Annotated in this window: 278 protein-coding genes, 9 tRNA genes and 5 pseudogenes (2 of these 292 running past the window's edge); 164 read left to right on the top strand and 128 right to left on the bottom strand. The window is 32.1% G+C overall.

The window, feature by feature from the left end; all coding sequences use genetic code 11:
- Nucleotides 1-1077, top strand: partial view of a hypothetical protein gene (locus B6F84_RS10120; RefSeq protein WP_148692127.1) — the 3' portion only. It extends 84 nt beyond the left edge of the window; only the last 1077 of its 1161 coding nucleotides appear in the window; the start codon falls outside the window, past its left edge; it ends in the stop codon at nt 1075-1077.
- Here B6F84_RS10120 and B6F84_RS10125 read toward each other — a convergent pair.
- Genes B6F84_RS10125 through B6F84_RS10135 form a run of 3 tightly spaced genes read right to left on the bottom strand, consistent with a single transcriptional unit; the run spans nt 1066 to nt 3485 of the window.
- Entirely contained in the window at nt 1066-1749 is a 684-nt protein-coding gene (locus tag B6F84_RS10125) for a Rossmann-like domain-containing protein (protein WP_148692128.1), read from the bottom strand. The two genes, B6F84_RS10120 and B6F84_RS10125, sit on opposite strands and share 12 nt — an antisense overlap.
- Nucleotides 1746-2822 (bottom strand): nucleotidyltransferase family protein, encoded by a 1077-nt coding sequence (locus tag B6F84_RS10130; RefSeq protein WP_148692129.1) that lies wholly within the window; start codon nt 2820-2822, stop codon nt 1746-1748. The genes B6F84_RS10125 and B6F84_RS10130 overlap by 4 nt, the downstream gene beginning before the upstream one ends.
- Nucleotides 2823-2852: 30 nt before the next feature.
- Nucleotides 2853-3485, bottom strand: a complete 633-nt coding sequence (locus B6F84_RS10135; protein WP_148692130.1) for a superoxide dismutase — start codon at nt 3483-3485, stop codon at nt 2853-2855.
- Nucleotides 3486-3817: 332 nt separating this feature from the next.
- Here B6F84_RS10135 and B6F84_RS10140 point away from each other — a divergent pair, with 332 nt between their 5' ends.
- The gene (locus B6F84_RS10140) at nt 3818-5683 is read left to right on the top strand and encodes a hypothetical protein (RefSeq protein WP_148692131.1); all 1866 of its coding nucleotides are present in this window, start codon (nt 3818-3820) and stop codon (nt 5681-5683) included.
- 11 nt (nt 5684-5694) lie between these two features.
- Here B6F84_RS10140 and B6F84_RS10145 read toward each other — a convergent pair whose 3' ends face one another.
- Genes B6F84_RS10145 through B6F84_RS10160 form a run of 4 tightly spaced genes read right to left on the bottom strand, consistent with a single transcriptional unit; the run spans nt 5695 to nt 8642 of the window.
- Nucleotides 5695-5913, bottom strand: a complete 219-nt coding sequence (locus B6F84_RS10145; RefSeq protein WP_148692132.1) for a sulfurtransferase TusA family protein — start codon at nt 5911-5913, stop codon at nt 5695-5697.
- 50 nt (nt 5914-5963) lie between these two features.
- Complete coding sequence (locus B6F84_RS10150) at nt 5964-6746, bottom strand: thioredoxin family protein (RefSeq protein ID WP_148692133.1); 783 nt, start codon at nt 6744-6746, stop codon at nt 5964-5966.
- 1 nt (nt 6747) lies between these two features.
- A complete protein-coding gene (locus B6F84_RS10155) occupies nt 6748-8364 on the bottom strand; it encodes a helicase C-terminal domain-containing protein (protein ID WP_148692134.1) in 1617 nt (538 codons plus the stop codon).
- Entirely contained in the window at nt 8355-8642 is a 288-nt protein-coding gene (locus B6F84_RS10160; protein WP_148692135.1) for a hypothetical protein, read from the bottom strand. Before B6F84_RS10160 ends, B6F84_RS10155 begins: the two co-directional genes overlap by 10 nt.
- A 109-nt stretch (nt 8643-8751) precedes the next feature.
- Between B6F84_RS10160 and thiC the strand changes: the two genes are divergently transcribed.
- Together thiC and B6F84_RS10170 are read left to right on the top strand one after the other, a co-directional pair.
- Complete coding sequence (gene thiC / locus B6F84_RS10165) at nt 8752-10068, top strand: phosphomethylpyrimidine synthase ThiC (protein WP_148692136.1); 1317 nt, start codon at nt 8752-8754, stop codon at nt 10066-10068.
- Nucleotides 10043-10342, top strand: a complete 300-nt coding sequence (locus B6F84_RS10170; protein ID WP_148692137.1) for a Rieske (2Fe-2S) protein — start codon at nt 10043-10045, stop codon at nt 10340-10342. Before thiC ends, B6F84_RS10170 begins: the two co-directional genes overlap by 26 nt.
- On the opposite strand, the gene B6F84_RS10175 is transcribed toward B6F84_RS10170, so the two are convergent.
- The 10 genes from B6F84_RS10175 to B6F84_RS10220 are packed head-to-tail and all read right to left on the bottom strand — an operon-like array spanning nt 10325 to nt 19585.
- Complete coding sequence (locus B6F84_RS10175; protein ID WP_148692138.1) at nt 10325-10948, bottom strand: type I 3-dehydroquinate dehydratase; 624 nt, start codon at nt 10946-10948, stop codon at nt 10325-10327. The two genes, B6F84_RS10170 and B6F84_RS10175, sit on opposite strands and share 18 nt — an antisense overlap.
- Complete coding sequence (locus B6F84_RS10180; protein WP_148692139.1) at nt 10945-12126, bottom strand: 3-phosphoshikimate 1-carboxyvinyltransferase; 1182 nt, start codon at nt 12124-12126, stop codon at nt 10945-10947. The genes B6F84_RS10175 and B6F84_RS10180 overlap by 4 nt, the downstream gene beginning before the upstream one ends.
- A complete protein-coding gene (locus B6F84_RS10185) occupies nt 12107-12892 on the bottom strand; it encodes a shikimate kinase (RefSeq protein ID WP_148692140.1) in 786 nt (261 codons plus the stop codon). The genes B6F84_RS10180 and B6F84_RS10185 overlap by 20 nt, the downstream gene beginning before the upstream one ends.
- Complete coding sequence (gene aroC / locus B6F84_RS10190) at nt 12865-14037, bottom strand: chorismate synthase (RefSeq protein ID WP_148692141.1); 1173 nt, start codon at nt 14035-14037, stop codon at nt 12865-12867. The genes B6F84_RS10185 and aroC overlap by 28 nt, the downstream gene beginning before the upstream one ends.
- Entirely contained in the window at nt 14015-14812 is a 798-nt protein-coding gene (aroE, locus tag B6F84_RS10195; RefSeq protein WP_148692142.1) for a shikimate dehydrogenase, read from the bottom strand. The genes aroC and aroE overlap by 23 nt, the downstream gene beginning before the upstream one ends.
- Entirely contained in the window at nt 14803-15840 is a 1038-nt protein-coding gene (gene aroB / locus B6F84_RS10200; RefSeq protein WP_148692143.1) for a 3-dehydroquinate synthase, read from the bottom strand. Before aroB ends, aroE begins: the two co-directional genes overlap by 10 nt.
- A complete protein-coding gene (gene aroF, locus B6F84_RS10205; protein WP_148692144.1) occupies nt 15837-16829 on the bottom strand; it encodes a 3-deoxy-7-phosphoheptulonate synthase in 993 nt (330 codons plus the stop codon). Before aroF ends, aroB begins: the two co-directional genes overlap by 4 nt.
- Entirely contained in the window at nt 16826-17866 is a 1041-nt protein-coding gene (locus tag B6F84_RS10210) for a chorismate mutase (protein WP_148692145.1), read from the bottom strand. The genes aroF and B6F84_RS10210 overlap by 4 nt, the downstream gene beginning before the upstream one ends.
- Complete coding sequence (locus B6F84_RS10215; protein WP_148692146.1) at nt 17863-18801, bottom strand: transketolase family protein; 939 nt, start codon at nt 18799-18801, stop codon at nt 17863-17865. Before B6F84_RS10215 ends, B6F84_RS10210 begins: the two co-directional genes overlap by 4 nt.
- Complete coding sequence (locus B6F84_RS10220) at nt 18770-19585, bottom strand: transketolase (RefSeq protein ID WP_148692899.1); 816 nt, start codon at nt 19583-19585, stop codon at nt 18770-18772. The genes B6F84_RS10215 and B6F84_RS10220 overlap by 32 nt, the downstream gene beginning before the upstream one ends.
- 64 nt (nt 19586-19649) lie before the next feature.
- Here B6F84_RS10220 and B6F84_RS10225 point away from each other — a divergent pair, with 64 nt between their 5' ends.
- The 11 genes from B6F84_RS10225 (at nt 19650) to B6F84_RS10275 (ending at nt 25819) form a co-directional block, all read left to right on the top strand.
- Nucleotides 19650-20525 (top strand): HesA/MoeB/ThiF family protein, encoded by an 876-nt coding sequence (locus tag B6F84_RS10225; protein ID WP_236748944.1) that lies wholly within the window; start codon nt 19650-19652, stop codon nt 20523-20525.
- A 7-nt stretch (nt 20526-20532) separates the two neighbouring features.
- Nucleotides 20533-21462, top strand: coding sequence for a lysylphosphatidylglycerol synthase domain-containing protein (locus B6F84_RS10230; protein WP_148692148.1), 930 nt, complete (start codon nt 20533-20535; stop codon nt 21460-21462).
- The gene (locus B6F84_RS10235) at nt 21431-22444 is read left to right on the top strand and encodes an SSO0295 family DNA-binding domain-containing protein (RefSeq protein WP_148692149.1); all 1014 of its coding nucleotides are present in this window, start codon (nt 21431-21433) and stop codon (nt 22442-22444) included. Before B6F84_RS10230 ends, B6F84_RS10235 begins: the two co-directional genes overlap by 32 nt.
- On the top strand, nt 22434-22682 hold the full coding sequence (locus B6F84_RS10240) for a KEOPS complex subunit Pcc1 (protein ID WP_148692150.1): 249 nt from the start codon (nt 22434-22436) through the stop codon (nt 22680-22682). Before B6F84_RS10235 ends, B6F84_RS10240 begins: the two co-directional genes overlap by 11 nt.
- Nucleotides 22683-22713: 31 nt before the next feature.
- Nucleotides 22714-23244 (top strand): 50S ribosomal protein L16, encoded by a 531-nt coding sequence (locus B6F84_RS10245; protein ID WP_148692151.1) that lies wholly within the window; start codon nt 22714-22716, stop codon nt 23242-23244.
- A complete protein-coding gene (dph2, locus tag B6F84_RS10250) occupies nt 23241-24236 on the top strand; it encodes a diphthamide biosynthesis enzyme Dph2 (RefSeq protein WP_148692152.1) in 996 nt (331 codons plus the stop codon). Before B6F84_RS10245 ends, dph2 begins: the two co-directional genes overlap by 4 nt.
- 2 nt (nt 24237-24238) lie before the next feature.
- Nucleotides 24239-24805 (top strand): exosome complex RNA-binding protein Csl4, encoded by a 567-nt coding sequence (locus B6F84_RS10255; RefSeq protein ID WP_148692153.1) that lies wholly within the window; start codon nt 24239-24241, stop codon nt 24803-24805.
- On the top strand, nt 24795-25067 hold the full coding sequence (locus B6F84_RS10260; protein ID WP_148692154.1) for a DNA-directed RNA polymerase subunit L: 273 nt from the start codon (nt 24795-24797) through the stop codon (nt 25065-25067). The genes B6F84_RS10255 and B6F84_RS10260 overlap by 11 nt, the downstream gene beginning before the upstream one ends.
- Nucleotides 25064-25315 carry a DNA-directed RNA polymerase subunit M gene (locus B6F84_RS10265; RefSeq protein WP_148692155.1) on the top strand — a complete coding sequence of 84 codons (252 nt, stop codon included), beginning with the start codon at nt 25064-25066 and terminating at the stop codon, nt 25313-25315. The genes B6F84_RS10260 and B6F84_RS10265 overlap by 4 nt, the downstream gene beginning before the upstream one ends.
- A 26-nt stretch (nt 25316-25341) precedes the next feature.
- Complete coding sequence (locus B6F84_RS10270; RefSeq protein WP_148692156.1) at nt 25342-25677, top strand: transcription factor S; 336 nt, start codon at nt 25342-25344, stop codon at nt 25675-25677.
- 48 nt (nt 25678-25725) lie between these two features.
- Nucleotides 25726-25819 (top strand) — tRNA-Arg (locus B6F84_RS10275).
- Nucleotides 25820-26319: 500 nt separating this feature from the next.
- Here the strand turns inward: B6F84_RS10275 and B6F84_RS10280 are convergent.
- Nucleotides 26320-26408, bottom strand: a tRNA-Ile gene (locus B6F84_RS10280).
- A 636-nt stretch (nt 26409-27044) separates the two neighbouring features.
- Here B6F84_RS10280 and B6F84_RS10285 point away from each other — a divergent pair.
- The 3 genes from B6F84_RS10285 to B6F84_RS10295 all read left to right on the top strand — a co-directional run bounded on the left by B6F84_RS10285 (nt 27045) and on the right by B6F84_RS10295 (nt 31617).
- Nucleotides 27045-29189, top strand: a complete 2145-nt coding sequence (locus B6F84_RS10285) for an FMN-binding glutamate synthase family protein (RefSeq protein WP_148692157.1) — start codon at nt 27045-27047, stop codon at nt 29187-29189.
- On the top strand, nt 29183-31138 hold the full coding sequence (locus B6F84_RS10290) for a GltB/FmdC/FwdC-like GXGXG domain-containing protein (protein ID WP_148692158.1): 1956 nt from the start codon (nt 29183-29185) through the stop codon (nt 31136-31138). The genes B6F84_RS10285 and B6F84_RS10290 overlap by 7 nt, the downstream gene beginning before the upstream one ends.
- Nucleotides 31139-31540: 402 nt before the next feature.
- A tRNA-Gly gene (locus B6F84_RS10295) sits at nt 31541-31617 on the top strand.
- A 28-nt stretch (nt 31618-31645) separates the two neighbouring features.
- Here B6F84_RS10295 and B6F84_RS10300 read toward each other — a convergent pair.
- A pseudogene (locus B6F84_RS10300) lies at nt 31646-31840 on the bottom strand (putative integrase); the annotation flags it as partial.
- 316 nt (nt 31841-32156) lie between these two features.
- On the opposite strand from B6F84_RS10300, the gene B6F84_RS10310 reads away from it, so the two are divergent.
- From B6F84_RS10310 to B6F84_RS10330, 4 genes are read left to right on the top strand one after another with little or no spacing between them, the layout of a single operon-like run.
- Nucleotides 32157-32606, top strand: a complete 450-nt coding sequence (locus B6F84_RS10310) for a hypothetical protein (RefSeq protein ID WP_148692160.1) — start codon at nt 32157-32159, stop codon at nt 32604-32606.
- A gap of 23 nt (nt 32607-32629) precedes the next feature.
- Nucleotides 32630-34120: a helicase C-terminal domain-containing protein gene (locus B6F84_RS10315; RefSeq protein ID WP_148692161.1), complete on the top strand. Its 1491-nt coding sequence runs from the start codon at nt 32630-32632 to the stop codon at nt 34118-34120.
- On the top strand, nt 34101-35699 hold the full coding sequence (locus B6F84_RS14000; protein WP_222703207.1) for a hypothetical protein: 1599 nt from the start codon (nt 34101-34103) through the stop codon (nt 35697-35699). Before B6F84_RS10315 ends, B6F84_RS14000 begins: the two co-directional genes overlap by 20 nt.
- Nucleotides 35686-36030 (top strand): hypothetical protein, encoded by a 345-nt coding sequence (locus B6F84_RS10330; RefSeq protein WP_148692162.1) that lies wholly within the window; start codon nt 35686-35688, stop codon nt 36028-36030. The genes B6F84_RS14000 and B6F84_RS10330 overlap by 14 nt, the downstream gene beginning before the upstream one ends.
- Nucleotides 36031-36634: 604 nt before the next feature.
- Here B6F84_RS10330 and B6F84_RS10340 read toward each other — a convergent pair.
- Nucleotides 36635-36925, bottom strand: a complete 291-nt coding sequence (locus tag B6F84_RS10340) for a MarR family winged helix-turn-helix transcriptional regulator (RefSeq protein WP_148692163.1) — start codon at nt 36923-36925, stop codon at nt 36635-36637.
- A gap of 111 nt (nt 36926-37036) precedes the next feature.
- On the opposite strand from B6F84_RS10340, the gene B6F84_RS10345 reads away from it, so the two are divergent.
- From B6F84_RS10345 to B6F84_RS10455, 23 genes and pseudogenes are all read left to right on the top strand, one after another.
- Nucleotides 37037-37336 (top strand): hypothetical protein, encoded by a 300-nt coding sequence (locus B6F84_RS10345; protein ID WP_148692164.1) that lies wholly within the window; start codon nt 37037-37039, stop codon nt 37334-37336.
- A gap of 10 nt (nt 37337-37346) precedes the next feature.
- Nucleotides 37347-37523 carry a hypothetical protein gene (locus B6F84_RS13900; RefSeq protein WP_187152680.1) on the top strand — a complete coding sequence of 59 codons (177 nt, stop codon included), beginning with the start codon at nt 37347-37349 and terminating at the stop codon, nt 37521-37523.
- 35 nt (nt 37524-37558) lie between these two features.
- Nucleotides 37559-37885 (top strand): hypothetical protein, encoded by a 327-nt coding sequence (locus tag B6F84_RS10350; protein WP_148692165.1) that lies wholly within the window; start codon nt 37559-37561, stop codon nt 37883-37885.
- Nucleotides 37885-38334, top strand: a complete 450-nt coding sequence (locus B6F84_RS10355; protein ID WP_148692166.1) for an STIV orfB116 family protein — start codon at nt 37885-37887, stop codon at nt 38332-38334. Before B6F84_RS10350 ends, B6F84_RS10355 begins: the two co-directional genes overlap by 1 nt.
- Nucleotides 38331-38459: pseudogene (locus B6F84_RS10360) on the top strand (ribbon-helix-helix protein, CopG family); the annotation flags it as partial. The gene B6F84_RS10355 and the pseudogene B6F84_RS10360, both read left to right, overlap by 4 nt.
- A 6-nt stretch (nt 38460-38465) precedes the next feature.
- Entirely contained in the window at nt 38466-38669 is a 204-nt protein-coding gene (locus tag B6F84_RS10365; protein ID WP_148692168.1) for a ribbon-helix-helix domain-containing protein, read from the top strand.
- A 5-nt stretch (nt 38670-38674) separates the two neighbouring features.
- The gene (locus B6F84_RS10370; RefSeq protein ID WP_476692195.1) at nt 38675-38812 is read left to right on the top strand and encodes a ribbon-helix-helix domain-containing protein; all 138 of its coding nucleotides are present in this window, start codon (nt 38675-38677) and stop codon (nt 38810-38812) included.
- Nucleotides 38813-38956: 144 nt separating this feature from the next.
- Complete coding sequence (locus tag B6F84_RS14225; RefSeq protein ID WP_148692170.1) at nt 38957-39166, top strand: hypothetical protein; 210 nt, start codon at nt 38957-38959, stop codon at nt 39164-39166.
- Nucleotides 39159-39542, top strand: a complete 384-nt coding sequence (locus tag B6F84_RS10380) for a C2H2-type zinc finger protein (RefSeq protein ID WP_148692171.1) — start codon at nt 39159-39161, stop codon at nt 39540-39542. The genes B6F84_RS14225 and B6F84_RS10380 overlap by 8 nt, the downstream gene beginning before the upstream one ends.
- A gap of 10 nt (nt 39543-39552) precedes the next feature.
- Nucleotides 39553-39915 carry a hypothetical protein gene (locus B6F84_RS10385; RefSeq protein WP_148692172.1) on the top strand — a complete coding sequence of 121 codons (363 nt, stop codon included), beginning with the start codon at nt 39553-39555 and terminating at the stop codon, nt 39913-39915.
- A gap of 37 nt (nt 39916-39952) precedes the next feature.
- Nucleotides 39953-40867: a hypothetical protein gene (locus tag B6F84_RS10390; protein ID WP_236748945.1), complete on the top strand. Its 915-nt coding sequence runs from the start codon at nt 39953-39955 to the stop codon at nt 40865-40867.
- A gap of 623 nt (nt 40868-41490) precedes the next feature.
- Complete coding sequence (locus tag B6F84_RS14005) at nt 41491-41784, top strand: hypothetical protein (RefSeq protein ID WP_222703208.1); 294 nt, start codon at nt 41491-41493, stop codon at nt 41782-41784.
- A complete protein-coding gene (locus B6F84_RS10405; protein ID WP_148692175.1) occupies nt 41781-45494 on the top strand; it encodes an end-filament protein in 3714 nt (1237 codons plus the stop codon). Before B6F84_RS14005 ends, B6F84_RS10405 begins: the two co-directional genes overlap by 4 nt.
- Nucleotides 45484-45873, top strand: coding sequence for a C166 family protein (locus B6F84_RS10410; RefSeq protein ID WP_148692176.1), 390 nt, complete (start codon nt 45484-45486; stop codon nt 45871-45873). Before B6F84_RS10405 ends, B6F84_RS10410 begins: the two co-directional genes overlap by 11 nt.
- Complete coding sequence (locus B6F84_RS10415; RefSeq protein ID WP_222703209.1) at nt 45870-46205, top strand: transcriptional regulator; 336 nt, start codon at nt 45870-45872, stop codon at nt 46203-46205. The genes B6F84_RS10410 and B6F84_RS10415 overlap by 4 nt, the downstream gene beginning before the upstream one ends.
- Nucleotides 46159-46425, top strand: coding sequence for a VP1/VP3 family protein (locus B6F84_RS10420; protein ID WP_148692177.1), 267 nt, complete (start codon nt 46159-46161; stop codon nt 46423-46425). The genes B6F84_RS10415 and B6F84_RS10420 overlap by 47 nt, the downstream gene beginning before the upstream one ends.
- Before the next feature lie 13 nt (nt 46426-46438).
- Entirely contained in the window at nt 46439-46729 is a 291-nt protein-coding gene (locus B6F84_RS10425; RefSeq protein WP_148692178.1) for a V1/V3 family capsid protein, read from the top strand.
- A gap of 1 nt (nt 46730) precedes the next feature.
- On the top strand, nt 46731-46955 hold the full coding sequence (locus B6F84_RS10430; RefSeq protein WP_148692179.1) for a capsid protein VP2: 225 nt from the start codon (nt 46731-46733) through the stop codon (nt 46953-46955).
- Nucleotides 46952-47092 (top strand): hypothetical protein, encoded by a 141-nt coding sequence (locus tag B6F84_RS13905; protein ID WP_187152682.1) that lies wholly within the window; start codon nt 46952-46954, stop codon nt 47090-47092. The genes B6F84_RS10430 and B6F84_RS13905 overlap by 4 nt, the downstream gene beginning before the upstream one ends.
- A 31-nt stretch (nt 47093-47123) precedes the next feature.
- Nucleotides 47124-47375, top strand: a complete 252-nt coding sequence (locus tag B6F84_RS10435) for a DUF5493 family protein (RefSeq protein WP_222703210.1) — start codon at nt 47124-47126, stop codon at nt 47373-47375.
- A gap of 286 nt (nt 47376-47661) precedes the next feature.
- Nucleotides 47662-48471 (top strand): B277 family protein, encoded by an 810-nt coding sequence (locus B6F84_RS10445; RefSeq protein WP_148692182.1) that lies wholly within the window; start codon nt 47662-47664, stop codon nt 48469-48471.
- Nucleotides 48472-48553: 82 nt separating this feature from the next.
- Nucleotides 48554-49021 (top strand): hypothetical protein, encoded by a 468-nt coding sequence (locus B6F84_RS10450; protein WP_148692183.1) that lies wholly within the window; start codon nt 48554-48556, stop codon nt 49019-49021.
- 47 nt (nt 49022-49068) lie between these two features.
- Nucleotides 49069-49707 carry a hypothetical protein gene (locus tag B6F84_RS10455; RefSeq protein WP_236748946.1) on the top strand — a complete coding sequence of 213 codons (639 nt, stop codon included), beginning with the start codon at nt 49069-49071 and terminating at the stop codon, nt 49705-49707.
- A gap of 358 nt (nt 49708-50065) precedes the next feature.
- On the opposite strand, the gene B6F84_RS10460 is transcribed toward B6F84_RS10455, so the two are convergent.
- Entirely contained in the window at nt 50066-50887 is an 822-nt protein-coding gene (locus B6F84_RS10460; protein WP_148692185.1) for an integrase, read from the bottom strand.
- 182 nt (nt 50888-51069) lie between these two features.
- Here B6F84_RS10460 and B6F84_RS14285 point away from each other — a divergent pair, with 182 nt between their 5' ends.
- From B6F84_RS14285 to B6F84_RS10485, 5 genes are all read left to right on the top strand, one after another.
- Complete coding sequence (locus B6F84_RS14285) at nt 51070-51150, top strand: hypothetical protein (protein WP_420807176.1); 81 nt, start codon at nt 51070-51072, stop codon at nt 51148-51150.
- A gap of 8 nt (nt 51151-51158) precedes the next feature.
- On the top strand, nt 51159-51533 hold the full coding sequence (locus B6F84_RS10470) for a hypothetical protein (RefSeq protein ID WP_148692186.1): 375 nt from the start codon (nt 51159-51161) through the stop codon (nt 51531-51533).
- Nucleotides 51534-51638: 105 nt separating this feature from the next.
- Nucleotides 51639-51884, top strand: a complete 246-nt coding sequence (locus B6F84_RS10475) for a hypothetical protein (RefSeq protein ID WP_148692187.1) — start codon at nt 51639-51641, stop codon at nt 51882-51884.
- Nucleotides 51885-52399: 515 nt separating this feature from the next.
- Complete coding sequence (locus B6F84_RS10480; protein WP_148692188.1) at nt 52400-52699, top strand: hypothetical protein; 300 nt, start codon at nt 52400-52402, stop codon at nt 52697-52699.
- A gap of 224 nt (nt 52700-52923) precedes the next feature.
- A complete protein-coding gene (locus tag B6F84_RS10485) occupies nt 52924-55197 on the top strand; it encodes an STT3 domain-containing protein (protein WP_148692189.1) in 2274 nt (757 codons plus the stop codon).
- A 10-nt stretch (nt 55198-55207) separates the two neighbouring features.
- On the opposite strand, the gene B6F84_RS10490 is transcribed toward B6F84_RS10485, so the two are convergent.
- The 8 genes from B6F84_RS10490 to B6F84_RS10525 are packed head-to-tail and all read right to left on the bottom strand — an operon-like array spanning nt 55208 to nt 59585.
- The gene (locus B6F84_RS10490; protein WP_148692190.1) at nt 55208-55378 is read right to left on the bottom strand and encodes an RNA-protein complex protein Nop10; all 171 of its coding nucleotides are present in this window, start codon (nt 55376-55378) and stop codon (nt 55208-55210) included.
- Nucleotides 55375-56166 carry a translation initiation factor IF-2 subunit alpha gene (locus B6F84_RS10495; RefSeq protein ID WP_148692191.1) on the bottom strand — a complete coding sequence of 264 codons (792 nt, stop codon included), beginning with the start codon at nt 56164-56166 and terminating at the stop codon, nt 55375-55377. The genes B6F84_RS10490 and B6F84_RS10495 overlap by 4 nt, the downstream gene beginning before the upstream one ends.
- A 1-nt stretch (nt 56167) precedes the next feature.
- The gene (locus B6F84_RS10500) at nt 56168-56365 is read right to left on the bottom strand and encodes a 30S ribosomal protein S27e (protein ID WP_148692192.1); all 198 of its coding nucleotides are present in this window, start codon (nt 56363-56365) and stop codon (nt 56168-56170) included.
- Nucleotides 56362-56649 (bottom strand): 50S ribosomal protein L44e, encoded by a 288-nt coding sequence (locus tag B6F84_RS10505; protein ID WP_148692193.1) that lies wholly within the window; start codon nt 56647-56649, stop codon nt 56362-56364. Before B6F84_RS10505 ends, B6F84_RS10500 begins: the two co-directional genes overlap by 4 nt.
- Nucleotides 56627-57106, bottom strand: coding sequence for a DNA replication protein Gins15 (gene gins15, locus B6F84_RS10510; protein WP_148692194.1), 480 nt, complete (start codon nt 57104-57106; stop codon nt 56627-56629). Before gins15 ends, B6F84_RS10505 begins: the two co-directional genes overlap by 23 nt.
- Nucleotides 57096-58076 (bottom strand): DNA primase small subunit PriS, encoded by a 981-nt coding sequence (gene priS / locus B6F84_RS10515; RefSeq protein ID WP_148692903.1) that lies wholly within the window; start codon nt 58074-58076, stop codon nt 57096-57098. Before priS ends, gins15 begins: the two co-directional genes overlap by 11 nt.
- Nucleotides 58048-58779, bottom strand: coding sequence for a DNA polymerase sliding clamp (locus B6F84_RS10520; RefSeq protein WP_148692195.1), 732 nt, complete (start codon nt 58777-58779; stop codon nt 58048-58050). The genes priS and B6F84_RS10520 overlap by 29 nt, the downstream gene beginning before the upstream one ends.
- 41 nt (nt 58780-58820) lie before the next feature.
- Nucleotides 58821-59585 (bottom strand): ATP/GTP-binding protein, encoded by a 765-nt coding sequence (locus tag B6F84_RS10525; protein WP_148692196.1) that lies wholly within the window; start codon nt 59583-59585, stop codon nt 58821-58823.
- Between the two features lie 50 nt (nt 59586-59635).
- On the opposite strand from B6F84_RS10525, the gene prs reads away from it, so the two are divergent.
- From prs to B6F84_RS10540, 3 genes are read left to right on the top strand one after another with little or no spacing between them, the layout of a single operon-like run.
- Nucleotides 59636-60514 carry a ribose-phosphate diphosphokinase gene (gene prs, locus B6F84_RS10530; protein ID WP_148692197.1) on the top strand — a complete coding sequence of 293 codons (879 nt, stop codon included), beginning with the start codon at nt 59636-59638 and terminating at the stop codon, nt 60512-60514.
- Nucleotides 60511-61443: a TRM11 family SAM-dependent methyltransferase gene (locus tag B6F84_RS10535; protein WP_148692198.1), complete on the top strand. Its 933-nt coding sequence runs from the start codon at nt 60511-60513 to the stop codon at nt 61441-61443. Before prs ends, B6F84_RS10535 begins: the two co-directional genes overlap by 4 nt.
- Nucleotides 61440-62309, top strand: a complete 870-nt coding sequence (locus B6F84_RS10540) for a ribonuclease Z (RefSeq protein ID WP_148692199.1) — start codon at nt 61440-61442, stop codon at nt 62307-62309. Before B6F84_RS10535 ends, B6F84_RS10540 begins: the two co-directional genes overlap by 4 nt.
- Here the strand turns inward: B6F84_RS10540 and B6F84_RS10545 are convergent.
- Together B6F84_RS10545 and B6F84_RS10550 are read right to left on the bottom strand one after the other, a co-directional pair.
- Nucleotides 62306-62737, bottom strand: a complete 432-nt coding sequence (locus B6F84_RS10545) for an RNA-binding domain-containing protein (protein ID WP_148692200.1) — start codon at nt 62735-62737, stop codon at nt 62306-62308. The genes B6F84_RS10540 and B6F84_RS10545 overlap by 4 nt on opposite strands.
- Nucleotides 62734-63264 (bottom strand): AAA family ATPase, encoded by a 531-nt coding sequence (locus B6F84_RS10550; RefSeq protein ID WP_257788618.1) that lies wholly within the window; start codon nt 63262-63264, stop codon nt 62734-62736. Before B6F84_RS10550 ends, B6F84_RS10545 begins: the two co-directional genes overlap by 4 nt.
- A 39-nt stretch (nt 63265-63303) precedes the next feature.
- On the opposite strand from B6F84_RS10550, the gene thpR reads away from it, so the two are divergent.
- Genes thpR through B6F84_RS10565 form a run of 3 tightly spaced genes read left to right on the top strand, consistent with a single transcriptional unit; the run spans nt 63304 to nt 65679 of the window.
- Entirely contained in the window at nt 63304-63855 is a 552-nt protein-coding gene (gene thpR, locus B6F84_RS10555) for an RNA 2',3'-cyclic phosphodiesterase (RefSeq protein ID WP_148692202.1), read from the top strand.
- Nucleotides 63851-65092, top strand: a complete 1242-nt coding sequence (cca, locus tag B6F84_RS10560) for a CCA tRNA nucleotidyltransferase (protein ID WP_148692904.1) — start codon at nt 63851-63853, stop codon at nt 65090-65092. Before thpR ends, cca begins: the two co-directional genes overlap by 5 nt.
- Entirely contained in the window at nt 65080-65679 is a 600-nt protein-coding gene (locus B6F84_RS10565) for a serine/threonine protein kinase (RefSeq protein ID WP_148692203.1), read from the top strand. Before cca ends, B6F84_RS10565 begins: the two co-directional genes overlap by 13 nt.
- Here the strand turns inward: B6F84_RS10565 and B6F84_RS10570 are convergent.
- Nucleotides 65666-65869, bottom strand: a complete 204-nt coding sequence (locus B6F84_RS10570) for a hypothetical protein (protein ID WP_148692905.1) — start codon at nt 65867-65869, stop codon at nt 65666-65668. The two genes, B6F84_RS10565 and B6F84_RS10570, sit on opposite strands and share 14 nt — an antisense overlap.
- Before the next feature lie 621 nt (nt 65870-66490).
- Here B6F84_RS10570 and B6F84_RS10575 point away from each other — a divergent pair.
- Nucleotides 66491-66587, top strand: a tRNA-Pro gene (locus tag B6F84_RS10575).
- 28 nt (nt 66588-66615) lie between these two features.
- On the opposite strand, the pseudogene B6F84_RS10580 reads toward B6F84_RS10575, so the two are convergent.
- From B6F84_RS10580 to B6F84_RS10605, 5 genes and pseudogenes are all read right to left on the bottom strand, one after another.
- Nucleotides 66616-66774 (bottom strand): annotated as a pseudogene (locus tag B6F84_RS10580) (putative integrase); the annotation flags it as partial.
- Nucleotides 66775-67015: 241 nt separating this feature from the next.
- Nucleotides 67016-67504: a nuclease gene (locus tag B6F84_RS10590; protein ID WP_236748948.1), complete on the bottom strand. Its 489-nt coding sequence runs from the start codon at nt 67502-67504 to the stop codon at nt 67016-67018.
- Nucleotides 67505-67601: 97 nt separating this feature from the next.
- Nucleotides 67602-67784, bottom strand: coding sequence for a protein D-63 (locus tag B6F84_RS10595; RefSeq protein WP_148692206.1), 183 nt, complete (start codon nt 67782-67784; stop codon nt 67602-67604).
- 2 nt (nt 67785-67786) lie between these two features.
- Nucleotides 67787-68248: a hypothetical protein gene (locus tag B6F84_RS10600; RefSeq protein ID WP_148692207.1), complete on the bottom strand. Its 462-nt coding sequence runs from the start codon at nt 68246-68248 to the stop codon at nt 67787-67789.
- Nucleotides 68248-68499 carry a hypothetical protein gene (locus B6F84_RS10605; protein WP_148692208.1) on the bottom strand — a complete coding sequence of 84 codons (252 nt, stop codon included), beginning with the start codon at nt 68497-68499 and terminating at the stop codon, nt 68248-68250. The genes B6F84_RS10600 and B6F84_RS10605 overlap by 1 nt, the downstream gene beginning before the upstream one ends.
- A gap of 168 nt (nt 68500-68667) precedes the next feature.
- Here B6F84_RS10605 and B6F84_RS13910 point away from each other — a divergent pair, with 168 nt between their 5' ends.
- Nucleotides 68668-68817 carry a hypothetical protein gene (locus B6F84_RS13910; protein ID WP_187152684.1) on the top strand — a complete coding sequence of 50 codons (150 nt, stop codon included), beginning with the start codon at nt 68668-68670 and terminating at the stop codon, nt 68815-68817.
- A 391-nt stretch (nt 68818-69208) separates the two neighbouring features.
- On the opposite strand, the gene B6F84_RS10610 is transcribed toward B6F84_RS13910, so the two are convergent.
- Entirely contained in the window at nt 69209-69376 is a 168-nt protein-coding gene (locus B6F84_RS10610) for a ribbon-helix-helix domain-containing protein (RefSeq protein ID WP_148692209.1), read from the bottom strand.
- A gap of 111 nt (nt 69377-69487) precedes the next feature.
- On the opposite strand from B6F84_RS10610, the gene B6F84_RS10615 reads away from it, so the two are divergent.
- The 8 genes and pseudogenes from B6F84_RS10615 (at nt 69488) to B6F84_RS10650 (ending at nt 71742) form a co-directional block, all read left to right on the top strand.
- Nucleotides 69488-69787 (top strand): hypothetical protein, encoded by a 300-nt coding sequence (locus tag B6F84_RS10615; RefSeq protein ID WP_148692210.1) that lies wholly within the window; start codon nt 69488-69490, stop codon nt 69785-69787.
- A gap of 180 nt (nt 69788-69967) precedes the next feature.
- The gene (locus B6F84_RS10620; RefSeq protein WP_148692211.1) at nt 69968-70291 is read left to right on the top strand and encodes an STIV orfB116 family protein; all 324 of its coding nucleotides are present in this window, start codon (nt 69968-69970) and stop codon (nt 70289-70291) included.
- A gap of 12 nt (nt 70292-70303) precedes the next feature.
- Complete coding sequence (locus B6F84_RS10625) at nt 70304-70519, top strand: hypothetical protein (protein WP_148692212.1); 216 nt, start codon at nt 70304-70306, stop codon at nt 70517-70519.
- An 11-nt stretch (nt 70520-70530) separates the two neighbouring features.
- Nucleotides 70531-70659: pseudogene (locus B6F84_RS10630) on the top strand (ribbon-helix-helix protein, CopG family); the annotation flags it as partial.
- Nucleotides 70660-70665: 6 nt separating this feature from the next.
- Nucleotides 70666-70869 (top strand): ribbon-helix-helix domain-containing protein, encoded by a 204-nt coding sequence (locus tag B6F84_RS10635; protein ID WP_148692168.1) that lies wholly within the window; start codon nt 70666-70668, stop codon nt 70867-70869.
- A 5-nt stretch (nt 70870-70874) separates the two neighbouring features.
- A complete protein-coding gene (locus B6F84_RS10640; RefSeq protein WP_476692195.1) occupies nt 70875-71012 on the top strand; it encodes a ribbon-helix-helix domain-containing protein in 138 nt (45 codons plus the stop codon).
- Nucleotides 71013-71156: 144 nt separating this feature from the next.
- The gene (locus B6F84_RS14290) at nt 71157-71366 is read left to right on the top strand and encodes a hypothetical protein (RefSeq protein WP_148692214.1); all 210 of its coding nucleotides are present in this window, start codon (nt 71157-71159) and stop codon (nt 71364-71366) included.
- Entirely contained in the window at nt 71359-71742 is a 384-nt protein-coding gene (locus B6F84_RS10650) for a C2H2-type zinc finger protein (protein ID WP_148692215.1), read from the top strand. The genes B6F84_RS14290 and B6F84_RS10650 overlap by 8 nt, the downstream gene beginning before the upstream one ends.
- 5 nt (nt 71743-71747) lie before the next feature.
- Here B6F84_RS10650 and B6F84_RS14010 read toward each other — a convergent pair whose 3' ends face one another.
- Nucleotides 71748-72023 carry a hypothetical protein gene (locus B6F84_RS14010; protein ID WP_222703211.1) on the bottom strand — a complete coding sequence of 92 codons (276 nt, stop codon included), beginning with the start codon at nt 72021-72023 and terminating at the stop codon, nt 71748-71750.
- Nucleotides 72024-72078: 55 nt separating this feature from the next.
- On the opposite strand from B6F84_RS14010, the gene B6F84_RS10655 reads away from it, so the two are divergent.
- Nucleotides 72079-74205 (top strand): hypothetical protein, encoded by a 2127-nt coding sequence (locus B6F84_RS10655; protein WP_222703212.1) that lies wholly within the window; start codon nt 72079-72081, stop codon nt 74203-74205.
- Nucleotides 74206-74546: 341 nt separating this feature from the next.
- Here the strand turns inward: B6F84_RS10655 and B6F84_RS13915 are convergent, their stop codons facing one another.
- Nucleotides 74547-74705, bottom strand: coding sequence for a hypothetical protein (locus B6F84_RS13915; RefSeq protein ID WP_187152790.1), 159 nt, complete (start codon nt 74703-74705; stop codon nt 74547-74549).
- Nucleotides 74706-75268: 563 nt separating this feature from the next.
- Between B6F84_RS13915 and B6F84_RS14105 the strand changes: the two genes are divergently transcribed.
- From B6F84_RS14105 to B6F84_RS10730, 15 genes are all read left to right on the top strand, one after another.
- Nucleotides 75269-75574 carry a hypothetical protein gene (locus B6F84_RS14105; RefSeq protein WP_236748949.1) on the top strand — a complete coding sequence of 102 codons (306 nt, stop codon included), beginning with the start codon at nt 75269-75271 and terminating at the stop codon, nt 75572-75574.
- Nucleotides 75575-75617: 43 nt separating this feature from the next.
- On the top strand, nt 75618-75917 hold the full coding sequence (locus B6F84_RS10670; protein WP_148692219.1) for a hypothetical protein: 300 nt from the start codon (nt 75618-75620) through the stop codon (nt 75915-75917).
- Nucleotides 75918-76042: 125 nt separating this feature from the next.
- A complete protein-coding gene (locus tag B6F84_RS10675; protein ID WP_222703213.1) occupies nt 76043-76585 on the top strand; it encodes a hypothetical protein in 543 nt (180 codons plus the stop codon).
- Nucleotides 76582-80292, top strand: coding sequence for an end-filament protein (locus B6F84_RS10680; RefSeq protein WP_148692221.1), 3711 nt, complete (start codon nt 76582-76584; stop codon nt 80290-80292). The genes B6F84_RS10675 and B6F84_RS10680 overlap by 4 nt, the downstream gene beginning before the upstream one ends.
- Nucleotides 80282-80671: a C166 family protein gene (locus B6F84_RS10685; RefSeq protein WP_148692222.1), complete on the top strand. Its 390-nt coding sequence runs from the start codon at nt 80282-80284 to the stop codon at nt 80669-80671. The genes B6F84_RS10680 and B6F84_RS10685 overlap by 11 nt, the downstream gene beginning before the upstream one ends.
- Nucleotides 80668-81000, top strand: coding sequence for a transcriptional regulator (locus B6F84_RS10690; protein ID WP_148692223.1), 333 nt, complete (start codon nt 80668-80670; stop codon nt 80998-81000). Before B6F84_RS10685 ends, B6F84_RS10690 begins: the two co-directional genes overlap by 4 nt.
- A complete protein-coding gene (locus tag B6F84_RS10695; protein WP_148692224.1) occupies nt 80957-81220 on the top strand; it encodes a VP1/VP3 family protein in 264 nt (87 codons plus the stop codon). Before B6F84_RS10690 ends, B6F84_RS10695 begins: the two co-directional genes overlap by 44 nt.
- A 13-nt stretch (nt 81221-81233) precedes the next feature.
- Nucleotides 81234-81524: a V1/V3 family capsid protein gene (locus B6F84_RS10700; protein WP_148692225.1), complete on the top strand. Its 291-nt coding sequence runs from the start codon at nt 81234-81236 to the stop codon at nt 81522-81524.
- 1 nt (nt 81525) lies between these two features.
- Nucleotides 81526-81750 carry a capsid protein VP2 gene (locus B6F84_RS10705; protein WP_148692226.1) on the top strand — a complete coding sequence of 75 codons (225 nt, stop codon included), beginning with the start codon at nt 81526-81528 and terminating at the stop codon, nt 81748-81750.
- Nucleotides 81747-81908, top strand: a complete 162-nt coding sequence (locus B6F84_RS13920) for a hypothetical protein (protein ID WP_187152685.1) — start codon at nt 81747-81749, stop codon at nt 81906-81908. Before B6F84_RS10705 ends, B6F84_RS13920 begins: the two co-directional genes overlap by 4 nt.
- A 31-nt stretch (nt 81909-81939) precedes the next feature.
- Entirely contained in the window at nt 81940-82191 is a 252-nt protein-coding gene (locus tag B6F84_RS10710; protein ID WP_187152686.1) for a DUF5493 family protein, read from the top strand.
- Nucleotides 82192-82200: 9 nt separating this feature from the next.
- Nucleotides 82201-82485: a hypothetical protein gene (locus B6F84_RS10715; protein WP_148692228.1), complete on the top strand. Its 285-nt coding sequence runs from the start codon at nt 82201-82203 to the stop codon at nt 82483-82485.
- Nucleotides 82478-83287 carry a B277 family protein gene (locus tag B6F84_RS10720; RefSeq protein ID WP_148692229.1) on the top strand — a complete coding sequence of 270 codons (810 nt, stop codon included), beginning with the start codon at nt 82478-82480 and terminating at the stop codon, nt 83285-83287. The genes B6F84_RS10715 and B6F84_RS10720 overlap by 8 nt, the downstream gene beginning before the upstream one ends.
- Before the next feature lie 82 nt (nt 83288-83369).
- Nucleotides 83370-83840 carry a hypothetical protein gene (locus tag B6F84_RS10725; protein ID WP_148692230.1) on the top strand — a complete coding sequence of 157 codons (471 nt, stop codon included), beginning with the start codon at nt 83370-83372 and terminating at the stop codon, nt 83838-83840.
- A gap of 47 nt (nt 83841-83887) precedes the next feature.
- On the top strand, nt 83888-84526 hold the full coding sequence (locus tag B6F84_RS10730) for a hypothetical protein (RefSeq protein WP_236749117.1): 639 nt from the start codon (nt 83888-83890) through the stop codon (nt 84524-84526).
- Nucleotides 84527-84536: 10 nt separating this feature from the next.
- Here the strand turns inward: B6F84_RS10730 and B6F84_RS10735 are convergent, their stop codons facing one another.
- From B6F84_RS10735 to B6F84_RS10755, 5 genes are all read right to left on the bottom strand, one after another.
- Nucleotides 84537-85286, bottom strand: a complete 750-nt coding sequence (locus B6F84_RS10735) for an integrase (protein WP_148692906.1) — start codon at nt 85284-85286, stop codon at nt 84537-84539.
- Nucleotides 85287-85357: 71 nt separating this feature from the next.
- Nucleotides 85358-86149, bottom strand: a complete 792-nt coding sequence (locus tag B6F84_RS10740) for an ABC transporter permease (protein ID WP_148692232.1) — start codon at nt 86147-86149, stop codon at nt 85358-85360.
- Nucleotides 86124-87263: an extracellular solute-binding protein gene (locus B6F84_RS10745; RefSeq protein ID WP_148692233.1), complete on the bottom strand. Its 1140-nt coding sequence runs from the start codon at nt 87261-87263 to the stop codon at nt 86124-86126. The genes B6F84_RS10740 and B6F84_RS10745 overlap by 26 nt, the downstream gene beginning before the upstream one ends.
- Nucleotides 87264-87393: 130 nt before the next feature.
- Nucleotides 87394-88131: an SDR family NAD(P)-dependent oxidoreductase gene (locus B6F84_RS10750; protein ID WP_148692234.1), complete on the bottom strand. Its 738-nt coding sequence runs from the start codon at nt 88129-88131 to the stop codon at nt 87394-87396.
- Between the two features lie 86 nt (nt 88132-88217).
- A complete protein-coding gene (locus B6F84_RS10755) occupies nt 88218-88904 on the bottom strand; it encodes a TatD family hydrolase (protein ID WP_187152781.1) in 687 nt (228 codons plus the stop codon).
- 35 nt (nt 88905-88939) lie between these two features.
- On the opposite strand from B6F84_RS10755, the gene B6F84_RS10760 reads away from it, so the two are divergent.
- The gene (locus B6F84_RS10760) at nt 88940-89461 is read left to right on the top strand and encodes a cob(I)yrinic acid a,c-diamide adenosyltransferase (protein ID WP_148692236.1); all 522 of its coding nucleotides are present in this window, start codon (nt 88940-88942) and stop codon (nt 89459-89461) included.
- Here the strand turns inward: B6F84_RS10760 and B6F84_RS10765 are convergent.
- On the bottom strand, nt 89439-90347 hold the full coding sequence (locus tag B6F84_RS10765; protein WP_148692237.1) for an ornithine cyclodeaminase family protein: 909 nt from the start codon (nt 90345-90347) through the stop codon (nt 89439-89441). The two genes, B6F84_RS10760 and B6F84_RS10765, sit on opposite strands and share 23 nt — an antisense overlap.
- Before the next feature lie 125 nt (nt 90348-90472).
- On the opposite strand from B6F84_RS10765, the gene B6F84_RS10770 reads away from it, so the two are divergent.
- From B6F84_RS10770 to xerA, 3 genes are read left to right on the top strand one after another with little or no spacing between them, the layout of a single operon-like run.
- Nucleotides 90473-91234: a hypothetical protein gene (locus B6F84_RS10770; protein WP_148692238.1), complete on the top strand. Its 762-nt coding sequence runs from the start codon at nt 90473-90475 to the stop codon at nt 91232-91234.
- Nucleotides 91231-92004, top strand: a complete 774-nt coding sequence (locus tag B6F84_RS10775) for an oxygen-binding di-iron domain-containing protein (RefSeq protein ID WP_148692239.1) — start codon at nt 91231-91233, stop codon at nt 92002-92004. The genes B6F84_RS10770 and B6F84_RS10775 overlap by 4 nt, the downstream gene beginning before the upstream one ends.
- A gap of 50 nt (nt 92005-92054) precedes the next feature.
- The gene (gene xerA / locus B6F84_RS10780) at nt 92055-92921 is read left to right on the top strand and encodes a site-specific tyrosine recombinase/integron integrase (protein ID WP_148692240.1); all 867 of its coding nucleotides are present in this window, start codon (nt 92055-92057) and stop codon (nt 92919-92921) included.
- Here the strand turns inward: xerA and B6F84_RS10785 are convergent.
- Genes B6F84_RS10785 through B6F84_RS10800 form a run of 4 tightly spaced genes read right to left on the bottom strand, consistent with a single transcriptional unit; the run spans nt 92907 to nt 96268 of the window.
- A complete protein-coding gene (locus tag B6F84_RS10785; protein ID WP_148692241.1) occupies nt 92907-93875 on the bottom strand; it encodes a radical SAM/SPASM domain-containing protein in 969 nt (322 codons plus the stop codon). The two genes, xerA and B6F84_RS10785, sit on opposite strands and share 15 nt — an antisense overlap.
- Nucleotides 93872-94381: a gamma carbonic anhydrase family protein gene (locus B6F84_RS10790; protein WP_148692242.1), complete on the bottom strand. Its 510-nt coding sequence runs from the start codon at nt 94379-94381 to the stop codon at nt 93872-93874. Before B6F84_RS10790 ends, B6F84_RS10785 begins: the two co-directional genes overlap by 4 nt.
- Nucleotide 94382: 1 nt before the next feature.
- A complete protein-coding gene (locus B6F84_RS10795; protein ID WP_148692243.1) occupies nt 94383-95387 on the bottom strand; it encodes an RsmB/NOP family class I SAM-dependent RNA methyltransferase in 1005 nt (334 codons plus the stop codon).
- 26 nt (nt 95388-95413) lie between these two features.
- Nucleotides 95414-96268 carry a beta-ribofuranosylaminobenzene 5'-phosphate synthase family protein gene (locus B6F84_RS10800; protein ID WP_148692244.1) on the bottom strand — a complete coding sequence of 285 codons (855 nt, stop codon included), beginning with the start codon at nt 96266-96268 and terminating at the stop codon, nt 95414-95416.
- 37 nt (nt 96269-96305) lie between these two features.
- Between B6F84_RS10800 and B6F84_RS10805 the strand changes: the two genes are divergently transcribed.
- From B6F84_RS10805 to glnA, 4 genes are all read left to right on the top strand, one after another.
- Nucleotides 96306-97673, top strand: a complete 1368-nt coding sequence (locus tag B6F84_RS10805; protein WP_187152688.1) for a class I adenylate-forming enzyme family protein — start codon at nt 96306-96308, stop codon at nt 97671-97673.
- Nucleotides 97666-98064, top strand: coding sequence for a thioredoxin (gene trxA / locus B6F84_RS10810; RefSeq protein ID WP_148692245.1), 399 nt, complete (start codon nt 97666-97668; stop codon nt 98062-98064). The genes B6F84_RS10805 and trxA overlap by 8 nt, the downstream gene beginning before the upstream one ends.
- A complete protein-coding gene (locus tag B6F84_RS10815) occupies nt 98061-98666 on the top strand; it encodes an ATP-binding cassette domain-containing protein (protein ID WP_148692246.1) in 606 nt (201 codons plus the stop codon). Before trxA ends, B6F84_RS10815 begins: the two co-directional genes overlap by 4 nt.
- Before the next feature lie 121 nt (nt 98667-98787).
- Nucleotides 98788-100203, top strand: coding sequence for a type I glutamate--ammonia ligase (glnA, locus tag B6F84_RS10820; protein ID WP_148692247.1), 1416 nt, complete (start codon nt 98788-98790; stop codon nt 100201-100203).
- Here the strand turns inward: glnA and B6F84_RS10825 are convergent.
- From B6F84_RS10825 to moaA, 4 genes are read right to left on the bottom strand one after another with little or no spacing between them, the layout of a single operon-like run.
- Nucleotides 100200-101099 (bottom strand): DUF7343 domain-containing protein, encoded by a 900-nt coding sequence (locus B6F84_RS10825; protein WP_148692248.1) that lies wholly within the window; start codon nt 101097-101099, stop codon nt 100200-100202. The two genes, glnA and B6F84_RS10825, sit on opposite strands and share 4 nt — an antisense overlap.
- Nucleotides 101100-101120: 21 nt before the next feature.
- A complete protein-coding gene (folE, locus tag B6F84_RS10830) occupies nt 101121-101756 on the bottom strand; it encodes a GTP cyclohydrolase I (RefSeq protein WP_148692249.1) in 636 nt (211 codons plus the stop codon).
- A gap of 50 nt (nt 101757-101806) precedes the next feature.
- Complete coding sequence (locus tag B6F84_RS10835; RefSeq protein WP_148692250.1) at nt 101807-102856, bottom strand: aminopeptidase P family protein; 1050 nt, start codon at nt 102854-102856, stop codon at nt 101807-101809.
- The gene (moaA, locus tag B6F84_RS10840) at nt 102853-103779 is read right to left on the bottom strand and encodes a GTP 3',8-cyclase MoaA (protein WP_148692251.1); all 927 of its coding nucleotides are present in this window, start codon (nt 103777-103779) and stop codon (nt 102853-102855) included. Before moaA ends, B6F84_RS10835 begins: the two co-directional genes overlap by 4 nt.
- 34 nt (nt 103780-103813) lie before the next feature.
- Between moaA and B6F84_RS10845 the strand changes: the two genes are divergently transcribed.
- Nucleotides 103814-103999: a hypothetical protein gene (locus tag B6F84_RS10845; protein WP_148692252.1), complete on the top strand. Its 186-nt coding sequence runs from the start codon at nt 103814-103816 to the stop codon at nt 103997-103999.
- On the opposite strand, the gene B6F84_RS10850 is transcribed toward B6F84_RS10845, so the two are convergent.
- Genes B6F84_RS10850 through B6F84_RS10865 form a run of 4 tightly spaced genes read right to left on the bottom strand, consistent with a single transcriptional unit; the run spans nt 103983 to nt 106242 of the window.
- Entirely contained in the window at nt 103983-104645 is a 663-nt protein-coding gene (locus B6F84_RS10850) for a BUD32 family EKC/KEOPS complex subunit (protein ID WP_148692253.1), read from the bottom strand. The genes B6F84_RS10845 and B6F84_RS10850 overlap by 17 nt on opposite strands.
- 43 nt (nt 104646-104688) lie before the next feature.
- Nucleotides 104689-105567 carry a cysteine synthase family protein gene (locus B6F84_RS10855; protein ID WP_148692254.1) on the bottom strand — a complete coding sequence of 293 codons (879 nt, stop codon included), beginning with the start codon at nt 105565-105567 and terminating at the stop codon, nt 104689-104691.
- A 58-nt stretch (nt 105568-105625) separates the two neighbouring features.
- Nucleotides 105626-105844: a sulfurtransferase TusA family protein gene (locus B6F84_RS10860; protein WP_148692255.1), complete on the bottom strand. Its 219-nt coding sequence runs from the start codon at nt 105842-105844 to the stop codon at nt 105626-105628.
- Nucleotides 105841-106242, bottom strand: a complete 402-nt coding sequence (locus B6F84_RS10865; protein WP_148692256.1) for a DsrE family protein — start codon at nt 106240-106242, stop codon at nt 105841-105843. Before B6F84_RS10865 ends, B6F84_RS10860 begins: the two co-directional genes overlap by 4 nt.
- A 55-nt stretch (nt 106243-106297) precedes the next feature.
- On the opposite strand from B6F84_RS10865, the gene B6F84_RS10870 reads away from it, so the two are divergent.
- Nucleotides 106298-107290: a DUF711 family protein gene (locus B6F84_RS10870; RefSeq protein ID WP_148692257.1), complete on the top strand. Its 993-nt coding sequence runs from the start codon at nt 106298-106300 to the stop codon at nt 107288-107290.
- Between the two features lie 49 nt (nt 107291-107339).
- Nucleotides 107340-108395 (top strand): phosphate signaling complex PhoU family protein, encoded by a 1056-nt coding sequence (locus B6F84_RS10875; RefSeq protein WP_148692908.1) that lies wholly within the window; start codon nt 107340-107342, stop codon nt 108393-108395.
- Here the strand turns inward: B6F84_RS10875 and B6F84_RS10880 are convergent.
- The gene (locus tag B6F84_RS10880; protein WP_148692258.1) at nt 108382-109545 is read right to left on the bottom strand and encodes a nicotinate phosphoribosyltransferase; all 1164 of its coding nucleotides are present in this window, start codon (nt 109543-109545) and stop codon (nt 108382-108384) included. The genes B6F84_RS10875 and B6F84_RS10880 overlap by 14 nt on opposite strands.
- A 58-nt stretch (nt 109546-109603) precedes the next feature.
- Here B6F84_RS10880 and B6F84_RS10885 point away from each other — a divergent pair, with 58 nt between their 5' ends.
- The 16 genes from B6F84_RS10885 (at nt 109604) to B6F84_RS10960 (ending at nt 119989) form a co-directional block, all read left to right on the top strand.
- On the top strand, nt 109604-110062 hold the full coding sequence (locus tag B6F84_RS10885) for a 30S ribosomal protein S19e (protein WP_148692259.1): 459 nt from the start codon (nt 109604-109606) through the stop codon (nt 110060-110062).
- Between the two features lie 6 nt (nt 110063-110068).
- Nucleotides 110069-110425: a DNA-binding protein gene (locus B6F84_RS10890; protein WP_148692260.1), complete on the top strand. Its 357-nt coding sequence runs from the start codon at nt 110069-110071 to the stop codon at nt 110423-110425.
- Nucleotides 110422-110577, top strand: a complete 156-nt coding sequence (locus B6F84_RS10895) for a 50S ribosomal protein L39e (protein WP_148692261.1) — start codon at nt 110422-110424, stop codon at nt 110575-110577. The genes B6F84_RS10890 and B6F84_RS10895 overlap by 4 nt, the downstream gene beginning before the upstream one ends.
- Before the next feature lie 4 nt (nt 110578-110581).
- Nucleotides 110582-110848: a 50S ribosomal protein L31e gene (locus B6F84_RS10900; RefSeq protein WP_148692262.1), complete on the top strand. Its 267-nt coding sequence runs from the start codon at nt 110582-110584 to the stop codon at nt 110846-110848.
- Nucleotides 110845-111516: a translation initiation factor IF-6 gene (locus tag B6F84_RS10905; RefSeq protein WP_148692263.1), complete on the top strand. Its 672-nt coding sequence runs from the start codon at nt 110845-110847 to the stop codon at nt 111514-111516. Before B6F84_RS10900 ends, B6F84_RS10905 begins: the two co-directional genes overlap by 4 nt.
- A 1-nt stretch (nt 111517) precedes the next feature.
- Nucleotides 111518-111784 carry a 50S ribosomal protein L18Ae gene (gene rpl18a, locus B6F84_RS10910; protein WP_148692264.1) on the top strand — a complete coding sequence of 89 codons (267 nt, stop codon included), beginning with the start codon at nt 111518-111520 and terminating at the stop codon, nt 111782-111784.
- A gap of 5 nt (nt 111785-111789) precedes the next feature.
- On the top strand, nt 111790-112230 hold the full coding sequence (pfdA, locus tag B6F84_RS10915; protein ID WP_148692265.1) for a prefoldin subunit alpha: 441 nt from the start codon (nt 111790-111792) through the stop codon (nt 112228-112230).
- 260 nt (nt 112231-112490) lie between these two features.
- Entirely contained in the window at nt 112491-113405 is a 915-nt protein-coding gene (gene ftsY, locus B6F84_RS10920) for a signal recognition particle-docking protein FtsY (protein WP_222703227.1), read from the top strand.
- Nucleotides 113406-113436: 31 nt separating this feature from the next.
- Nucleotides 113437-113616, top strand: a complete 180-nt coding sequence (locus tag B6F84_RS10925; protein WP_148692267.1) for a protein translocase SEC61 complex subunit gamma — start codon at nt 113437-113439, stop codon at nt 113614-113616.
- A gap of 1 nt (nt 113617) precedes the next feature.
- Entirely contained in the window at nt 113618-114076 is a 459-nt protein-coding gene (locus B6F84_RS10930; RefSeq protein ID WP_148692268.1) for a transcription elongation factor Spt5, read from the top strand.
- Nucleotides 114077-114087: 11 nt separating this feature from the next.
- Nucleotides 114088-114594, top strand: coding sequence for a 50S ribosomal protein L11 (locus B6F84_RS10935; protein ID WP_148692269.1), 507 nt, complete (start codon nt 114088-114090; stop codon nt 114592-114594).
- Between the two features lie 5 nt (nt 114595-114599).
- The gene (locus B6F84_RS10940) at nt 114600-115256 is read left to right on the top strand and encodes a 50S ribosomal protein L1 (protein WP_148692270.1); all 657 of its coding nucleotides are present in this window, start codon (nt 114600-114602) and stop codon (nt 115254-115256) included.
- The gene (locus B6F84_RS10945) at nt 115253-116254 is read left to right on the top strand and encodes a 50S ribosomal protein L10 (protein ID WP_148692271.1); all 1002 of its coding nucleotides are present in this window, start codon (nt 115253-115255) and stop codon (nt 116252-116254) included. The genes B6F84_RS10940 and B6F84_RS10945 overlap by 4 nt, the downstream gene beginning before the upstream one ends.
- A 45-nt stretch (nt 116255-116299) precedes the next feature.
- Nucleotides 116300-116614, top strand: coding sequence for a 50S ribosomal protein P1 (gene rpl12p / locus B6F84_RS10950; protein ID WP_148692272.1), 315 nt, complete (start codon nt 116300-116302; stop codon nt 116612-116614).
- Between the two features lie 59 nt (nt 116615-116673).
- Entirely contained in the window at nt 116674-119391 is a 2718-nt protein-coding gene (alaS, locus tag B6F84_RS10955) for an alanine--tRNA ligase (RefSeq protein ID WP_148692273.1), read from the top strand.
- Nucleotides 119354-119989, top strand: coding sequence for a DUF434 domain-containing protein (locus B6F84_RS10960; RefSeq protein ID WP_148692274.1), 636 nt, complete (start codon nt 119354-119356; stop codon nt 119987-119989). Before alaS ends, B6F84_RS10960 begins: the two co-directional genes overlap by 38 nt.
- 28 nt (nt 119990-120017) lie before the next feature.
- Here B6F84_RS10960 and B6F84_RS10965 read toward each other — a convergent pair.
- Nucleotides 120018-120107, bottom strand: a tRNA-Arg gene (locus B6F84_RS10965).
- 362 nt (nt 120108-120469) lie between these two features.
- Between B6F84_RS10965 and speD the strand changes: the two genes are divergently transcribed.
- From speD to glyA, 6 genes are all read left to right on the top strand, one after another.
- Entirely contained in the window at nt 120470-120862 is a 393-nt protein-coding gene (gene speD, locus B6F84_RS10970; protein WP_148692275.1) for an adenosylmethionine decarboxylase, read from the top strand.
- Nucleotides 120863-120998: 136 nt separating this feature from the next.
- Nucleotides 120999-122045, top strand: coding sequence for a hydroxymethylglutaryl-CoA synthase (locus tag B6F84_RS10975; protein ID WP_148692276.1), 1047 nt, complete (start codon nt 120999-121001; stop codon nt 122043-122045).
- The gene (locus B6F84_RS10980) at nt 122045-123121 is read left to right on the top strand and encodes a thiolase family protein (RefSeq protein WP_148692277.1); all 1077 of its coding nucleotides are present in this window, start codon (nt 122045-122047) and stop codon (nt 123119-123121) included. Before B6F84_RS10975 ends, B6F84_RS10980 begins: the two co-directional genes overlap by 1 nt.
- 4 nt (nt 123122-123125) lie before the next feature.
- Nucleotides 123126-123521, top strand: a complete 396-nt coding sequence (locus B6F84_RS10985; RefSeq protein ID WP_148692278.1) for a Zn-ribbon domain-containing OB-fold protein — start codon at nt 123126-123128, stop codon at nt 123519-123521.
- On the top strand, nt 123521-124750 hold the full coding sequence (gene hmgA / locus B6F84_RS10990; protein ID WP_148692279.1) for a hydroxymethylglutaryl-CoA reductase (NADPH): 1230 nt from the start codon (nt 123521-123523) through the stop codon (nt 124748-124750). Before B6F84_RS10985 ends, hmgA begins: the two co-directional genes overlap by 1 nt.
- Before the next feature lie 295 nt (nt 124751-125045).
- On the top strand, nt 125046-126341 hold the full coding sequence (glyA, locus tag B6F84_RS10995) for a serine hydroxymethyltransferase (RefSeq protein ID WP_148692280.1): 1296 nt from the start codon (nt 125046-125048) through the stop codon (nt 126339-126341).
- A 20-nt stretch (nt 126342-126361) separates the two neighbouring features.
- On the opposite strand, the gene B6F84_RS11000 is transcribed toward glyA, so the two are convergent.
- The 4 genes from B6F84_RS11000 to B6F84_RS11015 form a co-directional block, all read right to left on the bottom strand.
- On the bottom strand, nt 126362-126769 hold the full coding sequence (locus B6F84_RS11000) for a universal stress protein (protein WP_148692281.1): 408 nt from the start codon (nt 126767-126769) through the stop codon (nt 126362-126364).
- Entirely contained in the window at nt 126766-127788 is a 1023-nt protein-coding gene (locus B6F84_RS11005) for a phosphorylating glyceraldehyde-3-phosphate dehydrogenase (RefSeq protein ID WP_148692282.1), read from the bottom strand. The genes B6F84_RS11000 and B6F84_RS11005 overlap by 4 nt, the downstream gene beginning before the upstream one ends.
- Nucleotides 127785-129029, bottom strand: coding sequence for a phosphoglycerate kinase (locus B6F84_RS11010; RefSeq protein ID WP_187152783.1), 1245 nt, complete (start codon nt 129027-129029; stop codon nt 127785-127787). Before B6F84_RS11010 ends, B6F84_RS11005 begins: the two co-directional genes overlap by 4 nt.
- An 81-nt stretch (nt 129030-129110) precedes the next feature.
- A complete protein-coding gene (locus tag B6F84_RS11015) occupies nt 129111-129851 on the bottom strand; it encodes a hypothetical protein (RefSeq protein WP_148692284.1) in 741 nt (246 codons plus the stop codon).
- Between the two features lie 65 nt (nt 129852-129916).
- Between B6F84_RS11015 and B6F84_RS11020 the strand changes: the two genes are divergently transcribed.
- Nucleotides 129917-129989, top strand: a tRNA-Gln gene (locus B6F84_RS11020).
- Between the two features lie 421 nt (nt 129990-130410).
- Here B6F84_RS11020 and B6F84_RS11025 read toward each other — a convergent pair.
- The 3 genes from B6F84_RS11025 to B6F84_RS11035 all read right to left on the bottom strand — a co-directional run bounded on the left by B6F84_RS11025 (nt 130411) and on the right by B6F84_RS11035 (nt 132296).
- Nucleotides 130411-130761, bottom strand: coding sequence for a hypothetical protein (locus tag B6F84_RS11025; protein ID WP_148692285.1), 351 nt, complete (start codon nt 130759-130761; stop codon nt 130411-130413).
- 12 nt (nt 130762-130773) lie between these two features.
- Nucleotides 130774-130861: transfer RNA gene (locus B6F84_RS11030), tRNA-Thr, on the bottom strand.
- 934 nt (nt 130862-131795) lie between these two features.
- Nucleotides 131796-132296, bottom strand: coding sequence for a hypothetical protein (locus B6F84_RS11035; RefSeq protein ID WP_148692909.1), 501 nt, complete (start codon nt 132294-132296; stop codon nt 131796-131798).
- Between the two features lie 668 nt (nt 132297-132964).
- Between B6F84_RS11035 and B6F84_RS13925 the strand changes: the two genes are divergently transcribed.
- From B6F84_RS13925 to B6F84_RS11050, 4 genes and pseudogenes are all read left to right on the top strand, one after another.
- Nucleotides 132965-133126: a hypothetical protein gene (locus tag B6F84_RS13925; RefSeq protein WP_187152689.1), complete on the top strand. Its 162-nt coding sequence runs from the start codon at nt 132965-132967 to the stop codon at nt 133124-133126.
- A gap of 8 nt (nt 133127-133134) precedes the next feature.
- Nucleotides 133135-133563, top strand: a pseudogene (locus tag B6F84_RS14110) (conjugal transfer protein).
- A 342-nt stretch (nt 133564-133905) separates the two neighbouring features.
- Entirely contained in the window at nt 133906-134310 is a 405-nt protein-coding gene (locus tag B6F84_RS11045) for a hypothetical protein (RefSeq protein ID WP_148692286.1), read from the top strand.
- 111 nt (nt 134311-134421) lie between these two features.
- Nucleotides 134422-134964: a hypothetical protein gene (locus tag B6F84_RS11050; protein ID WP_148692287.1), complete on the top strand. Its 543-nt coding sequence runs from the start codon at nt 134422-134424 to the stop codon at nt 134962-134964.
- A gap of 99 nt (nt 134965-135063) precedes the next feature.
- On the opposite strand, the gene B6F84_RS11055 is transcribed toward B6F84_RS11050, so the two are convergent.
- The 10 genes from B6F84_RS11055 to gcvT form a co-directional block, all read right to left on the bottom strand.
- Nucleotides 135064-135169 (bottom strand) — tRNA-Met (locus B6F84_RS11055).
- Between the two features lie 40 nt (nt 135170-135209).
- Nucleotides 135210-135335 (bottom strand): aCcr1 family cell cycle regulator, encoded by a 126-nt coding sequence (locus B6F84_RS11060; protein ID WP_148692288.1) that lies wholly within the window; start codon nt 135333-135335, stop codon nt 135210-135212.
- A 79-nt stretch (nt 135336-135414) separates the two neighbouring features.
- Entirely contained in the window at nt 135415-136554 is a 1140-nt protein-coding gene (locus tag B6F84_RS11065; RefSeq protein ID WP_148692289.1) for a SufD family Fe-S cluster assembly protein, read from the bottom strand.
- Between the two features lies 1 nt (nt 136555).
- Complete coding sequence (gene sufB / locus B6F84_RS11070) at nt 136556-137995, bottom strand: Fe-S cluster assembly protein SufB (protein ID WP_148692290.1); 1440 nt, start codon at nt 137993-137995, stop codon at nt 136556-136558.
- 60 nt (nt 137996-138055) lie between these two features.
- Nucleotides 138056-138796: a Fe-S cluster assembly ATPase SufC gene (gene sufC / locus B6F84_RS11075; protein ID WP_148692291.1), complete on the bottom strand. Its 741-nt coding sequence runs from the start codon at nt 138794-138796 to the stop codon at nt 138056-138058.
- A gap of 17 nt (nt 138797-138813) precedes the next feature.
- Nucleotides 138814-139812 (bottom strand): AbrB/MazE/SpoVT family DNA-binding domain-containing protein, encoded by a 999-nt coding sequence (locus B6F84_RS11080; RefSeq protein ID WP_187152784.1) that lies wholly within the window; start codon nt 139810-139812, stop codon nt 138814-138816.
- A gap of 98 nt (nt 139813-139910) precedes the next feature.
- On the bottom strand, nt 139911-140267 hold the full coding sequence (locus B6F84_RS11085; protein ID WP_148692293.1) for a hypothetical protein: 357 nt from the start codon (nt 140265-140267) through the stop codon (nt 139911-139913).
- A gap of 7 nt (nt 140268-140274) precedes the next feature.
- The gene (locus B6F84_RS11090) at nt 140275-141015 is read right to left on the bottom strand and encodes a proteasome assembly chaperone family protein (RefSeq protein ID WP_148692294.1); all 741 of its coding nucleotides are present in this window, start codon (nt 141013-141015) and stop codon (nt 140275-140277) included.
- Nucleotide 141016: 1 nt separating this feature from the next.
- Nucleotides 141017-141430 carry a glycine cleavage system protein GcvH gene (gene gcvH / locus B6F84_RS11095; RefSeq protein ID WP_148692295.1) on the bottom strand — a complete coding sequence of 138 codons (414 nt, stop codon included), beginning with the start codon at nt 141428-141430 and terminating at the stop codon, nt 141017-141019.
- 12 nt (nt 141431-141442) lie between these two features.
- Nucleotides 141443-142480: a glycine cleavage system aminomethyltransferase GcvT gene (gene gcvT / locus B6F84_RS11100; protein WP_148692296.1), complete on the bottom strand. Its 1038-nt coding sequence runs from the start codon at nt 142478-142480 to the stop codon at nt 141443-141445.
- Nucleotides 142481-142518: 38 nt separating this feature from the next.
- On the opposite strand from gcvT, the gene gcvPA reads away from it, so the two are divergent.
- Both gcvPA and gcvPB read left to right on the top strand, forming a co-directional pair.
- Entirely contained in the window at nt 142519-143865 is a 1347-nt protein-coding gene (gene gcvPA, locus B6F84_RS11105; RefSeq protein ID WP_148692297.1) for an aminomethyl-transferring glycine dehydrogenase subunit GcvPA, read from the top strand.
- A complete protein-coding gene (gene gcvPB / locus B6F84_RS11110; RefSeq protein ID WP_148692298.1) occupies nt 143866-145365 on the top strand; it encodes an aminomethyl-transferring glycine dehydrogenase subunit GcvPB in 1500 nt (499 codons plus the stop codon).
- On the opposite strand, the gene B6F84_RS11115 is transcribed toward gcvPB, so the two are convergent.
- Both B6F84_RS11115 and B6F84_RS11120 read right to left on the bottom strand, forming a co-directional pair.
- Nucleotides 145358-145777: a signal peptidase I gene (locus tag B6F84_RS11115; protein ID WP_148692299.1), complete on the bottom strand. Its 420-nt coding sequence runs from the start codon at nt 145775-145777 to the stop codon at nt 145358-145360. The genes gcvPB and B6F84_RS11115 overlap by 8 nt on opposite strands.
- Nucleotides 145764-146087, bottom strand: coding sequence for an eL43 family ribosomal protein (locus tag B6F84_RS11120; protein ID WP_148692300.1), 324 nt, complete (start codon nt 146085-146087; stop codon nt 145764-145766). The genes B6F84_RS11115 and B6F84_RS11120 overlap by 14 nt, the downstream gene beginning before the upstream one ends.
- Nucleotides 146088-146566: 479 nt before the next feature.
- Between B6F84_RS11120 and eno the strand changes: the two genes are divergently transcribed.
- Nucleotides 146567-147808 (top strand): phosphopyruvate hydratase, encoded by a 1242-nt coding sequence (eno, locus tag B6F84_RS11125; RefSeq protein ID WP_148692301.1) that lies wholly within the window; start codon nt 146567-146569, stop codon nt 147806-147808.
- A gap of 5 nt (nt 147809-147813) precedes the next feature.
- Here the strand turns inward: eno and B6F84_RS11130 are convergent, their stop codons facing one another.
- Nucleotides 147814-148062, bottom strand: a complete 249-nt coding sequence (locus B6F84_RS11130; protein WP_148692910.1) for a hypothetical protein — start codon at nt 148060-148062, stop codon at nt 147814-147816.
- Between the two features lie 167 nt (nt 148063-148229).
- On the opposite strand from B6F84_RS11130, the gene cdvA reads away from it, so the two are divergent.
- From cdvA to cdvC, 3 genes are read left to right on the top strand one after another with little or no spacing between them, the layout of a single operon-like run.
- On the top strand, nt 148230-148943 hold the full coding sequence (gene cdvA / locus B6F84_RS11135) for a cell division protein CdvA (RefSeq protein ID WP_148692302.1): 714 nt from the start codon (nt 148230-148232) through the stop codon (nt 148941-148943).
- Nucleotides 148944-148960: 17 nt separating this feature from the next.
- Nucleotides 148961-149746 (top strand): cell division protein CdvB, encoded by a 786-nt coding sequence (cdvB, locus tag B6F84_RS11140; protein WP_148692303.1) that lies wholly within the window; start codon nt 148961-148963, stop codon nt 149744-149746.
- Between the two features lie 5 nt (nt 149747-149751).
- Nucleotides 149752-150864: a cell division protein CdvC gene (cdvC, locus tag B6F84_RS11145; protein ID WP_148692304.1), complete on the top strand. Its 1113-nt coding sequence runs from the start codon at nt 149752-149754 to the stop codon at nt 150862-150864.
- A 29-nt stretch (nt 150865-150893) separates the two neighbouring features.
- Here the strand turns inward: cdvC and B6F84_RS11150 are convergent, their stop codons facing one another.
- The 6 genes from B6F84_RS11150 to B6F84_RS11175 form a co-directional block, all read right to left on the bottom strand.
- Nucleotides 150894-152894: a DNA topoisomerase I gene (locus tag B6F84_RS11150; RefSeq protein WP_148692305.1), complete on the bottom strand. Its 2001-nt coding sequence runs from the start codon at nt 152892-152894 to the stop codon at nt 150894-150896.
- A 22-nt stretch (nt 152895-152916) separates the two neighbouring features.
- Nucleotides 152917-153204, bottom strand: coding sequence for a DNA-directed RNA polymerase subunit K (locus B6F84_RS11155; protein ID WP_148692306.1), 288 nt, complete (start codon nt 153202-153204; stop codon nt 152917-152919).
- A 36-nt stretch (nt 153205-153240) separates the two neighbouring features.
- Nucleotides 153241-154356 (bottom strand): pyridoxal-phosphate-dependent aminotransferase family protein, encoded by a 1116-nt coding sequence (locus B6F84_RS11160; RefSeq protein WP_148692307.1) that lies wholly within the window; start codon nt 154354-154356, stop codon nt 153241-153243.
- On the bottom strand, nt 154353-155324 hold the full coding sequence (locus B6F84_RS11165; protein ID WP_148692308.1) for a D-2-hydroxyacid dehydrogenase: 972 nt from the start codon (nt 155322-155324) through the stop codon (nt 154353-154355). The genes B6F84_RS11160 and B6F84_RS11165 overlap by 4 nt, the downstream gene beginning before the upstream one ends.
- A 178-nt stretch (nt 155325-155502) precedes the next feature.
- Nucleotides 155503-156111: an N-glycosylase/DNA lyase gene (locus B6F84_RS11170; RefSeq protein ID WP_148692309.1), complete on the bottom strand. Its 609-nt coding sequence runs from the start codon at nt 156109-156111 to the stop codon at nt 155503-155505.
- Complete coding sequence (locus B6F84_RS11175; RefSeq protein ID WP_148692310.1) at nt 156044-156574, bottom strand: hypothetical protein; 531 nt, start codon at nt 156572-156574, stop codon at nt 156044-156046. Before B6F84_RS11175 ends, B6F84_RS11170 begins: the two co-directional genes overlap by 68 nt.
- Before the next feature lie 111 nt (nt 156575-156685).
- Between B6F84_RS11175 and B6F84_RS11180 the strand changes: the two genes are divergently transcribed.
- Entirely contained in the window at nt 156686-156904 is a 219-nt protein-coding gene (locus B6F84_RS11180) for a hypothetical protein (protein WP_148692311.1), read from the top strand.
- Nucleotides 156901-157200, top strand: a complete 300-nt coding sequence (locus tag B6F84_RS11185) for a hypothetical protein (protein WP_148692312.1) — start codon at nt 156901-156903, stop codon at nt 157198-157200. Before B6F84_RS11180 ends, B6F84_RS11185 begins: the two co-directional genes overlap by 4 nt.
- Here the strand turns inward: B6F84_RS11185 and B6F84_RS11190 are convergent.
- From B6F84_RS11190 to B6F84_RS11200, 3 genes are read right to left on the bottom strand one after another with little or no spacing between them, the layout of a single operon-like run.
- Nucleotides 157161-157475, bottom strand: coding sequence for a hypothetical protein (locus B6F84_RS11190; protein WP_148692313.1), 315 nt, complete (start codon nt 157473-157475; stop codon nt 157161-157163). The two genes, B6F84_RS11185 and B6F84_RS11190, sit on opposite strands and share 40 nt — an antisense overlap.
- Before the next feature lie 4 nt (nt 157476-157479).
- Nucleotides 157480-157851 (bottom strand): hypothetical protein, encoded by a 372-nt coding sequence (locus tag B6F84_RS11195; RefSeq protein WP_236748951.1) that lies wholly within the window; start codon nt 157849-157851, stop codon nt 157480-157482.
- The gene (locus B6F84_RS11200; protein WP_148692315.1) at nt 157838-158815 is read right to left on the bottom strand and encodes a geranylgeranyl reductase family protein; all 978 of its coding nucleotides are present in this window, start codon (nt 158813-158815) and stop codon (nt 157838-157840) included. Before B6F84_RS11200 ends, B6F84_RS11195 begins: the two co-directional genes overlap by 14 nt.
- A 104-nt stretch (nt 158816-158919) precedes the next feature.
- On the opposite strand from B6F84_RS11200, the gene B6F84_RS11205 reads away from it, so the two are divergent.
- On the top strand, nt 158920-161325 hold the full coding sequence (locus B6F84_RS11205; protein ID WP_148692911.1) for a valine--tRNA ligase: 2406 nt from the start codon (nt 158920-158922) through the stop codon (nt 161323-161325).
- A gap of 26 nt (nt 161326-161351) precedes the next feature.
- Here the strand turns inward: B6F84_RS11205 and B6F84_RS11210 are convergent, their stop codons facing one another.
- Genes B6F84_RS11210 through B6F84_RS11250 form a run of 9 tightly spaced genes read right to left on the bottom strand, consistent with a single transcriptional unit; the run spans nt 161352 to nt 169091 of the window.
- Nucleotides 161352-162539 carry a pyridoxal phosphate-dependent aminotransferase gene (locus tag B6F84_RS11210; protein ID WP_148692316.1) on the bottom strand — a complete coding sequence of 396 codons (1188 nt, stop codon included), beginning with the start codon at nt 162537-162539 and terminating at the stop codon, nt 161352-161354.
- A gap of 15 nt (nt 162540-162554) precedes the next feature.
- Nucleotides 162555-163301 carry an indole-3-glycerol phosphate synthase TrpC gene (gene trpC, locus B6F84_RS11215; RefSeq protein WP_148692912.1) on the bottom strand — a complete coding sequence of 249 codons (747 nt, stop codon included), beginning with the start codon at nt 163299-163301 and terminating at the stop codon, nt 162555-162557.
- Nucleotides 163302-163303: 2 nt separating this feature from the next.
- Nucleotides 163304-163888, bottom strand: coding sequence for an anthranilate synthase component II (locus tag B6F84_RS11220; protein ID WP_148692317.1), 585 nt, complete (start codon nt 163886-163888; stop codon nt 163304-163306).
- A complete protein-coding gene (locus tag B6F84_RS11225) occupies nt 163888-165150 on the bottom strand; it encodes an anthranilate synthase component I (RefSeq protein ID WP_148692913.1) in 1263 nt (420 codons plus the stop codon). The genes B6F84_RS11220 and B6F84_RS11225 overlap by 1 nt, the downstream gene beginning before the upstream one ends.
- Nucleotides 165150-165746 (bottom strand): phosphoribosylanthranilate isomerase, encoded by a 597-nt coding sequence (locus B6F84_RS11230; RefSeq protein WP_148692318.1) that lies wholly within the window; start codon nt 165744-165746, stop codon nt 165150-165152. Before B6F84_RS11230 ends, B6F84_RS11225 begins: the two co-directional genes overlap by 1 nt.
- A complete protein-coding gene (gene trpD / locus B6F84_RS11235) occupies nt 165736-166776 on the bottom strand; it encodes an anthranilate phosphoribosyltransferase (RefSeq protein ID WP_148692319.1) in 1041 nt (346 codons plus the stop codon). The genes B6F84_RS11230 and trpD overlap by 11 nt, the downstream gene beginning before the upstream one ends.
- A complete protein-coding gene (gene trpA / locus B6F84_RS11240; RefSeq protein WP_148692320.1) occupies nt 166766-167500 on the bottom strand; it encodes a tryptophan synthase subunit alpha in 735 nt (244 codons plus the stop codon). Before trpA ends, trpD begins: the two co-directional genes overlap by 11 nt.
- Entirely contained in the window at nt 167497-168768 is a 1272-nt protein-coding gene (locus tag B6F84_RS11245) for a TrpB-like pyridoxal phosphate-dependent enzyme (RefSeq protein WP_148692321.1), read from the bottom strand. The genes trpA and B6F84_RS11245 overlap by 4 nt, the downstream gene beginning before the upstream one ends.
- A 50-nt stretch (nt 168769-168818) precedes the next feature.
- Nucleotides 168819-169091: an acylphosphatase gene (locus B6F84_RS11250; RefSeq protein ID WP_148692322.1), complete on the bottom strand. Its 273-nt coding sequence runs from the start codon at nt 169089-169091 to the stop codon at nt 168819-168821.
- A gap of 93 nt (nt 169092-169184) precedes the next feature.
- On the opposite strand from B6F84_RS11250, the gene B6F84_RS11255 reads away from it, so the two are divergent.
- The gene (locus B6F84_RS11255; protein ID WP_148692323.1) at nt 169185-170270 is read left to right on the top strand and encodes an inositol-3-phosphate synthase; all 1086 of its coding nucleotides are present in this window, start codon (nt 169185-169187) and stop codon (nt 170268-170270) included.
- A 224-nt stretch (nt 170271-170494) separates the two neighbouring features.
- On the opposite strand, the gene ppsA is transcribed toward B6F84_RS11255, so the two are convergent.
- Complete coding sequence (gene ppsA / locus B6F84_RS11265; protein WP_420807177.1) at nt 170495-172849, bottom strand: pyruvate, water dikinase; 2355 nt, start codon at nt 172847-172849, stop codon at nt 170495-170497.
- Between the two features lie 90 nt (nt 172850-172939).
- Nucleotides 172940-173596: a cell division protein CdvB1/B2 gene (gene cdvB1/B2 / locus B6F84_RS11270; RefSeq protein ID WP_148692325.1), complete on the bottom strand. Its 657-nt coding sequence runs from the start codon at nt 173594-173596 to the stop codon at nt 172940-172942.
- A gap of 74 nt (nt 173597-173670) precedes the next feature.
- On the opposite strand from cdvB1/B2, the gene B6F84_RS11275 reads away from it, so the two are divergent.
- Nucleotides 173671-173946: a hypothetical protein gene (locus B6F84_RS11275; protein WP_148692326.1), complete on the top strand. Its 276-nt coding sequence runs from the start codon at nt 173671-173673 to the stop codon at nt 173944-173946.
- Here B6F84_RS11275 and B6F84_RS11280 read toward each other — a convergent pair.
- Complete coding sequence (locus B6F84_RS11280; protein ID WP_148692327.1) at nt 173924-175363, bottom strand: UbiD family decarboxylase; 1440 nt, start codon at nt 175361-175363, stop codon at nt 173924-173926. The two genes, B6F84_RS11275 and B6F84_RS11280, sit on opposite strands and share 23 nt — an antisense overlap.
- 95 nt (nt 175364-175458) lie before the next feature.
- Between B6F84_RS11280 and thrC the strand changes: the two genes are divergently transcribed.
- The 5 genes from thrC to B6F84_RS11305 are packed head-to-tail and all read left to right on the top strand — an operon-like array spanning nt 175459 to nt 180865.
- Nucleotides 175459-176640 carry a threonine synthase gene (thrC, locus tag B6F84_RS11285; protein ID WP_148692328.1) on the top strand — a complete coding sequence of 394 codons (1182 nt, stop codon included), beginning with the start codon at nt 175459-175461 and terminating at the stop codon, nt 176638-176640.
- Nucleotides 176627-177961: an aspartate kinase gene (locus B6F84_RS11290; protein WP_148692329.1), complete on the top strand. Its 1335-nt coding sequence runs from the start codon at nt 176627-176629 to the stop codon at nt 177959-177961. Before thrC ends, B6F84_RS11290 begins: the two co-directional genes overlap by 14 nt.
- The gene (gene asd, locus B6F84_RS11295; protein ID WP_148692330.1) at nt 177949-179001 is read left to right on the top strand and encodes an aspartate-semialdehyde dehydrogenase; all 1053 of its coding nucleotides are present in this window, start codon (nt 177949-177951) and stop codon (nt 178999-179001) included. Before B6F84_RS11290 ends, asd begins: the two co-directional genes overlap by 13 nt.
- Complete coding sequence (locus B6F84_RS11300) at nt 178998-179615, top strand: PHP-associated domain-containing protein (RefSeq protein WP_148692331.1); 618 nt, start codon at nt 178998-179000, stop codon at nt 179613-179615. The genes asd and B6F84_RS11300 overlap by 4 nt, the downstream gene beginning before the upstream one ends.
- The gene (locus tag B6F84_RS11305) at nt 179612-180865 is read left to right on the top strand and encodes an Nre family DNA repair protein (RefSeq protein ID WP_148692332.1); all 1254 of its coding nucleotides are present in this window, start codon (nt 179612-179614) and stop codon (nt 180863-180865) included. The genes B6F84_RS11300 and B6F84_RS11305 overlap by 4 nt, the downstream gene beginning before the upstream one ends.
- Here the strand turns inward: B6F84_RS11305 and argF are convergent.
- A complete protein-coding gene (gene argF, locus B6F84_RS11310; RefSeq protein WP_148692333.1) occupies nt 180827-181750 on the bottom strand; it encodes an ornithine carbamoyltransferase in 924 nt (307 codons plus the stop codon). The genes B6F84_RS11305 and argF overlap by 39 nt on opposite strands.
- A 31-nt stretch (nt 181751-181781) precedes the next feature.
- Between argF and B6F84_RS11315 the strand changes: the two genes are divergently transcribed.
- From B6F84_RS11315 to B6F84_RS11335, 5 genes are all read left to right on the top strand, one after another.
- Nucleotides 181782-182399 (top strand): DUF4443 domain-containing protein, encoded by a 618-nt coding sequence (locus B6F84_RS11315; RefSeq protein WP_148692334.1) that lies wholly within the window; start codon nt 181782-181784, stop codon nt 182397-182399.
- The gene (locus B6F84_RS11320) at nt 182377-183462 is read left to right on the top strand and encodes an ATP-NAD kinase family protein (RefSeq protein WP_148692335.1); all 1086 of its coding nucleotides are present in this window, start codon (nt 182377-182379) and stop codon (nt 183460-183462) included. The genes B6F84_RS11315 and B6F84_RS11320 overlap by 23 nt, the downstream gene beginning before the upstream one ends.
- Before the next feature lie 143 nt (nt 183463-183605).
- On the top strand, nt 183606-184241 hold the full coding sequence (locus tag B6F84_RS11325; RefSeq protein ID WP_420807178.1) for a helix-turn-helix domain-containing protein: 636 nt from the start codon (nt 183606-183608) through the stop codon (nt 184239-184241).
- Nucleotides 184242-184398: 157 nt separating this feature from the next.
- The gene (locus B6F84_RS11330) at nt 184399-184743 is read left to right on the top strand and encodes a hypothetical protein (protein WP_148692337.1); all 345 of its coding nucleotides are present in this window, start codon (nt 184399-184401) and stop codon (nt 184741-184743) included.
- Nucleotides 184744-184775: 32 nt separating this feature from the next.
- On the top strand, nt 184776-185576 hold the full coding sequence (locus tag B6F84_RS11335; RefSeq protein WP_148692338.1) for a hypothetical protein: 801 nt from the start codon (nt 184776-184778) through the stop codon (nt 185574-185576).
- Here B6F84_RS11335 and B6F84_RS11340 read toward each other — a convergent pair.
- Nucleotides 185479-186231 carry a hypothetical protein gene (locus tag B6F84_RS11340; RefSeq protein WP_148692339.1) on the bottom strand — a complete coding sequence of 251 codons (753 nt, stop codon included), beginning with the start codon at nt 186229-186231 and terminating at the stop codon, nt 185479-185481. The two genes, B6F84_RS11335 and B6F84_RS11340, sit on opposite strands and share 98 nt — an antisense overlap.
- 103 nt (nt 186232-186334) lie before the next feature.
- Between B6F84_RS11340 and thsA the strand changes: the two genes are divergently transcribed.
- On the top strand, nt 186335-188038 hold the full coding sequence (thsA, locus tag B6F84_RS11345) for a thermosome subunit alpha (protein ID WP_148692340.1): 1704 nt from the start codon (nt 186335-186337) through the stop codon (nt 188036-188038).
- On the opposite strand, the gene B6F84_RS11350 is transcribed toward thsA, so the two are convergent.
- Nucleotides 188030-188398, bottom strand: a complete 369-nt coding sequence (locus B6F84_RS11350; protein WP_187152785.1) for a hypothetical protein — start codon at nt 188396-188398, stop codon at nt 188030-188032. The two genes, thsA and B6F84_RS11350, sit on opposite strands and share 9 nt — an antisense overlap.
- Nucleotides 188399-188507: 109 nt before the next feature.
- On the opposite strand from B6F84_RS11350, the gene B6F84_RS11355 reads away from it, so the two are divergent.
- Entirely contained in the window at nt 188508-188807 is a 300-nt protein-coding gene (locus tag B6F84_RS11355) for a hypothetical protein (RefSeq protein WP_148692342.1), read from the top strand.
- A 1-nt stretch (nt 188808) separates the two neighbouring features.
- On the opposite strand, the gene B6F84_RS11360 is transcribed toward B6F84_RS11355, so the two are convergent.
- A complete protein-coding gene (locus B6F84_RS11360) occupies nt 188809-189192 on the bottom strand; it encodes a hypothetical protein (protein ID WP_148692343.1) in 384 nt (127 codons plus the stop codon).
- Entirely contained in the window at nt 189179-189373 is a 195-nt protein-coding gene (locus B6F84_RS11365) for a hypothetical protein (RefSeq protein ID WP_148692344.1), read from the bottom strand. The genes B6F84_RS11360 and B6F84_RS11365 overlap by 14 nt, the downstream gene beginning before the upstream one ends.
- A gap of 54 nt (nt 189374-189427) precedes the next feature.
- On the opposite strand from B6F84_RS11365, the gene B6F84_RS11370 reads away from it, so the two are divergent.
- Nucleotides 189428-191287 carry an arginine--tRNA ligase gene (locus B6F84_RS11370; RefSeq protein WP_148692345.1) on the top strand — a complete coding sequence of 620 codons (1860 nt, stop codon included), beginning with the start codon at nt 189428-189430 and terminating at the stop codon, nt 191285-191287.
- Nucleotides 191288-191297: 10 nt separating this feature from the next.
- Nucleotides 191298-191372, top strand: a tRNA-Arg gene (locus B6F84_RS11375).
- Here B6F84_RS11375 and B6F84_RS11380 read toward each other — a convergent pair.
- Complete coding sequence (locus tag B6F84_RS11380; RefSeq protein ID WP_148692346.1) at nt 191354-191566, bottom strand: putative integrase; 213 nt, start codon at nt 191564-191566, stop codon at nt 191354-191356. The genes B6F84_RS11375 and B6F84_RS11380 overlap by 19 nt on opposite strands.
- A gap of 135 nt (nt 191567-191701) precedes the next feature.
- Nucleotides 191702-192385, bottom strand: coding sequence for a hypothetical protein (locus B6F84_RS11385; RefSeq protein WP_148692347.1), 684 nt, complete (start codon nt 192383-192385; stop codon nt 191702-191704).
- A 484-nt stretch (nt 192386-192869) separates the two neighbouring features.
- Between B6F84_RS11385 and B6F84_RS11390 the strand changes: the two genes are divergently transcribed.
- Complete coding sequence (locus tag B6F84_RS11390) at nt 192870-195389, top strand: adenosylcobalamin-dependent ribonucleoside-diphosphate reductase (RefSeq protein WP_148692348.1); 2520 nt, start codon at nt 192870-192872, stop codon at nt 195387-195389.
- A 48-nt stretch (nt 195390-195437) separates the two neighbouring features.
- On the top strand, nt 195438-195812 hold the full coding sequence (locus B6F84_RS11395) for a transcriptional regulator (RefSeq protein ID WP_148692349.1): 375 nt from the start codon (nt 195438-195440) through the stop codon (nt 195810-195812).
- Here B6F84_RS11395 and B6F84_RS11400 read toward each other — a convergent pair.
- From B6F84_RS11400 to B6F84_RS11415, 4 genes are all read right to left on the bottom strand, one after another.
- Nucleotides 195802-196839: a hypothetical protein gene (locus tag B6F84_RS11400; RefSeq protein ID WP_148692350.1), complete on the bottom strand. Its 1038-nt coding sequence runs from the start codon at nt 196837-196839 to the stop codon at nt 195802-195804. The genes B6F84_RS11395 and B6F84_RS11400 overlap by 11 nt on opposite strands.
- Nucleotides 196840-196900: 61 nt before the next feature.
- Complete coding sequence (gene gatE / locus B6F84_RS11405) at nt 196901-198799, bottom strand: Glu-tRNA(Gln) amidotransferase subunit GatE (RefSeq protein ID WP_148692351.1); 1899 nt, start codon at nt 198797-198799, stop codon at nt 196901-196903.
- The gene (gene gatD, locus B6F84_RS11410) at nt 198792-200114 is read right to left on the bottom strand and encodes a Glu-tRNA(Gln) amidotransferase subunit GatD (protein ID WP_148692352.1); all 1323 of its coding nucleotides are present in this window, start codon (nt 200112-200114) and stop codon (nt 198792-198794) included. Before gatD ends, gatE begins: the two co-directional genes overlap by 8 nt.
- A gap of 31 nt (nt 200115-200145) precedes the next feature.
- The gene (locus B6F84_RS11415; protein WP_148692915.1) at nt 200146-200304 is read right to left on the bottom strand and encodes a 30S ribosomal protein S30e; all 159 of its coding nucleotides are present in this window, start codon (nt 200302-200304) and stop codon (nt 200146-200148) included.
- 65 nt (nt 200305-200369) lie between these two features.
- Here B6F84_RS11415 and B6F84_RS11420 point away from each other — a divergent pair, with 65 nt between their 5' ends.
- The 5 genes from B6F84_RS11420 to B6F84_RS11440 are packed head-to-tail and all read left to right on the top strand — an operon-like array spanning nt 200370 to nt 204748.
- On the top strand, nt 200370-201626 hold the full coding sequence (locus tag B6F84_RS11420; protein WP_187152691.1) for a C/D box methylation guide ribonucleoprotein complex aNOP56 subunit: 1257 nt from the start codon (nt 200370-200372) through the stop codon (nt 201624-201626).
- Between the two features lie 12 nt (nt 201627-201638).
- Nucleotides 201639-202340 carry a fibrillarin-like rRNA/tRNA 2'-O-methyltransferase gene (locus B6F84_RS11425; RefSeq protein ID WP_148692353.1) on the top strand — a complete coding sequence of 234 codons (702 nt, stop codon included), beginning with the start codon at nt 201639-201641 and terminating at the stop codon, nt 202338-202340.
- Nucleotides 202341-202757, top strand: a complete 417-nt coding sequence (locus B6F84_RS11430) for a DUF61 family protein (protein WP_148692354.1) — start codon at nt 202341-202343, stop codon at nt 202755-202757.
- Between the two features lies 1 nt (nt 202758).
- Nucleotides 202759-203640 carry a helix-turn-helix domain-containing protein gene (locus B6F84_RS11435; RefSeq protein WP_148692355.1) on the top strand — a complete coding sequence of 294 codons (882 nt, stop codon included), beginning with the start codon at nt 202759-202761 and terminating at the stop codon, nt 203638-203640.
- Nucleotides 203621-204748: a tRNA (guanine(26)-N(2))-dimethyltransferase gene (locus B6F84_RS11440; protein WP_148692356.1), complete on the top strand. Its 1128-nt coding sequence runs from the start codon at nt 203621-203623 to the stop codon at nt 204746-204748. Before B6F84_RS11435 ends, B6F84_RS11440 begins: the two co-directional genes overlap by 20 nt.
- On the opposite strand, the gene B6F84_RS11445 is transcribed toward B6F84_RS11440, so the two are convergent.
- The 3 genes from B6F84_RS11445 to B6F84_RS11455 form a co-directional block, all read right to left on the bottom strand.
- The gene (locus B6F84_RS11445) at nt 204741-205112 is read right to left on the bottom strand and encodes a helix-turn-helix domain-containing protein (RefSeq protein WP_148692357.1); all 372 of its coding nucleotides are present in this window, start codon (nt 205110-205112) and stop codon (nt 204741-204743) included. The genes B6F84_RS11440 and B6F84_RS11445 overlap by 8 nt on opposite strands.
- A 65-nt stretch (nt 205113-205177) precedes the next feature.
- Nucleotides 205178-206053 carry a transcription initiation factor IIB gene (locus tag B6F84_RS11450; RefSeq protein WP_148692358.1) on the bottom strand — a complete coding sequence of 292 codons (876 nt, stop codon included), beginning with the start codon at nt 206051-206053 and terminating at the stop codon, nt 205178-205180.
- Nucleotides 206050-206322 (bottom strand): H/ACA ribonucleoprotein complex subunit GAR1, encoded by a 273-nt coding sequence (locus tag B6F84_RS11455; protein WP_148692359.1) that lies wholly within the window; start codon nt 206320-206322, stop codon nt 206050-206052. Before B6F84_RS11455 ends, B6F84_RS11450 begins: the two co-directional genes overlap by 4 nt.
- Before the next feature lie 320 nt (nt 206323-206642).
- Between B6F84_RS11455 and B6F84_RS11460 the strand changes: the two genes are divergently transcribed.
- Nucleotides 206643-207554, top strand: a complete 912-nt coding sequence (locus B6F84_RS11460; protein WP_148692360.1) for a coiled-coil protein — start codon at nt 206643-206645, stop codon at nt 207552-207554.
- Nucleotides 207526-208575, top strand: a complete 1050-nt coding sequence (locus tag B6F84_RS11465; protein ID WP_148692361.1) for a DUF373 family protein — start codon at nt 207526-207528, stop codon at nt 208573-208575. Before B6F84_RS11460 ends, B6F84_RS11465 begins: the two co-directional genes overlap by 29 nt.
- Here the strand turns inward: B6F84_RS11465 and B6F84_RS11470 are convergent.
- The 3 genes from B6F84_RS11470 to B6F84_RS11480 form a co-directional block, all read right to left on the bottom strand.
- The gene (locus B6F84_RS11470) at nt 208567-208767 is read right to left on the bottom strand and encodes a DUF5622 domain-containing protein (protein WP_148692362.1); all 201 of its coding nucleotides are present in this window, start codon (nt 208765-208767) and stop codon (nt 208567-208569) included. The two genes, B6F84_RS11465 and B6F84_RS11470, sit on opposite strands and share 9 nt — an antisense overlap.
- Nucleotides 208768-208790: 23 nt before the next feature.
- Nucleotides 208791-209360 carry a TATA-box-binding protein gene (locus tag B6F84_RS11475; protein ID WP_257788619.1) on the bottom strand — a complete coding sequence of 190 codons (570 nt, stop codon included), beginning with the start codon at nt 209358-209360 and terminating at the stop codon, nt 208791-208793.
- A gap of 75 nt (nt 209361-209435) precedes the next feature.
- The gene (locus B6F84_RS11480) at nt 209436-210185 is read right to left on the bottom strand and encodes a metallophosphoesterase (protein WP_148692364.1); all 750 of its coding nucleotides are present in this window, start codon (nt 210183-210185) and stop codon (nt 209436-209438) included.
- Nucleotides 210186-210226: 41 nt separating this feature from the next.
- Here B6F84_RS11480 and dph5 point away from each other — a divergent pair, with 41 nt between their 5' ends.
- Nucleotides 210227-210991 (top strand): diphthine synthase, encoded by a 765-nt coding sequence (dph5, locus tag B6F84_RS11485; RefSeq protein WP_148692365.1) that lies wholly within the window; start codon nt 210227-210229, stop codon nt 210989-210991.
- Nucleotides 210979-211668, top strand: coding sequence for a DUF357 domain-containing protein (locus B6F84_RS11490; RefSeq protein WP_187152692.1), 690 nt, complete (start codon nt 210979-210981; stop codon nt 211666-211668). Before dph5 ends, B6F84_RS11490 begins: the two co-directional genes overlap by 13 nt.
- Here the strand turns inward: B6F84_RS11490 and B6F84_RS11495 are convergent.
- From B6F84_RS11495 to cutA, 5 genes are read right to left on the bottom strand one after another with little or no spacing between them, the layout of a single operon-like run.
- Nucleotides 211660-212283 (bottom strand): DUF120 domain-containing protein, encoded by a 624-nt coding sequence (locus B6F84_RS11495; RefSeq protein WP_420807179.1) that lies wholly within the window; start codon nt 212281-212283, stop codon nt 211660-211662. The two genes, B6F84_RS11490 and B6F84_RS11495, sit on opposite strands and share 9 nt — an antisense overlap.
- Before the next feature lie 49 nt (nt 212284-212332).
- Nucleotides 212333-213406, bottom strand: coding sequence for a 4-demethylwyosine synthase TYW1 (gene twy1 / locus B6F84_RS11500; protein WP_420807159.1), 1074 nt, complete (start codon nt 213404-213406; stop codon nt 212333-212335).
- 38 nt (nt 213407-213444) lie between these two features.
- Entirely contained in the window at nt 213445-214866 is a 1422-nt protein-coding gene (gene gatA, locus B6F84_RS11505) for an Asp-tRNA(Asn)/Glu-tRNA(Gln) amidotransferase subunit GatA (protein ID WP_148692368.1), read from the bottom strand.
- Between the two features lie 3 nt (nt 214867-214869).
- Nucleotides 214870-215169 carry an Asp-tRNA(Asn) amidotransferase subunit GatC gene (gene gatC, locus B6F84_RS11510; RefSeq protein WP_148692369.1) on the bottom strand — a complete coding sequence of 100 codons (300 nt, stop codon included), beginning with the start codon at nt 215167-215169 and terminating at the stop codon, nt 214870-214872.
- A complete protein-coding gene (gene cutA, locus B6F84_RS11515; protein ID WP_148692370.1) occupies nt 215166-215483 on the bottom strand; it encodes a divalent-cation tolerance protein CutA in 318 nt (105 codons plus the stop codon). Before cutA ends, gatC begins: the two co-directional genes overlap by 4 nt.
- 40 nt (nt 215484-215523) lie before the next feature.
- On the opposite strand from cutA, the gene B6F84_RS11520 reads away from it, so the two are divergent.
- Together B6F84_RS11520 and B6F84_RS11525 are read left to right on the top strand one after the other, a co-directional pair.
- Nucleotides 215524-215886 carry a hypothetical protein gene (locus B6F84_RS11520; RefSeq protein ID WP_236748954.1) on the top strand — a complete coding sequence of 121 codons (363 nt, stop codon included), beginning with the start codon at nt 215524-215526 and terminating at the stop codon, nt 215884-215886.
- Nucleotides 215846-217468 (top strand): DEAD/DEAH box helicase, encoded by a 1623-nt coding sequence (locus tag B6F84_RS11525; RefSeq protein WP_148692372.1) that lies wholly within the window; start codon nt 215846-215848, stop codon nt 217466-217468. The genes B6F84_RS11520 and B6F84_RS11525 overlap by 41 nt, the downstream gene beginning before the upstream one ends.
- On the opposite strand, the gene B6F84_RS11530 is transcribed toward B6F84_RS11525, so the two are convergent.
- The 3 genes from B6F84_RS11530 to albA all read right to left on the bottom strand — a co-directional run bounded on the left by B6F84_RS11530 (nt 217435) and on the right by albA (nt 218993).
- Nucleotides 217435-217923: a hypothetical protein gene (locus tag B6F84_RS11530; protein ID WP_148692373.1), complete on the bottom strand. Its 489-nt coding sequence runs from the start codon at nt 217921-217923 to the stop codon at nt 217435-217437. The genes B6F84_RS11525 and B6F84_RS11530 overlap by 34 nt on opposite strands.
- Before the next feature lie 369 nt (nt 217924-218292).
- Nucleotides 218293-218628, bottom strand: a complete 336-nt coding sequence (locus B6F84_RS11540; protein ID WP_148692375.1) for a hypothetical protein — start codon at nt 218626-218628, stop codon at nt 218293-218295.
- A 68-nt stretch (nt 218629-218696) separates the two neighbouring features.
- Nucleotides 218697-218993 carry a DNA-binding protein Alba gene (gene albA, locus B6F84_RS11545; RefSeq protein ID WP_148692376.1) on the bottom strand — a complete coding sequence of 99 codons (297 nt, stop codon included), beginning with the start codon at nt 218991-218993 and terminating at the stop codon, nt 218697-218699.
- A 119-nt stretch (nt 218994-219112) separates the two neighbouring features.
- Here albA and rgy point away from each other — a divergent pair, with 119 nt between their 5' ends.
- Nucleotides 219113-222577: a reverse gyrase gene (gene rgy / locus B6F84_RS11550; RefSeq protein ID WP_148692377.1), complete on the top strand. Its 3465-nt coding sequence runs from the start codon at nt 219113-219115 to the stop codon at nt 222575-222577.
- Here the strand turns inward: rgy and B6F84_RS11555 are convergent.
- Complete coding sequence (locus tag B6F84_RS11555; protein WP_338025978.1) at nt 222542-222826, bottom strand: ribonuclease P subunit p25 family protein; 285 nt, start codon at nt 222824-222826, stop codon at nt 222542-222544. The two genes, rgy and B6F84_RS11555, sit on opposite strands and share 36 nt — an antisense overlap.
- A gap of 83 nt (nt 222827-222909) precedes the next feature.
- Nucleotides 222910-225672, bottom strand: coding sequence for a DEAD/DEAH box helicase (locus B6F84_RS11560; protein WP_148692378.1), 2763 nt, complete (start codon nt 225670-225672; stop codon nt 222910-222912).
- Between the two features lie 84 nt (nt 225673-225756).
- Here B6F84_RS11560 and B6F84_RS11565 point away from each other — a divergent pair, with 84 nt between their 5' ends.
- From B6F84_RS11565 to B6F84_RS11585, 5 genes are all read left to right on the top strand, one after another.
- On the top strand, nt 225757-225996 hold the full coding sequence (locus B6F84_RS11565; protein ID WP_236748956.1) for a hypothetical protein: 240 nt from the start codon (nt 225757-225759) through the stop codon (nt 225994-225996).
- Nucleotides 225997-226094: 98 nt separating this feature from the next.
- Nucleotides 226095-227543, top strand: a complete 1449-nt coding sequence (locus B6F84_RS11570; protein ID WP_148692380.1) for an RtcB family protein — start codon at nt 226095-226097, stop codon at nt 227541-227543.
- A 5-nt stretch (nt 227544-227548) separates the two neighbouring features.
- Nucleotides 227549-228484 (top strand): deoxyhypusine synthase, encoded by a 936-nt coding sequence (locus B6F84_RS11575; protein WP_148692381.1) that lies wholly within the window; start codon nt 227549-227551, stop codon nt 228482-228484.
- Between the two features lie 26 nt (nt 228485-228510).
- The gene (locus B6F84_RS11580; protein WP_148692382.1) at nt 228511-230100 is read left to right on the top strand and encodes a DNA topoisomerase VI subunit B; all 1590 of its coding nucleotides are present in this window, start codon (nt 228511-228513) and stop codon (nt 230098-230100) included.
- Nucleotides 230097-230686, top strand: the 5' portion of a protein-coding gene (locus B6F84_RS11585) for a DNA topoisomerase IV subunit A (RefSeq protein WP_148692383.1). 571 nt of this gene lie beyond the right edge of the window; only the first 590 of its 1161 coding nucleotides appear in the window; the start codon lies at nt 230097-230099; the stop codon falls past the right edge of the window. The genes B6F84_RS11580 and B6F84_RS11585 overlap by 4 nt, the downstream gene beginning before the upstream one ends.

Consider the following 230686-nt stretch of genomic DNA (forward strand, 5'->3'; position numbering starts at 1 on the left):
TGTGACGATTTATTTGAAAAAATACAAAAACTGCCTATTTCACGACGATATTATTTATATAAAGTTGATGGGATAGAACATATAGAATATTTAAATAGAATCACTAGAGGATATATTCCTACATTAACTATAATTTCTCCAAAGCTAAAAATTCTTGGAATAATAGAGGCTTTCGATATAAAATTCATTGAAGATAAGCTAAGACAAATAACTGAAGCATATTATAAAGGATATGAAGGACAAGATCTCCCAGAGCTTATTCCTGATCCTTCAACTCCAGATAAATCAGAATTAGTATATAATGTAATTTCTCAAATTCTAGATGGATATCAAGCAGATTATAGAATGATAGAGCTTTACAAATTTATAAGTAAATTAAAGCCAGAATATAAAAAAGCCGAAAAACTAATAAAATTCTTGAATGGAGAGGCTGAATATTTGATTTCTGGAAAAATGCAAAATCCAACATCACAAAACTATACTAATATAATAGCTTTTGACGTGGAGTATGGATTATCTAAAATTGACAATTTGCTTGAATTAATAAACGAAAATGGAGAAGTGTATCGAAGTATAAAAAAGGATAATAAAGGGCTATTAATAGATGAAGCTTCTGCAGGAAACGCTCTAATTTCAGAATATGAAAAAACATCTAATGATAAATATATTTCTATAGTGAATAAAATCTATGAATATATTATTAAAAACCTTTCTCATGAGAAAGGATTTAGAGATTCTCCAGTGAGAGATGAAATAACTAAGATTACTTTCTTAGAACCTTTAGCTAACTCAGAAGTTGCAATATTCTTTTCTAGATATTATGGAATAACTGAAAATAAAGAGGCATTAGATAACTATAAAAAAGCAATAGCTTGTGCGTATGCTGGTTCAAATGATCCAAAAGTTTTAGCTAGAATAGCAATAGCAATGATCAAATCTGAAGATTTAATCAAAACTAATTCTAAGCCTCCATACGATGATCTTAGATTAGAATATTCTCCAAAAGTTAACTGTAAATACTACAAAGATGAAAAATGCTTTGAGAATATAGATGAAATAAAATTTTTAGATTTTTAAATAAGCTTTTTTAACATACTTAGATAATTCTTTACTTGTACCACCTTCACATATTGTTCTAAATGCCTTATACGAATCAGATGGTATAATTTTCTCTATAGCCTCAAAGCCATATTTTTTAAGTGTTATAGGTGCTTCTATTGTGGATATTCCAGACAAGATTAAATGATCTGCTTTGATATTTTTTACAATTTTATCTATAGCATTATCGATAATTAATGCAGATCCAAATATTACACCTAGGTCACAGCTTTCTGTAGTAAATTGAGAAAAAGGTCTAGCTTCTTGAGAAGGCGATGGAGAAAAATCATAAAGTATTTTTTGATTGAAATCTCCAGAAGCGTATGGAGAATAGCCAAAAACGCACACTTTATTTCCAGAATATTGAGAAATCAGATCTCCCTCAATAAGTTTTCCAGTTGTTATAGCATTTAGAATAGACACTGAAATGCTTCTGTTTAACTCATTTTCTAAATTAGATGCAATTTCATATGCATTTCTTCCTATTATTTCCCCTGCATAGTCAACATTACCATTTGTAATAGTATGCGAAATACCCATCGATTGATCATCAAGAATTACACCAGTATAAGAAATACCTACACATAAATTGATTATTTTCCTTCTCTTTAATTCAAAAGAAAGTTCATCCAATATTTCGTTTAATATCATAAGATTATCTTGTTCTCCTTATATATAGATTCTGTTACTTCTTTATTTGGTAAAATAATAGTATTCCTGTTTAAGAGAATTCCCTTATGTGTAATTACTTCTTCACCCAATATAGAACCGTCAGCTATGTAATTCCACTTACCTATTTTACATTTATCTGCTACTATTACATTACTTAGATGACTATTAGCACCTATGCTAGCATTATCCATAATTAATGATTCACCTATATATGTATTCTCTTGAACAGAAACATTAACTCCTAAAATAGTATTAGAATCTATATAAGACCCCTCTTTGATAACTGAATTTTCAGATATTAAATAAGGTGGTATTAGAGTAGATTTTTCGCTTACTTTAGCACTTGATGATATAAGACCTTTGGGATACCTTTTTGAAAGTAATTCAAAATTAAGTTTCATGTAATCTTTAGGAGTTCCAATATCGGCCCATACTCCAGAATATTTATATACTGAAATACATCCTTTTTCTAAAATCTTAGGTATGAAACTTTTACTTATTGACTCCCCATGAATCAAATCTAATATATCCTTATTAAATACGTACACACCTGCATTTATTAAATTCGAAATAGGATTTTTTGGTTTTTCTATTATCTCTGTAATCTTTTCATCTTCTGTCAGTAAAACACCATATCTTCGAGGATCTTCAACCTCGGTAGCAACCATAGTAGCTTTGCAGTCATGCTTTAAGTGAAAATCAATAAGTTCTTTGTAATTAACCTCACTATAGATATCTCCATATATAACTAAAACTATATCATCCAGCTTTACTTTTTGAGAAACATATTTTAATGCTCCCGCATCCCCTAATGGATCTTTCTCAATTATAGGAGTAATTTTCTTCTTTATTGTGTCAAGATAATTAGTTACTTTATCAGCCATTACTCTTAATGAAATGTATATATCATCTATTCCTGATTCTTCTAAATTGTCTAAAATATAACTCAATATTGGTTTTCCTAGAACAGGAAAAAGAGTTTTAGGTTTAGTTAAACTCAAAGGTCTTAATCTAGTTGCATATCCACCTGCTAGGATTATTGCAGAAACCATAAATAATTAAACTGATTCATATAAAAAAAGTTACTTCATAAATTTCTGTAGCTTTTTATCTGCATAATCCCAGTTTACTACATTCCACCAGTTATTTACATAATCGGCTCTCTTATTCTTGTATTGTAAGTAGTATGCATGTTCGAACTCATCTAATATCAATAGTATTGGTAATTCGGCAATATGATTCTGGAAGTGATTCTCAAATGTCATAATCTCTAAGTTTCCGTTTTCCACTTCATAATATAATACAGTCCATCCAGTACCCGGTAGAGAGTTTGCAGCTTCTGTGAACATTTGTTTGAATTTCTCAAAACTTCCATATTGTTTTTCTATTAAATCACCTAATGCTCCGCCTGGCTTTCCACCACCCTTTCCTGATGGCGCCATATTTTCCCAATATAATGCATGTAGCTTATGCCCATTTATGTTGAATACTAGGCCTCTTAGTAATCCTTGAATATCATATTGTCCTGCACCTATATCTCCTTTCAATATCTTATTTACTCTATCAACAAATGAATTCGCACCATTTACATATCCTTTATGATGTCCATTATAGTGTAGATCTATTATGTCTTTACTTATGTATGGTTCTAATGCATCTAAATTATATGGTAGTGGTGGTAATTCGTATTTTTTTAAGTAACTTGCGGAACTCATACTAATATCTAATTAGTAGTTATTTTTATTTCTTTCTAACAAGTCTTTAGAAGAAATTCCTTACTTTATCTTTGCTAAACCTTTTAAGTTAAAATAATAAATGCGTGCCTTATCATAATCTATTACTTTATATTTTTAGTTTTAGAGATTTATTAAAATAAGAATAGAATATAAAGTTTTTCTTAGTTAAAAAATAATTCAGTTATAAACTAATACTATAACTATATAATCTCCTATTATAATTTTTGAGAAAAATTATACAGTAGTTTAAACAATAGTATTCTAAAAAAATATAAGTTTAAATGTTGATTTGTGTATAACTTATACTAGAAATGACAAGAATAAGTATAATTGACAAGCTAGTAGGAAGATATAACAATTATATAGAAAGATTATTAATTACCGTTTTAAATTCATTACTTATTTTTATTTTACTAAATAAACTAGGTTATAATACATATATTGATATAATAATACCAATAGTAGCGATAGTATCTATAGTACTCCCGGAAATAATGGCACCAATAGTTACACTTCTTTTTGCTATAAGTGAATTATATACACTTTATGATGGAGTAACGCCCTTAGGAATACTTAATGGATTTATTATAATTTTATTAGCACTTATAATCCCTATAATATTAGAAATTAAATATCAATCTTTACAAGCATTTATATCTGCTGAAAGTGTACTAGGAATTCCACTTACTTCTGTATTAATTTTATCTGGTATTTCAGAGAAAAGATCACCACTTGTTAATGTTCTATCTGCCTTACCCATATTTTATCTTTTAATTAATTTCTTAAAAACAAATCTAGTCTTTTCGATATCAGAAATAGAAATAATAATAATAAGCATAGCTGGGATATTAATTGGCGCATATATATTTGGAATTAATAAGATATTTAGTGTTCTAGGCGTAATACCAGCAATACTTGGATTTTACATTTTCTACTATGATTCATTCAACTTTGTCTTTACACGTATAACTATGGAAACTATGATTATCTCAATAGCAGTAGCTGGTTCAAGTATATTATTTTATAGTATTAAAGAAAGCAAAGCTAAACATGAAAAAATACAAGATCAAATAGATCTTATTAAAAAAGAGATTGACGAAACACTTCTAACACTAGGAAGAATAAAAAGTTATGCAGAACTAGAGGAAAAATTTGGAAGCGCTATAACGCAAGACGAAAACACAATTATTGAACTAGGAAAACAGTTAGATAATTGCAAAAATATTAATTGCATTCAAAATATATATCCCCAATTTAAAGAGGAAAAAACTGAAATTGAAAATAAAATTAATGACTTACTATTTAGCCTTATAATTGATTATAATAATATAGTTACTGAATTGAAAAAATCTGGAATAAAAATAGAGGAAATGCAGATTCCAAAAGATAAGGTAAAACTTAATGAAAGCTACATTGACTACATACAAAAAATTTTATTAGATATCAATAAAAATGTAAATCTTGCTTTAAATAATATAAATACTATAATAGAATCAATAGAAAAAATAAATGGAAATAAACTAAATAAATATTATATTACTGACTACTCTGTTTTACCCAAAGCAATTGATGAACTACAAAAAAATAACGTAATTATCTCTACAAGTAAATTAATCGAGATTGAGAGAGAAATAATATCTAACCTAAATATGAAGGAATTTACAAAAGAAAAGTTAGAAATATCTAGACAAATTAATGATTTATATAGTAGGCAAATATTAATATCTGATATACCTCAAATAGAGAAAATTAGTGAAAAACTTGTCAAATTAATTTCTAGTTACATAACGTTTTGTATAGATAAATTAAATTCATTATCAAATATCTCTAAAATCAAAAGTATAGAAAATTCATTAAGTAATATAAGAGAAACAAAAAAGATCCTTGATGATCAAAGTAAACCTCTTTACGATAAACTATCTTATGTAATGTCAAATATTCCAAGTTTAGTTGAGACAGAAGATATAATAGAAAATGAAAATTCATTAATCGCACTTTTTACTATTCTAAAAGATAATGAAGAAATAATAAGCAATAAAATGTATGAAGAAGGATGTATAAAAGTTGAAGATTTAGGAATAAATTCTAGCTTATCAAAATACGTTGCAGAATATTTCTCGTCTAGAAATGGGATAAAAACAAAGATAGTAAAAGATGAAGTATGCATTTCAAAATAAATTATTTCCCTTTATCTTAATCTTCTTATTATAATTTCTGCATGATCTCCTACTACATCTCCCTTAAATAAGTATCTGGGCGCATTTTTCAAAAGTTGATGCGTACATAATATTCTATCTTGATCAGTTATAACTTTAATAGAATCTCCAGGCTTTAGATTTATCAAATATTTCGACAATTCTACTATAAATTCTTCACATTCTTTTCCTCTAAGGTCTAATTCTTGCATAGATAAAAGTTATTGCAGTTATGGTTTTAATATTTTCTTTACAAAAGTTTCTAAAAAACAATGCTTCTTCTATTTTCCAGTTGGTTTAGTAATTTTTGTTCGTTTTCCACTTTTTCCCATAATTTATCATAATTTGATAACATATAATTGTATGCTTTTTCTATTCTACTCATCACATCGGCCTCTTTTATTGAATGTATTCTTAAACCAACTCTACCAGTAGAACCACCTCTAACCATTAGCCAATGAGCAAAAATCTGCAAAGTATACATCTTTTTTATGTCTTCCACTGGAATCTTATTATTATAAAGCCAATAAATCTCTCTAACAAAATTTGAAGAAATATTCCTTAAAATTCTTTCATTCCATTTATCTACATATTTTGGACCTTCTTTTATCATTATATTTCTTAGATAATTATACATTTCTTCTTTGTCTTCAGCAAATACTAAGCCTGTCACTGCTAAAACAAAATCCTTTTGAGCCATAAAGGAATCAAAATCCATATTGACATAAATCCATGAAGTTGCAGCAAAAGAATCCACAATTCCTGCCATTAGTTTTTCAACTAGTTCATCTTTATTTACTTTTTTAGATATTTTTGTACCTTCTAAAAGTTTTTCTAATTCTTCAAAATCAACATTGCCAGCATAAACTAATGTACCATCTATAAATACTGAAGGCGTGGAAATTACTCCTCTTTCTAAAGCTAAAAATGGATACAATTCAGTATCTATAACTTGAACTTTACCTAACAGATTCTTTTGATCTAAATATTCTAAAAGCATGTTACATTCTGTACAGCTTTTATGAGTGAATATTTCTACTTTCACGCTATAACTTAATTTTCTTGGGGTTAAAACAATTTACCTTGCTCTTCCACCATATACTATTATATCTCTTATCAAGAAGCCAGACTTTAGCATTATCATTTATACTTCTTATCGCTCTGCCTATAGCCTGTTTCACAGAGACTAATGCTGGAATATTCACAAGCAAATCTTCAACTTCTGCATTAGAATATTTTCTTATTTCTTCGGCTTGTAATCTCAAAAAATCATCGACTGGAGGATATGGAATTCCTACTAATACTACATCTGAAATCAAACTCTTACCATTTTCTGTTATTTCTACTCCTTCAGATAACTTGCCTCTTGCAACTCCTGCTATAATAGTTTTCTTATCTAATTTTATTAGATCTTCTATACTGGTTTTTCCATTTTCTATAACTTTTGGTATATCAATTAGTCTCATTACTTCGTTCATAATGAAATAGCTAGGAAAAATTGAGAGAATGTGATTTTCAGCTTGATAATATATCTTTAATAGATAACTTGAATATTTTTTCCACATTTCCTTAGTCCTTAAAGTGTATGTAGAAGTTACATCTAAAGCTATATAACAAGAAAAACTTCCACTAAGTTTTTTTCTAACTTCTTTTTCTGCGTCAATATAATCAATTTTTCTATTTATGCCTAGAACTTTGTTAAGATAATCAATTGGTTGCAATGTACCTGACATTAATAATATTGTTAAATCTTTATCATTAAGCACTGAGGTATATTTTGAAGGAGTTAACGGCTTTTTTACTAAGCTACCCTTATAAGAGAAAACAAGACCTTCAGACTGATAAAATTTTATTATATTTCCAATAAGAATCTTTTTGACTTTCTTCTCTTTTATCATCTTATCTCTCAAAATGTCATATTCTTCTTGTAATAATCTGAATTCGTCTTCTGATAACTTAGGATAATTATTAATTAAAATATATTTTTCATCTTTATATATAGTTTTTTGTATTATATCCTTTAATCTCTTTAGAATATCAATAACTTTCTCATTCTTAGTTTGAGAAATTGCAATATCAATAATATTGGGATTTATTCTTCGCTCTTCAAGATCATTTAATCTATCTAAGTTATGAGCTTCGTCTATTACTATGGCATATTCAGAAAAATCTAAACCTAATGACTCCCTAAATCTTGGAATAAAAAAATAAGGATAAGTAATAGCTACAATATCTGCATCTTGGATAGAGTCAAATAGAGAATAATAAGGACAATAGCCTTGCTCAACTCCTTCCTTTTTTATTTTTGAAAGAAAATTAAAAGGATAATCATTTACTTCTATATGTGAAGTAGAAAAAATATCGCATCCAGAACATTTAATATCTTCTCCATCGACGTCTTCCGTTGCAAATGGGCATGCAACAGATTTGCCTACAATAAAGCTAAACTTCTTTCCTAACCTCTTAGCTTCTCTATATATAGGAAAGTATTCATTATGAGTTCTTACTGCATATATAACTTTACCTTTATACTCAAGAGAAGTAATCATAGAAAATAGAGTTTTACCACTACCGGTTGGAGATTGAAGAGCTACTAAAAAGTTGTTTTTAAAAGATGAAATAACTCTATCTTTAAGTTTACTTTGCCAGTCTCTTAAATCCACTCTTCGTTCTTTACAATAATATCATCTAACATTATATAAGTAACTAAAGGATTTTCGCTAAGTTTTACTACATCTTTAGCTTTTCCTCTAATTTTTACAGTATTCATGAAATTAAAGACTTTAAGAATTTTAACCTCATTAAACGATTTTAATGCGTCTTCTGATGGTGGAGAATTCAAAATTACTGTTGCTTCGACTTCGGTAGTTGGAGAACTTTGTTCTACTTCTACTATTCTATAATCAATTTTGGACTTTGCAGTTTCCTTTATAGTTGACAACTTAAGCACCTCTAAAATGTATATACTATTTTAACATTATAAATTCTTATCTCTTCCTTTGTCATGTAAAATAGTAATGTATATAAGTCGGTTAATAACTAACTTATATATGGTAACTCAAATTAACATAGCAAGATCTGGTAACATTTCTGAAGAGATGAAAATAATAGCAAAACTTGAAGGAGAATCACCAGAGAAAATCAGAGATAGAGTTGCTAGAGGTACAGTAGTAATTTTCAAAAATATGAATAGAAAATTAGAAAAATATACTGCAATAGGTGAAGGATTATTCACTAAAGTAAACGTAAATTTAGGTGCTTCTACTGACCATTATAATGTTGATGAAGAATTAGAAAAAGTTAGAATAGCAAATAAGTTCGGAGCTGATACGATAATGGACTTAACTGATGGAGGAAACATAGATGAAATGAGAAAATTAGTATTACAAGAAGCAGAAATGCCAGTAGGTACAGTACCAATATATCAAGTATATTACGAAATGGTCACAAAAAGAAAATACGTAATAGACTTTACAGAAGATGATTTATTTAGAGTGATTGAGAAGCATTTTAAAGATGGAGTAGATTTTGCCACACTACATACTGGAATTACATTAGACTTGGCTAAGAAAGCAGCAGAAATGAAAAGAACAGCAGGAGTAGTAAGTAGAGGTGGAACAATATTAGCAGCATGGTCAATATATAATGAAAAAGAAAATCCATTATACGCAAATTTTGATTACTTATTAGAAATGGCTAAAGAATATGATGTAGTATTAAGTTTAGGAGACGCTTTAAGACCTGGTGGAATTAATGATGCGCATGATGAATTACATGTAGGAGAACTAATAGTTAATTCTAGGTTAGCTAAAAGGGCTATAGAAAAAGGCGTTCAAGTTATGATAGAAGGACCAGGCCACATGCCATTAGATCAAATAGATATGGATATTAAACTAGAAAAGCAGTTATCTGGAGGAGTCCCATATTACGTTTTAGGGATCTTGCCCACCGATATAGCTGCAGGATATGACCATATAGCCGGCGCAATAGGTGGTGCAATAGCCGCAGCTAGTGGAGCAGATATGTTATGCTATTTAACTCCTGCAGAACACTTATCATTACCTAATCCAGAACAAGTTAAAGATGGGCTAATAGCATTTAAAATAGCTGCTCATTCTGGTGATATAATAAAACTTGGAGAAAAAGCAAAAAGACTAGACTATGAAATGAGTAAGGCAAGAGCTTCGTTAAATTGGCCTAAAATGTTTTCCTTAACTTTTGACCAAGAAAGAGCCAAAGAAATATATAGACAGTATAAAAAGTTTGAAGCGGGATCCTGTACGATGTGCGGAGATCTATGCGTTTATTTAGTACTTCCAAGAGCTTTAAATAAGAAGAACCATGATATTAGAAAAACCCAATCTTAAGATAGGAGAAAAGAAAAAGATCTCTATAGATGGAAAAGAAATTCTTCTAATTTATTTAGGTGCCGATAGATATTTAGGTTTTGAACCTTATTGTCCGCACTTAGGATGTGACCTAGAAAAATATGGAGTAATAATTAGAGAAGAATTAATTTGCCAATGTCATTTTTCCCATTTTTCAATAAAAGATGGAAAGCCAATAAAAGGAACATCCAAAAAACCTATTAAAGTTTACAAGATTTCTGTAGACAAAAATAAATTAATTATTGAAGAGTAAATTAATTATTTTAATTGCCCTAGAATAATGCATTTGCCCAGGTGCTGTAGGATTATCTACATAAGTGTAAACTAATTTAGATCCTAGTATTCCAAATGCTATTCGTTCTAGAGGATCACTGCCCATAGGTAAAACTGTTATATTCTCATGAGAGAAGAGTAAATTACTTAGAAAATTCTTATATCCCGGCTTAGCTATTACAGCTATTTTCACTGTATATGCTTTATTCTCATATTTTGTTACTATAGTATTTACTATATTATAATCTGGAATAGAGTTAAAGTAATGCATAGAAACAATCTTATTATAAAAATCTACATTATATTTTTCTAAGAAAGAAGCTTCAACATCATACAAAAATCCTTCCTTACTCAGTTGATTTATATAAGAAACTTTTACGTTATCGTCTATTTTATTTATTCCTCCTTCATTTACATCTCTAATAGTTACGATAATTTTATCTTTATAAGGTAAAAGGGAGCTTAAAGTAGGCAAAGATTTCGAATAATCTAATCTTAATTCAACTAGATCTGCATCAATTTGATTAATCCTATGTATATCTTTTTCAGAATATACTGGTAATGATGCTACTATTATTGGCCTCATTCTAGAGTTATTTTTCCACCTAACGATATTAAATCTTCCCAAAATTTTGGATTACTTTTGTTTACACATTCAGCTTTCTCTATTTCTCCACCTTCTTTGATAGCTAAATCTCCAGCTAACATGGCAATTCTATGATCATTAGGACATATAATTGAACCTCTTTTAATCTGCGAACCTCTAATTATTATTGATTGATCCTTATATTCAGCATTTACTCCAAAGGCTTCTAATGTATCTATAATTGTTTCTATTCTATTACTTTCTTTGATTTTTAATCTTTCAACACCGGATAATTTACTAGCTCCATCAGCTATTGACAGTATAGCAGATAACGATGTAGACAGGTCAGGAATATCATTAATATCTATCTCCACAGGAGATATACTTCCTTGATATTCTACAAACCAAGAATGCTTGGAATAATAGCTTTTCACCCCAATATTAGCTAGTATATCAATTATTTTATGATCTCCAAAATATTCTGGTGGATCGTATAATCCATTTATTTCAATTTTTCTTTGTGAAATTATACTTGCTATTGCGTAGAATGAAGATAAGGCATAATCTCCTGGTATTTCTCCTTCATATTCACGAAGAGGCTTAGGATTAACATAAACTGTATTTCCTTCTAATTTAACGTCAGAACCAAATCTATTAAAAAGGTCAATAGTCATTTCAATATAACTTTTCGACGATATAGGAGGAATAATTTTAATCTTACCTCCCCCAATCAAATGATAAGCATAAATTAATCCAGAAATATATTGGCTACTTTCCCATCCTTCTATTTCTATTTCTTCTTCTAAACCATTACTCTCAATAGTTATAGGCAAAGATGCTGAAGAGAATTTAGCTTTTTTTAAAGCTTTTATAATAGAGGATATTGGTCTCCTTCGCAAACTTTCATCTCCATCAATAGTTACTTTCATTTTTAATGCCACAACTATTGGTATCAACATTCGCAAAGTTGTAGCTGAACCACCTACGTAAATATAATCTGTTTTTGATCTTATAGCATCTACTGCATTTAATGCCATTTTTATATCGTCAGAAGGAGTATAATTATATAGCTTAATTTTAGTAAGTAATGAAAGGAAAATTAATCTTATTCCTTGACTTTTAGATTGTGGAGCTTTTACTTTTCCCTCAATATTTGACTTATCTATTATCGCCTTCAAGATTTACCCCACTTACTAAAATTACTTTTCCATACTTGCTTAAAATCTCATATATAGGACCCTCTTCGCCTTTTTTACATAAAGCAAAAATTGATGGACCATTTCCAGATATTCCATAAGCTAATGCTTCCTTCCTCTTTGAAATCTCCTCTAAAGGCTTCTTATCATATCCTAGAATTTCAGAAACTAATATTCCATTATATTTCATTGCAGTAATAATATCTCGTAAGGCCAAATGAAATATCTCCTTAAAAATTAAATTGTATTTCTTTAGTTCTTCTATTTTTACTTTAGGTCTATTTCCTATAGGAATTAATAAAATTGAAACATCTTCTGGAGGATTCCTCTTATCAATTATTTTAAATTCCTTATTATAAGTAAAAGAAACACCTCCATAAAATGCTGCAACTGCATCGTCCAAAGCACCAGTATAAGATACACCAGCCATTATTGATAAGATAGCAGACAACTTAGGTACATCAATATCCAAATCAAATTTTCTTTTTATTTCTCCAAGAAGCGCAGTAGAAACTGCACTACTACTTTTTAATCCACTCTGTTGAGGAACTTCAGAATATACTTTTACATCTAACGGACCTATGCTATATTTAGCTTTCATGAAATCAAGGATTGTCTTAATTAATTTACTGTCTCCCTTATATTCTCCCTTAGTTATTTCTACATTTACTTTCAAGTTAATTGCCATAGAAGAGCCATACCATGATGGAATGGCATTAACTACTGAGATCCCTCCGTAGGTTTGCATGAATTAACATACCTCTTCCAGTTATTCTCGATAATCTCTACATCTTTATCTGAAAGCTTAACTTGAGGAATAACATTAGATCTAATAGCATGATCAGCTAAAACTAAAGCTACCATAGCTTCAGCAACAGTAACACCTCTTATCGCTACAGCTGGATCATGTCTTCCTAATACTGAAATTTCAGTTTCTTTATTGTTTCTTAAATCAACTGTTTTTTGAGGCTTCCTTATTGAGCTTGTAGGCTTAAATGCACATCTTAGAATTATAGGTTCTCCAGTAGTTATTCCTCCTAAAATTCCTCCGGAATTATTATACTTCCACGTAATTTTATCATCCTTAAAAATTATTTCATCATTAGCTTCACTTCCTTTCATTTTAGCAGCTTTAAAACCTAATCCATACTCAAATCCCATTACTGCAGGTATAGATAAAATAGCCTTAGCTAAGTCTGCCTTTATCTTGTCAAATACAGGTTCTCCCAAAGCCTTAGGAGGATTATTTACAACTATTTCTGCAACTCCTCCATAACTATCTCCTTCTACTGTAGCAGATTTTACCAATTCTTCATATTTAGATTCTAAACTTTTTTTACTAGCTCTAACAGGACTATATTTGGAACATAAAATCTCCTCAAAAGATACTTTTTCATCTAATTCTATTGGACCTAAACTGATTAAATGCCCAGCTATCGATGTATTAGTTAACATAAGCAATTTTTTAGCTATAGCTCCAGCAGCTACTCTAGTAGCTGTTTCTCTAGCACTAGCTCTTCCTCCTCCTCTATAATCCCAATTTTCATATCCATACCTCATTATATAAGGTAAATCTGCATGACCAGGTCTAGGTTTATTTTTAACTTCTTCATAAAAAGAAGATATAACATCAGTATTTCTTATAAGAATAGCTAATGGAGATCCAGTTGTCCTACCATTATAAATTCCACTTAAAATTTCTGGTTCATCTTTTTCTCGTCTTCCCGAAACGAATAATCTTCCAGGTCTTCTAAAAGACAGTTCAAATTCCAGATCTTCTTTTTTAACTGGTAATCCGGCTGGTAGACCGTCTATTATAACTCCTATAGCTGGGCCATGACTTTCTCCAAAAGTAGTTATAGTTAATGCTTTACCTAATGAGTTTCCTGGCATATAGATAATCCACCACTTCTTTGTAAGATAGAGATTTACCAAACCATATTTTTTGTGCTTCCAAAGCTTGATATATTAAGATCTCTAATCCATTTATTATATTCAAACCTTTCTTGAGACTTTTATCTAAAAATTCAGTTATTATAGGATGATAAACAAAATCTATGGCAAGCTTACCTTTTACACATTCATCATTAATGTAAAGAGGATCAGGTGTAGCGTTAACTATTACATCATAATTAACATCTTTACACGATACTGCTGCCTTAGCTTTGTAACCGTATTTATTTAAATTATCAACTAATCTATTAGCTCTCTCTATTGTTCTGTTTAATATTAGAATATCAATGCCAAAAGACGCTAAGGCAAAAGCAGCAGCTTTAGCTGCACCCCCTGCACCAAATATTATTGCAGAATGCAAATCTATATTATAGCTTTTTTCTTTAATTAAGGTAAGTAATGCTATATAATCTGTATTATATCCTTTAGATTTAAATACAGTATTTACAGCATTCAATTTCTCACTGCTTTCGTCTACTTTATCTAAGTAAGGAATAATTTTCTCTTTATACGGTATAGTAATATTAAACCCTTCTCCTACATCTAATAATCCTTGAATTACTTTATCAAATTTGTGTTGAGGAATGTCAAAAGCTAAATATACAGAATTAATTTGCATTTTCTCAAAGGAAAAATTATGTATCGCAGGAGATAAGGTATAGCTTATATTATTACCTATAATACCGAATAGTTTCGTATTATAATCTATAAACATTGTGAGGCAAACCCTTTTACTGTCTCTACTGGTACTTTAACTACTTTCCAGTCACCTATTCTTGTAGGGAAAGGCATAAGTATTTCTCCATTTCTTATTTTCTTATCCTTTCCTATAGCTGCAATTGCTAATTCTTTAGATACAGGATATGGAAGCTTTTCTGGAACTATTGGCAATTTGTATAGATCTAAAATCCAAAGGCTATCTTCAACTACACCCTCTTCTGAATATCCCATTTCTTCCGCTATTTTAGCTTCACACACCATACCTAAAGATATTGCATAACCATGACTTATCTTAAAATTAGATCCTGCTTCTATTGCATGACCTATAGTATGGCCAAAGTTTAAGACAACTCTAATTCCTTTAGTTTCTCTTTCATCTTGTTTTACAATATTTAATTTGTCTCTTATAGATTTTGATATTATCTCAGATAATGAATCTCTATCTTTATTTAAAATCTTTTCATTATTTAATGAAAGATAATCATATAATTCCTTATCTAGAATTATTCCATATTTTATTACTTCAGCTAATCCTTTTCTTAATTCCTCTAATGGCAAAGTATTAAGAAAATCTAAATCTATAAGAATATAAGAAGGCTGATAATACGTTCCTAAAATATTCTTAGCATTTCCAAAGTTTACTCCATTTTTTCCACCTATTGCAGCATCTACCATACCTAAAAGAGTTGTAGGAACGTTTACTAAATTTAAACCTCTCATATAAATAGAAGAAGCAAAACCACTAAGATCTAAAATAGTACCTCCTCCAATAGCTATTACATAATCTCCTCTATCAAAATTATTTTCATACAACTTATGAACCAGATCAAGAACATTATTTATATCCTTAGCAGACTCGCCGTCTTCAATAGGTATAAGTAAGTCTCCATCAACATTTATCTTCAAGCTCTTAGGATAAACTATAGCCTTTTTACCTTTAATATTCTCGATAAAATCAGAATATTTTTGATCTATTATAACATTTACATTGGAACAACAGATTTCTTCAGAAAAATCTCTCATACAGATCTACCTAAAGCTGAAGCTAAGGCTTTAATTCTATTCATAAGTACCTCAAAAGACTCAGGAGTTAATTGTTGCTCTGAATCGCTTAAAGCTTTTTCTGGATGAGGATGAACCTCAATTAAGAGCATATCAGCCCCTGCTGCTACAGAAGCTAAAGCTAACGAATGAACTAATTCTCTTTTTCCTGCAGGATGACTAGGATCCGCAGCCATAGGCAAATGAGTCATCATTTTAGCCGCTATCATACCACCAACATCTAGAGTAAATCTAGTAGCTTTCTCGAAAGTCCTTATTCCTCTTTCACATAATACAACATTTCCGTTTCCTTCAGATAACAAATATTCTGATGCTTGCAACCATTCTTCTACTGTGTTTGCCATTCCTCTCTTTAAAAGTACTGGTTTGCCTAGCTTTCCTACATCTTTCAATAACGAGAAATTCTGAGCATTTCTTGTTCCTATTTGTATCATATCTACGTATTTTTTGAACACTTCTGAGTCCTTAGTATCCATAATTTCAGTAACTATAGGTAATCCTACTTCATCACCAACTTTTCTTAAAATCTTCACACCTTCTTCTCCTAATCCTTGAAATGAATAAGGACTAGTCCTAGGTTTATAAGCTCCTCCTCTCAATAATGAAGCTCCAGCTCTTTTTACTGCCTTAGCCACAGTCTCAACTTGTTCTTCGCTTTCCACTGCACAAGGACCTGCAGCTACTACAATTTTCTCAGACCCAATAACAGTATCTCCTACTTTAACTTCTGTAGGATCTTTTTTCCATTCATTACTAGATAAAATATAATGCTTATTAGTCTTAACTTTCATTTCAATAGAACTATCATCTATATTACCTTCAACATCTGGCCATACTAAGGCAATTTTCTTACCATATAAATCTAGAAACTTATAAGATGAGGATGAAATTTGTAACTTCTCCTTAAAAGTTGAATAATCTGCTCCGTCTTTTAGCACATATAATATCATTTTTTCTTCTCTAATAATTCATTATAGAGGTTATTTAATTCTCTTACTCCAAGCTCTCTAGCTTTATCAGCATAAGGATTAAGACTTTGAATTTCCATAATTACATCCTTTATATCATTTATCTTACGAATAAGCTTGTACACTTCTCTAAAATTAGTAGTTTGATATTTACTAAAATCTATATCTAATTCCTTAGAAAGCTTATTAATACTTTCAGATAAAGCTAGCAAATAAAAATGAGGAATTACTTGGACTATTGCCATCGCCTTTTCGTGTTCCTCTAAAGTAGTTACTAAAGGATATAATCCATTATCTCTAAAGAATTTTACCAAATCTTTTACTACATCATCATTAGAAGACTTAGAGGGAATTATAGCTACTCTTTCACCTACAGGATAAATATACGGACCAAATAAAGGATGAATTGAAACATAAATGAAATTCTCTTTTAACGATTTTTCCTCTATATATGGAAAAACCAAATTTTTAGAAGAAGAAATATCCATAAAAATTTTTCCTTTTATATTGGAATAAATTTTTGAAGAAAAATCAGAAAGTAGAACTGCAGGAGGAAATGTACTTATAATTAATTCTCCCCATCTTATTGCATTCAAAATATCCATAGTTACAAAATTAAACTCATTAGAAAGTTTTTCAGCCTTTAATAAATCCCTACCAGTAATAACTACTTCTTGCTTAGTTAATTTAAACAAAGAAGCTAACGCTCTAGCCATTCCTCCATATCCTAATAACACAATTCTTCTCTTTTTAGCTGAATTTACTTCGTAAATCTTAGAATAAGAAAACAAAATAGGTAAAAAAGTATCTACAAATGATTCAGACAACCCGTATCTTCTAGCTAATAAAATCCATCTTTGTCTTACTTCCTCTTCTCTTTTCTCATCAGTAACAGGCAAATTCTTTTCTTTTTTAATTTCTCCAACTTTTTTAACTAATTCAAATCTAGAAACAATTAACTTTACTATTTGATCATCTATATCTTCAATTTGCCTTCTTAAATCATTAATCTCGCTCATTTGATCAACTCTAGAGCTTTTTTAACTACTGTTTCTGGTACAAATCCATAATAATCTAGTAAATCTCTTTCACTTCTAGCTGACCTTCCGTAAGTTACACTACCTATAAACCTCATAGGTACAGGATATCTATTTACTACTACTTCAGCTATCGCTGACCCTACTCCTCCATAAATAGTATGCTCTTCGATAGTTACTATTCTACCAGTTTTCCTAGCATAATACTCAATAGTAGCTTCATCAATTGGTTTGATAGACGGAACATTTATAACTGCAGTAGATATACCCATCTTTTCTAATTCGTCAGCAGCCTTTAATGCATCCCATAAAACTACTCCAGCTCCCATAATAGCCAAGTCGTCTCCATCTTTTAGCACGTATGCTTTCCCTATTTCAAATTTATAGTTCATACTAGAAGTTATAGGTGGAGAATAATCCCTTCCCATTCTATAATAAATTGGACCGTTCTCATTTATGATAACTGGTAAACTCCTTTCTACATCTGCTGCATCAGCTGGAACTATAACTTTCATATTAGGTATCGTTCTCATAAGCGAAATATCCTCTAATGCTTGATGACTAGAACCATCTCCACTATCACTATATCCTGAATGAGTTACAGCTAATTTTACATTTAAATTCATCCTTCCTATAGTATTCCTTATTTGCTCCCATGCTCTCATCATAAACATAGCAAAGTCAACTGCTACGGGTTTTTTACCTACGGCAGACAAACCTGCAGCAAAATTAACCATATCCTGCTCTGAAATACCTACATTGAAATATCTGTCAGGAAACTTTTCTTTAAAATAGTATCCTCTAGTTGAATCTCCAACGTCAGCAGTAATTACTATAATATCTTTATCTTCTTCGCCTATTTTTACTAGCGTTCTACCGAACGCTTCACGAATCGACGAGATACTGCCTTGTAACATCTGGTGTCGCCCTCTGTCTTTTTGAATTTTCTATTGGTGGAAAACCTTTTCCTCTTACAGTTTTTGCGAATATAACTGCAGGTTTTTTAGATTTTAGCGCTTCTTCTATTGCATCTACTATACTCTTGATATCATGACCATCGCATGAGAATGTTCTCCAACCCACAGCTTTCCATACATCTTGTAAGAAGTCCTTAGGCTTAACTTCTGATACACTATCATCTAATTGAAATCCATTAATCTCTATGAATGCTATTAAGTTATCTAATTTTCTGGCAACAGCATGTGTCATAGCTTCCCATACTTCTCCTTCATCTTGCTCTCCATCTCCCATTATTACGAAAACCCTTCCATTTCCTCCTGACATTTTAATTCCAGTAGCTACTCCTATTCCAAAACTTAATCCTTGGCCTAAACTTCCAGTTGACATATCTACACCAGGTATAAATACTTCAGGATGACCTTGTAGCAATCCTTCTATCGACTGAATTTTCCATAACTCATCTTCTTTAATTAATCCTTTTTCTGCTAATACTGCATATAAGGCTGGAGCTGCATGGCCTTTACTTAGAATTAACCAATCTTTATTTACCTTTTCTGAAGAATCTCTAATGTATCTAAATACTAACGTTGTTAATATTTCTATACTACTTAATGATGAACCTACATGTACTGAATGGTCGTAAAACTGCATTTTTATTACATTTTTTCTTGCCTTATCTGCTATTTGCCTTAGCTTATTTAGTTCATTTATTGATATTGGAATTCCATCACGCTCACCCATTGGTGGGACATCGAGACCCCTACAATTAAATAACTTCATATTTTATAAGTCTTCATTATTATATATGGAAAGATTTTCTAGACAATTACTTACTCTAGGGATAGATGTCCAGCAAAAAATCATGGAATCAAAGGTTCTTGTAGCTGGATGCGGAGCTTTAGGAAGTGCTCTTGCAGAATTTTTAGTTAGATTAGGTGTTAAAGAAATTACTATTGTAGATGCAGATGTTGTAGAACTAAGCAATTTACATAGAACCCACATTTTTACTGAAAAAGATATTATGAGACCAAAAGTAATAGTATGTAAAGATTATCTAAATAAAATTAATTCAGATACAAAAATTAACGCTATTGAAGACATTATAGATAATTCTAATGCAGAGGAGATTGTAAAAAATCACGATGTAGTATTTGATGGATTAGACAATATATATTATAGATTAATTCTAAATGATGCATGTATAAAAAATAATATTCCATTAATTTATGCTGGAATATCTGGAGAGTATGGATCAGCAAAAATAGTAGTGCCAAACAAAACTTCTTGCTTATCATGTTTTTTACAACCTTATGATACTCAAGATTCATGTAATGTAATTGGAACTACTACAATAGTACCATCAATAATGGCAAGCATTCAAATCCAATTATTTATAAATTACCTTAGAGGAGAAATAGATAATAACCTTATTTTGTTTGATTTCAAAAATCTAAATATAGATAAAATAAAGATTGAAAAAAATCCAGAATGCGAAGCATGCTCATATCATAAATACAAATATCTTAACGAAAAACCACCAATATCTTGCGGATTAAGTAGACATAAAAAACAAAACAATGAGAAACTAATTTTTTCCTCAAATGAAATACAGATATTCAAAAACGAAGAGAGTTATATACTTTGCTATGGCCAAAAGTGTTATAAGAAAAAAATAGCGTGAGTATGTAATGAATTGGAAAACATTATTATCAGCATCTTTGCCAATTCTAGTGCTGTTCCTTTATTCAATATTGTTTCATGTTAATATAATACTCTCATTAGAAAAGATTAATATTATAGTAATCTTAAGTTTTATAGCAAGTTATTTATTTCAAATCTTATTTATAGCAATAAGAGATAGTAAAATAGTAAAAGTGTCCTTAGCTAATGCTTATAAAGCTAGACTTTTAGGTAACGCAGTAGGTTTATTAGTTCCAGGTTGGGCCGGACAAGAATTAACAAGAGCTATAGTTTACAATAGAGAAAATAAGGAACTCATAGACGCATTTAGCTTATCAGTAGCGGAAGCATCTTTTGATGTAATAGCAGGAAGCATAATATTCCTAGCAATTCTGCCTTTAAAATTTTATGCAATAGAATTTTTGTATATACTTGTAGCTATAGGAAATATAGCAGGATGGGGAATAGGTATGGCTTACGTATATTCCACGGCAGGACGACATATAGGAATTGAAAAAAGCATATTAAGATTAGCTAAATTTGATCAATATTACTTCGTATTATTAAAAGGAAAAGATGCAATAAAAAATAATATAAGTGATATAAACATTATTTACTATTTCGCTTTAACAATAGCAGGATATTTAGTATTGAGCGCAGGAATATTTCCTTTAGTACATAATTATTTCTATGATATTTTAGTTACAATGAGTTATTTTGTAGCTACACTATTTCCTATTCCTGGTGCGTCTGGAGTATCAGAATTAGCTTTAGCAATACTCTTACCATCAACTTACGTATTTGACATAGTAATTCTAGAATATGTTTGTTACTCTTTAGGTTACATCTTTATTGGAGAAATAAATATTAGCGAACTTAAAAAAGAAATGAAAAAGATCAGAGAATATGGAAAGTTTTATCAAGACTCCAAATCCTGAAGAAGCAAAAAAACTAGTAGAAACATTAAACAAAAAAGAAGAATTCTGTATTAAAATTCCTTATACTCCAGATTCTATAATTTTCGCATCACTTCTATTAAAATATACTGAAAAAAATTTTGGAATATCGTATTCAAATGATTGTCAAATTGAGTTAAAAATTGATACTTCGGGTAAATCAATAAAAGTCCTTAATAATGAAATTTTTATTGGTAACTCATCATTTACCTCTATATTACCAGTAACAACTGAAGACATATTACCAATAATATCTGGAATAACATCTGACTGCATATTATCAAGAAGGAATTACACTGACTGGGAACTCCAGCTCTTCAATAATATGACTAATTTAGGCGTAAAAGTTGAAAAAAATCTAAAAATACCCGGATACACTGATTTGCCACTATTCTTATCCTTAATGGAATCATTTGATCCTTTCATACCGGACATAACAGGCAATAGAGAAAACTCAATAAAAACAGTAACAGAATTAGGGATAAACGAATTAGCTAAATTAAACGAATTAAGCGAAGGACAACTAAACACACTACTCTTCAAAATAACAAGTCTAATAATGAAAATAAACCCAAAAATTAGTAGAGACGATATAATAACTGATAGAATATTTTATCTAAACTATGATTCTTTAGAATTAGCTTTCGTAATAATATATTTTTTAGATACAATAGGTTCAAAATCAATTATAAACTTTACACTAAATCCTTCAATAATAGATTCAATGAGAGAAAAAATGAGAGAAAAAATAACAAAAGGATTTAACATATCAATAATTGAAGAAAACAAAAAATACTATATTGTAGATAGTAATTTAGACTCACCTAAATTATTACAAATAATTTTATTACAGCAGAATATAAAAAAGGATAAACCCATAGCAATAAAGAAAAACGGAAAAGAATACACATCAAGATTTTTTACTAATACTACAGAAGAAGGCTTGATAGAAATTGAAAGCTAATCTAAAAATAGTCGTTGATACACCAAACGCTAAAGAAATAACAGAAAGTATAAAGATAGATAATGTAAATATACCAAAAGATATGACTCTATCAATGACATATACAAATACACAAATAACAATAGAAATTTCAATTGAAGTCTCATCATCAAAATCAATCTTAACGCTAAGAAATACCGCAGATGAAATATTAGAACAAATAACTTTACTAGATAAACTACTTCAAAAGAATAGATAGCTTAAATATCCCCAACATTTAATTTATTTTCATGCCACTTAGACCCGGAAAATGCTATAGACACTTCTCTGGTCCAGCTTACACAAGAAAAGAATACATACCAGGTGTACCTGGACCAAAAATAAATAAATTTACTATGGGAGATCCAAACAAAGACTATGATTATGAAGTAAAACTAATAGTCAAACAAATAGGCCAAATAAGACACAATGCATTAGAAGCCTCTAGAGAATTAGCATTAAAACACATCACAAAAGCAGTAGGCAATGAAACTGACTTCTTCCTATGGGTTCTAAAATATCCACATCACGTATTAAGAGAAAACAAAATGATGGCATTCGCAGGAGCGGATAGACTTCAAGATGGAATGAGATTATCCTTTGGAAAACCAATAGGTACAGCAGTAAGAATAGTAAAACAAGGAGATGTACTAATGAGCCTTAAAGTAAAGAAAGATTTCTTAGCAGCAGCAAAAGAAGCACTAGAAGTAGCATCTAAAAAACTTCCTCTCGATACTACAATACAAATCTCTCCCCTAAAGGCGGAGGCAAAAACTCAGTGAATTATTTTTTTAACATAGATCATGTAGCAGAGGAAATACAAAAAAGAAATGCTAAAAAAGTTATATTACAATTTCCTGAAGGATTAAAATATTTTTCTACAGAAATAGTTACTAATTTAGAAAAAAGATTACCAGAAACAGAATTTATCATTTCTGGAGAACCAAGTTGGGGAGCATGCGATATAGCAGAAGATGAAGCTAACATATTAAACGCAGACCTAATAATACATTTTGGACACACACCATATACGTGGTATTACCCAAAATTTCCTACAGTATTCATACCAACAGAAAGCAACATAAGTATCAACGAAGAATTAATAAATAAAACTAAAGATCTAATAGTAAAATATTCTCCTAGAAAAATATCATTATCAGCTACAATCCAGCATACAAACTTACTACAAAAAATCAAACACTATTTCTCTGAATATGAAGTAGAAATAGGAAAAGCGTCAAACCCATTCATGAAAGATGGACAAATACTAGGTTGCGATTATAAAGCAATACCAAAAGATGTAGATCTTCACGTAAATATCTCAGGTGGTGAATTTCACGCAATAGGAATAGGATTATACACAGGAAAACCTGTAATTAACATAGATCCCTATTCCAATAATGCAACAGACCTAACTAATGAAATAAACAAAATACTTAAAATACGTTACTCTAAGATATTAGACGCATTAGATGCAAAAAACTGGGTTATAATTCAAGGAATCAAAGTAGGACAAAATAGACCACTAATGGTAAAATACTTTGAGAAAAAATTAAAAGAAAAAGGATATAGCGTATTTATAGTAAGTAATAAAGTACTTAATATAGAAGCATTAAGAAATATAGATAGAAGTTATATAGATGCATATATAGTAACTTCATGCCCCAGATTGCCTACAGACGACTTATATAACTATGAAAAACCAGTTCTAACTCCCGGAGAAGCAAAAATGGTTATAAATAATAAACTCGAGCCTTATATATTTCCGTGGTAAAAATGCTACCCCAAGGCGATCTAATCTGTCCAGGGACATTACTAGCTGTAGAAGAAGAGTTTTCAGCTGGTGAAGGATCATATGAGGAAAACGGAAATATAAGAGCAGCGTTAGCAGGCAAAGTATTTTATGATATGATAAGCAGAAGAAGCAACGTCTTACCATCAAAAAAGACACTTTTCACCAGTTTAAAAAAAGCTAAATACGTTTATGGCATAGTAACATCAATAAAAGAAGAAACAGCAAATATTACAATAAGCTCCATTGAAGAAACATTCATCTCCCCAATCTCAGGAATATTACACGTATCTCAAACTGCTAACAAATACATCAAAACCATAACTGACGCAATAAGAACTGGAGATATAATAAGAGCTAAACCAATAACATACACAACACCAGTTTTCTTAACATTAAAAGGAAAAGATCTTGGAGTAATAATCGCTACATGCTCAATCTGCGGACATCTACTAATTAAAGCCGACGAAGAACATTTAAAATGTCCAAACTGCGGTAATATAGAACAGAGAAAAATAGGAAATTACATGGTGAAAAAACTTGCAAATTAAACTATTAAAATCCACAGATACTTACCTAGAAATACAAATAGATGGAGAAGATCATACTTTAGGGAACCTACTGGCAGAAATATTAAGAAACATAAACGGTGTAGTATACGCTTCATATTATCAACCACATCCACTAATACAATCAATAGTATTAAAAATCATGACAAATGGCGAAACAAAACCACTAGACGCAGTAAAAGAAGCTATAGAAAAAGCTGAAAACTATACAAATAATTTCATTGAAGAGCTCAAAAAGATATGACAAACAAAAAAGAAAAAAGAACTGCAATTATAACACAATCAGATTTTTTATACGGTATATGCGTGTTTAGAGGCCAATTTTTAGAACACCTATTTTTAGACAAAAATAAAGATAAATTGATAAATTCTTTTAAAACTTCTTCTATTTATAATGAAGTAAACACATTTGATGAAGATCCATTACTAAAAAGTATTTGCCAAAACATACTTGATAAGCTATCGCAAAAAATAAATAAAATAAAATCTTAACTTAGTGTATTGTCGGGCGATATTACATGAAGTTCTGTCCAAAATGCAATTCTATGATGGTTCCAAGAAAAATTAATGGAAAAAGCGTATATAAATGCATGAAATGCGGATACGAAGAAGAAGCAAAAGCATCAGAAGTAATAACTACAAAAATAAAACATAAAGAAACAGAAAAAATCCTTGTATTAGAAAACGACGCAGAAGTACCTCAAGGAGCTCAAAAAATCAAAGGAGTAGTTTGCCCTAATTGTAAGAACGACGAAGCATACTTCTGGATCCTCCAAACCAGAAGTGCAGATGAACCAGCAACTAGATTTTATAAATGTGCAAAATGCGGAAAAGTATGGAGAGAATACGAGTAAAAAGCTAACATTAAACTTATTTTCCATAGAAGTATTTTAGAATAGCGTGGACCCGTAGCTCAGCCAGGATAGAGCGCCGGCCTTCTAAGGCGAGGCCGGAGCTAGTCGGTGGTCGTGGGTTCGAATCCCACCGGGCCCGCCACGCTCAAAACAATTGTTAATATTTTATCTTATGGTTGTTTATGTTTTCAAATTTTTCACTAAAGAACGATATTGAGGTTTCTTTTACTATATATGATAATATCAGTATTGAATAAACTGAGTATTTTAACGTTAGACTTACAATTTCTCTAATTTGGACATACTGATTGAGATTTAGCTCCTCTTAATGGATCTGGTATAAATATTCTGATACTGTTTCTTCTGCGGATTATATTTGTGATTGATATCTCCAGATAGCTTTATTATTTCACCTGCTATTTTTAATCCTTTTAGTCCTGAGGATGGTGAGTCTCTGCTGTAGGACTACAGACATATATTATATTATTTCTTAGACATATATTCGTTTATAATCTTTTCAAACAATTTAAGTGTACTATGATTTCTTATGTGATAGTAATTGCTTATTAAGTATAAAAGAAGAATAGTGCCAAATAATTAGATGTTATAAAGATGTTAATTTATGTTGATAAACGTTTATTGTGGGCCCGGGGGGATTTGAACCCCCGACCTCCCGGTTTCTAATTAGGGATTATCAGCCGGGCGCTATAACCATGCTAAGCTACGGGCCCATTCATCTTTATAACGTAATTTGATTTAAACTTATCTATTAATACTCTGAGATAATTGTCGTAAGAATGAGAGTGATATAGCTTTACTCTTCTTATCTATATTCTTCTAAAATAAGTAATTTAGAAAATAGAATAAATAAAATAATGTAATTTATAAGTTAGCTAATGAACACTCAGTGACTACTCAGCCTCATATAAAACATATTAGTCGGGTTTGACTTATACAAACCCGATCAGGGTGAGGCCGAACTCAACCTGGAGCTTACGGATAGAGACTTCCGGCCCCTTAACCCCCATTTCTGTTAAAGGAATATTTGTTTAACATTGCTCCAACTACATAATTATGTAGTTGTACATGTGAATTTTTTCTAACTTTATTTTTTTCATATACATGTTTTATGTTTACCTGATTCTTCTTATCATTGTTTACTATATATCGTTATTATTTAAAATATATTTAAACTTAAATTGGAATTGAGTCTAAACTACCTAAATATGTAATTAATAGTTTTAGATTTAAACTTTATATTACGTTTATTCTTACTATATATTACGATAACTCGTAATGAAGAATACCTTGATAATCTTCATAAACACATATATAATAATTTAACATAGATTATTTTCGCGATCGCTTTGCTTATAATCAAAAATTACCTACCGTTACCAAAACAAACAGATTCAGAATTTTGGACTGTAGATAAATTGAATCATATCAGACAACTTGCATTAACCGGCAAACCGTTTAAGATATTTGAAAAAAGGGATAGTCTTAGAGTATTAGACAGAATAGAGTTTCCATATATGAGGGAAAAAGATCCAAAGATTGTTATGGAGCCTTCTGCAAGTACTGAAATATCTTTTTCTAACATAACGATGTCTTCTCCTTTGTATTTAGGAGATATGTCGTATGGAGCTTTAAGTGGTATACCTAATATTATAATAGCTGAAGTTGCAGATTTGACTAATACGTTAGCTGGAACTGGAGAAGGTGGCCTTCATCCAGAAGTTGCCAAGCATAAGAGGATTTTTGTTCAATGGGCTTCGGCTAGATTTGGTGTTGATATAGATGTTTTAAATTCAGGACTGGGTGTTGTCATAAAAATTGGCCAGGGAGCTAAGCCGGGTATTGGAGGTCACTTACCTGGGAGCAAGGTTACTGATGCAATTTCTAAAACTAGAAGGATACCAATAGGTATAGATGCAATTTCTCCTGCTCCACATCATGATATTTATTCTATAGAAGACTTAGGCCAAAGAATTGAGGCATTAAAGGAAGCTACTGGTAAGCCTGTATTTGTTAAAGTCGCAGCTACTAATTATATTCCTTATATAGCTGCTGGAGTAGCCAGGATGGGAGCAGATGGAATAATTATAGATGGCCATGGTGCAGGTACTGGTGCTACTCCAGAAGTAATTAGGGATAATTTAGGTATTCCTATCGAATTAGCTATTGCTTCTGCTGATTCAGTATTGAGGGAGGAAGGTATGAGAGAGAAGTTTACTATAATAGCTGCTGGAAGAGTTGCAGATGCTACTGATGCTGCTAAGTTAATTGCTTTAGGAGCTGATGTTGTTAGTGTGGGTACTGCTGCTTTAGTCGCTATGGGATGTGTTATGGTTCATAAGTGTCATATTGGATCTTGCCCTACTGCTTTGACTAATAAGATAGATGGAACAAGGAGTATAGATATTGAATTTGGAGTTAAAACATTAAGTAATTTTGTTAGAGGTTTCTCTTTAGAGTTAGCTAATATCTTAGATAATTTGAATTTGAAATCAATTAAAGAGCTTAAAGGTAGGAGAGATTTACTTTATGCTAATGGATTACCTAGAGATGTTTTAGATATTTTGAAGATAAAAGGTGAAGTGGAAGAGTATAATCCTAAACTTGGAGAATTATGGAATAAGAGGAGAAGATTTCATCTTCATGAGCTAATGAATAAAGGCGAGCCTCCTATAACTAGTATGGGCAGTGTTTCTCCTCCTGATGTTGAAAAACCGGCTAGAATTATAGATTGGTTAAGATCTGATGGTGCACAAGTAACTAGGCCTCCAATAGATCCTTATAGAGAAGATATAGATACAAGTTTCCTATTAAATAAAGGAAGAGTTTACTTATCTCTTCCCGTAATTTTCGATATAAGTAATGCTAATGAGGAATATGCTAATGCATTTGGATGGGCTTCTTTTGCTTTAGGCTCTATGATATTTTCAGAAATAACAATTACTAAATATGGTGAAATTAGTTTTACTTCTGATGGTAAAGGTAGATTAAGCTGGAGTAAGAAGGCAGAAGAAGGTAAGTATTTGATTATAACATCTGAAAAAGAGGCAGAAGAGATGTTAAATTATAAGGGTATTCAAGGGTTTATAGTAGATGAAGATTCTTCTGATGAGGATCTTGAATTAGTTGTTTCTGATATTGATACTAAATTGAAAGATGCAGGGATAAGAAATAATTATGATATTATTGCCAAATCTTCTAGGCTGAGAGATTCAGCGGATGTATTTAAGTTAGTTGCATTAGGTTCTGATGCTGTAATTTTACCTTATAAGATTTTGGAAATTGCCATTGGAGAAGGAAGTAAAGGTAATCTGAAAGAGAGAGCATTTAATCTTATTTCTGGAATGAAGAAGGAGATTGCTTTAATGGCAGGAGCTGCTGGAGTTTATAGTGTTCAGTCTACGTTAACTGGAAACAGGGAGTTACTTAGGGCTGTTAATATGAATTCGTATATAGCTAGGAGATTAAGAGTTAAGGAGGCTGGTTCATTATGATTTATTATCCGTCTGGTTGTGGTGTTTTAGGTGTATTAAGAAAGGCTAATGCGCCTAAAATAAAAGGTAAGGATATTGTTAATGCTATAGATATTATAAGTTATAGGGGTAGTGATAAAGGAGCTGGATATGCAGTATTTAATTTATCTGAAAATAATTATTATTTCATAAAAGCTTTCTATACTGGAGATTCTGAAGAGATAAAGAATTTTCTAGAAAATCAAGGGTTAAGAATAGTTAATGAGAATGAGAAATATGTAGGTGATATTTGTGATTGTAATTTTGAGGTTTCTATAGGGAATGTTGCTAATTTGAAGAAAGTTGTAAGGAATGTTAATGAACTTCTATGGGATAATAGAAGAGGGAGAATTTATAGTGTTGGAAAGTCTTTATCTGTGTTTAAAGGCGTAGGATATCCTAAAGATATAGCTAAAGAATATAATATTCATGAAATTGAAGGAGATATGTGGTTAGCTCATACAAGGCAACCTACTAATTCTCCAGGTCATTATCCTTATTGGTCTCATCCTTTTTCTTCATTTGATATAGCTATTGTTCATAATGGGGATGTTAGTTCTTTTGGAGCTAATGTTGAATTTTTACAGTCTAGAGGATGGGGAGGATTCGTTGGAACTGATAGTGAAGTAATGGCTTTCTTATTCGAGGAATTGTTAAGTGAAGGTCTTAGTATAGAAGAGGTAACTAAAATTATTGCTAATCCTTCTAGAAGGTTTAATGAATTAAATTTTGAAAAAGATTACATTTATAGAAATGCTAGATTAGATGGACCATTTACTGCAATAATAGGATACGATTCCAAAACTGATCTGTACATGGTTGGAATAGCTGATAGATCTAAGTTTAGACCAGTTTTAATTGGAGAAGACGATAATTATTATTATATAGCTAGCGAGGAAAATCAAATAAGGTTAATGAACCCTTCAGCAAAAGTATGGACTTTAGAGCCCGGAGAATATTTTATAGCTTCTTTGAAGAGAGGAGTTATACGATACGGAAGAGAAACTAGCAGAATTTCTAGCTTCTCTATTCCAAGTTTTCATACAAACAATTATGATATAGATGCAAGAAATATTGGATATAAAGATCTTAATAAAAAAATTATGGAGATAATTAAAGAAAAGAATAAGAGAGAGATAACAATTGTAAATGTATTAGGCCACAGGTTTATAGGTATAAGTTTTCCAAGAGCTAATGTTAGACTAAACCTATATGGTGTTGTCGGAAATTCTATGGCAAATTTGAATGAAAATAATGAGTTTTATGTTTATGGAAACGTAGCTGATGATTGTTGCGATACTATGCAAGGAGGTAAAGTTGTTATTAAGGGTGATGCTAGAGATGTTTTAGGTCAAGCGTTTCAAGCTGGTTACATATTTGTAAAAGGAAATGTAGGTAATAGAGTTGGTATTCAAATGAGAGAATATAAGGATAAGAAGCCCTATTTAATAGTAGGCGGGATGGCTGATGATTATCTCGGCGAATATATGGCTGGTGGTACAATAGTAATATTCGGAAATGGAATAAATGGAGAGCCAGTAGGAAATTTTATCGGAACTGGAATGGTTAGAGGCAAGATATATATAAGGGGTAAGGTTAATAGTGGAAAAATTGGATTGCAACCAAACAAATATGAAATGGAAAGATTTCTTAGAGCATTATATTTAGACGAAATGATTTCAAATGAAGAATATGAAGAATTGAAAGGGAAGTCTTATATTGAAGTTATGGAAAAACTAAAAGGAGAAGCTAAAGAATATGCTAAAAGATTATTTGAAGAAAAAGTTGGTATACCAAACTATGAATATAGAGAATTAACAGAAGAAGAATTTAAGGAACTAGAACCAGTGATCAAACTTTATGAGAATGATATAGGAGGAAAATATCTAGAGTTACTAAAAGAAAAATATAGCATAATCTATAGAGACTGAGAAATTTTATCACTTTCATTTGGAAATATAGTAATAGAATTAATTGTAAAAGTTAATTCATTGTTTATTAACATAAATTAACATTCTTATAGCATTTAATTATTTAATATACATTCTTCTTTTTACATAAACAATTTCTATAAAATAGAAATCAACAACCTATTTAGCAACGGAATATAATAACAACATAACTACCGACAAAAAACCACCTAGTCTACATAAAGGATTCATATAGAAATGACAACCTACACAGGCTCATACTATCACGTATATATGATATATAAGTTAAAATTTATTATATAATTTCTAAAGATATAGCCAAACTCCTATGACTATATAAAGTGCTATATATGTTTTTGATTAGACGAAAAATATAAATTTATGAAGTATAAATTGTCTCTTGCGGTCGTAGTCTAGCCTGGATTTAGGACGCGGGCCCTCCAAGCCTGAGATCCCGGGTTCGAATCCCGGCGGCCGCATTGTGAGGGATACCCCCACACCCCCATTTTCTTTCAGTTTTAGATATGTTTCAACTACGTCAATTAAAGGTCCGACGTAAGTTTCCTTCGTCTCACCGTTTATCGTTTCCAATTTATAGACATAATACCGCCCTTTTCTCTCACGTATAATTATGTCGCCATATTTATAACGCGTCTTATCTTTCGCCATTTTTACGCCCGTATTATGATTGCCAATACGCATTTAAAAGCTCTGGCAACCCGTTAGTTTTTGCCGTCAAAAAACGTAGAACTGAAAGAAAACGGCAAATAGTATGTAATACAAAGTTTGTACAGAGTAATGCTTAAATACTACAAAGTACAAAGTTTATACTGAGAAAAATGTCTGAGACCCACATAACTGTAAAACTCGATAAAAAGCTGAAAGATCTTTTTTCAACCCTCTGCAAATCGGAAGGGGTTGATCTAAGTCAGGGCACAAGAGAGTTAATCATGGAAGCCATATCAAGAGGTTACATCGTTAAGGAAAGAAAGGAAAGAATGCAGAAGGTGAATAGCGCATGAAGCCCCTATACAAGAGAGAAACACTCCCAATCGTAAAGCCATTTGACGAAGTTATTGTCAAAATCTTATCACAGCCCAGGGAGATTGAAAGAGAAGTCACGCTAAAAGATGGAACGGTAAAGAAAATCGTTGACTATAGCGTAATCGTTAGGCCGTTAAAGGGTAAGTTTGAGAGTGCCACTGAGAAAATCGTTTCGAAAACCGAAGACGGCGACGAAATTGTAAAGCCAAAGAAGTACGACGCCGATGAATTAGGTGATAAAATAGTAATGAAGCTAACGCCAAAAGCATTTCAAATATTATACGACGCATGGCAAAACAAAGAGATAAAAGAGGACACGAAATTATACATTAAGGTAACGAAGAAACAGAACAAAGCATTCTTCGATGAAATATCAATTGTTGATGACGAAGAAGAAAAGCCTAAGCCCAAGCTAAAAGGATAACATCTTTTTTAGGGTGTTTTTTTATGAAGACTCCTTATTCTTATCAATTAGAGGTAGCAAACAAAATTAGAGACGCTATCGACAACGGCAAAAACGTTATTCTTGAAATGCCGACCGGAAGCGGAAAAACTTTCACAGCCCTTTACGCTTTGCAGATTTATGATCATTTTATGGTTAATACAAGAACAGTATCACAGTATCAACCTTGGGAGAGAGAAGCTAGAGAACTCGATATAACTTATGCTGGCTTAATCGGCAAAACCAGAGTATGCAGAAAACCGTACAGAAAGGTGAAAGTAGGTAACAAAGTTAAGTATAAGACAAGTAAATGTACATGGACCGAAAAAGGAGTAAGACAATATTGCGAAGAATATGCATACGAAATAAATTATGAAGCACTAAGAGAGAAAGGGATTTATAGATATTGCATAGAAGCATCAAAATGCCCTTATTTCGAATTGAAGATAAATCAAAACGCTAAGATGTATTTAAGCACATACGTCGGCTTCTTCTTAAACTTTGCGCCGGTAAAACACCATATCGCTGTATTTGATGAAGCCCACAACTTGATGAACCTTAATGATTTCATAGAGTTCAACATTTCAAAGGAAGAACTGTTAAAACTAATCAAACACACAGATGGTGCAGAACGTGAATATCTTATTGAAGTTAAGAAATTCTTAGACGGCGATATTAATACAATACCGATACCGCCCACCAATATAAGCGAAGAAACAGAAGAAATATATGATGCACTCAAAGAATATGACCCAGAGATTTGGAGAATTTACAGAGACGATAAAAAGTATAGGATGAAGCCGATCGATCCTTCTTATCTTCTTAGAAAGTTAGACGGGTATCAATGGATTATGATGTCCGGAACAATGTTTAGCGATGATTACATACAGAACGTTTTACATTTGTCAAATTATGAACGTATATCGGCTAAGCCGTTTGAACCAAATATTCAGTATTATCTTTACGACGATGAGAAGCTAAACTATAATTTTAGTAAACGCGACGGACTAACTCAGAAAACTGTAGAAGTCGTTAAGAGATTAAAGGCTGAAGATGGAATAACACTTATAGTTGTTTCATCATATCAAATGGCCGAATGGTTCAAAGGAGTCGCTGATTATATCGAAACGCCTAAAACGAAATTAGATGAAGTGAAAAAACGCGGTCTAATCGTTGCTGTCGCCAGAGGTAAAATTACTGAAGGTGTTGAATTCGTAGAAAATGGCAGATCTCTGATTAGAAGAGTGATAATTGTTAATCTACCATACCCCCAGACTAATGACCCTTATTTCCGCGACGTTGTAGACTACGTTACAAAGGTTTGGGGTCAAAAGACGATGTGGAAGTTAATGAACGAGATCGCTTACATCACTGTGAGGCAGGCAATAGGAAGAGCTGTAAGAGGTCCGCAAGATAAGGCAGAAGTTTACTTCCTTGACATACGCTTTAGATCACTGTTCGCGAGGTTGGGGCTAAGTGAAGAAGTACAGTTATGAAAGTGAATGTATAAACGCTAATATCGAAGTAGAGACACTCGACGAGACTTACGCTTTAATTGATGATGGCATAGTTTACATTGTACCAAATTACCGCTATTTGAAAGATGGCAAAGAAGTACAATATCCAATAACGGAAGGAACTTTCAAGAGAAGCGGAGAATGTACATCGATTAAAAGAGAGAAGGAAAAGTTCGATGATTTCGTTAGGCAAGTTTTAGCAGAGAATACGCAAGAAGTACCTATCCAGAAATGGATAATGGAAAACTATCCGAAAGAGTGGGAAGAGTTACAAAAAGATCCGATTAACTGGTTCTTGCGCGAAAGTGAACAATGGCATATAGGAGATGAAGAAGTAAAACTGCTTACGCTTATAGCAATCAAATCTGCATTCTATGAGGGCCTACCAAAGATAGGCGTTCTGGTGTTGGGTTCTGCCGGTGCCGGAAAGTCTTCAGCCGTGAAAAGTATTGTCAATATGTTTGCACTGAAAGAGGGTTACGGTGCTGCGCTATGGGTTTCAAATCTTACAAAGAAGGCACTCAGTTATCTGGCATTTGAAGATAACGGTAAACTGCTGAAAAATAGATGCTTATTTATCGTTGAGACAATTGATGTTGAGGCGTTAAAAGAACTCAGCCTCTTAATGACTGAAGGCAGATTAGCGAATTTAACGGCAAAATCGATAGATGACAAACTCGGTAGTAGCTACGGGATTGTAGACTATCCGCCGTCCGTAGTATCGACTGCAGTCAACGTAAACTATAGTGATGATCAGGTAACGCAAATAATGAGCCGTTTCTTGACCATTGCAATCGATCTGGAGAATAGGGGTGATGTGGACAAGATTTATGATAAAATCGCAGAAAGAGGGGACAATGCCTTCACCTACGACGTCGTGACTAAATATCTTGCTATCGCATGGATGTACTATACTCCGCGTTCCGTCAAGCTACCGCAGGAAATAGCAAACAAATTTAGAGACGTGATAAAAGAATACAATCAATACGCATTCAGAGTTTTCGAACAAGGGTTAAAAGTTATGAAAATATTAGCGTCTCTGTTGGGTAAAGAGCAAGTAGATGAAGAGGTTTATCGTTTATTCTCTCAGAAGCTATTACGTTACTTCTTAGTGTCGGCAGTCGGGTTGACAAGCGTAGAGCTGAAGGCGTTGCAATCTACAAGTATTGAATTTGAGGAGACAAAGATAATCGCTCAGCGTTTAAGAGTTGATACGGAGACTGCAAAAGGATGGCTATACAACTTGGCAAGGAAGGGATTGGTAGATAACGACAGAAGGAGCAACAGACTTGTATGGAAGCGTAATGAGTTCGGCCAGAAAGTAATAGACTTAGTCTTAAGCGGTTACCAAGAGGAAAAGGATGAAAACGGCGATCTGCAGTTTGCGGGAAATATGGCGGGGCTTTACGGTGATTTAAAGGGTAAACAGTTCTCCGTCACTGAATTCTACGGAATATTGGGTGATGAGTTGGCGGATAAAGTATTGAAGTGGGCGGAAGAAAGGGGGCTAGTAAATCACAAAATGATAGACGGGGAGGAGTATATTGAGTTCTTGTAAAGAGTTTGATGGGTTAGCAGCAACTGAATACAATATTAAAAGAGCCGAACAATGCCTCAAACTCACATTCCTTTACATCGATAGAACGACAGATCCACCGCTATTACGTTATATTCCGTTTCACGATGATTATGAAATTATAGGGTGGATACGGAAGACCGGCGATGATATACAGGGAAGTATAGATGTTGAGAAGGATGTAGCTGATAATTTGGATGACGGTACGTATTTTGTGATAAGGTTCAAAAACGGTAAGGAGATATTACTGGATGAGGATCAGTTACGGCACATCGATACGTTACTGAAACTAAAATTTGCTTTAAAAAAATGAAAATTCGAATTTACTAGAATTATCTCTGGAAGACAGTTTCAAGTAAAAATTAGTGACCGCCGAGAAAAAATGTAAAACTTCGTCGTAAACATTTATAGGATTTTTCTCACCTGTCACTAATTTTTACTAGCAACTGTCTTCCGGAGATATTGTTCGAATTTTTTGTGTTGCTCACTAATTTTTACTAGAAAGTGTCTCCCGGAGATAATTCTAGTAAATTCGAATTTTTCTCAGTGTTCACTAATTTTTTCAAGAAAGTATTACTCATTGATCAATTGGTATTATCTAATCCTGGATTAAACTGATATTACCAAGTGTTACTATATATTCAGTTTAAATATACAAAAAAATAGTACATTTTAATGGCGCAAACTCTAGAGACTGCAAAGATTTTAGGGCTAATAACGCTGATAAAAAAGGCTATAGAAAATGACGACATAAAGATGGCAATAAAATATGCGAGAAAGGCTAAACAACTATATTGCGACAAAGCAAGAAAAGATTGGTGGTATCGCCAGTGGCATAGTGCATTTGAAAGCATTGAATATGATTTACGTAGGGGTTTCATCGATTTGTCTTATGAAACGTTGGAACAAGCCGAATTTCATGCTTCCGTTATGGCTTCACCCGCTTTTTCCAAAGCGTCCATCAAGCAAAGTAGGCCCTGAGCTACATCTTTGCCCTTATTCGTTAAATAAAGTTTTTTCTTTTTTATTTTCCCTTCTTGTATCTCTTTCTCCTCTACGAAGCCGTCTTCTACTAGTTCAACTTTAACTTTATAGAATGTGTTCGGGGCGAGGCCAGAGTACTTTAGTGCTTCATTGACATTGCAACCTTGGTGCAAATATATTGCTCTAATTACAAGAGCGTGATTCGTTAAGAAATTACTTTTCATACTTTATACTTTGAAGTCTAAAGTATTAAGAGCTGTACGTTTATTGTACACAGTTTGTACAGAGTAATATTTAAATACTACAAAGTACAAAGTATGTACAGAGGATCAGAAATGGAAGCCCCACAAGAACAAAAAGAAAAAATTGAAGTTATAACGGATTTCTTTTTTTCCGTAACTAGAACACATCTCGAGGATTTGCCCCATGTAAAAATGGTCCACGTTAAGATAGATGTAGGCCCTGATACGATAGTTGACAATAAGTCAACAGAGAATCCAATATTTGACGACGAGATAGCTAAGATAAGGAAGTTGTACAGAGCACTGCTATTAACGGAATTCGACGAAAGCAGGGACGCAATAAAGAAGGAAATTCTGTTGCATATAGCAAACTTACTATCCTTCATAATGTGATGGTGAGAGAATGTTCTTCGGAAGAAATAAGCAAAAAATCCAGGCCGAAAAGGTCCCGGAAAGGGTTGCTACTTTGTTATCAAAATTTGAAGAGGCCATAAGGGAAGATGACAATGCCAAAGCAGCAATTTACGCTAACGAAATCGTAGAACTCGTTAAGTTTGCTTGCGGTGAGGTGAAACAATGACCACATATGTATGAGAGATAGAGGTGAGATAAAAGATGGCCCAACCCCAAAAAACCGTTAATGCACAAGATTTGTTCAAAGCTTTTTTAGAAAAAGTTAGACATTATAAAGATATTTCGAGGCTAATAAAGAGTGAGTATAAAAATGCAATATTCGAAATTGTACCACTATACATAGGGAAGCTAAAGGAATCGTTGTACAAGGGCGAGTACAAAGCGGACGCATTATTCTACATAACATATGGAAAAAGGGAGCTAATGGATGGCGAAATCATGATCAGGATTTACGGGGACGAAGTGAGGATGTGGCTACTGGTCGGCAACCTAACGTTCGAGGTAGATGTAGAGAAGGTGATGGACTGATGGCGAAAATTGTGGGCAAGTATCTCGTCAATGCCTTCAGTCTAAATATGTTACCAGACGACAATGAAGCTTGGTATAGGCTATACATCAAGAGATTAAGCACTAAGGAGTTCTGTGATGAAATAAAGAGCAATGTAAAGAATGCTATCGGCCACCAATCTACCATCGATCTCGTAAACCAGTTATGCAATATGAACTTAACCCCTAATAGGATTGAGATTCATCTTGAATTTGCCGACCCCGATGACGACAGCTTGGAAAGCTGGAAAAACGTGCTGTATGTGATCCAGGTTTCCTTAAGGTTGCAAGAAGGCAAGGTACTCTCGACAGAAGAGCTAGAGAGATTACTAAATGAGGGCAAGATAAAACTGCTAAAGATCGAAATTAGCGATCTAATGAGGGAAGCAGACGAAGAACTTGCTGAGGAAGAAGAGGGTGATGAGGAATGAAGGTCGTATCATTTAGAGCGGATTTAGATTTGTTAGAGCTGCTAGACAGATACGCAATGAATCATGGGTTGCCCAGGTCGGAAGTCATAAGGAAAGCGATAGAAGACCTCGTTAAGGGTGAGGTGAAATAGATGGAAAGCTTATTCAGAGTTAGAAAGCTGTCTGATACTGAGTATGAACTGATCCCATTTAAAGAACAGGAAACTATTTCATTTAAGATAACGGAAGAGGAATTGAAGGCAATCGATCAGATTGCGAAACAACTGGGGATGACAAAGTCCGACCTTATTCGGAAAGCTATTTACGAATTTCTAAAGAGGGAGGGGATGCTATGAGGATGATGAGGGTGACATTCATGATATCTTCCAATGATCTTGAAAGGATTGACAAATTAGCGTTACAACAAGGATTGACAAGAAGCGATATCATTAGACAAGCGATTCGCGACTATCTATTAAAGGAGGCGAGTGAACTATGATCTATCAATGTCTTAGGTGTGGGAAGATTTTCAAACGTAAGAAGCTCATTAAGCTGCATTTGCAGAGAGTGCATCAAATTCACATTCATGATGATGAAATTGAGTTCTACATTTCGCCGTTCTCGTTGAAGAAGGTGAATAACAATGCCGGTAAGATACATCTGTAAGAACTGTGGCTACGAACTATACAGATTTGAGAGAGTAGGGCAGGACTTTTACGGCGTGCGAATGCCATCAGAAATAATATCATTACTTGGTGGAAAGTGTCCGAGATGCGGACATCCACTAGGAGTGCCTGCTTTAGATGATATCAGAATTAGATTGAGAGTGAGGTGGGCGAATAAACATGGTTGAATCTCATGTCAAAAAACATGAGAATAAGAATACTCCTAAACATTTAACATTTCATCTTTCGGAAGACGAATGGTTACGGTACCATCAACTTGACAGAGAAACAAAACAAATGATTAGGTTGGTTGTTAAGTCGATCATATACAACCCCGAATTAGTACAAGAAGCCGGTTATATCTACAAACTACTGATTTCAAAAACAATCAGTCCGTATGTCTGCCCTCTTTGTTTGATACCTTTTAGTAGTCTATTTGCATTAAAGCAGCATATCCGCTATCAGGAACATGAGAAGGAATGCAAAATTTGCGGGAAAAAATTCACATCAACTGAAGCTTTGCTGGACCATATTTGCAAAAAACATAATATTTGCGTGAAATAGGTGGAAGATTATGAGAATCCTTAAAATAGTTTGGATTCTCTTCATCCTACTGAACGTTTATGATGTTGTAATATCCGCAATATATGCGATACCCGGAGCGATGAATTACGGTCAAGTATTTGAAACGAACTGCCTTTTGTCGCTTTATCTTTATCATTATGAAGGCTCTGTTTCGTATGTTTTAGCAGTATTAATGTTGATCTCGCTTAAGCTTCTTCTTTTCACCGGAGTTTATTGGTATACAAAGCTCTTCGACCTATTGAAGGTAAGTAAGTATAAATGGGTTTCATTGCTACCGTTTATTGCTTTCTCATTCCTCTTTGACTTAATTAATACATCTGCCCTCATCTGGCTTAAAATACCGCCCTTCTAGTAGCCATTTTTAAAGTCTATCTTCTTTTCCCAGAACAATGCAAGTGAAAAAATATCTACTAATAGGGATCTCACTATTCATACTATCGTTAGTTTCTCTAAACACATTTGCAGTAACTGCGAATCAATTAGGGGCTAGCACAATACTCTGTACTTACAATGGTGTAAATTGGGCTGGTGTTGCTTACTCTGACGAATGGAGTGCCGACTTTGGCTTCCTTAGAGTTTGGGGAGTGGTACCATGGGCTACCGATAGTATATATGTTGGGAATCTATCACTAGCTTATGCCGGTTTCACAAATCCTAACGTAATTGGTATATGGGTTGGACTAAGCCCTGCAAAAATAGGGACCGGTCTTTCCGCCACAACCTCAGAAGTAAAAACTACATTCGTCCAAGCTGGGTATGATTTATTTATTTATTCAAACGGATTATTGAAAGTACAGTATTTTGTTGAAGTTTTCAATAACAAACTGTGTCATTCTGTTGAAGCTATTGTACCTTTTGGCCCATTCACTTATCTAGATGTGTTCTTAGAGAATTTCTTCAATGGCACAGCGTTAGCTCAGTTCTACGCATTTTATGAAAACGGAAGCTATTGGACTAAATCTGTGTATGTATCTATACCATTTACGGATACAGCTTCGGCTATGAGTATAGTTGAAGCACCTCTCTCGCCGTGCGGTTACTTAAGTGAGTTGCCATACATACGTGGCGGTATGATACACTTTATGTTTGACTATGTTGGTCCAAATGGTAGCCAATATGTTGGTCCCGGTAATATAGCATCTGGTACTACAATGTATGCTGTTGTCTTCAATCTTGATGAAGCATCGCCCTGCAACACAGCTGAAGCTGAGATTGTAAATGGATGGCCTAATAGTGCTGGCGGATGGGATTACTTATATAAATTCATCTATCCTTATTCAGGAATAACTACGACAGCTCTATAAGGGAAAGATTTTTTTATTTTTCTTCTTTTCTTGTCGTATGGAGTTTGTAAACGCCACCCCAACAAACACTTCTTTTATTAGCTATGGGCAGCCTTGTATTTGCTCATCACCGCCCCCACCGTGGTATGTGCAGATAATCCCGGAACTAATTATAATCGCCGGATTTGCGAGTTTAGCTCTGACTATTTACTTTTCGCCGGAATTGAAGAATACATTGAAGAGTGCAGTTAGGTTGTTAAAGAAGTAAGCCCTTTTTAAAGTCACATCACTTTTTTCCTCTTAGTATGAAGTTAGCTCTAATCTTGTTGTTAGCAATTCCTATGTTAGCTGTAATTAGTTTAGCTTCTAATAGCATTAATATAGTGTCTACACCCCCGATAAACCCACCCGCATATTCATATTTTTATCTTGAATTTCAATTTTCGCCAGTAAATGGAACCCCTCAGCCGTATGCGATTTTTGTGGGTAACTCAGTTAATAACCTAACAGAAGTCGCTGAAGGATATACAAATCCAAATGGTACGGGATACGCTAGAGTTCCCGTTATTAATAGCGAGATAGAATATATAGACGTCGTTTGGGTAAATGTTAATTATACTATAATCCAGATATTCCCCCAAGTCGTGAATACGACAACGACTACGTCGATAACATTAAACAATAGCCAAGGATTTAGTTTCAGTTTGCCCGGGTGGGTTAATTGGATTGTAGGAGCAGTAATTATGTTGATTCTGATGGGGGTAGGTTACAAACTTATGGGAGCAGGGGGGTTAGCAGTCTTCGGCGTAGTAGGAGTTTTCTTAAGCGCATTTTTCGGATTGATCCCATTTTACATAATCTATATCTTCGTTTTCATTGTAGCAGTATTAGGGGCAAAAATTCTCACGAGACAACTGGGAGGAGGTGGTGAAGAATGAGACGTTATGCTTCTGCTATATTATTCATATTATTTATTGTAGGTATAATAGCAGAGCTAAGTACGCCTGTATTTGCTTCTTCTTTACCCCCTCTTTATGTAGAGGACGCAGTAAATGCTGAAATTCATACTCTTTGGAGTAAGAGCCCTACAGGCGTTTACGCTTTCCATGAAGCCCCATCGGTTAATGAGAGCTTTTGGATTGATGATAACGCTAAGTTCTTAGAGTCAATAGCCCCATGGTGGCAATCATATAGTAATCCATATGTAAATGATATACTGAATTTCATCAGTAAAGGTGACGTCAACGGACTATTTATAAAGAGATTTGAATATCCACTTAATCCAGTTCAACCGATAACAATTGGTAGTTTAAGCGGATATACTAATGGATTTTACGATATCGTAGGCAATCCTATCGATAATACATTTAGTATAAGAAGCTACTACAATCCTTCATTAGCGATAGTGTATCCTTATGGGAACGTCATTCAGTATCCGAATGGTATTTTAGTAGACATGGAACAAGGAATGGAAAATCCAATAGTAGATGGAGGTTTTGGAGGTCTCAAAGGGCAAAACCCCCCATGGGAATCTGTTTCACCATTCACACTTACTAACGATTCGGTTGTAAGCATTGTTAATAGCGCAAAAACTTACCTGAACCTAACAGGACCGGATTTCTACGGCTCGCCGTCGGAGCAACTGCAATATAATTTCCCTATAATAAATGTCCTTCCACATGGCCTAGCATACTATAATAAAGATGGAATATTAGGACAGTATAATTATCTAGGGGATTTTATTCCGTTCAATTTAACTTTAATTTTGCAATCATCTTCCATCAATAGAGTATATGTGCTATTTGTGTGGGAAAATGCCTCTGGAACGTTCGTACAGACAGATATGCCCGTTTACTTCCCCACGAATGGTCAATGGAATATGGTTACCGTAACTGTTCCATCATCTGTATGGCCTAAGTATTGGAATTTAGGCGATCTATCTTCTGTTCCCTTGTTAATTGGAATAGGTCTAGTAGTTCCGGGCGCTGAAGCTAACCAAACAGGAAACACTGGCGTATACGTAGCAGATATCGCAACGAATTATCCAACCGTCTACGGTCCTTCATTCAATGTTGAAAATGAAGGGAGTTACGTCATTTTTAATGAATCATGGAAAAGCGACTATCTACAGGCGACATTCTGGATTGCGTATATTTTAGACCAGAGCGATGCGATAGAAGTTTTAGCTTCAGCACCGGTTAACGGCTCATGGATTTATCTAGGGTATAACGGATTGGCGACAATCGGAACCGGATATACGATATTAGAAACACCTAATGGCATTCTGAAGAATTATCAAAATCAAGATAATATTAGCTGGACCTATCTTGGGAATAACTTTGGGAAATGGTTCTTGCTCTCAACAAAATATGCCCCGAACTGGATTGGCGCTTTTCAATTGCTATTTATGTTTCCAATGGCATCTTCATCAAATCCATATGTTGACACTTTAAGTTATGCTGCATATATGGGCGACCCCACCGAAGTGAGGAATACTTTATATTTTGGTAACTATACAACGTTGCCGGGCTATTTCCAATGGGTCCAAGTGGCATTTCAAAATACAGGAAATACGAGTGGGATTTTCGGATTTTTCCTAATGCCATCTGTAGACTATCTAGTTTCGCCAAATACAATAGTAAATAAATTATTCCCGTCGAATTTCATATCATACTCCCCATCATCAGCCCCTTCATATTGGTGGGACGCCGTATGGGGCGAGAATTATTACGAAGGCGAAATAATTTACGCTCTCGCATTGTTAGGCAAATACGGAAATACTGAAGCCTTAAGCATGGCGGAACAAGCATGGACAGCATACTATAACCAATTAACCCAATTTAACGGACAAACCTACACTTCATCTTTGGCTAGATTCATCATGGCAACGATATTACTGTATAATATAACGGGCAATAGTCAGTATTCTAACGCATACACTACATTAGGTAATTGGCTTTTACAGTTCCAAAACGATAGCAAATATGCCTATGTATATATACCGATGTGGTACCATAAGGACCCTGCAATCACCACTGTTAATGGTTACGACTCTTACGGATACATCATAAATGAAACATCTGGGATGGACGTAGGTACGGTAATATCAGGTAGTTCGATAGGGCTGAATTTCTTCGAAGATATCCCCTTGAACACAAGTTACGGAATCAGCCTTATTACTAATGGGACTGGAAAATTGCCATTCACCTATACTAATAGCCTTAACGTCAGTGGAGTATTTACGACTTACATATGGATGAACGGGGGAGGGACGGCAACCACAGCTAACATTTCTATTACTGTACAAATAGCATATGATGGAAATATACTGCAAACGATAGGCACTGCGACAGTATATAATGTACAGATTCAACCAGGTGGGAGTAGTGGTTCACCACCATATTATCCTATTAAGATCACAGTACCAGTTTTAACGACAGTTAACGCCCCGCCAAGTTCTACGATTGTTGTAGGTTGGCATATCACAGCACCACAAACAGTTTACGTTCTCGTAGATAGTACAAACGGACCATCTAACGTAACCATACCCTTGAGTTGGTTAAACCCATTTTACGGACTGTTTACAATTCCAGAAATCACTAATCCAAATCCGGGAGTACATGTATATCCGCAGCCATATTTCCTTGATGTCAGCGCAATGGCGGGACAGGCGCTTGTTGCATTATATCACGCTACAAATAATCTAACTTACTTACAGCGCGCTGAACTGATAGAGCAAGCGATTCACTACGGCGAAGTACCAACTCCGACTTATGGTATATTAGGTGTTTCAAATCCTCCCGTAACCTATAGGCTGTGGGTCTATGCCAACTACAGTGCAGTAGATACTGATTACTATACCTATAAGGCTGAATTGGTCAGCGAGTTTGCCGACGCAATAGGCAATAACACATTAGCAAGTCTAGCCATTAGCAGGGTATGGCAGAGAAGCGCATATGACTATCCTAGCAGCTATATCTACTATGTAGCCCGCTATGGCAGTGGCCTACAGATGAATAGCGAAACTCAGCCATGGGGCGATGTTGCAACTGAAATGTACATCAATACATGGGGAGCCCCGAACCTGGACCTATTTTGGGCTTCATTACCGCAAGAAGATTATATAATGAATCAGACATGGAACGGCACAGCGTTAAAGATATTCCTTTATGCTTACGGTAATGATCAAGTCCAGTTACTATTTCTAACGACTACAGTAAACTTTAACGTCATCGTGGATGGCAACTATACGAACTACGGAGCTAATCATCAAATATTGCAAATTATATTTACTCCGCATGCAGGTACAAACGAAATAATTATAGTGCCAAACCCAACAAATCAAACATCAATAAACACAGGGATAAACACATCTACAAGCTCAACGACTTGTTCAAGTTCGATACTAAGTGGTTTAAATATTCCGAAACAATTTCAACAAATACTAGGATTTATAATATATTTCATTACGGTCGGCCTGATGTACCTATTCAGTCGTAACAAAATAATTACATTATTAAGCTCTCTCACAGCGGTAGTGGTTATATACGCACTTGCCTTATGGCCTATGTATACTATATTCCTGGTTGGCGCAGTGTCTCTCTTCATGTTATTCTATTCAATAAGAGGTGAGCAAGATGGGAGCTAAACTAATAGTAAATGTGATCATCTTCGATATCATATTAGCGCTGCTAATGATGAGTTTCGCGGGCATTCAGCCACCCAGTATCGCGAATCCCCCAACTCAAAGCATGGCGCAGGCGCAGGCAAATATTTCGTGGAACCTTACGATAGGAACTATAAACTGGGTGTGGCTATGGCCCCTCTTCTATTTCGTGGACTGGCTTATCTGGATTGTAACGACGATTTTCGCGGTCGTAGTCTTCATCTTTAATATCTTTACAACGAGTTTAGCGCTTCTATCATCTGTGCCGGTCATCGGTCCATTTTTGCTGATGTTTGCAGTTGTCATAAATTTCGTTCTAATTTGGGAACTTGTAACGCTGATAAGGGGCACAGAGGGATGAACGAATATAATGCCAATGAGATAAGGGCAAAAGTTTTGAGAAGAAAGATATTGGATTTGATAGCGCAAAATTATGTGCTTAGCGCATCTCTCATTAGCCATACACTATTGTTAAGTTACGCAACTGTGCTAAGACACCTAAGAATCCTTAGTAATGAAGGATACATAGAATTATACAAAGAGGGAAGGACATTGTATGCAAAAATAAAACAAAATTCGAAGCAAATTCAGATTCTGAATTCAGAATTGGGGCATTTTTTAAACGCAAACGGAAAACCTGAATTCGATGAGAGGAGTCCTATTACTAAGGTCAAAGAAACTAAGGAAAGCTGAAGGAGTAAACGTAGGACTATTAATAGGGCTATTCATCTTCATATTAGTAGGAGTAGTATTGCTGCCAGTGATAACGAGCGAGGTAACTTCGCTTACAAGTGGAACATCGGCACAAGTAACTGGAACCGACGCCACGCTATTGAACTTAGTGCCCCTCTTCTACATCTTAGTACTAATTATTGTGCCAGCAGTGATTGCTTACCGTATGTACAAGGAGTAAGGAGGGGTAAGGAATGGAAGCTAACATAAAGGAAATCATTTTTTTATTTCTATTCGTTATCATTGGAATTGTATTATTATCGCCAATAGTATCATTTATAGGTAATCTGACAAACCCTGGAACTTACACAACATATACTACAGTCTCTGGCACCGAGACCGAAACCACATCATCGTTTGTACCGAACCCGTATTACGTAGGAAGCAATAATGCTGTATTGATATCGTTAGTGCCCATATTTTACATACTGATCATCGTAGCTGTTCCGGCCATTTTGATATATAAAATGTACAAGGGGGAGTAACATGAAAAGATGGATTCAAAGAGCGGTGAAGCACAAGGGAAGGGTACATAAATACTTAGAACGGCTGTACGGTAAGAGAGCTTTTACTGAAGATGGGGATATAAAGACAAAATACCTAGACATGGCAATTAGGCATGTAAAACGTTCAAAGATGGACGAAGAGCGTAAAAGAAGTTTGCTAAGCGCATTATATCTTGCAAAGCGTCTGAAGAGGATGAGGAAATGAACAGAAGCGAAATAGAAAGGAGGATAGAGATAAAAGAAAAGTTAATCAAAAAATTGCAACATGACATAAAACTTAGCAGGAAGATGATAGAGAAAGAGAGAAGAGAAATAAAAAAATTGAGAGAAAAGCTAAAGTAGGCCCTTTTTAAAGTTACACTCTTTTTTTCTTTTGATGAGTGCGTTAGGGGACATAATCTATATTTTAGGTATTTTGATACCTCTTCTAGGTTTAATTGTAAGAAATTATTTAGTGAACTTACTAGGATTCGTAATGGGAACTGTCGGCTTTCTAGTTTTTGCGCAGAATCAAACAGACATCTCTTTTAGCGCATCAACATTTTACTTAGCCTTATTGCCCTTAGCTTTCGGTCTCATGAACTTCGCCTTTTTCTTCAACTGGCTGAAGGAGGAAAGAATATGAGGCGGTACAATGTTTCTTACAGAACCTATCCCCAAAACGTATGTCGTGGCTGGTCTCGCTATAGATATAACTTTTATCATTATGTATTTAGTCAGAAGAAAGTCAAAAGGCTGGAAAGAGAAATCATACTTGAACCGCAGAGATGGCGCTATTATCGTTATATTAAGTGTGCTCGTTCTAGCACTGGCGCACTTAGGGAATTATCAGAGTTATTGGGAATACTTAGAGGGCTTGCTGATAGATTCGTTTCTCTTCTTTCTGGGGATGAAACTGGTGGTGAGCAAGAATGAGTGATGGGAAACTTCTTTCGGCATGGGAAGAAGAATTAAAGAAAGCACAGAGCTTAGATGAGCTTAAACAAAAGTATGAAGAAGCACTAAAACAAATCGGCAATCAAAAAGAAGCACAAAAATTGTACAAAGTTTATCAAAAAAGGGAGTTTGAGCTAAAGTTAGCACAGTACAGAAAACTAAAGGAAGAACTTGCGCAGAAGAAAAGAAAGATAAAGAAAGATAAAATAGACGTAAACGTTAAAGTCGTCAAGAAGTGGATAAACAGTAGGCTCTTTACTGCAGAGCATTACGTCGCAATGCTGCAGCAAAGTAAGGATGGGCTTCAATTGCTATTTTTGAGGAAGGCTAAATTAGTGGAAAATCAAGGCTATTTAATGTTAGAAGTGAAGAAACTTAGAAAAGTGTGGGTGCTTAATGGGGAACCGCTACTTCTTGAGCGTAAAAGGATCATAGGGAAGAAGTTTGTTGCAGTGCATTTCGTGTTGCCAGATTATCCTTATACTTTAGACCTTACTATAGATGACAAAATAAGGCAACTTACGCTTAAGAATATCAACGCTCCGCAAATAATACATTCTATTATAAAGACAAAATTCTTTGAGGCGTTAGCAAGAGTGGGAGGCGGTCCAGATATGATGATGCTGATTATCGGCGCAATCATGGGCGTAGGAATAGGGCTAGCAATTGGCTTCGGTATCTCTAACGCAAATCTATCTCATTTGCTGGCGCAGCATGTAACTAATACGACGACCACGCATTCTGTTAGTCCTTTCCCAACCTCAACTAAAGGTGGTTCTTCATGAAAGAAAAGGAAGAAGAGAAAGAGGAACAAATTCTCTGGCCTAAATGGAAGGAAGTTGAAGAGTTGTTGAAGAAGGTGAGAAAATGAAAAAAACAAATAATGATTTGGAGTTATTGAAAAAGGAAAATGAGGAATTGAAGAAGAAGATTGAGGAATTAGAAGCACTGGTAAATAATGATGAAAGTGATGAAGATGAGGAACTCCAAGAAATAGAGAACCCTTATACTGTCACCAACAGAGCTATAAGCGAATTAGTAGAGCCACGCGATACAATGTTCTATTTGAGTGGCAACCAGATATCATTGATCTTAAGCGCATTTGAGTTCGCTAGATTACCCACTTATTTCGGCGAAGAGCCGGTTGACGAATTGGCGGAGTATGCAAATAAGTTAAAGCATTACTTAGTTAGCAAAGGTGGAAGGGGAAGAAGAGATATTCTCAGAGTGCTAAGAGTAAGTAACGGTCAGGCCAGAGAGAACGTAAACAAGAGCATATTCAAACAATTATTACAGGGAAGCAAAGACTCAGATTTGGAGGATGATGAAGGATGACAGAACTATTATGGCTAGCGCAGAAAATTGTGGAAGCATACAAGTCTATGGGCTTTGTCAGCGCAGTGATATTCGGCCCCCAAGGAACTGGGAAGACTACCTATGCGTTCAAGGTAGCGAGAGATGTGGAATTCGCACTTCATAACCTAGAGACGAAGGACGAGGCATGGCAATACGTAAAGTACTTCTTCGAATTGCCTGATGCATTAGAGTATATTCAGGAAATCACGGAAAGAGACGAACGGATACCGTACATAATCTTTGATGACGCATCAATTTGGCTTAGCAAATACTACTGGTATAAGGACTATATGAAAGCCTTCTACTCATATTATGCGCTAATCAGAACTAGAGTCTCAGCTGTCATATTTACCACACCCGCTCCGGATGATATAGCCTATTTCTTGAGAGAGAAGGGATGGTATCAGATAAAGATAGTGTGGAACAATAAGAAAAAGAAAATTGCTATAGCACAATTATACGAAAAGGAATTCGCAAGAAATACAAAAGGTGATTTTACAACAAAATCCACTTATAAAGCATTGGATTATTTCAAAGTAGAGCTTCCTAACAACTTCTACAATGAATATTTGAAGAAGAGAAAAGAGAAAGAATTAGATCTATTAGCGCAGATAAAGCTTTCACTTAGTCAAATTGATCGGCCAAGTAACGAAAATTTAGGGTAGATAACGGGGGTTATCTCAGTGTATGCCGTGTATACAACTGTATACAGAATTACCGGGGAGTTTATTTTATTGCATTTATGCCCAATCAATGCAACTTTTTGTAACAATATCCCCAGAAGACATTTGCTAGTAAAAATTAGTGAGTAATACTAAAAATTCAAACAATATCTCTGGAAGACACTTTCTAGTAAAAATTAGTGACTGCCGGGAAAAAATTTTTATCAGTGGTCACTAATTTTTACTAGCAACTGTTTTCAAAACATATCACTCGAATTTTTCTAAGTCCTCACTAATTTTTTCTAGAAAGTGTCTGTAAAACATATAACTCGAATTTTTCTCACCTATCACTAATTTTTTCTCAGTCAGTTGTATACAGCCACTCTGCATATTTTTTGTATTGTTCTTTCGCTATTCCGAAGAGCAAAACGTAATGTTGCGTTAGTACTCTCGTCGGTTTTCTGCCCTGGATAAAATCGATAACGTCTAACGGTATTCCTAACTCCGCCATTTTAGACGCGACGAATTTCCTAACGTACTTTATCTGTATAGCGTCAGTGCGACGCCTTTCAAAATCCGCTATCGCACCGCGTGTTATATCTACTTTCTTCAAAGGCGTAATATGAAAGACGTAAAACGACCCTTTATATCCTCTCGTCCACGATAGCGGATAATAGCATATACCGTTTTCACAGACGTCTTTTTCCGGTTCTCTCAACACCTTTAGGATTTCGCTAAGTCTCGCCCCGCTCTCTAAAGCTAAACGGTAGATCGCATAGACGTTCTCACTATATTCTTTCGCTAACTGTAACGTTTTGCGTATTTCGTCTATCGTCGGTATGTAAAGGTCCGCGTTAGTCTTCTTTATTTTAACTACTTTCAGAATTTTTTCAGCGAATTCGTCAGAAATAATTCCGCGTGACGACAAAAACTTCGCAAACAGTCTATACGCTTTTTGTGAGTTACGCGAATCTTTGAATTTTTTACTTATCGCACTAACGTATTCCTTTGCGGTATCTTCGCTTATTTTCCTTTCATTTATGAGAAATTCGTAAAACGCCTTTACGTTGCCGTCTGTCGCATATTGGCGTAAATTGGCAACTAATGAAATTTTACGGCGTTCTTCCCTCTCTAAAATGCCCTCCAAGCCTGAGATCCCGGGTTCGAATCCCGGCGGCCGCATTGTGAGGGATACCCCCACGCCCTCAGTCCTAGCACTAACATAAAAATCAATTACCTTTTATTTATTGAAGTTAGCATAAATGAAGCGATTTCGGAATATGTCTGTCCTTTATGTCTTATTCCGTTACATCACGTACTGCCCTTATTAACCATATAAGATATACTAATCATCCCTTACATTGCATGATATGTAAGAAGAAATTTAGCAATTATAATGCGTTACTTGATCATATTTGCAAAAAGCATAATATCTGCATAAGTTAGGTGATTTCATGGATAGAACCAGATTAATGTGGCTCATCATCATATTTGGAAATATTGTAGATGTTATTATATCATGGTTTGGTTGGCCTACCGAACTTCAACATGCCGATATATATACTTTCGATCTTAATATTCTTTTCAATATATATGTTAATCACATAGATAATCTTAATGTGACCTACTTGTTTTACCAGTTACTAATTCTTCTTATCGCTGTCAAAATTCTATTCATTAGTATGATTTATTGGTTTACAAAATTAGCTGACAAACTAAAGGTAAGCAACATGAAATGGATAATGTTACTTCCCTTTGCATTAATAACATTAGGCATTGATGTATTTGATGTATACGCATTAACCAGCCTCCTTTTGTGCCCTTTATAAAATCTATCTCTTTTTTCCTTTGAACTACTCATTAAATCAATTAAATGCGTACCTATATTGCACTATAAGGAATAACTTTTTTCTCTTTCTCTTATTTCCTTTTTTATGATTAGTAACGAAAGTGCTCATAACCTAACAATAATAGCATCTTATCCTGGTTATCCAAATGAGGCACCACCGCCTCCACCACCACCATTATGGGTTCAAATACTACATATCATTATTTTTTTCATGCCAGAAATACTTTTAGGAATATCAATACTGAGTATAATATTAACAATCCACTTTTCACCAGAAGTAAAAATAGCAATCAAATCATTCTTCAAAAGAAAGGCAAAAGGCTCTTTATAAACTTTTTCATTTTTCTTTCAATAAATACCAAATATCTTTTAACAATACCTCTTCTAACACTATTTTTAATAATATTGTGAAAACGTTTTTATTCCTTTAAAGGTAATCTTTTTTTAGGGTGTATAAAATAATGGATATTTGTGAGGCTCTACTAAATGGTACGCTTTTAGCAAATAGTACTCATTCAGGGCCTTCTTTAGGGCCTGTATACTTACCGCTGGAACGTGTATTCCAGCAAATAGTTCTTCAACACTATCTTCAACACTACTATCACCACCCCCACCCGTACCATGGTACATAGCTTATTTGCCAGAAATTGCAATAGGAATAGCTGTAATAGGTGCAATATCCTTCTTAGTATTTAGAGGTAAGTTTAGGTTCTTAAGAAAGGAAAAAGGCTCTTTTTAAAATCTATCTCTTTTTCCTTTGAACTACTTATTAAATCAATTAAATGCGTATTTAATCCTATAATCCCTTCCATAAAAGATAAATATTTTTTATTCAATTTTTTTATTATGCTAGAAAGAAAGTCTGTTAGAGTTCCCTTATATATATTAATTTCATTTTTCTCTCTAATATTTGGAAGTATTTTAGGATTTCTTGCAATGTTACGATTTTTTATGATTTTACCATATCTGTTTGTTCTCTTCTTGCCTATGTTGATAACTGCTGCAATCGAGATGCTTTTAATGATCCCATTCTTACTAAGAGGATATTGGAAAGGCCCAGTAATTGCTACTGTGATCACATCTTTTCTGGCAATGTTTGGCGCAGCACTTATCGAAATAGTTGTTGCATTAATTGGTAACTCATAAAATATGCTCCATCTTATGTGTCATTTTTAAATCCTTGTTCTTTTTCTTATACAATGATAAAGTGGATCCCTATTAATCATTCCTGTGTATTTGATAGGCATGGTAATTTGATAACTAGTAAAATATTTTTGTTCATTATATACTGAAATATTAGTGTTAACTAGAGCTAGTATAGAAGTGAATTATGGAATAAGTTTATATTAATTAGGTTAAGATAAGGGATTATGCAATCAATTAATAGTATCGCCAGAAATCTGAATAGGACTACTCTAATTGATACTTTTATAGTAACTGGTATAGCATTAGTCTCAATTTTAATAAGAGCATTAAGTGCTAATTATCCTCTAACAATAAATGGTTTTGACTCATGGTATTTATTTTATAATGCAGTATTAATTTCTCAAGCACATGGAAATTGGTATGCAGTACCTCCAGATATTCACGCTTGGTTTCCTTATGGATTCTTTATAGAACTAGGAGATACTATAGGTTTGCCTTTTATTGTTTCTCTATTATCAATGCCTTTTTATGGTACTTTTGGCGTTAATGCTGTATATACGGTTACTATATTTTTGGATATTGCACTAGCAGGATTAGGTGTTGGAGCAGCTTATGTTGCAACTGCTGGTATAACTAAAAGCAGGATAGCTGGATTTGTTGCTGCTGCAATAATTGCTGTGTCTCCTGCATTAACTTATAAGAACATTATAGGAGGATTGCCTAAGGATTCTTGGGGAGGTGTTTTTGTACTTTTCTCAATATATTTACTATCATATGCTATAGAGAAAAAGAAGCCTTTATACGGTGGGATTGCCGGAATACCTCTATTCTTAGCTGAAATCTCTTGGGGAGGTTCTACTTACATTGATTTAAGCTTATTAGCTGGTTCTTTTCTACTAATTTTACTTAATAGGAATGATGAATTTACTGCTAAATCTTTTACTTTAATGGCTATCGTTACTGCATTTTTAACGTCATTTGCACCAAATAGTATAGGATTCTTATCTGGTTTAGCTCATGGACTATCTCTGTTAATAATTGGTGCATTACTATTCCTTGATTTATATCTGAGAAGGATAATTCCAAAAGAAATAGGAGAATCAAGAGCTTTCATAATTATCGCTACTGTTGTATTTATTTTTGTTATAGGTATAGTCGGATTATCATTCCTTGGAATAAATCCAGTGCCTTCTAGATATTATGCTATAATAAATCCATTCTATCAATTTACAGTACCTATAGATAGAACTGTAGCAGAATATATTCCTCAACCTATAACATCAATGATTGAAGATTTTGGAATATCTCTAATATTATCTATAATAGGAATGTATTATCTGTTAAGGCAAGGTAATTTGTCAGCATTGTGGTTGTTAGTTCTAGGTATATTAAGTATTTATGGGACTTCTGAACAACCATATTTGTTTAATTATACTGCATATATGATAGCTCCTTTGGCTGGAGCAGGAGTTTATTTTGCTATTAACAAGCTAAAAGGAAGTAGTAAAATTATACCATTATTAATTATAGCACTAGTAGGAATTTCTTTAGTTTCTGATGCGGGCGCAGCTATAATATATAGTAATGAACCTAATGAGATCTATACTTCTGCTTCTCCTTATCCTGATCTTAATTATGCATGGGTTAGTGCATTAGATTGGATTCATAATGAAACTCCTACTCATTCATTTATATTAAGCTGGTGGGATTACGGTTATTGGATAGAAGTAATAGGTAATAGAAGTGTTATTGATGAAAATAATACGCTTAATGGGACTCAAATAAAGTTAATGGCTGAGATGTTCTTAAATAACGAGAGTTTTGCTGCTAACGTTTTAGAAAATGATTTCCATATTTATCCATACGGAAGTAGTAAGTATAATATACCAACTTATATAGTAGCGTATGACGCTGTGACATTATATAATAATTCTGGAACATATGAATGGTACATAGGATACCCGACTGATCTTGGTGGTGAATTTTTAGGATATACTACTTCATTAGGAGACATAGGAAAAGCAATGGGTGCTATGACTATAATAGCAGGTTATCCAGTTAATGAATATCTAAATTCAAGTTTGATAACTAGCGAGGTTGACTATTTAAATAGTACTTTAGGTCCTTTAGCATCTAGTGACTCTACAATAGCTACTGAGTTAGATCAATTAGCTGGATATGTATCTGATGCTTATCCTTTTGCATGGACTCATAAAGCTTACAATTCATTAATAGTTGATATGTTTGTAGAAGCTTTACAAGGAACTGGAGATGAAGTTATTGCTCCATTTAGTAGCAAATTGGAATTTAGCGTTAGTGGATTTTCGATTTCTCCTGGCACTCCTATTCCACCTATTCATTTAACTTATTTCCAGCCAGTATATGTCTCTCTATCTCCATGGATAAGCGGACCAGGATATGAAACGTACATAATGGTTATGATATACCAATTTGTACAACCAGGAACTATTGTACCATCAACATACTATACAAGCTAAAAAAAAGAAATTAGCAATTTAATTTTATTCCTTTTTTTGCTTCTATTCTATATTTTACGTATTTATCTACTGGAGAAAAACGAGGTGGATGAGCTATAATAGTCTTTGAATTACAAATTGGGCATGTTTTACTGAATGTGTAAGTATTATCTTTTGGGCATTTTCTTAATTTGAATGTCATTTTTGTTGTACTCCTATTTCTATTCCTTCTGCTTTTCCTACTTTTTGGATTTTTTCTATAATTTGAGATAATTTTTCTCCTACTAATTTAGGATCTGTACCTAAGACATCTACTCTATATCTAGGTGCTCCTATAGTGTAAATCTTAATAATATATTGTCCTTCTTCATCCTCTTCTATAGCTTCTTTTAATACTTTCTTTATTTTTTCTACACCTTGTGGATCTAATGTTCTTAACGTTATCACGCTGGAATCTTTTACTTTTTTCTCTTCATTATGTTTTACTGCTTCTTCTAATAATGGTTTTATCCAAATTTCTGGAACTCCTGCATCTAGTAGTATTTTTTCTCCTTCTTTTGAAGCTTTAATTAAGGTATCAAAAACGTCTCCATATTTGTCTTCTATTTTCCATGCTACTTCTTGCCATGCTTCTTTCTCAGTTTTCCCTAATTTCTGTGCAACTATTTCTAAGATTTTATCTGTTTTTTGAAGTTTTTTCCATTGAGCATTCTTTTTTCTTCTTTCATCATCATTTACTTTTTTTAGAGATACGTCTACAGTGCCTTTTTTACGATCTACTCTAATTACTTTTACTATTATTTTTCTTCCTTCCTTTACAATATCTCTTATGTTTTTTACCCATCTTGTACTTATTTCGCTCCATGGTAAGAAGGCTTGAAGGTTTCCATATTCATCTAAAGTAACATAACTACCATAATCAAAAACTTGTTTTACTGTTGCAATTAAAATATCTCCTTCTCTTGGTAATGGATGTTTATTATAAATCATTTTAGCTCATTTCTCTAATTTCTTCACCGGTTATTTTTGCTTTACCGCCTGTAGGATATGCCAGCTGTGTTCCACAGGCTAGGCATCTTACTGGAAAAGTAGCATGACTGAAAATTATTTGTTCGTTTCCACAGTTATTGCATTTAACTCTTATGAATTTACTTTTTGGTTCTGGTATTAATATTTTAAGTTTCTTCATTTAACCACCTCGACTATTTCGGCTTTCTTTACTCTTATTCCATGCTTCATTATAGTGTAACCACATTTTTGGCACTTTAATACGAATGTGGCTTTCTTAGTTACTTTGGAGAATTTATGTTGTAATGGCTTTCTTTTTCCTCCATATCCTAGATTCTTTCTATCATATCTTCTTTGTCCTTCTGCTAATGTTCTTCTCTTTCCCGACTTATATAATGATACTGAGTGCTCTGTATGTGTTTTACATTTGGGGCAGTAAGTCTTAATCGTCTTGGGAACTTTCATTAGTAATCACTTTATCTACTATTTTACACAGAGTTATATATTCAGCGGTCCATAAAGATAGGGCTTTTAAAGGATCTAGAAATACTAAGTCTCCCTTACTAAGTTGTATTTTTTCTATTTCAATATTTTTAACTATTTTACATAATATTCTACCATTCGAAATTATCAGATTTCCTGTTGAAAGAGATATAAAGAAATCTTTCATTTTGTCTAGCAAAGTAAATAAAAATTCATCAAAGCCTTTACCTTTTGTTCCATTTTCCAAATATTTGCTTAGTCTTATCTCAAAGATTGAGTCAGCTATTTCTTCATAGGTTTTTATTTCTTTTTTGTGTAAATCGTCAGAATATCTAAATCTAATTTTCATCAATGAGTTTATTGTTTTTTCTATTTCTGATAATGGTATATTTTGTTGTTCTTCGCTTGATAATTCTCTTTCTAATATTTCATCTAACATATAGTTTTACCTCTCCTAAGCCTTTTAAGTACGCATAAATTCCTAAGCTTGCATCCATTTTTATTGGTATTCCTTTATCAAATTTTATCTTTTCGTCAATAAGTCTGAATTCGCCAGAGATATAAGGTGAAAATATTACTGATCCAGAAAAAGGGGATAAGTCTTTTATTAATTCGAATTTTTCGGTAGAAATTTTTCTCACTATTAACCCAGATTTTCCATGTAATGAACCTGGAATTCTGACTAAACGTTTAGTATCTATAGTTACTTGTTCATCTAATATAGTTTTGGTTATTCCTCTAGCATATCTACCTGGCCATCCTGGATCTTCTATTGAAGTACCTTGATAATTCGGAACTCCGATCCCTTGAATATAATCTATTATTTTCTTTCTATCTTCTGATGACAATAATGCGCATTCTCCAAAACAAGTAACGTAAACATGAAATCCTCTATTCCCAGAGAAATATAAAGTAGGTGATAATCCAAAATCATTTTTTAGAATGTCATATATTATTAAAGTATTTTGATACGCTTTTTCTATGCATTCTGGAGTTATTTCTTGGTATTCTATAGTATCTACTCCGTCTCTTGGACATTTTTCTCCATCTACTATTGAACCGCATCTTGGACAAAAATTGAACTTTCTAGTTTGACATATTTCGTCTGCATCTATATCAAATTGTAAATCTGCTCCCATCCAACCTTTTTCTTCCATTTCTTTAGCTGAAGGAATTTGATATCTAGCTGATGAATAAAATAAATGAAGAGGAATATTATTTCTTAAAAATGTTTTTAATTCTATATCTGAGGTAAATGATAAGTGCCTCACATAAGTATTTTTATTTATTGGTTGATAAGCGAATTCTCTTAGTTCTATATCTGGTGGAAGTTCTAGATTTGCTTTTTCATAGTATTCTTTAAAAAGGATTGATATTATCTTATTCAACTCTAGGAGCAATGTAAAAATCCCCGTATCCTCCTTGAGGAAGTTCAAAATGTAATTTCAAAGGAATTTGAGATCCAAAGGATATTTCTAGAGTATCAGATGGTTTTGACATTTTAGTTGTGTTAGCTACGTACTCCATACCATATGTGCTTTTAGCATCGCTACCACTAGCTTCAAGTAATGCTCCATTATCAGTAGATAATTCTACTTTTGATTCTCCCATATCTCCTTCTACTGAGAAGTATAGTTTACCATTTTCTGAAGATACTATTAAGGTATCTCCTAAATCTTCTAAGCCTTCTATTACATCTGAAAAAGTTACTGTAAGAAGTTTAGCTTTGAAAGGAAATTCTAGATTTAATGATGGATTTTTCTGTTCTTCTAAACTTAATAATGGTAATACAAATATTCTTTCAAAGTCTCCTTCCAATGTTATTTTGAGCTTATCTTCTGCTTCTACGCTTAATGCATCGTTCTTAGATACTCTTGACAGAATTGAAGTTAGATCTTTTAGGTTTATTCCAATTACTTCTTTTTCCTTTGACTCATAATTATCAAAATATGATGATGGAAGGAAAAAATCTAAGAATGTTACTCTAGAAGGATCTATTCCAGAAATTTTTATACCATCTTTGGATGATATAATATTAGCTTCATCCATAAATTCTGATATTGTTTTAATTATGCTAACCATTGCTTGTGCATCTAATGCTTTAAACTTCATGATTAAGAATAATCATATATAGAGTTTAAAACTTATTAACCTCAAAGTCTTGGAGAATTTTCTTCAGTTAAATAATCTTCTCCTCCAGCTAGTATTTTTTGTATTTCAGCATATAATTCATCTAATCCTTCATCTGTTGTTGAAGAAACTGGTACTGGTGGAGAGTCAAGACTTTCTATTAGACTATTTATCAAATCAAAAGAATAATCATCAATTTCTCCTAAACTATCAATTAATTCTTCTCCGTTACTCCAACTATTTAATTCTTCTAATTCTTTCTTATTTAGTAAATCGATTTTCGAAAGTACATTAATTTGTGGTAAATTCATTCTGAATCTTATTGCACTAGATAATAAAAGTAAAGATACATAAGTTCTAGCTTCTTTAGCTAAAAATGAATCTAAAAGGAATACGTTAACTGCTTTATTATCTCCTATTATTAATGAGCTTAATATTCTTCCAGTGTCTCTATAAGCAAATAATTCTACTTGACCTGGGGTATCAACTAAAACATAATTAGCTTCAATTTCACTTATTTCGTTTTTTATGTCTACTGCTTTAGACATTAAAAGGTCTATTGAAACAATTAATGATGAATTTGGACCTAAACCGAATTTTTGCATAACTTCATACGCATCTATATAGTCTCTAACATCAAAATCTGGAGTGTAAGGTAATTTTTCTACTGCAGGATCTAGATTAATTATTGCTGTGTCTAGTTGTTGGTCTAATAAATATTGTTGAAATTCTTTAACTAATGATGTTTTGCCAGAACCTGCAGTTCCGGTAAAGAAAATGTAGTACATCAGTTATAGTTGTCTTTTAATCTTAAAAACTTCTTCTCATACGTATATTCATGATTATTATAGGAGGATCTGCTTCAAACGGTATTGATGAAAGAATTGCAAAAATCTTGAACTTAAAGTTAGTAAAGGTTGAGCACAAAATTTTTCCTGATGGAGAATCGTATATTAGAATACCAGAATCTATAAATAGTGAAAATGTAGCTATTGTGCAATCTACATATTATCCTCAAGATAAGCATCTTATGGAATTGTTCTTAATCGCAGAAGCTGCAAAAAATCTAGGAGCATCTAAAATTATAGCAGTAATACCTTATCTAGCTTATGCTAGACAAGATAGACGATTCAAAGACGGAGAAGCTCTTAGTCTTAAAACTGTTTTAAATTTGATATATTATAGCGGTATTGATGAAATATTAACAGTAGAACCTCATAAGCAAGATGCATTAATATCATACTTTAAAGGAGAAGTAAAGATTGTAGATCCAACACCTGCACTAGCTAATGAAGTCAAAAAAGAAGTAGAATATCCTTTTGTTTTAGCTCCGGATAGAGGAGCATTGGACAGAGCAGAAAGGTTATCTAAAGAATTAAATGCTCCTTTTTCTTTCATTGAGAAAGAAAGAGATAGAACTACTGGAGAGGTTAGAATTAAGGAAATTCCTAAGGATGTGGAAATAAAAGGAAAAGATGTAGTATTGATCGATGATATAATTAGTACTGGTGGAACTTTAGCTCAAGCAGCAAAAGTAGCATATGATCTTGGAGCTAGAAAAGTCATAGCTGCCGCTTCTCATGTTCTTCTTGTTAATAATGCTTTGCAGAAGTTACAAAGTGCAGGAATTAAATGTATAATCGGAACTAATAGCATTAGAACAGAAGATAACATTAAAGTTGCAGATATTTCTGAAGTAATAGCTGTAAAACTATGAAATATGCTATATTAACTGCAGATGAGCCATTTATATCATTAGCTGAACTAAAATCATTATTAAATAATGAAAATAATATTTATTATTTTTCTGGAATTGCTGTTTTCAGTGGAGATTATAAAAATATAGCTAGAAGGTCATCCAATATAAAGGCAATAGGTGAAGTTCTGGCAATATCTAATGATCCTAAAGATATTAATGAAGTAATAAGAGGAAAATGCTTTACTATAAAGCCTAATGTCATTTTAAGATCTGATAAAGATAGATTTAACGCATTATATTCTACTGCTACTAAGGGAGTAATTTTTAGTAAAAAATGTGAGACTCTAGATCTAATTTTTACTGATGGAATTATAATAGCAGGATTGAGAGAAGAAGAGAGAGACTCAAAGAGTTTATTGCTTCATGCTAAAAAACCCTATTCACAATCAGGAACTATGGATGCGTATACGTCTAGACTTATGGTTAATTTAGCTAATCCTAAAAAGACAGTTTTTGATCCTTTTGTAGGAGTTGGATCTATTCTAATAGAATCTGCATGGATTGGATATACTTGCCTGGGAGCCGATATAGATATTAATATGCTAGAAAAAACAAAATACAATTTAAAATATTTTGGATATACATGTGACTTATTACAATCAAATATAGCTACTAACTGTATTAAAAAGACGGATGCGATAGTCACCGATCCACCTTACGGTAAGTCTGTTAATGCTAAAACTATCAAAATAGAAGAATTATACGAAAAATTATTTAGTATTTCTTCAGAAATTTTAAGTAAAAATGGTAGATTAGTATTTGCTACTGATGCTAAATACGACTGGAGAGATAAAATAAAGGAGTATAATTTAAGTATTATTGGTATACATTTTATTTATCTTCACAAGAGCCTTTCAAGAGCAATTTACGTGGTGCAGAAACGTTGATTAAAGTATTCTTTGTAGGAACTGGTGGAGGAGCACCATCAAAAAGAGGATTGCCAGCATTTATAGTTAGAAGAGAAGCGTTTAATGCTCTATTAGATTGCGGTGAAGGAACGCAAGTAACAATGATAAGGCATAAGCTAAATATAATGAGCTTGAAAGTAATCGCAATAACTCATCTTCACGCTGATCATGTATTAGGCCTTCCAGCATTAATACAGACAATGAATATGTATAATAGAACAGAAAAATTATACATCCTAGGTAATAACGTAGATAAACTATTAAAAGGAGTATTTGAGAATACTTATTTTTCTCCAAATTTTGAAATAGAATACGTAAATGAATATAAAGACAATGAAATTTCAATAAAACCATTTAAAACTTGTCATGTAGTCCCATCGCAAGGATATTTAATAGAGGAAAAAGATAGAATAAATATTGATATAGAAAGACTAAAAAAAGAAGGAATTTCAGATTGGAGAATCATTAGACAACTAAAAGAAGGAAAAGAAGTACGTTTTAATGGAAAGACTCTCTATCCAGATGATTTTCTTATAAAGAGAAAAGGAATAAGAATTGCATATACTGGAGACACCTCAATTTGCGATAATGTAATCAAGACAGTAAAAGGAGTAGATTTACTTATGCACGATTCTACTTTTTTAGATGATATTAATGCTAGAGAATATGGTCACTCTACTGCTTCAGATGCTGCAACAGTAGGTAAGGAAGCTGATGTAAAAAGGCTAGCACTAGTTCACATTAGTGGAAGATATGATAATGATTATGAAATAGAAGAAGCTGCTAAAAAAATATTTTCTAAATCTTTTGTTCCAGAAGATTTATCATTATATATATTAAATTAATCGTCTGGAATACTGTTATTCCATAATGGAACTCCTTTAGATGTTCTTGGGGCTAACCAATCTATAACTTCTTCTGGTTTTCTATATTCTATATGGAAAACTATTGGACCTAATGGAGATTCTTTTTCATCATCCACGAAAGAAAGTCTTCCTATTGCAGCTGCTTGCTTATGTAACATAAAAGTTATAGAGTCATCCGACATGCCTTTTCTAAGATATTTTCTTGCAACGTCTAGTATTCTTTCTTCTCTTAAGGCTTTATGAAATTTTTCTAAGCTCCTAAGGGTCTTTGATTCTGCTATAATTACTTCATATTGTATTTTCTCTCTCCTTAGATATTCGAAATCAAAAAAATTCGATATCGCTAGTAGTACTTTAGCTTCGTTTTCTGATGGTCTAAGTTCAGCTGTCACAGTTATTTTAGTCATTTCAAAATCCTTGATAGTAATTCGTCTGCCCTCTTCTTAAATTCGTCTATTGTAGAATCATTTACTATAATGTAATCAGCCATTGCTATTACTCCGCCTATACCAAATTTTAATTCATCCATGTCTCTTAGTCTTAGTTCACTAATATTTTTTGAATCGTCAGGTCTCATTCTAGAAATTATTCTATTATATCTTACTGAAGGTGGAGAGTGGACTGCAATTATTATAGGTTCTCCTAATCTTTTGAATTCTTCTACTTCGCTTAGACTTCTAACTCCATCAAACGCAATTTTGTTTAGTTTGGGTGATACTTCTTCTATGCATAATCTTGCTACTACTCCATCACCATATATTTCTCTCATTCTCTTGGCGAAATCCATTAATTTTTCTCCTATTTTTGCCTCTTTTTCGTATCTTTTTCTAAGTACTCCGCTCATTGAAATTACTGTATACCCTCTTTCTTTTAATATATCTGATAAGAGGCTTTTACCAGATCCTGGCATTCCAGTTATAAGAATTATATTAATTAGTGACCACTAATTTCTTCTTCATAGTGGTTTAAAAGTATGAGGTTATTTATTGCAATTGAAATTCCTCAATTACAACAAATATCTGATATACTAACTAAACTAAAAATGACTGGTGCAGACATAAAACTAGTAGAACCAGAAAACATTCACATAACTTTAGCCTTCTTAGGAGAAGTTGAAAATGAAAAAATAGACCTTATAAAAGATGCAATGCAAATTCTAAAATTCAAAAAATTTAAGATTATACTAAGAGGAATGGGAGCATTTCCAAACCTTTCTAGACCAAGAGTCGTATGGGTAGGAATAGCTGAAGGATTTACAGAGTTAAGAAATATTAGAAATATTCTAATTAGAGAGTTAGGCAATAGGAAAATAAGACCTGCAGATGATAAAGACTTCGTACCTCATATAACTTTAGGAAGAGTTAGAGGACCGTCTAATTTAGCTAATTTAATAGACTTAATAAATAGTAACACCAATGAGAGTTTTGGAGATTTTATAGTAGATAAAGTAATATTATTCAAAAGCACGTTAACTCCTAAAGGCCCAATATATGATGAATTATTAGGTGTGAGCGCAATTGATTGATATTCTCAATGAAGTACTAAATAAAATAAAACCTAGTGAAGAAGATAAAGAATACATCTATAAAAAAATAGAACAAGTATTAGAAAAATTAAATGGATTAGATGTACAAATTCATGGCTCATTCAGAAAAGGAACATGGTTAAAAGGAGATACAGACGTAGATATTTTCGTATTTTTCCCTAAAAGTTTAGGAAAGAAATATGTAGAGAATGAAGCTGTTAAATTACTTTTAGAGAAGCTAAAAGGTTTAGATATCACAATTGCTTATGCAGAACATCCATATATTATCGTAAATCTAGATGGAATAGAAATAGACGTAGTTCCAGCAATAAAAATAAATAAAGGAGAAGAGCCTATTACTGCAGTTGATAGAACGCCATTTCATACAGAATTCATTAATTCTCACCTTACTGAAAAGCAAAAAGACGATGTTAGATTACTAAAAAGATTTATGAAAGGAATAGGAGTATATGGAGCTGAAATAAAAATTAAAGGATTCTCAGGATATATTACTGAACTGTTAATAACCTATTATGGATCCTTTGTTAATACATTAAAAAATGCTTCAAAATGGAAACCACCAGTTAAGATAGAACTAGTGAAACCACAGAGAAATTTTCAGTGCCCACTAATTATTGTAGATCCAGTTGATCCTAGAAGGAATGCTGCTGCTGCAGTATCTCTTAAAAGACTTGCAGAATTTTCTATAGCCTCAAAGTACTTTTTGGAGAGACCTTCAATTGATTTTTTCTTTCCTAAAAATCCTGAAAATGGAAAAATAAAAGGAGATATACTAATTACAATAATAAGATTAAAAGATAAAGTAGTAGAAGATTTACTATGGGGTCAGATATATAAAAGTATAGAAAAAATTAGAAATTCTTTAGAGAATACTGGGTATAAGATAATAGATATACAAGCTTATGGTAATTCTGATAAGGTTATAATAGCGACTCAGTTAGAATCTAGAAATATAGGAAAGTACTACATAAATAGAGGTCCATTATTTTACATGGATGTTGATGGGTTCATTAAAAAGAACGAAAATATATGGATAGGGGAAGATGGTAGGCTATATTCCATAAAAGAGAGAAAGAACGGAAATATAGAAGATGTAATTAAAAACAATATAAGTATAAAATATAATTATAGTATAGAGCAATATTGGTTGGATAAGGAGCCAGAAGAGAATTGTCTAAAACAGTTTTTAGTAAAAACACCAAGTTGGTTGAAATAAGGCATTTTATTTATCCAAACTATGATGAAAATATAGAAAGGGAACTTAAAGAGAATGGCATAACTGAACTGATTTCTTATGGGAACACAGTACTAAATAATGTTAAAGTTATTGGAAAAGGAAAGACTGGGGTAGTAGCACTATTAGATTACAATAAAGTAATTAAAATACGAAGAAGTGATTCTCCTAAAGAAAGTTTAGAACTTGAAGCTAAATTTCAGGAAACAGCATATCCTACAGCTCCCAAAGTTTATTCTTATGGAAAAAACTTCATAATAATGGAATTTATACATGATGGTAGAAATTTAACTAAAAATGATATTAAATATCTAGTAGACCTAGTTAGAAGAGCTAAATATCTTGAAGAACTCAAAATAGAACATAAAGAAATATCGAGACCATGGAAAAATGTAATAGTTAATACTAAAAGGTCTTATATTATAGATTATGATTCAGCTTCCTTCAAAGAAAATCCACATAACGTAAATAAAATACTTTCAGCATTTGGATATAATGAATTAGCAATAAAATACATCAAGCGATTACTAGACTTCGAAGAAATTCTTAACTTAATCAACCAGAAATAGCTCTTTTCTTTAACGTTATCTTTATTTCTGCTAAAGATGGTACTTGTAATTCGTGACCGCATCTAGGACATTTTCCTCCATAAATTGACTTTATTTCAGATGGTGTTCTAACACCATAAAAATCTTGTCCTACTTTTTCAAATTTATAAAGTTCGCTTCCACAATTTTTACAAGTATATTTTACAGGAATTTTAAACACCTAACAAAACACTAATCATTGAGCCGATTTATATTAAGCTGTTTGTATAACCTCATAGTATTATGCTAGTATTATGTTGTATTGAATGAAATATAGAATACTTTCAGGCATCTCTCTCCCTAGTATTATTAGGCAATTAGTTTTTATATGATGAAAGAATATATAGAATAAAGACGTTTTTATGTCTATATTATTAGCTAGACTTTCAAGAAGTATTAAAGATTGCTGAAATGAATATTTACTAATTTAATTACTTAAATATAATTAAATTTATTTAATTAAGGATGATCTTTCGTCGTATGCAATATTAGTATTTTTATTATATTAAGTTATAGACGTTAGCTTTCTTAAACTTGAAGTCAATAATTTATAAATTATTATTTCTGAAGAATGATTACACAATTTAACAATATTTTATCACAGTCAGACATCAAATATTAATTTCTACTTATATCACATCTAAGAACTAGTAAGGAATATCAAAGTTTATTAAAGTACATTTAAATTAGATTGTAAATTAAAAGAGCTCAAGTTTAGTTGTATCCATCTATCTTTTATTAGTAATTTATGCAAAAGTTTTTTATTCATTGGCATATATCATACATTTCAGTAGGGGCTGTAGTCTAGCCAGGACTAGGATGCCAGCCTGGGGATAATTCCCTAACCACCAGATCGCTGGTGGTCCCGGGTTCAAATCCCGGCAGCCCCATTGTGGGGATACCCCACACCCCATTTTCTTTCAACTTTAGATATGTTTCAACAACGTCAATTAAAGGTCCGACGTAAGTTTCCTTCGTCTCACCGTTTATCGTTTCCAATTTATAGACATAATACCGCCCTTTTCTTTCACGCAAAATATAATCGCCGAATTTATAACGCGTCTTATCTCTCGTCATTTTCACACTCCGTATTATGGTTGCCAAAAGGCGTTTATAAGCATTGGCAACTCGTAAAATTTTGCCGTCAAAAAACGTAGAACTGAAAGAAGACGGCAAAGATTCCTCGGCAGTAATACTAAAAAAATGGTATTACTAAAGAAATAAATATCAGTTCTTTTTAATCTAAATATTAGATGTACTTTACCCGCTTTGAGCGGGGGGTGCGGGTAGTAGGGCTTTGGGCCCGGCCCGCACCTAGTTAGGGTTTTGTGTTTACAAAGAGCCATCTCTTGAATTCTGCTGGCTTCAGCCAATCGGACCACCTTGTTATAACATAACTCCTTTCCCCTTTTGCATATTCTAATTCTGTAGGTTCAGCTAAGAAAGCTCTTTTATTCTTCTCTAAAGCTTTAAGCCTAGTAAACGGCATAAATCTTATTTCCCCTTCATTATCCGCCACATTCATAAATGCCGTTTTGAATCCCTTACTCTCTAAGATTTCACCTACACTTACTTTTACACCCAATATCGCTATTATAGCACCCTTCAAGTTGAGCCTATGAGATCTCTTTATACTTTCAGATTTGGTAAAAGATGTCCCAGTGACGTCTAGGTATAGGTGAAATTTTGGTATAAAAAAATCAAACTTCTTAAATGGGTCACCTTCCCATGTTTCATCTACTTTTTCCGCGGACAATACGCCTATACCGTTAATCTGAATATCCTCAGAAGATAGGCCTAACAACATCTGCAGCCATTTCCTAGCGATGTCTTCTCTGATGTTCGTTAGGGTCCACAGTTTGGCATATTTGTTTTTCATTTCAGAAGCAAAATTTTCGGCCATTTCAGTCCCTCAGCTGATATAGATTAGCCTGAATTTTTTGGCTTAGGAATAGGGCCTTATCTAGTTGTTCGCTTGTGTCATTCCCCACTATTTTACTTATTTTAATATTATGTATAAGTGACAGCAAATCGCGAACGTCCTCATCTAATTCTTCAAATAGTTCTTTCTCTGAAGTTTCAGCCATTTTCAGTTCACCAGATCTTTAAGGCCTTTGATCTTCTCTTCGAAATCCTTTAAACGGGCAGGAGGTATTTTGTAAGCGTTTTCTCTAGCGTCGAAATTGTATTTCTGAATCTGTAATAGAAAAACCTCTAGTTCATTAATTTTCTCTAATAGCGTGGATACGTCTATTTTTGTGTTTGCGTTATTAGTTTCTTGTTCCGTTACATTAATATTGAATATTATGTTACCCCCATCTGTGGTCTTTGAAAATTCAGCTTTAACTGAGGTCTTAATTTCCTCTGGAATTTCAACTCCTTTGGCTGCAGCTTTAGAGACTATGTAAGACATTATGACTTGCTTAAGTTCGCTGACCTCATCTTTATCCAACAATTCATACAAAAGGATAGCAGAAACTGGTAGCCTAAGCCCTAGCACTTTTGTCTTTTGTTTTTTCAAGATTTTTTCTAAAAGCGTACCATCGACCATTAGCTTCCCTCAGGCTTTGCACTGAGAATCTTCTGTATTTCTTCTTGTTCTTTCTGCTCTTCTTCTTCATTCTTCCTATAGATAAATAAGGTCCTTCTTCCCTTCTCTACGACTTCGCATTCTTCCAAGTGTTGTTCGCAGATTGCCCTTAACGCGCGCTGGACATTATACGCGGTGGCCGGCGAAATTTCAAACTGAAGAACTATATCTTCTAGTGAGATTTGGCCTTTTTTCTTTAGGACATTAAACATTATTTTAGCCCGATCGAATGCGTTCGTTTTCTCACCTCTATCTATACTTTATCTATATATTACTATTTAAAACTTGCTCTATCTATACTCTATCTATCTCTCTCTATATACAAAATTATCAGCTGAGTGTCCCCGGTTTATCTTTCCCCTTTAAAATTGGGTGAGGCCATGGGTTGCGCAAAATCCGAATTACTCATTTTACTAGAATATATTGATAAAGAGTGCAAAGACTTCAATAGTTGCAAAAAAATAATAGAAGAATTGAAAGAAAGAGTAAGAAAGCTCGCATTCGTAGAAACGATCAATGATCTTTTTTGACTATCTCTATACTCTATCTCTCTCTATATACACAAACCCGGGGGAATAACCCCCCCCCCCCCCCCACTTAACTACTTTCTAGAAAAGCGCAAATATCTGAAGATAGCGCTCTTTGAACTCTCTCTATACTCTCTCTATCTCTCTCTATACATTTACTAACAACTAAAAGCAAAAACACATTAAATAAAAAAAGGTGTTAACACAGTGTTAACACCCTATTTATCTTATCATTTTTTTGTTAGTTAGTGTTAGTGATTATATATATAGAGAGAGATAGAGTATAGAGAGAACAAAAAGCACGATCTTCAGATTTGCACTTTTATTATGGGGGGGGGGTGGGGGGTATAGTTTTTTGTGCATATATAGAGAGATAGAGAGAGTATAGATAGAATCAGCTTTTGAGAAGCTCTTCAATTCTTCGTCGAATAGCGTCCGCAACGAACTCTTGTCTGCTTACATATCCGCCTTTCCCGCTTTCTATTAATTCGTCTATTTTCTTTGCGAGTTCAAGGGGAATGGAAACCGTCACATATTCCTTTTTTATGGCTTTTCGGGGCATGTGAGTTATCTATATTATATAATATAAATGAATGATTCAAGATAGATAGAGTATAGATAGAGTAAAATTTAAATATCACATATAGATAGAGTATAGATAGAGGCGAAAGAAATGGAAGCCCCACAAGAACAAAAAGAAAAAATTGAAGTTATAACGGATTTCTTTTTTTCAATAACTAGAACACATCTTGAAGATTTACCACACGTAAAAATGGTCCATGCAAGAATTAATGTAGGGCCAGATGAGGTCATACAAGATAAGGTAACAGAGAATCCGATCTTTGATGATGAGTTAGCTAAGATAAGGAAACTATACAAGGCGATGCTATTAACAGAGTTTGACGAAAGCAGGGACGCAATAAAGAAGGAAATTCTGCTGCATATAGCAAACTTGCTTTCGTTTATCATGTGAGGGTGAGAGAATGTTCTTCGGAAAGAAGCAAATGATTCAGGCAGAAAATGTTCCAGAAAGAGTTGCTGCGCTATTGCAGCGTTTTGAAGATGCTATAAGGTCAGACGACAGCGCAAGAGCTGCAATTTACGCTAACGAAATCGTAGAACTCGTTAAGTTTGCTTGCGGTGAGGTGAAACAATGAGATACCTAGCTAATGGGTTTTCGCCTTCGATGATATCTAGTAACGACGCTGTTCTATTAATAAAAAGAATTGATAGCGAGCAATTCTGCGAGGAAGTTAAAGCAGGGAACATCATCAACGCTATCGGTCATGAAGCGACGGTGCAATTCATTAACGAACTCTGCGGGACAACATTTACGAAAAATAGAATTGAGATAAAACTAAAGGAAAATGACCAACTCTTCATAGTCTCTTTAACAAAAAGAATTGAAGAAGGAAAGGTATTGAGCAAGGAAGAGATGAAACAAATAACTGCCTTCTATTATGCCCAAGTGATGTGAGGGTGATAAGGAATGATTTCAGAAAAACTTGACGAACTAGATTCACTAATGAAAGAATACATAGAAATTTTAAGGCAGATGGATATAGAAAAAGACGACCAAAAGCTCAAAGAATTATATAAAAAAGCCGTGGAAGTGCGTGCAGAGATATTAGTAATATGGAATGATATAGAAGAATGGTTAGATGAGATTCTTGATTATTTGATAACTTTCAATGTCTGGCCATGAGGTGATCTCTAATGAAAGTTGTATCTTTTAGAGCAGATCTAGATTTGTTAGAGCTGTTAGATAGGTATGCGATGAATCACAGAATGACCAGGACGGACGTAATAAGGAAGGCAATAGAAGACCTCGTTAAGGGTGAGGTGAAATAGATGGAAAGCTTATTCAGAGTTAGAAAGCTGTCTGATACTGAGTATGAGCTGATTCCATTTAAAGAACAGGAAACTATTTCATTTAAGATAACGGAAGAGGAATTGAAGGCAATCGATCAGATTGCGAAACAACTGGGGATGACAAAGTCCGACCTTATTCGGAAAGCTATTTACGAATTTCTAAAGAGGGAGGGGATGCTATGAGGATGATGAGGGTGACATTCATGATATCTTCCAATGATCTTGAAAGGATTGACAAATTAGCGTTACAACAAGGATTGACAAGAAGCGATATCATTAGACAAGCGATTCGCGACTATCTATTAAAGGAGGCGAGTGAACTATGATCTATCAATGTCTTAGGTGTGGGAAGATTTTCAAACGTAAGAAGCTCATTAAGCTGCATTTGCAGAGAGTGCATCAAATTCACATTCATGATGATGAAATTGAGTTCTACATTTCGCCGTTCTCGTTGAAGAAGGTGAATAACAATGCCGGTAAGATACATCTGTAAGAACTGTGGCTACGAACTATACAGATTTGAGAGAGTAGGGCAGGACTTTTACGGCGTGCGAATGCCATCAGAAATAATATCATTACTTGGTGGAAAGTGTCCGAGATGCGGACATCCACTAGGAGTGCCTGCTTTAGATGATATCAGAATTAGATTGAGAGTGAGGTGGGCGAATAAATATGGTTGAATCTCATGTCAAAAAACATGAGAATAAGAATACTCCTAAACATTTAACATTTCATCTTTCGGAAGACGAATGGTTACGGTACCATCAACTTGACAGAGAAACAAAACAAATGATTAGGTTGGTTGTTAAGTCGATCATATACAACCCCGAATTAGTACAAGAAGCCGGTTATATCTACAAACTACTGATTTCAAAAACAATCAGTCCGTATGTCTGCCCTCTTTGTTTGATACCTTTTAGTAGTCTATTTGCATTAAAGCAGCATATCCGCTATCAGGAACATGAGAAGGAATGCAAAATCTGCAAAAAGCATTTTACGTCGACCGAGGCTTTACTGGACCACATTTGCAAAAAGCATAATATCTGCATATCTTAGCCATTTTAAAAGTCATAATTTTTCTTCTTTTTCAACATGAGGAAATATCTATCCCTAATCGTTCTATCTTTCCTTTTATTAGGTCTACAAGGATTTTTAAATATAACAAACACAATGGCTGCAGCGGTAAATGGTTCGGAAACGATATTCAACTTCTGGCTTAATTCTGGCGGTGTTTCATCTGAGGGAGGCTCTGCAGAATATGATAATTTAATTAACGGACCTATAGGTCTTACTGCAGGATATCTGCTAACGCAGACGACAGGGCAAAGCGGATACATAATACTAAACAGCTCAATATCAGCCAGAGAGGGCATTTATACAATTCAGGCAGTAATGGTAAATGCTTCAAGTCCTCCTGCTGATGAAATCGCTTTAGTCTTAGGTCCTTCATCACCTGTTAACTTCGGAGGCGGCGCATGGCCAGGTTTTGTGTCATCGAACGGTGGCACAATGATAGGCATAGAGTTTTACTCCGGAACTTTCAATGGCTATAGCGGTCCAGCTTTATTCATCTACACTTCTCAGGGTTTGGCTTTATGGCAGCAAGTAAGCGCAGTGCCTGAAACATGGCAGTCGTTTACATTAGAAGTAGGCGTAGAGAGCAACAATATATGGGTGGCTTATTACATTGGCAATCAGCTAGTGGCTAATGCAACTGCATCTGTACCGCCAACTTTCTCGACTTCTGAGGTTGAAATACATGCTTCAACGGGTGGCGCATACGCAGGCTTCTTATTGTTGCAATCGGGATATTATAATAACTTGCAGATAGCAACAGTTCAAAACGAGATAAGTATGGGCTTGGACTATCTGCTTAACATGGGTGAGAATATTAATGGTCATGGTTATGTTCCAGAATATGCCTCCCCTTCAGTATCATTTTTGGTTACTTACACTAATGGTTCTAATGCGTATTTCGTGCCCGGTGCTCCTGTCAATAGTCCTTCTTATTTCGGTTCACCTGTTTACGGCACACCAGAGCATACAGGCGAATATGTAGTTACTCCGGTTCCTGAGAGTTTCATCCCGGGAATTTCTGCTAGTCTGGTTTCCGAGACTGCTACAAAAGTTTCTATTTCATATGATGCATATACGTATGGTGACGAGGTAGTCAATTCTAGGACAGGTTATATTTACTATTATAAGATAAATATCTTTACGGCTAATGAAGTTGTGAATTATGCTAATCCTTCGCCGGGTGTATGGTCTGTTCAAGTTATAGTTAACGTTAATTCCACAGCCGATTATGTGGAAGATGTTCAACCTTATTTAGCTTCAGGATTTGTGATGAACCAAATAAATAATACAGCGTGGGAATATACATGGTCTGGTCAATATTTCTATCCTACATCACCTTCACCTGATGCTCCGGAATACGGTTTTGCAAACTCTATAGCATTACCTCAATATCCTGATGAATACTTCCACAGTTTCAGAATAACAATAAGGCATGTCCAAGAAATGATGGACATGATGACAGAGGAAAGTAGCGCGTTAGCGCCATTCCATTCATTTTTCTATGATACAGTTTATGATATACAGAGCGCCGTAGGTGTATGGGGCAAAAATGGAAATCAACCGACAAGTTATTACGCAGCATTATTCGGTTATGCATGGCAACCAGATATGGGGATTAATTTCTATGATGCAATAAACAATAATTGGCCTACGTATAAGGACGATACATTTAACTTATTCTTCCCATATGCATATCCTTACAAAAGTGGGGTAGTAGTGATAAATCAGCAAGATGGTGGGCAAATATGGGCAGAAATACTGAACTTTACAATATATGAATTGAACTCGACATATTCAATAGGCTTTGGCGCTGGATACTATGATCCATTGGCTTACGAAGAGGAAGGACTATATTATACAGATACTGGGCAATGGTCTGACGCAGTAAGTGCATTTAATGACATATATAACTTCTATCAGCAAAACCACGGATTATATTATGATATTGGGATATACGCTAATGGTAAATTATACAAAATAATGTCTGAGAATGCAAACGATACATTGAGATACGCATTAGCTGCCGCACTCGGTTCGAAATTAGCTGACAATGGATATATTAGTTGGTCCGAAGTTTTGCCATTCGTAAACATTCTAATGCAGACACAGTGGCAAGGAAAAGGATACGCGGACATAAACGGGCAAAACACATATATATTAGCACCAACGAATATTGGAGGTTTTGAAACTGGCTTTACTAATGATCCTGTTTTTGCTTCTTCTAGACCTTCTGTAATTTCAACGGTTGAACAAGCATGGGGACAATATGGTGGTCCGATCTCAGGAGGATTACCTGAAGAAGTAGAATGGCCGGGCATCATTATAGCCAATGCAGAAACAACGATAGTATCCGTACAAGCTTTAGCGATGTTCTTATATTATTATTATGGTATACCATTAAGCACAAGCTTAAGCCCGTATAATGCATACCTAATTCCATAAAAGATTAAATCTCTTTTTTATTATCTATTTTTATGAGTCTATCTGAACATTTATGGTTTAGGGTATTAAGTTATGTGGGAATTTTTTTCTTATCATGGGGTCTGGATATAGGGCTATTTATTGCTTTTTATGAGAAGATTTTCTATCCCGGGTTCTCTACTCTAATTTACACAGATTTCAGTGCTTCTCTTTATGCTTTCTTACTCTCTCTTTACTTGCTGAGAAAGAAATATTATTTTTCTCTTATAGTTCCATTGCTGAACTTCTTTATAGGCTTAGTACTCTTAGCTCTTGAAGCACTTTTCCTTATCGGGGCCAGTTCCACTTAGGCCCTTATAAAGTCATTTTTCTTTTACTTCAGTAGTAAGATTGTTAAAGAAGTAAGCCCTTTTTAAAGTCATAATTCTTCCTCTTTTCCAACATGAGGAAGTCCCTTCTAGCCTTAGCCTTCTTAACCCTATCTCTAGCTCTACTAACGTTAGTAATACCGGTAAGCGCATACGTACCAATACCGCCATCAACGCCAATACCGATTGTAAACGAAGGTACAATCAATCTTACTAATTTCCAAGGCTACGCATTCAGCTTCATTAATAATGGGCAAGCCCAGCCGGTTGGTTATGTTGGGATAACGATAACGATTCCATCAAATCTACCAACATATTTTAATATCCAAGACGGTGACAATAATAATGGTTATGCAGTATGGGTGGCTCTTTCACCATATTCGGCTAGTTTTAATTCAAGCCAAGTTTTTGTACAAGCTGGTATAAGTTTTATCGCCAATACAAGTGGTAATTATGTACAACTGTTTGTGGTATATGTGAATGGTACCAAAATCTACCAGTCATTCTTACTTTTAACGTACCCCTTTAGTGAGTTCGCCGGTACTACACTTAACGTTTGCTTATCTTTCAGTGACGGTCAATTCACCGCACAGTTTTACGATTCTAACGGATTTAGCAAAACTGTGACAGTAACCGAAAACTTCGTACCTTATAGCGCTCTAGTAATTGGCGAAGACCCTGCAACTCCTCAGACTACCATTCTTCCGAACGGTCAGGTGGTTCCGTTATTACATTATCCATTGCCAAACGAGACTTTTAGCAATATTCAATTTAACGTAATCGGTAGCCCAGCTACATCAGTAGAAGTATATACGTTTGAATATGCATTAAACACGCCTATCCCAAGCACAATTGTCGAAACATCATACGAGGAGTATGTTTATGCATTCGAGTGGACTTATAATGGTAACAGTTATTCAGCAAATGCCTATACATCAAGTAGCAGTGCGCAAATTTTTGGGACAATTCAACTCAGTTACAAAGAAACACCTCTATTCCTTTACGAGATCATAAAGCAGTAGAGTTATGAAAAAACTTAAAAAGATATTTTCTTTTTTCTTAAATATGAAAAAGTCAATTGTTCTGCTTTCTATGGTTTCTGTCGTGTTAATAGTATTAGGAGGTTATCTATTTGCAATAGATAAGCCTACTATAGTATACCCCAAGATAATAACTAAGGCTGGCGTGCCGTATGTTAATCCGGGTACCCCAGGCATTATAATTCAAAATACAACCCATCAACTCCCGTATATAGTCACTCCACATATAATCCCGCCACCATGGTATGCTACACTATGGCCAATACCACTAGCCGTTGGTATTGTTGGAGTCATTTATTCAGCAATTAGGTTGTTAAAGAAGTAAGCCCTTTTTAAAGTCACACTCTTTTTTCCTCCTTAATGAGGAAGTTAGCTCTACTCTTGTTAGCAATCCCTATGTTAGCTATAATTAGCTTAGCTTCTAGCATTAACATAATTTCTACTCCCCCTGTGAGTCCGCAAGCGGGTACATATTTTTATCTTGAATTTCAATTTTCGCCAGTAAATGGAACCCCTCAGCCGTATGCTATTTTTGTGGGTAACTCAGTTAATAACCTAACAGAGGTAGCGGAGGGCTATACAAATCAGAATGGGACAGGATACGCTAGGGTCCCGGTAATAAATTCTCAAATAGAATACATTGATATCGTATGGGTGAATGTCAATTATAGTGTAATCCAAATATTTCCACAAACTACGAATACAAGTACAACGACTACATCAATAACGCTAAATAATAGCCAAGGTTTTAGTTTTGCTTTGCCCGGGTGGGTTAATTGGATTGTCGGAGCGCTCATTATGCTGGCCCTTATGGGTATTGGATATAAGTTCATGGGTGCAGGTGGGCTGGCGGTATTCGGCGTGATAGGAGTTTTCTTAAGCGCGTATTTTGGGCTTATTCCTTTTTATATTATTTATATTTTCGTTTTTATTGTCGCAATACTCGGCGCAAGAATTCTTACGCGTCAATTGGGAGGTGGTGATGAAGAATGAAAAAGAGTCTATTACCTATATTATTAATATTAATAGTATTGGAAATAGTATCTGGTTTTAGCATAGTTAATGCTTCTTCTTTACCCCCTCTTTATGTAGAGGACGCAGCAAACGCAGAAATTCATACTCTTTGGAGTAAGAGCCCGACGGGGACCTATGCTTTTCATGAGGCGCCTAGCGTTAATAATAGTTTTTGGATAGACGATAACGCTAAGTTTTTAGAAAGCGTAGCGCCATGGTGGCAATCGTATAGTAATCCATATATAAATGATATTCTGAACTTCATCAGCCAGGGCGACGTCAACGGACTATTTATAAAGAGATTTGAATATCCACTTAATCCAGTTCAACCGATAACAATTGGTAGTTTAAGCGGATATACTAATGGATTTTACGATATCGTAGGCAATCCTATCGATAATACATTTAGTATAAGAAGCTACTACAATCCTTCATTAGCGATAGTGTATCCTTATGGGAACGTCATTCAGTATCCGAATGGTATTTTAGTAGACATGGAACAAGGAATGGAAAATCCAATAGTAGATGGAGGTTTTGGAGGTCTCAAAGGGCAAAACCCCCCATGGGAATCTGTTTCACCATTCACACTTACTAACGATTCGGTTGTAAGCATTGTTAATAGCGCAAAAACTTACCTGAACCTAACAGGACCGGATTTCTACGGCTCGCCGTCGGAGCAACTGCAATATAATTTCCCTATAATAAATGTCCTTCCACATGGCCTAGCATACTATAATAAAGATGGAATATTAGGACAGTATAATTATCTAGGGGATTTTATTCCGTTCAATTTAACTTTGATTTTGCAATCATCTTCAATCAATAGAGTATATGTATTATTCATCTGGGAAAATGCTTCGGGAACGTTCGTACAGACAGATATGCCCGTTTACTTCCCCGCTAATGGTCAATGGAATATGGTTACGGTAACTGTCCCATCTTCAGTTTGGCCTAAATATTGGAATCTGGGCGACCTATCTTCTGTTCCTTTACTGATAGGAATAGGTTTGGCGATTCCTGGAGCTGAAGCTAATCAAACAGGAAATACTGGCGTATACGTCGCAGATGTTGCAACGAATTATCCTACGACCTACGGACCTTCTTTTACCGTTACTAATAAAGGGAGTTATGTCATATTCAACGAATCATGGACTAGCGACTCTCTTGATGCGACGTTTTGGATTGCATATATTTTAGGTCAGAGTGATGCTATAGAAGTACTGGCTTCAGCACCGGTTAACGGCTCATGGATTTATTTGGGTTATAACGGACTGGCAACTATAGGAACTGGATATACAGTATTAGGAACTCCTAGCGGGATTTTGAAGAACTATCAGAATGCGAATAACATTAGCTGGACCTATCTCGGCTGCAATTTCGGCAAATGGTTCCTATTGTCTACCAAATATGCGCCGAACTGGATCGGAGCTTTTCAATTACTATTTATGTTCCCGATGGCTGGCTCAACAAATCCTTATGTGGATACTTTAAGTTATGCAGCATATATGGGGGATCCAGTTGAGGTCCGTAACACATTGTACTTTGGTAGCTATACGACCTTACCGGGCTATTTCCAGTGGGTGCAGGTGGCATACGAAAATAACGGAAATGATGGGATATTCGGCTTCTTCTTAATGCCTAGCGTAGATTACTTGGTTTCGCCGAATACAATAGTAAACGATCTATTTCCTTCAAATTTCACCTGCTATAATCCTTCATCGATTTCATCATATTGGTGGACAGCGGACTGGGGCGAGAATTATTATGAGGGCGAGATCATCTATGCTTTGGCGCTACTAGGCGAGTACGGAAATACACAAGCATTAAGCATGGCGGAACAAGCGTGGACCGCATACTATGATCAGCTTCAGAGTGTAGGGGGATTAACTTATACTTCATCTTTAGCCAGGTTTATTATGGCAACAATATTACTATATAATATAACGCATAATAGTCAATATTCTAACGCATACACTACGTTAGGTAATTGGCTTTTACAATACCAAAACGATAGCAAGTATGCATATGTATACATACCGATGTGGTACCATAAGGACCCTGCAGTCACAACGGTAAACGGCTTCGATTCCTACGGATATATAATAAACGAAACATCTGGCATGGACGTAGGTACGGTAATATCAGGTAGTTCGATAGGGCTGAATTTCTTCGAAGATATCCCGCTTAATACGTCGTATGGAATCAGCCTCATTACTAATGGAACCGGTAAATTGCCTTTCACCTACACTAATAGCCTTAACGTTAGCGGGACATTTACCACATATTTGTTTATGAATGGAGGCGGAACAGCAACAACAGCTAACATTTCTATTACTGTGCAAATAGCATATGATGGAAATATACTGCAGACAATAGGATCCGCAACAGTCACTAATGTACCCATACCTGCCGGCGGATCCTCAGGCTCACCGCCGTTCTATCCTATTAAGATCACAGTACCAGTTTTGACGACAGTTAATGCCCCGCCAAGTTCTACGATTGTTGTAGGTTGGCATATCACAGCACCGCAAACAGTTTATGTTCTCGTAGATAGTACAAATGGACCATCTAATGTTACTATTCCTCTCAGTTGGTTGAACCCCTTCTATGGCTTATTCACAATTCCAGAAATCACTAATCCAAACCCTGGAGTGCATGTGTATCCACAGCCATACTTCTTGGATGTATCGGCAATGGCGGGCCAGGCACTTGTTGCATTATACTATGCAACACATAACCCAACTTACTTACAGCGTGCAGAACTGATAGAGCAAGCGATTCACTACGGCGAAGTACCAACTCCGACTTATGGTATATTAGGCGTTTCAAATCCTCCCGTAACCTATAGGCTATGGGTCTATGCCAACTACAGTGCAGTAGATACTGATTACTATACCTATAAAGCAGAATTAGTAAGCGAGTTCGCTGACGCGATAGGCAATAACACATTAGCAAGTCTAGCCATTAGCAGGGTATGGCAGAGAAGCGCATATGACTATCCTAGCAGCTATATCTACTATGTAGCCCGCTATGGCAGTGGCTTACAGATGAATAGCGAGACGCAGCCATGGGGCGATGTCGCCACACAGGATTATGTAGACACATGGGGAGCCCCGAACCTGGACCTATTTTGGGCTTCATTACCGCAAGAAGATTATATAATGAATCAGACATGGAACGGCACAGCGTTAAAGATATTCCTTTACGCTTACGGTAATGACCAGGTTCAATTGCTACTCCTAACGACTACAACGAATTTCAATATAATCGTAAACGGCAACTATACGAACTACGGGGCCAACCATCAGATTCTGCAGATAATATTTACTCCGCATGCAGGAATAAACGAAATAATTATAGTGCCGAACCCAACAAACCAAACATCAATAAACACAGGGATAAACACATCTACAAGCTCAACGACATGTTCAAGTTCGCTATTAAATAGCTTTAATATTCCGAAACAATTCCAAGAAATATTAGGATTTATAATATATTTCATTACAGTCGGCCTGATGTACCTATTCACAAGAAACAAGATAATTACATTGCTGAGCAGCTTAACAGCTACAGTGATTATATATGCCCTTGCACTATGGCCTATGTATACTTTATTCCTGGTAGGCGCAGTATCCTTATTTATGCTCTTTTATTCGATAAGGGGAGGTGGTGAAGATGGGAGCTAAATTAATAGTAAACGTGATTATCTTCGATATCATATTAGCGCTGCTAATGATGAGTTTTGCGGGAATTCAGCCGCCTAGTATCGCTAATCCCCCTACTGTGCAGCAGGCGCAAGCTCAGGCTAACATTACATGGAACTTATCTGTAGGCAGTATCACTTGGGAATGGCTTTGGCCATTATTCTACTTTGTCGACTGGCTTATCTGGATTGTAACTACGATTTTCGCAGTCGTAGTCTTCATTTTTAATATCTTTACGACGAGTTTAGCGCTTCTATCATCTGTGCCGACTGTCGGGCCGTTTCTATTAATTTTCGCAGTAGTCCTTAACTTTGTTCTAATTTGGGAACTTGTAACACTGATAAGGGGGACAGAGGGATGAACGAATATAATGCTAATGAGATAAGGGCAAAGGTATTACGCAAAAAAATACTGCAGCTAATCGCAGAGAATTACGTGCTAAGTGCATCACTCATTTCACACACTCTCTTACTCTCATATGCTACAGTGTTTCGGCATTTGCATATATTAAATAAAGAAGGATATATAGAGCTGTACAAACAAGGAAGAACGCTATACGCAAAAATTAAAACAAACAGCAGAGAAATTCAGAATCTGAATTCAGAACTTGGGGGATTTAAAAACCTAAACGGAAAACCTGAATTTGATGAGTCTAGTACTCTTGTCAAGACCAAAGCTAAGAAAGGGTGAAGGCGTAAACGTAGGGTTGCTAATAGGCCTCTTTATCTTCATACTCGTAGGAGTAGTATTGCTACCAGTAATAACGAGCGAGGTAACTACACTCACAGGCGGAACATCACCACAAGTCACCGGCACAGATGCAACGTTGCTAAACTTAGTGCCCCTCTTCTATATCTTAGTATTGATTATCGTCCCAGCAGTAATTGCTTACCGTATGTACAAGGAGTAAGGAGGGGTAAGGAATGGAAGCTAACATAAAGGAAATCATTTTTTTATTTCTATTCGTTATCATTGGAATTGTATTATTATCGCCAATAGTATCATTTATAGGTAATCTGACAAACCCTGGAACTTACACAACATATACTACAGTCTCTGGCACAGTGACTGAAACGACATCATCGTTTGTACCGAACCCGTATTACGTAGGAAGCAACAACACTGTATTGATATCGTTAGTGCCAATCTTCTATATTTTGATCATAATAGGCGTTCCAGCCATTTTGATATATAAAATGTACAAGGGGGAGTAACATGAAAAGGTGGATTCAAAAGGCAATAAAGCATAAGGGCAGAGTACACAGATATCTGGAAAGGTTATACGGAAAGAAGGCTTTTGCAAAAGATGGGGATATCAAAATAAAGTACTTGGATATGGCTATCCGCCATGTTAAACGTTCAAAGATAAGCGAAGAGCGTAAAAGAAGTTTGCTGAGCGCATTATATCTCGCAAAAAGGCTGAAGAGGATGAGGAAATGAAGGAAAGCGAGATAAAAAGAAGAATAGAAGCAAAAAAGCACATAATCAAGAAGTATCAACATGACATAAAACTTTTTAGAAGATTGATAAGGGAAGAAAGGGAGGACATAAAGAAACTGAGAGAAAAGCTAAAAAAATTGAAGAAAAAATCAAAGTAGGCCCTTTTTAAAGGCATAATTCTTTTTTCTTTTGATGAGTGCATTAGGTGACACAATCTATATTCTCTCTATTCTGATACCTTTGTTAGGTTTAATTGTAAGAAACTATTTAGTGAACTTGCTTGGATTCGTAATGGGGACTGTAGGCTTTCTAGTCTTCGCACAGAACATGACCGATATCACTTTTAGCGCTTCAACTTTCTATTTAGCCTTACTGCCCTTAGCTTTTGGCCTTATGAACTTCGCATTTTTCTTCAACTGGGTTAAGGAGGAAAGAATATGAGGCGATACAATGTTCTTAACCGAACCTATCCCCAAAACGTATGTAGAGGCTGGAGCTATTATCGATACAATTTTTATCATTATGTATTTAGTCAGAAGAAAGTCAAAAGGCTGGAAAGAGAAATCATACTTGAACCGCAGAGATGGCGCTATTATCGTTATATCAAGTGCGCTCGTTCTGGTGGTGGCGCACTTAGGGAATTATCAGAGCTATTGGGAATATTTAGAGGGATTGCTGATAGACTCGCTTCTATTCTTCTTCGGGATGAAACTGATGGTGAGCAAGAATGAGTGATGGAAAACTTCTTTCAGCATGGGAAGAAGAATTAAAGAAAGCAAAAACTTTAGAAGAGCTTAAACAAAAATACGCAGAAGCGCAAAAGCAGATAACAGATGGAAAAGATCTGAAAAAACTATATAAACTTTATGAGAAACGCGAATTTGAAATAAAGTTAGCGCAGTTTGAGGAACTTAAAAAAGAATTATCTAATAAGAAGAAGAAGCTAAAGAAAGAGAAAGTAGACGTAAATATAAAAATAACAAAGAAGTGGATCAATAGCAGACTTTTCAGCGCAGAGCATTACGTCGCAATGCTGCAGGAGTCTAGGGATGGGCTGCAGCTCTTATTTTTGAGGAAAGCGAAGCTAGTAGAGAATCAAGGTTATTTAATGCTAGAAGTGAAGAAACTTAGAAAAGTATGGGTGCTTAATGGGGAACCGTTACTTCTTGAGCGTAAAAGGATCGTAGGGAAGAAATTTGTTGCCGTGCACTTCACACTCCCGGATTATCCTTATACACTAAATGTTAGTGTGGATGATAAGATAAGGCAACTTACACTTAAGAATATTAACGCACCGCAAATAATACATTCTATTATAAAGACAAAATTCTTTGAGGCGTTAGCGAGAGTAGGGAGTGGACCGGACATGATGATGTTGATAATTGGAATAATCGCGGGAATAGGGATAGGGCTAGGAGTAGGTTTCGGTATAGCCAATGCAAATCTATCTCATTTGCTGGCGCAGCATGTAACAAATACGACGACTACACATTCTGTTAGTCCTTTCCCAACTTCAACTAAAGGTGGTTCTTCATGAAAAAGGAAGAAGAACAAAAGGAAGAACAAATTCTTTGGCCTAAATGGAAGGAAGTTGAGGAATTACTAAAGAGGGTGAGAAAATGAAAAAATCAAACAATGACTTGGAATTATTGAAAAAGGAAAATGAAGAACTTAGAAAAAAGATAGAGGAATTAGAAGCCCAATTAGATGAAAGTGATGAAAGTAACGAAGATGAGGAATTACAAGAAATAGAGAACCCCTATACGGTCACAAATAGAGCAATTTCCGAACTGGTAGAGCCTAAGGACACTATGTTTTACCTTAGCGGAGGCCAGATCGGACTAATATTAACTGCGTTCGAATTTGCTCAGCTTCCCCAATACTTCGGCGAGGAGCCGGTAACAGAACTTGCGGAGTATGCAAATAAGCTAAGGTATTATCTTGTTAGCAAAGGTGGAAGAGGGCGTAGAGATATATTAAGAGTTCTGCGCGTCAGCTCAGGCCAAGTTCATGAGAATGTAAATAAGAGCTTATTCAAACAATTATTACATGGAAGCAAAGACTCAGATCTGGAAAGTGATGAAGAATGACAGAACTATTATGGCTAGCGCAGAAAATTGTGGAAGCATACAAGTCTATGGGCTTTGTCAGCGCAGTGATATTCGGCCCTCAGGGGACCGGGAAGACTACTTATGCGTTCAAGGTAGCGAGAGATGTGGAATTCGCACTTCATAACCTAGAGACGAAGGACGAGGCATGGCAATACGTAAAGTACTTCTTCGAATTGCCTGACGCCCTGACTTTCATCGAGGAAATCACGGAAAGAGATGAACGGATACCATATATTATCTTTGATGACGCATCAATTTGGCTTAGCAAATACTACTGGTATAAGGACTATATGAAAGCCTTCTACTCATATTACGCATTAATAAGGAGTAGGGTATCGGCGGTAATTTTCACAACACCGGCACCAGATGATCTAGCCTATTTCTTGAGAGAAAAGGGATGGTATCAGATAAAGATAGTGTGGAATAATAAGAAAAAGAAAATTGCTATAGCACAATTATATGAAAAGGGATTCGCAAGAAATACAAAAGGTGATTTTACAACAAAATCCACTTATAAAGCATTGGATTATTTCAAAGTAGAGCTTCCTAACAACTTCTACAATGAATATTTGAAGAAGAGAAAAGAGAAAGAATTAGATCTATTAGCGCAGATAAAGCTTTCACTTAGCCAAATTGATCGGCCAAGTAACGAAAATTTAGGGTAGATAACGGGGGTTATCTCAGTGTCTGTTCTTTTAGCCACTCCGCATACTTCCTATACTGTTCTTTTGCTATTCCGAATAAGCTGACATAGTGTTGTGTTAGGATTCTGGTGGGTTTTCTGCCCTGAATAAAGTCTATGATATCCAACGGTATGCCTAACTCCGCCATTTTTGTGGCGACAAATTTTCTAAAATATTTGATATTTACCGATTCCTTGTATTTCTTTTCAAAGCTATTCACTGCCCATTCTGTTGCCTCTACTTTCTTCAAAGGCATAATATGAAAGACATAGAAAGAACCCTTATATCCTCTAGTCCAGTTCAACGGATAATAGCATATACCGTTTTCACATATGTCCTTTTCCGGTTCTCTCAACACCTTTAGGATTTCGCTTAATCTAGCACCGCTTTCTAAAGCTAAACGGTAGATAAAGTAGACGTTCTCGCTATAACCCTTAGCTAACTCTAATGTTTTTTTAATTTCATCAAGTGTAGGGATATGCAAATCTGCGTTAGTCCTTTTCACTTTAACAATCTTCAATATCTTTTCCGCAAATTCTTCAGAAATTATACCGCGTGATGCCAAGAATTTAGCAAATAGTCTATAGGCCTTTTGGGATACTGTAGTCTCACGATAAGGTTTATTTATCGCCAAAACATACTTTTTAGCAGTCTCTTCATTTACTTTTCTTTCGTTGAGCAAAAATTCATAGAAAGCCTTAATGTTGCCGTCTGTCGCATATTGGCGTAAATTGGCAACCAACGTAAGCTTACGGCGTTCTAAAGATTCTTCTAGATCGCTGGTGGTCCCGGGTTCAAATCCCGGCAGCCCCACTATTTTAAGAAATAATTTGCAATTCTTACTGCTATTATTAACGCAAACGAAAAAACTAGAAGTGTAGCAGCTGCAGTTATTGAAGCATCAAAATATGACTGATACTCGTTGTAAATATAAACTGATGCAACACAATCACCATTAAATATCCATCCTGTAACATAAGGAGCTATAATGAATATTGAACCAAATTCGCTAATTGATCTAGCTATTGATGTCAAACCTGCAGATATTATACCTTTAACAGATAATGGTAACATTATTCTAAAGAAAATTCTTGTTTCTGATGCTCCCAAACCTTTTGCAAATTCTTCATAGCTTTTAGGTATTCCTTCATAATAATTTTGCATTGATCTAATATATATTGGAGAGGAAACGATAATCAATGCGTAAATTATTCCTAGATAAGTATAATAGAAATTAATTCCATGTGATAGAAGGAACTTACCAAATGGAGTTAATGGACTATCCATAAATACTAGTGCTATCCCGACTAAAGGATGTGGCACAGAAGCTGGTATATCTACAAATGTCTCTAAAACAGGATTTCTATGCCTTGCTAAATAATAAGCTAAAGGTGAGAATAATAATATGATTATACCTATTGCAACAGAGGCGGAAAATATACTTAACTCTATTGACGAAATTACTATTTTACTAAATGCAATACTCTTAACATAGAATGGGCCATATCCATAAAATAGAATATATAGTAAAGGAATAATTAGAATTAAAGGAAACAAAAAAGATAATATCTTTAGAAGATTAAATTGCCGAAAAGTTACCTGCATATGTTAGTTCTCCCTCATTCACTAAATTAAGTATTTGAGAAGGAACATCAGACTTATTTTGATAGAATAACAATGCAGGATATAGTGGTGTCACGCCAAATTGAGATAATTCCGAATGGTGGGAAAGTAAGAAACTAATGAACTCATAAGCTTCTGTAGCATCGGATGCTCCTTGAGGAACTGTTATATATAGATATACTGGATTACCATGAATATCTAATGATTGACCATTAACAGTTATAGGACATGTAAACTCACTATCCCATGCTGTTTCATTAGCATAGTAACCAAAACTTAACCAAGGTGGCAACGTTAGATACTCAAAGTGTTGCGAAATTGCATAAGACTCATACGAAAATACGAAGTCTAATCTTCCAGCCTCTAATGGTGCCACAAAATCAGCAGTTGTAGATGCTCCTTCAATATTGTGAGAAGAATTAGCTATGGATATATAGTAACTCTCACTATGAGTTGGTGAATATAATTTGCCAGCCATTTTCAATATCAAATACGCGTATAAACCTTCTGGATCGCTAGATGGATAAGATATGCCTAGACTAAAATGTTCGGATAGTAGAGTAAAGAAATTATTCCAATAAGTAGTAGAATTAGTTTTCATTGCCATAGTATAGTTAGAATATAATTCTCCCCAATATGGATTTTGTGTAGTATAGTTGCTATAAACTATTGACATATGATCAGATAGAAATGCTATTGCCCAGCCTGCATCTCTAGATTGCTGTAACTCTACTGCTTGAATATAAGCAACTGGAACGAATAACTGTGGAGGCTCTGCTGTAGTAGCTATCTCAGAGGCTAATGAGAACGAACCACCCGGTACTACTTTCACTGTAATACCAGTAGAGTTTTTGAACTGAGAAGCTAACTGATTAAAAATTGCCTTATATGCGCCAGCTACATAAATAGTAAGTATTCCGGAAGTGGTTGGTGGAGGAGTTATAGAAGTTGTTGTAGTTGAAGTAATAGTTGTTGTAGTAGGAGTTACTTTCGTTGGTTTAGGAATTACTACTAAAGCTATACCTACTATAGCTATTATAACAATAACTGCTATTATTATTCCTTGGATTTTAGTTATACCTTTACGATTTCTCATATGTGTATAGAGTAATATTTCATGATATAAATATTTATCTTTAAATACATTTGATACAGTAGAATTATTAGTTAATAAAGTTAAATTAAAATGTATTTATTATTTAAATAAAAGTTTAATAAATGGAATTCTACACAAAATATTTACTTATAATAGAATATGTTAAATTTTGCATAATATTTGATAATTTTAGAAAGTATGGATCAAGATAAATCTTTGATGGTACATAAATTTCTCTTTTTCCAGATTTTATCGCTTTTATCACAGCATTAGCAACTTTTTCTGGATTAACTGCATATCTAGCAAAAGGATCTGATTTTACTTTAGAAAATGAAGGATGAGAAGTAAAATTAGTTTTTACTGGTCCAGGATAAATACCAGAGACTTTAATGTTATATCTCTTCATTTCAGCCCATAGTCCATTCGTCAGACTTGCTAAGGCTGATTTTGTTGCAGAATATACTAATAGATTTGGAGTACTTACATATGCTGCCTCAGAAATTATATTTACAATTGCACCGCTCTTCTGTTTTACCATATATGGTAAAACTGCTTTCATAAAATATAGTGGGCCTAAAAAATTGGTTTTTATCATATACTCTTCTTCATTTAAATCTGTTTCAAGAAATGAACCATATACTCCAAAACCTGCATTATTAACTACAACATCTATCCTACCATATTCTTCAATTATTTTATTTATAAAGGAAAAAACTGCAGACTTATCTGAAACGTCCAGTTCATAGTTTTGATCTCCTACCTCTGGTTTTGTTCTAGATACAGCAATTACTGTATATCCTTTTTCTTTAAGTTTTTTAGAAGTACACTTACCTATACCTTTAGATGCTCCAGTAACTATTGCAATCATAATAAGGATAAAATAAAACTTATAGCAATAAGCGTTTCCCCAGATTTCTAATAGAAAATATCTGCAAATATTGTTTAAAATCAATTTTAGTATATTTTGTGGAAATTTCTTTCTATTATTTTACTTATCTCGTCTTCAGATATTCCTCGAATTAAAGAGAGATAATGAATAGTATCTTTAATCATTGTTGGTTCTAATAATTTCCCTTTATATACATAGCCTCCATCACTTTCTGTTAGAATTATATCTAATGGAGCTTTTTCTGCTACTAGTTTGTGTTTTTTCTGAAAAGTTACAGAAGGATTAATTGTGATAAAGTATCCTGCTCCTTCAATATCTTTTAGAAGATCAGTAGGCCCTGAGTACCAATGGATTATTGCTTTCTTTATCTCATACTTTGCTAACAGTTTTATTACATCTTCATACGAGTCTACTGAATGTATATTTACCATTTTATTGTACTCGTTCGCCAATTCTAGAAATTTTGTAAAATATTTAATTTGGACCTCCTTTGGTGTTTCAATCCTATAATCTAAACCTATTTCTCCTATAAAATCAGCTTTTTTAATTAACGAAATAATTTTATCATCTATAGCTTCACCTTTGCTAATATTCCATGGATGAATTCCCACTCCTACTAGAATATTTTTGGATTTAATATTTAAATTTTGAATAGACGAGGAGTAATCCATAGATACTGATGCTATAACATAATTTGGATAAGGTTTGCCTAGAAGATTGTAATGACAATGAGCATCATAATACATTAAAATAAATTAGTTATTAATTAGTAGATAAACATAACTATATGACATGGTATACTGGAACTGGAGATTCAGGGAAAACTAAAGTTCCATCGAAAGGAGAAGTTTGGAAGGATGATGATATTGTTAACGCATTAGGAAATTTAGATGAACTTAATGCTACACTAGGTATTGTATCTACACTATATCCAGAACTTAGTTCAGTAATTGAAACAATTCAAAACGATATTTTTACAATATCATCAGAAGTAGCTGGTTTTGAACTAAATTTCAGCGCTGATAGATTAAATTTCCTTGAAGACGAGATTAAAAAAATTGGAAATGAAATCCAACCTTTAAGAAATTTTGTTTTGCCAGGAGGACATATAGCTTCTTCATATTTACATTTTTCTAGGGCTGTATGTAGAAGAGCTGAAAGAAGTCTAGTGAAAATTTATAGAGAAAATAAAGCCAAAAAGTTGCATATAGTTTATTTAAATAGACTATCATCTTTACTCTTTGTTTTAGCATTGTGGATTAACGAAAAAACTAATAATCCAAATGTTATCTGGAAGAAGTTTGGCTAAGTTTATACGCATAATACGCTGTTATATTATCTTGTGCAGAAATACCTACAGTCTTAAAAATAGATGGTCTTTCAACCTTTATGCCCTCAGCTAATATTTTACCTATTTCTAAAACTTTTTTATCATCAAGTAAACCAGAAGATTTAGGTTGTATATAATCTCCTGCTTCTTTGGATACCGCTTCTAAAGAATCTACAATAAACGTTTTAGATTTTCTTATAGTTTCATCATCTATTTCCCTACTATCTGGTGTATGTGCCCCTATACTACTAACATGAAAATCATTTTTCATTAAATTTCCTATAACTACTGGAGTTTTAGATGAAGTTGTGGCATACACAACGTCTGATTCTTTAAGTAATTTTTCTAGATCAACTGCATCTGCATTGATCTTTTTAGCTAATTCTATATGAGATTTTCTAGCTGAAACTAAAATTCTAGATACTGATAAATATCCTTGTGCGATTTTAGCATGATAATAAGCTTCCATTCCTGCACCTATTATCCCTAAAGTATTAATTTTATTTCCATAGGCTATCTCTGTTGATAATACACTAGCGGATGCTGTTCTTATTGCTGTTAATACTGTACCATCCATAATGCTAATTAATTCTCCGGTATCTGGAGAAAAAAGTGCTACTACACCTTGGACAGACGGAAGACCTCTCTTAGGATTATCGTTTATTACATTAACAATCTTAACTGCTACTGAAAAAGCTGTAAAAGAAGGCATTATTCCCCACCAGTTTCCTTTTATAGTGAGGACTTGCCTTTGTGGTTGAGATATTTCACCTTTATAATACATTAGAAAAGCTTCTTTTACAGCTTTTACAGCCTCTTTAGGTGTTAGATATTCTTCTAAATTTTTAGCATCTAAAAATCTCATGGTAACTATTATTAAGAATTAAATTAAATAAATTATTATTATTAGTCCAATATTAACCCCGTTAATATTAAACCACATTATAGTATATAAAAAATGTATTTATAGACAAAAAATAATGTTCTTCTATGAAATCAGAAACTGAAGATATTGAAATAGCGAGACCAGAAGTAGTAATGAACTGGGCTCGAGATCAGTCTAATATAATTTCGATAATTCCAAATGTTGTAGAAATTAAAGGTAATATTATAAAACTTAAATTTACTAGACTTTTACTTTTCTCTTTTGAATCATATTTCAGTATAGAACCTACTTTTGTTGGCAATGGCTTAATTGAATATAAATTAAAGGATAAAAATGATAACGAATTAAAAATAATTTTAACTGCAGAACCCAAAAAAGGCGTAAAAGTCGGAATAAATTATTCTGGAGAAAAAGAATGGATAGTATCTAAGGGATTAAAGAAAATTTTAGATGAAATAACAAATGGAATTAAAAATGAGATAAGCAAATTTAAGGAAGAAGAAATAGAAGAAACTTCGTCAGGAAATTACTCAACATATCTATCAAAAATATCCTCAATATCTAAACTTTTGATGAAGTCCAAATTAGCTAAAAGTGATGAAGTTTCTCTAAAGCAAGGTGAAGTATTGAATTATGTCGAAGAAGCTATTTCCCAGTACTCTAACTATCCTGTAATATACATATCTGGTTCAGGAGATTCTACATTTAGACTATTATTCATTAATGGAGAATTAAAAGGTGTATATATACTAAAAGATGGGAAAGATTCATTTAATGAAGAAGATTTAAATTATTTGAGTGGAGATTTCAAAATTCATATATACGTAGGAATCTCACCAAGAATTGCGGAGGTGATTAAAGAATGAGCATAAGTAGAAAAATACATAAACCATATGTATTGTACGAAGATAAAGACCACAAATTCGTTTGGTTAGGATTAGACGAGTCAGAACACGAAAAAGGAATATTAACAAATCAATATCTAATAGTAGATAATAACGAAGGAGCTTTACTTGACGCAGGAGGATATTTTGTATTTGAGAGAGTTTACGAAAATGTGAAGGAATTTATAAATCCACAGAATATTAAATACTTATTATTTTCTCACCAAGATCCAGATGTTATCGGATCATTAAATTTATGGATAGATGTAACGCCAGACGCTAAGATTTACGCCTCTGGTCTATGGGAAAGATTCCTTCCACATTTAGGATTTGAAGATTCAGTACGAATTATAGATATACCAGATGAAGGAATGAATATAAAACTCGGTAATGATGTAATTAAAGCTATTCCAGCTCACTTCATGCATTCTCCAGGTAATTTCCACTATTATGACACTAAGTCTAAAATATACTTTTCTGGTGATTTAGGTGCTGCTGTATATCCTGCAGGCGTATGGTATTTATTCGTAGAAAATTTTGAGGAACATGTGAAATATATGGAGGGTTTTCATAGAAGATATATAGCTAGCGCAAAGGCAATAAGAAATTGGTTAAAGCATTTAGAAGGATTAGATATACAAATAATAGCACCTCAACATGGATCAATATTTCAAGGAGAAAATGTTAAAAAATTTATAGAATGGTTAAAATCTCTGGATAAAACTGGTATGGATTATCTCTGGCAGGACTAGTAATATCTTTTCATTGCTTTTTTATGTGTATTTAATAAATCATTCTTATTGTGAAATTACAGTTAGGTAGCCCACCAGAAGATGGAAATTATTTTGATTCTTTTATAATTGCTTTGCAAGCAGCTGGTGCCGGAGAAGGTACAATAAAAATGTATTCTAGTGCAATAAAAAATTTCCTAGAGTATATAAAAAAAGATCCTAAAGAAGTTACTTCTAATGATGTAAATAAGTGGATTTTATATTTGTCCTCTCGAAAAGGTAAAATTCAAGGTATTGATAGTAAAAGAGCTAGAAGTGTAACTCTTAGAGAATATGTAATAGCTGTTAGAAGATTTCTAAAATGGTTAGGAGTTCAGATTAACCCTGTTTTACCTAGGTCTAGAAGAAAAGAGATTTATGCACTCAATCAGAATGAAGTAAACGCTATCTTGGAGTCTACTAAAAGGTTAAGAGATAAGCTAATAATAAAATTGTTTTTGGATACTGGATTAAGATCTAAAGAATTGCTGAATTTAAGAGTAAGTGATGTAAATTTCGAAAAGAGGATAATTAGAGTAAGAGAAACCAAAAATGGAGAAGAGAGAGTTGTATTTTTTACAAAAGAAACAGAATCTCTTTTAAGAAGATATATTTTAAGAAAGAATAAAACAGAAAATGACAAGATATTTGATTTAACTTATCAAGCTCTATATAAGATAGTTAGAAGAATAGGAAATAAAGCTGGTATAAGCGGATTAAGGCCACACATACTTAGGCACACATTTGCTACTACAGCTATAAGAAAAGGCGTTCCATTACCGGCGGTACAAAGATTATTAGGACATAAAGATATAAAGACTACACAGATTTATACTCATTTGGTATTAGAAGACTTAGAAAAAGTATATAAGCAAAGCTTTGAATTAAGCTCTTCCTAAAAATCTCCATTTAACCATCTCATTTACATATTCTGCTAGATCTCTAACGCTATTGAAAGATGCAGTTTGCAAATGCAAATACTCAAATTTAGCTTGATTTTCTAGCATTTTTCTCTGTAATTCTTTTACTTTTGGTTTCTTTAAAATATCGTTAAGTTTTTCTTGGCTTAAGTTACCTACTATTTCTCCGTTCATATCATCTGGATAAGGTAAATCACCATTAGGGTATATTGATATTGCATAACTTACTAACCTATTAGGGAATTCACCTTTTAATGCTCTTATAAATCCCCATGAGTTATTCAAAGTAGATGTATATTTTTTCTTTAATTCTGAGAGTACATTGTATAACTCATTAGGATCTGGAGCTAACTTAACTTTAGAATCTGGATAGTCTACTGCAGGAAGTACTAAAATCTTGTAATTGCATTCTCTTACTTTTTTTACTTTATCTTCTAACTTATGTAGGTTATATCTTGTAGCTACTGTCTGTACATTTACTTTTAATCCATATTGCCTAAATTTACACAAGGTATCTAAGGATTTTACGTTCCAATGATATTCATCAATAGAATAGTGCAAAAAGTCTATCTTATCGGCAAGTTTAGATAAAAAATCATCGTCATTTAGCCTATATCCATTTGTTGTCAACATTACGTAAAAAGATCCATCATGAGCATACTGTAATAATTCTAATATATCTTTTCTTGTAGTAGGCTCTCCTCCTTCAAACGATAAAACTACTACTGGAGAATCTCTTAGATTATCTATAATTTTCTTTATGGTTTCTGTACTTCCTTCACCCAGTTCTCCATTATAATAACTAGGATTACAAAAAGTGCATCTAAGATTACATCGAGAAGTTACTTTAAAGGTTGCATAACCTGGATTAAAAGGATCTTTTAATAATTGAGTTTTTATAAACCATCTTACAGCTTTTATATCACGATTCATAATTTAACAAACCTCTTAACATGTGATATGTATTCATATGCATTTTCTTCAATCATTTTAATTTCTTCTTCTTTTAACTTTCTTATAACTTTAGCTGGAACTCCTAATGCTAAGCTATATTCAGGTATTTCTGTATTTTGAGTTACTACAGAACCAGCTCCTATTATAGAATATTCCCCAATTTTACTACCATTTAATAAGATGGAACCCATTCCAATTATAACGTTTGATGAAATTTTTGCACCGTGAATTACGGCATTATGTCCAATAGTTACATAATCTCCTATCTCTAACTTGAAACCAGGATCAGTATGCACTGAAGAATTTTCTTGAATATTAGTTCCTTTTCCTATACGTATTGAATCATTATCTGCTCTTACTACAGTATAATGCCATAAACTACTTAGATCTCCAACTTCTACATCTCCTATTACGTAAGAAGTAGGATGAATATATGCTTTTTCAGATATTCTTGGTTTTTTACCTAAATATTCTTCAATAGGCATATTATTTTTTCTTTAGTTTAGCTATAAAAAATCCTGTCATATCATGAATAAAAGGATGAAATCTTATGAAGTATTCAATTTCGAATCTTGGATCATTAATTACTTCTTCGTTTTCTAGCTTTGTTACTGTACAAGTTGAATATATAACTTCTCCACCTTTCTTTAGAATTTGATACGCTGAAGTTAAAAACTGTTTTTGATATTTTTGTAAATTAATAAGATAATTTTTATCCTTTTTATCATACAATTTAGGTCTTAATCCTAATGCCGAACAAGGTGGATCTATTATTACTTTATCAACATCTTTTATGCCTAATTCTGATAAATATCTTGAATCGTGCATGTAAACTTCTGCTTTTACTGATAATCTATTTAAGAGTTCTTTGGTCTTTTTAACCTTAGTGTAAGTATGATCGAAACCAATTAGTTTAATCCTAGGTTCTAGTTGATAAACATGAGTAAGTTTTCCTCCGGGTGAAGCTGTCATATCAATAATAAATTCTCCAGGCTGTGGATCTACAACTCTGCTAACAAACATTGAAGCCTTGCCTTGAGCATAAATATAGCCATTTTTTATCTCTTCTCTATCAGCTATTTTAGGAGTATAGTACAGTGATTCTGTAGTATTTACCATAATAGTGTCAGAATCTCTAATTAATATCCCGTTACCTACTAATATACCATTTTCTGAAATTATACTAACCTTAGAACCATTACCTAAAATCCTCTTTATGCCTGGAAAATAAGCATTAGCACCCATCATTACGCTTTCGGCTGTCCTTTTATCTACTATAACTTTAGTATCAAATTCTTCTAACTCGTAAGGACCTTTGACTTCCGTATATATTGCTTCTGGAAAATCTTCATCTTTTTTAAATTCAGGAAACTTTTTCAAAATATCATCTACATTTGACTTAAGCGTATTTACTCTAAGATAAAATCTAGAGTTTGGCTTTTTTATACTATCAAGAAATTTATCTAAATTCTCTCCATATACTTCTTCCAGGTCTTTAATAACGAATTCATCGTATTCTAAGGAGATAAATAAGCACCTCTGTTATTTGGTTCTGCAATGAATCCTCCAAATCTGGAAATTAATTCTTCACCTTCTCTTATAGAATTTACAAAAGTAAAGATTGTAGGCCCAAACGATGATACTCCTGCAGGAAATCCAATTTTTTCAAGTTCCTTCATAAGTTTTCTAACTTTCTCTGATTGTAGAGAAACTTCAATTTTCTTAAATCCTAAATTTTGTATTCTTCCTAACGCGTCTAGTGCACCTTCTAAATCTTTTTCTATCACTGATGGTATAAATTCCATCAAAATTATTCTAGATAAAATATCTATTCCTTCTAATTTGGCATTCTTAAATGCCATTAACTCATCTTTTCCAAATATTCTTTTTCCTTCAGGTATATTTACATAAATATACCATGGAAAATCTTTTCTTAAAATCAAAGGTGGAGGTGGCGCTACAGAAAAATCAGAAGGTAAAGCTTCTTTTTTCACTTTAGTTGAATGGCCTCCATCAACTATAAATCCACCATATTCAAATGCGTAAACTCCTATACCTGAAGTAGTACCTCTTTTCACTATTTTTGCTAATTCTATTGAACTCTTATTAATACCATTTTTAGCGAAAGCAAATTTACTTATTGATAATAAATACTGCGTTGTATGTCCTAAACCTATATGCTCACCATAGTTTTCTTCTATACACAAAGGAACATTAGGTATACCTTCAATATTTGGAGATAAACAATTTCCATCTGCTATTACTATTTTTGGATTGCTTAATGCTACTCCCATTCCTCCATCTATTCTACCATATTTACCTTCTAGATCAAACAATGTTATATGAATCCTTGAAAGACCTATTAACCTCATCCTTTTTTAGACAGTGTATAGTATTATTTAAGCAGTTATGAGCTTAGCTACACTTTTATATAAATGGAAAAATAAAAATCCTTCAAAAACGTTCTTAATTGATGAAAATTCAACCGTAAGCTATGAAAAAGCAACAGAAGAAGTAAAAAAAGTAGCATCCATTCTTTCGCCTGGTGAAACTATAGCGCATATAATGTTTAACTCTCTTCAGTCTGTCTATAATTATTTGGGAGCATACTGGGCAGGGTCAAAAATTGTAATGATAGATCCTTTAACCTCTTCAGAAGATCTAAAATTTATTTTAGAAGACTCTAATCCTAGTATAGTATTTACTGATAAAGAAATATATGATAGAGAGAAAAATATACTAAAAAACTATAAAACAGTTACCTCAATAGAAAACAGTAAAATTTTGAATGAGAAACCTTATGAGTATAGAGAAGATGAAGTAGGATTAATATATTATTATGCAGGAATCGCAGGAAGAACGATGCAAGTCTTACATAGTGCTGAAAGAGTAGAATTAAATTCTGCTTCATTATATAATACTATAAAATTAAACAATATCTCTACTGTACTTACAGTTCCACTAGCTCATGTTTTAGGAAATAGTGTGCTAGGATTAGTATTAGAAGATGGAGGATCAATGTATGTATTGAAAAAATTTAATGCAAAAGAAACTATATCCGTAATAAATAAATATTCAATGAATTTCCTAGCTACAGTACCTATGGTTTATGATTCTTTAAATAATGAAGAAGGTAATTTAAGTAGTTTAAAAATATGTGTAAGTACAGCAGCTCCCCTCTTTCCTAATACAGTAAAGTTATTCAAGGAAAAGTTTGGGAAAGATATAGTTCAACAATATGGCTTTACAGAAGGTTTAGTAGTTACATATCAACCAATTGAATATTCTAATGTAATAAGTATAGGAAAACCAATATTACAAGCTGAAATAAAAATAGTTAAAGATGATAATACTGAAGCTAAAATAGGAGAAACAGGTGAATTATGGGTAAAAGCACCATGGTTAATGCTTGGATATAAGGATGAAGAAGAAACTAGAAAAGTATACGAAGGAGAATGGCTTAAAACTGGAGATTTAGTTATGATGAACGAGGAAGGATTACTTTTCTTTAAAGGAATAAAGAAGAGAATGCTAAAATATAAAGGATATCCAATATTTCCAAGAGATTTGGAAACAATATTACTTAATCATCCTTCAGTAACTAGTGCTTATGTTTATGGTGAAGATTCAGGAAATCTAGGTACCCAACCAGTAGCTAAAGTTACTGTCAAAGAAAAAAGAGAGGGATTAGATGAAGAGTTATTAAATTATGTTAACCAAAGAGTAGCATTTTATAAGAGATTAAAAAGAGTATATATAGTGGATAAACTTGAGTGATATAGAATCTTTAATAAAAGATATAGCAAAAAAACTAGAAGAGAAAGCAAATAGTCTACAAGAAGAGGATAAAAGCGAAACAATTACTATAACTGATGAGAATTTCGATGATATAATTTCAAAAAATAAAATAGTTGTAATAGACTTCTGGGCTCAATGGTGTGCTCCATGCCATTTATATGAACCAGTATTCGAGAGAGTAGCTAAAAAATACAAAGATAAGGCAGTCTTCGGAAGACTAAACGTAGATGAAAATTCTAAGACTGCTGATAAATACAATGTATTAAACATACCTACAACGTTAATCTTTGTTAATGGCGAACTTAAGGAAAATTTGGTTGGTGCTGTTGATACAGATACATTAGAGCAAACACTGGGAAAATATTTATGATAGAAGCACAGACATACAAAAAGTTAGGTGAATTTACACTAAATGCTGAAATAAAAGAAAAAGGTATAATTTGTATAACTGGCAAAAATGGAAGTGGAAAAACAACTTTTTTAAGAACAATAAGTGGATTTCTAAAAATAGATAAGGGGTATATCAAACTTAATAATGATGAAATAACCAATTTACCACCAGAAAAAAGAGATATTGTTTTAGTTAATCAAGAATCTTATATACCAAATTTTAAGGTAGATGCTCATATACTTTGGGGGGCTAAACTCAAAAAACTAAAAATAGAGGAAGACGAAATAAGACAAGCGAAAGACCTACTTGAAATAAATTTTGATGGAAAAGTAGGAAAACTAAGCTTAGGGCAAAAAGAGAAAGTTGCATTATTAACAGCTATCTTTTCTAAACCTAAACTTATCCTTGTAGATGAGGCATTCTCTAATATAAACAATAAGGAAATATTCATGCAGAACTTCTTCGAATTAACAAAAAAATACGAAATAGAAGTTATTTTTACTACTCAGGATGAAAAAGATGCTAATTTAGCTAACTCTCATCTAACCATGAATAATGGAAAACTAATTAAAAACGTTTAATTATAATACATAAAAACTTCAAATTCAACGATAATATAATTATAAATTTAGACTAATTATCTAAAAACTTTTCATATGAATTATGATATAAGCTTATATACTCTTTATCATAATTCGTTTCATGCCTTCAAATCCAGAAGAAGTTTTGAAGTTCATAAAAGATAATAAATTAGATTGGATGGATTTGCAATTTACTGATGTTCCAGGAAGATTACATCATATTACTATTCCTGCTAGTGAATTTGATTTAGATTCGTTAAAAACTGGTTTCGGAAAGTTAGATGGAAGCAGTATAAAAGGATTTACAATGATCTACGAAAGTGATATGGTCCTGTTGCCTGTCCCAGAAACTACTACCATAATACCGTGGACACCTGGCGTAGGAAGAGTAATAACTAAGGTATTTTGGGGAGGAGGCAAAGGTAGATTTGAAAGAGACCCGAGATTCATCGCAGAAGAGGCAGAAAGATATCAAATGGAGCAAGGATATACTTCATTTTTTGGTCCTGAACTTGAATTCTTTATTTTTGATAAATTAGATTTAGATGTAGGAACTCCACAAAGAGGAACAGGTTACAAGATATATGCAAGAGAAGCACCATGGCAAAATAGTGGAGGTCATTTAATAAGATACAAAGAAGGATATTATCCTGCACCACCAATAGATCAATTAATGGATGTAAGATTAGAAGCTGTAGATACGTTACAAAAATATTTTGGATTTACAATAGAAGCAACTCATCACGAAGTAGCAACAGCAGGACAAGGAGAAATTGACTTTAGATTTTCATCATTAGCTGATACTGCAGATAAAGTTCAAACATTGAAATACGTTGTAAAAAACGTTGCTGCAAAACATGGTATGGTTGCAACTTTCATGCCAAAGCCAATGTTTGGAGATAATGGTACTGGAATGCATACTCATTTTAGTTTATGGACTAAAGATAGCAAAAAGAACTTAATGTTTGACCCTACTGACGAATATGCTGAAATTAGTCAAATAGGTAGATATATAATTGGAGGCATTCTGCATCATGCTAGAGCATTATCTGCAATAGTATCAGCTTCAGTGAATAGTTATAGGAGGCTAGTTCCAGGCTTTGAAGCTCCAGTATATATAGCTTGGAGCAGGTCAAATAGAAGCGCTATAATTAGAGTACCATCATACTATAGAGGTATAGAGAAAGCAAAAAGAATAGAATATCGTGCACCAGATCCATCATGTAATCCATATTTAGCTTTCTCTGCTATTCTAATGGCAGGATTAGATGGAATAAATAAGAAAATTGATCCAGGTGATCCTGTAGACGAAAATATCTATCATCTAACTCCAGAAAAAAGAAAACAACTAGGAATAAAGGAATTACCTAGATCATTAGATGAAGCATTAGATGAGTTAGAAAGCGATAAAGAATTCTTAAAACCAGTATTTAATTCCACAATACTAGACGTATATATTGATCTAAAGAGAGATGAAGCTAAATCATTACAAATGTATCCTCATCCAATGGAGTTATACTATTACTTAGACTCTTAATACGCAGGAACATATATATTTGATTTTTTTAGTTTCTTATATATATCATTCAAATCTAGATAGCTATCAAATTCATATCTATTAACAGATTTTTTTAATAAATTATAATCTTGACCTAATAAATTAGCATAATCTGATATCCATCTATCCTTAGATGAAAGAAACCATGAAAACGACTCCTCATAAATACTTTTTATTTTTTCATATTCTAATCCATTTCTAACTGCTAATGTACAGCAATGATTATAATCAAAAGCATGTGAAATCTCGTATCCTTTGGATTCGAGAATAGATAAGTAAGGTTCCCATATAGCTATTGCTTTTATCTCCTTTTTTTCAAAACTATTTATCATATCTATAGGAGAATTATATGGAATTATTTTTACATCTTTCAATTCCTCTAATGTCCATACTTCCATACTAGATAAAACTGTAGATCCTACTTTGCATGAATCTCCTACTATACCTCCACCACCTTTGGCTCCTCCTGCTATAATATTTATATTAAACACCTTAGAAAATATAATTTGAGATACTACTGGAGAAAAACCTAAATCTATTTTACCCAAAGCTAAATCTCTTGTTACATCTAGTCCATTATTGTAAATTTTTATTTCTACTTCAATATTTTTTTCTTTCATTTTTTTAACAAACGGTATAATAAATGGATATTCTGCAGCAGTTATTATTCCAAGTCTTAGGAACCTTTTTTCATTAAGACTCACTATCAAATTTTTGCCGGCAATCACTTGTCTCTTTATTACTCCTTGTTTCTCTAAATCAGAGAGAAGTTCAGATATTCTGCTTTTAGAAATTCCAGATATTTTTACTAGCTCTGATTGTGGCAAAGAACCATTCTGTCTTAGAATTGATATTATTTTATCTTTACTGTTCATTAATTTATTTTTTAAAAAACATCATAATAAGTTTAAAGCTTTACCATTACTATTGTCTAGTAGTCTAAATACATTATTAACTAGAGCTCTATTTTCTTTAAATAATCCTCTAGTAGCTATTGATACTAATTTAGCTTCCTTATCTTTAACTCCTCTTACATAAGCGCACATATGAATTCCGCTACCTATTACAAGAACTCCTTTAGGCTTTATTGGACTGTTCATTATTGCATCAGCTATTTCTGAAACTAAACGTTCTTGTATTTGAGGTTTAGATGAGTAGTAATTCACTATTCTTATTATTTTACTGAATCCGGCTACTTTTCCATCACCATTAGGTATATAGGCAACGTGAATCTTGCCTATAAATGGTAACAAATGATGTTCGCATAAGGAAGAAAACTGAATATCTCTTATGAGAACTATTTGATTATCTTCAGATATATTCTCTCCATTTATATCCCTAGAATTAAACACTTTTATTTTTGGTGCAGGTGTTCTTAATCCACTGGTCATCTCTATTAGCGCTCTTGCTACTCTTTCAGGAGTTTCTTTTAGTCCTTCTCTGTCTGGATTTTCCCCTAATAGTTCTAGGATCTCTCTAACTCTCTTAGCTATTTCATCTATTAGTTTTTCTTGATCTATTGAAGTTTCCATACCAACTATAGCATTGCTACAATGTATATAAAATAGTTTTTTAGATATTTTTATAATAGTTTATAAGCTGTTTCAAGAACTATTGGTTTTCCTTTAGTTACTATCATTGTATCCTCAATTCTAACTCCGAATTTATCTGGAATATATATACCAGGCTCTACAGTTACTACCATATTCTCCTTAAGAATGTCATTAGATGTAAATCCTATGTAAGGTGATTCATGAACTTCTATCCCTACTCCATGTCCAGTAGAGTGTATAAAATGATTTCCATATCCAGCTTTTTCAATTACACGCCTTGCTATTCTATCTATTTCTGATGCTTTTACTCCTGCTGTTACTGCATCTATTGCTTCTAATTGTGCTTGAAGTACGATTTCATATATTTTTCTTACTTCTTCGTTTTTTATATTGAAAGTCCTGGTACTATCGAAGCAGTATCCTTCAAATTTTGCACCTATATCTACTACAACATTATCATTATTTTTAATCTTATAGTCAGTGGGTATATGATGAGGATAAGAAGAATTCTTTCCTCCTGCTACAATTGAAGGAAAAGCGTAATCTTCTGCACCCGTTATTTTCATTGTATAATCTATTATACCAGAAACTTGTTTCTCTGTGTTGTCTAAAATTTTTTCTGCGCTAACTTTCATTGCTTCAGCTGTTATTTCTCCCGCTTTTCTTATTTTTAGTAATTCATCTTCATCTTTTATGCTTCTAAAAGAAGAAACTCTATCTGATATATCTATTATTTGGAATTTACTGCTTAAATTCTGATATAATGATACTGGTACCCATGCTACATCTAAAGCTATGCTTTTAGAAGATACAAGCTTAGAAATTGCTGTAGTTAATGAACCTTCTATTATATTTTCTGCAATTTTATATGGATAATATATTTTTATATCTAGATTTTTAATGTCTAATGCTCTATTTTCTTCTAGTAAAGGAACTAATAAAGTAGTACTGCCCTCACAAGTGATTAAAACTCCTGCCCCTCTATAATTAGAGAAATAAAAAACATTAGGATCGCCGGCAATTACAACACAAGATTTTGTATCTTCTTCTATTTTTTCTAACTTATCTATTCTCATCATATTATATATTTGAAGTTTGGCTCTCTAATAGCTATTGCTACATCAAATGCCTCTTTAAGCAACTGCATCTTATGATACTTGTCTAAGTTAGAACGCAATATGTTCAAAATTTCTATTGAGTTATCATCTCTATATAAGCAAGTTTTCAATTTTCCGTCTACTGTTAGTCTTATCCTATTACATCCACTACAAAATATAGGATTTGCATAAGGTTTTACTATTTCTACCACTAGTCCGCTAGGTAAATAGAATCTTGGTCTATAATGTTTATTTCTTGTACCCTCTCTTAGTGCCTTTTCTTTAAGGACATTTTCTAAGTTGTTAAGTTTCTCATGATAACTGAATGCAATCTTTCCCATACCTACTGGATGTAACTCAATAAGATGAAGTTCATTTACACCGATTTTTTCTGCAAAATCTATAACATTAAATGCTTCATTTATATTCATTTTAGTTGCTACAAAATTTAGTTTTACTGGTTTTAGTCCTACATTAATAGCTTCTTTTATGCCTTCTATAACTCTATCCATTCCATCTACGCCAGTTATTTTTTTGAATTTTTCTTTATCTAATGTATGTAAACTTATGTTAACTCTGTTTAATCCTGCTTCTTTTAACTTAGATGCTATTTTAGATAGCATATATCCATTAGTTGTCATTGATACTTCTAATCCCAAATTTCTTAATCTATAGATTATTTCTGTTAAATCTCTACGTAATGTAGGTTCTCCTCCAGTAAGTTTTACATACTTTATTCCATATTCTTTAGATACCTCAGCTACTAACTCTATTTCGTCTGGTGTTAATCCATTTACATATAGATCTCCTTCTCCTTCCATATGACAAAAGAAGCATGAAAAATTGCATACATGAGTTAATGTTATTCTTAGATCTTCTAGTTCTCTACCGTATCTGTCTTTCATTACATTTATATTGTTTACATCCTTAATAAATGCGATGAAAGAAGTACTTTGTCCAAAATGTGGCATAAGAATGGAGTTTATGGCTGAATCAGAATCAAGTGGTAATAAGAAAGAAGTACGATATTTCTATAGATGTCCAGCATGTGGAACAAGGATTGTTGAGTCTACAATGGAAATAACCAAAAAGGATAATAATATTGTTATTAATATTCTGCAATAATTTTTTTGGCAATATTTAAATGCATTGGTGGAAACATAGATAAAAGAGTTATATTTTTTACACCAAATATTGCTTTAGATTCCTCTTTAGTAATATTATACGATTCTAGAAATTCCTTTGTAGCAAATTCAAAAGATTTTAACTCATTAAAATATTTAAATGAAACAAACAATAAAAACACAAGTATATCCCATGCGTAATATGTAGTTTCTTTTGTTCTTATTGCTTGTTCAGCGTCTATAACATATATTTTATCATCTTTTACTAAGAAGTTCTCAAGCTTTGTATCGCCTAATGCAAATCCGTTATCATGAATATATCTCATTGATTTACCTAGTTTTACAAAATGATTAATACCAATTTGTTCTCCATTTATATATTCTCTAATTACGCAAGAATTCTCGCAGTCTATATCTATTATTTTAGGTACTCCTATTTCTTCCCATTTTGTTGTAAAAAAATCTATCTCTCTATCCATTCTTATTTTATAATCGGATGCATATGGATACGATCTAAAAAATGATGAAATGAAATACCATTTTAATCCTGCATTAAGTGCATAGCATTTCATAGCGAATTTTTGTCCATCTACTTCCAATATTTTAGTTTGTAAATATGTATTCTTTATTATGTTTTCTATTCGCATTTTTACTACTCTTAATGACTAGGAATTAATAAATATATATCTTTTACACATATTTTTCTATATAGTCAATATACTTGAATGCGTCATCAGGAAATATTAAAACAGTAGTTTTTTCATCCATAATCTTTTCATACGCTGCTACTGTGGCTCCAGCACTTACCCCTATAAGGATTCCAGTAGATTTAGCCACTTTAATTATACCTTTTATAGCTTCTTCTAAATTGACATCTATCATTTTATCTATTTTAGCATCTGAGATAAATCCTTCATTATTTTGTCTTTTTATCCCAGGAATATGGCTACCTTCTGCTGGTTGTACACCTACTACTTCTATTTTGTCTCCATATTTTTCTTTAAAAAATAAGGATAAACCAGTCAAATGTCCTCCAGTTCCAGCAGTTGCTATTATTCTCATTGGAGTTTTTCCCATTGATCTTAGTTGTTCATCAATCTCTCTAGCTGTTGTATAATAATGAGTTAGATAATTTAATGAGTTATGAAATTGATCTAAATGCAATGCATTAGATTTTTTTGCATATGATTTGACCAGTGGGAGTAATTCAGTAGTAGATTTACCTAATTGCATTACTTGAGCTCCTAAAGATTTCATAAGTATACTGAAACTTTTTGGAGCCTGTTGCGGTATAAATGATGTAAATTTTTTATTATATATTGCTGATAGGGAACTTAATGCTATTCCAAGATTTCCAGATGTAGCTTCTACAATTTCGTTAGCGTTTTTGTCTAGAGCATCTTTAAAAAGAAACCATGCGGTTCTATCTTTTATACTTTTACTAAATGGATTATAAAATTCTAATTTACCCCATACGTCTTTACCTAAACTTAGCTTTAATAATGGTGTTGGCCACATACCTTCTAATAATTGTATTGGATCTTCAAATACGTGAAGATCTTTTGACACAATACGCATCTACCAGTTTATTTTTATATTATACAACTATAAAAGAGTATTCTTTTCTTTATTTTCTTAATTTCAACCTAATTATAATTTTATTTCCTTCTCTTTCATATCCTAAAAATTCATTTCCAGTCTCTTGACACCATTTTTCTAGTTCTTGAGTTACTGCTTCCCATGGAGTTTTTACTATAATCTCTTCTTCTCCTTGTAAAGATTTCCATTCTTTTAATATCTCCATTAATACTACTGGGCATATATCATCAGAATCTATAGTCTTCAAAGTGAGATCACCACATCTGAACTCTTTGCTTCTTCAAGGAAAGATATAGTTCCAGATAATTTAACTCCATCCATTAAATCAGACTTATTCATTCCTACCAATTTTAATCCTGCCTCATCAATATAGAATTCTACTCCTTCTTTTAATAACTCTTCTAAAAGTTTTGAAGTGTCAGGTATCTTTAATCTTTTCATCTGATAATTTATGAAAAGTCTAGCAAAGAAACCCAATCTTAATTTTGATTTTCCTTTATTTTGTTTAGTAAATAAAACTACTGCTTGTGAAGTTACGAAAAATTTTACTTCCCAATTTAAAGATTTGCCTCCTATAGCTAAAACTAACCCATGATAAAATTTGTCCATACTATTGTCTGCTAATAGTATAGTTAGTTTTGACATATTTTAGTAATAGTAGCAAAGGATTATAAAAACGAGTAAGACAAATCTGAATATCATGAAAATAAGAGCTATAACAGCTTTCTCTACTAATGTAGAGAAAAACACAATAAATGAATTAGAAGAAAAACTAAATGAAATAAAAATAGATACATTAACTAAAAGAATATCATTACCAGAAACTCCTAAAAATTTAGATCTAGGAAAATTATTGGACTTAATTAATAATAATGATATAATATATAGTCTTGTAAGTTTAAGACAGAATGATCCTAGACTCTCTCAAATAAAAGATATTTTATCTTCTTCAGAAAGAGTTTATGCAAATATACTTATAAAAAATGATGATATAGATAACGCAGTTAAATTACTAACAAAATTAGAACCGTCAGAAGCTTCAAGATTTGCATTACTTATAAATGATGAATTTCTTATGACTCCTTATTTTCCAACTTCTACTTCAAATGTTTTAAGAAATTCTTTTGCATTAAGTTTACTCTATGTTAAAGACATTATTGAAGGAAAAGGTATAATATCATTACAAAAAGCTGATGAAATAGGTAAGAAAATTCAGAAATGCACTAATTTGAAGTACTTAGGCATAGATATTTCCTTATCTCCTTGGAAAGAAGAGAGTGTAGGAGAGATAATTGAAAGAAAGAGTAATAAAATATTTTCAAGGGGAAATATATGGGCTGTAGGAGAACTTAACAAATTAATTTTTTCATTAGCATGGAATGCTAAAGTTACACCTATAGGATACTCAGAAACTATGCTTCCAGTAGGAGAAGATTATGTTTTGACAAAAAGAGTAGAGGAAGGATCTCTTAATCTTAGTCAATTAATAGGAATGACTTTTGCTTGTGCTGCAGGATTAGATATGATAGGAATAGAGGAAAATGAAGAATTATACAAAAATATTATCAAAGATAGCATAGCAATACAGTTTACCAAAAGAAGACCTTATGGAATAAGAATTATTCCATCCAGAGGTGAGGAAAAGATCTATATAAAAGAATTTGGTATTATACCAACCATTAAAGTTGTATAGAAAAGATTTAAATTACTTTTATATGCTTAGAAATATATAGATGAGTAAGATGGAAGTTAGAAGAGTACAAAAATTCGGAAAATCTACATTAATGGTTTCATTGCCTGCAGATTGGGTAAAAGAAGTAAATCTAAACCCAGGAGAGAGTATATACTTAGAAGTTGACGAAGATGGAAGCCTAAAAGTATATCCACCAAACCTAAAAACTGAAGGCTCTTCAAAAGATATGAAAATACAGATCAGATCATCTACATCTCCTGATTTAGTAAGTAGAATTATATATAGTTTATATATTTTAGGATATGACAAAATTTCAATAGAGACCTCAGAAGGTCCATTTAATGAAGACATACTAAGAAAACTAAAAGACACAGTAAGAAGTTTGATAGGGTTAGAAATAGTATCTCAAGATCTAACTTCAATTCAAATACAATCATTCTTAGATCCAACTAAATATAACATGAGTAGCCTAATTAGTAGACTAAGTAATACACTAAAACAAATGTTACACTACTTGAATTTAGGTATAAAAGAAGCTAGCAGGACATTCCTACAAGAAGTATTAGAGTTAGAAAAAGAAGTAGATAGATTATATTATTTATCATTAAGACAATTACTATTAGCTCAAGTTAATAGAAGCTTAGCTTACATGATAGGTGTAAAAAGAATACAAATAGTAGGCAATAGAATTCTTATGAAAGCTATAGAAGAAGCTTCTGATGAAATAAGTGAAGCAGCATCTGACTTACTATCATTACACCCAGAAGACTTAGAAGTAATGAAATACTCTTGGGATAAAATTGATATGATAGTAGATCAAACTGCAGTTGTTATAGATCATGTAGTGAAAGTTCTAAATAAAGAAGACATAAAATTAGTTAACGAAGTTCTAGAAGAATTAAGAACCTTAAGAAGAGTTTTAATGGCTGAAGCTATAATGGCAGAAGATAAATTACAAAAAACAGAAACTCCAACAAGAGTTACAGTAACTTTCAGAAGCCTTAATTTAAGATTGTATAATGCTATAAGAAGAATGGAGCCAATAGCAGAAATAGCATTTAATAGAAGTGTAGAAAATCTAAAAGAAATAACTATTGACCAATAGATATCTCCTTAAGTTGTGCAAGTACGTAATCTCTTATCTCACCTAAAGATGGCAAATTCCTTATTATTCTTCCGTTTTCCATGTATTTCACTAATAAAGGTTTGCAATCTTTTATTGGTTCACCATCTAGTAAAGTAATTACATCATTAAAACCGTTACATCTGTAAACTTGTTTAGCTCCTGGCCACTTTCCTCGTTTAGTGTATGGAATCCATTTATCGTTTATCTTTTTTTCTACTATATCTGCGCTAATATCTACACTTGGTGGAAACGCTATACTTGTTCCTACTCCAAAGCCATCAACGTATTGCCTTAACTCTAGTACATCTTCTTCATCTAATCCTCCACTAACAATTATTTTTACATGATTAAATCCATTAATATCTAAAGTCCATCTAACTTCTTGAACAATTTTCCTAAAATTACCCCTTCTACTGGATGGCGTGTCTAATCTTACTCCTTGAAGCCTCTTACCTAGTAATTTAGCTGCTTTTAAGGCTTCAGTTCTTTCATCCTCAAAAGTATCAACTAAAGCTATTCTTGGTACTTTTTCATCCATAGCTTCATCAAACGCTTTCCATGCCTTCTCGTTATCGCCTACAGAAAGCATAAGTGCATGTGGCATTGTACCAGAAGGTTCTATATTAAATAATTCCTTATCAAACGCACCTGAAATACCGTCTGCACCTCCTATGTAAGACGCTCTATCCGCCATAGGTGCTATAGCTGGATGTAAAGATCTTAATCCGAAAAATAAGACTGACTTATCCATAGCTAAAGATTTTATCCTAGCAGTTTTAGTTGCTATACTACTTTCATGTCTCATTATGCCTAATAATGCTGTTTCATAAATCCCGAAATCGAGATAATTACCCTCTATTATCATGATAGGTTCTATTTCTTTAAATAATGTGCCTTCAGGCATTGCATATACGTTAACTGGTTTACCTTCAAGCATTTTTAGGCTTTCTTCTAATCCAGCAAAAACAGCCCATTTATATTGACTAGGAAGTCCATATGAATGAAACTCCATCCTTACATTAACTTTGTCAATACCTAAATGCTGTAGTGTTTGAACTGTCCTATCAAAATATATATCAGTTACTTTACCTTTTAATATGTCTTCTTCTCCAGATATATAAAATCTCATATATCTATCTTTAGTTTAAAGTTAATTTTTAAACCTTAAACAATGCATTCAACTAGATATGATTACAGCAAATATGGTTCCTGCAAACATACTAATAGAGAAATTATCCGCATATATAAAAGAGAATGTAAAAGAAGTGCAACCTCCAGAATGGTCACTATTCTCTAAGACAGCGAGCTTTAAAGAAAGAATTCCAGATGATATAGAAAATTGGTGGTATATCAGAGCTGCATCAATTATGAGAAGATTATATAATGATTCCTTCGGTGTAGAAAAATCAAAAACTATATACGGTGGAATAAAAACTAAAGGAAGCAATCCACCTCACGTTGCTAAAGCTCCAGGCCATTCAACAAGATTAATATTCCAACAGTTAGAAAAAGCTGGATTACTAATAAAGTCTAGAGATGGCAGAAAACTATCACCCAAAGGAATATCTTTGTTAGATAAATTATCATACGAAATCTTTAAAGACCTTGCAGATAAAAATACTTCTTTGAAGAAGTATTTAGAGTGATAAACCATGTCAGAAGATGATTACTTAAACGATCCTGAACTTCAAAATTTACTAGCTAGAAGAGCTCAACAAGAAAGCAGAAGAGAATTAGAAGAAAGACAAAAGAAAGCAGAATTAGAATCTAAAAAAGAAGCATTATTAAGAGTAATATTAACTCCAGAAGCAAGACAAAGACTAAATAATGTAAAACTAGTTAAGGCAGATATGGCTACAGCGTTAGAGGATCAATTAATAGCACTAGCACAATCAGGAAGAATAAGAGTGCCAATTACAGATGATGAACTAAAAGAAATCTTATCACAATTAGCTGAACAAAATAAAAGAGACTTTAAAATAGAGATTAGAGAAAGAGGATGGAAATGAGTAGGAATAAGCCAGCAGGCAAAAAAATCAGATTAGGAAAAGCTATAAAAACAAATAGCCCAATACCGGCATGGGTAATTTTAAAGACTAACGGAAAAGTTAGAATAAACCCAGTAAGAAGAAATTGGAGAAGAAATAGTTTAAAGGTGTAATAAAATGAAAGAAAAGGATAATTTTGAGATGACAATAAATTTAAGAAAAATAGCAACAAGTGGAAGAAGCAGAAGATATGCTAAAGCCTTAAATCACATAAAAGAAACAATAACAAGGCATTTCAACGCGGAGAAAGTAATAATAGACCCAATATTAGCTGAAGCAATATCAACGAATAAGAAAGATAAAGTTGTAAATAGAATAAAGGTTATAGTAAACAAAATAGATGAAAAAACATATTTAGTAAAACTCGGTATTAAGTCTGAATGAACCTTCAAAGATTAAGTATTTTTGGCACAGATAATATAGGAGTTTATCTCTTTTCTAATGATAAATATACTCTAGTTCCTAAGAATTTAGATACTGAAGCTAAAAAAATAATAAAAGAAAATCTAGAAACAGAAATTATAGAAACAACAATAGCTGATAGCTATCTTATAGGCGTGTTTGTTTCTGGTAATAATAATGTAATATTACTGCCAAAAAATATTAGAGAAGATGAATTAAAAACAATAAAAGAAGCTGCCAAAGACATAAGAGTCGAAGTACTTAACCTAAATATTACAGCATTAGGAAATACAATATTATGTAATGATTATGCAGCACTACTGTATCCAGAATTTTCTGATTATGAAATGAAAGAGATAAAAAAAGTTCTAGAGATAGATAGTATAAAAAAAGGAAGAATAGCAAATGTATCAGTAGTTGGTTCAGTAGGCATGATTACTGACAAAGGAGGAATAGTACATATAGATGCTACAGATGATGAAGTTGCTGAATTATCTAATTTCTTTAAAGTGAAAATAGATATAGGAACAGTGAATTTTGGAAGCGCATTTATTAGAAGTGGATTAATAGCAAATTATAAAGGAGTGCTTGTAGGATCATCTACTACAGGTCCGGAGATTTTAAGAATTCAGAAAGCATTAGGTGATTAAGATGAATGAAGGAAAAGTAAAGATATACATGATAAAAGGAAATGCATTATTTAATGAAAGCAAATTTCCTACGATGCAAAAATTTACCAAATATGTTAGAGCATTAAATGAAAAACAAGCAGTAGAATATGTATATTCGTATTTAGGAAGCAAAAATAAAATAAAGAGATACAATATAAAAATTCAAGAAGTAAAAGAAGTAAAAGAAGATGAAGTAACAGATAGAAGAGTAAAAGATATTGCTAAGCTAAACAAAATTATTCTGTGATTAAAATGAGTGAAAATCAAGGTAAAATGGTAATTTCATTAGAAGATTTACTATCACAAGCTGATCTTCTAAAAAAACAAATAGACGAACTACAAAAAGCGCAAGCAGAATTAGCAGATTCTTTAGCATCAATATCTTCAGCTAAGGATTCTATAGAAGAACTAGGTAAACAACAAGAAATGCTTGTATCAAGCGATAAAAAAGGATATTTAATGTTCAGAATACAACAACAACCACAAAGTAAGGTTTTAGTTTATTTAGGCTTGGCTTATTATGCCGAAGTAGAATTACCTACAGCAATAAAAATCCTTGAAAGTAGAGAAAATGAATTAAATCAGGCATTACAAGATATCAACTCAAAATTATCAGAAAGCATAAATGCTTATTCACAAATAGCAGAAATTCTAAAAAGTATCCAACAACAAAGCAACCAGAAAGGTGAATAATTTGTTTTGATAAGTTAAAAAAAGCTTTTTCTAATTTTACTGATAAATTAAGACAAAAGGAGAATACAGAACAAGTTAAACAAGAAAATGAGAAAATAGAAGAAACAAATTTGGCACAACATCCTCTTTCTCAGAATGAAGAAAAAAAATCGGATGAAGTAGAATCTAAACCACAATCATCTTCTTACAATCAAAATATACCTTCCAATATACCTTCTACTGAATCTACATTAGAAGAAAACTCTCATGCAACTCCAAATATAAATGCACAAGAATCCGAAAAAAAACAATCTAGTAGTAGATTCAATATTTTTAACATATTTAGATATAAAGAATTAAAAGAAGATGATATAAACGATATAATAGAAGAATTACGTTATGAACTATTAGAGAGCGATGTATCACTTGAAGTCACAGACAAAATTTTAGAGGATTTGAAAAATGCTCTTATAGGTAAAAAAGTATCTAGAAGCGAGGATTTGGAAAACCTAGTTAAAGAATCATTAAAAAAGTCAATAAAAGATATATTGGAAAAAAATAAGTCTATAGATGATTTAATTGACACAATTAAAAAATCAGAGAAGCCTTATGTTATAGTATTCTTCGGAATTAATGGTGTAGGAAAAACTACCACAATAGCAAAGTTTGCATATATGTTAAAAGAACATGGTTTAAAAGTTATAGTCTCTGCATCCGATACTTTTAGGGCAGCAGCTCAAGAACAGCTTGCACTACATTGTGAAAAATTAAAAATCCCTCTAGTAAAAGGAAAATATGGAGGAGATCCTGCATCTGTAGCTTTTGATGCTATAAAATCTGCAAAAAGTAGAAATATAGATGTAGTATTGATAGATACTGCAGGTAGAATGCACGTAGATAAAGATCTTACTGAAGAATTAAAAAGAATAATAAGAATAGCTAAGCCTAATCTTAAATTATTAGTATTAGATTCATTAGCAGGAAATGATGCTTTAGAACAAGCTAAATATTTTGATGAAATAGTAAATTACGATGGAGTAATACTAACAAAAGTCGATGCTGATGCCAAGGGAGGAATAGTATTATCTTTAGCTTACGAATTAAAGAAACCAGTATTATATATTGGAATAGGTCAAGAATACTCAGATTTAACTCCGTTCAGCGTAAATTGGTTTATGGAGAAACTATTCAGTTAAATTAATTTTCTTGAAGAACAAATTGCTTATTATGGACATTATAGAAAGGATAAAAAGACTTCCTGAAGATTGGAGAAGAATAATAAGCGTGTCCAAAAAACCTGATAAAAATATGTTTAATATGTATCTTAAAGTAACTTTACTTGTACTAGCTTTTGTAGGCTTATTAGCCTTTTTAATTCAATTATCTTTGGCATTAATTGGTGAGTAATTTGGAAACTAAAATAAGAAATTATTATGCAATAAAAGTTACTGGTGGACAAGAAACAAATGTTGGACTAATGCTAGAAGAAAGAGCTAAAACTAATAATATTAATGAAATATATTCTATAATTGTTCCACCAAATTTGAAAGGATATGTAATAGTCGAAGCTTCGGGCCCGCACGTAGTAAAATTATTAATATCTGGAATCAGAAATGTAAGAGGAGTAGCGCAAGGCTTAGTTCCCAAAGATGATATACTTAAAATCGTATCAAAGAAAATAGTAGGACCATCCATAAAAGAAGGTGATTTGGTAGAAGTTACAGCTGGACCATTCAGAGGTATGCAAGCTCAAGTGATTAAACTTAACGCTGATAAGGAAGAGGTAGTGTTAAATATTCTAGAATCGGCTTTCCCATTAGAAGTAACAATTCCAATAGATCAAGTCAAACCTAGTAAGAAAAGTTAAGGTGATAGTTTATGCCTAAAAAAACTATAAAAATAGTAGTAGAAGGGGGGAATGTAAAACCAGGACCACCACTAGGTCCTACCCTTTCTCAATTTAAATTAAACGTAGGAGAAGTAGTAAAGAAAATAAACGATGTAACAGCACAGTTTAAGGGAATGACAGTACCAGTTACATTAGATATCGACGTAGATACTAAAGAATATGAAATAAGTGTAGGAATTCCAACTACATCATCTTTGCTATTGAAAAAGGCTAATGCACAACAACCTTCTGGAGATCCAGCTCATAAGAAAATAGGAGATATAAGCCTAGAAGATGCTATAGATGTAGCAATAACTAAAAAGCCTAGCTTAACAACTAAAACACTTAAAAGTGCAGTTAAAAGCATTTTAGGAACTGCAAGACAAATAGGTCTAACTGTAAATAAAAAAGATCCAAAAGAGATTATAGATGAAATAGATCAAGGAAAATATGAAGATATATTATCCAAATATGAAGAAAAATGGACTAAGGTGTAAAATTTATGATAGTTCCAAAAGATAAATTAACAGAGGGATTAAAAGAAGCATTATTAGAGAATAACAATCCTAAAAGAAACTTTAAACAAAGTGTTGATCTTATAGTATCTTTTAGAGGCGTAGATATGAAAAAAGGAGAAATAAAATTAAGAGAAATCGTACCATTACCAAAAGCTCCTACAAAAGAAAGAAGAGTTTTAGTAGTTCCAACATTTGAGCAATTAGATTCCGTTAAAAAAGCAGAACCAAATGTAATACTTACCAAAGAAGAATTACAAAAATTAAACGGACAAAAAAGAGTAGTAAGAAAATATGCTAGAGATAATGACTGGTTCTTAATTGCACCAGAATCAATGCCAATAGCAGGTAGAATACTAGGACCAGCATTAGGTCCTAGAGGAAAATTCCCTACACCACTACCTACTTCCTCTGAAGTCTCAGAATATGTATTAAGATTTAAGCATTCTACAGTAGTAAAAACTAAAGATCAACCACACGTTCAAATATTTATAGGAAGTGAAGACCAGAAACCAGAGGACTTGGCTGATAATGCAATAGCAGTATTAAACACAATAGAAGGAAAACTAAAGAACCTAACATATATAAAAGCTATTTATGTTAAAACAACTATGGGTAAACCAATTCAAATTAAAATGAAGTGATAATCATGAGCATTACAGTTCAAAAAAGGATACCACAATGGAAAATTGAAGAAGTAAAAGAGTTAAAAGAAAAAATAACAAACAGTAAAACCATATTAATAGCAAACTTAGAAGGATTCCCAGCAGATAAACTACACGATATAAGGAAGAAATTTAGAGAAATAGCAGAAATTAAAGTTACAAGAAATACGTTATTTGAGATTGCTGCAAAAGAGGCAGGAATAGACGTTAGCAAATTAGAAAACTACCTAACTGGAAGTAATGCATATATATTCACTAACAAAAATCCATTTGAAATTTCAATTATGCTTTCTAAGTTCAAATTAAAGAGATATGCAATTCCAGGTGATAAGGCAGATGAAGAAGTAGTAATACCAGCTGGAGATACAGGAATTCCTGCAGGACCTATGATAAGCGTATTTGGAAAACTGAAAATTCCGACAAGAGTTCAAGATGGAAAAATTAACGTAACAAAAGATACAGTAGTTGCAGAACCAGGACAAGAAATCCCAGCAGATATAACACCAGTATTACAAAAACTAGGTATAATGCCAGTATATATTAAATTAAAACTAAAAGTAGCATATCACGATAATTTAGTAATTCCAGCAGATCAACTAGAAATAAACCTTGCAGAATACTCATCAGAAATCGCAGAAGCATACAAGAATTCATTAGCATTAGGAGTAGAAATAGCATATCCAGAACCAGAAATTCTAAAGATAACATTAGGCAAAGCATATAGAAACGGAATAGCCTTAGCTAGAGAATCTGGATACATAACACCAGAAACAGCAGAAGCTGTATTCTCTAATGCATTAGCCAAAGCATACGCATTAGCAGGTGCAATTAGCGATAAAGTTGACCTAGGAATACAGATACAAAAACCAGAATCTAAACCAGAACAAAAAGAGACTAAAGAGGAGAAGAAAGAAGAAGAAAAGAAAGGACCAAGCGAAGAAGATGTAGGAAGCGGAATAGCTTCATTATTTGGCTGATAAAGTTTTTAAAGGTGCATACAAAGTAAAAGAAGTTGATAGAATATGGAATACATATACGCAAGTCTATTATTACACTCAGCTAAAAAAGATATAACTGAAGATGCAGTAAAAAATGTCCTCACAGCAGCAGGAGTAAATGTAGATGAAGTAAGAGTTAAAGCTGTAGTAGCAGCATTAAAAGAAGTAAATATAGATGATGTACTAAAGAACGCCGCAGCAATGCAAGTAACAGCAGCACCAGCAGCTCAAGCACCAGCACAAGCTAAAGAAGAGAAGAAAGAGGAGAAGAAAGAAGAAGAAAAGAAAGGACCAAGCGAAGAAGAAATCGCAGGAGGACTTGCATCTCTATTCGGTTAAAATTTTTTTATTATATCCTTTAGATAGTCTTTTTAATTCTTCTTTAGCTTTTTCTAATTATGAAATTGGATGAAAATGAGTATAGGCTAGACTTCTTTAAGAAAAATAATTACTTAAGAAAAATATGCGAAAACTGCAAAACACCATTTTGGACTACAGATCAAAAAAGAACAAATTGCGCTGATATACCTTGTTCTGATTATGATTTTTTAGATCTTAACATAGGGAAACTTAACCTTAGTGTTAGTGAAGCTAGAAAGACGTTTTTAAAGTTCTTTGAAAAGAATGGTCATACGATAATTCCACCAAAACCAGTAATAGCTAGATGGAGAAAAGACCTATATTTAACTATAGCTAGTATCGTTGATTTTCAACCTCACGTAACTAGTGGATTAGTTCCACCTCCAGCTAATCCACTGGTTGTATCACAACCATGTATAAGATTAGAGGACGTAGATAACGTTGGAATAACATTTGGTAGGCATTTAACAACTTTCGAAATGGGAGGACATCACGCCTTTAACTATCCAGACAAATTTGTTTATTGGAAAGATAAAACTGTTGAATTATCTAAACAATTCTTTACAGAAGAATTGAAAATTCCAGAAGAACTTCTAACGTTTAAAGAGTCTTGGTGGGAAGGTGGAGGAAATGCAGGACCATCATTTGAAGTTACTGTTGGAGGATTAGAATTAGCTACACTAGTATTTATGCAGTACCAAATAATCAACGGAGAATATATTCCATTAAAACTGAAAATAGTAGATACTGGATATGGAATAGAAAGACTAGCTTGGTTTACACAAAAAACTCCCACAGCATTTCACGCGATCTATGGAAATTTGGTATATACTTTCTTTAAGAAATTAAATCAAAATTATGTAGATGAAGAGTTATTGAAAGCTGCAGCTAGATTTGCAGGTAGAATAGATCCTGATAATCCAGAAACGATTAAGATACATAGAGAAATAGTAGCTAAATCTTTGGGCTTAAAAACAGAAGATGTAGAAAAAGAATTACTTAGAGCTGCTAGAGTTTTCCAAGTTCTAGATCATACTAAAACTATCGCATTAATGCTAGCTGATGGATTAGTTCCATCAAATTCAGGTGAAGGATATCTTGGAAGATTATTGATAAGAAGAACTTTAAGAGTATTAAAATTCCTACAAAGCGATATAGATCTAAACGAGCTAATGAAAGAACAGATTGAATTCTGGAAAGAAGACTTCCCTCAAATGCAAAAAAATAAAGATTATATATTAGACTCTATAGAAAATGAGCAAGAAAAATATAAAGAAATCTTAAGTAAAGTAGGTTCTGTAGCTTCTACTTTAGCTAAAAAATCCAATATAACCACAGAAGACTTAGTACAAATTTATGATTCTAATGGGATATCTCCAGATATAATAGCAGATGAGCTAAGTAAAAAAGGAATAAAAGTAGATATTCCTTTTAATTTCTATGCTATAGTTGCAAAAAGACATCAAAGTGCTCCCATAAAGGGAGAAAAAGAAAAACAGAAATTAACTCCAGATATAGCAGAATTCGCTAAAAAATTTTCGTCTACAGAGAAATTGTACTATAAAGATCAATATCAAAGAGACTTTACTGCAAAAATACTTGGAATCTACAAAAATTATCTAATACTAGATAAAACTGTATTTTATCCAGAAGGAGGCGGACAATTAGGCGACACTGGCATAATCAAATTCCAGAATAACGAAGAAGTAAAGGTTATAGATACACAAAAAGTTGGAGATGTAGTAGTACATATTCTAGATAAAGAAGTACAAGCAAAAGAAGGCGAAGAAGTATATGGAGAAATAGACTGGCAAAGGAGATATAGGCTAATGAAACATCATACAGCTACTCATGTTGTATTAGCAGCTGCCAAAAAATTATTAGGCGAACATGTATGGCAAGCAGGAGCAGAAAAAACTCCTGAGAAAGCTAGATTAGATATAACTCATTATAAAATGCTCACTCCAGAGGAAATTAAAGAACTCGAAGATATGTGCAATTATGTGATAAATGATAGAAGACCAGTAAAAGCTATAGAGTTAGACAGAATGAAAGCTGAAATGACTTATGGTGTTTCTATTTACGAAGGAGGTGTAGTAAATAAACCAATTATAAGATTGCTTGAAATAAAAGATTGGGATGTTGAAAGTTGTGGTGGTACACACGTAAGTAACACTAGCGAAATAGGAGGTATAAAAATAATAAATACAGAAAAAATACAAGATGGAGTAATAAGATTGGAATATGTTGCAGGAGATATGGTATCTAATTATGCTAGAAAATTAGAAGACACACTTAATGAAGTATCAAAAGATCTTAACACTTCAGTTGACCAATTAGAAATAAAACTTAGAAGAACGTTGCAAGATTTTACTAAGGTAAAACAAGAGTTATCAGAATATAAAAAGTTCTTCGAAGAGTATGCAGAAAAACAAACTATTACAGAAAAAGTAGAAGGCACAGATATAATACTAAAAATATTGCCAGCAGAAGTAAAAGATGATGAAATAATCAAAAATTTATTCAAAAAATTGACTTCAAATACAGAAAAAACTTATGTAATATCAATAAATAATAATATAGTAGATATAGCATGCAGTAAAGATCTTAAAGTGGATAACATAATATCAATGTTAAGAAATAAAGGAGGAAAAGGAGGAGGAAAAGGAACGTATGGAAGTATAACTATTTCAAACAAGAATAGAGAAGAGATAATAAATGATATCAAAGACGAAATTAAAAGAAGCTTACATTGACTATAAATTTCTTTTAAATAGAGGTTATAATAGAAAGTCTGCTCTAGACTTAGTTACTTCTAGATATATATTAACTCAAAAAGAAAGACTATTATTATATAGATGTACTCATTCAGATAAAGAAATAGAAAATATCAAACTAAAACTCTTTCTTAGTAAAAAATTAATAATAGATGGATTTAATGTTGCAATTACAATACTAAACGCGTTAGACAACGATGAAGCATTCATATGCGATGACGGTTTTGTAAGAGATTTAGGAATAGGAAAGAAAAAAGATGATTCTAGAATATTAGATATCTTAATATTATTTTCAGAGTTTTGTTTTAGTATGGGAATAGTAGAGCTTATAATTATTCTAGATTCTCAAATAAGTCATAGCGGAGAAATAATGAAAAATCTAAAAACAAGAAAAATTAATGCAAAATTAGAAAAAACTGCTGATAAAGAAATAGTAATAAGAGAAGCTGAAAACGATGATTATTCCATAATAAGTAATGACTTTCTAATATTAGAAAAGGCTAAAAGAATACATGATATGATAGGACTTTTTATTAAGGAATACGTAGACTTACCACAAATACCAGATGATCTATAATAATGCTAAAACTAGTAAAAGTTAAATGTGGCGGGCCCGGTGGGATTCGAACCCACGACCACCGACTAACTCCGGCCTATAGGAGGCCGGCGCTCTATCCTGGCTGAGCTACGGGTCCATAAAGAAATTAAGTATTATAGATTAAAGGTTTTTCGGAAAGATAAAGCAGAACCAATAAGAAAATACCAAATATATAGCTAAATTAAAGTAAGCACAAAAGTTAATTATCTCTTAAGTTTAATATAAATGAAATTTTAGTTATAAGATCTAATAAATATGATATAAATATCATTGAATAATTATAATTTAATTTTATAGATATTATCAAAGTCTAATATAGGCATAAATTTTAGGCAAACAGAAATCCAATATGTGGGAAAATCCAGTATTATGAGCTATAAAATAATCTGAATAAGAATCACCTAGTTACATTTATAAGTCATTATTATAAGATGAAATTGGAGGGTATTAGGAAAGGAAATGAACGAAAGCCTAATTTTCAAAACACAAGACAATGAACAAAAAATCATAGGGAAACATGTATTTGGAAACCTTTATGACATCAACGAGAATTTGCTTGAGGATAAAGAGTTCTTAGAAAAACTTGTCTTAGAAGCAGTAAATATAGCTCATATGAATCTTGTAGAAATAAAGGCTTGGAGCTTCGGCGGCAAAAAAGGTGGAGTTTCAGTCTTAGCATTAGTTGAAGAAAGTCATATTGCTCTTCACACGTGGAACGAATATAATTATGCTACAGTTGATGTTTATACATGTGGAGAGCAGAGTGATCCACAGGCTGCTTTTAACTATATTGTAAACAGTCTAAAACCAAAAAGATATCAGTCATTTTACGCTGATAGAAGTTCAGATTAATTTTTCAAATTCTCCTGCTAAATGTCAATAAAAAATATTTTTAGTCATGTTGATGTTTTTTGTTTTTATAGACAACTGTCTATATCCAGTATTCACAATAGAAAAACTTTAAAAAATATAGTCTGCATTATATGGCATGCGTTCTGGTATTGTAGGATGGGGATCATATATCCCAAGATATAGAATAGACATTAATGAAATTCAATCTACATGGGGTAAAGAAGCCAGCACTAAAAAAGTCCTTGGTCTGACTGAGAAATCTGTACCAGCTGTTGATGAAGATTCCACGACTATGGCAATAGAAGCATCTAAAAATGCATTAAGTAGGGCAAAAATAAATCCAGAGGATATTCAACTTACATTATTCGGTTCTGAATCAAAAGTTTATGCGGTAAAACCTACTGCAACAATACTAATTGATGCATTAGGGTTATCTCATTATTCTCTGAGTGCAGATTTAGAATTTGCTTGTAGAGCTGCTTCAGCAGGATTAGGTCTAGCATTATCTATGGTAGATAGTGGGAGAATAAAATATGGACTAGTGGTAGGCTCTGATACTGCACAATCAAATCCTGGAGACATATTAGAGCTTAGCTCTGCCGCAGCTGCTGTATCATTTATAGTTGGTAAAGCAGAAGAATCTGCAGCAATATTAGAAGGTATGTCTTCATTTACTACTGATACTCCAGATTTCTGGAGGAGAGATGGTATGCCTTATCCATTACATGGAGAATCGTTCACTGGTGAACCTGCATATTTTGCACATATCTTATCTGCAGTGGATAAATTATTCCAAGATTATGGACTTAAACCTACAGATTTCGATTATTTCGTATTTCACCAACCTAATGGTAAGTTTCCTCTTCAAATTTCAAAGAAACTTAATATTCCGTTAGAAAAGGTAAAAGATGGATTAGTTTCACCTTACATAGGCAATCCATATAATGCATCAGCATTACTAGGCTTTGCAAAAGTATTAGATATTGCAAAGCCTAATCAGAGAATACTTGTAGCTCCATTTGGAAGTGGAGCTGGAGCAGACGCTTTTAGTTTTATAGTAACAGACAAAGTTTTGGAAAAACAGAAATTAGCTTATACAACAGAATATTATTTAGAGAAAAAGAAAACAGTTAGTTATGCAGAATACGCTAAGTATACAAATAAATACAAGGTGTATGAATAATGGTAGAAGTACTAATTCAAGATTCTTCTATGTTAAAAGTTGATAAACATTATGAAGAAGGATTACTTGACCTAGCAATCAAGGCATCAAAAGAGATACTTAATGATCAACTAAAAATAGATGCGTTAATAGTATCTAATTCCTATTCCGAAAAAACTGCAGACCAAGTATTATTATCAACTAAATTAGCTAATTCGCTCGGAATTAATACATTAACGTTTAGAATTGAAAATGGAGACGCAAGTGGAGGCGCAGCAATATCTACTGCGTATTATATGATAAAGTCAGGAATGATAAAAACTGCACTAGTAGTTGGTGTAGAGAAATTAGGAGATTTTCCTATGCATTTTGTTAATGATATAATTTCCCAAAATTTGGACGAAAAATTCTCATATAGAGAAGGATTGATTCCTCAATCATATTCTGCATTAAGGATGAAAATGTATATGAAAAAGTATAATGTAGATTATGATTATTTTACTGAATGGCCATATTTAATGCATAAAAATGGAGCAGAAAATCCCTATGCTTTTCTTAGATTTCAAGCAGATAAGAAAACAATATCAACATCACAAGTTGTATCTGATCCTTTAAGATTATTTGATACATCCCCTAGAGCAGACGGTGCAGCAGCAATATTAATGACTTCCGATGATGTAAATTTAAAAACAGAAGGAAAAGTAAAGATAGCTTCTATAACCTCAGCAAATTCAGAATTTAATGTTCTTGAATTACCGGCAGTAAGGGAAGCTTTTAACAAGACTAAAGACTTCAAACCAGAAATATTAGAAATTCATGATTCGTATAGTATAAATGCAGCTTTGATCCTTGAAGAAATAGGACTAGAAAAAGGAAAATCGTTATCAATGTTAGATTCAATTCAAGTAAACTTCAGCGGAGGATTAAAATCAAGAGGATATCCAGGCGGAGCTACTGGAATATATCAAATAGCAGAAGAATATATGCAATTAACAGAAAAGTTCCCAGGTAAAAGAGCTTCTGGTGAAAGAGGAACAGTTATTTCAACGGATGAATTAGGCACTACGTCATATATTATAAACTTACAGAGGTGTTAAAAAAATGAAAGTGTTCCCTCCACAGTTATGGAGAAATAAAGAAACCTTATATACTCTGATAGCAGGAAAATGCAACAAATGTGGAAATATAGTATTTCCGTACCAAGAATTCTGTAATAAATGCAAATCTTTCAACATTTCTAAAATAAAATTATCAGGAAAAGGTACATTAATTAGTTGGACCGTAGCATACCAAAATAGACCAGGATTCGAAAAAACTACACCAATCTATGTTGGTTATATAAAATTGGATGAAGGAATTGAAATAGTAGCACCACTAACAGATGTAGATGAGTCCAACCTTAAAGAAAATTCTAGAGTAGAAGCTACAGTTAGAAAATTAAAATCTGATTCTACTAATGGATTAATAGAATATGGTATAAAATTTAGGTTGGTATAATGGATATAGACGAAGTGATAAACAAAGTAGTTAACGGAGAAATACAGCTTCATGAAATTGACAATCTGCTAGATGCTAATGCTGCAATGGTGGCTAGAAGATTAGCTCTGGAAAAAATACTAAATATTCAACTACCATCTATAGGATCTACAATCCTAGATTATAGTGAAATAAAAAATAGAAATGCAGAAAATGTTATTGGAGGAATACAAATACCTGTTGGGATTGTAGGTCCATTAAAAGTTGATGGCGATTATGCAAAAGGATTTTTTTATGTACCTATTGCTACGACAGAAGGTGCATTAATAGCTAGCGTAAATAGAGGAGCAAAAGCTATATCTGAATCCGGAGGAGCAAAAGTAAAGATTTTTTTCGATGGAATGGCTAGAGCTCCACTCTTTGTATTACCAGATATAAATTCCGTAGCAGAATTCTTAGAGTGGATAGGAAAAAATAAGGAAGAACTTAAGGATGTTGCAAAAACAACTACTACTCATGGAGAATTAGTAGATATACAACCTTTCACTTTAGGAAATAACGTTTGGTTAAGATTTGTGTTTTTTTCTGGAGATGCTATGGGTATGAATATTGCAACAATAGCATCAGAAGCATTATGCAATTATATAGAAAGTAATTTTGAAAAAGCCAAATGTATAGCAGTAAGCGGAAATATGTGTAGCGATAAAAAACAATCAATGGTAAACTCATTGTTAGGAAGAGGAAAAACAGTAACAGCTGAGGCAATGATAAAAGAAGATGTACTTAAAAAAGTACTTCATACTTCAGCAGAAGCAATAAATAACATAAATATTAGAAAGAATTTATTAGGTGGAGCAAGAGCAGGAAACATGTATCAGTTTAATGCCCATTTTGCCAATATAATAGCAGGAATTTTCTTAGCTACTGGTCAAGATGCTGCACAAATTGTAGAAAGTAGTTCCGGATACACATGGACAGAAGTAAGAAATAATGATCTATACATTTCTATAACACTAACATCACTAGAAGTAGGCACTATTGGAGGAGGAACCAGATTACCTACACAGAGAGAAGCTCTATCAATATTAGGAGTAGCAGGAAGCGGAAATCCAATAGGAAGTAATGCTAAAAAATTTGCAGAAATAGTAGCTGCTACAGTACTATCTGGAGAATTAAACTTACTTGCTGCTCTAAGTAATAAGGAATTAGGAAAAGCACACAAAGCATTAGGTAGAGGAATAAAAACATAAGCGTTTTTGCTTTAATAGCAAAGGATATGGGTATAAAAAATTAATAACTTCCATGATAAGCTTGGACTTAATGATTTTATAAAAATATATAAAGTAATGTGCAAATTGCTATTGTAAAAATTTAGTTTACCTTATAGGAATATATACGTTTTTCAATTAAAATATACGTAAGTTAAACGTCTTTGTAGTATATACGTTTGCAATCTAACTATAGATTATTTTGTATTTCTCTATATTTTTCAGTGTTTTTACACAGCATAAAAGCTTAATTTTTCTCTTTTGCAGAGTATAAGCCATGGAAATTCCAAATGAATTAGAAAAAGTTCTTCAGCTTACGAAAGAGCAAAATACGTGGAGAAGAACTCAAACAATCAATTTAATAGCATCTGAAAACGTAATGAGTCCTACAGCAGAAGCAGTATATATGAGCGATTTTATGTCAAGATATGCTGAAGGAAAACCGTATAAAAGATTTTATCAAGGAACAAAATATGTTGACGAAATAGAAACATTAGCGATAAATTTAATGAACGAAGTTACTCCAGCTAAATTCTCAGATTTGAGACCAATAAGTGGAACTCTAGCTAATGCAGCAGTTTTTAGAATATTAGCAAAGCCTGGAGATAAAGCATTAATAGCCCCAGTACAAGCAGGATCTCATGTAAGCCATACTAAATTCGGAACTTTAGGAGCATTAGGGATAGAGCACATAGAAATGCCTTACGATAAAGAAAATATGAATGTAGATATAGATAAAGCTGCAAAAATGATAGAAGAAATAAAACCTAAATTTGTAGTTTTAGGAGGAAGTTTATATTTATTCCCTCATCCAACTAAAGAATTAGCTCCATATGTTCATTCAGTAGGAGCTAAGTTAGTTTATGATGCAGCACATGTATATGGCCTCATAGTTGGAAAAGCGTGGAGTAACCCATTAGACGAAGGAGCAGATTTCATGACTACTTCAACTCATAAAACCTTTCCAGGACCTCAAGGAGGATCAATATTATCTAATGATGAAACTATATTTAAGGAAGTATCAAGAACTATATTCCCATGGTTTGTAAGTAATCATCATTTACATAGATTACCAGCAACAGCTGTAGCTCTAATAGAGATGAAATATTTTGGAAAAGATTATGCTTCACAAATCACTAAAAATGCTAAAAAATTAGCAGAATCGTTAGCAGAAAGAGGATTTAAAGTAGTAGGAGAACATCTAGGATATACAAAAAGCCACCAAGTAGCAGTAAACGTTAGAGAACTAGGAGGAGGAGCAAAAATAGCTAAAATGCTTGAAGAAGCTAACATAATAGTAAATAAGAATCTATTACCATGTGATAAACCTGAAGACGTTAACAATCCAAGTGGATTAAGGATAGGAGTTCAAGAAATGACAAGATATGGGATGAAAGAAGACGATATAGAAGAGGTAGCAGAATTAATCAAGAAAGTAGCTATAGACAATAAAGACCCTAAGGATGTAAAGAAGGAAGTTATAGCGTTAAGACAAAAATTCCTAGACGTCAAATATACATTTAACGTTGACTTATCTTCATATTCAACAAAAAGTATTCCAATGATAATTTAATTTTTTATTAAAAAATTAAATCATCTTACTATTATTACAGTTATTGATGCATTAGCTGCTACAGATAAGACTGTAGATCCTATATTTATATCACTATTAACTGAAGTTCCTCTCGCACCCATTATTACAGCATCATAAGTATCTTGATTTATTATATTAAGTATCTCATTAGCTACGCTACTATCATTACCTAATTTAACTGTTCTAAAATCATATTCAATCTTACCTGCAACTCTTTCATCTACCTTCTTTCTTAGATGCTCAACTTCATTACAGTCATAACATACGTGAAGTAATGTTAACCTAGAACCATATCTCAAACTAAAATCTGTTGCTAGTTCTAATGCTCTCATACTATTCTCTGAACCATCAATTGGGACTAGAATTCTTCTAAACCATAAACTTACAGTATATGTAGGAGAACTCATATTAAATACCCTCCCTTTATATTTAACGTAGCATTAGTAATTCTTATAGATTCATTCTTAGAAGCTAAATTCATTGAAGCTCTTATAGCATCAATATTTTCTGGAACAACAATAGACTCTTGATGCACTGCATACATTAAAAATAGCTCATTCCCCTTAGTATAAATTGAATCTTCAAATATCACTACTTCAGGGATATCGTTTCTTAATTTACCCAAATCTCTAGCAACCTCTATTATTTCTGCAGTTGAAGTTATTTCTGATTTACCTCTAACTAAAACTAATCTAGGAGTTTCTAAAATCTTAGATATAACATCTTCCCTACTTACTGCAGTTTTCAAAGTAATATTAAGAAGATGAACATGCATAAGCGTAGTAGGAGCTATAACAGCCATGCTAACAATATCTAGATCTTTTAATACTGTATTTACATCCTTAGCGTGATGACTTGGAACAGATACTGGATCTGCTACTAAAGAATTAATAGGACCTTTTTTTACTTCCTTAGGATCTGCTGCTCTCCTAACTATTGTAGCTCTAACTTTTTCAATTTTGCTTACACTATTAATAGTACAAATTGTTCTTAATAATGCAGTCGTATTACACGAAACAACTCTTATATATTGCTTATTAATTGCCTCATCATAATTACAAAGAGCAGAAAAAGATACTTCTGCAACATTTGCTTTTTCTCCACCTTGAAATATAGCCTTCTTAGAAAACTTTTGATAGGTTTCTTTGTACTTAGCTCCTACTCCATTAGGCGTAGTATCAACTACTATATCAGATTCTTTAATCATATCTTCTATTGTTCCTGCAATTTTTATTCCACTTTCTTCGAAACTCTTAACCGAATTTTCAGGTACAAAAATTCTATATCCTAACTTCTGCGCTACTAAAGCCTCATAATTTGGCGAAGTTTTAGCTATACCTACTAACTCCATATCAGGCTGTAAAATAATTGCATTAGCTACTCTCTTACCTATAGTTCCATATCCATTTAATGAAACTTTAATCATTTCTTAATCGCCTCTTTACTTGAAATATCTAACGCTTCTAAGGCTGGTAAAGTCTCTCCGGCTAAGAAGAGCAATAAAGCTCCACCACCTGTACTAACATGAACTTTAGACGAATTTACTTCAGCTGTTCCACCTAGCATACTTATCATATGACCTCCACCAATTATTAGATAACCTTGGCTCTCTAAAGCGTTTTCTAGAATTTTCTTGCTCCCATCCCTAAATCTTTCATCTTCAATAACTCCCATAGGACCTCTCATTACTATCAGCTTTGCATCTTTAATAAATGACGAGTATATCTCCATAGTTGTGCTACCTATATCTTTTATAATACCAGAAACTTTGTTACTTGGTTCTTCTACTATTTTACCACCTTCTTTTTCAACTTTAAAATCAACAGGAATTTCTATTGGCCCACCAGATAATAATATTCTCCTGGCTCTAGGAACTAAAGAAATCAAACCTTTTTTCTCTAGAATTTGCATATTTTCTCTACCTAGATCTAAGCCTTTGGCTAACGCAAATAATTCTGCAATAAGACCTCCAGTCAAAATTCTGTCTGCTAACCTTCTCTTAACTAGGTTTTCTATTATCCTTAAACTATCTAAAACCTTACCTCCACCTAAGACAAAAACCTTAGGGAAATCTTCAGGATTAAAAACTTTAGCTAATGCAGAAACTTCACGTTCCATTACTCTACCTACTGAAGATTTTAAAAGCATAGGAAAACCTACAAGACTGGCTTGACTTCTATGCGAAGCTGCAAATGCATCATTAACATAACCTTCAAAAAGAGGATATAATCTTCTAACTAAATAACTCTTAGCGTGCTGGGATGGAGGAGCTTCTATAAGTTCTTCAGATACAAATCTAACATTGTCTAAAAGAATTATTTCTCCTTTATTCATATTTTTTATTTTTTCTCTCGCATAAGGCCCCATTACATCTTCTACGAATTCTACATTAAACCCCAAATATTTATTGAGAAGATTAGCATGTTCATTAAGAGATATAAAATCGCTATCTCCAGGCCTTCCTTGATGTGAGATTAAAACAATTGAATTACCTTTTTCTAAAAGTTCCTTTATTGTAGGAATATAAGCCTTAATTCTAGAATCATCCAATAACTCACCAGTTTTAGGATCAACTGGAGAATTAATATCAATTCTAACCAATAATTTCTTTCCAACAAAATCAACATCGTCTAAAGTAGGAATCTGGAGATTATTTATCTTTATCAGAAGGATCCCCATACTATTTTGTACAAACTAACTTATATATTATACTATAGCCTAACAATTATTACATGATCTGCTATTATATTAGCAAGAAGAAACATAAGTATCGAGAAAATTATCCCATAGTAAAGGAATTAACGCATTCTTATTAAAATCCTTGATGATAACTTGCACTTCCAAATTTCTAACTCCAGAATATCTAACAGATATATTGAAATCTTTAGTGAAGTAAGATAGAGCATATTTCAAATTCTCCAAATCTATGTTATCTGAACAGATAGCTACTATTCTAACATTTTTATCATCTTTTAAATCTAAATTTGAAGTACATATACTGCCTGAATCATTCTCAAAAATATCTTTAAATAATTCTTTTGAAGTATAAGGAATTCTCATAGACTTTACTCCTAAAGGAGGCAAAAGAACTTTAACATCAGACTTACTTTTCCTCATTTTCTTTAAAAGGATATCAAATCTGAAAAATATATAATTTGTATTACAAAATCTTAATTTAGAACTGTCTATCTCTCCTAAAACTCCATATTCAGATAACATATCCTCAAGTTTTTGAGTAAAATCAGCCTCTCTTAGCATATTTTTAGTCTTAATGAGACCTTTAACAGAAAACAAATTTTTTATTTCACGATCCTCAGAAAAGTGAATAATATATAAATTAAACGACTTAACACCCAACTTCTTAATAGACTTTTCTATCAACTTATAAAGTAAAGATAACTTAGAATTATTAGAAATTATAATCCATTCTCCAAGCTCATCAGAAACATAAGAATCCTTCGTTTTCTCTCTCTTGAAGATATCAAACAAAATCATAACCTCACTAAAAAATATAGCATGAAAACTTTAAAACATTCTAATTAATAACTATATTTAGCCGAGTAGTCTAGCGGCCAAGGATCCAGGGCTTTGGCCCCTGGGACCCCGGTTCGAATCCGGGCTCGGCTATACTATAATCTAGTCGAGTAATACGGGAATACATAACGATTATTAATCACTATATGACTTAAATTATTAATAAAAGTAGATGAGCGTATTTTACTTATATGATACTATTCCTAACTATTAGAAATAGAAATCAATCATATAGATAATGAAAGTTTACTCAATACATCAAATATCATAAAAAGTTACACACAAAATTTCTGTTTGAGATTAACTCTACTCAACAAAAACAGGCAAATATGAAGATTTATAATTAACGTCTTAGCAATATTATATTTAATGGTTTATAAATTTAGATTTAATCTTCTTATGATTATGAACACTTTATATCATATTATATTAAAATGAGGAAAAGATAGTAACAGAAAACTAACATACTAAAATAACATAGTATATTTATAAAAATAAAAATATAATATTAACGTTATATCAATTTCTTTTCTTTTATATAAGAATATATTTTGTATCTTATACAATCCATATATCTATCATGATAATCTGATCTATGTAAAGCAATATAATCTAAAATGTCATCATTTTTTAAGAGTTCCTCAACATTTTGTATCATATTTAAAATTAGTCCAGGATCAGGCTTGTTATTCTTTATTTTTCTATTTTTTGTTAGTTCTTCTAGATATTTATCCGTATAGCTTATCCATTTTTTTATTACAGCTTCTATGTCTTCCCTATTGACTCCAAGTTTTTTCGCTATTTGTTTGACAGGCTTATTTTGACATCTCATTAAGGCTATTTGCATTTCTGTTTTAGAATTCATATGGTCACCGTGAGCCGTCGGCGGGATTCGGACCCGCGACCGCCGGCTTTCATGGAGTCCCTTACAAGGCCGGCGCTCTACCAGGCTGAGCTACGACGGCATAATATCATATTCCACTTATCCTTTTAATTTTTTCCTTCTAAAATTTGGGTTAAAGTAGTAAAGTTAATACTTTCAAATATCATCCAGAGTATAATATTGGTAGTTGGCATTACCGTTAAAGTGAATTACCTGATTAATTCCATGATTAAATCTAAATAATGGTTAAGATACTTTAATATCTTCAAAAATTTTTTACAGAAATATTTTATATTATGCAGTCTATTAATTCTTAATAGTTATCTTTTATGATATCCCTTGGAAAAGAAGGCTTGAACGTTAAATAGTTTATCGATATGTGTTAAATTCTATTCTCCCTATAAAGGAGCAAAATCATTTCAATTTAACGAAAAAACAAGGAGAATGCCGCCGCGGGGATTTGAACCCCGGACAACCGGATGTCAAAAACGTTAAATAAACTTCTAAAATTTAACGCGATTTGTTAAAGGCATAACAGTATATATTATTATATTATTAAAATGGATATCTGATTTTTACATCTACTGCGCATAGGACGTTAAACCGTTAAACTATCTCAGTTAACGCATATCAAAACTCATCTCTATATTTAAGGTAATACTCGCTTACCCTCATACCTGCTATCTTCATTTCCTTGTTATCAAATCCCTTTAGCTCAACATAGTTAATTATACGAGCAAGATATAAACAATATTCAAGGATAATATGGATACATCAAGGCAATATAAAAAGACTAATCTACTTTAGTCCGTTTTATAATTAGTTTTAACTAGGGATCATATAGTGGGAAAGCCCAGTCAATCACGCCACAGCCTACACTACTTGCACAGAGTTCCAGACACCCTGCATACTTGCTGTATCTGTACCAGGAGGTAAACTTCAACATACAGTACAAACAGCTTCACAATCTCCATCAATACATATTTCTGTCGCTCACTCATCTACGCCTGGCATTATTACATTACCTTACGAAAGTCAGTCTTCTTTGCAAGGTCTAACAATCCGTTACTTCCGTTTGCATTTAGGAACTTGGCGAACATTTCGTTCTCTTTAGTACCTTTAGTTAAAACCTTTAATAACATCTCCTTTTCTTCGCCTGGATTAGACTCAACTAACGGTGATTTCACTTCTTCTGGTCCGCTTTCAAATACTTTCACATTGTCTCCTTTAATATTTATATAAATTCCATTACTCTTAATTGTGTAAAACCCTTGTTCGTCCTTATCTCCAATTACCTTATACATGTAAAGAGTAATCCTCAGCATTCCATCATCACTCTGAGTAACCGTTGTTATTACCTTCGTGTCGTCTAACGAACTTTTTATCTTATGAAGTACGCTATGAGACGTTGAAATATGCCTATCCTCAATTATGTAATATCCGTCCTTGAGCTGTACTTGTTTTACCACTTTAATATTTGATTTCTCAAGTAATTCTTTATAACTCTCTTTAGACATTATCAACACTGTATATATAGTAGTAACTAAAATATAAATTTTGCTAAGATTTAGTACTTTATGATAATCAATATACATAGCTATAATAGATTTATAAATAAAAAGCTATAAATAAAAGCAAAAATTAATCATACTAATATTTTCACATTAGTATTTATACTTTTAATATAAATAATTTTAACTTTTTTGGTTAAGGGGTGAAAGTCCCCTTCGGTGACGATAGACCCAAAATCACCCATTGAAAATAAATCTATAGTGTAAATAAGCGTTTAAGAATTATTTTTGGAATACAATTTTGGGTCTACCGCAAAGAGGCGAAGTTTTCCGCCCCCTTTGAACCCCCGTCTGTTATAAATCTTGAACTTATTACCATAATATTCTATCTATGAAATGACTATTATTCCCTTTTTGATTTTAGAAAATATCACTAAAAAGATTTTTGTCATATTCGGTTTTTTAGATTAAATAGCTAACAACATTGTACTGATTTTTGCAACTATTATTATTACCATCTTCTAACACTTCTTTAATCTTTCTCTAAGTGAAAAATACATTTTAAGGTTTTAAATACTAAACAGCTAGCTACATAAGCATCTCTAGTTCAAAACAATAGAGCGTAGTATAGTAGATAAAGTTAAAGTTATGTAGTTCATATTTAATTTGAGAATATGACTACTACCATCAAGGTTGTGAAGAAGTACTATGCAATAGATTATGATAGGAGGATTGTGGCTGAGGCTGATTCTGAAGAGGAGATTGATAGGATCATGGAGAAGAAGGGTTATAAGAAAGGAACTTACGATATTTTAGTTTCCATCAAGTATGTATAGAGTCAATAATGTCTCGCGAGATAGAAGTACCTTTTGTCAAGGTTAATGATACGTATTTACCTTTACTTAAAGTGAAATGGAGTGTCCAAAACTAGGTAGTGAGTATTTAGTTTACGCCCTTCCAGATACTGGAAGCAGGTTTTCTATCATTAGAAATGATACGTTCTTAAAGTGTTTTGATGAATCCTCGTTAAAAACCGTTTAGTCGATAAAGTTATAATTTCTAATCTGCTCACTACAAAAGAAAGGTATAACATAAAATTTCATTTCGTGGAACTTAATGAGACATTACAGATACCGTGACATCTTTAGACTTCGCAAACTTAGGTGAGGGTATATATCCCAGCCTAATTTTAGGTAGGGAAGATTTCTTCTCAAGAATAATGATATGCTTCGACAGAAACGTTAGACTAATTATTAAGGCTAATGATCTTTAACTAAATATTTACAAATTTTCTTTAAATGTACAAAGAGTTCTATGCATTATCTTCTTACGTGGAGATTTTGTCTTTATACTCAACACTAATTAATTTTTTGATGAAACTACGATATTTGAACATAGCTTTATCCTCTTTGATCTTCTTATTCATATCTTCGGTATCTGTTAAGGCTGTTAGCATCTCTATGCTGATTTAAGGACTTCTGTTGCATCTAGTTTCAAAAGATAATTGCACACTCTTTCAAACTATAACCTAGTTAGGTTAGAAGCAAAATAAGTGATGAATAGTGTTAAGGTATTCCATTATAGTTAACTTTTTTTAAAAGTTCTCAATTCTTCCATGCCTCAGAGTTTAATGCCTAAGAGTGTTAAATTGTTGCATTATGAAGAGAAGAAAGATGATAAGCGAATTTTTAGACAAGGAGTGACATTAATAGAGTATGAAGGACAACCGTCAAAGATAATTCAATGGAGTCAGTTAATAGAGGGTGATCCTTTCGGTGACCACGAGATAACCTATAGGATAAACTACGGGTCTGAAAGCGTACTTAGAAGTTTTAAAGTGAAGTATTTAGGAAGGGAAGGGGATAAGCATAGGGTTTTGATTAAGGAAGGAGTGTCTGGTTGTGGAACCAGGACTAAGAGGATAGAGAATAAGGAAGTACTAATACCAGACAAACTATACCAACCTTACCCTTTGCAACAAAAAAGTGAAGAAGGGAAAGATCCAAATCCGATAGAATGAGGAGTAGCAACTGCTTGCGGGCTAGGTGGAGAATATCTATGCCAGAAAGCTGGTCTATGTTGTTAGGAAATTTTTTAAGTATTATGAATAATACTAACCAGGGAATAGGTTATGGAAGAAAAGAGATTATCCTTTTTTAAATGGCTCGGTCTAGCATTACTATTTATAGGTTTACCTAGTACAGTGGCTGCGGTTCTATCGTTTTCTATTCTTTACTATATACTACATGATATGACACTGGCCAATACTCTTAGTACTATTATTTCTATATTAGGATTTGCGGTTTCGGTTATTTACTTTAACAGATACTTAGAAAGTCGTGGTCTTATTGCCCCCTTTATGAAGAGGAAATTCATTAACATCTTACCGGATAGCGGACAACCTATTGATGAGAAATATATTAAGAGTTTTGAGGCTAGACTTAAGTTTGCTAAAGGTGAAGAGTATATTAAGCTGTTAGCCATGCTTGGCATGATGTATTTGCAGAATGCTGTAGCTTATGACAACAAGGATTTTTATTTGAGGGCTAAGGAGTACTTGTCAAGGGCTGAGGAGGCTATGCGAGAAAAGAGTGTGAGCTTTGAGACTAAAGCGCTCGTTGATAACTTAAGGAGTAAAATTGAGACTTACAAGTACCGTTTCGGAGAAAGATAAAGACTTAAACTTATTGATGTTATTCAGATATTATTAATTTAGCTCTTACTTTTAGTAGTTCACCATCGAGAAAACTATTGAAATTATTAGCAAATAAGGTGCCGCCGCGGGGATTTGAACCCCGGACAACCGGATATCTCAGAGAGCCGGATTATTTAGTAGACCGTATGAGTCCGGCGCTCTAACCAGGCTGAGCTACGGCGGCAATTATATTATGTAAAAAACAAATCTAAAAGTTTTCTGCATTAGGTTTCAAGGTATTTTTTTATAGCGTCTCTTATTATTTCACTTCTAGAGAGCCTTTTATTTACTGCATAAAGGTCTAATTTTTGAAGTAAATCATCTTCTGCTTTAAATGTTATTACTTTCATGGCTCTCGTATTACCTTATTGTTTAAGTGAATATATCATCTTTTTGTTACTAAAGGAAAATAGAGAGAGGTGGGCGAAACTAATAACCTAATGTAGACATTATTTGACCTATTAGATTCTTTACTATTTCTGTGTCTCCTTCATCTTCTAAAAATCCTCTTATTATCATACCTTCAGCTGTTTTTCTATCAAATCCTCTATTTTGTAAGTAAAAGATTAGATCTTCTGGCACTCTTGATACTGCAGCTGAATGTTTTGCTGTAATTACTCTTCCTGTTTTTACTTCTAACATTGGAGCCACTGCTGCTGAAGCTTCTTTTCCTATCATTATAGCTCTTCCAATTATTGAAGTGGAACAATCGTAGGCATTTTCGTTTATTGTTGCGTTTCCTCTAGTTATAACAAATGAGCTTCCAGATGCTACTGCTTTCATAAATCCGTTACTTATGCTTTTTTTACCTTCATGATAAACGTTAGTTAAAACGTCTATATTGTTTTTCTCAATTCCTAGTGCTCTAGAGCTAAAGAATGCTTGTGCTCCTTCATCTAAGTATGAATGATATTCTAAGTGGCCTTCTGCTAATCCGGAAGAAATTATATATGATTTTAAGTCTCCTTTGATTTTAGCTTTGGAATAAGTGAAATTATATGAGTTATTTCCTTTTGTTACTATAGTTAGATTTGCTACGGAATTTTGATTTACTGAGATAGAAATTACTGCGGAGTTCATAGATTTTTGGCTTAAGGATTCTGAGTAATAAATTATGTCTGCTGATTCGTTTTCTGGGACATTTATTTCTATATTTAATGGAGAAAATATATCTTGATCTGTATAATGATGGATGAAATATTTACCACCTTTGTTTATGCTAAGTTTTTTTGATAATGCTAAAGTTAAAGCAACAAGTTTATGTTCTTCTGGTGAGATTAAAGAATTGGTAAAAGAGTCCTCCATGACTTTTTGTATATCATTATTATTTACTATTTGAATGATAGTATATTCCTTTTGTTTCTCTTCTATATTTTTTGCAGATGGCCTATCAATCTTCAAATTTAATGAGTCTAATACGGACCATCTAGTATAGTGTTTTACTGTAGGAGAATCATTGATAACTTGAAAAGGAAGTCTTTCATATAAAAGAAATAAATCTTCTCTTGAAGTTTTATCTTTAAAAAAATTTAGATATTGCTTTGAGGATTCTAGGTCTAGAAGAGGCAATTTAAGCCACTGCTCCTAGTTTATCTAATTCTAACTTAATAACCTTATTTAGCATTGTAGCATATTCAAATGGTAATTCCTTCATTATTTCATCTATAAATCCTAGGACTAATATTGATGTCGCTTCCTTTTCTCCTATTCCTCTATTCATTAAATAGAATAATTGATCTTCGCTCATTCTGAAAGTATGGGCTTCATGAGCTACGTCTGCATCTTCTTCAAAGACTTGATTATGGGGGAATGTATATGCCTTAGTTTTTTCATCAAGCATTAGTGAATCGCACTTTACAAATGCTTTAGACCCTTTAGCTCCTTCATTTACCTTTATTAATCCTCTATATACGTTAACTCCTCCATTAAATCCGATGTTCTTGTTTATAACTCTGCTTCTTGTATTAGGAGCAGCATGTATCATTTTTGATCCACTATCTTTCCAGTCTCCTTCTGCTGATGCCAAAGTAACTACTAGGCTTGTTGATGATGCGTTTTGGCCTCTTAGGATTGTTGATGGATATACAAAACTATATTTGGATCCTAACGATCCTTCTACCCATTCTACTACTGCATTCTCGTCTGCCCAAGCTCTTTTATTGTTGAAGTTTATTACATTTTTACTCCAATTTTGTATTGTGGTGAATTTTATATGAGCGTTCTTCTTAGCATATAATTCTACCATTCCATCATGGAAGGAATAGTTCTTAAATTGTGGTGCTGAGCATCCTTCTATGAAATGTATATATGAGTCTTCGTCTGCTACAACTAGTGTATGCTCAAATTGACCTTCCATTTCTGTACCTATTACAAAGAATCCTTCTACTGGTGTAGTTATTTTTACTCCTTTAGGCACATATACAAATACTCCTCCACTCCATAATGCTGCGTGTAATGCTGCAAACTTATGATCTGATGCTGGGAAGATCTTCATAAAGTATTGTTTAAATAAATCTGGATATTTTTGCATTGCATCTTCTGGTGGCATCATTATGACTCCTTTTTTCTCTAATTCTTGTTTTACGCTTGAATATATTGGCTCTGATTCAAATACTGCTACTAATCCTCCTAAGAATTTCTTTTCTGAATCTGGAATACCTAAATTATCGTAATAATTCTTTATTTCTTTAGGAATATTATCCCAGTTATTAGTTTTTTCTACATCTGGTTTTATATATAATTCTAAGTTAGATACATTGAGTGAGCTTAAGACTTCGGGTAACCAATTTGGAGTTGGTAATTTTTCAAATAATTCTAATGCTCTTAATCTTAATTTTAACATCCACTCTGGTTCTTTTTTAGCTTTTGATATAGCTTCTATTGTACTTCTAGATAATCCTGATTCAACTACTCTTCTATGAAATTCAATCTGATTTAAGTTATTATTTCTTGATTCTATAGCAGCATTAAGAATCTCATTTATATCAACTGATAATTTTTCTTCTGTCATTTTAATTTACCATCTTTAACTGTGTTAAAGAAAGCATTTAAATCTTTCTATTTAAAAAAGTTATTTGTTTATTACGCCTTCGTATCCTTTCTCATCAATTAGTTTTGCTAACTCCATACTTCCGCTTGCTATTATTTTTCCTCTGTTTAGCACGTGAACTTTATCTGCATTTACGTAATCTAAAATTCTTCTATAGTGTGTTATAATTAAATATCCAGTATTATTTTCTTCTTTAATTTTCTTTATCATATCAGATATTATTTTTAATCCATCTACGTCTACTCCTGAGTCTGGCTCATCTAATATAGCAAATTTTGGTTTTAATAATTGCATTTGTAATATTTCTATTCTCTTTTTTTCTCCTCCGCTAAATCCTTCAAAAACTCCTCTATTTAAAAGGGAGTCAGTTACTCCTACTGATCTAGACATTTCTCTTATTTTTGAAAATACTTCCATAACTGATGCATTAGTGTTTTGAGCTCTATTGTATTCTGCTACTAACAATGTGGAAAGTTTTACTCCAGCTATTTCTATTGGGTTTTGAAATGCTAAAAATAATCCTTTTTTAACTTTCTCATCTGTTTCTAGATTAGTTATATCTTCGTCATCTAATAGTATTTTTCCTTTTGTTATTTTATATTTTGGATGTCCCATTATTGCTAATGAGAGTGTAGTTTTTCCACTTCCGTTTGGTCCCATTAATGCGTGAATTTCTCCACTTTTTATTTCTAAATTTATACCTTTTAGTACTTCTTTACCTTCAACTTCTACGTGAAGATCTTCGATTTTTAATGTTGACATCTTTATCAGTGTTAATATTATCTTATCACATTAAAGTTTCTTTCTATCCATGGCATATCTTCTAAAAATAATGTACAAGAAGAATTCTCTAGAGCTGTTTGTAGTTGCTCTACTGTATTACTTATATAACTAAATAGTAATGTATCTTTTATATTTAGCTCTGATAATAATTCTTTAATTTGTGATACTAGTGTAAGTCCATTTGAAATTCTCTTTAAACTAGGGAATAATATTGACATAACTACTTCGTCAAGTAGATCGTTTACTTTATGTAAAATATCTTTTATGTTTGAAATATCTGCAGTATTAAGACTATCAGGCTTTAGCATAATATCGTGTATTTTATCAATATTTTTCGATATATTAAGTAAAATTACTGCATTCATCATAACTAGTATATTTTTGTTTAAGCTATTTGACATATCGTATTTACTCCCCATTGAGTGTCTAAGTAACATTAAGTAAACTCTTTTTAGGTCTTCTTGGTTTATTCCATTATCTTTTAGTGGCTCGTTGGATAATTCTGCTATTATTTCATCAATTTTTCTAGATATAATATTTAACATTCTCCTTAGTAATGATTCTAGTCCAACTTTTTCTGCGTCAAGTAGGCATTCTACTTTTACTCTATTTTCAGATGCTTCTGTGATTTCAGCTCCTACTACTTGTTTTGTAGTAGTTATTAAGTCTTCAATATCTTTCTGAATAATAGATTTTTTGGATTCAAAAACAATCTCATCATATCCAAGTGTATATAAGCATAAAATAACGTTAGAAATAGGCTGTTTTAATGAATCTATATCTATTCTTACTGATCTACGACTAGATAATAATTTAATTTTTTCTGCTAGTAACTTCAGTGCTCCATCATCAGATATTTCAATAAGTATTTTATCACCGGGCTTTATATTCCATTTATTTATCCATTTCTTAGGTAATGTAATAAATAAAGAAGATGAACCTAACTTCTGAACCTTTCTTGTCTCAATATCTTTTGAGTTGTTAAAATCTTCCAATTCAGTCACTCTATATAACTATCTTAAACAGCGTTTATAAAAATATTGCAACTTTATTGTAAGCTTTTAAAAAAAGATTTTTAAGCTTATTTCTTTCCTTATTTCTTTCTTAGGATCAATTTTATAAATCCTCTATTTCTTATTACTTGCACGTCATAATTTTTAAAATTATACCTAGCAGGTATAACTAATTGATAGCATTTTCCATGAATATCCTTACATGATACTTTAATGTATTTGTTATTTTCTAATTTTACATAAATTGTCTTTTCATTTATAAAAGGAACATCTATAATATAGTAAATTGAATCTTCCTTTTCATAAACTGTATATAATGGTTCTTCTGCTTCTTTTGATATCTCCTCTCTTACTTCTTCAAATTCTTTATCAATTTTAGCCTCTTCTTGCTCTATAATCTCCTTTATCATATCATAAAGATCTTTATATGCAGGCATCTTTTAATCACGCGTAAGTCATTGGTTTAGATGAATAAGATGGAAGCTCTTTCTTTGTCTGCTCCATTAATCCTTTAATTTTTGAACGTATATCTTCAGCTTCCTGGATTAGCGAGCTAGTATCTATTTTAAAACCTACATATTTAGACACTAAGTTTAAGGCTATAGCAGAAGCTTCTGGATCTGGAATATCTAAAAATGACTCTACAACTATTACCATATTTCTTATTCCATTTCTAGAAGATTCTAAAAGTATAGGAGCATATGGTCCCGCTATATAACCGTCTCCAAATTTTTCTGCTAGATTGATCTTTTCTAACTCTTCTGACAATTCTAAATTACTAGATATCCAGTATGCTTTAGGTTTATCTAAATCTAACCTATCTTGAACTGGAACACCAGTTATTGATATTATAGTATTGATACCATATTTTTGTGCATACTTTACAACAAAATCGGCTAATGGATAAGCAGATGATGCTGGAAGAGCAGTCCAAGAGTGTAATACTAAAAGATTATTTCCATGGTATGTTCGTAATGGAGATTTAGCTACTCCATTAGTTATATGCATAATAGGGGGAATATATCTTCTAGAATATAATTCTCCAAATTCCTTTAAATTCAAATTCTCTATTAGAAATTCAGTAGAGATTTCCCCTACTAATCCTGCATCTGGTAGTCCTACCAACATATACGAAGGTTTAGATAAAGTAGGAATATAATTCTCCTTTATTTCAAATTCTTCCATCTTAATCACCAGAGTTTTTAATCTTTTCAATATATCTTTCCGGAGTTAATAGACTTTTAGTTTCCTCTTGATTCGTCATTTTTATCTTGAATATCCATCCTTCTCCATAAGGGTCTTTATTCATTAATTCAGGACTTGACAATAATTTTTCATTTACCTCAATAATTATTCCAGAAAGTGGCGAGTAAATATCTGAAGCTGCTTTTACAGATTCTACTGTGCATACTACGTCTCCAGCTCTTACTTTAGTATCTAAAGTAGGGAGTTCTATTCCAACAATATCTCTTAATTTCTTTTGTGCATAATCTGTTATGCCTATAGTAGCTATCTCTCCTTCTATTTTTACATATTCATCTGTATCAGTATACAGTAAACTATCTAAAATTATATATTTTCCAAATTTTATTTCTCCCAATAATATTCCCTCCTAAAATAATGGAAAGTCAGAGATTTTAGCTCTATATTCTTTTCCTCTAATGTCTATATTTACATGAAAACCTATAACTGGATATTGCGATTTTATATACCCCATACCTATTGCTCTAGATAAATAAGGAGAATAAGTAGAACTTGTTACTTCACCAATTTCATGGTTTAAGATTTTTATTTTATTTCCATGTCTAGGAATAATTCTAAGATTTTTCTGTAACTTAAATCCTATTCTATATTTAGATACGCCTTCAGTTAAATAATATAATAACTTATCTTTACCTATAAAATCTTTGTCTAGATCAAAAATCCAATATCTAGCTTCTATTGGATTAGTGTCTTCATCAATATCTTCTCCGTAAAGTACAAAACCCATTTCTTGCCTTATACTGTCTCTTGTTATTAAGCCTGCTGGCTTTATTTTTAGGTCAGCTAGCTTCATAATCAACTTTTCTCCTGTTTTTATATCTGCCCAAACTTCTATTCCATCTTCTCCAGTCCATCCTGATCTGCTTAAAAGAAACACGTTTTCTCCTAGAAATTTAGTATTTAAACTAAAATGTAATGGTTGCAAATCTACTTTATCTATATAATTCCAGACTTTCCTTCCTTGTACTGCAATCATAACAAAATCAAAGGTTAAATCTTCGACTTCTAAATTGGAATTCTTTTTTATCCATTGAATATCTTTTTCTCTATTTATTGCATTAGTAACCATTAAAAACTCTTCATCTGAAACTTTGTATACCATTATATCATCTATAAATCCTGCTTTTTCATTAAGCATAGCTGAAGGTCCTATCATTGAAAAATTTTCAATATCGAGTTTTCTAGTTACTAAATTCTCTAGCTCTTCTTTTTTTCCCTTTATCCTTAGCCTACCCATATGGCTAAGATCAAAAAATCCACATTCTTGCCTAATAGCCATGTGTTCATCCAAATATGAAGAAAAACTCATAGGCATTTGCCAATTTGCAAACTCACCAAAATTCGCTCCTAACTTTTCTTCTATATTTAAAAGAGGTGTTCTAAACATTATAATCCTCTATTCATACTTATATAGCTGAAATTTAAATGGAATATCACCCATGGCTACCAAACTTAAAATATATAAATGAAATGTTAAAGGAAATAGGAGTAAATTCAATTGACGATTTATTTAAAGATGTCCCAGAAGAAATAAAACTACATAGATTGCTTAACGTAGGTTATGGAAAGCCATTGTCAGAATATGAAATTTACCTAAGATTACAAGAATTAAAATCTAAAAATACTAGCTTTAAAATTCCTCCATTTTTAGGAGGCGGAGTATGTCCACATTACGTTCCAGAAGTAGTAAAATTCGTTATTTCTAGGTCAGAATTTTACACTTCTTATACGCCATACCAGCCAGAAATAAATCAAGGACTATTACAAGCACTCTTCGAATATCAAAGTCTCATAGCAGATCTTTTCGAAATGGAAGTAGTAAATTCATCATTATATGATTGGGGTAGCGCACTTGCGGAAGCAGTACTCATGTCATATAGAATAAATGGAAAAAAGAAGATAATAGTACCTAGATCTATTAATCCAAATCATAAAAAAGTACTAGAAACATGGACTAGTGGAAGAGAAATAAAAATTCAAGAAGTTAATTATGATAAAAACGGAGAAATTAATATAGAAGAATTAGAAAAAATTGTTGACGACGAAGTTTCAGCAATTTATATTCAGCAACCAAATTATTATGGCGTTTTCGAGACTAATATAGAGGAAATAACTGATATAGCAAGAAAGAAAAATATTATCACTATAATGGGAGTTAATCCTTTATCTCTTGGTCTAATAAAACCGCCTGGAGAATACGATGTGGATATAGCAATAGGAGATGGCCAAGAACTTGGACTTCCACTAAACTATGGAGGACCTTATGTAGGAATTATGGCAACGAAATGGAATTATAAGTTAATAAGACAAATGCCAGGAAGAATTGTAGGTTTAACGCAAGATACTGATGGAAATCCTGGTTATACATTAATTTTACAAACTAGAGAGCAATTTGCAAGAAGAGAAAAAGCTACATCAAACATTACTACAAATGAAGCATTAATGGCTATTGCTAATGCAGTATATCTTTCTCTTTTAGGTAAAAATGGAATAGAAAACCTAGCGAAAGAGATCTATAAAAGAAGTCACTATGCAAAAAATCTTATGGAAAAATATGATCTAGGAAAAATAAAATTCTATGGAGACTTTTTTGAAGAATTCTTATTTAGTTTCAACAAAAACTATAACGAAATTCATGAGAGGCTACTTTCAAAAGGTATCCATGGAGGTCTACCAATAGATAATAATAATGCATTGTTTTGCATAACTGAAGTACATACAAAGTCTATGATAGATAACTTAATCAATGAAATAAAAGAGGAGGTTTACTAGATGTTTATACAAGCTAATTGGAAGGAACCACTAATATATGAAATTAATGGAAAAAATAGGCAAGGATATTATATTCCAGAAGAAAATATTAACATTAGCATAGATATTCCAGAAAAAATAAGAAGAAAAAATAAGCCAGAATTGCCAGAACTCAGTGAATTAGAAGTTGTAAGGCATTTCATTAGACTTTCTCAAATGAGTTTTGGAGTAGATGTAGGAATGATGCCATTAGGCTCATGTACAATGAAGTATAATCCCAAAGTAGAAGAACTAGCTACAGAGATTACAGAAAATATTCATCCTTTGCAAGATCAGAATACTGCCCAAGGAATTTTAGAAATGATATTTGAAATGCAGGAATGGTTAGCCGAAATAACTGGTATGACAGAATGCAGTATACAAGTTCCTGCTGGAGCAGCAGGAGAATTAACTGGAGTTCTTATGATGGAAAAATACCATAGAGAAAAGCACAGAAATAGAGATACAATGCTAGTTGCTGATACAGCACATGGTACTAATCCTGCAAGTGCTTCAATGGCTGGATTTAAGGTTATTTATATAAAATCAAATGAGGAAGGGCTAGTTGATATTGATATACTAAAAGAGATAGTAAATGATAAAATCGCTGGATTTATGCTCACTAATCCAAACACACTAGGATTATTTGAGGAAAATGTGTTGGAAATTTCAAAAATTATACATTCAGTGGATAGTTTACTTTACTATGATGGAGCTAACCTAAATGGAATCTTAGGGATAGCTAGACCAGGAGATATGGGATTTGATATAGTACACGTTAATTTACATAAAACTTTTGCGGTTCCGCATGGCGGAGGAGGGCCAGGAGCAGGTGCTATATGCGCTAAAGGTGAACTAGCTAAATATTTACCTTATCCTATAGTGAAAAAAGAAAATAACAAATATGTTTTTACTGTTCCGGAAAAATCAATAGGTAAAATAGCTACATTTTACGGAAATATAGGTAATGTAGTAAGAGCTTATACATATATCCTAGGGTTAGGGCCACAAGGAATATCAGAAATAGGTAAAATGAGTACACTAGCAACTAATTATCTAATTTCGAAACTAAAAAGTGAGAAAGGACTATCGTTACTAGCTCCAAATAGACCTAGAAAACATGAAGTAGTATTTAGTGCAAAACCCCTTGCAGAAAAAGGAGTTACTGCTTTAGATATTGCTAAAGCCTTATTAGATAGAGGATTTTATGCTCCTACTATTTATTTTCCTACAACTGTAGAAGAAGCTTTAATGATAGAGCCAACTGAAACAGAACCAAAAGAAACTTTAGATAAATTCATAGAAGCATTGAAAGAAATTCTTAAAGAAAGCGAAAACAATCCTAAAGATATACAAGATACTCCAAAATATACTACAGTAAAAAGGCTAGATCAGGTTAAAGCTAATCATCCATCATCCATAACTCCCTCATACAGAGTAAAAAGACTCAGAGAACAAGGAAAAATAAATATCCTTAAATAAAATGAGATGCTATTATTGCTAAATATCCTAGATAAGGTATGGAAATTATATATCCGTCCACTTCAGTAACTTTTCCTACTACATTGCTGCTAGGTACTCCTTCTAGAGGTTCCAGGCCTATTCTATTATCAGGAACAGGATTTGTTATCTTATCTACTCCTTGTGTAACATAATGAGCATTGTCTATCTTAACTACTCTATGTATTACATAAATTCCATATTCTGGTGATCTATATATTATTACATCATGTAATGAGATATTAACTGGTGGACCATAAAAAGTCAACGCTCCATTTTGAAATACCGGATACATTGATACTCCTTCAACACTTGCAGTAGTTATTATATTAGTGAAAAATAGTACATAAATTGCTACTATTATAACAATTAGCGCTATGTCACTCTTCTTCATCTAAATCACTTAAGTCTAGCTCTATTATTTCTCCTTCATCTTTAGTCTTGTTGTCCTCCTCTCCTCCTATCTTTTTAACCCCTTTCTTTCCTTCTACTTCTACTGATGAACCTCCCGCTTTTATCTTTGATACAACGCCTCTCCATTTATGTCCACATTTAGGGCAAACGTAAGATCCCATTACTGTTATTGTAATTCTACCTTGAGCATCTGGAAGAGGAGAAATTAAATTCCATGTTTTTTCTGGCTTTTCTACTTTAGTACCGCAATTAGGACAAACGTCTATTTCTTTTTGCTTTCTTTTAGCCATATTTGTTATCTGTATAATTCAGCTTTATAAAATCTTATAAAACAATTCTATAATAAATGAAAGAATAAGAAATAATAATCCATTCCATAAATATCTTGTTCTATTTTTTAAAATTAAATACAGGATTAAAATATTTGCCAATAGTAATATTACCGTAAGATATAACTGTATAGAATAAACATAGGAAACCAAAAAAGGAGCTAAACTCCAGCTTACTAAAAATCCCTTTTCATTGCTTAAGTTAGGCTTTATAAAATAACTATAAATAGGAGACAAAAGACCATAAATAAGAAATATTATTACAATTATAAGCATCATTAATCACTTACACCTCTATCCTAATAACAGCAATAGCCATAATTTTAAAGACTTTCTAAGTTACTCCCTTATATAAGTAGGTACCTAAAAATTAATATCAAATTTTGCCTCTTCCTTTATTTTTATTATTTGATATTCTACTCTATAATCGGGTAGTCAAATTGTCAGACGAGTTTGCAATCAAAAAAGTAAAAGGAATGGAAATAATAGATTCTAGAGGAAACAGAACAATTAGAACATTTGTAACCATAGAGAAAGGAATATCATCATTTGGTGACGCACCAGCTGGAGCCTCAAAAGGAAGCAGAGAAGCCTTAGAATTAAGAGATAGTAAAGGTAGTGTAAAGCCAGCAGTAGACGCTGTAAATAATTACATAAGTACAGCACTTTCAGGCTTAGATGTAAGAAGACAAAGGGAGATAGATCTTACAATGATAAAACTAGATGGTACAGAAAATAAATCAAAACTTGGAGCTAATGCTATGATTTCTACATCTATAGCTATAGCAAAGACTGCAGCATTAGGATTAGGAATGGATATTTTCAACTACATAGGAGGAGGAAGATCACATAGTATACCTATACCACTACTTAATATTCTAAATGGTGGATTGCATGCTGGTAATTCTCTAAAAATCCAAGAATTTCTAATAATTCCTGTGAATTTTGACAAATTCAGTGAAGCCTTATTCGCTGCTTTAGACGTTTATAAAACATTAAAAAATCTAATTACTGAAAGATTCGGAAAAATATATACTGCATTAGGAGATGAAGGAGGAGTAGCTCCACCATTAGAAAAAACTGAAGATGCGTTAGACTTAGTTTATACAGCAATTAAAAATTCTGGTTATGAAGATAAAATATTTCTAGGAATGGATGCTGCAGCCTCTGATTTTTACGTCGATGGAGAGTATGAAATAGATGGAAGCAAAAAATCCCCAGATGACATGATAGAATATTATGCTAACCTTGCAAATCAATATCCAATTATATACTTGGAAGACCCATTTGATGAAAACGATTTTAAGAGATTTTCCATTTTACAAAGCAAACTAAAGAATACAATAGTTACTGGGGACGATTTATATACTACTAACGTAAAATATCTTAAAAAAGGAATAGAAGAAAAGTCTACTAAGGGAGTAATAGTTAAACCTAATCAAATAGGTACTCTAACGGAAACTTTTCAATTCTTCGATTTAGCTAGAGAAAATTCTATAAAAACAATAATAAGTCATAGAAGTGGAGAAACAGAAGATAACTTCATAGCAGATCTTGCAGTAGCATTAAATAGTGACTTTATAAAAACAGGAGCTCCAGCCCGTGGAGAAAGAACATCAAAATACAATAGACTTCTAGAAATAGAAAATAACTATTGCCTTGAATATAAAAATAAATTATAATATTTTTATGGTAAAAATATCCCTATCATAATTAGTACAATAGATAGTACCACAAGAAATAGTATAAATTGCTTTACTGACATGTTAGGAACTGCCTTAGCTAACTTAAACATTCCATAAGCAAACGCTGATATGATTACTATAAATCCTATAATCAGACCAACAACTATCAGTATATCTGAAACTGATGATACTGAGAAATTTATATGTCCTAATACTTTAGATGTTTCATTAACAAATTGCGATAATGTCATCACTAATATCATTCAAGTCAAACTTTATTTATAGTTATTTCCGTAATATTTATGCAAGCCGATGATGAAGGTTAAAAGCGCTTATACGTGATGACAAAAGGTATCTGAGGAGCCTTAATCCTTTTAAATATTTCTTTAGAACAGAGTTAGTTTGAGGAGTAATACTCATGATATCAGCTGAAGATTTAACAAAATATATTGGCCAAAAAGTAAAGGATCCTTATGGCCGAGATTTTGGATATATTGTGCATGTATACAGTGAAGTTGATGGTTCAATAACTGGAATAGAAATAGCACAAGGTAATACATTCAGCACTATTGATCCTTCAAGAATAAAAATTGATGGAGACGGGATTATAATTCTGGCTGATTGGAAAGCCTCAGCTATTAAAACCTTATCGCTAATGGAAAAAATAAGAAAAAGACAAAGAGCATTAGAAGAATTATATTCCAAGCAAGAAATCCCTAAATCTACATATGATGAAATGAAAAGAAAATTAGATACTGAAATGGTAAAAATAAGAGATGATTACATAAAAATAAAAAACAAACTTAAGGAAAGGCTAAATGAAGTTGAGGATCAATTAGCTCAAATTGATAAAGCAATGATAGCAGTAAAAATGAGTTATATATCAGCAGAAATGTCAGAAAATTCATATAAAAATTCTATTGAAGTATTAAGACAAGCTAAAGATGGATACATGTCAGAGAAGGACGATATAAGAAAAACATTAGATAAATTAGACTTATTAGATAAAGAAGGAATTGATTTAAAAACACCAACCCCAATAGGTAATACTTCAGAACAATCTAGTAAGGGTGATCAGAACAAATCGGACATACCAATGCCAATACCGGTAAAGGTAATAAATACTTTATAACAAGTTAGTGAAATAGGATGTTTGGAAAGTTACCATTCTTTTCTCACTTTAATTCTGATAAAAAAAGGAAGAATCAGCAGGCTAATATAACTGAAATATCCATAAAATTAAAAGATCAACAAACAAAATTGGACGAATCTTTGCATAGGTTAAAGGAAAGAGACAAGGACTTGTTTTCTAGAGTAGTAAGAGCTCAAATAGAAGGAGATTCCGCTAGAGCTACAATATATGCGCAAGAGATATCTGACATAAGGAAAATGATGAAAATAATATATACAGCATATCTAGCAATTGAAAAGGTAAGACTAAAACTAGATACAGTAAAAGAATTAGAAGGAGTATCATTAGTGCTATTTCCAGTAGCTAAAATTCTTGGAGAAATGAAAGAACAAATAAAAGGAATAGCCCCAGATGTTGCATTAGCCTTTGATTCTATAGCTAGTAGTGTTAATAGTATAGCAATTGAAACTGGAGCAATAAACGATAAATCTATAGTTCCTGCTGTAATAGATGAGCAAGCTAAAAAAATATTAGATGAAGCGCAAAAAACTGCAGAAGTAAAAATAAAAGAAATGTTACCTGATTTACCCCACCCGCCTAATACCGTAAATACCACACAGATTAACGTCAATAATTCTCCAAGAAAGACATTAAGCGAGAGAGAACTTTTAGACTACATTAATAGTACAGGTGGATTCTTAGACGTAGAACATATTACTAAAATTTATGGAATAGATAAGTCTGAAGTATTCTCGCTACTAAGAGAAATGGCTAATAAAGGTCTTATAAGTTTAGAGGCTTGAAACTTATGAGTGCTCCAATATTGTTAGAAGAAATGGCAAGAAAATACGCTATAACTGCAGTAAAAGCTGATAAGGAAGGTAAAAGAGATGATGCTATAACATATTATAAAAAAGCAATAGAAGTTCTTGCCCAATTAATTTCATTATATCCAGACTCTGCTACTAGAGACGCATATGAACAAATGATTCAAGAGTACAAGAAAAGGATAGCTACATTAGAAAAACTTTTACCAGAAACGCCAACAGAATCAACTAACGAAGAGCCTAATGAAGATCTAATAATGAAAGAGAAACCAAAGGTCAAATTCTCTGATGTCGTAGGATTAAAAGACGTAAAAGAGGCATTAAAAGAATCAATAGTATATCCTTCTAAAAGACCTGACCTATTTCCATTAGGCTGGCCTAGAGGTATACTATTATATGCCCCCCCTGGATGTGGAAAAACTATGATAGCTGCTGCTGTTGCAAACGAAATAGATTCCTACTTTATTCATGTAGATGCTGCATCTATAATGTCTAAATGGTTAGGAGAAGCAGAAAAAAATGTAGCCAAGATATTTAATACTGCTAGAGAATATTCCAAAAAAGATCATAAACCTGCGATAATATTTATAGATGAATTAGATGCGTTATTAGGAGCATATACGACAGAAGTAGGAGGAGAAGCAAGAGTTAGAAATCAGTTCTTAAAAGAAATGGATGGAATAGCAGATAAGAATGAAAATCAAATGGTATACGTTATAGGCGCAACAAATAAACCTTGGAGATTAGACGAACCTTTTCTAAGAAGATTCCAGAAGAGAATTTATATTAAACTTCCAGATGAAGAACAAAGAGTCGAGCTATTTAGGTATTACACTTCAAAAGTAAAGCTAGATAATGTAAGCCTTCAAGAATTAGCTAAATTAACTGAGGGATATACAGCTAGCGACATTAGAGACATTGTACAAGCTGCACATATGAAAGTAGTAAAAGAAATGTTTGAAAAGAATTTAAATGAACCTAGAGCAATAACTATTGATGACTTCAAAGATGTGATAAATTCTAGAAAGCCTAGTGTTAATCAAGAAATGCTTAAGACTTATGAAATTTGGACAGAAAAGTTTAAGGCACTGTAACTCAGATACCCCAGATAATGCCTCACCATTCAGCTGGCATGTCTTACATCATCTAAACTATATTTTATCATATCATTTATTAATTTACCCGTAGATTTTTTACCTCTTATCATCTTTATTATAGTTTTATCATCATAACCAGTTCTTTCTCTCCAGATCTTTACTGCCTCATTTAGCCTATTCATAGCCTCATTATGGTATTTACAAAATCCATTTTCCGTAGATTCTAACTCGCACAACTTACACTTAGTATATTTTATAATATTCAGTCCTTTCGATATTTTTTCTCCCACTATATTTTTTCTTGTAGCAAATAACGAAATGTATGAAGATATTCTTTTCTTGCTTTCTTCTATTACTTCCTCTTTTTTTATTTTACCAAATATTATATTATTTAATTTTTCTTCTATTTCTGCAGTCATCTTAACATCGGTAAGTTCATTAAAATAATCTTTAAGAACTTCAGCTATAATTATGCCTAATTTTGTAGGATAAATATATCCTCTCCTATTTTCTACATACTTTCTTTGAAATAATGTTTCTATTATTTTACCTCTTGTTGCTTCTGTTCCAATCTTTGATTCCTCCATCCATTTTAATAAAGAAACTCTACTTAACCTAGGATTTGGTTTCGTATCTAACATAGAAGGAGATATACTATCTATATCTATTTTATCTCCTTCATTAACGTTAACTAAATCTTCAGATTCTATGTTTCTGTACGGATATATTTCTAACCAGCCACGATTTATTAACTTTTGTATCTGTAAAGTAAGCTCTATATCATTAGTTATAAATTTTAAATATATTTTTTGTTTATCTAATATTGCATCAGTCGATACAGAAGCTAAAAATCTTCTTACAATTAAGTCATAAACTTCGCTTTCCTCTTTATTTAGACTTTTCTTAGGAATAACGCCAGTAGGGTATATTGCTGGATGGGCTGGATCATCCTTTGTACCTTGTCTTACTATATAATGCCTACTAGTAAGTTCATTAAGTTTGTTTACAAGGGCTTTAAAGTGAGTATAAAGGTTATTTATTATCTCTGCAATATTTACTGTTGAAGGTATTTTTTGACTATTAGTTCTAGGATAACTTATTAATCCATCTAGATAAAGATTCTCTGCAATTCTTTCTACTTTATAAGGAGATAATTTATACAGCCTACCTGCTTCTAGCTGTAAATCGCCTAAATTAAAAGGAGGTGGTCTAATTATTTTTTCTTTAAATTCTGACACGTTCCTAACAATCAATTTATCTTTCTTTAATTTTTCAGCAAATGCTTTAGCCAACTGAAATGAAGAAAATTCCTTATCATAAAAGATTGAAAATTTTTTTCCATTAATCGATATATTTATTTTAACTTTAAAATATGGAATAGGAATAAACATATCTCGACTTAGACTGCTCTCAATAACATGAATCAAAGTAGGACTTTGAACTCTACCAGCACTCAAAATTATTTGCTTTTTAGATACTTCTTTAGTGGCTAGCATTAACGCTCTACTTATATTTATACCCCATATCCAATCTACTACGTGTCTGGCTATTCCTGCCTCTACCATATTAATATCTAAAGGTTGCAATGAATGGAAAGCTTGCAAAATCTCAGTCTTAGTTAAAGAAGAGTATTTCATCCTTTTGGTTCTTTTAATATCACCAAAATTTTTGATTATCATATATCCTATTACAGATCCTTCAATATCATAATCGCATGCATTAATATATTCAACAGCGTTTTTACATAACTTACTTAGTAGAAAATAGTATCTTTTTGTAAAATATGACTTCTTATCTATTTCCCATAAAGGCTTCCACTCAACATCAAAGACTGGAAAACCAGACTTTCCTGAAAGGTTAAAAATATGGCCAACTGCAGATGCAACTACAATATTCTTATAACCTTCCCTTACTATCCAGTAATTAGTATTATAATATTTACAAGTCTTATAAGAAGAAAAAGCTTCTACTATCTTTTTTGCAGCTTTAGGTTTTTCTGCTATTATTAAAATATAATTATTAGGCATGCAAGAAATTTACAATACCCTCCTAACTTCCTAAAATTTCTTTTACTGATACTAATTCTACTTTGCCATTAGGGAACCTTCTTCTTATTGTAATAGGTAGTAATCCTCTTTTTAGCTCTTCTTCTGCTATAGAAATAGAATTTAACTGGTCAGAAGCTAAAGTGGTAGTATCTATTAATGGAACTGCTCCCATTGCTAATTGAAGCGCTCTTGCACTAACTATTCTAGCAATCTCGTAAATAGTTAGTCTTTTTTTCCAAGCTTCAACGAAATTAACGTTCAGCTTGCTTATAACATCTAAATCAGACATGCTAGGAAGTATTAAAGAAAGAGAAAATAAAATTACTTACCAAATAACTTCGTTTCTTAAGAAGTCTGGTAATTTACATTCATCTGGTACTTTTTCGTTTATATCTTGCTTAAATATATCAGACAAAGCTATAGTTAATCTACTCATAGCTCTGTCATCTACTACACCTAAAATGCCTATTCTTACTATTTTCTCTTTTAGCTCTCCCATTCCTCCAGAAATCTCTATGCCTCTCTCTTTTAAGGCCGAAATTAAATTCTTTGGAGTTATTGGAGGTATTCCTGCAACCACTGTATTGGAAAAATTACTTTCATCTCCAAATACCGAGAATCCTATCTTACTTACTACTTGTCTTAAAAATTTAGAACAAGCTTCATGCCTTTTCCATCTCTTCTCTATTCCTTCTAATTTTAGTAATTCTGCTGCTCTTAGCGAGGCATAAAATGCCCCAGTAGATGGAGTAAAAGGTGTTTCATTCTTATCCTGAAACTTTAGCGCTAACTTTAGATTTAAGTAATTTGGAATATCTTCATTTAAATTTTCAACTCCTTCATCAGAAAGAGCAACAAACCCCATTCCTGGAACTGATGCTAATGCTTTTTGACTTCCAGTAGCTACAGCATCAATTTTCCACGAATTAACATCAATTTTGTATGCTGCAAAACCTGATACTGAATCAACTAAAAATTTTTTACCTGAACCTTTTACTATTTTAGATACTTCTTCCAAATTTCTAAATGCTATTCCAGTACTAGTCTCATTATGAACTAAAGCAACTGAATCTGCATCTTTATTTTCTTCAACTATCTTTTTAACTTCCTCAATAGAGAATCCTTCCCCAAATTTTTTAGAATATGCAATAATATCCGTTTCTCTTCTTTTGATAGAATCGAGAAGTCTATTACTAAATTCTCCATAGGTTAAAACTATTACCTTTTCTTGCTTCTTAAGTAAAGAAAATACCATAGATTCTACAGCTAGAGTACCTGAACCAGTTAGTAGAGCAGTTCTCTCTGAATTAAAATGTTCAGACATTAATTCTTCTAGATTTTTTACTACTTGTCTAAATTCATCGGATCTATGATTAACAACCTTAGTGGCTGCAAATGCTACGCTTTGAGGTACATTTACTGGACCAGGTATTAGCATCATAAATTAACACCAAGTTCTTTAATAGCATTAATAAGATTCTCGGTAGTAGTAACAGCTACTCTATATTGGGCTTCTTTTGTTTGAGCTCCTATATGTGTAGTTATTGTAACTCTTTCATGTTTTAATAATTCAAATTCCCATTCTTCCTTTGGTGGTTCATGCCAAAATACATCAGCTGCGTATGAGAAGACTTTTCCAGACTTTATATATTTTAATAATGCTTGACCATCTATAGCTACTGCTCTGCTTGTATTTACAATCATAACATTATCTTTCATTAATTCGAACATTTTTTCATCAAGTATAGGCTTTGCATTTTTAGAAACTGTCACATGAACAGAAATTACGTCCGATTGTTTTACTAAATCCTCCAAAGATACTTGCTGTATTCCTAATTTATTAGCTCTTTCACTTACATCTATTACATCATATGCCAATACATTCATACCCATTGCTTTTGCAATTATTCCTAACTTTGTACCTATTCTACCAAATCCAATTATGCCTAATGTTTTTCCTGCTAATTCTAATCCTTCTAATTTTTTGAATATGCCAGACTTAGCTAAACTCATAGATGTATACATTTTTCTTGCTCCTGCAATCATTAATCCTAAAGTTATTTCTACAGCAGAATCTGTAGATGCGCCTGGTGCATAAACTATCTTTATACCTTTTTGTTCTGCAGCATCAGTATCAATATTGTCTAAGCCTATTCCAGCTCTTGCTATTATCTTAAGTCTAGTAGCTTTTTCTATTGTTTCTTTATCTACTTTAGTTCTGCTTCTTACTACTATGGCATCATAATTCTGAATTATCTTTAATAGATCTTGTTTATTAATTTCTGGTTGATAATCTACATTCAGACCTTTTTGCTTTAGAGTATTTAGCATTACGTCTGCTACTGGGTCAGTTATTAATATTTTAAAATCTTCTTTAGATAGAGAAGCATACTTTACAGTTGTTTCCATCTTAGTTCACCTTTCTTAAAATTAGTTACCATGATGATGAAGTTGAACATACGGAACAATAATAAGAAGAAAATATAATAATAGATGTATACAATGCCTTTTTGGTATTTTTCAAGCTCTTTATAGCATCCATCTTTAACTCATATATAAAACATTTCTCTGGTTTATATACTTTTATTCACTTTACTAACTTATTAGTCTCCTTATACCATATAAACAAATCAAGTAACCCGACTGGAAAATTTAAAGATTGTGAAATGCTTTTCATTACTGATTCAACATATAAATATTTACTTTTAGTAAAACTTCCTTGTATAGAAAAATAATTAGACATAAATTTTAGAATATGCCTATCTAGAATAGCTAAATCAAAATAACCTACATTTCTTAGAAAATGGCTTGCCTCCTTCATGCCTATTCCTTCTATTTCTAATAGTTTTTCTCTAGCTTCATATTGATCTTTCTCAGCTATAGGAAATATCGTTTTCTTTAAACTACCATAATATTTTCTTGCTTTAATAATATATTTTGCTTTAATCCTATAAAATCTATATCCTGAAAAATTAAGCTTTTTTGAAAGTTCATATTCATCTATATTAAAAATATCATCATATATTTGATTTAATGCGATATATGCATTTATAAATGAGGAATTGGAAGTAAGTATACACAAAATCAGTTCTCTAAACCATACATCTTCTCCAGAGTTTTTATTAAGTTTAAACTCTTCTGCTCTTTCTAGAACTTTTGCTCTTAATCTTACGTTTCTTATGAGTTCTCTTAGCATGTTTAGTAGCTTTCTTCTTTTGTTTGCTTTTAGGTTTTTCTAATTGCTTAACAATAGTAGGTTTTACATCTTTAATATCAGCTGATGTTACTATCTTTGAACCATTATCTGTATCAACAATTATGAATGGAGTCTTATCGTTAAGGTCAACATTTAGTCCTAGTATATAATTGTCCGAATTAACATTAATATAGTTCATTTTTACACTATCTTGACTTAATTCTACTGGCAATCCTAGCCTATAAATTTTTACAGGAAAAGGAAATTTATAAGCGCAAGATACATTAGAGTTAACTATTTTTCCGTCTTTAGTGCTTACGACTATTACAGAACCATCTACTACTAGATCATCTAAAGATTTATCATAATCTTTCTCTTCTTCTTTCTCTTTTTTTAATGCAACGAGAGATAATCCATCGACATTAATAGTCTCTGGCTTATAATACTCTATTCTAGCTTTCATAGCCATAATATATTAAGCCTTCAAAGCTATTAAATTCTAGCACTAAAACTCAAGGTAACACTAGAAGAAAAAAATATATACGTTATGAAGTATGATTCTAAAGGGATTATAATGAGTATAAGAATCAAGGGAAGTAATGCATATGGTCATGTTGGTTGGTTTGAAGTCTATTGCAGAATATGCAATAGGAAATTAAAGATAGGAACAGATATAGTTTACAAATGCCCAAAATGTGAAAAGAAATATAAAGCGTACTTCTGTGAAGCTGATAAAAGGACATTAAAGGGTAAATGCCCATATTGTGGATCTGAATTGGTACCAGTATTATGATAAAGCATTTTTTGATTGAAAACCAATATCAAGTTGCGTATATTCCAAAAGATAATATTCTAATTGCTGAATTTTCACTTCAAATAAATAACGAAAAATTAAATAACTTATCTGGTTACATAGACTTTAATTTAGATTCAGAATACGGAAAGATAATAAAAGTAGAAATTTGTAAAACTAAAATTTCTACATTTTTATGTACTGCAATAATTGAATTAAAGAAAGAAATATCTGACGAAAATGAATTAAAGAAAATTTATGAAGTTCTAAAGGAATTATTAACTAGTGTTATATGAATATTATTTTGTTTTAACATTGAGGATATCTTATTTAAATTAGATGTTAATTCTTCGGCATCTTCACTCTGTATCTTTATATTAAGTTGAAATCTAGCATTAGCAGAATCTTGAAGAAGATAAACAGTTATTAGTCCAGCTTTTGATATAGAGCAAATATACGAGGCTCCTATTCGTAAAGGACTACAAATCTCAGATAATACATTTTCCATCAAGTAAAATGTATCCTTTATTTTAATCGAATCTTCTAACACTTGAAGAGTAACTTCAAACATTTTATCACTTCAAATTTACCTTTTTTACTGGTATTTTAAGTGAATCTAAAACCACTTTTACTTTCTCATAGAAAGATCCATCTCCATTTACTCTTTTTATTTTTAATTTCCTATAGTTTAACTCTAATACTATATTATTATCTTTTATGACAAGAATTTTACCATTTATTCTGTTATAAATATTTTTTATAAATCGCAAATATATAAATAATCCTTTATCAACATCTATAACTTTAGCATCCCCAATATTATAAATAGGTTTTACCTGCCTTCCACCTGACTTCACTTCAATGACCTTCGAATCTTTAATTTCAAAAAGTAAACTCCTTATGGCATGCTTTCCAGATTTACTTTTTGAATTATCAATGTATAACATTACCATTTTTTATCGCCTCTATAGATTCCTTAATCCCTTCTAAATCTAATTTATCTTCAAGAAAAGCGTCTACAAGAATTCCACTTTTAAAGAACGATTTAAGAGCAGATTTTCTTAACGATGGAGAGAGTTTAATATAGGTCTCTAAAAGTTTTCTTTGAATATTTATTCTATATTCCAATTTATGTAATTTAGATGATAAATGTTCATTAAAGTCTTTCCCTTTATATATTGCCTCAAATGCTACTTCTGCAGAAATAGCTGATGGCCTTATTCCCTCTCCACTCATAGGAAATACTAATCCTCTTGCCTCCCCTATTTTGAAATTTTTTTCCTTTACTTCTCCTATAGATATTGGAGCTCCTCTTAAATCTAGAAGCTCATAATTAGTATATCTTTCTTTAATATAATTCAATAATAATTCTCTAGAATTCTTATTTTCCAGAAATCCAGCTCCTATATTATAGACACCTTCTTCATCAGGAAATATCCAATAAAAACCTGTATATTTGGAATTAAATTCTAAGATAGCTTCGTCCTCAAAGTTATTTACTTTAATCATTGCCCTACTTGTATAGACTACATTCCTATCCATATCATAAGGACCCTTAGCATCAATTACCATATCAAAATCGGCTAACTTAGGCTTCACATTTCCTATAACTTGATTAACTTTACTTCTCATTGAATTTATCCATTCAGATTTATCTATAGTCAACCATTTACTAGATCTATATCTTACATCATAAATCCTTTCTCCATCTAGATAAAATGCAAAGTTTTTAATATTATATTTTACATTCCATTTAACAGGAGATTCATATATTTTAGGCACTATATCTCCACATGGTTTAAAATATTTTTCTTTAATATCAAACAAAGTAACATTATATCCATGATTGTGAAGTAGATAAGATAATAAGGCTCCGCTTACTCCTCCACCTAAAACAGCTATATTGTTCATATAATCATAAAAAGAAAAGTATAAAATATTCTTTATTCCATCTTCTTTTACAAGGTTTTAAAGGTGGTAAGTTATTGTTAACTCAAGATTATATTACGAAAAAGATGGAAGAATGGCCAAAACATTACAACCCTGCAGAATTAGAACCTAAATGGGAAGAAAAATGGCTCTCTAAAGATTTTTGGGAAAAAATTTTCAAATTTGATGAAAAATCAAATAAACCCGTATTTTTCATTGATACGCCTCCTCCTTTTACTAGCGGAGAATTACACATGGGACATGCTTATTGGGTAACTATAGCAGATACTATAGCCAGAGCAAAAAGACTACAAGGATATAATGTACTATTACCGCAAGGATGGGATACACAAGGATTACCTACTGAACTAAAGGTTCAATATAGATTAAAAATACCTAAAGAAAATAGAGAATTGTTCCTCAAGAAATGCGTTGAATGGACAAACGATATGATAGGAAAAATGAAGACAGCAATGATCAGACTAGGTTATAGACCAGATTGGGAAGATTTTGAATATAAAACATATTCTTCCGAATATAGAAAAGTCATACAGAAAAGTTTACTTGATATGTATAAACAAGGTATAGTAAAAATTAGAGAAGGCCCAATATACTGGTGCCCAAAATGTGAAACAGCAGTAGCGCAAAGTGAAGTTGGATATCTAGAAAAAGAAGGAGTATTTGCTTACATTTCTTTTCCACTTAAAGATGGAGGACAAATCATAATAGCGACTACAAGACCAGAGCTTTTAGGAGCTACACAAGCAATAGCGGTAAATCCTGAAGACGAAAGATACAAGAACTTAATAGGTAAAATTGTAATAATACCTATTTTTAATAAAGAAGTAAAAATAATAGCTGATGAAGCCGTAGAAAAGGACTTTGGAACTGGAGCCGTAATGATAAGTACTTATGGAGATCCTCAAGATATCAAATGGAAATTAAAATACAATCTACCATATACAGAACTAATAGATGATAAAGGTAGAATGAAGAATACTGGTGGACTATTGGACGGACTAACAATAAGTCAAGCAAAACAAAAAATGATAGAACTGCTAAAAGAAAAGGGATATCTAATAAAAGTAGAAAAGATAAAGCACAATGTTTTATCTCATACTGAAAGAAGTGATTGCTTATCACCCATAGAATTTCTAACTAAAAAACAGATATATATAGATTTAATCAAATTTAAGGAAAAATTACTTGAGGAATACAAAAAAATGAATTTTAGACCAGAGAGAATGTCGTACTATTTAGAAGAATGGATCAAGAACTTAGAATGGGATTGGAACATAAGTAGACAAAGAGTTTATGGAACCCCATTACCTTTCTGGTATTGTGATAATAATCACTTAATTCCAGCAAAAGAAGAAGACTTACCAGTAGACCCAAGTAAATCATCTCCACCTTATGAGAAATGTCCATACTGTGGATTACCTTTAAAACCAGTTACCGATGTAGCAGACGTATGGATAGACTCTAGTGTTACAGTATTGTATTTGTCAGGATTTTATACAGATAAAGAAAGATTTAATAAAACTTTTCCAGCATCATTAAGATTACAAGGTACTGACATAATAAGAACATGGCTCTTCTACACTTTCTTTAGAACACTAATGCTAACAGGAAGCGTACCTTTTAAAGAAGTCCTAGTTAATGGCCAAGTATTAGGTCCAGATGGAAGTAGAATGAGTAAAAGTAAAGGAAATGTAGTTTCACCATTAGACAGAGTAAATGAATTCGGAGCTGATTCTATAAGAATGACATTATTAGACGCATCAATAGGAGAAGACTTTCCATTTAAATGGGAAACTGTTAGAGGTAAGAAATTACTATTACAAAAATTATGGAATGCCAGCAGATTAGCTTATCCTTTCATATCAGGAAAACATTTAGATAAACCAAAAGACCTCAATATTATAGATAAATGGGTTTTAATTGAACATAAAAAATTCGTTCAAAAATCTATAGATGCTTATAATAATTACAATTTCTATATAATTCTACAACAAATATATAGTTATTTCTGGGAAATAGTAGCAGACGAATACTTAGAAATGATAAAACATAGATTATTCGAAGAAGACCAGTCAGCATTATACACTTTACAGAGAATATTAAAAGATATAATTATATTATTACATCCAATAGCTCCGCATATAACTGAAGAGATATACAGTAGATTATTTGGAGATAAAATAAGCGTTTTATTAGAAAACATGCCAGATGTAAGCGATATTCAAGAAGATAAAACCACAGAAGAACTAGGAAACAATATTAAAAAATTCAATTCTATGGTAAGATCTGCTAAAATAAGCAATAAATTATCAATAGTTACACCAGTTAATGTAACCGTATATGGGCCAGAGAATTTTCTAAACTCCATAAAGGCTGTAGAAAAAGATATAAAGACTACTTTAAAAATAAACGAAATAAAATATATAAATGATAGCAACGAAAAAATAGAAATTCAGACCATGGGAGTTTAGCTCATCACTCGCTTATCCTTTTTTCATCAACTTAACTTTTCTATAACTTCTTTCATTCTATTAACTCCTTCTATTATTTTATCTTCATTTATAGCAAAACTGAGCCTTATGAAATTCTTCCCTACTTCTAACGGGAAAACTTCTCCTGGCACTGTAATAACTCCAGCTTCTTCTATAATTTTAACTGATAAATTCTTTACTCCGCCAACCTTATTCGAAATTTCAGAAACTTCAGGAAACATGTAAAAAGTACCAGGAGATTTAAACACTTTAATGCCTTTAATCTTGCTTAGTTGCTCATACATCACATCTCTTCTGTGCTTAAACATTGAAATCATTTCTTTAACATCGTCAAAAGAATCAAAAGCTGCTACTGCACCTTTTTGTGCAAAACTTGTAGCACAAGTATAAATATTAGAAGCTAAAATTCCCATTTTGTCAATTATTTCCTTTTTAGCTACAACATATCCTAACCTCCATCCTGTCATTGTAAAAGTCTTACTAAATCCATTTATATATAAAACATAATCTCTCCAGCTACTATCTTGAAGAACACTTCTCATTTCTCCTTCATAAATAAAGTAGTCATAAATCTCGTCTGAAACTAGAATTATATTCTTTTCTTTTGCTATTTCTTGAATCTGAATAATCTCTTTAGGTGTAAAGACCATGCCAGTAGGATTATGAGGATTATTTAATACTATCATTTTAGTTTTATTGGAAATTTTGCTAGATAAATCTTCTAAATTAATGTAAAATCCTTTATTTTTATCAAAATTGATATTTACATATACTGGAATTCCTCCCAATAATTTAACAACTTCTGCGTATGAATAAAATGCAGGATCGAATAAAATAACTTCATCTCCAGGATTTATATATAGTAGAAAAGATAGGAAAAGTGCAGTTTTAGCCCCTGGAGTTACAATAACTTCTTCCTTTTGTATTCTGTCTCCATATTTCTCACTTAAAAAATCGGCAATTCTTTGCCTTAACTCATCAGTTCCTTTAGCTGGAGTATAAGCTGTATATCCTTGATCTAAGGCTTTTTTTGCTTCATTTCTTATCTTAGAAAAAGTCACAACGTCTGGCTGACCTATTCCAAAATTTATCGTTTTTATTCCTTTTTTCTTTTCTACTTGTCTAGCAATTTCTTGATATAATAATGTACTTTCACCAGTTAACTTACCTACAGATGAAGCAAAATTCTCCATATTGCACGCACTATTTTATATCAAGTCTTTTAATATAAAAGGTTCCTTCATTATGGCTGAACCAATTAGAAATCCATTGGCTCCAGCTTTACGTAATTCTTCCAACTGCTCTCTAGTAGTTATTCCACTTTCAGCTACTTTCACAACATTATTAGGAATTAGTTGAAGTAATTCCTTTGTTTTCTCCAAATCTATCTTTAAAGTAGCTAAATCTCTAGAATTCACGCCTATTAACTTAGCTCCAACATTAAGAGCTATTTCTAGATCATTCTTATCGTGAACTTCAACTAATGGTTCAATTTTATAAGATCTAGCGTATAAAAGAAGACTCTCTAGTTCTCTTTCAGTTAAAATTCTAACTATTAATAGTACAGAATCTGCACCTAGGTTAAATCCAGTATCTATTTGCTGTTCTGTAACTATAAAATCTTTCATAAGAACTGGTATATTTACAGTTTTAGAGATTTTTAGTAAAAAATCATATGATCCTTTAAAATATTTTTCCTCAGTAAGCACACTTATACCCGAGGCACCAAGAGATTCAACTATTTTAGCATATTCTACTGGATCTCTATCCATTAAAAATCCAGATGGAGAAGCTCTCTTGTATTCAGCTATGATAGCATTTCTATTTGAATTATTTACCTGAATTATTCTATCTATTAAAGATAATACTGGTTTATCTCGTGAATATTGAATATAAGGCCTCTTATAAGAATTTTCTACTATCTCCTTTAGCCAACCAGAAAGAAATCTTGTCATCATTATACCCTATTTAGGAAATTATAAAATATTCTTTGCCCTACATTAGTACCTATACTTTCCGGATGAAATTGAACTCCAAATATGTTATAATCTTGGTGATGAATGCCCATTATCTCATGATCTTCTTCTGAATACGCATCGATTACAAGGGGAGAATTTATATTATCTATTACTAAGCTATGATATCTAGTAGCTTTAAATTCTTTAGGCAAACCAGAATATATTACTGCTGAAGAATCTTGAATTATTGTACTTATTTTTCCATGAAAAACCTTTTTAGCTCTCCTTATATTTCCACCAAAAGCGTATCCAATGGCTTGATGACCTAAACAAATTCCAAGTATTGGAATCCTTTTCCCAAGCGTTTTAATAACATCAATAACTATTCCTATATCTTCCTTTTTACTAGGCGATCCAGGACCTGGAGAAATTATTATCCTATCTGGATTAATTCTTTCCACACCTTTAAGCGTAATCTCGTCATTCCTAATTACTATAGGGTAACTACCTTGTTCTCCTACTGCTTGAGCTATATTATAAACAAAACTATCATAATTATCAATTATTAATGTTATGTCTGCCATTAGCTCACACCCATTGATACTTTTAATCCTCTCAATTTATGTTCAGTCTCATAAAATTCCATTTCTGGAATTGAATCATATACTATACCAGCTCCAGCTTGTATCCTAATTAAATCTCTATTTACAAAAGCAGATCTTAAACTTATTGCAAATTCTGCAGAATTACTAGATATAAATCCAACTACTCCAGCATAAGGCCCTCTCTTATATGGCTCTAGATTTTCTATAATATTCATAGCCATAGGTTTCGGAGCACCACTAACAGTACCTGCAGGAAAAGTAGCTTTAATTGCATCTGTTACATCATAACCTTTCCTTAGTGTACCTATAACCCTACTAACTATATGTTGTACATAAGTATACTTTTCTACATACATAAAATCCGGAACTTTTACTGTACCAGGTTGACTTACCTTACCTATATCATTTCTCGCTAAATCTACTAGCATTAGATGTTCTGCTCTTTCTTTTTCTGAATTAATTAATTCCTGTTCTAATTCAAAATCTTCTTCAGGCGATTCACCTCTAGGTCTAGTTCCGGCTATAGGAAAAGACTCTATTATACCATTCTGAAGCGAAAATAACAGTTCTGGACTGGAACCTATAAGTTCTCTGTTGTCAAACTTAAGATAAAACATGTAAGGTGAAGGATTAATTTTCCTCAAGTTGTAATATACTCTCATTAAATCACCAGAATAAGAATACCTATAAAATCTTGATAATACTACTTGAAAAGCATACCCAGATTTTATCTGTTCTAAAATCTCTTTTACACCTTCTTCATATTCCTGCTTATTCATTGATTCATCATAAATACTAAATTTCACATCATTTATTTCACCACAGCCTGATGAATTAGGCAAATCTCCCCTAACGTATACTTTACCACCATTATGATCGTAAACTATTACATTCTCAGGAAGGAAAAATTCTCCATTCGGCCAGTCTTCTATACGCTTTTTAATATCCCTAATATTTTCCCAATTTCTTACTGCGTCGTATGATATATAACCTATATACGCATTAAAATTGGAAATATCTCCATTATAAATGTTTTTAATTGGATAGTACAGTTTTTCCGCTATATCTTCAGAAACAGATGCTGAAATATAATCTTTTTTACCCCATGCTATTATACTATATTTAGCTTTATTTTGAGGCCCAGTAACACTTTCCAATAATGCTGCGTGTTTTTCATAGGTTTTTATACATGCAAAAACCTCATATGGCTGTGCAAATGAAGTAATAGGAAAAACTTTAATCAATTCTTTTTCACCTTTTCAACAATTTTATTTACTAAAACTAAATCTTTTTTACCTGGAAAAATCTCAATTCCACTTGATATATCTATCCATTTAGGATTTAAACTAATAAATTTATCAATATTAAATAAGTTTATTCCACCAGCTATTCCAACTTCATATTCAGGAACAACAGACTTAAGAAATTCTAGGTTTACTTGAATTCCTTTTTCAGGAGAATCAAGCAAAACCATATCAGTTACATCTAACGCTTTTTTAAGATATGATAAATATGAAAAACTTGCCGGTACATATAATATAATTTTATTATTAGATAAACTTCTTAATCTGTCTAACTCTTCATCTGTTAACACTCTATGAATTTGCAAATAATCTGCACTTTTAGACTCTCGTAATAAATCTAAAATGTCTCCTTTAACCTTGACATAGGCTAAAGGCTTAGTTGTATATTTCTTAGCAATTCTCAAAAATTCTTCTGAAGCATATCTTTTACTTATGCTATCTCCGACTATTCCCAATATGTCCACATCTAATTTAGAAATAGATTCAATATCACTTAAAGTAGCAATACCACAAATCTTTAGCTTAATTGACATTTGCCTTCGCCATTAACTGATTAAATTTATTTAAATCTCCATTATTAGATATTATTTCTCTTAACTTATCCAAACTAGAAGAAATTAACTGAGAAGAATATTCGTACCCATCTTTATAGTCTTTAACTAAACCAGCCGCGTACAACGCTACGGCAGAATTAACTTTTATAAATTCACTTATAGCTTTGTCTTTTCCTTTTATTCCTCTCAATATTTTTATTGCAGACTCTTCGCTATTTTTTACCAATAGGTCATCTATTTTAACCTCATTTTTTATAATTTCAGTAAAATCTTCGGTATATTTTTCCACTTTATCGTGAGAAATTTCATAAATAGTAGTTTTACCTAAAGGACTCACTTCGTCTATTCCAGGATAACCATTTACCATCACTAATTTTTCATAATCTAATTTTACTGCAGCTTCGGCTACTTTAAGCATATAATCCTCCGAAAATATTCCCATGACTTGTCTTTTTACTAATGCAGGATTGGTTAAAGGCCCCAAAAGATTAAAGATGGTTCTAATTCCTAATGTTTTTCTTACATTAGCAACATTTTTCATAGCTGGATGATATAATTGAGCAAATAAGAAGACAAAATTAGTCTTTGAGAAAAGCTCTACGGCTTTTTCTGGAGGAACAGAAATATTATAGCCTAACGTCTCTAAAAAATCTGCACTACCACTCTTACTGCTTGCAGCTCTATTTCCATGCTTAGCAACAGGATATTTTTGACTAACTAAAATAGCAGATATAGTACTTACATTAATTGTACCTAATCCGTCTCCTCCAGTTCCTGCAGTATCTAATGCGCTACCTAATGAAATTCTAATAGCATTATTTCTCATAGATTTAGCAAATCCTGCAATTTCCTCAGAAGATTCACCTTTAGTTCTCAGAGAAACTAAGATAGCTGTAGTTAAAATTTCATTTAGACTACCCTTCATTATATTATTAGATACTTCTTCAGCTTCCTCTTCTGTCAAATCTTTTCTTTCTACTATTTTATTTAATATATCTCTAAAATTCATTTAAAACACCTCTAAAATATTTTACTAATTCAATAGAATTATCCACGCCACCTTTTTCTACAGCTTCTATATACGCAGTACCAATTGCAATACCATCAGCTCCTGCTCTTAATGCTTTCCTCATATCTTCTACATCCGATAAACCGAATCCAACAACTAACTTGTTCTCTACGAGAATCCTTATCCTTGTTATTAAAGAATCTACACTTACTGGTATTGGAACACCAGTAGTAGGCCTTACTCCATAATAAAGGAAAATATCAGAGTTCTTAGAAACTTGATGTATCATTGTATCAGGAACTGAAGGTGCAGTAAATATAACTGCCTTTAATCCCTTCTCTCTAATCTTATTTACATATTTTTCATATTCATCGACATAATCAATAAGTAAGTCAGGAAACAGCACCCCATCTATACCTATACTCTTTAGTTTACCTAGAAAATCATCAAGTACTGGTAGCCAGTCTTCTAGATAAGTTAATATAACTATAGGAACATTAATTCTATCCCTTGACTCCTTTAATAAAGGCCATATATCTTTAAGCCAAGTAGAAACTTGTTTATAGCTACGTCTTATTACTGGCCCATCATATTTAGCATATTTTGGCGGAACCCCAATCTCTATAATATCAGAACCATATTTAACCATACCATCAATTATCTTCAGATATTCATCTTCTTTAGGATACCCTAATGTCATATAAGATACAAGCCATTTATTCATTTTGACGACCTTTTCATCATTAGTTCATAATTAGGAAGATCAAGTAGACCATGACCACTTAAGTTGAATACTATAACTTTCTTTTCATTATTCTTTTTAGCTAATAGTGCCTCGTCTATTACTGCTTTTATTGCATGTGCTGACTCAGGAGCTGGAACTATACCTTGTGATTCAGCGAAGATTTTAGCTGCTTCAAAAATCTCTGGTTCAGAATATTCTCTCCATTCTATTATACCCTCTTTCATAAGTAAACTCAATGAAGGTGCAGCTCCATGGTATCTTAACCCACCTGCATATATTGGAGGAGGTACGTAATCTTTTCCTAATGTTATCATTTTAACTAATGGTAAAAGTCCTGCACTGTCTGGAAAGTCATAGATATAGTCTCCTTTGCTAAACTTAGGAATCTCGTAAGATCCTACTGCTATGTATTTCTCACCTTTCTTAGCTCCAAGGAATGGGAATGCAAAACCACCAAAATTACTACCACCACCAACACATCCTATTAATATATCAGGCTCTTCTCCTAATTCATCCATTTGTTTCATTGCTTCTTGTCCTATTACACTTTGATGCAAAATAGCTACATCAAGTACACTGCCTACTAAATATCTATAATCATTACTTAATGCATATTCTATAGCTTCGCTCATTGATATTCCTAGAGAACCGGGATGATTAGGATTCTCTGCTAGGACTTTTCTTCCAAATTCAGTTAAATTTGTAGGACTAGCATAAACTTCCCCACCATATAGTTGCATTACAGTCTTTCTTTGCGGTTTTTGTTCATAACTAATCTTTACCATAAAGATAGTAGATTTCATATCAAACATCCTTGCAGCTAATGCTACTGCTGTACCCCATTGTCCTGCTCCAGTTTCAGTAACTACGTGTTCTACTCCTTCTGACTTTGCAAAATAAGCTTGTGGCAATGCTGTATTTATCTTGTGTGACCCAGTAGGAGTTGCTCCTTCATATTTAAAGTATATCTTAGCTGGAGTTCCTAATTTTTCTTCTAATCTTTTTGCCCTTAATAAGGGAGTTGGTCTACCTATATTTAAATATCCATTTCTTACATCATCTGGTATTTTTATAAATCTCTCTACGGTGAATTGTTGTCTTAAAACTTCTTTAGGCATTATTTTTCTTAAGAGATCTATCCTGGAGAATTCTGCATCAGGTGGATCTCTTGGTGGTGGTAATGGCTTTGGTAAATCTGGAATAATATTGTACCAATATTTGGGTAAGATTTCTTCTCTTTCTACCATTGGCTCAACAACAACACCAGCATAAAATAAAATGTTTTTGGCTATAAAAGTTAATATGTCTCAAAAGAATTAAACTCCCCTTTATATTCCTTAAACTCATAGTCTACTTTTTCAACAGAAGATAATGGAGGGCCATTTCTTAAAAATCCCAAAAGTTTATTTAATGACTCTTCATATCCTTCTGCTATTACTTCCACACTTCCATCTGGTAAGTTTTTAGCATAACCAGTTATACCTAATCTAACTGCATGAATTTGTACAAATCTCCTAAATCCTACACCTTGGACTCTACCATAAATTCTTGCTTCTAATCTTTTTAACATATTTTCACCTCAGTGTCGCTCCACTTCGTCACTACTCGGTATAGTCTTTTTCATCAACAATATATTTAATCTTCACTTCTGCTTTAAAAACATATGATTAGAATAGCAATAGCAGGATTAGGAAATTGTGCATCAATGTTAATCCAAGGTATAGAATATTATAAGACTAGAGGAGAAAATTATTATGAAGGACTTATAACTCCAGTAATAGGAAATTACAAAGTCACAGATATAGAATTAGTAGCAGCGTTTGATATATCTAAAAATAAAATTGGAAAAGATGTTTCAGAGGCAATATTTCAACCACCTAATATAACGCCTAAGATCACAGAAATGAAAAAATTAGGAGTAAAAGTATCCCCTGGACCAGTGCTAGATGGAGTAGCCCCTCATATGAAAGATGTATTTAATCCTATAGAAGAGCAAGTAAATATTGAAAACGTAGTAGAAATATTAAAAGATAGCAAAGCAGACATATTAATTAATTTATTACCAGTAGGTAGTGAACAAGCATCAAGACTATATGCTGATGCTGCACTTAACGCTGGAACTGCTTTCATAAATGCAATTCCAGTATTTATTGCGAGTGATCCTACAAGGAAATATCCAGAACTCTTTGCAAAGAAAAATTTACCTATAGCTGGAGATGATATTAAAGGACAAGTCGGAGCTACAATATTTCATAGGGCAATAACATCACTTTTTAGATTAAGAGGAGTAAAAGTGGAGGAAACTTACCAATTAAATGTGGGAGGAAATACTGATTTTCTTAACATGAAAACAGAAGAAAGATTGCATTCCAAGAGAATAAGTAAAACTAAAGCAGTAACAAGTACTCTAGACAATGAAGACGAAATAGAAAAAGAAGGAAAAATAAGAATAGGGCCAAGTGATTTTATTCCATTCCTTGGAAATACCAAAGTAGCTTACGTTTATGTTAAAGGTTCTGGATTCGCGGGAATGCCAATAAAAGTTGAAGCTAGCCTAGAAGTAGACGATAAATCTAATTGCTCTGCAGTACTAGTAGATGTAATAAGAGCAGTAAAAATTGCACTAGATAGAAAAATTGGAGGTCCATTAATCAAAGTATCAGCATTTTACTTTAAACATCCGCCAATACAAGCAAAAGATGATGAAGAGGCGTATAAATGGTTTGAAGAATTTATGCGAAATATGTGAAAGTAAAGAAGCTAAGTTCACATGCAAAATATGTAAGAGGCATGTTTGTGAAGGCGACTATAATAAAGAAAAGCAAATATGCAAAGTATGTGAAATGACATTATGCCAAATATGTAAAAAAAATCTTTCTTTAGGATATTGCGAAAAATGTGGAAGATTAATATGTGATGAATGTACAGGATATTTTGATGGGGCAAAAAGGATATGTAAAGAGTGCCTTAGAATTATTTCCTCAACTTCTGAAGCATAATTTTCTGCTCTATGCTTGCTACTGATCTTCTTGTAGATATTACAACGTCTGGATTAACACTCATACTATCAATTCCTTCTCTCACTAGAAATTCTGCTACTTCTGGGTATACGCTAGGAGCCTGTCCACATATTGATACTGTCGCACCATACTTATGGGCTGTTCTTATTAGTTTCTTCATTGAACGAAGAACTGCAGGATCTCTTTCATCATAGTATCCCATTCTGCCTAATAGCTCTGAATCACGATCAACACCTAAAGTTAACTGAGCCAGATCGTTACTGCCTATGCTAAATCCATCGATCAATTTTGCAAACCTATCAGCTAATGTTATTACGGAAGGTACTTCAGCCATTATCCATACTTTGAAATCATGAACTCTTTCTAATCCTTCGTCTTCCATTATCTTTATTGCTTTCTTTAACTCCCATTCTGTTCTCACAAATGGGAACATAACCCATACATTCTTTAAGCCCATTTCTTCCCTTACTTTCATTATAGCCTTTACCTCTAGTCTGAAAGCTGGCTCATATTGAGAGCTAATATATCTTGATACTCCTCTCCATCCAATCATTGGATTTCTTTCTTCTGGCTCAAATTCTTCTCCTCCGATCAGTCTTTTGTATTCATTAGTCTTAAAATCTGAGAATCTAACTACTACTGGTCTAGGATATATTGCAGTAGCAACTTTAGATATACCTTCTGCTAGTTTATTTACAAATTCTTCTGGTTTACCTATTTTAATTAAATATAGAGGATGATATTTTATCCATTCACTAACTATAAATTCTATTCTCATTAAACCTATACCATCAAAGGGTAAATCAAGGTATTTATCAATAATGTCTGGCTGTCCTAAATTCATGTAAATTTTAGTAGCAGTGACTGGGTATAGACTTAATAATACGTCTCTCGATAATCCTTGAACTTGACCTCCAACTGCTTGTTTTGGCTGTTCTACAGCCTCTTCTACAATTTTCCCCTCATATACTATTCCCCTAGTTGCGTCTACGGTTATTTCTTCGCCATCCTTAATTACTTTAGTACCTTCTTTAGTTCCTACAATAGCTGGAATTCCTAATTCCCTAGATACTATAGCTGCATGACTAGTTATTCCTCCCTCATCAGTTACTATTGCAGACGCTATCTTCATTACTGGAACCCAATCCGGATCAGTCATTCTAGTTATAAGTATGTCTCCTTTCTTGAAATTATTAGAATCTTTAACATCTAAAATAACTCTAGCTACGCCGCTTGCTATACCTGGACTAGCACTTAATCCTCTAACTAAAACTTTTCTTTCTTCTGATATTCCTTTTTTCTCAGTTTTTACTTCTTTATTCTTGAAGCTCCAATAAGTTTCTGGTCTAGCTTGAACTATAAATACATTATCTGGGAATTTTAAATCAGCATCAATAGCCCATTCTATGTCCATAGGCCTTTTATAATGTTCTTCAATTTTTAATGCTAATTTAGCCAATTCTATAGCTTCTTCGTCACTAATGCTAATCTGTTCTGCTTCCTGAGAGTTAGTAAGATCTATCTCTTCATTCTCTTTTTTACTTTGATTATACACAATTTTGAGTACTTTATGAGATACTCTTTTTTCTGTAATTTTTAAGCTAGATTTTTCTATTACAATTTCATCTGGAGTAACTCTTCCTCCTACTACTGTTTCTCCTAATCCCCAAGATGCTTCTATTACTATGTAGTTTCTATCTCCAGTAGCGGGATGCAAAGTAAACATAACACCAGCAGAGCGTGAATTAACCATTTTTTGAACAACTACAGCCATTTCCACAGTAGCTGAATCTATTCCTTTAGATTTCCTATATTCAATTGCTCTATCATTAAATAGGCTGGCCCATACTTCTTTTACTTTAGAGATAAGCTCGCTTTTGCTTACGTTAAGATAAGTATCCTGCTGTCCAGCAAAGCTTGCATTTTCTATATCTTCAGCTGTAGCTGATGATCTAACTGCAACTAAAACCTCTTTACCAATTTTCTTTGTTAAATTATCATAAGATGATAAAATTGAGTCTTCTAAATCTTTAGGAAGAGGATGAGATAAAATTAATTCCTTTATTTTATTACTTATCTGAAGAGAATCCTCATTTGAATTTAAAAGAGATCTAATTTTATCATCTAATCCATTATATTTAATAAAATATGAATAAGCTTTAGAAGTAATAACAAATCCTGGTGGTACTCTTATATCAAAACTTACTAGTTCACCTAAATTAGCTCCCTTACCACCTGCTAACTCTATCATATCTTTCCTAAGTTGAGAGATGTCGAGAATATACTCACCTTTAAGTTCCTCGACAATAATTTATCACCAAATAGTATTATACTTTTCAAACCTTAAAAAGTTACTTTGACAATATAAAACGATTAAAAAATACTCATACATTAAAAATTATTTCTGGTTTTCGTTAACTTTTTGTGCAGATGTAAGCATAGATGGTAATTCTGGGAAGTTCTCTTTCATTCTTTGTTCAGCTATAACAGATGCTTCTTGTAATATTTTCTTAGCATCAGGACTTGATGCTGCAAATTCTGTGCTTCCTCCAGTGAAGTCTCCTGCTTCTGTTACTACTTCTTGTAGGCCTTCTTCTACTTCGGATAATTCTAAGCTTAACTCTGGCATCATTCCTTTCATTGACTCTCTAAGTTCTTTTATAACTCCTACTACTGGGATAAGGTTACCAAATACGTCACCTAATTCCGTAACAGTTTCTAATCTTAATTCCACTTGTTCTAAGGCAATTTGAGTAGTTATTAATTGCTTACTAACTTTCCTTATTTCAGCTATTTCATTAGCGTACATAGTAGCTCTTTCTTTATCTTTATTCATCTGTGCTTCTACTACTCTTTCGAATAGCGTCCTATCTCTTTCTTGCATTCTGCTTATGTAAACATCTAGCCTGCTTAGAGTAGTTCTAAGCCTATATTGAGCCATAATGAGCTTATATCTTAATGGTTCTTTTGATTTGAAAGCTCCTTTTAATTTCTCACTTAAACTTGGCTCTTGTTTTCCATTCCAACCTTTAACAAATTCTTCTACTTTGGCCATTCTAAACTAGATATTTATATGTTATACTTAAATAAGAAAAATGCTTATAATACTGCTACTTAAGTATCTTTTAGATGCAAATTTTTACAGCAAAATTAAATGGAGAAAAGCTTATATTGGAAAATAAAAGCGGAAATCCAATTTTTATTAGGGAAGTACTAGTTAAATATAGAGTTACAGTTAATACAATAGAAGAAAAGATTGGCTTAAGGATAATAACTGATAGTATACCAGTCAATAAAGAAATAACAGATAAAATAGAGTTACCAATAAAAATAATGGATATTTCTGAAATCTCTGTAATTTACAAAAAAGATGAAATAACACTTAGGGAAGATATTGCTGTTTAATCTTTTCAATTATCGGATTAATTTTCTTAACAACTTCTTCATCACTCTTTACTTCTTCAGGCCATTCTCTTCCTAACTCTTCCTTAAATTTCCTTGTAGCATCTATTCCTATCTTACTTCCTAAAGGAGGATTAGCAGAAGTATGGTCTAAAGAATCATTTAAGATACCATTGATAATTAATACATCCCTAACAGGATCTACTGTAGTAGAAATAGCGTATAAAACTTGATTTATATCATGAACATTAACATCAGAATCCACTATTATTATAAATTTAAGAAAACTTAATTGTCCAGTTCCCCAAATCGACATCATCACTCTTCTCGCTTGACCAGGATAATTTTTCCTTATAGAAAATATTCCTATACTCGTAAATAACCCATATTCTGGTAAATTCATATCTATTAATTCTGGGATTATCATTTTAGCAAAAGGCAAAAATATTCTCTCTGACGCTTTGCCAATCCAGGCGTCTTCTAAAGGAGGCTTGCCCACTGCAGTAGCATGAAATATTGGAGAATCCCTTAAATACACTTTCTCTAATTTGAAAACCGGATAATAGTCTGGAGGGGTGTAATATCCTAAATGATCACCAAAAGGACCTTCAAGTCTCATATCGTTTAAATCTACATAGCCCTCAATAACAGATTCTGCAGTAGAAGGAACAAGAATTCCATTATCTAATTCTGTTAATTTTACTCCTTCTCCCCTTAATATTCCAGCAAAAAGATATTTATCTAAACCTGCAGGAACAGGAGACGCTGCAGTAAATGCTATAACAGGATCTACTCCATTAACTATAGCTACGGGTACCTTAGTTATTCCTTTCTCCTTATATTTCGATGCTGCCATTGAACCTCTCTTGAATGCTTGCCAATGCATTATAGCTTCTTTATCATTTATTATTTGAATTCTATATACGCTTACATTATTAACTTCTGTTTCTGGATCTTTTGTTATAGTTAATGAATATGTAAAAAATCTTCCTGCATCTTTAGGCCATGTCTTAAGCGCTGGAAAATCATTCAATCCCACATTAGTTTCCTTAAATTTAGGCTTATCTAATTTAGGAGTAATTTTCCCTAGTTTAAGCATAGAAGGAAGGGACTTTATCTTATCGATAGTTGAAAGGGGCATGTCTTTAAAATTATTCAACAAATTTTCTCCAATACTCTCTAGATTATTTGTTCCTAATATCTCATAAATAGAATTAATAGAATAGAAAATATTAGTTATTATTTTCCAATTTTCATATTTTTTTATTTTAGAAAATAATAGTGGTGGTAAGTGCATATATGTAGCACGTCTAGTTATTTCTGCTATCTCTAAATTTACATCTACCTCATCATCAATTTGTATAATCTTATTACGTTTAGACATAAAATCTATATAATCTCTTAGATCTTCGAAAGTCATACTGTACAAGAACATTTTGCACAAAGCTTATATTTCTATATTAAATGAGCTTAGTCTGTTGGTGACAAAAGGTTGGAAACAGCTTAGAGGGCTATATGAAATGCTTAGAATGTGGATATGAAACAGAATTAAATCAAAAAATAATTACATGCCCAAAATGTGGAGGAATAATGGAAATAAAAGTTAAATTGAAAGACTTCTCATTTAATAATCTAAAAGGAAGAGGAGTATGGAGATATAAAAATTCAATACCAGGCATATATAACAAATTAATAAGCCTAAATGAAGGAAATACTCCATTAATTCCCTCCAAAATATATAAACAAACTTATTATAAATTTGAAGGAGCAAATCCAACAGGAAGCTTTAAAGATAGAGGGATGACAGTAGCAATAAGCTCAGCAGTAAATAGCGGATACAAAGTAGTAACAGCAGCATCTACTGGAAATACTGCAGCATCTGCAGCAGCTTACGCATCTAGAGGTAACTTAAAAATCTACTTAGTCCTTCCAAAAGGAAAAGTAGCATTAGGAAAATTAGCTCAGTCCATATTATATGGTGCAACAATCTTAGAAGTTAACGGAAGCTTCGATATAGCAATGTCTGCAGTAATAAGACTATACAAAGAGCTAGGAATAGTTTATCCTTTAAACTCATTTAATCCTTGGAGGTTAGAAGGACAAAAAACAATAGCTTATGAGATAGCAGAAGAGATAGGAGCACCAGATAACGTAATAGTTCCAGTAGGAAATGCGGGAAATATTTATGCTATTTGGAAAGGATTCACAGAGTTATACGAAGTAGGTGCAATACAAAAAATTCCAAGAATGATAGGAGTTCAAGCAGAAGGAGCTTCGCCAATAGCTAAAGCTGTAGAAAAAGGACTAGATACACCAGAATTCTTTGAAAACCCAGAAACAATAGCCACAGCAATAAGAATAGGGAAACCAGTTAACTGGAGAAAAGCAATAAAAGCAATAAAAGAATCTAAAGGAACAGCATTATCAGTCTCAGATTCTGAAATAACAGAAGCACAAAAGAAATTAGCAAGAGAAGAAGGTATAGGTGCAGAACCAGCTTCATCTGCTGCATTAGCAGGATACGAAAAGGCAATAAAAGAACAAATAGTAGACAAGGACGAAAAGAATGTTCTAATACTCACTGGTCATGCTTTAAAAGATCCTGATGCAATGTTAAAAATGGATTCAAAAATAATTTTAATTAATCCAGATCATATAGAAAAAATTGTATTGGGTGACACAAATGCTAATAATTAAAATTGGAGGATCAATACAAAAAGATTCCAAAGACTATGAGTTAATTGCAGAAAAAATTGAAAAATATGCAGAAAAAGAAGATAAAGTGATAATAGTAACGTCAGCAATAAAAGGCATAACAAATGATTTAATTACTGCTACAGAAAATAGAGAATTAGCAACAGAAATTGTAACAAATATTTATGATAAGCATTTAAAAATTCTATCAAAATTAGCTGAAGGCCAAGAATTTGAAGACGGATTCAAACAACTCTCAAAACTTACTGACGAATTATTCAAAATAGCTTGGTCAATAAGAGTATTAGATGAAATAACTCCAAGAGTTAGAGATTATATTCTCTCTTTCGGAGAGAGAATGGCATCAATATTATTAGCTAAAATTTTACAATCAAGAAAACTAGATGCTATAGAATATCCAGATGCACTACTTATAACAGACGAAAACTTTGGAGAAGCTAACATAATAGAAGAAAAATCAAAGATAGAAGCTAAAAATCTATTAGACAAAAAACAGAAAATCATAGTAATACCTGGATTTATAGGCAAAAGCACTTCAGAAAAATACACAACACTAGGTAGGGGAGGGAGTGATTTTACTGCAACATTATTAGGAAAACTTCTTGGCATAAATGAAGTAAGACTAATAACAGAAGTTCCAGGAATAATGACTGCAGACCCTAGAAAATTTAGTAATGCAAAAACAATCAAAAGATTATCATTAGAAGAGGCAGTAGAACTATCTCAAATGGGAGCAAAAAGGCTACACCCCAGAACATTCGAACCTATGTTTAATAATAACATGACTGTAATCATTGAAGGATTATATGATGAAGGAGAAACAACAGTAAACGGGATATGCGAAAAAAATGATACATTAAAAGGAATAGCAACACTTGATAACGTAAAGATGATAACTGTAGAAAGCACAAACATAGTAGGTAAAATAGGATCAGCTGCAAGAGTAATGAGTGAAGCTAAAAACTTGAATACGAATATAATTTCTATATCACAGCCTGCATCAGAAACTACAATAAGTCTTGTAGTAAGTTCTAAAGAATCTGAAATATTAGCAAACAAATTAAAAGAAATTAAAGATATAGACAATGTAGAAACTCAAGACGTAACAGCAGTAAGCGTGGTAGGATGTGGACTAAGAAATAAAGAAATATTTAAAGAAATAGAAAACGTAGCAATGCAATACGAAATATTCTCTATTTCTAGAGGACTAAAAAATGTCAGTAGCACTTTTATAGTTAAAAAAGATGAAGGAGATAATCTAGCAAAAGATTTACATGAGGTTGTTTTGAAGTGGATAAGCTAAAAGTATCATTATTAGGCTCTACCGGAATGGTAGGGCAAAAAATGATAAAAACACTCGCAAATCATCCCTATTTTGAACTAGAAAAAGTAAGTGCTTCACCATCAAAAATTGGTAAAAAATACATAGAAGCAGTAAAATGGGTAGAAAGTGGAGATATACCCGAAAACGTAAAAGATCTTAAAATAGTTTCCACAGAACCAGATGATCATAAAGATGTAGACGTAGTTTTGTCAGCATTACCAAATGAACTGGCAGAAGATATAGAACTAAAACTAGTTAGAGCAGGAAAGACAGTAGTATCTAATGCAAGTCCATATAGAATGGATCCAGAAATTCCCCTCATAAACCCAGAAATAAATTGGGAGCACCTAGAATTATTAAAAACTCAACAATCAAAAAGGAACTGGAACGGATTACTAATAAAAAATCCAAACTGTACCGCATCAATAATATCTCTACCATTAAAACCCCTTTCTAATTTGCTTAATAAGAAAATGATAATAACAACATTGCAAGCAGTAAGTGGAGCAGGATATAATGGAATATCTTTCATGTCAGCGTATAATAATATTATACCATATATAAAGGGAGAAGAAGAAAAAATACCAAAAGAAATAGGTAAAATGCTAGGAGACTTAAACAATGGTAAAATAATAGATAAAAACCTTGACTCCAGAGTTACATCAATAAGAGTACCAATAAAAGTAGGACATATGGGAATCATAAACATCTTACTAGATAAAGAAGATAAAATAGATGTAGATGATATTAAAAAAGAACTAAAATCATTTAAATCGCTACCACAAGAGAAAAATCTTCCTACTGCGCCTAAAACACCAATTATAGTTAATGAAGATGAAACCAGACCACAACCAGAAATAGACCTAAAATTAGAGAATGGGATGGCAGTATCAGTCGGAAGGATAAGCTACGAAAACAACGTACTAAGGCTCGTAGTACTTGGAGACAATTTAATTAGAGGTGCAGCAGGAATAACAATTCTAACTCTCGAAGTCATGAAAGAGTTAGGATACGTATGAAAATAGACCTTCACGTTCACACTAAATATAGTGATGGAAAAGAAGAACCACAAACTATGATAAACTATGCAAAAAAGCAAGGCATAATAATAGCAATTACAGACCATGATACAAGTAAAGGAATCTCAAACGAAATAAAAAATCAAGTAATTCCAGGAGAAGAAGTAACTACACAATTTGGTCATGTTGTAATTTTATGTAATTTTCCTCCAAATCCTCCTAAAGAAATAAAATCATTAATAGATTATGCACATGAGAACTCTTGTCTAGTTTTCCCTTCTCATCCATTTGATATTTTTAGAAAAGGCATAGGAGAACATGTTTTTGAATATAAATTTGATGCTATAGAAATTTTTAATTCAAAAGCACCAAAAAACGCTAACGAGAAAGCATATCAGGCATCGAAAGATCTTAAACTCCCCGGTTTTGCTAATAGTGATTCACATGTGAAAGAAGCACTAGGTTCAGCTTATAATGAAATAGAATTAAACGAATTTGACATAGATGATATTCTAGAGATCTTGAGAAAAGGTGATGTAAATCCAGTAGGCAAAGGATTATCAATAATAGCTAAATTAAAGATTGCACAATGGTATATTGAGAGGAAAATTTGAGAAAAATACCTGCAGAATTATGCGTAAAGTGTAAGGGAAATAAACACTTATGTGGACTAACCACATGTCCAATTTTAGAGCGTTTTAGATCAACAATAGATGTAGTAAATAAAATATACAATAAAGATCTAATTCAAGGCTCAACTCCTCCAAGTATAGTTATAGGAGAAAAGAACTATCCAAACGTAAAATTACTTTTTAATATACCCCCAGAAATAAATGGGGAAGAAGCAAAAAAATTTGAAGATCCAAAAGGATGGTGGGGAAAAGCCTCAATCTATGAAATAATCAATTACCGTTCTGCTCTAATCTCTAATATTTTAGATGCAAAAATAAATGATCCGTGGAAATTATACGAAAAAGAAATATCTTTAAGTTCAGTATCTGAAAAACCAGTAGCATCAGAAGCTAAAATATCAGGATCTATCTTACCCAAGTTAAAATTCGATGGATACTTAGCTCCAAGAGGACCCACTGCACAAAGTGAAAAAATCCAAATTACTGAAAATCCTAAAATTACTGAAACATTAGATAAATTGATATTTGACGACATAAAAGCAGAAAAGGGGATAATAACTCTTTACGAAAATGGATATGACGTTTATAAAATAATAAATGCTATATCGCTTGGTCTATTAGGAATAAAAAAGGACAGAAAACTAGTTCCAACACGCTGGGCAATAACTGCAGTAGATTCTGCTATAGGTAAAAAGTTATTACAAAAAATAGCTACTTATAATGAAATAAATGATATTCTAGTTTTTTACCAGAAATATTTAGGTAACTATTTTCATGTAATTCTATATCCATCAAAATATAACGTAATCTGGATAGAAATATGGCATCCATTATCCTTATGGACCAATGAATTAGTTATTTCGGAATTGAAAGAAAATTTCTGGGGAGAATACAGTTTTATGGATGGAGGATATATGGCAGCTAGATTTTCTACATTAGAGTACTTAGATAAAATCAAAAGACAATCAGGAATAATCATTATAAGAGAAATAACAAGCGAATACTTTGCACCTTTAGGAAATTGGCACATAAGGGAGACTGTAAAGAATGCTATGGAAAATAAGATTGGAAAATTCGATAATCTGAAAGAAGCAATATCTTTTGTTAACTCCAGATTACAAGCAAAAATAAATTTAGCTGAATTAAAAAGTATAAAATTATTATTCACACAAAAAAATATAGAAGATTTCTTCTCAAATAATCAAGGACAAAACAGACATAGCAGTATATAGCCTATTTTCCGCTTGATCCCATACTGCGCTTTGTTTTCCATCAATTACATTAGCCTCAACTTCTTCTCCTCTTACAGCAGGAAGACAATGAAGGAAAATAGCATGTGAAGAAGCATACTTCATGAGATCTTCGGTGACTTTATAATTTTTCAATATTTCCTTCTTTTTCTCTGCAATACTCTCTTCTCCCATACTTACCCAAACGTCAGTATAAACTGCATAAGCTCCTCTAACAGCTTCATAAGGATCTTCATAAAAATCTATGATAGCTCCAGACTCCTCTGCTTCTTCTTCAATCCTCTTCCAAAAATCTTCGTTAGGTCTAAATTCTTTAGGAGAACCTACTCTTAGCTCTAAACCCATTTTAGCTACAAAAGCCATAAGACTAAGTAAAACATTATCTCTTCCATCTCCTATGAACGCTATAGGCTTGTCATATGTTCCGAGTTTCTCCTTTATAGTCATAAAATCAGCTAAAGTCTGAAGAGGATGAGATAAGTTACTAAGCAAATTAATTACAGGCAAACCAGAATAATCTCTTAATTTTATTAAACTATTATGATCCAGAACTCTCGCTCCTATTCCATGAACAAATCTACCTAAAACTCTGGCAGTATCCTCTATTGGTTCTCCTCTACTTAATTGAATATCGCCTTTATTCAGAACAATAGGAAAACCACCCAATAAGTTAATAGCAGACTCCATACTTACTCTAGTTCTAGTGCTAGTTTTTTCAAAAATCAGAGCTATTCTCTTATTTTGTAATGATTTCGGTATATTATTAGTTTTAACAAAATTTTTCATCATAAAAGACACATCTATAAAATTTTGTATCTCTTCTCTACTAAAATCTAGTAAACATATGAAACTTTTACCTCTTAGCATATTTTTAAAACAGAAAAACTAGATAATAAATATGGATATCCAATTGATAATTAATGACATCACAAAACCAAAACAAGGCAATAGACCCAACTTTGATGAAGCACATGTAATTTACGCAATGGACATTATCTACAAAGAACAACCAATAGGAAGACCAACACTAATAAGAAAATTAGGATTAGGTGAAGCTACAGTAAAAACTCTCTTAAAAAGATTAAAGGAATCTAATATTATAAAAGTAGATAAAGTAGGAGGAGCAGAACTTACAGAACTTGGAAAAGAGCTTTTATCAGAATGGAATTCTAAGATTTCGATAGAAAAAACAGAATTAAAATCAATTTCTTGGAATTCAATGATGATTATAGCTAAAAACGAAGCAGATTTACTGAACAAAATTAAAGTTACACAACTAAGAGATATGATAATAAAAGCAGGAGCAAATGCAGCATTAATAGCAATAATAAAATCCAATGAAATAGAACTGCCACCAAAAACAAGCGAATTCTCGATTCCAGGATTAATAGAAGAAATTAAAAAACACTGTGAAAAATGTGAGAATAATGATCTAATAGTATTCATAACACCTGACGATATTCATCTAGCATACAAGGTGGGGCTGATACTTTTTGAAAATAGGGTTAATAGTTAATCCGTATGCAGGCTCTGGAGGAAAATTAGGAAAAAAAGGAAGTGATAATTTATATATAGAAAATCCAGATACTAAAGATAAAATATCAAGATTTTTAAAAAATGCGCCTAATAACATAGAATATTTTACTCCAAAAATGAAAATGGGAGAATATTTTCTAATTTCTTTTAATTTAAATTATCATACAATAGATGTAGGAGAAAAGGAAAGAACTACAAGAGAAGATACAATATTAGCATCAAAAATACTATCTCAATTCACTGATCTGATAATATTTGCAGGAGGAGACGGAACAGCTAGAGATGTAGCAGAAGGAATAAAGCTAGGAAATAAAAAAACACCAATACTTGGAATTCCCACTGGAGTGAAAATGCACAGTGGAGTATTTGCGTCAACTCCAGAAAATGCTGGAAAACTACTTAAAGCGTTTATTGAAGGCTTAGCTAAAATAAAAACTGCAGAAATTCTAGATATAGATGAAGACAAATACAGAAAAGGAATATATGATGTAAAAGTTTACGATATCGCGTATACAGTAGATTATGAGAATATACTAGTTGAAAGTAAAGAAGAAGTGCACTCCGAAAGTTCAGAGTTAGACGAAATAGCAGATTATGTGATAGAAAATATAATGGTTAACGATAGCATTTATTATATATTAGGCCCAGGCAGCACAGTAAAAAGAATTGAAGAAAAATTAGGGTATAAACCAAATTTCTTATCTACTGACATATTTTTAGGTAAGAAATTATTTCTTCAAAATGTAAATTATATGGATCTACTTCAATTAACTGGGGAGTTAAAATTAATTCTTACGCCAATAGGCAGACAAGGCTTTATCTTAGGTAGAGGTAATCAAGAAATAGGACCTGAAGTATTAAAGAGAATAGATAAAAATAATATTTATATTCTCTCTACGAAAAATAAATTAAATACAATAAAATGCTTAAGAATAGATTCAGGTGATCCAATAATAGATAAAAAATTAGAAGGAATATATACAATAATAGTTGGATATAATGAATTTTATGCAATGAAAACATGTAAGTATGACTCTATCTAAAATCTTATGATATTACTGTTTTAGCAATCTTTCCTATACATTATATTTTCAAATCATAAAATATATGCGTGGACGATTCTGAAGTAGAGCGACTCTCTAATGAAATAGCAAATCAATTGAATGCGTCTCCAAGATCAAAACTAATGGAGGCTATAATAGTTTTACTTAACGCAAGACCATTAAGAACATCAGAAATTGCATCTAATTTAGGTTATCAAACTAAATACATTAGTAGTTATCTTAGTTATTGGAAAAAGAAAAACTTAGTTTATCAAGATGGTGGTAGATGGTATTTAACACCTGAAGGAGAAAATTTGGCAAAAGCTATCATAGATTCATATTCTAATTCTAGGTTTAAAGAAATGCTTGTTATTGCTAAACAAATGGTAGAACAAGTTAAAGACTCAAAAAACAACAAAACACAACAAAACAAAAAAGAAGCAGAGAAGGAAGTTTTGTCGTTTATTGACTCAAAAACCAATTCTAAAGCCAAAAAACAACAAAACATGAATCCAGAGGAATGTGTGAAAGAAATTTTAGAAAAATTAGACAATGACGAAAAAGATATACTGTTATTCATTATAGACAAATATAAACAATGGGGTTCGACATACATATATATTGATCAATTACAAGAAGAATACAAAGCTGATATGGGTTGGTTATTCAAAATTCTTAGGCAATTACAAACAAAAAGAATTCTTTATTTATATCAAGATCCAAAATTAGGTCTCAGAATCGGTTTTTCTAAAACATTCAAAGAGAAACTTAACTGTTAATATATACTTCTTATAGTTTTGATTTCTTGTCTAGCTGGTCCTATTTACGTTAAACTTTATACAAACTTATATGAATATTCTTTGACAAAAAACTTGATATAGTAGTAGTAATCTATTTAACCAAAAAGTCTTAAGGTTAAGTTATGAGGTGGAATATTTGTCCTCTAATAAGTCAGTTAAGATGTCCGAAGATGAAATAAGCAAAGCATTAGCAAAAGCAGAAAAAGAAGCAGAGAAAAAAGATCATAAAAAAATATGGATTGATAAAATGATGAAGAGCGCTAAAACGTATTATAAACTATGTCCTTATTATGATAAGAAAACTTCTAGTTGCTTTTTAACACTAAGTAGTACAGCCAATGGAGAAAATAAATGTACTAGAGAAGGAAAATATGAAAATTGTCCAATATTCCTTGCATTTCTAGATGGAAAATATCAAGAATATACTTCTAAGAAGAAAATACTACCATTAGATTTCCTAGATCTAGCTCAATCAATGTAAAATATATTTTATTAAAATACAAGTGAATTTTAGTGCCAAGAAAAAAATCTGACAAAAAAGAAGAAGATAATCAGAAAAAAACTACTAATAAAAAACAAAAAAAGGAAAAATATATTGATGCAGAAGTATTGTTAAATGAATACTTAGATGAGATGATAAATGGTTTAAATATATCTTTTCTTAAATTAAAACCTGAAGAATATAAGGAATTAATAAAAGAGCCATTTGTAGCTGCAGTAGGTCAAGTGAAATCAAAACCAAAATCTAGCACAATACTAAACAGGCTACTAGCTAACAGAGATGCTATGATGGAATTCCTTGCAATGAAATTAATCAGAATTATAGATATAGATAATCTAACAGATGACCAATTTGAATTTGTAGTATATAATACCAAGCATGGTATAGTAAATTTAGCTCCAAAATTATATAAGATGGCCTTAAAGAAAAATAGACAAGATTTGATAGAGATATTAAAATATAATTGGAATATATTTGGAATAGTTTCTCCTATAACATGTCCTAGATGTGGATTTAATTCTATAATGCCTGACTTACTATGTAAGGTATGTGATTACGAAATTAGTATGAAAGAATTAAAAACACAAATAAATGTGATTGAATTACTAAAAGAATTAGAAGAAGTTAATCCATCAGATTTTAAAGAAATATTAACATCAGGTTATTTTTATTATACGCCTGAAGGAGCAGTAGCTCCATCAAAAATTAAACCTTCTAATGGTCTTCCTCAACTTTACTTTGAAGTGGTCCTAAACAAAGATGAGAAAAAGATTTTGAGCAATATTCACAGCACGCAAAGTCAGTCGAAGTAAGTAGTGCATTACAGATATTGCATCTACCTTTTATGTTATCCATAATCAACTGTATAGAATTTCCAAAAGAATGATAAATTTCATTATCACTAAAATTATTCTTACTCCATTTTAATATGATATTGAACAGCTCGTCTTTTACATTTAACTCCCCAGTTACTTCAGAGAATCCTTTCAATTCAGTTAATGGTGTATTATAAAGCGGAACAAATATATTTTTATCAAATGCATGTATTATAATATCGTAGAGATTAATATAGTAATATTTTCTAGTAGAAGTAGAATAAATGAGGTATGCTAAATAAAAATCTGCAGTAAAGGGTAGTATAATTTTATTTTCAGTAGAGTTCTTAATTTTAATTACCGTATCCCATAGTGTTTTATTTATATCACCTTCATCAGAAATTTCTTCAAATGAGAAGTTTATTTTACATTCTTTACATATTCTATTAATTACATTTTTTATTAAATATGACACGTCCTTATAAAACTCTGGAAATACTATTAGAACTGCATCATTTCTATCTAAAAATCTAGTAGAAGATAATTCTCTTCTAACTCTTTTTATTATTTCGTCTCTAGAGCAAAATTTACATAAATACTTACCGCTTATATAAACTTCCGCATAATTTTTATTACATTTAACGCAGAGCAAATCTTTTTCATCTTCTCTAAAGTTGTTTTTAGTTTAACTCATAATCTTCTTAGAGTTAAGTTTATATATAAGCGATACTAAAGGTCTGCTGAAGGGTCGCAAGATGTCGTCTGGAGTTCCAGTCTTACTATTCAAAGAAGGTACATCTAGAAATAGTGGAAAAGAAGCATTAAAAAACAATATTTTAGCAGCAAGAACACTAGCAGAAATGCTAAAGACAAGTCTAGGACCTAAAGGATTAGATAAGATGTTAATTGACAGTTTTGGAGACGTAACAATCACAAATGATGGAGCAACAATTGTAAAAGAAATGGAAATTCAACATCCAGCAGCTAAACTATTAGTTGAAGCAGCAAAAGCACAAGATGCAGAGGTAGGAGATGGAACTACAAGTGCTGTAGTCCTTTCAGGTTTACTATTAGAGAAAGCAGATGCATTAATTGATCAAAACATTCATCCTACAATAGTAATAGATGGATTTAAGAAGGCATTTGATAAAGCTCTAGAGATTCTACCTCAGATTGGTACTAAAATAAACGTATCTGATCTAAATGCTGCAAGCACAAGAGATGAGCTAAGAAAGATTGTATACACTACTATGTCAAGTAAATTCTTAGCTGAAGGTAAAGAGCTAGAGAAAATCATGGATATACTAATTGATGCAGTAACTTCAATTGCAGAACCTTTACCAACTGGAGGATATAATGTAAGCCTAGATTTGATAAAGATTGATAAAAAGAAAGGAGGAAGTATTGAAGATTCAACCTTAGTAAAAGGAATAGTTTTAGATAAAGAAGTAGTACATCCTGGAATGCCTAGAAGAGTAGAAAAAGCTAAGATAGCAGTATTAGATGCAGCATTAGAAGTTGAAAAACCTGAAATATCAGCAAAAATAAGCATAACTAGTCCAGAACAAATTAAGTCATTCTTAGATGAAGAGGCAAAGTACTTGAAAGACATGGTAGACAAATTAGCATCAATAGGAGCTAACGTAGTCATATGCCAGAAAGGTATTGATGATATAGCTCAACACTTCTTAGCAAAGAAGGGAATATTAGCAGTTAGAAGAGTAAAGAGAAGTGATATAGAAAAATTAGAAAAAGCATTGGGAGCTAGAATAATTAGTAGTATTAAGGATGCTACACCAGAAGATTTAGGTTACGCTGAACTAGTAGAAGAAAGAAAAGTAGGAAATGATAAGATGGTATTTATTGAGGGAGCTAAGAACGCAAAGTCAGTAAATATATTGCTAAGAGGTTCAAACGATATGGCATTAGATGAAGCAGAGAGAAGTATAAATGATGCATTACATTCACTAAGGAATATACTAATGGAACCAATTATTATACCAGGCGGAGGAGCAGTAGAAATAGAATTAGCAATGAGATTGAGAGAGTATGCTAGATCAGTAGGTGGGAAAGAACAATTAGCAATTGAAGCATATGCTGATGCGTTAGAAGAAATACCAATGATCTTAGCTGAGACTGCAGGAATGGAACCAATATCAAGTTTGATGGATCTAAGAGCAAGACATGCTAAAGGATTAGTTAACTCTGGTGTTGACGCTATTAATGGAAAAATAGTTGACGATATGTTAAGTCTAAATGTAGTAGAACCGATAAGAGTTAAGAGACAAGTTTTAAAGAGTGCAACAGAGGCTGCTACAGCAGTTTTGAAGATTGATGATTTAATAGCAGCATCTCAATTAAAGAGTAGTGGAGGAAAAGGAGGAGCAGGAGGAGAAAGTGGATCTGGTGAAGGCGGAGAAGGTGCAGGAATGGGTGGCGGAATGCCTTCCCTAAGCTAAACTCTTTTTATTATATGTAACCAAAGTATCGGAGGAATTTTCAGTCTCTGTATATCCATTAAATTCTTCTAATAATTTTTTTGCTATATTTTTAATTTCAGTCATATCATATGAGTTAATTATTTCTTCTAGTAACTTTTTAGTTAAATCAATTCCTACGAGTAAGGTTAGTTCGGTAAAATCAGGACTTTGTAAATAATCCACAAGTTTTTTGGGATTTCCCCCATATGAAGAAAACTTATATTTTGTTTCAGCTACTGCTAAAAGTCTTCTTACATCATCCAATCTTTTAGGGTCTAGAGTATTTGGAGTAAATACTTTGCTTGCGATATGCCTTAGGAAATCTGGAGGGCTCAAAATATTTCGCCTAACATGTTATAATACTCCAAGTGTATAAAAGGATTAGCATGATCGCATATTAATTAATATTTAAAAGGATAAAAAGTAATAGAGAAAATAGTGGTTAGTGATGAGTAGCAAAAGGAGGAAGAAAAAAGATTTAGAAGATTCGGAGGAAGTTGAAAATAAACTAAAAGTTGTATATTCTGATAAAGATATAGTAGTAATGACAGCTCCTAACGAAGAAGAATTGAAACAGATTTTGCTCGACTTATTAACTGAAAAGCCTATGAATTTGAAAGAATTGCACAGTAAATTATCCGGAATAGCTAGTGAAGATAAAATAAGAAGAGCATTAGCAAGCTTATCAGAAAAAGGTCAAGTAACCTTACTAGAAGACGGAAAATATGCTAAGTTAGGAACGGATTAAATTAAAGATTTCTTAATGGGCATTTATCCCAATTTGCATGGCATTGCTTTGCCTGTGATTCTGTAATTATTCTATCTAGTATTTTACAATAAGCTATAAATCCATTTTCCATTCTCATTAGTTGGAAAAATTCACACCCACTATCTATATTTTCTTGAATAAGATTCACTTTAGGATAAAATTTAACTTCTTGCTCAATTTTTTCCTCTTGGAATTTTTCTAGCCCTTGAGATTCACTATTTTCTCCAGTATCAACGTAGTATCTGCAAGTTTTATACATCTTAAAGCATCTATCTGGGCTTACAACTATTTCTGAAGGGTTATCTAACATAGAAGAAATACAAAAACCATTCTTATAATAAGGGCATATATCACGCTTCTGCAACTTCTCTCACTATTACATGAATTCCTATAATATTATCATCTGAAAAACTGGGTATATGAACTTTGTTTATTATAACTTTTTCTACTTCATTTACATTGATATTGCTTAATGCTTCTTTGACTTTATTTTCACTTATTTTATTACTTAAATCCTCTACTATTAATACATCAGCTACTTTCATAAATAATGACTTATCCAGCAAAGAAATTAAAATGTATTCCCCTAATACCACATTGTGTATGCATTAGCAAAAGCAAAAGAAGAAATGGCAGAATATTTATCAAAAATAATCGAAGTTGATAAGGAAAAGATTTTAAATAGTATTGAGTATCCAAAGTCTGAAATAGCTGATTTATCATTACCATTACCATCAGTATCTAAAAAAAGAGATATTGAAGTAAAATATTCTGGTTATCTCATTAAAGAAATGACAAAAGATAAAATTTTCATTAATGTTAGATTAAATGAATTAAATTTAATGAAAGAAATATTTAGTAACTTTAATGAAAATTATGGCATTATAAAAGTTGAAAAACCTTTAAGAATAGTCGTAGAGCACACTAGTGCTAATCCAATTCACCCTCTTCATGTAGGTCATTTAAGAAACGCAATAATTGGTGACACATTAGTTAGACTATTAAAAGCTAGAGGTCATGAGGTTAATTCAAGATTTTACGTTAACGATGGAGGAAGACAAGTCGCGTTACTTATATATGGTCTTTCTAAATTAGATTACCCAGAACCACCAGAAGGACAAAAAAAGGACGAATGGTTAGGTCAAATATATGCTATAACAAATGTAATTATAGAAATTAGAAAAATCACAGAAGAATTAAAATCCGCATCAGAACAAGAATACAAGGAAAAAATAAGTAAAAGAGACGAGCTAATAGCAGTTGCATCAGAATTAGAAAGCAGAAACCAAGATTATTTTAATAGGATTCTAAATGGCGTTAATAGCGATAAAGATCCAGAGGCTGAAATATCAAAAATAATTCAGCTTTATGAAAGCGGTGATTCAAAAACAAAACAAATAGTAAGGAAGTATGTTAACTATGCATTAGAAGGATTTAAGGAAAGTCTTGAGAATCTTCATATTTCATATGATAATTTCGATTATGAAAGTGATCTTTTATGGAATGGTGATGTAGGAAAGATTTTAGATTTAGCTTTAGAATCTGTTGCAAGAATCTCTTATAAGGGAACGGTAGCATTAGACTTACAAAAATTTTTGGATGATAAGGTTAGGGAGGAATTAAAAATACCAAAAGGATTCGAAATTCCACCTTTAGTCCTAATGAGATCTGACGGAACTTCTCTATATACTATAAGAGATATAGCTTATACTCTATACAAATTTTCCCAATTTAACGCAGACGAAGTAATAAATGTAATAGCAGAACAACAATCAGTGTCGCAAATGCAACTTAGAGCATCATTATATTTGCTTGGATATCCAGAAATTGCAAAAAGACTAATCCATTATTCATACGGTATGGTTACAGTACAAGGATTAAGAATGAGCGGAAGATTAGGAAGATATATTTCATTTGATAATATTTACGATAAAGTAAGTGAAGTAGTAAAAACAAAAATTCAAGAGAAAAAAGGAGTTTTAGAAAACATCAAAGAAATTGCTAATGCAGCAATAAGATATGCTATAATTTCTGTTTCATCTAATAAGCCTGTATCCTTTAATATAGCTAGAGTAGCAAACTTTGAAGAGAATAGTGGTCCATATTTACAGTATAGTTATGCTAGAGCTTATAATATTTTAAATAAATCTACTGATAAATTGGATATTCAGAAAATAGACGAATCTGACTTAAAGAATGAGAAAAGACAACTATTAATTATGATAGCAAAATTCCCTGAAGTTTTTATGAGTTCAGCTGATTATTTACAGCCAGAGAACTTAACTATGTTTCTAAGATTCTTAGCTGACACATTTAATTCTTGGTATGATAAAGAAAGAGTTATTCAAGAACCAGATGAAAAGAAAAGAATAACTAGACTATACATCGTTAAAGGCGTAGAAACAGTACTAAGAAACGGATTAAATGCCTTAGGTATAAATTCTTTAACTCGTATGTAAAGCATATTTTGGACCCGTAGCTCAGCCAGGACGGAGTGCTGGCCTGCGGAGCCAGTGGTCCCGGGTTCAAATCCCGGCGGGCCCGCTGTGGGGGATCAACCCCCACACCCCCCCACTCCTATTTTTGATGTAATTTTTTTTAACAACGTCGTCTAAGGGACCGATGTAATGTTCCTTTCCGTCAGTACTCGACTCTCTCGATAAATAGACATAATACCGTCTTTTGACTTCACGTATGATTATGTCGCCAAACGTATAAGTCTTCTTTTTCTCGTTCATTTTTTCGTCAATTTTACATTATAAATTTTCGAGTTATAACTTTATTAGCTGACCAGTTTTTATTGTTTCTCATTAAAAATTTTAATAAATATCTTAGCTTATTTTATTTCAAGTATATTATTTATGATTTTAATATTATACTAATTTTATCTCAATATTAGTGTCTCCCTCTACAGTAATTTTATCTCCTTTTTTGACTACAAAAGGCCCTATAAATACTCCAGAGGATATATAACCATTAATTTCTCCTAATTTGCTTGCTAACCATTTTAGCATATCTAATGGCTCTCCATAAATGAAGTTAGGTTTTCCTTTTCCTACTAGCTTATCGTTTATGTACATAGAATACTCGTTTTTAATAGGATATTCAATTTTATCTCCTACGTATAGTCTTCCTGCTGCAGAATCATCTGCCTTTAGTTGTAAAGCATTTAAATTCCATGTGTTAAAACGTGTACCTGGAATCTCTATTCCTAATCTGATATTTTTTATGCATTCCGATATATTTAAAGGCGTACAATGATTTGCCAAAAATACTACTTCAAGCTCTGCAAAATGATTTTCGAACCATAACTCTACGTTTTTATCTTCTGTTATCATTGGTTTTGTTAATATTCCATACATTGGCTCTTTTCCATGAAATCTAATTAGGTGTTCCTTAGTAACTAGAGAAATCTTGTACCCTCCTAATCCTTCATCTTTTATTAATTTAGAAGAAAATTCGTTGAAAATTTCATTAGCCTGATTTTCTGTTACTTCAAATGGATTTATTGACTTTCTTTCCTTATATGCTTTGTAAAGAATTTCTGCCCTATTCATAGGCTTTTTAATATATGCAAGTATTTTTAAGTGTTTCAGATTTCTAGAGATTCTAGCTACAATTTTTCAAAAAATTATTTATTTTCTAGAGAAATGCATTCTATGATATGGTCTTTGTTTTCCTTTTTTCGATTTCATAATAATAACTAGATAAGGTTAAGTTAAAATAACTTTTAGCTTTTTAATCTATAAATAACACAAAATATTTAATTCATAGTTTCTTTGAGATTTAATGTCAGTTAATCCTGCAGTGGGAGATAACTGTAAGTATATCTATTTTCTAAGAATATTTAACATAGAATTTAATACGATTTTTAGAAAATAATATATAACAGTAATATAATCATCATTATATCAATATATAATATCATGAAATAATTTCATAGGAAGTCTAGTATGAGAATTCAGTACTAAGATTCAGTAGTACCACCAATTTAAGGAAAAGAAGTTTAAATGTGAGTCGATAATATTAATTGATACACTTATGCAATCTACTATAAGCACATTATCTATTAATAAGCTCAAAGTTGTTAAGCGTGACGGTAAAAAAGAGGAATTTAAGTTAGAAAAAATTCTTATAAAATTAGGTTTTGTTCCATCTGATATTATAGACAATATTGCTAATGATGCTATACAGAATGCTAAAGACAATACTATAGATACAAAAACAATAGCAGACATAGTAGAAAGAAACCTAATAGAATCCTCACTAGAACATCCTGAGATGTTGGACTTAGCAAAAAGATTCGTCCTGGCTAGAATATATAACCACGTATATGGAAAAGGCAATTGGAAAGAGTTTGATCCAAAGGATCTTCTGCTTTCATATAATGCTTTGAAAGTGCTAGAAGCTAGATACTTACTAAAGGATCCTAATACTCTAAGATACATAGAAACACCACAGATGATGTTCAGAAGAGTAGCCAAATTCTTAGCATCAGTAGAAAAAATGTACGGCAAGACAGAAGAAGAAGTTAGAAAAATAGAAGAAGAATTTTACGAAAAAATGAGTAACTTAAAATTCTTACCTAACACGCCAACGTTAATGAATAGTGGTACAAGACTAGGTATCTTATCAGCTTGTTTCGTCCTTCCAGTAAAAGACTCAATGACTACACCACAAGGAGACGGAATATATGACACGCTTAGAGCAATGGCATTAGTTCATCAACAAGGTGGAGGTACTGGATTCGATTTCTCAGAGTTAAGACCAAAAGGAGATATAGTTGCATCAACAGCTGGAGTAGCTTCAGGTCCAGTATCATTTATGAAGATTTTCGATGTGTCAACTGATGTAGTAAAGCAAGGTGGAAAAAGAAGAGGAGCTAATATGGGTGTAATGCACGTATGGCATTCTGATATTGAGGATTTTATTCATTCTAAGAGTGGGGAATTAAAGGATGTTCAACTTCAGAATTTTAACATTTCAGTAGGAATGTACGATTACGTTATGGAGAAAGTAGAGAAAGGAGAACAAGTACCTCTTATTACTCCTAGGAAAACTAGGATTCCAGGCACAGATCATGATTACTATATAACTAAGGCAAGAAATTACATGAGTGAGGAATGGGTTCAAGAGGAGATACTTTCAGAATTAGAAGAAAAAGGCGGTGTAGTAGCTCTAGATGAAAGCAGAATAATAACAGTAGATGAAGCACTTACAATCGCAGAAAAAGAAGGTGCAATAACTAGGTGGATAAATGCTAGAACATTATTTGAGGAAATTGTTAAAGGAGCATGGGATAGCGGTGATCCTGGACTTTTATTCATAGACTCAATCAATAGAAGGCATCCTATTTGGTACTTAGGAAAAATAAACGCTACTAATCCATGTGGAGAAGAACCATTATTACCTTGGGAGAGCTGTAACTTAGGATCGATAAACTTAGAAAAGTTTGTAATAGAAAGAGATGGAAAACCAATAGTCGATTGGGATGGCTTGGCTGAGACTATTCATTATGCTGTAAGATTCTTAGATAATGTAATAGATGCTAATCGTTATCCATTAAAGCAAATTGAAGAAGCAACGAAGAGGACTAGAAAAGTAGGATTAGGAGTAATGGGTTTAGCGAGAATGCTTATCAAGTTGAATATTCCCTATGATTCTATTGACGCAATTTACTTCTCTTATCAATTGGCTAAGTTTATCTACTATGAGGCATTCAAAACGTCAATAGAAATTGCAAAAGAGAAAGGATCCTTCCCAGCTTATGATGCTAATTTATATCATGACATATTTGATTCTGCCAAGTCATTTGATGAATTAAAAGATATTGTAAAGGTTGATCAAACTCCATCTGCTTACGTTAAGAAACTTACTGAGACTGTAGATAGGCTAGATTTCTCTAAACTTAAAGAGGAAAGGTTAAAATACGGATTAAGGAATTCTACTGTTACTTCTATTGCTCCAACTGGTACAATATCAATAATTGCAGGAACATCATCATCGATTGAACCACTATTTGCTTTAGCTTTCATAAGGAATGTCGCAGTTGGTAAGTTTATGGAGATTGATCCGCTCTTTCTAGAATACTTAAGAAAATATGAGTTAGATAATCCTGAAGTAGTGAAGAAAGTAGCTGAGACTGGAACAGTTGGTGAAAATGTGTTTATGCCAGCGACAATTAGGAAATTATTTAGGACAGCTCATGAAATTTCGCCAGAGTTTCATCTGCTTCATCAAGGTGCCTGGCAACAATGGAATGATTCTGGAGTATCAAAAACAATTAACTTAAGATCAGAAGAGCCACAAGAAACAGTAGAACGCGTTTACTTACTAGCGTGGAGACTAGGAATTAAAGGAGTCACCATTTACAGAGACAAATCAAAATCACAACAAGTAATCTACTTCGGATTAAAGAAAGAAAGAGAAGAAAAAGAGAAAAAACAAGAAGAAGAGAAAAAGAAAACATCAACACTATTACCTTCAAACCTAAGACTAAAAGAACAATTTGTAGAAGTTTCAGAGAACTACGCTGGCGGATGCAAAACTTGTGAATTATAATGCAAATATTTTTATATGTCTTTTTACAAATTTAAAGTAGGAACGATTATGTCTATTACTCCTCCATGTGAAATTTCAGTAAAAGAAATTTTGCCTGCAGTAAGGTCAATAATAGCTACTAAGCTAGTAAAGGAAAAAGGGTTACCTATTTATGAAGCAGCTAAACTAATGGGTGTAACTCCAGCAGCAGTAAAGAATTATATGGACAAGAAAAGAGGTAACGCTTCTAGAAACTTAATAGAAAGAGATAAAAGAATTATGGATATGATAAGTGATTTAGTAGAAAAAGTATATTCTGGAAATAATTTGGATTTGTCCACTTACTATTGCTTATTGTGTGCTGAGGGTAAAAAAGCATTAAAAAGAAATGGTATTGAAATACCTACGTGTATATATGAGACTTCTGCAGTTATTAAGCAATGATTTTTCTTTTGATGTAAGCTTCAAGCAGTTTTCTTGTCTTTATTTTTAAGTTTTTTATTCTCCATCTTCTGATTGGAAATCTAATTCTATCGAATTCTGGTTCTGTATTTTCTCCATCTATTTCTACACTTTCTATTCTAGCTGAAAAGTATATTGTTGCAATTACATCATCATTAGACATATTTATTACTGACAAGTTTAAAACCTTGTTATTCTTATCATAATTAAAATATAGTGGAATTATCGAAGCTGGTTCTACTCTATATAAGCTTATATTATACTTAGGTTTAAAATCAGTTTTTATAATTTTATTATTTAAATTCCAGTTAAGTCTAAATGGTCTTTCTTCATTCCAAGAGTTTAATTTCATTATGTAAATTTCTTTTCCTTCTATATTTATATCGCCTCTATTGAAAGAAATTTCAAAAGGAGAAGAAGAAGCTATTGCAATGGATTTATCTCCCTCAATAGACATAAAGCTAGATGATAAGATTGGCTTTCTAGAAGTTTCTAAGTATAGAGGATTTAAATAGTGAAATATCGGATTATAGAAGTTTGTAGATATTTTTACTGAACCATAATTATATTGAACTTTAGTATCTGTCTTTTCTAGTTCTTTTAGATTGCTTGTTACTTCTCCTGCTTTCATTTGTATATATTTATTGTCTATATATTCTATTCTATCCCAAGGTGATGGATTTATGTATCCTTCTCCTTCTTCATAAGGTAAAAGATCTAAAGCAAGGTCTATTATATTTTTAGAATCTATTATAGGAAAATTCCAAGGTATAGATGTTATTTCTATTGGTGTAATTATAAGGTATTCTTTTTTCTCTTCTTTATTTCCTTGTGTTATTATTTCTGATCCATCTACTCCTTTTATTCTTGCGTTATATTCCCATTTTATATTTTTTACATTCATTAATTTCAATATTTGTGGAAGCTGTTCGATATTTAGGTCTTCATCTTCAAGTTGAATATCTTGAATTATATCAAATGGGTATTTATTTAATTTTTTACTTATCATGTAATTAACCATCCGACAAATGCCTTTTCGTCATCTTTCGGGTTCGGGGGTAATTCTTCATCTATGTAAAGTTTTCTAATTCCTTCTTAATTAGCTCTGCTACTTTTTTGCCTTCTGCTTTACCTCTGACTTTTGACATTACTCTTCCCATAACTATATTAAATGCTTTGTCTTTTTTGCTGAGCAGTTCATTTTTGTTTGTAGATATTATTTCTTTAATTATTTTTTCTAATTCGCTATCACTAAGTTTTTGGTATTGAGCTATTATTGATTTTATATCTCCTCCATTTTTGCTATAATGTAACAATATTTCTGCTATAGAATCTTTAGATATTTCTCCATTATATATAGCGTTAAAAGTAGTATCTAATACTTCTTCTGTTATTAAATCAGGATTTCCTCCTTCTGATTTTACATATTTTATTGTATTTTCTAACGTTGTTGCTATTACTGTTGGAGGTATTTTAGGCGAATATTTACTTACAAAATAGTCAAAAGTGTCTAGTCTAGGACTAACTAAAACTTGTTTTGCTAACTCTTCGTTTAAGCCTAGTTTTAATAGTTCTTTCATTTTTTCTTCTGGAGTAGGTGGAATTATTTTCTTAGCTTTTTCTAATATGCTATTAGTTATTCTAATTGGCGGTATATCTGTTTCTGGATACATTCTAGCTGATCCAGGTTGTGGTCTTAAGAATCTTGTAGTTCCATCTTCGTTTGCTGCTCTGGTTTCTTTAGGTACGCCTTCAAGTGCTTGTAATAATCTGTCTTTTATAGCATTTATGGCTAATTCTAGTTTTTCTTTCTTTCCAACTATTATTATGAACCCATCTTCTTCTTTTACGTTTAATTCATTTTTTACTTTTTCTATTTCTTCTTTTGTTATTCCATAATTAGGTAATTCATCGGAATGGAAGAGTCCTCCTAATCCTGCAAAGACTTTTATATAATCTGATACTTCTGTTCCAAATCTTCTATCTGGCATTAATTCTATTCCGAATATTCCTTTAAATTTAGGAACTTTTATACCGTAAACTTTTCCATTTTTCTTTAGCTCATTATTTATTATTTTAGATTGAGTGTTAGCAAAGATATTAGTTATATCTTTAAATGTATAATTTTGTAAGATAAAATCTTTATTAACTCCTCTTTTGATAAGCTCATCTTTTATTTCAAGGAGTTTTAGTTGTCTTTCAGCCTCATATTCTATAATTTTTGGAATTAAATCTAATTCTTGAACTCCTTTAATTTCCGTTTTAACTCCTCCTGCTACAGATACGTTTAAATCTTGTCTTACAGTACCTAAACCTCTTTTGACTTTGCCAGTTAGTCTTAGCATCTGACCTATTTTTAAAGCAACTCTTTTTGCTTGTTCTGGAGAATGAATATCTGGACCTGTGGAAATTTCTATTAATGGAATTCCTAGTCTATCTAGATTGTACGTAACTGAATCTGTTTTTCCTTCTATCTTTCTTGCAGCATCTTCTTCAATAGCTATAGTTTGAATACTGATTACTCCTTCTTCATCCTCGACATAACCACCTAATCCTACTATAGATGTTCTTTGAAATCCAGAAGTATTCGAACCGTCTATAACTGTTTTTCTCATTACGTATATTTCGTCTACTGGATTTCCTTTGAAAGCTAAAGTCATAGCTAATCCAATTAAGAGTGCGTCTTCGTTCATTTTGTGAGGAGGTTCTTCATCGCATTCTACTAGACAGGAAGAAATGGCAGGAAGTCTATAAATATATTTTTTATTTTTCTCCCATTCGAACAATGCAGCTATATCCACTTCTCCTGTTTCGCTTAATACTGGTCTTAAATATCTTTCTAAAGTATACTGGTATTCGTCACTTAATTGTGTAGGACAATTGCAGAATAGTTTTGATGAAGTGTTTAATTGTTGATGTATTTCTAGCCCTACTTTTAATCCAATCTTATTATAATCAAGTTTAGACATAATTCCACCTTGGGAATAAATCTATGGAATGTCTAGGATTAATTTCTCCTGCAATGTTTGTTAGCATTAAAGTCTTAATTTTTTCTTGGTCGGTTTCATGACCTAATATCCACATTAGTTTTACTAGAGCTACTTCTGGCAGCATGTCTTCTAGAGGCGTTACTCCTGCTTGTTGTAAAAGTCTACCTGTAGTATAGACGTTCATGTTTACTCTCCCAAATAAACATTGTGTTGTCATGCCTACAAATATGCCATCTTTAGTGGCTTTCTTAATATGGTCTACTAATTCTGTCGAAACATGGCCTAATCCTGTCCCTTCTATTATTATACCTAGTACTTTTTTATTTTCAATTAGATAGTCCAAAAAATCTGAAGAGAATCCAGGATAATATTTTAGGAGAAAAACTTTATCGCTAAATTTGGAATTTACTATTTCTGTTTCATCTCTTTTAGGTATATAGTCTGATCGTAATAATTGTACTTTATTATCTTGCCAGAGAACTTTAGCTAAAGGAATATCATTTACAGATTGGAAAGCATCTCTTCTGCTACTATGCATTTTTCTTACTTTTACTCCTCTATGAGCTATTGTGTATGTATCTGAACTTTCTCCATGCATATTTATTACTACTTCGCCGAAAGGCGCTTCCTTAGCTAGTAAAACTGATGAGTATAAGTTTATAGCAGAGTCACTACTCGGTCTATCACTGCTTCTTTGAGATCCTACTAGGATTACTGGGCCAGATAATTTTAGTGCAAATGCTAATGCAGATGCTGTATATGCCATAGTATCAGTTCCGTGGGCTATTACGACTCCCTTATTTCCTTCGTCAAAAGCTTTTTTCACAGAATTTATTATCTTTGTCCAGTATTCTGGTTTCATATTTTCGCTTAGTATGCTAAATAATATTTCAGCAGAAATTTTTGCTAGGTTATTTATTTCTGGCATAAATTGTATGATTTCTTCTGCAGACAAGGCAGGCCTTACAGCACCAGTTTCATATTCTATCTTGCTTACTATTGTTCCTCCAGTACTTATTATCTTTATTTCGCTTTTACCCAAATTTTTCTCTTCTTCGTTTTTATATTTTTGAGTTCGTTTTTGTAATAATTGTATTTTAGCATTTTTTATGGATATTCCTATATTATATCCATTATCTAGTTTGATTACTACTATATCATCAGTACTAGAATAAGAAGGCATTAAAATTCCTTTTAATCTCATATCGTTTTTTATGATCTCTATCTGATCACCTATGTCAGCATTAATCGAAGATAAAGAATCCAGAGCTAAACCTCTATAACCTTCTAACATAAAGAAAAATTAAATGAAAATTTAAAAAAGTTTATGAAGTTTTCTTGTTCTTTGTAGCTTTTATAACTCTTTTTTCAAATTCCTGTTTATTCCTTACTCTTGGAACTTCTTTTGATTTTTCTTTTGGCTGAACTTTTGGTGTCTGATTTCTAACTTTTCCCGCTTTTGTTAGCGAACCGTGGGAAGGCATTACTATCAAGACATTATAATATAAATAAGAATTTAAACTTACAGTTTTAAGACTCAGTGTGAATCATGATGAAATTATATTTAGTCGAGCATGCCATAGGTTCATTTGGATTTGATGAAAACGGAAAACTTATCGATTATGTTCTTAATCCTAAAGATATTGGAAGAGTTGTAGAACTTTTATTGCAACATGAAAATGGAGAACCTTTTCCTTCAGCATTAGAATTAATTAACAAAGTAAAACCAGAGGAAATAGTAATAGAAAATGAAGCAGAAATACAGAAATTACAAGTTAAAGCTACTGTAAAACCTCATCATGAAGGAGCTAAAATATTTAGGCAATCATTAGCTAAATTTGCATTAGAGTCAAAATTTGCTTCTACAGAAGACGAATTATATACTTATCTTTATCAATTAGCATTTGAATACACAAGAAGAAAATTAAGATCAGCTGCACAGAAAAGAGATCTATTAGCTATTCAAGCAGTAAGAGCAATGGACGATATAGATAAGTCGATAAATCTATTTTCAGAGAGGCTTAGAGAATGGTATAGTTTACATTTCCCAGAGTTAGATAAATTATTAGAAGACCATGAAACCTATGCTAAGATAGTTTCTACATTTGGTTACAGAGATTCAATAACTTTAGAAGGATTAAAAAGCATAAATATTGATGAACATACTGCTAAAAGAATTGTAGATGCAGCGTCTAAAAGCATTGGAGCAGATATCTCAGAAGATGATATAAATTCTATTCAGCAGCTTTCAAATACAATATTATCTTTATTCACTATAAGAAATAATTTATCTGACTATATAGAATCAGTAATGAAAGAAGTTGCTCCTAATGTGACTTCACTCGTAGGGTCTAATTTAGGGGCTAGACTACTTAGCTTAGCTGGAAGTTTAGAGGAATTGTCTAAAATGCCTGCAAGTACTATTCAAGTTTTAGGAGCAGAAAAAGCGCTATTTAGAGCCTTAAGATCAGGAAGTAGACCTCCAAAGCATGGAATAATTTTCCAATTCCCAGCAATACATAGTGCACCTAGATGGCAAAGAGGTAAAATTGCCAGAGCTTTAGCAGCAAAATTAGCTATTGCTGCCAGAGTAGATAATTATAGCGGAAGATATATAGGAGATCAATTAGCAGAGCAATTGAATAAGAGAATCGAGGAGATCAAAACAAAATATGAACAACCACCACCTAGAAAGCCTGCACAAAGCGAAAAACTTGGAGAAAGAAGATCTAGACCAGAAAAAAGAAAATCGAAAGAAAGATACAAAAGTAAGAAAAATAATAGAAATGAAAAGAGAAGAAGATAAAGGTGAAAAGAAATGTCAGAGTCTATAAGAACAATAAAAGAAACTAACATGGAAAATGTATTTGAATGTGAATATATTGATGGTACAGTAAGATTATGTACTAAGAATTTTGCGCCTGGCTATTCAGTATATGGAGAGAGATTAATAAAATATAACGGTACTGAATATAGAGAATGGAACGCTTTTAGAAGTAAATTAGCAGGAGCAATTATGAAAGGGCTTAAAGAGAATCCAGTAAAGAAAAATACTAAAGTATTGTATTTAGGTGCTGCATCTGGGACTACACCTAGTCATATATCTGATATAGTTGAAAAAGATGGTAAGGTTTATGGAGTTGAGTTTTCAGCTAGAGTAGTGAGAGAATTAATACTAGTAGCTCAGAGAAGGCCTAATTTATTTCCAATATTGGCAGATGCTAGGTTTCCACAATCTTATATGCCTCTAGTAGAAGATGCAGATGTGCTTTATGTAGATATAGCTCAACCGGATCAAACTGATATCGCAATTTATAATGCAAGAACTTTTCTAAAATCAGATGGATATCTACTATTAGCTATTAAAGCTAGAAGTATAGATGTTACTAAAGATCCTTCTGAGATATTCAAAGCTGAAGCACAAAAATTAGAAAAATCTGATTTCGATGTAAAGCAAGTTATAAATTTGGATCCATATGATAAAGATCACGCTATGGTATTAGCGAGGTTTAAAGGATAAATGTTAGATAAGATTTTTGAGTTAGGGCTTAAAGATATATTAGCTGGATTACCTTCTGAAAGAGTTTCTTTAAGAGATGCTATAAGTGGGCATTTAAGGATAAAATTAAATAATGGATATTTTCATGAATTAAATGAAAAAGAAGTAAAGGATTTTTCTTCAAAAGTTCCTTTATATTTATGGTCTCTTGTAAAAGTTCCAATTATAATAACTAAATCTTTTGAAATTGGAGAATATGATGTAATAGATAATGAATGGGATAAAAAGGCATTAAGTTACGTATTAGGAAAAGATTTTCTCTATCTTACTACTGTCGATGTAGAAGAGTTATTGAAGGCGTATAAAACATTAATCTTTATAACTCTTAGTAGTAGTAATATCTTTTTGACTACAGAAAAATCTGACGAAGGAATCTAAAATGGTAATCACATTAGAAAATGTGGTGAAGTTAGTAGAAGATGAAGGTTTAAATTACTCTATCATAGAATATCCTGCAAAATCAAAAAAATCAATAGATATTATTACAAAAACGAAGGATAATAAAAAATTCCTTGTAAAAACTTCAACCGAAAAGATTAGTAAAGATGAAATAGCAGATCTAAAGAAATTCGCAGCAATTATAGGTGGAATTCCATTAGTGATAACAGAAAATGCTGAGGAAGATATAGCAATAGATAAAGGAAAAGTATTTGCGATTTCATTAGAAGGTTTTGAGAAACTTCTATCCGGAGATAAGATTTTTATATATAGAACAAGAGGAGGCATATTCGTAAAAATAAGACCAGAAGTTTTGAAGAGAAAAAGAGAAGAAATGAATTATAGTATGGGAGATGTAGCTAAAATGCTAGGAGTAACAAGAAAAACAATATATGATTATGAAAATGGTGAATCAGATGTGTCTATAGAAGCAGCAGAGAAATTAATAGATATATTTGGTACAGAAATTATAGGAGATATATGTAATATGAAATTAGACATAGAAGAATCAGAAATTGAAAGCCATAAAGTTTTACAAATTTTAAAATCAGTAGGATTTAAAGCTGCTTTATTAAAGTTAACTGCGATAGATATAGTTGCGTCTAATGAAAAAAATAAGATAGTTATAACAATGGAACCTAAAAAACAAGATATTATTGAGAAGAAAATCCATGAAGCTAGTAAAATAGCTTCCGATTTTAATTTGAAATTAATTATAGTAACTAGATCATCATTAAGAGCTAAAGAATTAGAAAAGGAAGGATTTCAAGTTTATTTAGATCAAAGAATAGATAGTTTAAAAGATGAATTTAAGGAAAATTAAAGAAGGCAAAGCAGAAATTTTTATTCCAGATCCAAAAGATTACGAAAAACAAGGAAAATTTGATCCATCTTGGGCTCCAGTATTTTACAATCCTAAAATGGTCTTTAATAGAGACTTAAGCGTTATAGCAGTATCTGTTATATCTCCTAAGAAGATAGTTGATGCTCTTTCTGCTTCAGGAATTAGAGGAATTAGATACCAAATTGAGTCTTCTTCTTCAAGTGAAGTCATTTTTAATGATAAGAATCCTAGATCAGTTGATCTGATTAAGAAAAACGTTGAAATAAATGATATACATGATGCAACAATTACTAATAAAGATGCTAACTCAATACTATTCGAAATTATTTCTGATTTTGTTGATATAGACCCATTTGGTTCTCCTTCTCCATTTATTCTCTCTTCTATTAATGCTACGAAAAATAATGGATACGTAGCTTATACTGCTACAGATTTATCACCCTTAGAAGGCAGAGCAGTAAAATCATGTAAGAGAAAGTACGATGTTCAAAATATCAAATTATCTTTTTCTAAAGAAATTGGTATAAGAGTACTTATATCCAAAATAATAAGAGAAGCGTCTATTTTAGAGAAAACAGCTATTCCAGTATTATCGTTTTATCATGATTATTATTACAGAATTTTTATGAAAGTTATGAGAGGAGCTAGAAAAGCTGATGAAAATTTAGAAAATTTAGGTTATGCTATAGAGTGTGATAAGTGTGGTTTTTCGTCAATTACTAAGGAAATGATTTCAAAATGTCCTATATGTGGGAATAATTTGAAGATTGTTAGTAGAATTTGGACAGGTCAATTAAATGATCAAGATTTCTTAGTAAAAATCAATGAAAGACTTGCAAATTTCAAGTATTTAGCTAATTATACTAATATACAGAATTTAATTTCAAAGTTAATTATAGAAAATAAATATGTTACTAATTATATTAACTTAGAATTTGTAGCTTCTAGATATAGAACTAATGTTCCATCGAGAAGTAAAATGATAGAATGTCTAAGTGATGCTACAGAAACGCATTTCGATCCTAAAGGAATTAAAACTAATAAAAATTTCGATGAAATTATAGAATGTATTAAAAAGATTAACTAGCTAAATATAAAATCCATTCTGATAGTTTTGAACAACTACTAGGAGTTACATGGGCTCCATTGTTACATTTATATAACAGTTTACATGAGAAGCAAGGTATATCTTTTATATTTTCTAAATTTACGTAAACATTTGCTTTTTCTACAGTTTTAATAGCAAATAACTTTATTACGCTTTTACCGTTTTCCTTCACTGTCTTCTTTTGAATTACCTTCTTCTCAATAAGTTTTTTAAGAATTATGCTAAGTTCTCTTGTAGAAATACCTATACTTTTAGCTAATTCTTGTTGTGAGACTCCATACTCTCCCTTTTCTGCTATTTTTTCTTGAATTAATTTTTCATACATTGATGAATTTGATTCCACTAAAAATCACCGAGACAAGTATATAATATATACATTCAGGTTTAATTACTTTGCTATTTTTTTGTTTATAAACTTACTTCAATATCGAAATTTTTGATAATTTCTTTATATCTATTTCTTATTGTAACTTCAGTGATATTAAGAGCATCTGCTATCTCCTTTTGTGTTTTTTTAGAGTCCATTAAAGTACTAACCAAATATACTGTGGCTGCACTTAAAGCTAGATACCCTTTTCCACTAGTTAGACCATTGCTATACATCATTTCGACCATTTCTGCTGATTTTGTTGCCACTATTGAAGGTAGTTTTAGTTTTTCTACAATTTTAGGTATATATTCTACTGGTTTTATTTTGGGTTTAGGAGTTTCTTTTGACATATAATGTATTCTGCTTAAAGCATTCCAAAACTCACTTTGAGATAAAGCATATCTATTTCTAATTTCTTGTAAATATTTGGGAACTCCATTAACTTCACATGAATAATATAAGACTGCTGCAATAAGAGCATAAGGATCGATTCTTTTTGCTAGTCCAGTTTCTACTAATTTTCTAAGTATAAAAGCAGCAGTTTCTTTTACATGTTCTTGAACTTCTATTTTTGCAGCCTCGTTATTTAACATCGAAAGGTAAGTTACTAGTTTTTTATCTTTAGATGATACTCTTATCTTATCGTGTAACCTTTGTAATTTAATAGCTTTTACTTTATCTTTTACTCGTCCTCCGCTAATTTTAGTAGAAAGTCCTTGATCGTGCACTTTAAAAGTTAGTGGCGATCCTGTTCTTTCTCTTTCTAGTCTGTCCTGATAGTTATATGCTCTCCATTCTGGTCCTTGATCTATTATATCTTCTTCTATAACATAACCGCAGTTAGTGCAGATATATTGTCCTCTCTCCTCATCAAATATTATATATTTATCTGTCTTACAATTATTGCACATCATTTTCTCTTACCTCTGTGCTCTGGTATTTCTAAGTAAACTTCCTTACTTGGTTTTACGTTAGGAAACGGCATAACTAATGCGTATGGATTATTTATATTGCCTATTATGTCCAATACTTTTCCTAGTCTGTTTCTTTTTTCATCAAGTACTATTTTGCCTATAGGATCTTGTTTTACATAGTTTATATTATTCTCGATTTTTAAGAGCCATTTATCTTTTAGTACTATTTTTTGAAAGTTTCCGAATCTAATAATTTTAATGGGAGTCACATTATAAACTACCGCGTTCCTAGGCTTATAATATTTTTATTATAATACTAAGCTCAAGAACATAGAGGATAATACCAGCTTAGGATACAGAATTATATGAGGATACGCTTATAAACTAAAATAAGAAAGATGTATAATTCTTTGAACTATTAAATATTATTATAGTCAACATTTATAAGTAAGTTATAGCGCAATATAAGGGAATATAATTTTTTTACTTATATCATCCAAACAAGTGCTAAACTTCATCTATTTTAATAATCATCTATCAAAAGTGTTTTGGAGAAAAATTATTAATAATGTTGTACTATAAGATTGCGATGAGTAATTCAGCAAGCGAAACTGCAGAAGACTCAATTTATAAAGATATATCAAAACTTAGAGAAGAAATATCTAAATTAAGAGAAGAAAAAGGTAAAAAAATAGAAGAATTAAAAAAGCTAAAGCAGAAGAAATTTGAAAGGATAGATAAACTAAATGGTATAAAATCACAGATAGACACAGTGAGGAATGAATTTTCTTTAAAGTTAGAAGAGTTGAAAACATTAAGAGAAAAGAGAGATGCTTTAGCGCAAGAGATACAAGGAATGAAAAAAGAATTTGAAGAAATGAAAGAGATAATGAAAAAAACTCAAGGCTTAGACGCAGATGCAATAGAAAGGAGAATTCAAAGTCTGGAATGGAGACTTCAAACCACAACATTAACTCTGGACGAAGAAAAAAGAATTGTTCAAAAAATCGCAGAATTAGAAAGAAAATTATCAGAGGCTAGAAAATTATTAGAAGTTAAGGAAAAAGGAACAGAAGAAAGAGCTTCATTCTTAGCAAAGAGAATAGAATTATCAACTATAAGACAACAAATGGCAAATATTATATCTGATCTCACGCAAAAAAGGAATATTTTAAACTCTCTAAAAGATGACAGAGAAAAGACCAAAAAAGAAATAGATGATTTGAATAACCAAATTAACGAAATAGCTAAAGCTTTAGATGATTTGAATAACCAAATTAAAGCTAAATCTGACGAGTTGCATAAACTAGTCGAACAGCTAAAAGCATCAAGACAGCAATCAAGGAATAGGCAAAATATAAATCCTGAACTTATACAGAAGAAGAAAAAAGAAGTTGAAGAGAAATTTAAATCAGGACAAAGACTCTCCTTTGATGAACTTTTAATACTTTATGGTGAAGATAATAAGCGAGATGGCAAAGACAGCGATAATCTATATTGATATAGACGATGATTTAGGCAACGTTGGAATTTCCTCTCCTGTAATAGGAGAGGAAAATGCTAAGATAGCGATAGATAAAGCATCAGAGTCATTAGCAGAAGATTCGGATTTTAATTCAATGGTAGTGGCATTTAACACATTTAAGCAATTAAAAAAAGAAAATAAAGATGTTGAAATAGCATTTATAGCAGGGTCTACTAAAGGAGGATTAGATGCACAAAGAAGAATATCAGAAGAATTAGAGGAAGTAATTGAAAGAGTAAAGCCAGAAGACGCTATAATAGTTTATGATAGTCCAGAAGATGCAAAGGCATTACCGATAATCCAATCAAGGATAAAGATTTCTGGTATAGAAAGGGTAATAGTAGAGCAACATAAAGGGGTAGAAGAAACTTATGTTTTAATAGGAAAATATATTAAGAAGATATTTAATGAACCACGTTATTCAAGACTATTTTTAGGCGTTCCTGGCATGATACTTTTTATTGCCAGTTTTTTAGCTATTTTAGGTTTATCCTCTTATGTAATACCTGCAGTTTTATTAATAATAGGCGTTGCTATGGTATTTAGAGGTTTTAGTATAGACGATATGATTGAACACTGGTGGGAAAACTCCACAATTATGTTTATAGTAGCAATTTTATCTCTTATATCCTTTATTATTTCTATAATAAACGGATATATAACATTTCAAGCAATAAAAGGCCCTCCATTGTATGTTTTTTCAAATGTTACACTATCTATGTTACCTTATTTAGCATTTTCAGGAATTATTCTTTTCGGTGGAAAGGCACTGTCAAAGGCAATTGACAAAAACGTAAAATTACTTAATGATATAGTAAAAATAATTGCAATAATATTATCATATTACATTATTGCTTATGCGTTAAAAGATATAGAAGAAGGTATATATATAATTCAGATTCAATCGATTTATTATCTTATAATTTCATCTATGGTGCTCATATTCGCATATATATTGCTTAATGTTGTAGAAAAATATAAATTAACTTCAAAGTGATTTCATTATCTTATCTTTTACTTCAATAGGCAAATCGTCTAATTTTTTAATCTCTGCATTCCTAGGTTTTCTTACGACTTTACTTATTACTATATACGTGTCTGGAGAATTCTCATCTTTATTTTTCAGTTTCCTTACTTTTATTAAATATTTTCCTGAATCTACGTATAAATACTTTTTATGTTTTAGCATATATTCATACATCGAAAAAAGGTTTAAATTTCTAATTCTTCCTCTTCTTCTTCTATTTGTCTAATACAGTCTAATTCATTTAGTTTATCAAATATTTTTTTAACTGCTTTATACACTTCTTCTTCTCTTTTAGCTCCAGTAATTACCATTTTTCCACTGCTAAATATTAATAATACAACTCTAGGATCATCCATTCTAAATATTAGACCTGGAAATTGCTCTGGTTCATACATGTTATTCTCTAGTAGAAATGCTGCTTTATCTAAATTAACGTGGACATGCATGTTTGCAGATGCTACAATATTTTGAATTTGAATTTTAGGCTTTCCAGTGATTTTTATACCGTATTTTTTAAGAGTTTTGATTATTCTTTTAACAGATTTAATTAGTTCTTCAGTGCTCTTTGCTCCTGTAACTACCATTTTTCCTGACTTGAAAATTAGAGATGTAACTTTAGGGCTTTCTAGCCTAAATATTAAGCCTGGGAATTGATCTGGGTCATATTCTACATTTGGTACACTTCTTTCCATTGCATATAAATCTAATTGTTGTTCTAGAGTAACTGTGGCTACGATATTTTCAATGCTTATAATAGGTTTATAACTTATTGCGTTAGAAATTAAAAATCACCATATAAAATATCTTATATACTCATTTATAAACCCTTTTTAAACTACTATGTTCCTAAGTAAGCCTAATTCTGGAAACTCCATAATTCCTTCATTTTCGATTATAACATAAGGTTTAGCTTTTTCTAAAATTCCATAATTCCTTATTATTGGACTCATGTAGTTAGAATGAGCTAAAGATACGTCATTACCTGCTTGATATGTACCTAAAGCTGGTAATACTACTACTTTAGAATTATTCTTAAGTGGAACTATTAAAAAACATTGTAGTTTTCTAGCGAATCCTAACTTATCTCTTAGCGAAATTCTAGGATGTTCATGTCCTATTATGTATGTATACTCATCATTACTTAATTCTATGTCTTTATGACCATGAAATATTATATATTTATCAAATTTTATATCGTCTACAAGTTTTATATTGTATTTGTCTGAAACTAAACTAAGATAATTATCATGATTTCCTTTAACTATTGTGATATTTAGTTCTTTTTGTTTTGCATATTCAAAAATATAGTTTAAGTCATCTCTTTCTTGTTTACCTAATCCATTAAAAATGTGCTTAAAATCTCCATCAATAATAATATTTTTTGTGTTAAAAACTTTAATGGACTTTTCTACAATATTTATGAATCGTTTTCTTTGAACCTTAGGTAAAAATATTCCTTTTCTTGACATTTCTTCTTCATATCCAATATGGACGTCTGATAGAATAATAGAGTCTAGAGGTTTTAAGTAAATTACTGGTAAGTCCCCTTCTATAAATATTCCTTCACTTATCTCTATCATTTGCTCACCCATTTATATCTGAAAATATAAATGTAGACAAAATGTCAGTCCTATATTTTATAGGTCTTGGTTTGTCAAAAAAATTTCTTACTCAAGCATCTGTAGATTCAATAAAGCGAGCAGACGTAGTCTATTTTGACTCTTATACATCGATTTCATGCGATATAACCATTGATTACCTAAAGGAAATTTCTGGAAAAGACATAATTCTAGCAAATAGGAGTACATTAGAAAATAATTCTACGAGAATTCTACAGATTCTAGATCAAGGGAAATCTGTAGCCATTTTAAGTATTGGTGATTCAATGATTGCGACTACTCATGTAAGTCTGGCAGTAGAAGCTAAAAATAGAGGCCATGAAATAGTGGTAATTCCTGGAATATCAGTTCAATGCTATATTATTTCAAAGTCAATGTTATCATCATATAAATTTGGTAGAGCAGTTACTTTAGTTTATCCATATGAAGGAAAATTAGATACAACTACGTATGATGTTATACTTAATAATAGTAGGTCAAATCTTCATACTATTCTCTTTTTAGATATAAAAGACGGAAAACCTATGTCTGCTAAAGAAGCAATTAAGTACTTAATTCAAATGGAAGAAGAAAAACAAGGTAATATAATAACTGATAATTCATGGTTAATAGTAGGTCAAAGATTGGGATGTGATGACGAAGAAGTGAAATCTATGACAGTAAAAGAAGCTTTAGAATATAATTTTAGGGATCCACCACACATAATAATAATTCCAAGTAAAAACTTACACTATATGGAGGTAGAAGCGATAAAATGCCTTCATTAAAGGATAGAGTAACAAAATATATTAATGGTATGTGCGAAAGACTATCAAAAATAAACATAGAAAAATATGAGAATGCAAAATACTCAAAAGTATTTGAATTAGCAAAACAGTACACTGAGGACGCAAAATACTATTTAGATAAAGGAGATATAGATACTGCAGTTGTTGATATAGGATATGCAGAAGGACTATTAGACGCATTATTACTTATCTTGGATATAGACGAGAATTCTGATATAGCAAAAAAAGTATTTGTAGGAGGTACATTTGATATTCTACATCCTGGTCATATTGAATTTTTACGCGAAGCTTCAAGATTAGGTAAGGTTTACGTTTCAGTAGCTAGAGACGAAAATTCAGAAAAAATAAAGAAAAGAAAACCAATAAATGATGAAAATCAACGTTTAGAAGTGATAAAGGGGATAAAATATGTACATGACGCTTTTCTAGGTGATCAAAATGATTTCATAAAGAGCGTTGAAAGAGTAAAACCAGACATTATATTTCTAGGTCCTGATCAGCATTTAGACGAAGCGAAATTTAAACAAGAGTTAGAAAAAAGAGGAATTAACGCGGAAATTGTAAGAATGAAAGAAAGAGTTCAGAAATGGAAACACAGCAGTACAACATCAATAATTAATGAAATAACATCTAGATACTGTAAAAATTCAAGCTAATGCCTCTATTATTATTTCATCTCCATCCTTTAAATTTAACTTTTCTCTCAAAAAGTATGGAGATATTATTTCAATTACGCTCTTAGGATGGGTTGTTCTCAATGGCAAAACTATAGCTGCTGGCTGTAATTGATTAACTACTGCAGGGAAAGCTTTTACGGCTCCTAAAACTCTTTTCTCTTCTTTATGTTCTGGAATCATAATAGCTCTTGATGCGTCTAAAGATAACCTATTTTCAAAAGAGCATTTATCATATATTACTACATTTAAAGTACCTGGATAAGGAGTAAATCCCAGAAACTTCTTAAAAGATTCCATATAATAAGGTAATGATAAAAATATTCTTCCTTCACCTAATCCAGAAGTAACCTTTCCTTTTATTTTAATTTCATGTTGATATTTTAATGCTTCATTAATATCTTCTAGGCACTTTACTAACAAGTTTTCTCCCTCTTCTGTTAATTTTATTATTTCTCCTTCTTTAGATTCAACTCTAATAATTAGATTTTGTGATTCTAAATCCTTTAGTTTTCTTGACACTGATTGCTGAGATAAGCCCAGTTCTTTAGCTAATAGTTGTTGTGTTACTTCTCCTTTATTCTTTACTAACTTTATTATTTTACTTAAGTAACATATTTCGCTAGACAATTTTTATTCCTCGGTTTTATTCCTCGGTGCATCCTAATTCAGCTTCTCTATATTCTCCATTGATATCATCTTCTATATCTTTACTTGACCAGTTCCATTTAGTTGTCCATGCATTTCCTATTTGTATAGGCTTTTCTAATTTACTTAATAATACAATCCTACTTGGTACATGCTCTGAAATGATTTTGTATCCAGTATATTTTTCCATTAATTTTGCGAACTCTCTAATTTCATTATGTCTTGGCATGGCATCTTTACTTAATCTTAATGTTGAAGGGCCAACGTGCATGTAAGACTTAATTTCAATATAGGTAGGCATAGCTATTTTAAGAAGTTGAGCAAATTCTTTGGCATCTTCTTCGCTCATATTAAAACCTTTTATCATTGTCATTCTAATTACTGTAGGAGAACTAAAGCTAGGTAAAATTTCTAAAGTTTTCATGAATAGATTCCATGAATTAGCTATTATTGGTCTATTAATCAGTTTATGCTTTTTCTCATTAGGAGCTTGTAAAGATACAAATAATTGTGTTGGTTCTTCTTCTAAACTTGCTAACACATCTGGTCTAATTCCACTAGTTACTAAAAACGTAGTTAGACCACGTTTATGATACTCTTTTATTAATTCTCCTAATCTTTCATAAAGAGTAGGCTCTCCAGTTAAGCTTATAGCAACGTGAGCAGGATTAGAAGCTTCTTTAGCCATATTAGGATCTACTCCTTGTCTTCCAAAGTATCCAGATACTGCTTTTCTATGTTCTTCAATGCTTTTTTCTGCTATATATTCAGGATCATCAGTTATTGGAAGTTTTGTTTCGTCCCATTCCATTCCTATGTCCTCTGGTTCTAATCTCCAGCAATGTATACATCTAAACCAGCACCATGCCGCAGTAGGCGTCATTTGGACACATCTATGACTTTCAATTCCATAGAATTTTCCTTTGTAACAATACCTTCCTTCTGTTAACGCTTCATGAGTCCAGTGACATTTTTTATATGCACTGTGACTCCCTACAATGTGATATTTTTGTTTTTCCATTTCTTGCATTATTTTACTCAAAGTATCTATCCTAAAGCTTGAAACTACCATTATAATCAGAATATGCTTTTAACTATAAAAATAAAAAGTTATATAGGAGCTACAAGATCATGTGTTTTTAGAAGTTTCTCTAAAGTAATTGAAATACCTATAAGCATAGTATCAGATAAGTATCTTCCCATTATTTGAATTCCAACTGGAAGATTATTATAAAATCCAGCTGGTATTGATATTGCAGGAATAGCAGCTAAATTAGCTATTACTGTATTAACATCCATTGCATACATTTTCATAGGATCATTTACTACTTCACCTAATTTTGGCGGTAAAATAGGCATAGTTGGAGAAATTAAGATATCATATTTACTAAATAATTGATCCAGACTATTTTTAATTAATCTTCTTACTTTTAATGCTCTTACATAATATTGATCATAGTATCCTGCACTTAGTATAAAAGAGCCTAGCATGATCCTCTTCTTTACTTCTAGTCCAAATCCCTCATCACGATTTTTGCTGAATGTATCTATCCAATTTCCTTGATCATACTTGCTAAATCCATATCTTACTCCGTCGTATCTAGCTAAGTTTGAGCTAGCTTCGGACATTGCTATTATATAATAAGCAGGTAATGCATACTCAGTATATCCTATTTTAGAGTTTTCTATTATTGCTCCTTCAGAAGAAATTTTATCTATAGCAGTTCTTACTACGCTTGAGACATTCTTATCAGACATTTCAATAATGTCATCTAGTATTCCTATTTTTATTCCTTTTAATGAAATTTCTGAAGGTTCTCCATTAATTTGATAATTTATTGTAGTTGCATCTCTTTTGTCCTCACCGGCAATAATAGAATAAAGCAAACCGAGATCTTCTGCATTTCTAGCCATAGGTCCTATTTGCTCTAAGCTATTAGCATAAGCTATCAGTCCATATCTACTTACCGTGCCATAAGATGGTTTTAGCCCAAATGTTGCAGTAAATGCAGCAGGAGCTCTTATAGATCCTCCAGTATCACTACCTAAAGCTAAGTCTACATAGCCTGCAGCTAATGCAGCACCGCTTCCCCCAGATGAACCTCCAGGTGTTCTTTCCAAGTCCCATGGGTTTCTTGTTGGACCAAAATAACTAGTTTCAGTTGTTGACCCCATTGCAAATTCGTCCATGTTAGTCTTTCCTATAATTACTGCTCCTTCTTCTTTCAATTTTTCTATTACCGTAGCATCAAAAGGTGGAACGTAATCGCTAAGCATTTTAGAAGCACAAGTAGTTCTTATTCCCTTAGTTGAAATTACGTCTTTAATTGCGATAAGTATACCTGCTAATTTTCCATTTCTCTTATTTTTGATATTTTCTTTTACCTCGTTTTTGACTTCTTCCTTATTTCTTAGTGTAATAAAAGCATTAACTTTACTTTCCAATTTGTTAATTCTATCAAAAGTCTTATCTACGTAATCATCTACTGATAGATTTCCATTTTTCAAATCTTCTATAATTTTACTTATCAATTTTTATTCACCCACTGTACTTGGTCCTATTATATATCCGTTTTGTTTTCTTTTTACATTACTTAGAGCTTCATCTCTATTTAGTGGAGTTATAATTTCATCTTTTCTTAGTTTGCCACTAGGTATAGGATGAAATAAAGGTTCTACATTATCCAAGTTTAATTCATTTATCTTATCAAAGAATGTTAAAATCTTTGTTAGATCTTCTTTTAATAATTTCGCTTCATCTTCTTTTATCTCTATTAATGCTAACCTTTGTAATTTTTTAATAAGATTATCGTCCACTATTATACTTGATTTCATGATTTTACATTTTCACGTATCCAATTCAAATAGTTTTCTAAACCTCCAGTGATGTCTAATGTTATTATTTCAGGTAGCTCATAGGGATGAATTTCCTTTATTCTCTTTATTATTTTATCCTTTACAGATGATTCAGTTTTTATTACTAAAAAAGCTTCATCATCTTCGACTATCTTCCCTTCCCATGTATAAATTGATTTGACATAAGGTATAATATTTACGCAAGCAGCTAATTTTTCCTCAACTAAAGTTTTAGCTATCTTTTTACCAGAAGCTAATTCAGAAACCGTTGTTATAACTACTATTTCTGCCATAGTTTAATAAAGATAAAATATCGAATTAAAACTTATGAAAATGTTAGACCTATTGTCACTTGGCAATACAGAGTTGGAGAAAGCATTAGAATATGGAATGGCAGAAGCAGAGTATTTAGGAAAACAGTTCATTGGAATTACATTGTCTAATGGAAATGGTCTAATATTTTATGTTAATCCTTATGAAGACGAAATACAAAAAATATTTCTTATGAGTATAGAAGAAAATAAAGAGAAAAACCTCTTAGGTATATTTCATTATGAAGGAGGTAATACATATTTTATTTATGAAATAACTGATTTATCTGAGATTCAAAGTATTTTGAATAGTCAAAGTATACTTTACGTAGAAGTGATTAAAGATGTTCTCGAAGACTTTTTACTTGAATCAGTGGCTAGATGAGGACACATTTAAAAAAATACTTACATTTGCTAGATTCATTGGTAGAAAAGATAATGTATCACAATTTGTTTTAGACATAGAGAGAGCAAGAAGAAATAGAGTAACAGTAGACGATATTTATACTACATTATCTAGTGTTGGTGTGGATTTATCACAAGAAGACTTATCAGAATTAAGCAAACTATTACCTGAATATGATATAGAATTTAATATACGAGGTAATTTACTTCAAATTACTCCATTTGTTTATATCATGGATATAGTAAAAAATCTTGATATAGAAATAAAATATGATAGAGTAAATAAGGTATTTCTCTCTTATCCTTTTTATTATGGAATATTAAAAGAAGCGTTTATAGAAAATGGCTTAAGAGTAAAAGAATTAAACTTAGATTTTAAAAACTTTAACTTTCAAATAAATCTAAATTTAAGAGATTATCAAAATGAAGCAATACAAAAGTGGAAAGAAAATAATTACAAAGGAGTAATAGCGCTACCTACTGGCGCTGGAAAAACAATAATAGGCATTAAGGCAATAGAAGAAACAAAAGTACCTACATTAATAGTAACTTTTACTAGAGAACAGCTCTTGCAATGGAAAGATCAGATAATTAAAAATTCTACTATAAGACCAGAAATTGGATTATATTATAGTAATGAAAAAGAGATAAAACCAATTACATTATCAACGTATCAAACAGCTTTTAGACATATCAATGAGCTATCGTTAAAATTTGATTTATTAATTATAGACGAAGTTCATCATTTACCTGCAGATAAATTTAAGCAAGTAGCTTTAGGCATGATAGCATCAAAAAGATTAGGATTATCAGCTACACCATATAGAGAAGATGGGAAACATATAGAATTATTCAAATTAATGGGCGGAGTAGTATACTATAAGCCGGTAGATGAATTAATAAATAAAGGCTTTTTAGCTCCCTATGAAATTTTTCAAGAAAAAGTATTCTTAACTAAAGAAGAAAGGAAAAAATATATACAATTGTTAAATAAATATAAAATCTTCTCTAGCAATCGTACTTTAAAAGAGTTGTTAGCTCTGGCAAAAAATGGAGATAGTAAAGCTATAGAAGCTATAAGAACTTATAACGAAATAAAAAAAGTTGTAAATCTTGCTCAAAATAAAATGCTTAAGTTAGAAGAAATAATTGAAAAAGAGAAAGATAAGAAGATACTTATATTTACTCAATATATTGAGCAAGCTGAAGAAATAGCAAAAAAATTTAACGCACTTTTAATATCTGGCAAAATTAGTAAAACAGAAAGAAAAAATATAATAGAACAATTTAAAAGAATGAAAGCAGGAATATTAGTACTTACTACGGTAGGAGATGAAGGATTAGATATTCCAGACGCAAGCGTAGGTATAATAGTTACAGGAACAGGATCTAGAAGGCAGTTTATACAAAGGTTAGGTAGAATATTAAGACCATCAGGAAATAAGAGAGCAGTACTATACGAAATAGTAGTAGCTGGAACACAAGAAGAATATCAGTCTAAAAGAAGAAAAACTACAGACGATTTGCTTCAAATTTCATCGGAATATTCTGATGAAATATAGTAATATACGGTATATCCTAACAATTTAAATAAAATTTGATAATCTTTTGTATTTACTATTATTTGATTATTCTTAACTGCAACTAACGGATAATCTTCTATAGACAAGATAGGCACTCCGTAATTATTTTGATGAACTTTTAACGTAACATTATTTAGCAACTTTTGCAAGGAATATCCAGGTATAAACTCAGGACTTAGTACATTTATCTTGCTTGTAACTTCTATTTCTCCTTCATAAAACTTAATATCCTCTTTTCCTTTAACTTTAACTCCATCTACCCAAAATATAGAATCAAGAAGTCTATTACAATTATCACTTATTAAAGACAGAGGAGGTAAAACTTGTAGTTTTCCATTACTTTTTATAGTACTAGGTTTTACTACTACTATATCCCCTAGATTTATACTATTTACTTCATATGGTAGACAAAAATTTCCTTCAACATATGGCATAAAGTATTTTTAATGTTTAATTAAAAATATATTTCGGAATGAAGCAAACTTGTAAGGTCTGAGAAATGATGACTAACCGGGCTAATGACCTTTTATAATTTTTATCTAATACAAAATTAATGAGATGGCTAAAGAAGAGGGAAGTTGTAATATATTTTCTTTTATATAGGAAGTTTCAATACAATGACTTTAATTTAGGAGAAGCATTAGATACGCTATCTCCTTATTTCTCGAAGAAGGTATCTTTGAATTCTATAAAATATTTAACTAAAATTGGGCTAATAAATAAAATAAGGCCATTAGAATACAAGTTATCTAACTTTGAAGATTATATTTATCTAATATCCTATCCTTATCTTAAAAGAAGGGCTAGGATCCATCAGATGCATCTTCATCGTAAAACTCAATAGTTATCTTAACTTTTATTTCCTGTTTTGATAAAGGCGGTATAGAATTACCGAAATCCACACCAACAGAAATAGGATTACCAAGAGAATCAGTAAATTTTACGTCAGCTACGTAATGTTTCTCTGGGCCTTTATTCATAGCATTCATAAGTTCATTATATATTCTTGAAAAAGCCATCTGTAAAGCTAACGGACTAGAGAAATCTTCTGGTTTGAGCTGTATAGAAGCTAAATTTCCCATAACTTCTCCAATTTTTGCTTTACCTTGGAATTCTATCTTATATGCGGGCTGAGACATTATTTATCTATTAAATATTTGCCTTTCTGCTTATTAAAGGTAGTGGAAAAATACTAAAAAAGTTAAGTTTATGCCTTTTTCTTTATAGTTACTTCTATAGTAGATACTCTAGATTGTCTTCCGTCTTGGCTAGTTACTACTTGGCTTCCTATTCCTATTGATTTTATTTCTATTTTGTCTGGGAGGAATCTGTTTCTAACTATCTCTACAGTGTCTACAGCTTTGCTTATTGCTCTGCCTCTAGCTTTTATGATTATTTCTGGTACACCTTGGTTTAGCAGAGTTAGTGCTGCTAATACATAATTCATTACTGGCTTTTTACCTACTAATACTACATTACTTGGGGTTGGAGTTGCCGTACTCATTTTTTTATCACCTATGTGTCGCACATTTAACACTCATGCTAAGTTAAAAAGTTAACCTACTCGATAACATCTTGGTTTTCGGCTTATAAAGTAGTTCTAATCATAAAAGAAAAAGTAGAATGGTAACTTCAGTATTTCTAAAAGCTTGCCCTAATTGTCTAGGTCCTCTAGAAGAGACTAGGGCATTAGAAGGCCTACCTTGTACTAAATGCTTACCTGGAGACATAACTCCATATAAAAACTTATCAATAGAAGAAAAAATACGAACAATATATAATATTTTAGTAACAGAAAATAAACTAAATGCGTATTGGAACTTATATTATTATTTAGATAGCTCATCAGAAATTATAGAATATTTTAAACGAATTACAAATAACGAGCCATGGTCTTTACAAAGACTTTGGTTAAAAAGGCTTACACAAGGAATAAGCTTTTCTATGTCAGCACCAACTGGCATGGGTAAGACAACTACAATAATAGTATTTTCTACTTTTTTAGCTAATGCTGGAAAATCCGTATTATATATTGTACCTACTAAGTCGTTATTACAACAAATTTGTGAAAAAATGAAAAAAATATATGATAATATAAGTTGCGGAGAAATTAACGAACAAAAGAAAATTAATATAGTAACAACAACATATATTAATAGAAGTTTTGAAAAAATCAAGAATTATAGGCCAAATTTCATAGCTGTAGATGATGCAGATTCTATAGTAAAAAGTGGAAAAACAGTAGATAGATTAGTAACTTTAATGGGGATTCCATCAGAAGTTTATGAAAAAGCTATAAAATTAGTTAAATTAAAAAAATTACTTGCAATAGAGGAAAAAAGAGACGAAATAGAGAAGAAAATAGCAGAAATAGAAAGAGATATATCAAAATTTTATGGAACAGCAAGTCAATTAGTAGTAGCTAGTGCAACACTTAGACCAAAAGGGATAAAACAAAAAGCATTACGATACATAACAGGATTCGATGTAACTACAGCTCAAATATATGCTAGAAATATAGTCGATACATATACTCAGAAATCAATAGAAGAGATAATTTCTTCACTAGGTAAAGGAGGTTTAATTTTAGTTTCTAGAGATTATGGAAAACAAAAGATAAAAGAATTAGCAGAGTATTTGGAAAGCAAAGGAATAAAAGTGGGAATAGCAATAAGTGGTAGAAAATTTTTGGAAAAATTCTCAGCAGGCGAATTAGACGTAATTATAGGTTCAGCATCTTATTATGGTGTTGCCGTAAGAGGAATTGATGAACCTAAGAAATTAAAATATGTTATATTCTATGGAGTACCAAAATCTAGAATAAGAATAAATGAAGCTTTATATAATCCATTTACACTACTTAGAGTATCAAAATTACTTAAAATAGATATAGACGAAAACAAGATATTGTCTTTAAGCTCCTCAGAATCTCAAATGATAAAATTAGCATTCATCAAATCACAACAACTAACAGGAAAATTAGAAGAGACAAGAAAATATTTAGAAGAAAAAATAAAAGAAGCAAAAGAAAGGCTATCTAAAATTAATGAAAACATCATAAGCGATACTTTTCTAATAAGAAAAATAGGAAAAGAAACTTATATAGAATTTCCAGATGCAATAACATATCTACAAGGTTCAGGTAGAAGTAGTAGATTACTTAACGATGGACTAACCTTAGGTTTAGCCATAACTATAGTAGATGATAAAAACATATACGATATGCTAATCAATAGATTAAAATATACAATTTATAACTTTAATCCAGTTGATTTCTCGACTTTAAATTTAGATGAAATAAAGAAGGAAATTGAAAGAACAAGAAAAGAGTCAGGTTATAAGATGAATATTTCAACCGGGCTAATGATAGTAGAATCACCTACAAAAGCTAGAACTATTGCTAGATTATTCGGAACTCCAGCAAGAAGAAACATAGGAGGAATTCCTATATATGAAACTGTAGCGATAGATGGCAATAACGTTTACATTCTAGACATTATGGCAAGTAAAGGACATATAAGTGATTTAACAACAGAAGAAAAAGGATATTACGGTGTAGAAATTAAGGACAATGATATTCTACCATTATATTCTCCATTATATAGGTGCTTAAATTGTAAAAGAATATTCTCTCAAGAACTAGATAAATGCCCATATTGCGGATCAGAATTAATTACGTCTTCATTAAATACTATAAATGCTGCAAGAGAATTAGCATTAGAAGTAGATAACATCTTTATTGCAACAGACCCAGATGTTGAAGGAGAAAAAATAGGATTTGACTTAGCAGCATTAATTTCTCCATATAATAATAATATAAAAAGAGTAAAAATTCACGAAATTACAAAGAAAGGTGTAATAGAAGCTTTACGTAGCTTATCTACATTAGATTTGAACTTAGTTAAAAGTCAAGTAGTTAGAAGAATTGAAGATAGATGGGTAGGTTTCGAGCTGAGTAAGATATTACAAATAAAATTCTCTAACAGAAACTACGGAGCTGGAAGAGTGCAAACACCAGTATTAGGTTGGATAGTAAAAAGAACAGAAGATTATAAAAATAACATGGGATATTTAGCTTTCATAGAATTAGGTAATTATTTCCATAAAATATTTTTGCAACAAAAGATGAAAATAGATAAAATAAAAATAGATAAAATAAAGGAAGAAACAGATATAATTTCACCATTTCCACCATATACTACTGACACTTTACTAATAGACGCTTATAATATGTATAAAATACCGGCAGAAAGAGTAATGAAAATAGCACAAGAGTTATTCGAATCAGGGTTAATAACATATCATAGAACTGACAGTATTCACGTGTCTACTAGAGGCATAGAAATAGCCAAAGAATATCTAAACAAAAGCAACATGATAAATGAATTCATTCCAAGAAGTTGGGGTTCAGAAGGAACACATGAAGCTATAAGACCTACAAGGCCAATAGATGTTAATGAACTTAAAAAAGAAATTGAAGAAAATCCTCAATTATACTACATCAAGTTTACCTGGGCTCATTTTGCGATTTACGATATGATTTTCAAAAGATTTATCGCAAGCCAAATGAAAGAGGCAGTAGGAAAATATGCTACATATGAGATTTCCTACTTAGACAAAAAAGATGAAGTTAAGTTATTAACAGGAATTAACAAAGGATTTTCACTAGTCTTATCTCCTAAAACATATCAATTACCAGAAGGGGATATCATTAATCCAAAATATAAAATAATTAGAGGATCTAAGATAAAATTATACAATTATGCTGAAATAATAAAAGAGATGAAAGATAAAAATATTGGAAGACCAAGCACTTATTCAAAAATAATACAGACGTTAATAAGACATGGATATGTAGTAGAAAGCAAAAAGAGAGCAGTATTAATAGCAACTAAGAAGGGAATAAATGTGTATAATTATTTATCTGAAAAATTTGCATCTTTAGTATCAGAGTCTACGACTGTTGACCTATTGCAAAAAATGGACATGATAGCTAATGGATCATTATTACCAGATTACGTATTAAATGAAATTTTAGGTCAAATGAAAAGCCTAGTAAGCTCTCTTAATTCTGAGGAGCAAATATGATATTCTCCTTCTATCCTTGGTTTCACTTCCTATAGTAATATAGTCTAAAGTTACTCCATCTTTTAATTTTTCTTTTACTGAATTATATATATCTGCTACTTTATTTATATCCCATCCAGATCCTTTGATCTCTACTTCTTCCGTATTATGATTTAATGCTTCTATAATTTCTAAAACATAATCTTCAATTGACTTTGATCTACTAACTATTATTTGGTAAGGTTTATTCATCATCTTTCTATCAAACATGAGACTTACTTATAAAAAATAAATCTATCTACATATCAGTAACACGGGCCTGTATCACCGCTCATTATTTGGGCATTCATCACCTACGAATATTTCATGTTCTGTATATACGCTACCGCATTTAACAAAATATATGGGGCAACTTTCTTATTGATATAATAGAATCTCGGAGATATATTATAAACTAATGGGTCTACAGGATCATTTATTCTAATCTCACCTATTTCTTCAAAAGGAATTCTTCTCCTTATTTCTTCAATATTATTTAGTATCTCCTTAGGCTTAAATATTAATTCTGTTGTAGTAGAACTATTTAACGATCTTAAACTAGCTATAAACGTCTCATTATCATTGATTGCATTAAACGAAGTATAGAAATCGCACGAATGTACAATTTCTTCTAATTCGTCTAATATGCACCATCTAGTTTCTCTACTGTCAACATCGATGAAGCTAACAATTCTATACTTGGAGTCCGGTTTTCTCATTTGCTTTAACTTGCTTTCAATACTTTTAGAAGAGATTCCTAATGAATCAGAAAGTTCTGATACAGTATAAGCTCCACCTTTTAGTGTTTCATAGATAATAGATGTAATATTATTAATCCATGGTTTAATTGGAGCTTGCATTAATACTGCTTCGCTTAATGGTAAGGAGCCTTCGTAATTTATCACTTGAATTTTACCTTCTTTAAGAAGTTTTATATATTCTAAAGTTTTTTTAATTGAAAAGTACTTCGATATAGTTTGTCTTAAAGCTTCTTTCAGGAGTAAATTATCTTCTCCTTTGCTAACTTTGCCAACTTTACCAAAGCTGACTTGTATTTCTTTTAATGTAGATATAAATAATGGAGACCTTAATATTGACTTTATGATGAGTTTCTTTAATTTTTTATCGTTTATCTTAACGATTTCCTTTAAGAGATCTTTTTCAGTATAGCTTACAGAAAATCCATAAATTGAATATCTAGCATAACTATTCAAAGAATCCTTAGCCGTTGCCAAATACAATAGTATATGAGCAATAGTATTTGCTACTTTTTCGTTAATTAACGTAGAATATATAGTTTCTTTTTCATTTTTCTCGACTGTGATAACATTAGATGAAGGTAAAGGTAAATTTCTAGATTTATATTTTTCTAAGATTTTCTTTATATCTGCAATACTTGATTCTCTAGATTTTAATAATTTCTCTATTTCTTTAGGAATTAAGTAAGATTTTGAAATACCATCTCCTCTCCATACTGGAATCTCTCCCTCTCCACCATCTGAAGGTATAACATCTATTGACATAGTATTAGTATTAATTTTACTTATCTTCCATAATTTACCTCCTATCCTTATCGTGTCACCAGATCTTATATGCTTATAAACATATATAGCATCTATTTCTCCAATATTTTTATCCTTCCACCTTAGTAGGAAAGTATCATTATTATTTATTAATGAGAAAAACTCAGAAAAGTTTCTAGACCATGAATAATTCCTATTCTTGTTAAAATTCCACAACTTGAAAAAGAACTTACCAATAGAAAGTTTATCTCCATTTATTGTAACTAAATTATTCTTACTTAAATAATTAATAAGTTCATCAAAAGACTCCTCAGATAAATCCCTAAATGAATAGGAAGAAGTAATAATTTTGAAAACCTTACTCTTTTCTATTTCTCCATATTGTAAAATAATTCCTAAAATTTCTCTACTAGCAACATCTAAAGGCCTACATATTGACGTTTTTTCTACTTTCCCCTTTTTAGCTAAAGATCTAATAGCATATGCTTCCAAAACATCAAAATCATATAAACAAATTATCTCCCCTTTCGCTATTCCAAGAATATTATGTCCACTTCTCCCCAATCTTTGTAAAAAAGAAGAAACAGAAGAAGGAGGTCTAAACATTATAATTTTTTTAATATCACCTATATCTATTCCAAGCTCTAAAGTTTTAGTACAAATTACTCCTTTAGCTTTACCATTTCTCAGATTATCTTCAACTAAACTTTTTCCTTCCCTAGAAATTGAAGAATGATGAACAAAAAATTCGTCACTATATTCTTCTAACTCTTCATGTAATCTCTCTGTTAAGAATCTAGAATTAGTAAATATTAAAGTAGGCTTTTCAGCAGAATTTACAATATATTTAGCTGCATCTTTCCAAACATCAGAACTAGAATTTAATTTAACAATATTTAACTCAAATACCTTTTTATCCTTAATTCTAACTATTTCCGATTCCCTATTTGAAGATCCAAATAAGAAAGAAGACACCAAATCTTCGTCTTGAATAGTAGCAGATAATCCAATACGTTGAAAATCATAGTTAGAGAAATCCTTCAGCCTTTCCAGCAAAATTGATAACTGAACACCTCTTTTTGATCCTATAAGCTCATGAATTTCATCTACTATAACCCATCTAATATTCTTATAATTTTCTCTAAATTTAGTAGCCCAGTCTAAATCAATTTCTAATCCTTCTGGAGTAGTAACTAAAATATGCGGAACTCTTTTTAATCGTAGATTCTTCTCTTTTTGAGGAACTTCTCCATGCTTCCTATTAACGTAATAATTTAATTTACTAGCCCACCACTCAATTCTTAAAGTTAAATCATTTATCAAAGCCTTTAGAGGAGTTATATACAAAACAGCTACTGGTTTAACATCATTATCTAGCATACTACTAAGCACTGGTAATAATGCTGCTTCAGTCTTTCCAAAACCAGTTGGAGCAATTATTAGAGTATTTTTACCGCTTAGAATAGGGTTCAAAGCTTTTTGTTGAACTTCAGTCATTCCTTTCCAGTTTTTTTCCTTCATTAGGTCTACTAGTCTTCTATTCAATGTTGCCATTCATTTTTCACCGTATTAGTATATGCCATTGTGAAAGCAACTGTTTCAGTTATTTTTAAAAATTTAAAATCTACTATCAAGGTTATGCAAGAAAAATACGAATGTCTTACGTGTGGAAAGACATTCTACAACGGTCAAGGAATAATACTCACATTAGCTGATAGAAAATTATATTTTCACAATAAAGCATGTGCTTATAAATTCTTTAGAGAAGTATTAGAAAATTCAGATAAAGATTGTATTTCTTCTTCTTTAAGACAAATATATAGAAAATACGAAGACTTAGACAAAGAAAGAAAAGAAAAAGCAAAAAAGAAGATCTGAGTAGTTCAGCTCATCATTAAATCAGGGTCCGCCACAGTCTTCATCTCATATAAAACAGTTTTATTAATTAAAAAACATTTAACAAACTTTGGACAGTCATGAATATAAACGTAAAGAGAGTCAATTCTTACGAGTGGAGAATAGATAAAGATGTCCAACCTTGTATGAGAGTTCCAGTAACAGTCTTTGCTGATGACGTACTTATTGATAAAATGAAACAAGATCTTACATTAAAACAAGCTACTAACGTTGCTTGTCTTCCCGGTGTTCAAGAAGGTGTATATGTCCTACCAGACGGACATCAAGGATATGGCTTTCCTATAGGCGGAATAGCTGCTACTTCAATAGATGAAGGTGGAGTAGTGAGTCCAGGCGGAATAGGCTATGATATAAATTGTGGAGTAAGATTACTAAGGACAAATCTAGATTTTGAAAATGTAAAACCAAAAATAAAAGAATTAGTAGAGGAACTGCATAAAAACGTTCCAAGCGGAGTAGGTAGTGAAGGAAGAGTAAAATTAACTACACAAGAACTTGATAACGTCTTAGCAGAAGGTGTAAAGTGGGCAGTAGATAAAGGCTATGGCTGGACAGAAGATATGGATCATATAGAACAAAATGGAAGCTGGAATTTAGCAGAACCAGATAAAGTAAGTAGTGTAGCTAAAAAAAGAGGTCAATCACAATTAGGTACATTAGGAGCAGGAAATCATTTCTTAGAAATACAAATAGTGGATAAAATTTATGATGAAAGAATAGCTAAAGCTATAGGAATCACGCATGAAGGACAAGTAATGGTAATGATACATACAGGTTCAAGAGGATTAGGTCATCAAGTAGCTAGTGATTATTTACAGATTATGGAAAGAGCAATGAAAAAATATAATATAACAGTACCTGACAGAGAATTAGCAGCAATTCCATTTACTAGCAGAGAAGGTCAAGATTATTTTCATGCGATGGTTTCTGGAGCAAACTTTGCATGGAGTAATAGGCAATTAATAACTCATTGGGTAAGAGAAAGCTTTGGGAATGTATTCCATACAGATCCCGAAAAATTAGATCTACATATAATTTATGACGTAGCTCATAATATAGCCAAAATAGAAGAGTATGACATTGAAGGAAAAAGGAAAAAAGTGTTAGTTCATAGAAAAGGTGCTACTAGAGCATTTCCACCTGGAAGTCCAGAAATACCAGCAGATCATAGAAACACTGGCCAAGTAGTTTTAATTCCTGGTAGCATGGGTACTGCAAGTTATGTTATGGCAGGTATACCAGAAGGAAGAAGAACGTGGTATACCGCTCCTCACGGCGCAGGTAGATGGATGTCCAGAGAGGCAGCAGTAAGAAGCTATCCAGTAAATAATGTAGTAGAAAACCTTGAAGAAAAAGGGATCGTAATAAGAGCTACAACAAAAAGGGTTATAGCAGAGGAAGCTCCCGGTGCATATAAGGATGTTGATAGAGTAGCTAGAGTAGCAAATGAAGCTAAGATAGCAAAATTAGTAGTAAGATTAAAACCTATAGGTGTAACAAAAGGTTAGAGAAAATGAAAAGAGAAGATTTGCTTAAAGAACCAGTTCAAGATATAAATTTAGATGATATTAAAGGTCTTAATAAATATCTAAATATATACGAAAAAATATATGGTTTTTCAGCAGAAGCTCTAACAAGAGCAGAAAAAATACTCGCTAATATGCAAAAAAATGCAGATCTAAGATTCATTTCATTTACTGCTAATCTAGTATCTACAGGTCTTAGGGGATTATTTGCTGATTTAATCTCAAAAGGATATTTTAACGTTGTTATTACTACTGGAGGTACAATTGATCACGACATAGCAAGAAGTAACGGAGGTACATATTATAAGGGATCATTTGATTATGACGACGATATGCTTAGAGAATTACAAATACATAGGCTAGGAAATATCATAATTCCTTTTGAATCTTACGGAAAAGTTGTAGAAGATGTAGTAAGAAAAGTTATTGATGAGGTTGTAAAAGAGAAAAAAGAATGGCCGGTATACGAACTATTATGGGAATTCGGAAAAAGGATAAATGATAAAAACTCAATTCTTAGAGCAGCATATGAAAAGAAAGTACCTATAATTGTACCTGGTATAGTTGATGGTAGCTTTGGGACTAATCTATTTATACGATCCCAATTTAATGGTTTAAGAATAAACTTATTCGAAGATATGAGATTAGTGAAAGATCTAGTCTTTACTTGTAAGGAATCTGGAGCTTTAATAATAGGAGGAGGAATTAGCAAGCATCATACGATTTGGTGGAATCAATTCAAAGACGGTTTAGATTATACAGTATACTTAACAACAGCTCAAGAATATGACGGAAGCTTAAGCGGAGCCAAGCCAAGAGAAGCTATTTCATGGAACAAAATAAAGGAACATTCAGAAAACGTAGTAATTTATGGCGATGCTACTATAATACTACCTCTTTTGGCTTCATCTTTATTAAGCTAATTTCCTTAGTATTATATCTGCAGTGAATAATTATGTCTGAGAAGTTTGCTAGCATTTCTCCAGCTGAGTTTTTTAAAAGAAATCCCGAATTAGCAGGATTCTCAAATCCTGCAAGAGCAATGTACCAAACATTGAGGGAGATGATAGAAAACTCCCTTGATGCAACAGACGTTCATGAAATTTTACCTTCAATAAAAATTACTATAGATTTAATTGATCAACAAAAACAAATTTATAAAATAACTGTAGAAGATAATGGAATAGGAATACCACCACATATAGTTCCAGAAGCTTTTGGTAGAGTACTGTATAGTTCAAAATATGTTATAAGACAAACTAGAGGAATGTACGGTTTGGGAGTAAAGGCGGCAGTACTTTATAGCCAGATGTATCAAGAAAGGCCAGTAGAAATAACTACATCTCCTCTTGGATCAAAACGAATTTATTTCTTCAAACTAAAAATTGATGTAGCTAAGAACGAACCTATAATTTATGAAAGATCTTCAGCTCTGAACGATAAAGGATATCATGGAACTTCAGTTTCTTTGTATTTATTAGGAGATTGGCAAAGAGCTAAATCAAGAATTTATGAATACATAAAGAGAACTTACATTGTAGCACCTTACGCAGAATTCACATTTAAAGATCCAGAAGGTAACGTAATTTATTATAAAAGATTAACAACAAAAATACCAGAACCGCCAGAAGAAGTAAAACCACATCCTTATGGAGTTGATATTGAGTTATTAAAAAATATGATTTCAAAACAAAAAAATGATTATGCAATTAAGGATTTCTTAACAAAAGAATTCCAAAGTGTTGGTGACGTTACAGCAGTAAAAATCCTAGAAATGGCAAAGATAGATCCAGATAAAAGAATAACAACATTAAAAGATGAAGAGCTATCAAGGCTAACAGAAGCAATGAAAAAATTTGAAGGATTTAGACCACCTTCTCCAGAAGCATTATCAGTAATAGGCTCAGACTTGATAGAACTTAGCCTAAAAAACATGTTTAATCCCGAATTTGTTTCAGCTATAACAAGAAAACCTAAAGCATATCAAGGTCATCCATTTATAGTAGAAGTAGGAATAGCATATGGAGGACAGATTCAACCATCAGAAGAACCACTAGTTTTGAGATACGCTAATAAAATACCACTAATATATGATGAAAAATCAGATGTCATATGGAAAGTAGTAGAAGAAACAGATTGGAAAAGATACGGAATAGAAGAGGATATGAAACCATTAGTAGTAATGGTACATCTTTGTAGCACAAAAGTACCTTATAAAAGTGCAGGAAAAGAAAGCATAGCAGATGTGGAAGAAATTGAAAAAGAAATAAGAAACGGAGTAATGGAAGTAGCAAGAAAACTAAGAGTATTCATGGTAGAGAAAAGAAAAGAAGAAGAAGCAAAAAAGAGAATGCTTACATATCTCAAATACATACCAGAAGTAGCAAGAAGCCTATCGATATTTGCTACTAATGACGACAAAGAAAAAGCAATAAAAGTTCAAAACGAAATCCAAGAAAAACTATTCGACATGATAAAAAGCAGATTAGATATTAAAGATTCAGAAGAATATAAATTATATAAGGTAGAGGCTACATGAGCGAATTCATTTCAAAAGTAGATAAAGAAGCAAGACAAAGAGCAGCAGAAATCCTAAAGACTAAATTTCTTACACTATTAGATCAAATAAATAAAGGAGAGCCATTAGTCCTTGAAATACCTAAAAGAACATTAACCAATACAGTATATGACGAAAAAAGAAAACTCCTACTATTAGGAGAAAATAAAATAAAAAGACATTTCCTTGATTTAAACGAAGCAAAAAGATTCATGCAAACTACATTAATGGGTAGCATAATTTATGATGCGCTAGTAAACAACGAATATCCAACAATACGTGATTTATATTATAGAGGAAAACATTCAATAGTACTAAAAGCTCCAAACGGAAAGGCATATGAAGAAAACACATGGGATGAACAAAAAGAGTCAGACTCAGTAATAGTAGATATAGAAGTATTAACTTCACTACTTAGAGAAGATATGCTAATTCTTAGCAAAGAAAAAGGAAAAGTAGTAGGAGATATGAGATTAAGAAGCGGAAATGATGTTATAGACTTAAGCAAAATGGGTCATGGAGCATATTCAATAGAACCTACACCAGATCTTATAGATATTGTCGACGT

This window comes from Acidianus manzaensis (assembly GCF_002116695.1).
Classification (GTDB): domain Archaea; phylum Thermoproteota; class Thermoprotei_A; order Sulfolobales; family Sulfolobaceae; genus Acidianus; species Acidianus manzaensis.

Coding starts and splice junctions, on each gene's coding strand:
- B6F84_RS10125 (WP_148692128.1), bottom strand. CDS start 1,749: ATGATATTAAACGAAATATTGGATGAACTTTCTTTTGAATTAAAGAGA.
- B6F84_RS10130 (WP_148692129.1), bottom strand. CDS start 2,822: ATGGTTTCTGCAATAATCCTAGCAGGTGGATATGCAACTAGATTAAGA.
- B6F84_RS10135 (WP_148692130.1), bottom strand. CDS start 3,485: ATGAGTTCCGCAAGTTACTTAAAAAAATACGAATTACCACCACTACCA.
- B6F84_RS10140 (WP_148692131.1), top strand. CDS start 3,818: ATGACAAGAATAAGTATAATTGACAAGCTAGTAGGAAGATATAACAAT.
- B6F84_RS10145 (WP_148692132.1), bottom strand. CDS start 5,913: ATGCAAGAATTAGACCTTAGAGGAAAAGAATGTGAAGAATTTATAGTA.
- thiC (WP_148692136.1), top strand. CDS start 8,752: ATGGTAACTCAAATTAACATAGCAAGATCTGGTAACATTTCTGAAGAG.
- B6F84_RS10170 (WP_148692137.1), top strand. CDS start 10,043: ATGATATTAGAAAAACCCAATCTTAAGATAGGAGAAAAGAAAAAGATC.
- B6F84_RS10175 (WP_148692138.1), bottom strand. CDS start 10,948: ATGAGGCCAATAATAGTAGCATCATTACCAGTATATTCTGAAAAAGAT.
- B6F84_RS10185 (WP_148692140.1), bottom strand. CDS start 12,892: ATGCAAACCTACGGAGGGATCTCAGTAGTTAATGCCATTCCATCATGG.
- aroC (WP_148692141.1), bottom strand. CDS start 14,037: ATGCCAGGAAACTCATTAGGTAAAGCATTAACTATAACTACTTTTGGA.
- aroE (WP_148692142.1), bottom strand. CDS start 14,812: ATGTTTATAGATTATAATACGAAACTATTCGGTATTATAGGTAATAAT.
- aroB (WP_148692143.1), bottom strand. CDS start 15,840: ATGAGAGATTTTTCTGAAGAAATCTGTTGTTCCAATGTAAATGTTATA.
- aroF (WP_148692144.1), bottom strand. CDS start 16,829: ATGATATTATATGTGCTAAAAGACGGAGCAGATTATTCAACTTTTAAG.
- B6F84_RS10210 (WP_148692145.1), bottom strand. CDS start 17,866: ATGAGCGAGATTAATGATTTAAGAAGGCAAATTGAAGATATAGATGAT.
- B6F84_RS10215 (WP_148692146.1), bottom strand. CDS start 18,801: ATGTTACAAGGCAGTATCTCGTCGATTCGTGAAGCGTTCGGTAGAACG.
- B6F84_RS10220 (WP_148692899.1), bottom strand. CDS start 19,585: ATGGGTGAGCGTGATGGAATTCCAATATCAATAAATGAACTAAATAAG.
- B6F84_RS10225 (WP_236748944.1), top strand. CDS start 19,650: ATGGAAAGATTTTCTAGACAATTACTTACTCTAGGGATAGATGTCCAG.
- B6F84_RS10230 (WP_148692148.1), top strand. CDS start 20,533: ATGAATTGGAAAACATTATTATCAGCATCTTTGCCAATTCTAGTGCTG.
- B6F84_RS10235 (WP_148692149.1), top strand. CDS start 21,431: ATGGAAAGTTTTATCAAGACTCCAAATCCTGAAGAAGCAAAAAAACTA.
- B6F84_RS10245 (WP_148692151.1), top strand. CDS start 22,714: ATGCCACTTAGACCCGGAAAATGCTATAGACACTTCTCTGGTCCAGCT.
- B6F84_RS10255 (WP_148692153.1), top strand. CDS start 24,239: ATGCTACCCCAAGGCGATCTAATCTGTCCAGGGACATTACTAGCTGTA.
- B6F84_RS10265 (WP_148692155.1), top strand. CDS start 25,064: ATGACAAACAAAAAAGAAAAAAGAACTGCAATTATAACACAATCAGAT.
- B6F84_RS10270 (WP_148692156.1), top strand. CDS start 25,342: ATGAAGTTCTGTCCAAAATGCAATTCTATGATGGTTCCAAGAAAAATT.
- B6F84_RS10310 (WP_148692160.1), top strand. CDS start 32,157: ATGAAGCCCCTATACAAGAGAGAAACACTCCCAATCGTAAAGCCATTT.
- B6F84_RS10315 (WP_148692161.1), top strand. CDS start 32,630: ATGAAGACTCCTTATTCTTATCAATTAGAGGTAGCAAACAAAATTAGA.
- B6F84_RS10340 (WP_148692163.1), bottom strand. CDS start 36,925: ATGAAAAGTAATTTCTTAACGAATCACGCTCTTGTAATTAGAGCAATA.
- B6F84_RS10345 (WP_148692164.1), top strand. CDS start 37,037: ATGGAAGCCCCACAAGAACAAAAAGAAAAAATTGAAGTTATAACGGAT.
- B6F84_RS13900 (WP_187152680.1), top strand. CDS start 37,347: ATGTTCTTCGGAAGAAATAAGCAAAAAATCCAGGCCGAAAAGGTCCCG.
- B6F84_RS10350 (WP_148692165.1), top strand. CDS start 37,559: ATGGCCCAACCCCAAAAAACCGTTAATGCACAAGATTTGTTCAAAGCT.
- B6F84_RS10355 (WP_148692166.1), top strand. CDS start 37,885: ATGGCGAAAATTGTGGGCAAGTATCTCGTCAATGCCTTCAGTCTAAAT.
- B6F84_RS10365 (WP_148692168.1), top strand. CDS start 38,466: ATGGAAAGCTTATTCAGAGTTAGAAAGCTGTCTGATACTGAGTATGAA.
- B6F84_RS10370 (WP_476692195.1), top strand. CDS start 38,675: ATGAGGGTGACATTCATGATATCTTCCAATGATCTTGAAAGGATTGAC.
- B6F84_RS14225 (WP_148692170.1), top strand. CDS start 38,957: ATGCCGGTAAGATACATCTGTAAGAACTGTGGCTACGAACTATACAGA.
- B6F84_RS10380 (WP_148692171.1), top strand. CDS start 39,159: ATGGTTGAATCTCATGTCAAAAAACATGAGAATAAGAATACTCCTAAA.
- B6F84_RS10385 (WP_148692172.1), top strand. CDS start 39,553: ATGAGAATCCTTAAAATAGTTTGGATTCTCTTCATCCTACTGAACGTT.
- B6F84_RS10390 (WP_236748945.1), top strand. CDS start 39,953: ATGCAAGTGAAAAAATATCTACTAATAGGGATCTCACTATTCATACTA.
- B6F84_RS10405 (WP_148692175.1), top strand. CDS start 41,781: ATGAGACGTTATGCTTCTGCTATATTATTCATATTATTTATTGTAGGT.
- B6F84_RS10410 (WP_148692176.1), top strand. CDS start 45,484: ATGGGAGCTAAACTAATAGTAAATGTGATCATCTTCGATATCATATTA.
- B6F84_RS10415 (WP_222703209.1), top strand. CDS start 45,870: ATGAACGAATATAATGCCAATGAGATAAGGGCAAAAGTTTTGAGAAGA.
- B6F84_RS10420 (WP_148692177.1), top strand. CDS start 46,159: ATGAGAGGAGTCCTATTACTAAGGTCAAAGAAACTAAGGAAAGCTGAA.
- B6F84_RS10425 (WP_148692178.1), top strand. CDS start 46,439: ATGGAAGCTAACATAAAGGAAATCATTTTTTTATTTCTATTCGTTATC.
- B6F84_RS10430 (WP_148692179.1), top strand. CDS start 46,731: ATGAAAAGATGGATTCAAAGAGCGGTGAAGCACAAGGGAAGGGTACAT.
- B6F84_RS13905 (WP_187152682.1), top strand. CDS start 46,952: ATGAACAGAAGCGAAATAGAAAGGAGGATAGAGATAAAAGAAAAGTTA.
- B6F84_RS10445 (WP_148692182.1), top strand. CDS start 47,662: ATGAGTGATGGGAAACTTCTTTCGGCATGGGAAGAAGAATTAAAGAAA.
- B6F84_RS10450 (WP_148692183.1), top strand. CDS start 48,554: ATGAAAAAAACAAATAATGATTTGGAGTTATTGAAAAAGGAAAATGAG.
- B6F84_RS10455 (WP_236748946.1), top strand. CDS start 49,069: ATGGGCTTTGTCAGCGCAGTGATATTCGGCCCCCAAGGAACTGGGAAG.
- B6F84_RS10460 (WP_148692185.1), bottom strand. CDS start 50,887: ATGCGGCCGCCGGGATTCGAACCCGGGATCTCAGGCTTGGAGGGCATT.
- B6F84_RS14285 (WP_420807176.1), top strand. CDS start 51,070: ATGATATGTAAGAAGAAATTTAGCAATTATAATGCGTTACTTGATCAT.
- B6F84_RS10470 (WP_148692186.1), top strand. CDS start 51,159: ATGGATAGAACCAGATTAATGTGGCTCATCATCATATTTGGAAATATT.
- B6F84_RS10475 (WP_148692187.1), top strand. CDS start 51,639: ATGATTAGTAACGAAAGTGCTCATAACCTAACAATAATAGCATCTTAT.
- B6F84_RS10480 (WP_148692188.1), top strand. CDS start 52,400: ATGCTAGAAAGAAAGTCTGTTAGAGTTCCCTTATATATATTAATTTCA.
- B6F84_RS10485 (WP_148692189.1), top strand. CDS start 52,924: ATGCAATCAATTAATAGTATCGCCAGAAATCTGAATAGGACTACTCTA.
- B6F84_RS10490 (WP_148692190.1), bottom strand. CDS start 55,378: ATGACATTCAAATTAAGAAAATGCCCAAAAGATAATACTTACACATTC.
- B6F84_RS10495 (WP_148692191.1), bottom strand. CDS start 56,166: ATGATTTATAATAAACATCCATTACCAAGAGAAGGAGATATTTTAATT.
- B6F84_RS10500 (WP_148692192.1), bottom strand. CDS start 56,365: ATGAAGAAACTTAAAATATTAATACCAGAACCAAAAAGTAAATTCATA.
- B6F84_RS10505 (WP_148692193.1), bottom strand. CDS start 56,649: ATGAAAGTTCCCAAGACGATTAAGACTTACTGCCCCAAATGTAAAACA.
- gins15 (WP_148692194.1), bottom strand. CDS start 57,106: ATGTTAGATGAAATATTAGAAAGAGAATTATCAAGCGAAGAACAACAA.
- B6F84_RS10520 (WP_148692195.1), bottom strand. CDS start 58,779: ATGAAGTTTAAAGCATTAGATGCACAAGCAATGGTTAGCATAATTAAA.
- B6F84_RS10525 (WP_148692196.1), bottom strand. CDS start 59,585: ATGTACTACATTTTCTTTACCGGAACTGCAGGTTCTGGCAAAACATCA.
- prs (WP_148692197.1), top strand. CDS start 59,636: ATGATTATTATAGGAGGATCTGCTTCAAACGGTATTGATGAAAGAATT.
- B6F84_RS10535 (WP_148692198.1), top strand. CDS start 60,511: ATGAAATATGCTATATTAACTGCAGATGAGCCATTTATATCATTAGCT.
- B6F84_RS10545 (WP_148692200.1), bottom strand. CDS start 62,737: ATGACTAAAATAACTGTGACAGCTGAACTTAGACCATCAGAAAACGAA.
- thpR (WP_148692202.1), top strand. CDS start 63,304: ATGAGGTTATTTATTGCAATTGAAATTCCTCAATTACAACAAATATCT.
- B6F84_RS10590 (WP_236748948.1), bottom strand. CDS start 67,504: ATGTTGTTAGGCCTATCTTCTGAGGATATTCAGATTAACGGTATAGGC.
- B6F84_RS10595 (WP_148692206.1), bottom strand. CDS start 67,784: ATGGCTGAAACTTCAGAGAAAGAACTATTTGAAGAATTAGATGAGGAC.
- B6F84_RS10600 (WP_148692207.1), bottom strand. CDS start 68,248: ATGGTCGATGGTACGCTTTTAGAAAAAATCTTGAAAAAACAAAAGACA.
- B6F84_RS10605 (WP_148692208.1), bottom strand. CDS start 68,499: ATGTTTAATGTCCTAAAGAAAAAAGGCCAAATCTCACTAGAAGATATA.
- B6F84_RS13910 (WP_187152684.1), top strand. CDS start 68,668: ATGGGTTGCGCAAAATCCGAATTACTCATTTTACTAGAATATATTGAT.
- B6F84_RS10610 (WP_148692209.1), bottom strand. CDS start 69,376: ATGCCCCGAAAAGCCATAAAAAAGGAATATGTGACGGTTTCCATTCCC.
- B6F84_RS10615 (WP_148692210.1), top strand. CDS start 69,488: ATGGAAGCCCCACAAGAACAAAAAGAAAAAATTGAAGTTATAACGGAT.
- B6F84_RS10620 (WP_148692211.1), top strand. CDS start 69,968: ATGAGATACCTAGCTAATGGGTTTTCGCCTTCGATGATATCTAGTAAC.
- B6F84_RS10625 (WP_148692212.1), top strand. CDS start 70,304: ATGATTTCAGAAAAACTTGACGAACTAGATTCACTAATGAAAGAATAC.
- B6F84_RS10635 (WP_148692168.1), top strand. CDS start 70,666: ATGGAAAGCTTATTCAGAGTTAGAAAGCTGTCTGATACTGAGTATGAG.
- B6F84_RS10640 (WP_476692195.1), top strand. CDS start 70,875: ATGAGGGTGACATTCATGATATCTTCCAATGATCTTGAAAGGATTGAC.
- B6F84_RS14290 (WP_148692214.1), top strand. CDS start 71,157: ATGCCGGTAAGATACATCTGTAAGAACTGTGGCTACGAACTATACAGA.
- B6F84_RS10650 (WP_148692215.1), top strand. CDS start 71,359: ATGGTTGAATCTCATGTCAAAAAACATGAGAATAAGAATACTCCTAAA.
- B6F84_RS14010 (WP_222703211.1), bottom strand. CDS start 72,023: ATGTATCCGCTTTGCCCTGTCGTCTGCGTTAGCAGATATCCTGCAGTA.
- B6F84_RS10655 (WP_222703212.1), top strand. CDS start 72,079: ATGGTAAATGCTTCAAGTCCTCCTGCTGATGAAATCGCTTTAGTCTTA.
- B6F84_RS13915 (WP_187152790.1), bottom strand. CDS start 74,705: ATGCGCTTACCGGTATTACTAACGTTAGTAGAGCTAGAGATAGGGTTA.
- B6F84_RS10670 (WP_148692219.1), top strand. CDS start 75,618: ATGAAAAAGTCAATTGTTCTGCTTTCTATGGTTTCTGTCGTGTTAATA.
- B6F84_RS10680 (WP_148692221.1), top strand. CDS start 76,582: ATGAAAAAGAGTCTATTACCTATATTATTAATATTAATAGTATTGGAA.
- B6F84_RS10685 (WP_148692222.1), top strand. CDS start 80,282: ATGGGAGCTAAATTAATAGTAAACGTGATTATCTTCGATATCATATTA.
- B6F84_RS10690 (WP_148692223.1), top strand. CDS start 80,668: ATGAACGAATATAATGCTAATGAGATAAGGGCAAAGGTATTACGCAAA.
- B6F84_RS10695 (WP_148692224.1), top strand. CDS start 80,957: ATGAGTCTAGTACTCTTGTCAAGACCAAAGCTAAGAAAGGGTGAAGGC.
- B6F84_RS10700 (WP_148692225.1), top strand. CDS start 81,234: ATGGAAGCTAACATAAAGGAAATCATTTTTTTATTTCTATTCGTTATC.
- B6F84_RS10705 (WP_148692226.1), top strand. CDS start 81,526: ATGAAAAGGTGGATTCAAAAGGCAATAAAGCATAAGGGCAGAGTACAC.
- B6F84_RS13920 (WP_187152685.1), top strand. CDS start 81,747: ATGAAGGAAAGCGAGATAAAAAGAAGAATAGAAGCAAAAAAGCACATA.
- B6F84_RS10715 (WP_148692228.1), top strand. CDS start 82,201: ATGTTCTTAACCGAACCTATCCCCAAAACGTATGTAGAGGCTGGAGCT.
- B6F84_RS10720 (WP_148692229.1), top strand. CDS start 82,478: ATGAGTGATGGAAAACTTCTTTCAGCATGGGAAGAAGAATTAAAGAAA.
- B6F84_RS10725 (WP_148692230.1), top strand. CDS start 83,370: ATGAAAAAATCAAACAATGACTTGGAATTATTGAAAAAGGAAAATGAA.
- B6F84_RS10730 (WP_236749117.1), top strand. CDS start 83,888: ATGGGCTTTGTCAGCGCAGTGATATTCGGCCCTCAGGGGACCGGGAAG.
- B6F84_RS10740 (WP_148692232.1), bottom strand. CDS start 86,149: ATGCAGGTAACTTTTCGGCAATTTAATCTTCTAAAGATATTATCTTTT.
- B6F84_RS10745 (WP_148692233.1), bottom strand. CDS start 87,263: ATGAGAAATCGTAAAGGTATAACTAAAATCCAAGGAATAATAATAGCA.
- B6F84_RS10750 (WP_148692234.1), bottom strand. CDS start 88,131: ATGATTGCAATAGTTACTGGAGCATCTAAAGGTATAGGTAAGTGTACT.
- B6F84_RS10760 (WP_148692236.1), top strand. CDS start 88,940: ATGACATGGTATACTGGAACTGGAGATTCAGGGAAAACTAAAGTTCCA.
- B6F84_RS10765 (WP_148692237.1), bottom strand. CDS start 90,347: ATGAGATTTTTAGATGCTAAAAATTTAGAAGAATATCTAACACCTAAA.
- B6F84_RS10770 (WP_148692238.1), top strand. CDS start 90,473: ATGAAATCAGAAACTGAAGATATTGAAATAGCGAGACCAGAAGTAGTA.
- B6F84_RS10775 (WP_148692239.1), top strand. CDS start 91,231: ATGAGCATAAGTAGAAAAATACATAAACCATATGTATTGTACGAAGAT.
- B6F84_RS10785 (WP_148692241.1), bottom strand. CDS start 93,875: ATGAATCGTGATATAAAAGCTGTAAGATGGTTTATAAAAACTCAATTA.
- B6F84_RS10790 (WP_148692242.1), bottom strand. CDS start 94,381: ATGCCTATTGAAGAATATTTAGGTAAAAAACCAAGAATATCTGAAAAA.
- B6F84_RS10800 (WP_148692244.1), bottom strand. CDS start 96,268: ATGAGGTTAATAGGTCTTTCAAGGATTCATATAACATTGTTTGATCTA.
- B6F84_RS10805 (WP_187152688.1), top strand. CDS start 96,306: ATGAGCTTAGCTACACTTTTATATAAATGGAAAAATAAAAATCCTTCA.
- B6F84_RS10815 (WP_148692246.1), top strand. CDS start 98,061: ATGATAGAAGCACAGACATACAAAAAGTTAGGTGAATTTACACTAAAT.
- glnA (WP_148692247.1), top strand. CDS start 98,788: ATGCCTTCAAATCCAGAAGAAGTTTTGAAGTTCATAAAAGATAATAAA.
- B6F84_RS10825 (WP_148692248.1), bottom strand. CDS start 101,099: ATGAACAGTAAAGATAAAATAATATCAATTCTAAGACAGAATGGTTCT.
- folE (WP_148692249.1), bottom strand. CDS start 101,756: ATGGAAACTTCAATAGATCAAGAAAAACTAATAGATGAAATAGCTAAG.
- B6F84_RS10835 (WP_148692250.1), bottom strand. CDS start 102,856: ATGATGAGAATAGATAAGTTAGAAAAAATAGAAGAAGATACAAAATCT.
- moaA (WP_148692251.1), bottom strand. CDS start 103,779: ATGAAAGACAGATACGGTAGAGAACTAGAAGATCTAAGAATAACATTA.
- B6F84_RS10845 (WP_148692252.1), top strand. CDS start 103,814: ATGAAAGAAGTACTTTGTCCAAAATGTGGCATAAGAATGGAGTTTATG.
- B6F84_RS10850 (WP_148692253.1), bottom strand. CDS start 104,645: ATGCGAATAGAAAACATAATAAAGAATACATATTTACAAACTAAAATA.
- B6F84_RS10865 (WP_148692256.1), bottom strand. CDS start 106,242: ATGTCAAAACTAACTATACTATTAGCAGACAATAGTATGGACAAATTT.
- B6F84_RS10870 (WP_148692257.1), top strand. CDS start 106,298: ATGAAAATAAGAGCTATAACAGCTTTCTCTACTAATGTAGAGAAAAAC.
- B6F84_RS10875 (WP_148692908.1), top strand. CDS start 107,340: ATGGAAGTTAGAAGAGTACAAAAATTCGGAAAATCTACATTAATGGTT.
- B6F84_RS10880 (WP_148692258.1), bottom strand. CDS start 109,545: ATGAGATTTTATATATCTGGAGAAGAAGACATATTAAAAGGTAAAGTA.
- B6F84_RS10885 (WP_148692259.1), top strand. CDS start 109,604: ATGATTACAGCAAATATGGTTCCTGCAAACATACTAATAGAGAAATTA.
- B6F84_RS10890 (WP_148692260.1), top strand. CDS start 110,069: ATGTCAGAAGATGATTACTTAAACGATCCTGAACTTCAAAATTTACTA.
- B6F84_RS10895 (WP_148692261.1), top strand. CDS start 110,422: ATGAGTAGGAATAAGCCAGCAGGCAAAAAAATCAGATTAGGAAAAGCT.
- B6F84_RS10900 (WP_148692262.1), top strand. CDS start 110,582: ATGAAAGAAAAGGATAATTTTGAGATGACAATAAATTTAAGAAAAATA.
- B6F84_RS10905 (WP_148692263.1), top strand. CDS start 110,845: ATGAACCTTCAAAGATTAAGTATTTTTGGCACAGATAATATAGGAGTT.
- rpl18a (WP_148692264.1), top strand. CDS start 111,518: ATGAATGAAGGAAAAGTAAAGATATACATGATAAAAGGAAATGCATTA.
- pfdA (WP_148692265.1), top strand. CDS start 111,790: ATGAGTGAAAATCAAGGTAAAATGGTAATTTCATTAGAAGATTTACTA.
- B6F84_RS10925 (WP_148692267.1), top strand. CDS start 113,437: ATGGACATTATAGAAAGGATAAAAAGACTTCCTGAAGATTGGAGAAGA.
- B6F84_RS10935 (WP_148692269.1), top strand. CDS start 114,088: ATGCCTAAAAAAACTATAAAAATAGTAGTAGAAGGGGGGAATGTAAAA.
- B6F84_RS10940 (WP_148692270.1), top strand. CDS start 114,600: ATGATAGTTCCAAAAGATAAATTAACAGAGGGATTAAAAGAAGCATTA.
- rpl12p (WP_148692272.1), top strand. CDS start 116,300: ATGGAATACATATACGCAAGTCTATTATTACACTCAGCTAAAAAAGAT.
- alaS (WP_148692273.1), top strand. CDS start 116,674: ATGAAATTGGATGAAAATGAGTATAGGCTAGACTTCTTTAAGAAAAAT.
- B6F84_RS10960 (WP_148692274.1), top strand. CDS start 119,354: ATGATATCAAAGACGAAATTAAAAGAAGCTTACATTGACTATAAATTT.
- speD (WP_148692275.1), top strand. CDS start 120,470: ATGAACGAAAGCCTAATTTTCAAAACACAAGACAATGAACAAAAAATC.
- B6F84_RS10975 (WP_148692276.1), top strand. CDS start 120,999: ATGCGTTCTGGTATTGTAGGATGGGGATCATATATCCCAAGATATAGA.
- B6F84_RS10980 (WP_148692277.1), top strand. CDS start 122,045: ATGGTAGAAGTACTAATTCAAGATTCTTCTATGTTAAAAGTTGATAAA.
- B6F84_RS10985 (WP_148692278.1), top strand. CDS start 123,126: ATGAAAGTGTTCCCTCCACAGTTATGGAGAAATAAAGAAACCTTATAT.
- hmgA (WP_148692279.1), top strand. CDS start 123,521: ATGGATATAGACGAAGTGATAAACAAAGTAGTTAACGGAGAAATACAG.
- glyA (WP_148692280.1), top strand. CDS start 125,046: ATGGAAATTCCAAATGAATTAGAAAAAGTTCTTCAGCTTACGAAAGAG.
- B6F84_RS11000 (WP_148692281.1), bottom strand. CDS start 126,769: ATGAGTTCTCCTACATATACTGTAAGTTTATGGTTTAGAAGAATTCTA.
- B6F84_RS11005 (WP_148692282.1), bottom strand. CDS start 127,788: ATGATTAAAGTTTCATTAAATGGATATGGAACTATAGGTAAGAGAGTA.
- B6F84_RS11025 (WP_148692285.1), bottom strand. CDS start 130,761: ATGAATTCTAAAACAGAAATGCAAATAGCCTTAATGAGATGTCAAAAT.
- B6F84_RS11035 (WP_148692909.1), bottom strand. CDS start 132,296: ATGTCTAAAGAGAGTTATAAAGAATTACTTGAGAAATCAAATATTAAA.
- B6F84_RS13925 (WP_187152689.1), top strand. CDS start 132,965: ATGACTACTACCATCAAGGTTGTGAAGAAGTACTATGCAATAGATTAT.
- B6F84_RS11045 (WP_148692286.1), top strand. CDS start 133,906: ATGCCTCAGAGTTTAATGCCTAAGAGTGTTAAATTGTTGCATTATGAA.
- B6F84_RS11050 (WP_148692287.1), top strand. CDS start 134,422: ATGGAAGAAAAGAGATTATCCTTTTTTAAATGGCTCGGTCTAGCATTA.
- B6F84_RS11060 (WP_148692288.1), bottom strand. CDS start 135,335: ATGAAAGTAATAACATTTAAAGCAGAAGATGATTTACTTCAAAAATTA.
- sufB (WP_148692290.1), bottom strand. CDS start 137,995: ATGACAGAAGAAAAATTATCAGTTGATATAAATGAGATTCTTAATGCT.
- sufC (WP_148692291.1), bottom strand. CDS start 138,796: ATGTCAACATTAAAAATCGAAGATCTTCACGTAGAAGTTGAAGGTAAA.
- B6F84_RS11085 (WP_148692293.1), bottom strand. CDS start 140,267: ATGCCTGCATATAAAGATCTTTATGATATGATAAAGGAGATTATAGAG.
- B6F84_RS11090 (WP_148692294.1), bottom strand. CDS start 141,015: ATGGAAGAATTTGAAATAAAGGAGAATTATATTCCTACTTTATCTAAA.
- gcvT (WP_148692296.1), bottom strand. CDS start 142,480: ATGTTTAGAACACCTCTTTTAAATATAGAAGAAAAGTTAGGAGCGAAT.
- gcvPA (WP_148692297.1), top strand. CDS start 142,519: ATGGAATATCACCCATGGCTACCAAACTTAAAATATATAAATGAAATG.
- gcvPB (WP_148692298.1), top strand. CDS start 143,866: ATGTTTATACAAGCTAATTGGAAGGAACCACTAATATATGAAATTAAT.
- B6F84_RS11115 (WP_148692299.1), bottom strand. CDS start 145,777: ATGAAGAAGAGTGACATAGCGCTAATTGTTATAATAGTAGCAATTTAT.
- B6F84_RS11120 (WP_148692300.1), bottom strand. CDS start 146,087: ATGGCTAAAAGAAAGCAAAAAGAAATAGACGTTTGTCCTAATTGCGGT.
- B6F84_RS11130 (WP_148692910.1), bottom strand. CDS start 148,062: ATGACATTATCGCAATTTGTTAATGAAACATCTAAAGTATTAGGACAT.
- cdvA (WP_148692302.1), top strand. CDS start 148,230: ATGATATCAGCTGAAGATTTAACAAAATATATTGGCCAAAAAGTAAAG.
- cdvB (WP_148692303.1), top strand. CDS start 148,961: ATGTTTGGAAAGTTACCATTCTTTTCTCACTTTAATTCTGATAAAAAA.
- cdvC (WP_148692304.1), top strand. CDS start 149,752: ATGAGTGCTCCAATATTGTTAGAAGAAATGGCAAGAAAATACGCTATA.
- B6F84_RS11150 (WP_148692305.1), bottom strand. CDS start 152,894: ATGCCTAATAATTATATTTTAATAATAGCAGAAAAACCTAAAGCTGCA.
- B6F84_RS11155 (WP_148692306.1), bottom strand. CDS start 153,204: ATGTCTGATTTAGATGTTATAAGCAAGCTGAACGTTAATTTCGTTGAA.
- B6F84_RS11160 (WP_148692307.1), bottom strand. CDS start 154,356: ATGATGCTAATACCTGGTCCAGTAAATGTACCTCAAAGCGTAGCATTT.
- B6F84_RS11165 (WP_148692308.1), bottom strand. CDS start 155,324: ATGGAAACAACTGTAAAGTATGCTTCTCTATCTAAAGAAGATTTTAAA.
- B6F84_RS11170 (WP_148692309.1), bottom strand. CDS start 156,111: ATGCTAAGAGAACTCATAAGAAACGTAAGATTAAGAGCAAAAGTTCTA.
- B6F84_RS11175 (WP_148692310.1), bottom strand. CDS start 156,574: ATGAAAGCTAGAATAGAGTATTATAAGCCAGAGACTATTAATGTCGAT.
- B6F84_RS11180 (WP_148692311.1), top strand. CDS start 156,686: ATGAGTATAAGAATCAAGGGAAGTAATGCATATGGTCATGTTGGTTGG.
- B6F84_RS11185 (WP_148692312.1), top strand. CDS start 156,901: ATGATAAAGCATTTTTTGATTGAAAACCAATATCAAGTTGCGTATATT.
- B6F84_RS11190 (WP_148692313.1), bottom strand. CDS start 157,475: ATGTTTGAAGTTACTCTTCAAGTGTTAGAAGATTCGATTAAAATAAAG.
- B6F84_RS11195 (WP_236748951.1), bottom strand. CDS start 157,851: ATGTTATACATTGATAATTCAAAAAGTAAATCTGGAAAGCATGCCATA.
- B6F84_RS11200 (WP_148692315.1), bottom strand. CDS start 158,815: ATGAACAATATAGCTGTTTTAGGTGGAGGAGTAAGCGGAGCCTTATTA.
- B6F84_RS11205 (WP_148692911.1), top strand. CDS start 158,920: ATGGAAGAATGGCCAAAACATTACAACCCTGCAGAATTAGAACCTAAA.
- B6F84_RS11210 (WP_148692316.1), bottom strand. CDS start 162,539: ATGGAGAATTTTGCTTCATCTGTAGGTAAGTTAACTGGTGAAAGTACA.
- trpC (WP_148692912.1), bottom strand. CDS start 163,301: ATGACAAGATTTCTTTCTGGTTGGCTAAAGGAGATAGTAGAAAATTCT.
- B6F84_RS11220 (WP_148692317.1), bottom strand. CDS start 163,888: ATGGCAGACATAACATTAATAATTGATAATTATGATAGTTTTGTTTAT.
- B6F84_RS11230 (WP_148692318.1), bottom strand. CDS start 165,746: ATGTCAATTAAGCTAAAGATTTGTGGTATTGCTACTTTAAGTGATATT.
- trpD (WP_148692319.1), bottom strand. CDS start 166,776: ATGAATTTTAGAGATATATTAAATAAAATAGTAGAAAGAAAAGATTTG.
- trpA (WP_148692320.1), bottom strand. CDS start 167,500: ATGAATAAATGGCTTGTATCTTATATGACATTAGGGTATCCTAAAGAA.
- B6F84_RS11245 (WP_148692321.1), bottom strand. CDS start 168,768: ATGGTAGAAAGAGAAGAAATCTTACCCAAATATTGGTACAATATTATT.
- B6F84_RS11250 (WP_148692322.1), bottom strand. CDS start 169,091: ATGTTAAAAAGATTAGAAGCAAGAATTTATGGTAGAGTCCAAGGTGTA.
- B6F84_RS11255 (WP_148692323.1), top strand. CDS start 169,185: ATGATTAGAATAGCAATAGCAGGATTAGGAAATTGTGCATCAATGTTA.
- cdvB1/B2 (WP_148692325.1), bottom strand. CDS start 173,596: ATGGCCAAAGTAGAAGAATTTGTTAAAGGTTGGAATGGAAAACAAGAG.
- B6F84_RS11275 (WP_148692326.1), top strand. CDS start 173,671: ATGCAAATTTTTACAGCAAAATTAAATGGAGAAAAGCTTATATTGGAA.
- B6F84_RS11280 (WP_148692327.1), bottom strand. CDS start 175,363: ATGACTTTCGAAGATCTAAGAGATTATATAGATTTTATGTCTAAACGT.
- thrC (WP_148692328.1), top strand. CDS start 175,459: ATGAAATGCTTAGAATGTGGATATGAAACAGAATTAAATCAAAAAATA.
- B6F84_RS11290 (WP_148692329.1), top strand. CDS start 176,627: ATGCTAATAATTAAAATTGGAGGATCAATACAAAAAGATTCCAAAGAC.
- B6F84_RS11300 (WP_148692331.1), top strand. CDS start 178,998: ATGAAAATAGACCTTCACGTTCACACTAAATATAGTGATGGAAAAGAA.
- argF (WP_148692333.1), bottom strand. CDS start 181,750: ATGCTAAGAGGTAAAAGTTTCATATGTTTACTAGATTTTAGTAGAGAA.
- B6F84_RS11315 (WP_148692334.1), top strand. CDS start 181,782: ATGGATATCCAATTGATAATTAATGACATCACAAAACCAAAACAAGGC.
- B6F84_RS11325 (WP_420807178.1), top strand. CDS start 183,606: ATGGAGGCTATAATAGTTTTACTTAACGCAAGACCATTAAGAACATCA.
- thsA (WP_148692340.1), top strand. CDS start 186,335: ATGTCGTCTGGAGTTCCAGTCTTACTATTCAAAGAAGGTACATCTAGA.
- B6F84_RS11355 (WP_148692342.1), top strand. CDS start 188,508: ATGAGTAGCAAAAGGAGGAAGAAAAAAGATTTAGAAGATTCGGAGGAA.
- B6F84_RS11365 (WP_148692344.1), bottom strand. CDS start 189,373: ATGAAAGTAGCTGATGTATTAATAGTAGAGGATTTAAGTAATAAAATA.
- B6F84_RS11380 (WP_148692346.1), bottom strand. CDS start 191,566: ATGAACGAGAAAAAGAAGACTTATACGTTTGGCGACATAATCATACGT.
- B6F84_RS11385 (WP_148692347.1), bottom strand. CDS start 192,385: ATGAATAGGGCAGAAATTCTTTACAAAGCATATAAGGAAAGAAAGTCA.
- B6F84_RS11390 (WP_148692348.1), top strand. CDS start 192,870: ATGCAATCTACTATAAGCACATTATCTATTAATAAGCTCAAAGTTGTT.
- B6F84_RS11395 (WP_148692349.1), top strand. CDS start 195,438: ATGTCTATTACTCCTCCATGTGAAATTTCAGTAAAAGAAATTTTGCCT.
- B6F84_RS11400 (WP_148692350.1), bottom strand. CDS start 196,839: ATGATAAGTAAAAAATTAAATAAATACCCATTTGATATAATTCAAGAT.
- gatE (WP_148692351.1), bottom strand. CDS start 198,799: ATGTCTAAACTTGATTATAATAAGATTGGATTAAAAGTAGGGCTAGAA.
- gatD (WP_148692352.1), bottom strand. CDS start 200,114: ATGTTAGAAGGTTATAGAGGTTTAGCTCTGGATTCTTTATCTTCGATT.
- B6F84_RS11415 (WP_148692915.1), bottom strand. CDS start 200,304: ATGCCTTCCCACGGTTCGCTAACAAAAGCGGGAAAAGTTAGAAATCAG.
- B6F84_RS11420 (WP_187152691.1), top strand. CDS start 200,370: ATGATGAAATTATATTTAGTCGAGCATGCCATAGGTTCATTTGGATTT.
- B6F84_RS11425 (WP_148692353.1), top strand. CDS start 201,639: ATGTCAGAGTCTATAAGAACAATAAAAGAAACTAACATGGAAAATGTA.
- B6F84_RS11430 (WP_148692354.1), top strand. CDS start 202,341: ATGTTAGATAAGATTTTTGAGTTAGGGCTTAAAGATATATTAGCTGGA.
- B6F84_RS11435 (WP_148692355.1), top strand. CDS start 202,759: ATGGTAATCACATTAGAAAATGTGGTGAAGTTAGTAGAAGATGAAGGT.
- B6F84_RS11440 (WP_148692356.1), top strand. CDS start 203,621: ATGAATTTAAGGAAAATTAAAGAAGGCAAAGCAGAAATTTTTATTCCA.
- B6F84_RS11450 (WP_148692358.1), bottom strand. CDS start 206,053: ATGATGTGCAATAATTGTAAGACAGATAAATATATAATATTTGATGAG.
- B6F84_RS11460 (WP_148692360.1), top strand. CDS start 206,643: ATGAGTAATTCAGCAAGCGAAACTGCAGAAGACTCAATTTATAAAGAT.
- B6F84_RS11465 (WP_148692361.1), top strand. CDS start 207,526: ATGGCAAAGACAGCGATAATCTATATTGATATAGACGATGATTTAGGC.
- B6F84_RS11470 (WP_148692362.1), bottom strand. CDS start 208,767: ATGCTAAAACATAAAAAGTATTTATACGTAGATTCAGGAAAATATTTA.
- B6F84_RS11480 (WP_148692364.1), bottom strand. CDS start 210,185: ATGATAGAGATAAGTGAAGGAATATTTATAGAAGGGGACTTACCAGTA.
- dph5 (WP_148692365.1), top strand. CDS start 210,227: ATGTCAGTCCTATATTTTATAGGTCTTGGTTTGTCAAAAAAATTTCTT.
- B6F84_RS11490 (WP_187152692.1), top strand. CDS start 210,979: ATGCCTTCATTAAAGGATAGAGTAACAAAATATATTAATGGTATGTGC.
- twy1 (WP_420807159.1), bottom strand. CDS start 213,406: ATGGTAGTTTCAAGCTTTAGGATAGATACTTTGAGTAAAATAATGCAA.
- gatC (WP_148692369.1), bottom strand. CDS start 215,169: ATGAAATCAAGTATAATAGTGGACGATAATCTTATTAAAAAATTACAA.
- cutA (WP_148692370.1), bottom strand. CDS start 215,483: ATGGCAGAAATAGTAGTTATAACAACGGTTTCTGAATTAGCTTCTGGT.
- B6F84_RS11520 (WP_236748954.1), top strand. CDS start 215,524: ATGTTAGACCTATTGTCACTTGGCAATACAGAGTTGGAGAAAGCATTA.
- B6F84_RS11525 (WP_148692372.1), top strand. CDS start 215,846: ATGTTCTCGAAGACTTTTTACTTGAATCAGTGGCTAGATGAGGACACA.
- B6F84_RS11530 (WP_148692373.1), bottom strand. CDS start 217,923: ATGCCATATGTTGAAGGAAATTTTTGTCTACCATATGAAGTAAATAGT.
- B6F84_RS11540 (WP_148692375.1), bottom strand. CDS start 218,628: ATGTCTCAGCCCGCATATAAGATAGAATTCCAAGGTAAAGCAAAAATT.
- albA (WP_148692376.1), bottom strand. CDS start 218,993: ATGAGTACGGCAACTCCAACCCCAAGTAATGTAGTATTAGTAGGTAAA.
- rgy (WP_148692377.1), top strand. CDS start 219,113: ATGGTAACTTCAGTATTTCTAAAAGCTTGCCCTAATTGTCTAGGTCCT.
- B6F84_RS11555 (WP_338025978.1), bottom strand. CDS start 222,826: ATGTTTGATAGAAAGATGATGAATAAACCTTACCAAATAATAGTTAGT.
- B6F84_RS11560 (WP_148692378.1), bottom strand. CDS start 225,672: ATGGCAACATTGAATAGAAGACTAGTAGACCTAATGAAGGAAAAAAAC.
- B6F84_RS11565 (WP_236748956.1), top strand. CDS start 225,757: ATGCAAGAAAAATACGAATGTCTTACGTGTGGAAAGACATTCTACAAC.
- B6F84_RS11570 (WP_148692380.1), top strand. CDS start 226,095: ATGAATATAAACGTAAAGAGAGTCAATTCTTACGAGTGGAGAATAGAT.
- B6F84_RS11575 (WP_148692381.1), top strand. CDS start 227,549: ATGAAAAGAGAAGATTTGCTTAAAGAACCAGTTCAAGATATAAATTTA.